Source organism: Yersinia sp. SCPM-O-B-9106 (C-191) (assembly GCF_026183365.1).
GTDB lineage: Bacteria > Pseudomonadota > Gammaproteobacteria > Enterobacterales > Enterobacteriaceae > Yersinia > Yersinia rochesterensis.
Genome location: NZ_CP110791.1, coordinates 3,514,095 through 3,744,780, shown reverse-complemented (window position 1 = coordinate 3,744,780; position 230,686 = coordinate 3,514,095). Strand labels below are relative to the sequence as shown.

Sequence of the window (230,686 nt, the reverse complement as noted above, 5' to 3'; positions counted from 1 at the left end):
AATATAGTCTGTTATTCTTTCCTTTGATGAGTTATGAATAGGTTGGTCGAAAATAATAAAATTATGTTTTTTATTTGTTTGATTATCTACCTCACTTAATTTTTTTTCGTTACATAGCATAAGATCTAAGTGTTTATGATACTCAGTGATAGCGGCATTAATTTTTTTCTCTGTTACGAGGTCAAGATCTTGCGATCCTTGATTACCCTGTAATAATAATGTTGGGGATTTCTTTATTTGAGTAATTTCATATGCTAAATGGTAACTGAGTAGAGTCGTCCCTATTCCACCTTTACAACCCAGTACACTGATAAAAAAAGCCTTTCTTTCGGATTCTATCTGAATACCTTTAAGCAATAACTGTGTCAGTTCAGCAGATTGTGACTGTATATTTAAATATAAAATTCCCCTGTCAGTAAACTGCTGTGCAATACTGATTGAATCAATATCTCCGACGAGCACACACCAGCAATCACGCGGTGTATGATTTTTTATTAAATCTAATATTTTCTCTATTTCTTGATCATTACCAATATCAATGATTATACCAATAGTTTGGTCTGGTAAATTAACTAATGATGCAGTGAAAATATTGTCCTCTATTCCTTTAATGTTGTTAATATCGGCCAGTCGTATTTTTTCAGATATTTTCTCTATTAGCCACTTTCTTGTGGAAATAATTACAATGGTATCTTTTACTTTGCTGGTTTTTTTATTGATTAAATCCTTGTTTAGGATTAATTGCATATGTCACCACTAATACTGGATTTTTTCCTGTTAATATTAACTGCGCATCCAACTTCATGATTTTTAACACGACGATAATCATTAATACTATAGTTACAGACTCTATTTTTAATGTTAACGCTGTCATTTTTAGATGTGATAATGATATTTATTTTGGATTGATTATCTCTCATAAGACAAAATGATCGGTCACTATCAATAGGTTTAATCGTCAGGTCTGCATAGCCCACTTTGGTAAATAATATAATGGTGCCTATTATGAGTAATCTCATTTAATAAATCCTCCTTTACGCAGAAACTCTCTGGCCATCTTTTCTCTTTTTGTTTCCATAATGGAACTAAAGTTAAAAAATCGTTCGAGCGTTGAAGTATGCATAAAATCAGGCAACTCCACTTCTTTTTCGGAGACTGGATTCACCAAGTTTACGGTTGCGATCACCACTAATTCAGTTTGGCTCTGTTCTGTCTGTGCATTACGGAAAAATGCTCCTAATAGAGGGATATCACCAATTAGTGGAATTTTACTTAATGATTCTCTCTCCGTGTTACTGATTAATCCCCCTAAAATGAAACTCTCTCCATCTCCCAGTTCTAATGTTGTTGCTGCCCTACGTGTTCTTAATGTAGGGTAGGAATCTCCACCCCTCATATTAAATATTTTACCTATACTGCTAACTTCTTCATTTAAAGTAATGCGAATACGTTTTTTATCATTAACTTTTGCACCAATGTTTAATTTAATACCAAATTCTTTATAAGTTATTTCTCTACTATTTTGTGTCGTACTTACTATTGGTATTTCGCCACCAACCAGAAAAGATGCACTTTCACCTGATAGCACGGAGAGATTGGGTTCGGCTAAAACTCGAGCAATGGTATCATCATTAATAGCATGAACTAATGTACTTATCCCTTTGGCATTAAATCTAAAAAATTGGAAAGAACCCACAGAATCGCCGATGGTACTCCAATTTATTCCAACATTTTCAGTGAAATCTTTTGTAACTTCGGCAATGGTGAGTTTGACATTCACCTGATTAGATTGTGGTAATTTTATTTTGTTGATAATACCTAAATAATCAGTAGTATTAATAAGAGAGTTGCTATTTATTATTCTTTTACTACCAACAGCCTCACCTATAATTGTACCGATAGTGTCTTTGGCTTCCTCTGATCCTGCGGTTCCTGTCAGGATATAACCATCACCTATTTTGTTAATTTCCACATGACTTTCTGGATACTCAAGCTGTATTCTTTTATATGCAGCAGCAATGACATTGTTGACAAAAACGACAGATTTTATCATAGGCTTGTTGCTACTATTGAATAATATAAACTCCGCCATTCCTTCTTTTTTTGTATAGACAATAACGCTTTTTTTACCCACTATCTCATAGTCAGCTATGGCTGCTGCAGAAACAAAAACAGTGTCTATCTCATCTTGCGTACTAATAATATATGACTCACCAGTAGATAAATAAACTGATTTAGCATTTGCTCTATTGACTGCAGTTTGGATAGCCGTAATGACAAATAAGAAAAGTAATATATTCCTAATGATGTAGCTTCTCCGAAGTATTCTCATCCTCTTAACTCTCTTGTTGTGCGCAGTTTGGGAATAATGTCATATAAATTTGTTGATATTCTCTTGCTATCATCATTTTTATAGTTAGGAGTTAGAAAAGTATCACCTGTTTTTTCCACTATATGTATCAGACCAAGCTCTTCTATTTTTATTGTGACGGCAATATAACCTGTTAACATATCTTCAGTCTTTTGATTCTTGCTGTTTTTTTCTGATAATTCGTCAGCGGAGTACTTTTTTATTCTTACTACTTTCATGTTAGGGATAATTTTATTAAGGGAGTAGTTCTGTTTTTTCCTATCACTCATATTTTTTGTATTAATAATAGTGCCATGTTCCATCCCTTTCTTATTGTCTGTCTCAAGAACTCTCAATTGGTAAGATATCTCATCACCTACACTCAATGTATTCAGTAAGTAATCATCTTGTTTTTTAGTTGTGAATTTATAGACAATGTAGCCTTTCTGTAAGCTTAGATGGTTAAACTCATCACTATTGGGTGTGGCTAACATGTCTTTAGTAATGTAGGAACCATTGAGAGTGTTCGTTTTTAATAAATAGCTGTTAATGTTAGGGGTTTCAGAGATGTCATTTTTTATTAATTCACTTGACTCGGGGACGGCTATTTTTTTTATGGCGTACTCGCTGTGAGTCAATAGAGTTCCTGATGGCAAATCACTAGTGGCTTGTGCCAATATAATAGTGACTTCCTTTTCCTTTTTTGGCGTGAGTAGGCTACTCGTTATTTTTTCATCATTCTCAGAGCTTATAAATAAGCCAGTAATACCTATAGCAATAATAAGAATAGAAATTAACAAAAGAAACTTACGGTTCATAATAATCCTATATTATTATAGAAATGACTCGTTCACTATTCAGGATAGAAAAGATAATAAGAAGCCACTAGAAATTGCAACAGCGTAAGGTACACCTCTCTGTTGAATATCAGTACGGTTGACTAACATACCTATTATCATGACGACTCCGCCCATAATTGCAGTGTAGAGAATGAAATTGATAGATTGTTCTGTATTCAGCGAAAACAGTAATACAGTTATTAATTTTACATCGCCGCCACCGATAAGTTTAAAATGAAAAATTATATAGCCTATAAATAATGTTAATAAAGGTATGATAAAATCTACCCTATTGTATGAGATATAACTCAAAGCCAGTGAGTTAATGGCCACAGTAATTACAAGCTTGTTGCTAATCGTGCGATGAAGAATATCGCTATAGCAGATTAGCAATAATTGTAATGCTAACAATGTGACTAATGGTATTTGTAATATATCCAATCCTCCTTTGAGGATAATGTCATTAAGATGGCAACTTAAAGTTGCCATCTTAATGTTAATAGAGTCTAAATCACTTAGCCTTTGGGTGCTGCTGCAGTCACAGTATTTTTGGCTGATGCAACCAACTCAGTAACCAGAGCAGTTAATGGGCCTTTAGCTGCGGTAATAAGGATACCAGCCAATGCAATGATCATAACGTATTCAATAATAGAGCCGCGATTGTCCTTCATAAACTGCTGGGCATTAATTTGTGTTGTTACATAACCTTTAGTGATTAAGTTCATCATAATCTAGTTTCCTTGTTAAATATATTGGGATTCTTCCCGATATTTCAATTAAGTACAGAGTAGGTATCTCGCTACTACCCGAATCGATATTGTTATTTTCGCCTCGTTCGTAGTGGTTGCTATTAAATGCCTTTCTGGAGGAGGAATCCTTTTTTTAGCCTTATTTGGTCTCTTTAAATTATATTCATTTTAGTATGATAATTAAGGATTTGGCTTATCCCCACTGAATAAGATAATAAGGATTAAGACTGAGAGAAATGAAAGCCAGCAGAAAGAGAAAAAAGCGAGTAAAGATATCAATTTTTTCCAGCCATTGCTTTGCAAAAAACTTTGTTTGCCCTGTGCTAGAGGAATCTGTGGTGCGATACTCTCTGCCGGTAAAGAGATAGCGGCTACCAGGGAAGTATCAGGGAGTGCTGTTATCTGCTGAAGATCGTCATTATGTTGCTGTTTGTCAGAATATTTGCCAACTGTCACTTGGCTTACTGAGCCAGTATAACGGACGCCTTTTCGGGGAATAGTATGAATAAGAGATTCTTTCAGCCCTACCTGAAGAAATGCCTTACGCAGCATATAGAGTTGTCCGTAATAACTGCTTTCACTGACAGCCCCGCGCTGTTCTTTCCATACTTGGTTGATAATCTGTTCTTTTTCAGTGACTCCGTTAAGTAACAGATGCAAAAATCTTAAATTATTTTCAGTTAGCATTACCACTGAACCACCAGGGCCATTTAAACAGCGTTGTGCGGGAGAAAATAGCACTGTTCCTTCTAATTTAAACACAATCTCATTTGTCTCCATATTGGCGGCTACCTATCCTGTGTAAGGTGTATATTTATTTTTTGAGTATTTTAAGGTCTTGGGTAACTCAGACTTACGCTAAGTGAGTATTTCTCTTTGATGTTGTGTGCATTGAAAGTGTAGTTACGCATGTAATAGCGATTGTCAGGGTTATAAATCCGCTGTTTTCCTGTGCTTATTTTAATACTCAAACTTCTTTAAATAACTACGCGGCGTATTCTTGCACGATGCAATTGAGCTTAACAAGCAGGTATTTAGCCTGAGTATGTCATTTGCTATTATTACTTATCATCATTTCTTATTCGTTTATTATTTTATCTTTGTTATGAACTTATACTATTCTTCTGTTTTTTGATTATTTTCATGTTTTTTAATTTTAATATATTAAATATAATATTTTCCCGTCATATAGGGAGAGAATGTCGATAAAACTGAAACAGTGATAAATTGAGCTGGCGCTGGAGTAAACTGTATTGCTCTTAGTTATGTCATCGGCTGAGGTAAAGTGAGGCTCTTATGACTATGGATCTATTTTCTCAATTGCTCAATGAGCCTTGGGTTGAAGAATTAGCCCCAGGCGCGTTGGTTCTGCATCATTTTGTATCAGAACAGGCCCCGTCATTATTAGCAGAAGTTGCCGCCATTACCACTGTTGCTCCCTTTCGGCATTTGATTACCCCAGGCGGTTACCGGATGTCAGTGGCTATGAGTAATTGCGGTTCAGTGGGGTGGGTCAGTGATACTCGAGGTTATCGCTACAGCCCAGTTGACCCGCTAACAGAAATGCGCTGGCCCGCGATGCCCGAAAGTTTTATGGCGCTGGCGGTTGCTGCTGCACGGCAAGCCGGTTTTCTGCATTTTCAACCAAATGCTTGCTTGATAAACCGCTATGATGTGGGAGCCAAATTATCTTTGCATCAAGATAAAGATGAGTTGGATTTACGCCAGCCGATTGTTTCAGTATCACTGGGGTTGCCCGCCATATTCCAATTTGGTGGAGCATCCCGTGAAGCTAAATGCCAGAAAGTTTTATTGAGTGAGGGGGATGTGGTGGTGTGGGGCGGGCCGTCTCGTTTGAATTATCACGGTATATTGCCAGTGAAAGCAGGTTTTTCTCCCAGTGCAGGAGCATATCGGATTAATTTGACCTTTCGATATACTGAGCGCGCTGAGAAGTGATGAGGTATCAATGAGACTGCCCTGAGTCCAATAAGACAAAACTCAGGGCTATGATGATGCTTATTAAGGTTTATTGCTGTTTGTTATCTTTTTTATGCAGCAACATATACACCGCCGGAATAACCAGCATCGAAAGCAATGGCGCACTCACCATCCCGCCGATCATCGGGGCGGCAATTCGCTGCATAACTTCCGAACCTGTGCCGCCTCCCCACATAATAGGTAGCAAGCCAGCCATGATGGTCGCCACCGTCATCGCTTTTGGTCGCACTCGCAGTACTGCACCTTCGTGAATGGCTGCGCTCATTTCATTGGCCGTCATGGGGAAACCGGGCCGTTGATGTTTTTTCACCGCCTGATTCAGATACAAAACCATGATCACGCCGAACTCGGCAGCAACGCCCGCCAGCGCGATAAAGCCGACGGCGGCGGCAACGGAAAAGTTATAGCCCAGCCCATAGAGCAACCAGACCCCGCCAATCAGTGCGAAAGGCAGCGTTGCCATAATTAAGGCGGCATCCCTGACACTGCTGAAAGTGACATACAACAACACGAAAATGATCATGAGAGTGACCGGCAGAACAATTTTCAGTTTCGCGGTTGCCCGTTCCAAATATTCAAATTGCCCAGACCAGCTGAGTGAGACACCCTCCGGCAGTTTGACTTGTTCAGCAACGGCCTGTTGCATCTCCGTGACTGCCGATTTCAAATCTCGCCCACGTAAATCGACATAAACCCAGTCAGATAAACGTGCATTTTCACTTTTCAGCATCGGCGGGCCTTCTGTCACTTTGATATCCGCCAGTTCGGATAACGCCACCTGCCCGCCACTGGCAGTGACGACCGGTAAATCACGCAATTTTTGCAGCGAATCGCGGATTTCCCGCGGATAACGCAGATTGATTGGATAGCGTTCACGGCCTTCAATGGTTTCACCAATGTTTTGCCCGCCGATCACGGTTTCCACCAGCGATTGCAACTCTTTGACTGAAACACCATAGCGAGCGGCGCGCTTGCGGTCGATATCAATATCCACATAGCGGCCACCGGCCAGCCGTTCGGACAGCGCCGAAGTGACGCCCGGTACTTTGCGCACCACCTGCTCAATTTGCTGTGCAACTTGCTCAATTTGTTGCACATTCTTACCGTTTACTTTGATCCCCACCGGGCTTTTGATCCCGGTAGACAGCATGTCTAGCCGATTGCGGATCGGCGGCACCCACAGATTAGCAATGCCGGGGACGTTAACAGTGGCGTCCAGCTCCTCGATTAATTTGTCCATGGTCATGCCGGGCCGCCATTCTTCTTTGGGTTTAAAGCGAATGGTGGTTTCGATCATGGTGAGCGGCGCGGGATCGGTGGCTGTTTCTGCCCGCCCAGCTTTACCAAAGACGGTATCCACTTCCGGCACCGTTTTGATTAAGCGGTCGGTTTGTTGCAGTAAATGGCTGGCTTCGCGCACTGAAATCCCCGGCAGAGTAGAGGGCATATACAGCAAATCGCCCTCATCTAAAGCGGGCATAAATTCGCTGCCTAAGCGGCTGAGTGGATATAGCGTTGCCAGCAAGAGCATACCCGCAATGGCCAATGTGGTTTTTGGCCGCGCCAGCACGGCGGTTAATACTGGATGATAAAGGGCTATTAGCCAGCGGTTAATGGGGTTGGCATTTTCGTCAGGAATTTTTCCGCGAATAAAATAGCCCATTAATACCGGTACTAAAGTGATGGCTAAGCCAGCAGAAACCGCCATGGCATAGGTTTTGGTAAAGGCCAGTGGGGAAAACATCCGCCCCTCCTGCGCCTGTAAGGTAAATACTGGAATGAATGACAAAGTAATGATCAATAAGCTGCAAAACAGCGCCGGGCCGACTTCAATCGCCGCCTGTTCTGAAATGCGCCAGTAATCTTGGCTAACCGGCGTTTGGCCGGGGTGATCTCGCCGCCATTGTTCCAATACTTTGTGCATGTTTTCGATCATGACGATCGCCGCATCCACCATGGCACCAATGGCGATGGCGATGCCGCCCAATGACATGATATTGGCATTAACCCCCTGATAATGCATAACAATAAATGCACCGAGGATACCCAGCGGCAGGGTGATAATCGCCACCAGCGCCGAGCGGAAGTGGAATAGAAACAGTGAGCAGATAACCGCGACCACTAAAAACTCTTCCAACAACTTAAATGACAAACTGTCGATGGCCTGAGTAATCAGGTGCGAGCGGTCATAAACCGGCACAATTTCTACTCCAGCGGGTAAACTGCGCTGAATCTGTTGCAGTTTCTCTTTCACGCCATTGATGGTTTCCAGCGCATTTTTGCCGTAGCGCATCACGATGATACCGCCAGCCACTTCGCCTTCGCCATTCAGTTCAGCTACGCCGCGCCGCATTTCTGGCCCAATGCGCACTGTGGCGACATCGGACAGTAAAATCGGAATACCTTCCCGGGCGGTTATCACGATATTTCGAAAATCATCCAGTGTTTTCAAGTAGCCGCTGGCGCGCACCATATATTCGGCGGCCCCCATTTCCAGCACGGAACCGCCGCCTTCTTGATTACTGTCGGTAATGGCGCTGGCGATTTGCTGATGAGAAAGATTCAGCGCCCGCATTTTTTCCGGGTCAAGAACCACTTGATATTGGCGCACCATACCGCCGACACTGGCGACTTCCGAGACATTGGGCACGGTTTTCAGCTCAAACTTCAGTGTCCAATCCTGTAATGCGCGCAAATCGGCCAAACTGTGTTTGCCGGTTCTATCAATTAATGCATATTCATAAATCCAGCCGACACCGGTGGCATCCGGCCCCAATGACGCTTTGGCCTCGGCTGGTAGGGTGGATTGCACCTGGCTGAGGTACTCCAGCACCCTTGAGCGCGCCCAGTAAGGATCGGTGCCGTCATCAAACAATACATAAACGTAAGCATCGCCAAACATAGAAAAGCCGCGCACAGTTTTAGCGCCGGGCACCGACAGCATGGTGGTGGTGAGCGGGTAAGTGACTTGATCCTCCACCACTTGCGGGGCTTTGCCGGGGTAACTGACACGAATGATCACTTGCGTGTCCGACAGATCCGGTAGCGCGTCCAGCGGGGTTTGTTGCAGTGACCAAACTCCCCAGGCAGCCATCATCACCGCACCTAGCAGCACCAACAGCCGGTTACGCAACGACCAACGGATAATGGCAGCAATCATAAGTGGCTCCCATGGATATCCATGTTTTTATTGGAGTTATTAGCCTTTGTCGGCTGGATCTGGCGGATCTGCGCGCCTTGTTCATTCAGCGTAAAGGTGAAATTGACTTCACTGCCGACGCGGATATCCGGTGATAACTTGCCCGGTGGCAGCAGGAAATCCATGGTCATCGCGCCCCATTTCAAGGCGGCTATCGGGCCGTGAGATAAGGTGATTGTTGCGCCATTAATGGCGTTAACTTCCCCCCGTACTGAGTAGATATCGGCTGGCGCTTGCGCGGTGTTTTCCACCGCGGGCGCTTGCGTTTCTGGGATATCAGCCATCTGCGGCAGGGCACTTTGCAAGCTGGCTTCTGAATCAATGAGGAATTGGCCCGACGTCACGACTTGCTGGCCATTGCTCAGCCCGGATTTGATTTCTACCCAACCGTCCTGAGTTTGCCCGGCACTGACTTCAACCGGTTTAAAGTGGCCATTTCCTTGCGCCAGCAACACGGTGTTGCGGTTGCCCGTCATCAATAAAGCTTCTTGTGGAATAGCCAACACCGGCTCAAGCGCGGCGGTTTGTGCCGATTGCACATTCAGATACATCCCCGGTTTGAGCTTTTGTTGCGGGTTTTCCACTGTGATGCGCGCTTTTAAGGTGCGGGTCGTGAGATCCATATTGGGCAATAACTCGCTGACTTTGCCGTGGAAGGTTTCACCCGGCCAACTGGCAGTGGTAGCGGCAATTTCACTACCGATCGTGACTAAACTGGCTTGTGATTGCGGGTAATCCACCAGGATCCACACCTGATCGAGGCTGGCTAATTCGAACAGTGATTGGGTCGCCGCCACTTGCGAACCGGCGCGGATATCCAGTTTATTAACATAGCCATTGGCCGGGGATCGCAGCGTCACCCGGGTTTGTGGCTGGCCACTTTTTTCTACACTGCGAATGACCTCTTCTGGCATGAATTGCAGTTGTAACCGCTGACGGGCGGCGGCGGTCAATGCGCTGTCACCCAATTGGCGAATAGCCAGATACTCTTGCTGGGCTGCACTCCAATCGGGGATCCATAACTGTGCCAATGGTTGATTTTTCGTGACTGGCTGCTGATTGGCGCGCACATATAATTGCTCGATGATGCCATTTGCCCGCGCCGCAATCACTTGCACACTGCGTTCGTCTGTCGCCACGGTGCCGTAGCCAGTAAGCCGATGGTTGAGTGCGCGCATTTCTGCCGCCGCGGTGCGCACCCCCAGATTTTGCTGTTGGCGGGCGCTGATTGTCACGCCGCCATCTTCCACAGTTTCACCGGCATAGCGCGGCACCAGTTCCATATCCATAAACGGCGATTTCCCGGGTTTATCAAAGCGTTGTCCGGGGGACATCGGGTCATACCAATAAAGCACTTTGCGGCCGCTTTCTGCTGTGACGTCAGAGTTTGCGGTAGCGGTTGGCGTAGAATCTGAGGCCGGTTTCCCGAGCAGATAACCGCCGAGGCCGCTGATAACGGCGACGGCCACTAAAGTCAGGCTAAATAGCTTTTTCATCGCACGCTCTCCTGCGGGGTCAGATAACGGATGGCTGCCCAAGTGCGAGCTAATTCTCTGGCGGCATTGCTGGTATTGAGTTGGCTGTCGAGCAGGGCGCGCCTGGCTTCCAGCACGCTGCTCAAATCGCTTTTATTGGCCTGATATTGCGCCATCATCAAGTTAACGCGCTGTTTTTGCAGCGGTAAAACCTCGTCAGTTTGCCGCTGCCATAACTCTTGGGTAGCTCGATATTGCGCTAATAAAGTGTCGAGTTGCGCCCGATGGTCACGGGTCAACAATGTGAGTTGGTCGTTAGCTTCCATGGATCGCGAGACGTCGGCGGCATAGTCTTTATCCTGACGTTGTGAGCGGAACAGCGGCAAATCGACAGTGACCATGACACCCGCCATATCCTCATATTCTTCGGCGCGCTTGGCGTAATAAACCTCAATACCGACATCGGGAGTGGCCGCAATGGCGGATTGTGCTGAACGCGCTTTGGCGACTTCCGCTTCGCGGCTGGCGAGCAATATTTCTGGATGCTGCTGGATAGCATCGCGCAATACGGTGATATCCGCTGGCAGGCGGGAGAACTTGGGCAATGTGCCACTGACGTGCTGAACCTCAATACCGGTCAATTGGGTGAGCTGGGTTTGCGCCAAAGCCACATCGCGCTGTGCGGTGGTTAATCTGTCTTGCATGGCGGATAGGGTTAGGCGCGCATCCAAAACACTGCTGGGTAACGCGCCACCACTGGCGACTCCCGCCCGTTGCAGCGCTATCTGTTTTTCACTCTCCTGCACTAAAATCCTGGCATCCGTCACCGCTTGCTCAGTGAGTGCCAAATCCAGCCAGGCTTGTGCGGTTTCCCTTTGTAGCCGAGTGAGAATGGTTTCGCTGCCCGCCGCGGTTTTACGGGCTTCGGCGCTGAGAGTATCGGCCTTTCTTTGTCGTTTATCGCTGCTGACATAATCCTGCATGATACCAATCCGCTGCATGGTCATGCCCTCGCGGGTAAAGCGGCGGCCATTGTTGCCCCCCACCGGCAGGTTTTCAATGCCGAATTTCAATTTGGGATCAGGCAGTTGGGTGGCGGAACTGGCCATGTTTTCTAGTGCATTAACCTGATGTTGATTGGCCGATAGCTCGGCTGAGTAGTGCTCAGCAGAAACCAGCGCTTGTTCCAGAGTGATGTCTGCCGCATAGCCGATGGCGGGTAAACCGAATGCGGCGGCGAGCAACAAGCGGGTCAATCCTATCCGCAAGGCAGCGGTGGGCCGCCCCTGTCGAGGGTGATTCGAGTGATTCATGATTGCTCCCGCCTTACGGTTGTTGCGCTGAAATAGCGGTGAGCTGATAGCCCTGTTCAGTCTGGCGGAAGCTGAATGCGACTTGCGTGCCGACCGGGAGCGGGGCGGCAACCAAGTTATTCGGCAGATCGAATGTCATGGTCATCGGCGGCCAGTTTAGGGCCGGAATGGCACTGTGGGCGATGGAAACGCTGTTGGTATTCCAGGTTTTTATTTGCCCGCGAGAGTGATAACTATTGGTGTCTGTGGCGGTGGTTTCAGCCATCATCGCCCCATGATTATGGGACATTGGCATGTTGTCGGCCATCGACGGAGTGGCGGCAAACAGGGGCGCAGAGAATAGAGTAACAGCAAAAAATAATGCACTAATAGTGGCAGATACAGCGTTGAATAAGGAACTCATGGAATAACTCCAAAATAGAATTAGCACAACACACCGCGGGAAAGCGGCCTGAAAGATGTGGTTAACTCTGTCTGGATCTATTCTCTAAATCGGCAGAAAACAATTTCGGTGGGTGGCCCGACAATGGGCGGCATATGCCAGTCGAGGCGACGCACACCGGGGGCTTGTTGGATATCCGCCAGCACTAACTCAGTGTGAGTTGGCAATGCTGCCAACACCAGCATCCCGCTGTCAGACTGAACTGAATCGGGGAGACAGTGTTTTTCACACAGGGAATTTTGCGCCGGGCCATGGGACATTTCCATCGACGACAACATTTGTTGCATCGGGTCTGATTGCAAATGCCCTTGATGCTGGCTAAAGACCGGCGAGTCGGCAGGGGCGATATCACACTGATGACCGGCTATCGCCAGTTGGGTATTCAGGAAAAACCAGCAGGTTACCAGCAGCATACCGCACAGGCGCTTTTTACAGGCGCGCGTTCGGTGCATAAGCTGTGATATTCCCTTAAATGCTGGCATTTTTACCTTGAGTCAGTGGTGTGATGGGGTGATGCTTGCTAGCAAGTATAGGATTATCTCACTGTTTTTAGAATGGTTTTGGCCGGTTACACGGAATAAAACAAAAAGTTTCTGAAATGTTATTCGGCTGAATTTGTTCAATTTATTGTTAAAATTACAGCAGGAAGAGGGCGAAAATTTACTTTTCTTTAAGCAATTCTTATCCCATTAGGATAAAAAACGCGCCAGTATGGGCCACCGGCGCGGTTGAAAATAAAAACTTACCAAGAATAACTGACGGTTGCGGTAGCGACACGACCACTGCCATAGAAACAGGCCGCCATTTGTGCGCAACTGGCCACATATTCTTTGTTGAATATGTTGTTGACGTTAACCTGCAAACTGGTGCCTTTCATCGCGGGCAGTGCTTGCCCCAGTTCATAGCGCATCATCCAGTCATATAGTGTTACCGCCGGGACTTTAAAGCTGTTTTTTCCATCACCCCAACTGGTGCCGATATACCGCACACCGACGCCAGTAGACAAGCCGTCCACCACACCTTTATCAAAGCTATACATTCCCCATAATGAGGCCGAATGATTAGGTGTTCGTGATGGCATTTTGCCTAGTTCAGCGGCATTTTTGGTTTCACGCACTTTGCCTTTCGTGTAGGTATAAGCGGCGATCAGGTTGATATTGTCGTTAATTTCACTGTTTAATTGTGTTTCTATCCCCTGGGACTGGACTTCACCAATGGGAACACTGTAGGCCAGCACTGAGTCGTATTGGCTGATATTTTTCTGACGTAAATCATACAGTGCGGTGGTCAGTAGGGTACTACTGCCCGGAGGCTGGTATTTAATGCCTAACTCGACCTGACGTGCTGTTACGGGGTCTAGTGCACCCGTACCAGGAGCGCCTTTGGCAGTGCTAGGTTCAAATGAGGTGCTGTAGCTGATATAGGGCGAGATACCCGAATCAAAGGCATATAACACACCGCCACGGCCAGTAAATGCTTTATCGTCTTGTTGATCTTGCGTGACGCTTTTACGGTTCATTGTTTTTAACTGTGACCAGTCATAGCGCCCCGACAGCAGGAAATTCCACTTATCTAACTCAATTTGGTCTTGTAAATAGATCCCGACCTGATCAAGTTTGGTTAAATCACTGCTATTGAGCGACAGGTCACTGTCCTTAATATTCAGGCCATAAGTCGGTGATACCCAATCCAAATTGTATGCTGGCAGCACTTTACCCATATAGAACCGGCTATCAATACGGGTGCGTTTATAATCTAACCCCGTCAGCACCGTGTGATTTAGCTGTCCCGTCCAGAAATCGGCTTGCAACTGGTTATCGACTGCAAACTCGGCCGTGGTCTGGCGTTCGATTTGCGGGCGACGGGTCATTGTGCGGTTATCTGCCAGTAAATCCATAAAGACCAGATATTTGTAATCTTGCTTGTTGTGGCTGTAACGCAGATTTTGGCGGAATTTAAAGGTGTCATTGATGTAATGTTCAAGGGCATATCCGACGGAAGTTTGCTCGCGTTCAGATTGATCAAATGACGGGTCACTGACGTTAAAATCGTAAGGTATTTTGCCGTAGGGGGTACCAAACACCGTGCCAATTGCCGGTAAGAAGTTACGCGAGCCGGCCTTAGGTTCTTTCTGATAGCTGGTCAGTAAGGTAAAAGTGGTGTCTTCGTTCGGGATGAAAGTTATTGCTGGGGCGATAGCAAAACGCTCCTGCTTATAGGTATTAACTGCATCATCCTGTGTCCTGCCAATCCCATTAAGGCGATAGAGAACTTTACCCTCATCATCTAACACACCGCCAAAATCAAAGGCGGCTTCTGCCCGGCTATTATTACCAGCCCCGACCTGCACTTTATGAATACTTTCGGCTGTCGGGCGCTTGCTGACCATATTGATCAGGCCGCCTGGGTTGACCTGGCCATACAGCACCGAGGCCGGGCCACGGACGACTTCAACTCGCTCCAATAACCATGGGTCAATCTGGCCGCCGCGCCGTGCGCCACCCAGCGAGTTGTAGCTTAATCCATCCAGAAAACGCGGTGCGTAGCCGAAGCCACGAATGATAACTTCATCATTCATATTGGAACCACCGCGATATTCCGGCACGACACCGGCAGTATAACGCAATGCTTGTGCCACGGAAGTTGCACCTTGCTCCTGCATTTGCTGGCTGGTAATCACGGAAATGGATTGTGGAGTACGGATAAGCGGGGTATCGGTTTTAGTGCCGGTTGAACTATTTTTAGCAACGAAACCATCATCTTGTTGCCCGCTACCTGCTTTGGCAACCACCACTAATTTATCTTCTTTTGTCGCCGTTGCTTCTTTCGCGGTGGTTGCCGCGAAAGCCTGTAGAGCCGGTATTAATATAAGTGCAGAGGTTAATAAGGTTTTTGATGCGTAGCTTGCCCGGAATAGCAATTTCCCTGGCATCTTCTTGCCTGAAATATCAAACATGATTTATCCCTACCTAGAAACACAATAATAAAACGTGCTGGAACCCATCCGGCCTTATACCTTTCATCTTGCAAACTGCAGGTGTTGGTTGCACTCAATAACCCGAATCACTTACTTGTGTAAGCTCATTGGGATTATCTCCTTTACCGCCTTCCTACATCTTGAAATCTATTGGGTTTATTTATTAACCGGTATGGCGATAAGAAAACTTTCTGCCCATTCAATTCCTTCTCGGCACCGCAGAACGCCCTTACTCATATTGCGGGAATAAAGGGGTACTCAAGAATGAACATGCATATGGTATTGCAAATACTAATGGTTCTCAATATTATTTGTATTCACACAATAAACACAAATATATTTAATTTGGTTGCTTGTGGACATACATTGGCTTGATGTGTGGTGTCTTGATGTGTAGTGAATAGAAACTTAGGCAATGAAATCAAAAGGATTGGGTGTGAGCACGACAAATGAACAGATTGATAGCCAGAGTTTGTTAGCAGACCCTCTGGCTGGCAGTGATACATGGTGGCAGCAGATTGCACTGCGGGGAACACCGCTGGTGGAGCCGGTTACTGCTGGCAAGGTGAAATTGACATTCCTCTGGCGGGAGCCGCCCGCCAAGGCGGGGAGCGCTGTTTATAGCCGTGTCTATATTGATGTTAACGGCGTGACTGATCACCACAGTCCCAATCCTGAAACTCTACAGCGCCTGGGCCAGAGCAATGTTTGGTATTGGCAGGCTGAAGTGGAATCTGATTTCCGGGGCAGCTACAGTTTTATTCCTGTTGTTGAAGAACATTGTTTGAATTTACCTGAGGGGACACCACAAGAGCGCCGTCAGGCGCAGCGCAATTGGTGGATCTCACTGATGGATTTAGCTGAAAACGATCCGTTCAATCCTACAGCTCCCCATTACAGCTATCGCGGGAAACCACTTTCGGCGGTGCATTTAGCCGATGCTTTGCCCCAGACGGCCTGGCAGCCCATTGATGCGGGCCAAAAACTCCCAACAGACCCAAAACGGCTGCAACTGATTAGCTGGAATAGCAAGTTGCTCGGTAATAGCCGTAATGTGTGGATTTACCACACACTCGGTGCCGAAGATAAAGCTGAGCGGCCGCTGGCTATTTTACTCGATGGTCAATATTGGGCGCATGGGCAATCGATTTTTGGTGTGCTGGACAGAGAAACTGAAGCCGAACGCCTACCTGCCAGTGTGTATATCTTGATCGACATTATCGACCAACCTCATCGCGCAGTGGAATTGCCCTGCAATCAGGATTTCTGGCAAGCGCTGCAAACGGAGTTACTGCCACAAGTGGCCTTGTTGCAACCTTTCACTGACAAAGCCTCTCGCACTCTAGTCGCCGGACAGAGTTTTGGCGGGCTAGCTTCGCTTTATGCCGGATTACATTGGCCTCAGCGTTTTGGTTGTGTGCTGAGTCAGTCAGGTTCCTTTTGGTGGCCAGATGTCGACAATTTCAAAGCACTAACCGCCGGAACTGCCGAGCGGCAGGGCTGGCTGACAGAGCAGGTTTATCAAGGTGTGGGCGCTGACCATCCATTGGATATTTTTATGGAGGCGGGCCGCCGTGAAGATGTGATTTATCAAGTTAATGAGGCCATGAGTGAAGCACTGCGGCAGGCTGGGCATCGGCTGCATTACCGAGTTTATTCAGGGGGCCACGATTCCTTGTGCTGGCGTGGCGGCTTGATTGATGGATTGCACTTTTTATTAGGTTCCTCAGATTCAAAATAAGGATATTTACGCCATGAACATTTACGCCATGAACAATGAAACAGAAACACCCACCAACCCGTTTGATAACGAAGATCTGCCTTTTTTTGTGCTGATCAATGAGCAGCAGCAATACAGCTTGTGGCCCCAGATTACGGCGATTCCGGCAGGATGGGAAATTGTTCATGGGCCGCAAAGCCGGTCAGATTGTGTGAAATATCTTGAGGTTAATTGGACCGACATGCGCCCGGCCAGTTTGATTCGTGCAGAGGCTGGCCTGCAATAACGCGGGCCGTGGGCTAAAGGAATTATCGGATTATCGCGGCTCCACCTGCTGCAATAAATCCTGTGTTGCCAAAAAAAGGAATACCCATCGTGTCAGAGGATTCAATCTCCCTTGTTGCTGCTGTCGAGCTGCCCTTGGTGGCGGCACAGCCCGGAATCTGGTTTGCTGATCAGTTAAGTCAGCAAAAGAACATGTTTACCGTGGCCCATTATATTGAACTGGCGGGGCCGCTGGAGAGGGAACTCTTTAGCCGTGCCGTTAGCCAAGGGCTGGCGGAGGCCGATACTCTCCATGCGCGTTTTGTTGATGGCGACGATGGCCCGATGCAGCGCATTCCCATACAGCGCCAGGCGGCTGACATGCCTAAGCTGGAGTGGTTGGATTTCAGTGCTCGCGCCGATGGGCGACAGGCCGCACTGACATTGATGTGGGAGGATACTGAGGCTCCGATACAGTTAGATGGCGAGGAGCCACTGTATCGACACTGGGTTATTCGTGTTCCTGATGAAAATGGCAAGCCGCTATGGCTTTGGTATCAGCGTTATCATCATTTGTTGCTTGATGGCTTCAGTTTCACCGCAATTACCCGCCGTATTGCCGATATTTACACTGCATTATTGCAAGGGAAATCTATTGGGGAATCCCCTTTTACCCCGTTTAGCGATGTGGTTAGTGAATATTTGGCGTATGCGGGGTCAGAAACCGAGCTGCGCGATAAGCAATTTTGGCAACAACATACTGCGGATTTACCCGCCGCACACACACTTTCCCCCCTGAACTCGCCCGCCCGGGCAGAGCAAACGGATAATCGCGTATTGCGTCAGCGGATTAATATCGACTCTGACTCGTTTGGCCGTTTACTGGCAGGGGGCGCAGCACAGCGCCTGAGCGCTGCCGATATGGCAATGGCGCTGTTGCTGATTTATTTCGCCCGTATTAGCGGCGAAATGCGCTTGTCGGTAGGGTGCCCGTTTATGCGCCGCATGGGATCAGTCGCCTTGACCGCCACCGGGCCAGTGGTGAATGTGTTGCCATTGCAGATAACGTTACGGCGCGAAATGCAGATTGTTGATGTGGCGCGCGCAGTGGCGCGCGAGCTGAAAACGGTGCGTCAACATCAGCGCTATGAAGCGGAACAATTACGGCGTGATTTGGGGATGGTCGGCTCCCAGCGGGCGCTATATGGCCCGGTACTGAATTTTAAAATGTTCGATTTCGCCCTGAATTTGGGGGAAATAACCGGCGTTACCCACACCTTGGCCTCCGGCCCGGTCGATGATGTCGAGTTTGATCTCTACCTTGATAACGGCCAATTGACCTTGGAAATACTGGCAAATGCGGGGCGCTATGACCACGCCAGCCTGCATCAGCATGGCGAGCGGATACAATTCTTGTTGCAGCAATTGGCGGCCCAAGCCGAAATCACGGTAGGCGACCTCATATTGACGCCACAGCAGGAGCTGCAACGCATTGATAGTTGGGCTAAAGGCCCGCAATTAAGTCTGCCTGCTGGGGTGGTGTCGGTGCTGGATATTTTCCAGCAACAAGTGAGTGCGCAACCGGATGCCACTGCGGTGAGCTGTGGCAAGCAAAGTCTGACTTATCGCCAGCTTTCTGACCGTGTGGCCCAACTAGGGCGAGCATTGATCGCCAGAGGAATTCAGGCTGATGATGTGGTCGCGATTGGTATTCCGCGAACTGTGGATTCGCTGGTCGCCATCTTGGGGACTCTGGCCAGTGGCGCAGCTTACATGCCGCTTGATCTGGATTACCCGATGGAGCGGCTCGCCAAAATGTGCGAGGACGCCAGACCGCGCTTACTCCTAGCCCATCAATCGACTGAAAGTTTGTTATCTTCACTGGCTATCACCGGCGAGATGGAAATAGTTTGCCTGAATGAATCGCGCTTCCAGCAGGAATGCACGGCTTTCTCTGTTCGGCCCATTACTGATGCAGAGCGCCAGCATTCCCTGCACGGTGAACATCTGGCATACATGATTTATACCTCGGGTTCGACTGGCCGACCTAAAGGGGTCATGAGCACCCATGGCGGGTTAGTCAATTTGCTCGTGGCGCACCGCACGTACCTGTATGGCCCGGCGATGGCGGAATTTAAGCGGCATAATACCCGCCGGATGCGCGCGGGGCATACCGCATCATTCTCTTTCGATTCCTCTTGGGAACCGCTGTTCTGGATGATGATGGGCTGCGAGATGGTCATTTTTGATGAAGAAATGCGCCGTGATGCTTATGCATTGGTGCAGATGATGGATCAGACGCCAATCGACACCATGGACATTACCCCGTCATTCTTTACGCAAATGATCGATAGCGGTTTACTGGAGGCTGGGCATCACCAGCCCGCCTTTATTATGATTGGCGGTGAAGCCGCCACACCGCGTTTGTGGGAGCGGCTGAAACAGCATCCTGAACTGAACGTGGTTAACTTCTACGGCCCGTCGGAATACACCATAGATACCCTCGGCGCGAATATCCAGGTGGCGATGCAACCGGTTATTGGCCGCCCGGTGGCGAATACCGAAGTCTATTTGCTGGATAGTCAACTCGCCAAAGTGCCAATAGGTGCGGTGGGGGAGTTATATATTGCCGGTAAAGGGTTGGCTCGTGGTTATCTGAACCGGCCTGATTTAACCGCGGCGCGTTTTGTGGCCAACCCTTTCCGTCACGGCGAAGTGATGTATCGCAGCGGCGACTTGATGCGCTGGACGGCAGAGGGGCAGTTGGATTTTGTCGGGCGCACCGACCACCAGATAAAAGTGCGCGGTTTCCGGGTTGAGCTGGGCGAAGTCGAAAACGCGCTGGTGGTCTTGCCGGCAGTCAGTAGCGCAGTGGTTATCGCCGAAGCGGTCGGCGCGACCCATCGGCTTATTGGCTACTGCGTGGTACCCGATGCGCAACTGCGCCAGAGTAAAGATCTTAATGCCCGGCTAATGGATCAATTGGCCGCGAGCTTGCCAGATTATATGGTGCCCGCGATCCTGATGGTGTTGGATGAAATGCCGCTGACGGTAAACGGCAAGATTGACAGGCAAGCGCTGCCCGCCCCACAACATCGGCAACAGTTCACCAGCCGGGCACCACAAACCCCGCCGGAAAAGCTGTTGTGTGATGCCATCGCCCACTTGCTGCGTTTGGGCAATATTGGTGCGGAAGATGATTTCTTCCAACTCGGGGGCGACAGTATTTCCGCTATGGCGCTGGGGAGCACTTTGCGTCGCGCCGGTTTCCGCTTGGCTCCGCGCGAGATTTTTGCTCTGCGCACACCGGCTAAAATGGCGCTGGCTTTACACTCGTTAATGGATTCGCCCGTAGCGGTACCCTCTGCACCCACGGCATCCTTACCCGAAACACTGTGGCAGGCGGCTGGCGAAAAATATGGCCCAATCGCCGATATTCTCCCGGTATTGCCGCTCCAACAAGGTTTACTGTTCCATGCTCAGTTAGGGCAAGAAGCCAATAATTACAATGCGATCAGCCGGTTTGACTTGCAGGGTGAACTCGACATTGAGCGCTTGCGTGATGCATTGGAAAGCCTACTGCAACGCTACCCGCAACTGGGGGCTATTTTTGACAGTGAGTTGCACAGTGAATCATTGCAAATCCTGCCGCAGATTCAAGATAGCGCCCGTCGCTGGCCATGGCAGCAATATGACCTGAGCGCATTGACACCGGATCAGCAAACTGCCAAAACCCAGCAATTGGAGCGCGAAGGGCTGGCACGGGATCTGGTGAGTGAGACGGCGGGGACATTAAAACCTTTACTGATTGCCACCTTGATCCGCTACAGCGCCGAGCGCTATTCGTTGATCATCATCGCGCACCATTTGGTGGGAGATGGCTGGTCATCGGCAATTTTGCTGCATGACTTGCTGCATCTCTACGGCAATAAGCCGGAATTAGCGCCGCTGAGTGTCAGTTATGGTGATTTGATTCGCCGCATGACGTCGCGCGACCTGCAATCAGACCGTTTGGCCTGGCAGCAGGCTGTTCGCGGTGTCACGCCAACGATTCTATATCCTGAAACCAATGCCGCCAGCCCGGTACGCGAATGGACTATCGCGCTGGACAGCAAACTGGAAACGGCACTGACCGAGTTGCAACGGCGCGAGGGCATCACGCTCAATACTCTACTGCAAGGGGTTTGGGCCACCTTATTGGGCGTGCTCAGTGGCCGTGATGATGTGATATTCGGCTCGCCGGTTTCTGGCCGTTTTAGTGAAATCGACGGTATCGAACAGCACGTCGGGCTGTTCAGTAACACCCTCCCGGTGCGGGTGAAATTGCAGCCGCAATTGCCACTGTTAGCACAGTTGACCGCGTTGCAGCAGCAGCAGATCCAATTACTGGAGCACGATGGTCTGGGGTTGGGGGAGATCCAGCGTCTGGCCGGGGCGAATACATTATTTGATACCTTGCTGGTGGTTGAAAACTACCCGGAAAACAATCAATTACATCAGCAATCTTTCAAGGGTTTGCGGTGTAATGCACTGAATAATCGCGGTTATACCCATTACCCACTGACTTTATTGGTGTTGCCGGGCGAGAAGCTGCATCTGCAACTGGAATATCGTGATGCGGTCGGCGATCCGCAACGATTGGCCCAGCGCTTGGTGATGTTGCTGGAATATTTGGTCTGGCAGCCCGAATTGCCGTTATCCGCCCTGAATTTGCTGACTGCCGATGAAAAAGCGCTGTTGGCAGCCGCCAATGACACTGCCATCGCCCTACCTGCGCTGACACTATGTGATTTGCTAAACCAACAGTCGCAGCTAACACCACAGGCTGTCGCCTTATTGGATGCTGATGAAACACTCACTTATCAGCAAGTTAATCAGCGGGTTCAATCGCTGGCTGCCCATCTACGTCAACAGGGCGTGCTGCCCGGTGATCGGGTTGCTGTGGCGCTGCCGCGCTCGGTGAATCTCAGTTTGGCTTTGATGGCTATTTTGGCCGCAGGCGCTGCTTATTTGCCGCTGGATACTGGTTATCCTGATGATCGCCTGGCTTACATGATCAGTGATGCCGATCCACGTCTCCTTATTACGGTCAGCTCTTTGGCTGAGCGCTTTACCGGCCAGGCCCCGCTGTTGCTGCTGGATCAACTGCCCACGCAGGATAAACCGGCGCTGTTGCCCGCCATCCAGATAACGCCAAACCATCCGGCTTATTTGATTTACACCTCCGGCTCTACGGGGCGGCCAAAAGGTGTGGTAGTCACACATGGGGCTATCGTTAACCGCCTGTTATGGATGCAAAATGAGTATCCGCTGGGCGCTGATGACGTGGTATTACAGAAAACGCCGTGCAGTTTTGATGTCTCGGTGTGGGAGTTTTTCTGGCCGATGATAACCGGGGCAAGATTGGTCATGGCGCCGCCAGAAGCTCATCGTGACCCCGAGTTACTGCGTAGCTTGATTGAGGATTATGGCGTCACGACCGCTCACTTTGTGCCCTCAATGCTGGCCGCTTTTGTCAGTGCGATGCATGGGCAGCAGCAGCCTTGCCAGAGCTTACGCCGAGTATTTTGCAGTGGCGAAGCATTGTCACGCGAGCTATCGGAGCTATACCAACAGATTTTTGCTGCTCCATTGCATAATTTATATGGCCCAACCGAAGCGGCGGTGGATGTCACTTATCAACCCGCCTATGGTGATGCTTTGGCGCGAGTGACTGGCAGCAGTGTGCCCATCGGCAAGCCGGTGTGGAATACCCAACTGCGTATTCTCGACACTATGCTGCGGCAAGCCCCGGTCGGCATTGCGGGCGATCTCTATTTGTGTGGCGTACAACTGGCGCAGGGTTACCATGCCCGCCCAGATCTGACTGCCAGCCGATTTGTTGCGGATCCTTATGACCGTGGACAGCGGATGTACCGCACCGGTGATATCGCCCGCTGGCTGCCGGATGGCACAGTAGAATATTTGGGGCGCAGTGACGATCAATTGAAAATTCGTGGGCAACGCATTGAATTAGGTGAGATTGAATCTGCGCTATTGGAGTTTCCTTCAGTCCAGCAAGCGGTGGTGCATGCCCGCACCTTGGCGGGGGCGGAAGGGGCCTTAGCCGGAGCCGATACCCGCCAGTTGGTCGGCTATATTGTGCCGGTTGCCGGATCGGAAAATATTGATTTAGAGGTTTTGCGCAGCCAGCTTAGTGAGCACTTACCGGCGCATATGGTGCCGGTAGTTATCGTCAGCCTGAGTGCTTTCCCGCTGAGTGCCAATGGCAAACTGGATCGCAAGGCATTACCGGCACCAGTGAATCAGGCGGGCAGTAGTGGGCGCGCGCCACAAGCCGGTTTGGAAAGTCTGATTGCGGGATTATTTGCCCATTTGTTGGGAGTTGAAAGCGTCGGTGCGGATGATGATTTCTTCGCGCTGGGCGGCCATTCTTTGTTGGCAATGCGCTTGGCGGCTGACCTGCGCCGTGAGTTGCAACAGCCCGTCGCGGTGGGGCAGGTGATGGTGGCCTCGACAGTGGCGGCATTGGCTGCCGCATTGAGCCAGCCGCAATCTGATAGACAGGCAGTTAAAGCTGGTTTCAGTGAAGTCTTGCCGCTGCGCAGTGGCAGTGGCAACCCGCTATTTTGTATCCATCCGGCGTCTGGTTTTGCCTGGCAATTCAGTTTGTTACCGCGTTATTTGCCGGGTAGTTGGCCGGTGCTGGGAATTCAGTCTCCGCGCCCTCATGGGGCCATTGCCACTAGTCGGGATATGGACAGCTTATGTGACCATCATTTGGCGACGTTACGTCAGGTGCAGCCACAGGGGCCATATCACCTAATGGGATACTCATTGGGCGGCACAGTGGCGCAGGCCATGGCGGTAAAATTACAAGCACAGGGCGAGGAAGTGGCTTTCTTGGGGTTGTTGGATACCTATCCGCCGGAAACTCAGGACTGGAACGCGCCGATTGAGGCGGAGGCGCTGGAGGAAGTGGAGCGCGAGCGGGCATTGTTTATGGCGGCGGCGGGCGATGAGCAGCAAGAGAAACAAGAAATGTTTGCGCAAATTCAGGCAAATTATGACGATTCTGTCGGCTTGTTATCAGGGGCTAAAACGCCAGTTTACGAGGGTGAAACCACGTTATTTGTTGCCACCCAAACCCTACCCGCGGGTGAGACTCCCGAGGATATCTGGCGGCCATATGTGAAGCAACTGCGGACATATCATCTTGATTGCTCACATATCACCATGATGTCGCCGGAGACATTAAAAGTGCTGGGGCCCATTTTGCAGCAAGTGTTTAGTGGGATTAGGTCATTGTAGTTGGGGATGGTGAATAGGTTCGATGTTCTGGTTCGGTTGTTATAATTTTACTGGTCACTTGGCCTCGGCTGAACCAATCGGCAAAGGGTGCGGGCGCGCACCCTTGTGGAATCCCGCGCTTCGCACGTATCTCCAGCCCACGGCGTGGGTTCCCTCACTCATCATTTCACTGGCGGGACGGCTTTATTATAGCCTCTTCGAGGCTACCCTTCGGGCCAACGCAAGCGTTGTTCAAAACTGCTTCGCAGTGTTGTCGCGTCCCTGCTCATGACGCCTAAATCCGACGTCCATGGCGGATTTCCCTTGCTCCATTCTTCACTCGGCGGCTCAAATGTGCTTTTAACATCAAGGTCAAAACCGTGGTTTTGATGTTGAGCGCAATCAGGAATATTGCCGACAAGGATGGAGGGTAGAGTGAGCCGCCAGGGATGGCGGCGAAAAGTGCGCTTGAGCATGGATGCGAATCGCGCTGGCTCGTCAGCCCGAAAGACGCAGGAGGGTTTACCCGCAGGGCAATATTTCGCGCAAGCCGCAGGTGCAGGAGGGCCGGCTAGCCCTCCTGCTCGGTTGAGGCGACTGGGATTAAGTGATAACTAAACGAATATCAACCGAAACAATGATTCGATCTGTATTTATGAGTCGGAGGTTAAGTGAACAGTGAAATTTTAACAACCGAACCTGAGTACCAAATCGACTATCAACCAAAACAATGATCCGGTGATCTATCACCCGCCAACTTCATCAATCTTCTCCCCCTCATTGGAAACCTCGTCCCCCATGGTCGCGCGGCGTAATGTCCCGCCACAGACGGCAATAACCCCCCCCGCCGTTGCGGCGATCATACCAAAGGTCAAGGCGCTGAGCGCCGGGGCCATGACTCTCGCTAACACACCTAACCCCAATGCGCCGAATGATTCACCCGCGACAAACTGCACATTCCATAGGCTGTTCACCCGCCCTAATAAGGCATCCGGTGTATGAGTTTGCACTAAGGTATATTGCAGCAATCCACTGATAGACCCCAGATAGCCATATAACAACAAACCGGGCAGAGCCAGATAGAAATTATTGGTCAGCCCTAATGTCCCGATGGCTAAAAAAGCGGCAATAGAACTGTACATCAGCACCATTCCTGGGCGGCGAACTTGATTGACCCAGCCACTGGTAAAGGCCCCGATTGTCGCCCCCAGTGGCACCACTGAGTACATTAAACCAATCTGTGAAGCCCCGACATGATAGGTATTCTCCGCCAGCGCGGGGAACAAAATACGGATAGCCCCAATCATGCTGACCAATGTCCCCAGCAACACCACGGAGCCAACAACTTTATGCCGCAATACAAACGAAATCCCTGTCGCCAATGCCCGTAATGGGTGTTCATGCTGGCTGGTTGTCGGTTTCATTGAGGGCAGACTCAACAGCGGCAACAGAGTTAACATCGTCCCCACCGCAGCAATCCCGTAGTTCCAACCCACTCCGCCATAAACAATCACCAGGCCACCAATGGCCGGGGAAATCACCGAGCCAAAACGCACAGTCAGCATGCTTAACCCGCCCGCTGCGGCCAGATTTTCTCGCCCGACCAGTGAGGGCGTTGCCGCCATCAATGCGGTCATACCGAGAGCACCAAAGAACCCATCCCAGGCCGCTAAAACATACAAAACCCACAATGAGGGTGTCACAGAGAACGCATTGATACTTAAGCCAATAAAACCTAAACCACAGGTAAAGCGGGCGAATAAAATCAGTTTACGTCGATCAAGTCTGTCCGCTAATACGCCCCCCAGCAATAAGCCAATAAACATCCCCAGCCCATCCAAGGTGACGGCCAGCCCCACTTGCAAGGTGGATCCGGTCATCATTTGTATCTGCACCGGCACCGCAACCGTGAGCATCCCCAGCCCTAAAATGGAAATAAAACGGGCAAAAAACACCGCTCGAAAATTAGCATTTTCTCTTAACAGGCTGAAATCTAAAAGAATCGGTGATTTTGCCATGATGATTTAATCCTTTAATGTAGGTAACAATGACCTGCCATGGTGACAAACGGACATTAATCTTGCCGGGAAGCGGTTTTAGCCAATGCATTCCCATTGTAAGTCGTGTTAAAATACATGAAATTAATACTAATGATAATCAAAACGATAATAACAATCATTTGTAAATAATCATTTATAAACAATCGGCGTTTGTTAAAAAAGAGTCACAATGTCAGCGACTGATTCCCCAAACCAATCTTTACCAAAACGGCTAAAACCAAGCCCCGTTGTTGCTGAAAACGCACAATCCCGCCGGGGACTTTTGCTTTTACTCAGCATAGTTATATTGATGCTCGTGATGGTTGCCAGCCTGATGCTCGGTGCTAAAGCCATTCCTTTCTCTGTTGTCTGGCAAAGTTTGCTGGGCGAACACAACAACGCCGACAGCGTTTTAATACTGGAATCTCGCCTACCCCGCACCTTGATTGGTGTGCTAGCCGGTGCTGCACTCGGGTTATCCGGCGCAGTGATTCAAGCATTGACCCGCAATCCTTTGGCGGACCCAGGGATTTTGGGCGTCAATGCGGGGGCCAGTTTTGCGGTGGTACTTGGTATCACTGTTTTCGGCGTACATGCCATTCATGGCTATATGATTGCTGCATTTATTGGCGCGATGCTCACGACGCTGGTGGTGTATTGGGTGGGAACACAGGGCAGTGGGCGGGTTAATCCTTTGCGGCTGACCCTCTCCGGCGTGGCCATCGGGGCGGTACTCATGGGGATTTCTACCGGCATATCACTGACACACCCGCAGGTCTACGACCGCGTTCGCTTCTGGCAAGCCGGCTCGCTGGACATCCGCGATATGTCGGTGGTGATGGCGGTCGCGCCCGCCATTCTTCTCGGCTGTGTGATTGCCTTGCTGCTGGCACGCCCCCTCAATGCCATGCATATGGGAGAAGATTTAGCCGCCGCAATTGGCGCGCGCATTGGTCAAACCCAATTTTGGGCTGTGGTCACTGTGACTTTACTCTGCGGTGCTGCTACTGCGGCAGTTGGCCCGATCGCCTTTGTCGGCCTGATGGTGCCGCATATTGCTCGCTGGATTGTCGGGCCGAATCAATGTTGGATTCTCCCATTCACCTTGGTGATGACTCCAATTTTGTTACTGGTTTCTGATATCGTCGGCCGCTTTCTGGTACCGGGTGAATTGCGGGTTTCCATCGTAACGGCATTTATTGGCGCGCCCTTATTGATCTGGCTGGTACGCCGTAATAAAAGGATGACCGCGTTATGAAACCCGCTACTCCGCCATGGCTATTGGGCCGCCCTGATGGCCCAATCAATCTGCGGATCCAACCCCGTAGCCTGATTGTCGGCAGTTTACTGCTATTGGCCTGTTTATTGACGGGGCTGCTGGCATTAAGGGTCGGGACTTTACCGCTCTCTTCCGGGCAAGTATTTTCAGCCCTATTCGGCCAAGCCAGCGGTGCGGCGGATATTATCGTCAACCAATGGCGGCTGCCCCGCGCCATGATGGCGTTGATTTTCGGTGCTGCGCTAGGGATCAGTGGCGCTATATTTCAGTCATTGGTGCGCAATCCATTAGGTAGCCCAGATATCATCGGCTTTAATGCGGGGGCTTATACCGGTGCACTGGTGGCGATTACCCTGTTCAACGGCAACTATTTTGAGGTTGCCAGTAGCGCGCTGGGGGGCGGGTTGCTGTCTGCCCTCGCGGTGTATTTGTTGGCTTATCGGCAGGGGATTCAGGGTTTTCGGCTGATTATTGTCGGCATCGCCATTGGCGCAATGTTAACGGCATTCAATACCTGGCTGACTATCACGGCGTCATTAGAAGCCGCTATGACCGCCGCGGCGTGGGGGGCCGGTTCGCTTAATGGCCTGACGTGGGCCAAGGGCTTGCCGTCGGTGATATTTATCATTATCGCTACCCTGGTGGCTATGTTACTGAGCCGCCGTATGCCGCTGTTGGAAATGGGCGATGATGCGGCGGGAGCTTTGGGCGTTCCGGTCGAAAGAACCCGTTTGGGCTTGATGGCGATTGGCGTGATTTTGATGGCCGCGGTCACTGCGGCGGCGGGGCCGATTTCCTTTATTGCATTAGCCGCGCCACAGATTGCAAAACGTTTGTTGGGCACATCTTCAGTGACGTTGACCGCGTCTGCGCTGATGGGGGCGTTGTTATTGATAGCCGCGGATTTGTGCGCTCAGCACCTATTTTCACCTAATCAATTGCCAGTCGGTGTGGTCACCATCAGCATCGGCGGCTTATACCTTATTTGGCTTTTAATCCGAGAGTCCGGACGATCATGAGTAATGCTAGCTCTGCCACCTTACCTCTGTCGCGCTTGCAGGCCGATGCTCTGACCTTGGGTTATGACGGCAAGATTATCAGCAAGAACCTGAGTGTCGCCATTCCTGATGGTGAGTTTACCGTGATTGTCGGCCCCAATGCCTGTGGCAAATCGACACTGTTACGTGCTTTGAGCCGTTTGCTGAAACCGCAGGCGGGCCAGGTGATTTTAGACGGTAAGAATATTGCCAGCCTTGATACCCGGCATGTTGCGCGCCATTTGGGCTTATTACCGCAAAGCTCGCAAGCTCCGGATGGTATCAGTGTGCTGGATTTAGTGGCGCGAGGCCGCTATCCCCATCAGAAATTGTTGCAGCAATGGACACAAACCGACCGGTTGGCGGTCAGCCATGCCATGGAAGCCACGGGGGTCAGTGAACTGGCAGACCGGTCAGTGGATGCTTTATCCGGCGGGCAACGCCAACGGGTATGGATAGCCATGGTGCTGGCGCAACAAACGCCATTGTTACTGTTAGATGAGCCAACCACCTATTTAGATATTGCCCATCAAATTGATTTGCTTGAGTTATTTAGCAATCTTAATCAGGAACATAACCATACGTTAGTGGCCGTCCTGCATGATCTTAATCATGCTTGCCGCTATGCCACCCATATTATCGCCATGCGCGATGGGCAGATAGTGACGCAAGGTAAACCGCGCGACGTGATCACTGCCGATTTAGTCGAGCAGGTTTTTGGTATGCCCTGTTTAATTATTGATGATCCGGTTTCGCATACGCCGTTGGTGATACCGAAGGGGCGATTTTAGTTTTAATTTTTAAGATATAGATGGGGTTTGTTGATGGTGATCTGGTTCAGTTGTGAACGCCCCCAGATCATCCTCCAAAAACTAACCGGTCTGATAAAACATCAAATAATTAAGGTTTAGCCTTAAACATCCCCTCAATCCGTGCCAATAAATGACTCGCACTGTAATAATCTAACCGGAACGTATCATAGCCCGCGGCATAAACTCGATCATGTTCAATTGCTGGGATATGAGCTAAAAACTTATTATTTTTCAGTGCGTCAATCGCCGGTTGGTCGCCGGAGAATAGCAAAATAGTTTCACCGTTAAGGCCCTCGGCCAATTTCTCGCCACCCAGTTGGATGATATCTTTGCGGTGCCCCATGCTGGTGTTGCCTTTCACCGCATCAGGGACTTCTGCCAGTGTGAAGCCCAATTCCTGTAGTAGTTTTCCCTGTGCTGAATGCTCGGTCCATAAATTGGCAGTGCTGCCCGCCGCTTGATAGACAAACGCTGAAATCGGTTGTGGTGGCAGCGTAATATTCTGCTTTACCTCATTGAGTCGATTAGCGAATTTCTCAATAACTTGCTGTGCGTCAGCTTCATGCCCTGTTGCCTGGCCCAGCACGACGGCTAACTCTTGCCAACTTTTGTCATCATAATTAATGACTAATGTGGGGGCGATAACTGACAGCTGCTCATAGAGCTTCAAGGCCGAATCCCCGCCAGTGGCAGAAATAATAATTAAGTCCGGATTCATTCCCGCGACAGCTTCGGCATTGGGTTCCGTCTGGTACATTGGCACCAGTTTTTTGGCCTGTGCAACATCTGACCATTGTGTAAAGAAACCTTGATGGTCAGCCACTGTGGTGTCAGGCACGGTCGCCCCACTGGCAATCACAGGGGCATTGATAGCCAGCAAAGTCCCGGTAATGGTGATACTGGTGGACACAATCCGTTTGGGGGGATGTGTTAGTACCACCGGGCCTTTGGCCGTTTCTACTGTGCGGGTCCACGTAGCTGTACCCTCATTGCCTGATGATGGTGCTTGCTGATCCGCAGTTTCTTCCGCCGGTTTACAGGCAGACAAGCAGAAAATAAGGCCCAAAAGACCCAGTTTAGTCAATATTGACCGCCATTTTTTATACTGAATGTAATTGATATAAAAGGACATAACGGCATTTTCTCTTTCTATTTTAAGCCCCAGTTCTGGGGGGATATATAAATAAGATTCATCAATAACATATTTACATTGATTGACAATATGAATTCTTAGTCGTAATTTACCACGCACGAAAGGGAATGATAGTAATTATTATTACCATTACTATTTGCATTGTGATGGAGGTCTTTGTGCGGTACTTCAACTCTGAAGAACATGGCAGCTCTGAAGAACACGGCAGCTCTGCAGACATGCCCGTTAATTCGCCGTTTTCAGCTGTATCCTCAACATTTCTATTTACTTCAAAACATCAGAGTATCAAAACCCAGGGTATTTTCGAACGAATTAATCAAGCGGCACAAGGCCGTGCTGACCATGAAAATTCACTGCAATCAGCTCTACAATCGGCGTTCCAACGTGCACGTGATGCTGGACAACAACAGCCTATCATCGTCGGGGCCATACCTTTTGATGCCCGTCAGGCATCGTGCTTATTTATTCCGGAACATTATCAGGTTTGTGACCGCCAAGCTTTGGTAGATGCTGCGTGTGTTAATAGCCGCAGAGCGGTTACTGCCCTCGCCAGCCGCAGTTTGCCGGATGAAAATGAGTTCAAACATATTGTGGGGGAGGCTGTTGCTGCTTGTCAGTGCGGTGCAATCCATAAAGTTGTGCTGTCCCGTATTCTGGAAATTGATACAGACATCCCGGTTGATAGCGATCAGGTTATGAATCATTTACTGATCCAAAACAGCACGGCGCATCATTTTCGCGTGCCGCTTGCTGATGGTGGCGTATTACTCGGTGCCAGCCCTGAATTATTGGTGCGTAAACATCTGGCTGGGGTTTATACCAATCCGTTGGCTGGTTCGGCGAAACGGCAAGACGACCCACAACATGATTGGGATATTAGCCAGGCATTACTGGATTCAGAGAAAGACCAATATGAGCATCGGCTGGTTATCGACGAAATTCGCCGCTTATTGACGCCACATTGCTCAAGTCTGCATATCCCTTCACAACCTTCATTGATTAGCACCGCCGCGCTGTGGCACTTATCTTCCGCCATCAGCGGTGAGTTGGAAAACCCACAGATGCGGGTGTTAGAGCTGGCGAATCTGTTACACCCAACCCCCGCATTGTGTGGATTACCGACGCAAAAAGCCCGCCAGTTAATTCAACAATTAGAGCCTTTTGAGCGGGGGTTATTCAGCGGAATTGTGGGTTGGTGTGATGAACAGGGCAATGGTGAATGGGCGGTGATTATCCGGTGCGCCACGGTACATCCAACACAAGTGCGGCTATTTGCCGGGGCGGGCATTGTCGCTGCCTCACAACCCGCGCTGGAATGGGCAGAAACTGAAGCCAAATTGGGCACCATGCTCAATGCGATCGCCATCACCCGATCAGGAGTGCCGCTATGAGTATTGAATTTACCCGTTGGCCGCAAGAGTTTGCTCGTCGCTATCGCGAGAAAGGCTATTGGACAGACCAGCCGATGACGGAGATGTTGTCTCGCCAGTGCCAGCAGCGGCCAGAGGCGACGGCCATCATTTGTGGTGAGCGCCATATCAGTTATGCGCAGTTCGAGCAGGCAGCGCAGCAGTTGGCTGTGCGCTTAACCCATCAGGGCATGCGCCGTGGCGATACCGCCTTGGTTCAACTCCCCAATTGTGCTGAATTTTATCTGGTTTACTTTGCACTATTAAAAATCGGTGTTGCGCCCGTCAATGCATTATTCAGTCATAACCGATTGGAATTAAATGCTTATATTGAACAAATCCAACCGCGCTTACTGATTGCTGATGCCAGCCATAACCTGTTTGCCACAGGGGATTATTGCGCCGAATTACAGAAAAAAACGCCAATGCTGGAATTCCTCATTGTGGCGGGAAATACCGATTACGCTCAGTCGCTGGAGGCCTTGTTGTATAGCGAGGGGGGATTTAATGATCGGGATAATGAAACTGCCGAACTTTATCCCTCTGCGGCTGACGAAGTGGCTTTTTTCCAACTTTCCGGGGGCAGCACGGGGACGCCAAAACTGATCCCCCGCACCCACAATGACTATTACTACAGTGTGCGGGCCAGTGCAGAAATTTGTCAGCTCGACGAGCACACCCGCTATCTCTGCGCCTTACCGGCCGCCCATAATTACCCGCTCAGTTCTCCGGGGGCATTAGGGGTGTTTTATGTCGGCGGCTGTGTAGTGTTGGCTCCAGATCCCAGCGCGATGAGTTGCTTCCCGCTGATTAAACGCCACCAAATTACATTCACCTCTTTGGTTCCTCCCGCCGTGGCCCTGTGGCTACAAGCCGCAGAGCATTTTTCCGCTGACCTGGCCAGCTTGCAGGTGTTACAGGTTGGAGGGGCGAAACTCAGTGAGTCTCTGGCTCGCCGTATTCCACAGAGACTGGGCTGCCAGTTGCAGCAGGTGTTGGGGATGGCGGAAGGATTAGTGAATTACACTCGCTTTGGTGACAGCGACCACTTGGTGTTTACCACTCAAGGGCGGCCTATCAGCGAGGATGACGAAATTAAAGTGGTGGATAGTGATGGGATGCCCGTGGCTATCGGAGAGGTTGGTGCACTGGTGACGCGCGGCCCTTATACCTTCCGTGGTTATTACCGCAGTCCAACCCATAATGCCAATGCCTTTGATAAAGAAGGATTTTACCATTCCGGTGATCTGGTACAGATGACTGAAGAGGGCTATTTGCGGGTAGTCGGGCGGGAAAAAGATCAGATTAACCGTGGTGGTGAAAAGATTGCCGCAGAAGAGATTGAAAACCTGCTGGTGGCCCATAACGATATTCTTCACGCGGCATTGGTTTCTATGCCGGACGAAATAATGGGTGAGAAAAGCTGCGCATTTATTGTCGTCACGAATACCGATCTGCGGCCAGTAACTTTGCGTAAATATCTGCGTGAGATGGGGGTGGCTGATTTCAAATTACCCGATCGTTTTGAAATCGTCGCCGGCCTACCTGTTACTCCCGTTGGCAAGATAGATAAAAAGCGGTTGCGTCAGGATATTCAAGACCGCCTTAGTACACTTAGCAAATAAGGATTTTATGATGGCTATTCCGGTTCTTTCTGCTTATGACCTCCCTAAAGTGGGGCAATTTCCGGCGAATAAAGTGAATTGGCAGTTTAACCCCGCCCGTGCCGTGTTACTTATCCATGATATGCAGGACTATTTTGTGAGCTTTTATGGTGAAAATAACCATTTGATACAGCAAGTTATCGACAATATTGCTGCGTTGAGAAATTACTGTAAACAGCAGGGAATACCCGTTATTTATACTGCTCAGCCTAATCATCAAAGTGCTGAGGATCGCGCGCTGCTTAATGATATGTGGGGCGCAGGTTTGAATAATCATCCGGCTAAACAGCGAGTCGTTTCAGAGCTGACACCGGATACGGATGATGAAGTGCTTGTTAAATGGCGATACAGCGCGTTTTACCGCTCACCATTACGCCAAATCATGGCGGATAAGGGCCGTGATCAGTTGGTTATTTGTGGCATTTATGGCCATATCGGCTGCCTGACGACCGCCACAGATGCTTTTATGCAAGATATTCAGCCATTTATGGTCGCCGATGCTATCGCTGATTTCTCTCTGGAAGATCATTTGATGGCACTTAAGTATGTGGCAACGCGCAGCGGGCGGGTGATATTTACCAGTGAAATTGTCGCTAACGTGAACGAAAATGCGCTTATTTTCAGTAAAGAAAAGCTAAAACAGCAATTGCTGGCTCTGATTGATGAAAATGCTGATGATTTCGATGAAGACGAAAATCTGATCGATTATGGCCTGAACTCGGTGCATATCATGGCGCTAGCCACACAGTGGCGTCAGCAAGGTATAGAACTGAGTTTTGTCGCGTTAGCCAAGAACCCGAGCTTGAATGGTTGGTGGAAACTGCTGGAGCCACAACTTATTGATCGAGACAAAAATGTGTCATTGGTCGGGGTTGAATAATGGCGACTAATCAGGTTTCTCCCGCGAAAAGTACCTGCGCAATAAACAAAGCGGCGCAGATGGATTTTACTGATAAACGGGTGTGGGTCACTGGGGCAGGGCAGGGTATTGGCTATCAAATTGCCAGCCAGTTTGTCGCGCTGGGTGCAGATGTCGTTGGGTTGGATAAAAGCTTTTCGGCGACACAAAACTTCCCTTTTACCACGGCGTTGCTGGATATTAGCAACCCGCAGCAAGTCGCGTTGGTGTGCCAGCATCTATTGAGCCAGGTTCCGCGTATTGATGTTCTGGTGAATGGTGCCGGGATTCTCCGCATGGCAGAGACTGAGGCGCTGAGTCTCGAAGATTGGCAACAGTGCTTTAATGTGAATGTTTCCGGCGCGTTTTATCTCTTGCGCCAGTTAATCCCACAGTTCAAATGGCAGCGTTTTGGCGCGGTAGTGACTATTGGCTCCAATGCCGCGCATGTGCCGCGCATCCAAATGTCGGCTTATTGTGCTTCTAAAGCAGCATTAACCAGCTTGAGTCATTGTGTTGGATTAGAGTTAGCGGCTTACGGTGTGCGGTGCAATGTGGTCTCCCCCGGCTCTACTGATACCCCGATGCAGCGCGGCATGTGGCACAGTGAAGATGCGCAGCAGCGGACGATTGCCGGTTTTCCACAGCAATATAAATTGGGTATCCCACTGGGGAAAATCGCCACCCCGCAGGAAATTGCCAACACCGTGGTGTTTCTCGCCTCGGATTTAGCCAGCCATATTACTCTGCAAGATATTGTGGTAGACGGCGGCGCGACATTGTCTGCTTGATAGACATTGTCTGCTTGATCAGTGCTGTCTGCTTGAGCAGTTATGTTTCATTTCTAAGCGCTTCCTCGTGACACCTCACCGCGATAATTTCTTGTGCGTGGGGTGAGTCGTATCTGGCTGTTTACCCTTTCGTATTGCTCTTCATGACGGCACTTGCTGCCGATTTTCACTGTTAATGTTACTTTTCGTGAATAAGATTAAATTCAAACTCCTTTAAAATCAGTTGATTGTATCTTTCTCCATTATCTATTGTTAAATGTTGTGATTTAAATCGCATTCACTTCCCAATTTATCCCTTAAATTTAACTTTAATAAACATTAAATAACTAAAATTAACATTTATGTGCAACACCAGCAGCTATGGTTGACAGGATTATGGCTGACCTTTATTCCCTGCAAATAACTATAATATGAGGTTTTATTATGTCTGAATCATCAACCGAACCTTTAGTGATACCAAAGGTATTACCGGAGGAGAATCATGCCTATCGTAAAGCGGCATGGCATATTTTACCTTTATTAATGCTGTGCTATGTCATGGCTTATCTTGATCGGGTGAATGTGGGTTTCGCCAAGTTGCAAATGGCTGATGACTTACAATTCTCCGATGCAGTATATGGTTTTGGTGCCGGTATCTTCTTTATTGCCTACTTCTTCCTGGAAATTCCCAGCAACCTGATGTTGCATCGTGTTGGGGCGCGGCTGTGGATTGCGCGCATCATGATAACTTGGGGCATTATTTCGGCGGGGATGGCTTTCGTCACCACGCCGATGTCATTCTATGTGATGCGTTGTTTGTTGGGGATTGCTGAGGCCGGCTTCTATCCGGGGGTAATCCTGTATATTTCTTATTGGTTCCCGAGTAACCGCCGTGGCCGAATGTATGCCTTATTCGCCACCGCAGTGCCATTATCCGGGGTGATAGGTGCACCGCTATCTGGCTGGATAATGGATGCCTTTAATGGTTTCCATGGTTTTGCTGGCTGGCAATGGATGTTTATTCTGGAAGGTATCCCCTCGATACTCATCGGTATTTTGGTGATTTTTAAACTGACGGACAGGATCGCACATGCCAAATGGCTGACTGTCGAAGAGAAAAAAATCCTACAGACCAATATCGATAATGACACACAGCATCATGTCCATAGCAGCCTGAAAGAGATTTTCCTGCAACCCCGAGTCTGGTTACTCACCCTTATTTATTTCTGCCTGATTTCCGGTTTTTACACCATTGGTTTTTGGTTGCCGACGCTGATTAAAGACAGCGGAGTGACCAATATCTTGTACATCGGTTTATTGAGCGCCATCCCCTATGCGGCGGCGGCTGTGACCATGGTCGTGGTATCACGCAGTGCCGACCGCTTACGGGAACGGCGCTGGCACTTGGCATTAACTGCGACATTGGGTGGAATTGGGATGATCATCTCCGCCAGCTTCAGTGACAACATCATCATCGCCATGGTGGGGTTAACTATAGGAGCTATGGGGGCATTGAGCACTTTGCCACTGTTTTGGAGCTTGCCAACGGCCTTCCTTGGTGGCACCGCTGCTGCCGCAGGTATCGCACTGATTAACTCCTGGGGCAACCTGGGGGGCTTCGTCGCACCTTATATGATGGGGTATCTGAAAGATCTGACGCAAAGTACCACCGTCGGGATGTTGATTATTTCTACCATGTTATTTATTGGTGCAGGGTTAGTCTTTTTAGTTCCAGCTAAAACAGTTAACCGCTAACCGCGCAGATAAAAAGGATATGACAATGAACATAATGGTAACGGGTGCTGCGGGCTTTCTGGGGCGTCGATTAATTGAGCATTTACTGACACTGGAGAGTCTGAAGGATAGCCAGGGTCATCAGCACAGTATCAATAAAATCATTGCCTGTGATGTGGTGCCGCTGCGTGGGATAGCTAATGAGCGGGTGCAGGTCTCTTGTGGTGATATCGCCGATTCATCATGGCTGGCGAATGTTTTTGACCATCAGATTGGCACCGTTTTCCATCTGGCGGCAATTGTCTCCAGTCAAGCAGAAGAGGAATTTGAACTGGGTATGCGCATCAATTTTGATGCCACCCGTGGGCTGCTGGAGCGGGCGCGTCAATTGGGGCATTGCCCTAAAATCATCATTACCAGTTCAGTAGCTGTATTTGGCGGAGAGTTACCGGCAGTGGTGCCCGATGAGCAGGTTTGGGCGCCGCAAAGTTCCTATGGGACGCAAAAAGCATTGAATGATTTATTGCTGGCAGATTATAGCCGTCGGGGATTCGTGGATGGTCGTAGCTTAAGAATGCCGACTATTGTAGTGCGCCCCGGCAAACCTAATCGCGCCGCTTCTAGCTTTGCCAGTGGCATTATTCGTGAGCCATTACAGGGTATTGCAGTAGTTTGCCCTGTTAGCCCACAAACACCCTTGTGGCTGTTATCGCCGAAAATGGCAATTAATAACCTGATTCATGGTCATCAACTGGATGCCAGTCAGCTTAAGTCTGGGCGAGTGATTAATCTGCCTGGGTTATCTGTTCGTGTGCAACAGATAATTGATACATTACGGCGCATTGCAGGTAATGAAGTGGCCAATCTAATTAGGATTCAGAAAGACCCACTCATTGAGAAAATTGTCAATTCCTGGCCTGGAAATTTCGACGCTCGCTACGCTAAATCATTAGGTTTTTGCAGTGATAGGGATATCAACAGCATCATTAATGATTTTATTCTTGGTGATTTACCCCTGAAAGGGCTGAATAATGAGTTGTAGAGATATTAACTTTATATAATAGAAATAATTACCATTAATAATAGTATGGATAATCCATCGGGTTGTGCGGGATACTTAGCATAATCTGGTGGATTTTTATTGTCAGATACAGATTTTTAGCCATAAAGCCGATATAATAACCCTATTCGTAATTATCTCATTAATAATAAAAATATATTTTCATTAGGCTAAATAATATGGTTTTTTTTCGCGGTGTTTTCTTTTTTTTGCTGATGATTATCTCATCTTCATCTTTCGCTATAAACTGCCAGCGGGCAGCAACACCGGTTGAATACACTGTCTGCGGTGATGAAGATCTTCATTGGCTTGATCAGACACTCAGTGATATTTATCAAGCGATGTTAGTGAAATATGATACTGAAACAGTTTATCAGCAGCGGCAAGTATGGGAGAAATCTCTGAACAGTTGCACCAGTAATAACTGTATCCAGCGTGCTTATTTTCGGGGCATTGCCTCTATGTCAGACATTGATGAAAATTTCGACTGGCGTGGTCAATGGTGGAATATCACCAAAGGTAATGACCGGGGTGGTGTTATCAAGGTAACTCGAGTTACGGAGTGGGGATTTAGTATTGATAGCCATGCCTGGTCGGGTGAAAATACCGGTAACTTTAGAGCTGAGGCCCGTAAAGTTGAAGGGCTGGCTGTGATTGATCTTATTGAAAATACAGCAAATTGTCGGCTGTTACTGATTCCAATAAAAGATGGTTCTATTCAAGTACACAGCAATGGCAGTTGGGGGTGTCGCATCTCGATGCCCAAAGATGTTTTTATTGATGGGCAATATGTCCGAGCTGAAAAAGATCCACGCGAAATATCGACTTTACTTTCCATTGGTATTTTTACTGATGCCGAGAATGATAAGATTTTCCGTGAGTTAGTCGGTGAACATTATGCCCAATTTATTGCTTCAGCTAATGTCTATATCTATAGCCAAGACAGGGATAATCGAGGCGCAAAAGTATTATCTACGTGGGTGCGAGGGGCTGCAAATAAACGAGCGTCGATAATTATGTATAATCGTAGCGGTTTGATGTGGGCCGCATATATTGCACCTGACAAGAATGGAAGCCTGCGAGTTCATTATTTTACTAATGTGCCTGAAGACAAAGATAAAAGACCTAAAACTATTGTCGAATGGCAACAAACCTTTATGGATAACTGATATATCTTGCTGGTGAAGGTCGCCGAAGAGTGGGCGGGGTGCTCTTATTCCGACTCAATTAATTGAGTCAGGGCCTATGATTCGCGACAGGAATTTTAAGTATATAAAAAATGGCCAGGGTGTCGAGCAATGAGTGTCGACACCCTGGCCATTTTTATAATGATAATTAACAATATTTTTATTCTAACGTCCCAATCACGTTCAATGACATATCATCAGGTATTTCGTTATAAGACAATACGTTAAGCCCATTGCAGAATAATCGTGCATAGCGTGCAATCAAGGGGCGTAATTGCGGAGTGACCAATAAAATAGGTTGGTGATTCTCCGCTTTCATTTGTTCTTTAATGATAGGCATATTCTGTTGTAGCTGGGTCAGAATATTTGGGTCGACAGGGAAATTATCCAAGACGATTTTTCCTGCTTGCTGTGCCTGATTGAGTGAGCCAAGCAACATATTCTCCAATGCATTATTAATGGTATAAACCGACAGGTTTTTATCATCGCCATTGATGCTATTGACGATCCCGGTGCGCAACGCGTACCGCACATCGGAGGTCAATAAAAGTGAGTCTTTCGTCACATTGGCACTGTCTAATAATGTGGTTGCGATGGTCACAATATCTTTAAGGGAGACATTTTCGATTAATAATTGCCGATAGACTTTTAATAACTCACTAAAATTAAATGCCGCAGCAAAATCTTCCGCTAGTCGAGGTGACAATGACTCCAGCCGTTGGTGTAATTGTGTTATATCGTCGTAATTAAATAACACTGGCAGGTGTTCCCGTGCCACTTTATTGACATGAGTTGCTACCACACTGGCACAATCGACGATTTGATAGCCAAAGTTTAAGGCATTCGCCTTATTTTGTGGCTCTATCCACACCACCGCCAGGCCATAAGTGGGATCTATCGACAAAACACCATCGACTTCCCCGTATTGTTCCGTAGTTGGAATTGCCATTAGTTTATCAATATAAATTTCACCGCCCGCGACTTTGACGCCATTAACATTAATAGTGTACTGAGAGGGCTTTAAACGAAAATTCTCCCGCACTTTAACTTCGGGCAATATGATTCCGCAGGTTTCCGAGATAATTTGGCGCACACCACGCAGCCGCTGGATTAATGGCCGATCTTTCGCTTCGTCAACCAGTGTCACCAATTTATAACCAAGATTCAGGCCGATAGGTTCTACGACGGGTATATTATCCCAATTAATATTGAGTGAGTTATCTTCTGAAATTGCTTGGTTGAGGGTTGTAAGATCGGGTTCAATATTCGCTTGCTGTATTTTTTTACTTTGCTGCCAAGCGGCGAACAGGAGTAATCCGGTGAAGCTGAGAAAGGCAAGATGGGGCATCCCCGGCACAATGGCGAGAATAAACATCACAAATGCCGCAGCATATAAAATAGTCGGTTTTGCTAATAACTGATCTTTAATTTCATCAGTCATATCACCGCCATCACTTACCCGAGTGACAATAATTGCTGCGGCAGTGGCTAATAACAGTGAAGGAATTTGTGCGACTAAACCATCACCAATGGTCAGTAATACATATTGCTGGAATGACTGGCTGGCACTGAGGTCGTATTTGAAAATGCCGATACAAATGCCGCCGATCACATTGATCACCAGAATCATAATACCGGCGATAGCATCACCACGAACAAACTTGGATGCGCCATCCATTGCCCCGTAGAAGTCGGCTTCGCTGGCAACTTCTTTACGGCGTAGGCGGGCTTGTTCCTGATTGATTAATCCGGCGTTAAGGTCGGCATCAATAGCCATCTGCTTGCCCGGTAGTGCATCTAACGTAAAGCGGGCGGAAACCTCAGAAATTCGCTCGGCACCTTTCGTCACGACGACAAAGTTGATTGTGGGTGTGGTGCCAGAAGAGGAGCGACAAGAAATCGTCGCGCAGCTGCACGGCCAAACTATTTTTACCCAGCAATCATTTATTTCAATTCCCTCGCAAAGTAAAAGTGGTGGCGGCAAGTTCTCTAACAGCATTGATGGCAAGGAACAAGCGAAAGAAACCAAAAGCAATTTGGCAATCGAAGTACCGGAGCCAGAACAGTCTTTGGAAGATGTGGTGGATAAGTCACGTCAAGAAATGGAAGAATTATCCCGCGTCATTATGCAAATTACCTCCGCCTACGATGCGCAATCTAACTTGCAAATGGAAGTGGTGCCACAAGGGCTGCGTATTTTGATTCAGGATGATAAACAGCGCGATATGTTCCAGCGCAGCAGTGCAGTGCTGACCCCATTTTTCAGCCGTTTACTGGCTGAATTGGCCCCGGCATTTAATGAAATGGATAATAAAATCATTATTACCGGCCATACCGATGCTTCCCGCTATCGTGATCAAGTGATGTACAACAACTGGAATCTGTCGGGTGAGCGGGCATTGATGGCCCATAAAGCGTTAGTCAAAGGTGGGTTAAGTGAGGGGCGAGTACTGCAAATTAATGCAATGGCGGATCAGATGCTACTGGATCCGGCGGAACCTCTTGCGGCTAGAAATCGCCGTATTGAAATTATGGTATTAACCAAAACGGCTTCAGATACTTTATATCAATTTTTTGGTAACCACGGAGAGAATGTAGTGAAGCCGGCAGCAAAGAAAGCCGGATAGTTATGTTCTTTTTTCACCGTCCAGCTTCCCCTCGAGCTTTTAGGGCTGGGCGGTGCTTTTTTACATTATACCCGTCATGCTACAAACACTATGTGTGTTGGTTATATTTGCCACTTGGCCCTTCCATGGGCCGGGCCTCTTCGCGGCTACTGCAAGTCGCATGCAAATTTGTTTACAGCGCTAAATATCAATAAGAGCTGTCCCCAAACACGGCGTTCGGGCGGCAAAAATTAGCGCGGTGTGATAGTGACAGTATTACCATGGGTTGCAATGGTGACTCGTTGCCCCGGTTGGAACTGAGTCACACCTTGGGCCTGAACAACCAGGAAGGTGGTGCCGTTATCACGGCGAACTTCCAATTCAACTCCGCTACTGCGGTTCATCATGCTCTGCACTTGTTGGCCGACAACACCACCGGCAACGGCACCTGCGGCAGTGCCGAGACGCCGACCTGTTCCGCCGCCTATTGTATTGCCGAGGAAACCACCGACAACAGCCCCGCCGACGGCACCGGCGACATTATTCCCATCACCGCCCTGAATAGTGACTGGGCGCACAGAAACCAGAGTACCGTAAGTGACAGCTTGGGCCTGCCCAGCCTGAGCGCTGCTGAAAGTATCGCCCGAAAGGGTGTTATTATTTGCGCAGCCACTGAGTGTGGCGACGGCGATAGCAACAACAATGAATGGTTTTATCATATAGACCCTTCCTACTTGAAATTGCAGCGGTGTTCGCTGCGCTTACTCACCCGAATCACTTACTTGAGTAAGCTCATCGGGACTCGCTCGTTTGCTGCCTACCTGCAACTCCAATGAGTTTGGGTTATCCCTTCCTACTTGAAATTGCAGCGGTGTTCACCGCATAACCGGTTGAATATTGACCGGCAAATGAATCATAGCACGAGTTATTTACCAAAAGTTTGATTTATATACAAAAGATGCAATTAATTCATATTGGTTGTTTTTTAAACATCACGCCGGGATGATCCATTTTGTAACATTAAGATTTGACGATTTAGAGGGGAAAAACAGAACTTTAAACCCTTAAAATTAATGAGATTGATAAAAATCTGATTGATATCCGACTTAATAATGATAAGTTTTTTGTCGCAGTATTATTCATTATTAATTGTGCTTTATGATCTATATTTATGCTTTTTTTTTGTTTCGTTTTTATATGATGTGAAACTTTTATTTTTAGTTAACTAACTAAAATAACTAATATTTAATTAAAGTTATTGAGATTGGTTTCATTATTGAGTTAATGATATTCAATTCCATCTACATTCACCAGACTTCCTCCTGACAGATTTTCTATTTCGTGGCAAATAAAATATTTTGCTGAAACGGTTTTAGTTCACAGATATTTCCTACACGCTAATTCAATCAAATTCCATTGATAAAGATCAACTTAATTAAATTTCTAAAGTTACAAACTATTAACAGAAGCCATATTATTTGTAAGGGTATGCCCGTTATTCGTCACGGGTATGTAAACAATAGAATAATAATGACAGGGGAAAAAAACATGCTTTCCCAGCATGGCGTTAACCGTCGTGATTTTATGAAGCTTTGTGCCGCATTGGCGGCCACCATGGGGCTCAGCAGCAAGGCTGCCGCTGAAATTGCCAACACGGTCAGTTCCCCCCAGCGCCCTCCAGTTATCTGGATTGGTGCTCAGGAATGTACTGGCTGCACCGAATCACTGTTACGTTCCACTCACCCGACCATTGAAAACCTGTTGTTGAATGTTATTTCAATGGAGTATCACGAAGTGCTCTCTGCGGCATTTGGTGAGCAAGCGGAGGAGAATAAACACCGGGCCATCGAACAGTACAAAGGGAAATATGTGCTGGTGGTGGATGGGTCGATTCCACTGAAAGACGGTGGAATTTACTGCATGGTGGCGGGCAAACCTATTGTCGAGCATATCCGCGAAGCCGCAGAACATGCGGCGGCTATTATTGCCATTGGTTCTTGCTCCGCTTGGGGGGGGGTTCCCGCGACGGGGGGCAACCCGACCGGTGCGGTGAGTTTGCAAGCGGCGCTACCGGGCAAAACGGTGATTAATATTCCCGGCTGTCCGCCCAATCCGCATAACTTCCTGGCGACAGTAGCCCACATCATTACCTTCGGGCGGCCACCGGCGCTGGATAGCAAAAATCGCCCGACTTTTGCTTATGGCCGTTTAATCCATGAAAACTGCGAGCGCCGCCCACACTTCGATGCTGGCCGTTTTGCCCGTCAATTTGGCGACGAAGGGCATCGTCAAGGTTTTTGCCTTTATCACCTGGGTTGCAAAGGGCCGGAAACCTACGGCAACTGCCCGACACTGGAATTCTGCGATGTTGGCGGTGGCATCTGGCCGGTGGGTATTGGGCACCCTTGCTATGGCTGTAATGAGGAGGGAATCGGGTTTACTAAAGGTATTGCCCAATTGGCGAATGTCGAGAACCCGACACCGCGCGCTGAAAAACCGCTGATTAATAACCCGGAGGGCGGCGAAATTTCGACCACCGCCACGGCATTGCTGGGCGGCGTGGTGGGGTTGGTCGCGGGTGTTAGTCTGATGACGGTTCGTGAACTGGGGCGGCAACAGAAACAGCGCCGCAAAGATGACGATCACTCATCGCGGGAGGAATAGCCGTGAATCGACGTCACTTTTTCAAATTAGCGTCTGGCGGTGTGCTGTTGGCGGGGCTTTCGCCCAGCGCCCAAGCCGAGGTGCAAAATCGGCCGCCGATCCCCGGTGCGCTGAGCATGTTGTATGACTCGACATTATGTGTTGGCTGTCAGGCCTGTGTGAGCAAATGTCAGCAGGTCAATCATAGTGAGGTCTATGCCAGCGGTGACGCCCTTTGGGCGGATAATGACAAACTCAGCCCCTATACCAACAATATTATTCAGGTCTGGACTAGCGGCGCGGGAATTCATAAAGATCAATTGGAAGACGGCTACGCCTATATCAAAAAGCAATGCATGCATTGTGTTGATCCGAATTGTGTTTCTGTTTGTCCGGTCAGTGCGCTGCGCAAAGATGCCAAAACCGGCATTGTTCACTATAACCCGGATGTCTGCACTGGCTGCCGCTACTGCATGGTCGGGTGCCCGTTCAATGTGCCGAAATACGATTATCACAATCCCTTTGGCAAGATTCATAAATGTGAATTATGCAATCAGAAAGGTGTCGAGCGGCTGGATAAAGGCGGCTTACCCGGCTGTGTCGAGGTGTGCCCGACCGGTGCGGTGATCTTCGGCACTCGTGAAGAATTGCTGTCAGAAGCACAACGTCGGCTGACTCTCAAACCGGGCGAAAACACCCTTTTCCCACGGCAAACACTCAGCGCCAATGACACCTACGAACATCCGGTCGCTCATTATGACCACCATGTTTACGGTGAGAAAGAGGGCGGCGGCACCCAGGTATTGGTGCTGACGGGGATTCCGGCCGAGAAACTGGATTTGCCGCCGTTGGCAGACTTGGCGACCGGCGCGCGCTCTGAGCATGTCCAGCACACCCTGTACAAGGGCATGATCTTGCCACTGGCGGTGTTGGCCGGTGTCACTGCTTTGGTGCATCGCAATACCCGCGATGAGCGCAAAGACCATGATACTGACCCGCACGATAAAAAGGACGGCCAAGATGACGATGCATAAATCCAGCCCATTGGGTGGGCGGCTGGTCAGTTGGCCGGTGATGCTGTTAGCGCCTTTTGTGGTGCTGTGCGCGCTGTTGATTGTCAAACGTTTGGTACTCGGGCTGGGGTCAGTCAGTGATTTGAATGGCGGATTCCCATGGGGCATCTGGATTGCTTTCGACTTACTGGTCGGCACCGGGTTGGCCTGTGGTGGCTGGGCATTGGCGTGGGCAGTTTATGTGTTCAATCGGGGGGAATATCACCCGCTGGTGCGCCCGGCGCTGCTCGCCAGTTTGTTTGGTTACGCGCTCGGTGGCCTTTCCATCACCATCGACGTGGGCCGCTATTGGAACTTGCCTTACTTCTTTATTCCCGGTCATTTCAATGTCAACTCGGTGCTATTCGAAACCGCCGTCTGTATGACCATTTACATCGGCGTGATGGCGGTAGAGTTTGCCCCGGCGCTGTTTGAGCGGCTGGGCTGGAAAATCTCACTTAAGCGGCTGAACAAAGTGATGTTTTTTGTCATCGCGCTCGGTGCGTTGCTGCCGACCATGCACCAGTCTTCCATGGGTTCATTGATGATAGCCGCCGGGGCTAAGATTCATCCGCTGTGGCAAAGTTATGAAATGTTGCCGCTGTTCTCCCTGCTAACCGCCGCCATTTTGGGTTTCTCGATTGTTATTTTCGAAGGCTCTTTGGTACAGGCCGGACTGCGCGGGCGCGGGGCAAATGAAGCGCCATTGTTCACGCGATTAACCACCATTATCGACGTGTTCTTGCTGCTGTTTATTCTACTGCGTCTCGGTGAAGTTATCGTGCGCCATAAGACAGAATATCTGTGGCACTTTGACCGCTATGCCATTGCTTTCTGGGCTGAAATCGTCCTGATGGCTTTGCCGCTACTGATTTTCCGTATTCGGCGGGCCAGAGAAGACAGCCGCTTACTGTTTATCGGCGCGCTGTGCATGATCGGCGGCGGGGCGCTATGGCGGCTTAATTACTCGTTGTTGGCCTTTAACCCCGGCGGCGGCTACAACTACTTCCCCACCACCAGTGAAATCCTGATCTCCATCGGCTTCGTCGCCATTGAGGTCTGCGCCTACATTTTATTGATTCGGCTGTTGCCGGTGCTTCCTGCTCACGGCCAGTTACATAAGAATAATCAGACAGAGGTAAAGCATGAGCCAACGCATCACCATTGATCCCGTCACCCGCATTGAGGGGCACCTGCGGATCGACTGCGAAATTGAGGACGGCAAGGTCATTAAAGCCTGGTCCTCCGGCACCATGTGGCGTGGCATGGAAGAAATTTTACAAGGTAATGATCCGCGCGATGCCTGGATGATTGTGCAGCGCATTTGCGGCGTATGCACCACTATTCACGCCATTGCTTCGGTGCGGGCGGTGGAAAATGCATTAGGGATGGAAGTGCCGGTTAATGCTCAGCATATCCGCAATTTGATTCTGGCCGCGCACAGTATTCATGACCATATTGTTCATTTTTATCAACTATCTGCGTTGGACTGGGTGGATGTGACCTCGGCGCTGCAAGCCTCGCCACAAAAGGCGGCAGCCATGCTGAGTGGCTTGTCCAGTTGGCCGTTGAACAGCGCGGAAGAATTCACCCGTGTGCAGCAGAAAATCAAAGATTTGGTCGCCAGCGGGCAGTTAGGTATTTTTGCTAATGGCTACTGGGGCCATCCGGCGATGGCATTGCCGCCAGAGGTCAATCTGATTGCGGTGGCGCATTATCTGCAAGCACTGGAATGCCAGCGCGATGCCAACCGCATTGTGGCGGTGCTCGGCGGAAAAACGCCGCATATTCAGAACCTTGCTGTGGGGGGCGTTGCCAACCCAATCAATCTGGATATGCCCAGTGTGCTCAATCTGGAGCGCCTAATGTTGGTGAAATCCTTTATTGACCGGCTGGGCAGCTTTATTGAGCAGGTTTATAAGGTCGATACCGCGGTGATTGCCGCCCACTATCCAGGTTGGCTCAATCTGGGCAAAGGGGCGGATGACTACCTCAGCGTGCCGGAGTTGCCGACTGACCGCAAAGGGGAAACCTTCCTGCTACCGGGCGGCTATCTGGAAAACGGCAGCTTCCGCCCGATTGCTAATCACAACGATCCTTACTTGATCAAAGGCATTGCCGAGAGCGGCAAGCATGCTTGGTATCAGGACGACGAGCCGCTGGCCCCGTGGGAGGGCAAAACCAACCCCAATTACACCGGCTGGCAGGAAGATGGCAAATATTCGTGGGTAAAAGCGCCGACTTTCTATGGCAAAACTGTGGAAGTGGGGCCGCTGGCGTGGTTAATGTGCGGCTTGGCCGCCGGACACGCTCCGACTAAACAGCATTTCAGTGATATCGGCGCGGCTTACCAAAAACTGAGCGGGCAGGGGATTACTCCTGAACAGTTGCCATCCACTCTGGGGCGCATTATTGGCCGTGCGGTGCACTGCTGTGTGCTGCATGAAACTTTGGCCCAACAATGGACTGCGCTGGTCACCAATATTGGTACCGGTGACGTCGAAACCTTTATCAAGCCGGATATTCCGCTAACCGGCGAAATTCGTGGTGTCGGCTTTGAAGAAGCCCCGCGCGGCATGTTGTCGCACTGGGTGGTTATCAAGGATGGCAAAATCGCCAACTATCAGGCGGTGGTGCCATCGACATGGAACGCCGGGCCGCGCAATTATAATGATGAACCGGGGCCTTACGAGCAAGCGCTGGTGGGAACACCGGTTGCTGATCCTGCCAAACCACTTGAAGTGGTGCGGACCATTCACTCATTCGACCCGTGTATGTCTTGTGCAGTACATATTGTTGATACAACGGGCAACGAAGTGACCAAAGTCAAGGTGCTGTGATGGGGATTTTGGTATTAGGTATAGGTAATTTATTACTCAGCGATGAAGCTGTCGGTGTGCGAATTGTCGAAGCGCTGGAGCAGCGCTTTCACATCCCGCCGGGGGTTGAGGTGCTGGATGGTGGCACCGCCGGTCTGGAATTGATGGAAGCTATGGCCAATCGTGAGCATTTGATTGTGGCCGATGCGGTGCTGACGGGGCAGCCACCGGGCAGTGTCGCGGTATTGCGCGATAAAGAAATACCGGCGATGTTTAGCCGCAAAGTATCGCCACATCAGTTAGGGCTATGTGATGTGCTGATGGCGCTGCAATTGACTGATGAGTTCCCGCGCCAGTTGACCTTGGTGGGGGTGGTGCCCGAATCATTGGCTCCGAATATTGGTCTGACCCCGACGGTCACACGGGCCATTGAACCGGCGCTGGAACAGATTCTGGCAGCATTACGCAGCAGCGGGATTACCCTCAAAGCGCGAGAAGAAAGTCATGTCTGATGTCATTGCGGGCCATGAACAAAACCCAGCTGCATTGCTGGAACAGGTATTCGGCCAAGTGGCGGCCGATGAAATGCGCGGCTTGCCATTTTATCGTGACCATATTCCGCTGCGGGCTTGTGGATTCCAGTTATTTGAGCAGCAATGGATTGGCGCGTTATTGACCCCGTGGATGCTGAGTTTGGTGGTATTGCCGGGGCCGCAGCAGAGTTGGCAACGCCGCGCAGTGGGTGAGCGGCTGGTGCTGGCATTACCTTGCGGCGCAATGGGTTTTACCGTCAGCGAAATTGCCGGTTGCGGGCAGTATCTAAGCCGCTCATTGATGTCGCCACTGGACACCGCGCTCAGTGCCGAACGGGCATTGCAGTTGACGGAGCAGAGTGCGCGCATGGCGCTTTCACTGCCGGTGGTGGATGCTGATGCGCCCGCTAATCCCCGGCGGCGGGCCTTGTTTAACAAAGTTAGCCAAATAAAGAATCAGCATGCATGAAATCAGTTTGTGTCTCAGTACGCTGGAGCTAATTGAAAAACAGGCGCGGCTTAACGGCGCCTCACGGATAACCGCGGTCTGGCTGGAAATTGGCGCGCTTTCCTGTATTGAGGAAAGCGCCTTGCGCTTCAGCTTTGATGCCGCCAGCCGGCAGACACTGGCAGAAAATTGTCAATTGCATCTCAGCTACCTACCCGCAGTGGCCTGGTGCTGGGAGTGCAGCAAGAGTGTTGCCATTGACCGGCATGATGCCGGGTGCCCGCATTGTGGCAGTCATGCTCTGCAAGTAGAGAGTGGCAGCAATTTGCAGGTAAAACAGATAGAAGTGGAATAATCCTGAAGGAGTGAATTCCTATGTGTACGACTTGTGGTTGCGCCAGCGGCGAGAGAAAGATCGAGGGCGACGACAATCATCAACATGATGATCACCACCACGACCACCATGACGATCACCACCATCATCATCACGATGACGGCCACCAGCATGACCGTCACGAAACGGCTGCCCTGACGCAAAAGATTCAGCATAAACATAAACACAAATATGTTGCCAAGGGGACGCAGCCGGTCATTGTTCACCATCACTATTATTACCATCAGGGTGATGTCCATCATCACTATCACGGTAAAGCGCCAGAGCCGATGGCGGCCACTGAATTTGAGGACATTCAGCCCGAGGACACAGACGCGCCCGCCTCCGAGCCGTTCACTCCGCAAGTTCATGCTGACAAACTGGGGCTGCATTATGGTCAGGGTGAAGCCGGTAGCCATGCGCCGGGCATGGGGCAGCGCCGACTGTTGCAAATCGAGCAGGACGTCCTGAGCAAAAACAACCAGTTAGCCAGCCATAATCGTGAGCATTTTGTCGAGCAACATATTTTGGCGCTGAATTTGGTTTCCAGCCCCGGCTCCGGCAAAACCACCTTATTGACCACCACCTTGCAACGGCTGGCCGGGCAAGTGCCCTGCGCGGTGATTGAAGGTGACCAGCAAACCACTCATGATGCCGAACGCATTCGCGCCACCGGTGTCCCGGCGATTCAGGTCAATACCGGCAAAGGTTGCCATCTGGATGCGCAGATGGTGCATGATGCCGCACACCGCCTACATCTCAGCAATGACAGCCTGCTATTTATTGAAAATGTCGGCAATTTGGTGTGTCCGGCCAGTTTTGATCTGGGGGAGCGCCATAAGGTCGCGGTGCTGTCAGTGACCGAGGGCGAAGATAAACCGCTGAAATATCCTCATATGTTTGCCGCCTCCACCCTGATGATTATCAATAAAATCGACCTGTTACCCTATCTGGATTTTGATATTGAACAGTGCATCAATTATGCCCGCCAAGTGAACCCGGATATTCAGGTGATTGCTTTGTCAGCCAGCAGCGGTGAGGGGATGGATTTGTGGCTGGAATGGCTGGAGACACAGCGATGTGCTTAGGCGTACCCGGTAAAATAGTGGCGGTGGGCGAAGATATCCACCAACTGGCTTGGGTGGAAGTGAGTGGCGTAAAACGCGAAATCAATATCGCGTTGGTGTGTGACGCGTCACCGGCTGACTTACTCGGCCAATGGGTATTGGTGCATGTCGGGTTCGCCATGAGCTTGCTTGATGAAGATGAAGCCCAGCAAACACTGGCGGCATTAGCGCATATGCAGGCGGTTGGGCTGGATTTGGATGATATCGCCAGTGGGGCCAATGATGCGCTACGTTGATGAATTCCGTGATCCGGCGCTGGTCAGCGCATTATTGCAACGGATCGAAAACTTGCTGCCGCAACTTGCGGATCAACAGCGTTTACCGCTACAAATTATGGAAGTGTGCGGCGGTCACACTCATGCGATCTTCAAATTCGGTTTGGATCAATTGCTACCGGACGGTTTGGAGTTTGTCCATGGGCCGGGTTGCCCGGTGTGCGTGTTGCCGATGGGCCGCATTGACAGTTGTCTGGAGATTGCCGCCCATCCAGCGGTGATTTTCTGTACTTACGGCGACGCCATGCGGGTGCCGGGGCGCAATGGCTCAATGTTGGATGCCAAGCGGCGCGGGGCCGATATTCGGGTGGTTTACTCGCCACTGGATGCCCTGACACTTGCGCAGCAGCATCCGGATCGCGAAGTGGTGTTTTTCGGTCTCGGTTTTGAAACCACCATGCCCGCCACGGCCTTAACACTGCAACAGGCCAAACGGCTGGAGCTGACCAATTTCACTGTGTTCTGCCAGCACATTACTATTATTCCCACCTTGCGCAGCTTGCTGCAACAGCCCGATGTACGGATCGACGGTTTCCTCGCACCTGGCCATGTCAGTATGGTGATCGGCACCACGCCATACGGCTTTATTTGCGATCAATTTAACAAACCATTGGTGGTCACCGGCTTTGAACCGCTGGATATTTTGCAAGGGTTGGTGATGCTGCTGGAGCAGATGGTCAGTGGGCGCTGTGCCGTGGAAAATCAATATCGGCGCATTGTGCCGGACAGCGGCAACCTGCTAGCGCAACAAGCGCTGGCTGAAGTGTTTGTGGTGAAAACCAGCAGTGAGTGGCGCGGATTGGGCGAAATAGCCGATTCTGGAGTGCAACTTAGCCCGGCTTATCAGGCGTTTGATGCGGAGCGGCGTTTCACCCCGCAGCAACAGCGAGTGGCGGATGATCCGCGATCCCGTTGCGGCGATGTGCTGACCGGGCGTTGTAAACCGGATCAATGCCCACTGTTTGGTGGCGAATGCACGCCAGATAATGCATTCGGCGCGCTGATGGTTTCCTCCGAAGGAGCTTGCGCCGCCTACCATCAATACCGATAGTTTTTGATATCAGAGTGATGACAAGGCTGATTTGCGGGGAAATGTACCGAATGGGTCGTAACGGCGTAAGCCGTCGGAGTGCCCATCGGTGCAACCGCCCCGCTAGACACCAAACGATAAATATTGGTTATCGAAACCAATTAATCAGGTCACAACCTAATGAATAAACAAGAAATTACCCTGGCACACGGCAGTGGTGGGCGGGCAATGCAGAGCTTGATCGAATCCCTGTTTTTGGCGGCGTTTTCTAATCCGGCACTGAATGAGCGGGAAGATCAGGCGCGCATTGCGCTGGCAGATCTGACAGCACAGGGCGATCGGCTGGCGATATCAACCGACAGTTATGTCATTGATCCTATTTTCTTCCCCGGCGGCGACATCGGCAAATTGGCGGTGTGCGGCACGGCGAATGATGTGGCGGTCAGTGGCGCAACGCCGCGTTATCTTTCGTGTGGTTTTATTCTGGAAGAAGGGCTGCCGATGGTTGATTTGGAGCGCATTGTGCACTCAATGGCGGCCACGGCGCAGCAGGCAGGAATTCAGATAGTGACCGGTGATACCAAAGTGGTGCAGCGCGGTGCGGCGGATAAGATCTTCATCAATACCACCGGCATCGGGGTGATCCCGGCGGATATCCAATGGGGAACCGCGATGATCCGTGCGGGTGATCGGATAGTTGTCAGCGGTACCTTGGGCGATCACGGCGCAACCATCTTAAATTTGCGTGAAGGTTTGGGGCTGGAGGCCGAGTTAGTCAGTGATTGCGCCCTGCTAGCCCCCTTGATTGCCCCCCTGCGCCATATTAGCGGTGTGCGGGCGCTACGCGATGCTACCCGTGGTGGAGTGACGGCAATTTTGCACGAATTTGCCGCCGCCAGTGGTTGCGGCATGGAAATCAACGAAGCAGATTTGCCACTGAAACCCGCGGTGCGCGGTATTTGCGAATTACTGGGGCTGGATGCGCTCAACTTTGCTAATGAAGGCAAACTGGTGCTGGTGGTCTCCCCCGCAGCACAAGACGCTGTTTTAACTGAATTACATCGCCACCCACTGGGCCAGGATGCCGCGGTTATCGGACAGGTGACGGAGAATAAACAAGTGCGGTTATGCGGTGCATTTGGGGTCTCGCGGCGATTGGATTTGCCTCTTGACGAGCCGCTGCCCCGAATCTGCTGATCCCATTTGTCCTTGAAGCCGCAGGGGTGTTAGCTGCGTTCGCTCACCCGAATCACTGACTTGTGTCAGCTCATCGGGATTTGCTTACTTGCTGCCTACCTGCAACTCCAATGACTTTTGGGATCCCATTTGTCCTTGAAGTGACAGGCGATTAACAAGTTGATAAGCGGGGAAATGTGCCGAATGGGTCGTAGCGACGTAAGTCGCCGGAGCGCCCATCGGTGCAGTCGCCCCGCGATCTCCAAGCTATAAAACAGGCTGCTGGCAGCCCTGCGAAGGAGTTTTTGTGGAGATAAATGGCCTCAGTCTGCGGATAAAGGGCAAAGTGCAGGGGGTGGGTTTTCGCCCTTATATCTGGCAACTTGCCCATCGTTTTGGGTTGTCCGGTGATGTCAGTAACGACAGCGCGGGGGTGACGGTTCACTTATGGCAAGCTCCGGCGGTGGCGGACTTTTTACAAGCATTGCCGCAAGATTGCCCGCCATTGGCGCATATTGACAGCATCGTCACCACGCCATACCACTGGGCGCAAGCGCCGCTGGATTTCGTGATTCACCACAGCGGGGCCGGGCAGATGGATACCCAAATCGTGCCGGATGCCGCGACCTGTGATGCTTGCCTGAGTGAAATGAATAATCCTGCCAACCGCCGCTACCGTTATCCTTTTATCAACTGCACCCATTGCGGCCCGCGCTTTACCATTATCCATCGCATGCCTTACGACCGGCCCTATACCGCCATGGGCAAGTTTCCGCTGTGCGCGGCTTGTCAGGCCGAATATGACCACCCCGCAGACCGTCGTTTTCATGCCCAGCCCAATGCCTGTGCGGACTGTGGCCCACAACTGTGGTTGACGAAAGCTGACGGGAAGGCCGTGGCCCATGGCTTCACCGCACTAGAGCAGGCCGCCGCTGCACTGCTGGCTGGCGAAATTGTGGCTGTCAAAGGTCTGGGCGGATTCCACCTCGCAGTGGACGCCACCAATGCCGCCGCAGTAGCTCGCTTGCGTGAGCGCAAACAGCGGCCTTCCAAGCCGTTGGCGGTGATGTTACCTGGCATCGACTGGCTGCAAACCTGTGTGCAACAGACTGATAATGATGCATTACTTAGTTTGCTACGCAGCCCAGCGGCCCCCATCGTTTTAGTAGCGAAGCAGCCGGAAAGCCCACTTTGTGCGGCGATCGCACCAGAATTACCCGACATCGGCATTATGCTGCCCGCCAATCCACTGCAACATTTGCTGCTGCAACAGGTGGCGCGTCCGTTGGTCATGACCTCCGGTAATGGCAGCGGCAAACCGCCCGCCCTGAGTAATCAACAAGCCCTAAGCGCCCTGAGTGAGATTGCCGATCACTGGCTATTGCACGACAGGGAAATTGTGCAGCGCGCCGACGACTCATTGGTGCGTCTGACTCAGCAAGGGGCTGAAATGCTGCGCCGCGCCCGGGGCTATGTGCCAGATGCTTTCGAATTGCCGCCGGGGTTTAGTCGGCAACCGGCCATTCTGGCGCTCGGGGCCGACATGAAAAACACCTTTTGCTTGCTGCGAGACAGTAATGCGGTGCTGAGCCAGCATCTGGGCGATCTGGCAGACCGCGATATTGCGCAGCAGCAGCAACAGTTATTAGCGCTATTTTGCGATATTTATCATTTTATCCCGCAGGCGGTGGTGGTGGATGCGCACCCCGGTTATATCAGCCACCAGTTCGGCAAAGAGTGGGCCGCGCAGCAAAATATCCCCTGCACAGAAGTTTTACATCATCATGCTCATTTAGCGGCTTGTTTGGCGGAACATGGTTGGCCGCGCCAGGGTGGGGCGGTGATAGGTTTGGCGTTGGATGGGCTGGGGTATGGCGCGGAGGGGAAATTATGGGGCGGCGAATGTTTGCTAGTCGACTATGTGAATTGTGAATATATGGGCGGTTTGCCTGCGGTGGCCTTACCCGGCGGGGATCTGGCCTCTCGCCAGCCGTGGCGCAATTTACTGGCGCAGTTGCAGCGCTTTGTGCCGGACTGGCAAAACCTGCCCGCGGCGGCGGCTATCCCCAAACCGCAGGGGGAGGTACTGGCACGGGCGATTACGCGCGGCATTAATGCGCCATTGGCCTCGTCGACGGGGCGGCTATTTGATGCTGTGGCCGCCGCACTGAATATTGGGCCATCTACCTTAAGTTGGGAGGGGGAAGCCGCTTGCTTGCTGGAAGCGCTGGCATGGCAAAGTTCCCGAACCTCTCAAGCCGTTCAAACTGATCCGCCCGTCACTATGCCACTGCTCGACAATCAATTGGATTTAGCTACTTTCTGGCGGCAATGGTTGGCTTTTGATGCTTCACCGGCTGAGCGCGCTTATGCTTTTCACTTTGCTCTCGCACAGGGTTTTGCCCAGTTAGCCCGACAGACGGCACGGCATTATGGCATTGATACTATTGCCTTTTCCGGTGGTGTGCTGCATAACCGGCTGCTGCGCGAATTACTCTGCGAGCAATTGCACGACTTCCAGCTATTGATGCCCCAGCGCCTGCCCGCCGGTGATGGTGGTTTGGCGCTGGGGCAGGCCGTGATTGCAGCCGCGCGCGGTTGATTATCGGCGGACTGCGCTGTGCCAGAGCTGCAACGGTTTGTCCTGTAGCCGGGGAGTTTTGTTTCCGCATTCCTGGATGGCCTTTATCAACTGGATACTTTGGTGTCTTAATTTTTATCCGATTAGTTTTCTTTTCTGTTAGGGTTTTATTCCCAGATTAAATTTAATTATGGGCCTCTACGGGGGCTTTTAATTTTTTAATTTATATCCTGCAAATGTTTTGCCATGGTTTAATATTTAAATGGAGAACATTCTCATTCTTTTGCTTTCCCGGCATTTTTCTACATTTCTGTTTTTTAGTTCCTTAATTAACATATAGGAAAATACAATGGTCATTCTGAACAGTTATAAGATAGCGGCGCTGTTTGCCGTCGGGATATTAGTGGCAGGATGCTCCTCAAAGGTTACAACTAGTGCGCAGTATTCTGGTTTTCTTGTTGATTACAGCAAGTTACAAGAGTCTGAGTCTGCCAGCGGCCAGAAAGTATTGCGTTGGGTTTCCCCAGATTTTAATGTTGAAAAATATACTGGCATTTATTACACGCCATTGATCTATTATCCAAAGTCGAGTCCAACTCAGCGAGTAAGTCAGAAAACATTAGATGAAATATTAGCTTACGCGAATAAAAGACTTAAAGAAGCTGTTAGCCAGCAATTACCGCTCGTCAATTCACCGAAGAAACGGAATATCTTGATTGTACGGGGAGCCATTACGGCGGTTTCTGCTGAAGATAAAGATCTTGAAGTTTATGAAATGATACCCATAGCTGCTGTTGTTGCTGGAACCATGGCGGCGACCGGTAACCGCACTCAGCATACTGCGCTTTATTTGGAATTACAGGTTATTGATTCCAATACCGGAAAACCCGTTATTGTTGTAGTGCGCAAAGCTTATGGTAAGGATATCAGTAATAGCGGCGTACCAATTTCTGCGGAACAAGTAAAAAGTACAATAGATGGATTGGTCTACGATATTGTTAATTTCAAACTGAAAAGCCAACCCACTCAGTAAAACTGCTGCGGCTCAGCCTCTATGAGTCATTCATCCAGAGACTGAGCCGCTTTTCTTGATGTTTTATTTATCGTAATCGGCCTGATGCGTAATGTTTAATAATTCATTTAACTTCATTGGCTTACCTAGAAGATAACCTTGAGCTTCATCACAGGTTAATGCTTGCAGATGCTCAAGTTGTTCTGTGGTTTCAACCCCCTCGGCGGTCACTGTCATAGACAGCGCGTGGCCGAGGTTAATAATGCCCTCCACAATTGACTGCCCTTCATGGGACTGCGTTAATTCATCAATAAAACTTTTATCAATTTTCAGACCATCGAATGGGAAACGGCGCAGATAATTCAGTGAAGAATATCCAGTACCAAAATCATCCATCGATAAACGCACGCCGAGGGCTTTCAATGCGGTCATGGTTTTAAAGGCACCATCCGCATCTTCAATCATTATCCGCTCAGTGATTTCCAGTTCCAGTCGATGGCTCGGTAACCCGGTCTGCCGCAAAACTTGTCGCACTCGCTCGATCAGGTGTTGGTTGCGGAATTCAATGGCAGAAATATTGACTGAAATAATCAGTGAGGCGGGCCATGTAGCTGCATCCTGACAGGCTTGAAGCATCGTCCAGTCGCTGATGGCGCTGATCAGGCCGGTTTCTTCTGCCAGAGCAATAAATTGATCTGGCATCAGTAGCCCCAGCACCGGGTGATTCCAGCGCACTAGCGCCTCGGCACCGGTAAGTTTTGTCCCTGCAATGCGATAACGCGGCTGATAATAAAGGTTGAATTCATTGTGTTTAATCGCCTGGCGCAAGAAACGCTCTAATTCGCTGCGTTGCATTAGGCGGTCATTCATTTCACTGGAATAAAAACTCCAGCTGTTGCGGCCACTATTTTTGGCTTCATACATGGCAATGTCGGCAAAGCGCAACAGCTCCTCGGCTTGCATGGAGTCCTGTGGTGCCAGTGCAATACCAATACTGGCACTGATAAAAATATCCTGATTATTAATGACATATGGGCTTTCAATGCGGTCAATAACGCGTGTGCAGAGGTCTTCAATTTCTTTGATTGAAGACAGCCCGGTAATAATTAGAATGAATTCATCCCCCCCTTGGCGAGCGACTAAATCCTGATCGCGCAAACAACTTCTCAGCCGTTCAGAGACCTGATGAAGCACCTGGTCACCCGCAATATGGCCAAAGGTATCGTTAACCGGCTTGAATTTATCCAAATCGACATTGAGGATCACCAACGGATGCGGGGCAGCGGTTAAATTACGCAGTTTACTTTCCAGAAATTCTTTCATTCTCATGCGGTTGGGTAAGCCGGTTAGCGAGTCATGCAGAGAAAGATGCTGAATTCTCTCCTGTGCTTCTATCTCTTGGGTGATGTCAGAGACGGTGCCACGAAAACCAATGTTTTCATCATTTTTGATGATGGGTTTGGCATAAACGCGGCAAATACGCTTATCACCTTTGGCGGAGAAATAGGTGCATTGCAGTTCATTGCGGGACTCTGTTAAATGCGTGTATTGCAGCCAGGATCGCAGCGGAATATGGTCACAATTGAGCAATGAGTCGAGATTACGACCCAGCCAGCGCTCGACACTAAGCCCGGTAATAGTGAAAAATCGCTGGGACAGATAAGTGATACGCAGATTGGCATCTGTTTCCCATAGCCAATCGGTGGCGGCTTCCGCCATGTGGCGAAAGCGCTCTTCGCTGGCAATTAACGCCACTTTGTTTTCATCGGCAATACGCGCCTCTGACAGCGCGCGCCGCAGAATCCACCAGCCGCTCAGCCAGAGAATAAGAGCAATCAGCGCCAGTAATGGCAGTAAGATATTGAGTAGTTGCGCGCCGGGCATATTTTGGTTCCAGTGCAGCGTCACTACACTGTTGTCATTTGCCGCTAATTCTTTTGATGATGATTGATTTGATGATGATTGATTTGAAGGTAATTGTGTTGACGATAACTGAAGGGAGGGACTGGACGCCGCATCTTTTTTATCCCGGGCGATGCGAAGTTGGTGAATACCATAATTTTCCCCCAAAATATTCAATTCGGTTTGGGTCAGTATATTAATAAAGACCAGAACAGACGGAGGGCCAGCCACAGGTTTAATCCGTGGGTCATTGCCGGTAGTTAATATCGCTGCAGCAACAATGGCTGGTACCCCGGCCACATTGACGATTTTCGTGGCGGCCTCTGGTTTTTCGGCCTGACGGCGTACCGAATCAATAAACGGCGTAATATCTTCATCGAGCCAGTCTTGTAGACGGATATTCACCAACTGCCCATTGATGACGGAATAACGGGTTTTCCCCTGTCCATCAATGACAAAAATACCTTCATAGCCAAAGTCTTTATAAAGTGATGGCCCCAGATTTTGGCTAACAAAGGCCCAGTCAGGATCGACTGTGACATGTAAATGCTCATAAGCACTGCCCCAATCGGCATTATCTTTTATTCTGGTTTTGATCGATTTTTGGCGCGTTTCCCATGCTTTTTCCACCAGAAAACGGCTATTGGACTCGGCTTGTTCATTTAATTGTGCAGCAAGATAGATAATGCCCGTGGCGGCAATAATAATGATTGCCCCAACCAGCAAAACCATAGTCCGCAAAGCCCGTTTGGCAAAGAAAACATTTTCCCCTCTGGCCCCCGCTTCTGGTGGGGTGGAGTTTGTCATAGTGAATTCCCTTATACCCATCATCTTTCAAATTGCAGCAGTGTTGGCTGCACTTAATTACTCGGGTCATCCATGGGCAACCCCTGTTTGTCATCTTCCCTCACAAAGAAATAGACTGGGTGCGCTGAGAGAATATCTGTCTAATCAGCAGAAAGTGAAAGTGCTGAGATAATATAAACTAGCATAACTTCGGACAGTTATTATTCTAGCTTAGAATAATATGATGTTTTCCCGCGTTTTTTTTATTAAAAAAGAATAAAAATAAAACCGAACTGACTATTTACCTTTCATGTTCAATGAGCCTCAAGTGTTTTGCAGAGCGCCGGGATGATTGTTTTGTACAGTGCCCAAAATGATTGTTATTTGGGCTTCAGTCTGCGATATGAATTTTTGTCGCAAGACGTTAAAGTGGCTTAAGATTATTATTAATCGCGCTAAGTTTACTGATCCCATATCCAAACTAATTGCCCGCCTAGAGCAAGGAATAAATGACCATGTCTACACCGAATTTGGTTCGCAACGCGATAATGTTTAACCTGCAGCGAATCCTATGTGTTCGGCTCTCTTCTCTACCTGCATATCTGCCCGCATATGCCATGGTGTTAATGTTGAGTATCAGCACACATAGCGCGCTGGCAGCGGCACCGTTGCCGGCGGTGACTGTCGCGGTCGTGACCTCTGCTACCCCAGATACTGCATTGCAGTTTCTTGGACGGGTGGAAGCCATTCAGGCTGTGGATGTAACAACCCGAACAGAAGGGTTTATTGCCGCCAGATTGTTTACCGAAGGGCAGATGGTCAAGCAGGGGGATTTACTGTATGAAATTGACCCGGTTTTGCATCAGGCGTCCGTCACTCAAGCACAGGCGCAATTAGATAGCGCAACCGCCAGCGCTAACCATGCGCAGGTGACTCTCACTCGCTTGCAGCGCTTGGGGAATAATCGCTCAGTCAGTCAGGCGGAAGTCGATGAAGCACAGGCGCAGCGGGATATCAGCCGGGCGGCGGTGGCTCAGGCGCAAGCAAATCTACAAATTCAGCAATTACAACTCGGTTTTACTCGCATTTATGCCCCGATCACCGGCCAAATTGGTCACAGCCGCTTTAACGTTGGCAGTTTGATTAACCCGGCCAGTGGTACGCTGATCAGTATTGTGCAGCTCGACCCTATTCGGGTAGCTATTGCTGTTAATGAAAGAGATTACATCACCGCCACCTATCAATTATCCGCAGCAAGTGGCGGATCTGCGAGTGAAAACAGCGCACTGGCATTTGAGCATTTTACTCCGCGCATTCAACTGGCGAATGGTAAGCAATATCCGGAAAGTGGCGTCTTTGAATCTGTTGATAATCAAATTGATAAACAGACTGGCACTGTGACTATTCGAACTCGTTTTGACAACCCACGGCATTTATTACTGCCCGGCGGGGTAGTGAATGTGTCGCTGGCCGCCGAAACAGCAAAAGCCGTCGCGGCCATTCCGATTGCAGCATTGCAACAGAATAAGCAGGGCCATTTTGTATTGGTGGTAACGGATAAAGATCAGGTAGAAGTGCGGCCTGTCACTCTCGGCGAGCAGTTTGAGCAGCAATATGAAGTGAAAGAGGGGCTGAAAGTCGGCGAGCGAGTCATTGTGTCAGGGCTACAACATGTCCGGCCTGGCATGACAGTGAGCGCCAGTGTTGCACCACCGCTGACTGCGAACTAAGGGGAAAGACCGATGCTACATTTCTTTATCCGTCGCCCCAAATTCGCCATTGTTATTGCATTGGTGATAACCATTGTTGGCTGGGTGTCATTGCATGTGATTCCGGTGGAGCAATATCCGGATATCACCCCGCCGGTTGTCTCTGTCAGTGCGGTTTATCCGGGGGCCAGTGCCCGCGATGTGGCGCAAGCTATTGCCTCCCCGCTGGAAGCTCAGGTCAATGGTGTCAGCAATATGCTGTATATGGAATCCACCAGTGGCAATAACGGCAGCTATCAATTGAGCATCACTTTCGCCAGCGGCACTGATCCGGATATGGCCGCAGTTGAGGTGCAAAACCGCATTTCTCAGGTGAGCGCCCAGCTCCCGGCTGAAGTGAATGAAAACGGCATTTCAGTGCGCAAACGCGCTTCTAACCTACTATTGGGAGTGAGTGTCTTTTCACCCAAACAGACTCATGATGCCCTGTTTGTGAGTAACTACACCAGCATACAGCTGCGTGATGCTATTGCGCGTATCAATGGTGTGGGTGATGTGCAGGTGTTCGGTGCCCGTGATTACAGCATGCGTGTTTGGTTGAATCCACAACGCATGGAGTCGCTGAATGTTAGCGTGCAAGACATCATCGCGGCATTGCAACAGCAGAACGTACAGGCGGCTGCCGGGCAAATAGGTTCGTCGCCATCATTGCCCGACCAACAGCAAACCCTGACTATCAGTGGGCAGGGGCGGCTTTCCGACCCACAGGAATTTGCTAATGTCATTATTCGTAGCAATCCACAGGGCGGTATGATTCGGCTGGGTGATGTTGCCCGCGTAGCGCTGGGGGCGCAGAATTATCAAGTCAGCGCGGCGCAAAACCAGACTGAATCGGCATTCTTAGTGGTCTATCCGGTACCCGGCGCTAATGCATTAGATGTGGCCAATGGTGTGCGTGACGAAATGACCCGGTTATCAGCGGCTTTCCCGCCGGATCTGACCTATGAAATTAACTACGATTCCACCTTACCGGTCACGGCAACCTTGCATGAAATTGCACTTTCGCTGACCTTGACTCTCATTGTGGTGCTGGCGGTGGTGTATCTGTTTTTACAAAGTATGCGGGCGACCTTTATTGTTGCGCTCACCATTCCGGTTTCGCTGCTGGGCACCTTTGCTGTGCTGTATGTCTTTGGTTACTCGGCAAATACCCTCAGTCTGTTTGCCATAATTTTGGCGCTGACCATTGTGGTGGATGACGCCATTGTGGTGGTCGAAAACGTCGAGCGCTTATTATCGATTGACCCGAATCTCACACCCGCAGAGGCAACCAAGAAGGCGATGAGCCAGATTGCCGGGCCGATTATTGCCACCACGTTGGTGCTGATGGCGGTATTTGTGCCCATTGCGATTTTACCGGGCATTGTCGGTGAGCTGTATCGGCAGTTCGCGGTCACCCTCTCGGCGGCAGTTATTTTGTCCAGTATCAATGCGTTAACCTTAAGCCCGGCACTGTGCGCGGTATTACTTAAGCGCCGGACATTGTCGACTACCGGGGTGTTTGGCGGGATTAACCGTGGGCTGGACAGCGCCCGTGATGGTTATGTCGCATTGACGGGGAAAATCAGTAGCCGCGCAGTATTCAGTATTGTCGCGCTGTTGTTGGTGGGATTTGCCACCTGGTGGGGCTATACCCGGCTGCCAACCTCATTCTTGCCGGAAGAAGACCAGGGCTATTTCTTCGTCAGCTTACAGTTGCCGGATGGGGCTTCTCTGAATCGGACTCAGACGGTAATGGACCAAATGTATCAACAGGTGACCGCCAATGATGCCGTCGAGGATGTAATAAAAATCACTGGTTTTAGTTTGCTCAGTGGTAATAACTCACCCAATGCCGGTTTTGCTATTGTGATGCTTAAACCTTGGGGGCAACGCCCGCATATTAATCAGGTTCTGGCGAACATTCAGGCCAATTTGGCGGCGATTCCGTCGGCGATGATCATGGCGGTCAATCCACCGGCGATTGCGGGTTTGGGCAGTGCTTCGGGCTTCGATTTGCGCATTCAGGCGCTCCTGGGGCAAACACCGCAAGAACTGGCACAGGTCAGTCAGGGGATCATTTTTGCTGCTAATCAGGACCCGAAACTGAGCCGTGTATTTACCACCTTCAGTGCTTCGGTACCAGAAACCAATCTGAGTATTGACCGAGATCGTGCGGCATTATTACAGGTGCCGGTCAGCCGTATTTTCCAGACCTTGCAGACCTCTCTTGGGGGAATGAATGCCGGTGATTTCACCTTAAATAACCGCATGTTCCGAGTGCAATTACAAAATGATATGGATTTCCGTCAGCGCACCGCCCAAATCAATAGTTTGAATGTGCGTAGTGATAACGGCGTATTGGTCAGTTTGGCCAATCTGGTGACTCTGACGCCTTCAGTTGGCGCGCCTTTTATCAGTAATTTCAATCAATTCCCTTCAGTTGCTATCAGTGGTTCTGCGGCCGATGGTGCCAGTTCGGGTCAGGCAATGGCGGCGATGGAAGCACTATTGGCGCAGAATTTACCGCAAGGTTATAGCTATAGCTGGAGCGGGATGTCATGGCAGGAGCAGCAAACTGGCGGTCAGGTGGTGTTTATTTATCTGGCTGCGTTAGTGTTCGCTTACCTGTTCTTGGTTGCTCAGTATGAAAGCTGGAGTATCCCGCTGGTGGTCATTCTGTCAGTGATATTTGCGGTGGGCGGTGCGGTGGCAGGGTTGTCAGCGATGGGCTTTGCCAATGACGTGTACGCGCAAATCGGATTGGTATTGCTGATAGGATTGGCGGCCAAGAATGCGATATTGATTGTCGAATTCTCAAAAGCCCGACGGGAAGAGGGCGCGAGTATTGCTCAGGCGGCACAAGATGGTGCCAAACAGCGTTTCCGTGCGGTGATGATGACGGCAATTTCGTTTATTCTCGGCGTGATGCCGCTGGTCTTCGCCAGTGGCGCGGGCGCGATGAGCCGTCAGATTATTGGTATCACCGTGTTTGGTGGCATGTTAATGGCCACCGCCGTAGGGATCTTCTTCATTCCGGCGCTGTATCTGCATATTCAGCGGTTACGGGAATGGACAAAATCGCGCAAACACCCTTCAGATACTGATCCGCAGCATTAATCATTAGCTCAGTCTGCCACCCTGAAATGGGTGGTAGAATCGGGCTAAGTTGTCGCTTTTTGCGTTATTACATTAGGGTTATGATTATCCTTACAATGGTTTACCTTTCTATTCAAATCTGTCTTTGACCCTCCCCCAAGGGGAGGGTTTAGATTATCAGTCATTATTCCAATTTATCTATACTCTAAATAATTCGAGTTGCAGGAAGGCGGCAAGCGAGAGAGTCCCGATGAGCTTACTGTAGTAAGTGATTCGGGTGATTGAGCGCGGCCAACGCATATGCAGCTTGAAGTATGACGAGTATAAAATATTTTCCTCTTATCGAAAGGACACCATGACAGTGAAAAAGACATTGGTTTCAACTGCCCGACTGGCTTTTGTTGCTTTAGCCGCAGTCACTTTCAGCCATTTTACTTTGGCACAATCTTCTTCCACTGCATCTTCTTCCACCGCAGCAACAGAGTTTTTGGCTCAGCATGGAATATCAGGAAAAACTACTGAGCAAATGATTGAGACAATTGATCAATCCAAACAAGAACGGCCTTTGGCGTATTCAGCCTCAGTCACCGGGACTGAGTTGAAATTATCGGATGGGCAACAGCAGTTTTCTTTCCCTGTGGGTGATAAGTTCTATCTCTCATTTGCGCCTTATATCAACCAAACCCATCCATGTTTTAATCACAGTTTGTCTGGCTGCCGTGGCGAATTGGCGAATACCACCTTCGATGTGAAAATCACCGATCAAGCCGGGAAAGTTATCTTGCAGGATAAATTGACCAGTTATCAGAATGGATTTATTGGTGTTTGGTTGCCACGTAATATAGAAGGGACGATTGAGGTCAGTTATCAAGGGCTTAAGGCGACATCACCTTTTGCGACCCAAGCTGAAAGCCAAACTTGCATGACGACATTGCATCTGGAGAAATAACCTTTATTAGCCTCAGTCTGAGGTTTCCAAAAATAATAAAAAAATCAGCTTAGCGGCTGATTTTTTTATTAGCAAATACACAATTCTCATCAGTTAACACAGAAATTGCTTTGATTATCCTGGCCTTTCGTTGAAACTTGTTTTACTTCCACCCTGTCATTATTTTCAATTTTGGGCTCATTATGACCAGAGAAAAGGTTGTTATTGTTATTGATATGCAAAACGGCGTTTTTGCTAACCCCCGCTTTGATAGATCAGGCCGAATTGCCCACATTAATCAACTGATAGACCATGCTGAGCAAGTTATTTTTATACAACATATTGAAGATGAAATGACAGAGGGGAGTGAATTGTGGCAATTACTGCCGGAGCTTCATCAACCAGAAAACGCGATTTCCGTGAATAAAACTGCTTGTGATTCGTTTTATCGCACTTCTCTCGATAATATTATTGCTCAGTTGGGTGCTGCTCATCTGACTATCTGTGGTTGTGCCACTGATTATTGCGTTGATACTACAATCAAAATTGCTGCCAGTAAGGGATATGCCCTGACCATTGCATCTGATGCCCATACCACCGCGAATCGGCAGCATGTCACTGCCCAGCAACTTATCGCGCAACATAATGAGGTTTGGTCTGAGCTGGCTATTCCAGATAACCGCATTACTGTCAAAACAACACAACAGATATTGGCAGATTGGGGGAATTAACGGACGGCTCTCAACATATTCATTTTATACGATATTGTATTAAACCAGCGCGCTTTGCTTATTTATTGTAGAGCGCTTGTGCGTTACCCTCATGTCATCAGCCAATAAACTGCGCTTTGCAGCCTCCTTTTTGTTTCATAGAGCGCAAAATTTTATTATTAAAGTTATTCCTGGTTGGATCTGTCAGTGTTTTTTTACGTGTAAGATCACAAATTATACATTCTTATTCAATATAATTTCACCCTTAAAATGGTGAGCAATCTCAGTACCAAATGATACATTCCCTCTAATGGGCGATAAATAAAACTAATGATATTGTTTTTTATTATTGATAGAGAAAATATTAAATTTATATAACTAATTGTAAAGTTAAAAATTAATTAATTTCTTTAAAAAATCGATGTGAGCTTTTACATAAAACAAATGAAACAATATACGGTAATTCAAGTAATAAAATTCCTATCAATGTTGTAGGAATTTTCCATTACCTGTATGAATAATCTTCTTTTAATTAGTATCAATAAAATATATACACCTAAAAAACATAGGTGCTTTGGTGTTTACTTTTAATGTTTTAATTAAATTGGTTTAAAAACTTAAATGCCATTAAGTTTCAGATTTTTATGCCAAATATCTCGCTTGCGGCAATATTTTTTTACATATAGTAAATGTTGTTCTAAATTTTAAATATCCGTATAAATAATTAAATGTAAATAAAAAATCATTAGGTATGAATTTTATAGTGATTGGTAGATTGCATAATGTAAAACACAGCCTTCCGGGTAAATTCGCCTGCTGCGAGTCTAGAAAAACCCTAAGTTTAAAACGAAAACTGCTTACTTATCAAATGGATTACTTACCCTAATTATCTATCCTCTGATGGGTAAAGAGCGCTGCTGTCAATACCTTTTCAATAAGATTTCAATCTTTTAAGGATAGATATGAATGCAATTTTTAAAGTTATTTGGAACAGGTCATTGAATGTATGGGTTGCTGTAGGAGAATTCGCTAAAGGAAAACAAAAATCAACAACTACCCAGCGCTCTTTGACTTCTCAACCTATCGTCGATGTATTAAATCAGTATATTCAACCTAAAATAGCTATTTTAGCAGCGATAGTGATGGGGGCCTTTGGTATTCAACCCGCATTGGCTATTACCCCCGCACAATGTACTGCAATGGGCGCGAGTTGCGTGGCGGTGGGAACTGCGGCAAGTTTAGCTACTGCGCTGAGTAATACCGGGGCAGGAAGTACAGCGACAACCATTTTATTAACCGCGAATATTGATCTTTCAGCGACAAATGCTGGGGGGATTACAGTAAACCAAGCCGCCAATGCCCGACAGAATCTGGTGATTGATGGTGGTGGCTATGACTTAAAATTTGCGGGTTATGCTTTCAATATGGTTGCGGGCAGCACAAATAATGCGGCTTGGGCTACGGAGAATGCAACATTCAAACTCACCAACTTTAAAGACATCACATCAACGCTGGCGATCACTAGCGGTACGATTTCCCGACTGGTGTATGTGCAAGATGCTACCACTCGGTTAGACGTGACGTTGGATAATATTAACTCAGTCCCCAATGGCAAATTGGTTGCTATGGGTGCTGATGGTTTGCTCACACCCAATAATTTCGGTAGGGTGATATTTGGCAATATCACCCAGCCAATAACCTTGAATTTCGGCACTTATCGGCAATCTGTAGTCGGTAACAATATTGCCTTTACGGGAAAATTTTACTTAACCGGAATAACAAGCAATGACTATCCGGCGGTCTTCTGGAGTAATGGTTCGGCAGCGAATAGCGTGCTCACTTTTGCCAATGGTTCTGATGTCAGTCTTACTGGTACGCGGCTGACTAATGGCCCAGGTATTGTTGGCGCAAATGTGGCATCGTATAACTATATGATTGAAGATGGTGCCAAGCTAAAGCTGAATATCGATAACCAAAACCCGCTCGGTGTCGCCAACTATGGTGTGCAGATAGGTTCTTATAACACGGGTAACAACACATTTGGCGCTGGTGCGACGGTCATCGTCAATAATCAGCCGGGTGATGTTATCAGTAACGCCCCCAGTACTGTTGCCACTTCATATATTTATAATGGCCCAGCCTCAACGAATAATGTTATCTATAATCTGGCCGCTGGCTCAAGCCTCGAGACAACTAGTGGCACCGGTATTCAGGCCAGCAAAACGGGTGCAGCAAACGGCGGCGGGATTTATATCAGTTCCGGCGGTACCATTACTGCATCGACTGGAGGTATTGCCTCCACCCATGCCGGTACTGGTAATATTCGGATAGTAAATAAAACGTCAGGAGTGATTAACTCAGTTGGGACGGGTATTACTGCCTCCCATACCGGTACCGCTGGCGGTAACATACTGATAGAAAATGGCCTGTTGGGAGTGATTAATGCTGCAACAGGGCTGTCGGTATTAAGTAATGGAACTGGAACAACTAATATTGTTAATAAGGGCACGATTACTGCTACGGCTTCAGGGATAACTATCGGTGGTTCAGCGGTGAAGGTCGCTAATATTGATAATACTGGCGGTACGATTGCTACCTCTGGTACTACCACTGGCCTAACCGGTATTACGGTTAACAATATGCGTTGCTGAACCTGGTTGGGGGCACTCTCAATCTAACTGGTGCGGCGAATGGTGTGGTCTTCACTCAATCTACACCTGCTGGTGCGCATAATATCGCTGATTTGATAGTGAATCTGGGGGATACCGGGCGTGCTTTCCTAAAATCTGATGCGACTAATGTGACATTGAGCCACGTCAAGCTCAATACTGCGAATGGTACGGTGCTAGATAGTCTGGCCGGCTTGACTTTCGCCACTAGCGCTAATGGCCGCAATGAGATTAATGTCACTGGCACCGGTACTGGGATTGCGACGGTTAACACTACGTTAACTGGCTGGAGCCCGGCGGCATTGGATATCAATATTTCTGGTGCTGGAACCGGGATCAACGCCAGTGGCGGTGGCGTTGATCTTTCCGGTGCTAATATGAATGTCAGTGTGACTAATAGCGGCGGTACCGGTTTACGCGTCGCCGATGGCGCAGTGACGGTCACTACTATTGGTGAGAATGCCAAGATCAATGCTGCGGGTGCAACGGCGATTAATTTTGCAGGCACCGCCGCCAAAACATTGAATAACAACGGAACCCTTAATGGCGCGGTGATTTTCGCCGGTTCCGCTGCCAACACAATTAATAATAGCGGGATCCTGAACGGTACCTTAACGACCGGTGCCGGTAACGATACCTTGGTGCTTGGTAGTACCTCGCAAAGCAATGGATTAATTAATCTGGGTGATGGCAATAATAACGTGACCATCCAGAATGGCGCGTATGTGTCATCCATTACCGCCGGTGCGGGGAATGATATTGTCACCATCAATAATATGACGACGGGCAGTACCTATTTAGGTGCTCTCAATGTTGGCTCAGGCAGCAATACACTCAATTTCAACCAATCTGTTGACTCTCTGGCGACAGCAACTTCGCTACAAGGATTTACCAATATAAACCTGACTAACAGTCAGATTGGACTTTCCTCCGTCAATAATCTGGGTATCGGCAGCACTGTTAATATTGGCAGTGGCAGCCAGCTCCTCTTCAATAGCACATTCAATGGTACGCTGAATGCCTCATTAGGTCATGTTGCGCCAACGGATGGTTTGGCCATTGTTAATAACGGCGCTAATGTCACCCTAAATCAGGCGAATGCCTTTGAAGGTGGCTGGCAGGTTGCTCAAGGGGGATCCTGACGGCCAGTAACAGTAATCAGCTCGGTACCGCTACTATTGCTCTGGGCGGGACGTTAAACCTGAATGGAGTACCAAACTCAAATAATGCCCTGACCGGCAACGGCTTACTGAATATCGATCCTGCCAATAACACGTTCAATTTTGGTGTGAATACCGGCACCGCATTTGCCGGCACGGTTGATATGAAAAACAGTATTTTTACTCTGAGTGGTAATAATACCGCTGCATTGAGAAATGCTTCCTTTATTGCCTCTGCGGGTACGGCGGTGGCAGTCGATAATAGCAATCAGACGATCGGTAATTTTGCCCTTAATGGTGGCACCGCCGCATTTGCCAGCGGCAGCTTAATCAGTGCTGGCACACTGGCAGTGACTAACAACAGTAATATTAGGATTGATCCCACCCTCGCCACTGGCGGGAATTTACTGGATCAGGATACGGGCACTTCAACGCGGTTAATTAACAGCAGCAATGTGCTCTCGGCCACCGAATTGGCACGGCTGACCTTACAGAATATCCAGGGCGGCAGTCTGGGGGCGAATGCTTCGGTGGATGTCATTCAGGGCGCTAATACTGTGGCGCAGGCGATTTATAACTACGGCTTATCGGGTGTAGGCGGCGGCTTGAGTGTGACCTCGGCGTTGACCCGGTTAGCTTTACTCTCCGGCCAGACATTGACCCTGACATCGCAAGGCGCGGTCAATGCCGATCACATCTTACTGGCACAACTGACTGGCGCGGGTAATCTGGCTATTGGCACGGATAACAGCGAAATGACGCTGACGAATACGACCAATAATTACACCGGCAGTACCTCAGTCAATGGCGGGATTTTGAATCTGGGCAGTAATAATGCGCTGGGCCAGACCTCGGCGCTGAACACTGCGGCGGGCACCTCCACCAATATCAATGGCCACAGTCAGACGGTGGGTGCGCTGACCAACGCCGGGACAGTGACATTGGGCACCGGCGGGGCGCTAACCAGCGGCCTGTTGACCAACAACAATATCCTGAATATCGCCGGCGGCACATTAAACCTGAGTGCGGGCGGTGCTTCCACCGTAACCGGCGGTTTGACCGGCTCCGGCGTTCTCAATATTAATGGCGGTAATTTAGCTATCAGTGCCGCCAACAGTGGTTTGGCGGGGCAAACCAATATTGCCAGCAGCGCCACCGCCACCCTGAGCGGCGCGGGCACACTGGGCACCAGCGCGGTTAATGTGCTGGGCAATCTGACCCTGAACGGGGCCAATGCGGCGCTGGCGAATGTGCTGAGCGGCAATGGCAATATCAACACCAACGCCGCAGTGACCCTGACCGGCACCAATACTTTCAGTGGCGGGCATCATATCGGTGCCACCGGCGCGCTGACAGTGACGCAGGCCAGTAATCTGGGGGCCTCGACTGCTACCATCGGGCTGGACACCGCCACCTCGCATCTGGCGCTGAAAGGGGTCAATGGCACCATCGCCAATGTTCTCAGCGGGGTTGCCGGTTCGACGGTGGATATCACCACCGGCGCGAATACCCTCTGACCGGTAATAACAGCAACTTCCTCGGCCAGTATGCTCTGGCGGGGAACAGCAAACTGACTGTCAGCTCAACGAATAATCTGGGGGCGAGTTCTAATGTCACCTTGGCGGGTGCTCTGGACACTCTGGCACTGAGTGGTTTTAGCGGCACCTTTGCCAATGCGGTGACGGGCAGCGGGATATTGCAGGTGACGGGCAGTTCGAATGCCACGCTGACCAACAGTAATGCGGTTGCTAATACGGTAGCGGTAAATGTTACAAGTGCGACGTTGAACCTGGCTAATATCGCGCTGTTTGATCATGCCCTGACCGGCAACGGCTTACTGAATATCGACCCTGCCAATAACACGTTCAATTTTGGTGTGAATACCGGCACCGCATTTGCCGGCACGGTTAATATGAAAAACAGTATTTTTACTCTGAGTGGGAATAATACTGCTGCATTGAGAAATGCTTCCTTTATTGCCTCTGCGGGTACGGCGGTGGCAGTCGATAATAGCAATCAGACGATCGGTAATTTTGCCCTTAATGGTGGCACCGCCGCATTTTCCAGCGGCAGCTTAATCAGTGCTGGCACACTGGCGGTGACGGCTAACAGTAACATCAGGGTTGATCCGGTTCTCACCACTGGCGGGAATTTACTGGATCAGGATACGGGCACTTCAACGCGGTTAATTAACAGCAGCAATGTGCTCTCGGCCACCGAATTGGCACGGCTGACCTTACAGAATATCCAGGGCGGCAGTCTGGGGGCGAATGCCCCGGTGGATGTCATTCAGGGCGCTAATACTGTGGCGCAGGCGATTTATAACTACGGCTTATCGGGTGTAGGCGGCGGCTTGAGTGTGACCTCGGCGTTGACCCGGTTAGCTTTACTCTCCGGCCAGACATTAACCCTGACATCGCAAGGCGCGGTCAATGCCGATCACATCTTACTGGCACAACTGACTGGCGCGGGTAATCTGGCTATTGGCACGGATAACAGCGAAATGACGCTGACGAATACGACCAATAATTACACCGGCAGCACCTCAGTCAATGGCGGTATTTTGAATCTGGGCAGTAATAATGCGCTGGGCCAGACCTCGGCGCTGAACACTGCGGTGGGCACTTCCACCAATATCAATGGCCATAGTCAGACGGTGGGTGCGCTGACCAACGCCGGGACTGTCACATTGGGCACCGGCGGGGCGCTAAGCAGCGGCCTGTTGACCAACAACAATATCCTGAATATCGCCGGCGGCACATTAAACCTGAGTGCGGGCGGTGCTTCCACCGCGACCGGCGGTTTGACCGGCTCAGGCATTCTCAATATTAATGGCGGTAATTTAGCTATCAGTGCCGCCAACAGTGGTTTGGCGGGGCAAACCAATATTGCCAGCAGCGCCACCGCCACCCTGAGCGGCGCGGGCACACTGGGCACCAGCGCGGTTAATGTGCTGGGCAATCTGACCCTGAACGGGGCCAATGCGGCGCTGGCGAATGTGCTGAGCGGCAATGGCAATATCAACACCAACGCCGCAGTGACCCTGACCGGCACCAATACTTTCAGTGGCGGGCATCATATCGGTGCCACCGGCGCGCTGACAGTGACGCAGGCCAGTAATCTGGGGGCCTCGACTGCCACCATCGGGCTGGACACCGCCACCTCGCATCTGGCGCTGAAAGGGGTCAATGGCAGCATAGCCAATGTTCTCAGCGGGGTTGCCGGTTCGACGGTGGATATCACCACCGGCGCGAATACCACTCTGACCGGCAATAACAGCGGGTTCCTTGGCCATTATGCTCTGGCGGGGAACAGCAAACTGACTGTCAGCTCAACGAATAATCTGGGGGCGAGTTCTAATGTCACCTTGGCGGGTGCACTGGACACTCTGGCACTGAGTGGTTTTAGCGGCACCTTTGCCAATGCGGTGACGGGCAGCGGGATATTGCAGGTGACGGGCAGTTCGAATGCCACGCTGACCAACAGTAATGCGGTTGCTAATACGGTAGCGGTGGATATCGCAAATTCCACGTTGAATCTGATTGATATCGCGTTGTTTGATCACGCCCTGACCGGCAACGGCACACTGGATGTGTCGAAGAACTCGGCCAGCACGGCGTTTGACTTCGGTAGCTCAGTGGGCGGGGCATTCAGCGGTATTGTAAACCTGAAAAATAGCACTTTTGATTTGGATGGGGTGAACACATCGGCCCTGACGAATGCCACACTGAAACTGTCCAGTGGCAATCTGACATCTGTGGCTGATGGTGTGCAGAATATCGGCGCATTGGTGATGAACCGCGGGACGATATTATTCAATAACATCATCGATAACGCAGGGTTAATCACCTCTGGGGGGATCTTCGCGGCGAATCGCATCAATACCACCGATGGGGGAAATGTTCGGGTTAACTTACCTGTCAACCTCGTGCCAAGTCTGGATGGAATACCGGTGATGGAGCTGGACGAAGGCGAAATAATTGTTACGTTGGGCACGGGGGCCGCTACCGGTTCCGGGCACGAACTGACGCTATCTGATGAGAGCGGTAACCCAATAGGCTCGATTGTCCCTCAGGGCATCAAGAACCCAGGCGTGGCTAGCCCCGCGGCGACCGGTTTATTTAGTTACGGTCTGACGACCGGAAATAGTTATGACGGCCTGTATGTCAATTATGGGCTGACAGCATTAGAGCTACTGAGCACCGGCAGTGATGCTTTGATCTTGACGGCAACACTGGCTAACAATGGTAAGCAATCTAACGATCTGTCTGTCCAGATTAGCGGCAGTGGCGATCTGGCGTTTGAGTCTGTTAATGACGGCAGCATCGCCTCGTTATCGAACGAGACCAATAATTACACTGGGGCCACGTGGGTACGTTCAGGAGGATTACGTCTGGATGCTGATTCTGCTCTGGGGCAAACCTCGCAGCTGGCGATGAGTAATACCACCGCTGTAGATCTCAATGGGACTCAGCAAACGGTGGGCCAATTAACCACGGAAACGGGCAGCACCCTGAATTTCAATAGTGGCAAATTAACTATAACGGGCGGCGGTCAGGTGAATGGTGCGCTCAGTGGCGCAGGGGAGCTGGCTCTGACCGGCGGCACACTCACGGTTACGCAGGGGAATACCGGCTTTACGGCTAGCACGGATATTGCCAGCGGTGCCACCGCCACCCTGAGCGGCGCGGGCACACTGGGCACCAGCGCGGTTAATGTGCTGGGTAATCTGAACCTGAACGGGGCCAATGCGGCGCTGGCGAATGTGCTGAGCGGCAATGGCAATATTAACACCAATGCCGCCGTGACCCTGACCGGCGCGAATACATTTAGTGGCGGGCATCATATCGGTGCCACCGGCGCGCTGACGGTGACGCAGGCCAGTAATTTGGGGGCCTCGAGCGCTACCATCGGGCTGGACACCGCCACTTCGCATCTGGCGCTGAAAGGGGTCAATGGCAGCATCGCCAATGTCCTCAGCGGGGTTGCTGGTTCGACGGTGGATGTCACTACCGGCGCGAATACCACTCTGACCGGTAATAACAGCAACTTCCTCGGCCAGTATGCTCTGGCGGGGAACAGCAAACTGACGGTGGGCAGCACCGCCAATCTGGGGGCCAGTTCCCGCGTCACCTTGGCGGGTGCACTGGACACTCTGGCACTGAGTGGTTTTAGCGGCACCTTTGCCAATGCAGTGACGGGCAGCGGGATATTGCAGGTCACGGGCAGTTCGAATGCCACACTGACCAGCAGTAATGCGGTTGCCAATGCGGTGGCGGTGGATATCGCAGATGCCACTTTGAACCTGACTGATATCGCGTTGTTTGAACATGCACTGACCGGCAACGGCACTTTGAATGTGGCGAAGAACTCGGCTAGCACGGCGTTTGACTTCGGTGGCGCGGTGGGCGGGGCATTCAGCGGCACAGTGAATCTGACGAACTCCACTTTTGCCTTAACAGCGGGCAATACCGCAGCGCTGGCGAATGCCACACTGAAACTGTCAGCTAATAACGTCACCACCGTGGGTTCCACTGACCGTACATTGCATGGGCTGAATCTGAACGGCGGCACCCTGATTTTTGACGGCGCAGCCCCGCAGTCACAGGCCAAGGGGGTGGTCTCGGTCGCTGATCTGGCGCTGAGCAGCGGCACGGTCAGTGTCACCGGTACGAGCAACTGGAATAATACTAACCCGGTCGTCGCACCAAACTTGTCGATCCTCGCGCAAGATCGGGGCGATATCATGCTGAAGCTGATTGATGCCGCCAGAGTGACTGGCGATGTCAACGTGCTTAATCTGATGATCAACGGCACGCCAGTGACATCCGGTGGTCAGGGGGTGCTGTCCACCATCCAGCAGGGCGGGGTGGCGGTCGCCAATGCCACTCATAACTATGGCCTGACCAGCAGTGACGGTAGTACCGGCACGGGGTTGTTCGTCAATTACACCCTCAAAGCGCTAGACTTGTTAACCGACGGCAATGGGGCTTTATTGCTGGCGACGGAAAGCGGGGCGACGGCCAACCGGGTATTGAATGCGGCTTTGTCGGGTAGCGGCGGTTTGCAGGTAGATGCCAGCAATGGCGCGCTGACACTGGCGAATAGCACCAATACTTACAACGGGGCGACCACAGTCAATGCGGGTACGCTGATTCTGGGGGCCAATAATGCTTTTGGGCGCACCTCATTGCTGAATGTGCTCAACGGGGCTAGCACCAATATTAACGGCCACAGCCAGACGGTGGGCGCGCTGACCAATGCCGGGACAGTGACATTGGGCACTGGCGGGGCGTTAACCAGCGGCCTGTTGACCAACAACAATATCCTGAATATCGCCGGCGGCACATTGAACCTGAGTGCGGGCGGTGCTTCCACAGCGACCGGCGGTTTGACTGGATCCGGCATTCTCAATGTTAATGGCGGCGATTTAGCCATCAGTGCTGCTAATAGCGGTCTAGCCGGGCAAACCAATATTGCCAGCGTTGCTTCCGCCACTCTGACCGGCGCGGGCACACTGGGCACCAGCGTGGTTAATGTGCTGGGTAATTTGAACCTGAACGGGGCCAATGCGGTGCTGGCGAATGTGCTGAGCGGCAATGGCAATATTAACACCAATGCCGCAGTAACCCTGACTGGCACCAATACTTTCAGTGGCGCGCATCATATCGGTGCCACCGGCGCTTTGACCGTCGGTCAGGCCAGTAATCTGGGGGCCTCGACCGCCACCATCGGGCTGGATACCGCCACTTCACATCTGGCGCTGAAAGGGGTCAATGGTACCATAGCCAATGTTCTCAGCGGGGTTGCCGGTTCAACGGTGGACGTCACCACCGGCGCGAATACCACTTTGACTGGCAATAATAGCGGGTTCCTCGGCCAGTATGCGGTGGCGGGGAACAGCAAACTGACCGTCGGCTCAACGAATAATCTGGGGGCGATTTCCAACGTCACCTTGGCGGGCGCGCAGGACACTCTGGCGCTGAGTGGCTTTAACGGCACCTTTGCCAATGCGGTGACGGGCAGCGGAATATTGCAGGTCACGGGCAGTTCGAATGCCACGCTGACCAACAGTAATGCGGTTGCCAATGCGGTGGCGGTGGATATCGCGGATGCCACTTTGAATCTGAATGATATTGCGCTGTTTGATCACGCGCTGACTGGCAACGGCACTTTGAATGTGGCGAAGAACTCGGCTAGCACGGCGTTTGACTTCGGTGGTTCGGTGGGCGGGGCATTCAGCGGCACGGTAAATCTGACGAACTCCACTTTTGATCTTAATGGCATGAACACATCGGCCCTGACGAATGCCACGCTAAAACTGTCCAGCGGCAATATGACTTCTGTGGCCGATGGTGTCCAAAATATCGGCGGACTGGCGCTGAACGGCGGTACGATACTGTTCAATAACGTGGTGGATAACGCCGGTGTCATCTCCTCGGAAGGAACTTTCGCGGCGAATAGTATCAATACCACCGGTGGGGGAAATGTTCGGGTCAATTTACCTGTCAGTCTTGCACCAAGTCTGGATGGTTTGCCGGTGATGGAGCTGGATGAAGGCGAAATAATTGTTAAATTGGGCACCGGGGCTGCTACCGGTTCTGGGCGCGAATTGACACTGACTGATCAGAACGGTGGCCCAATAAGTGCTGTTTTCTATCAGGGCATCTATAACCCAGGTGGGGGCAATGCTGCGGCGATCGGTTCATTTAATTACGGCCTGACGACCGGGAATGTTTATGACGGTCTGTATGTTAATTATGGGCTGACAGGATTAGAGCTACAGAGCACCGGCAGTGATGCTTTAATCTTGACGGCAACGCTGGCTAACAATGGTAAACAATCTAACGATTTGTCTACCCAGATTAGCGGCAGTGGTGATTTGGCGTTTGTTTCCGCAAATGACGGCAGCATCGCCTCGTTATCGAATGCGACCAATAATTACACTGGGGCTACGTGGGTGCGTTCAGGGATTTTACGTCTGGATGCCAATTCTGCGCTGGGGCAAACCTCGCAGCTGGCGATGAGCAATACCACCGCCGTGGATCTCAATGGGACTCAGCAAACGGTGGGCCAATTAACCACGGAAACCGGCAGCACCCTGAATTTCAATAGTGGCAAATTAGCAGTAACAAACGGCGGCCAAGTGGATGGTGCGCTTAGCGGTGCAGGAGAGCTGGCTCTGAGCGGCGGTACACTCAGTGTCACTCAAGGGAATAGCGGCTTTACCGCTAGCACGGATATTGCTAGCGGTGCCACGGCGCATCTGTATCAGGCCCAAGGTCTGGGAAGCGGGGCGATTAATAATAACGGTATTCTTAACCTGGATAATAACACCGGCGTATTGTCGAACAATCTGTCAGGTGCCAGCGGTAACACCCAACTGACGAATAATGCCAATATCCGACTAGCGGGAGATAACAGTGGCTATTCGGGCCTCTTTACCACGGATTCCGGGGCTGTTTTGACGGCGAATAGCGCCCAAAATCTCGGGAATAGCCGAATTGCCAACAGTGGTGAATTGATTCTGGATACGGCGTCAGTATGGGAGCTGACTAACGCCATCAGCGGGAATGGTGCGCTGATTAAACGTGGTAGCGGAACAGTTAAAATTGAAGGAAGCGCGGTCAGTGCTAGCCAAACCACCATTGAGAATGGATTGCTGCAATTGGGCAGTTTACCGGTGATATCGGCGCTTTATGTGGAAGAATCACCGTTAGCGCGTTCATTATCAGTCTCGTTGGCCTCGACTATCGCCAATCTGACCAGCAATGTGCTGATTACCACCACCGGTTCATTAGGTGGCTACGGCAAGGTGACCGGGAATGTTGAAAACAACGGCAGTCTGATTATGCCGAATGCTTTAACCGGCGGTGATTTTGGAACATTTACCATTGACGGTAATTATACCGGTAATAATGGCACAGTGGTCTTCAATACCGTTCTGGCGGGGGATTCGTCAAGCAGTGACCGGTTATTGATTACCGGTAATACCGCAGGGCAGAGTTATGTCACGGTGAATAACATTGGCGGTAATGGTGGGCGGACGTCTGACGGCATCAAAATTATCAATGTCGGCGGTGATTCGGCGGGGCAATTTACCCTTAATGGCCGTGCGGTTGCTGGCGCATATGAGTATTTCTTGTATCAGGGTGGCATTAGCTCGCCAACAGATGGCGACTGGTATTTGCGTACTGAAGTCGATGATCGCCGTCCAGAGCCAGCCAGCTACACCGCAAACCTGGCGGCGGCGAACACGATGTTTGTCACCACTTTGGCCGACCGTGCGGGCGAAACACTGTACACCGATGTCTTCACTGGTGAAGAGAAAACCACCAGCCTGTGGTTACGCAATGAAGGCACTCATAATCGCTCCCGTGATGACAGTGGTGAGTTGAAAACTCAAGATAACCGCTATGTCATGCAGCTCGGTGGAGATGTGGCGCAATGGAGCCGTAACGCGCAAGATTTGTGGCGTGTCGGTGTGATGGCGGGTTATGCCAATAGCAGCAGTTCTAGCGTGGCGCAGATGACGGGCTATCGCTCCAATGGCTCGGTTGATGGTTACAGTGTCGGGATGTATGGCACTTGGTTTGCTAATAGCCAGGAAAATACCGGTGCATACGCTGATTCATGGCTGCAATACAGCTGGTTTACTAATCAGGTTAATGGGCAGGATCTCACCACTGAGAAATATGATTCTAAAGGTTTTACCGCTGCGGTTGAGAGCGGTTATATCTTCAAAGTGGGGGAAAGTGCTTATAGCAACTTCTTTATCCAGCCGAAAGCTCAGGTGGTGTGGATGGGCGTCAAAGCAGATTCTCATACCGAAACCAATGGCACCTTGGTCACTGGCGAGGGGAATAATAATATTCAAACCCGTTTAGGCGCGAAAGCTTTCATTAGCCCGATTCAGTCCGCCAACAAGGCGAAAGAACCCGCGTTTAAACCTTACGTTGAAGCCAATTGGATCCACAATACTAAAGATTTCGGTACTACATTGGATGGCATCACTGTGAAACAAGCGGGAGCCGCTAATATTGCCGAATTGAAATTGGGTGTTGAAGGTCAGATAAATAAAAAGCTGAACCTGTGGGGGAATGTTGGCCAGCAACTGGGTAATAATGGTTACAGTGATAGCAGCATCACGTTAGGGGTTAAATATAATTTCTAACGGTAATTAATAGTTATCAATAACTAACGGCACATATCAATGGGTATGTGCCGTTTTTTGTGGTTAAAAGTGTGTCGGTAAAAATTAATAATGAAGGAATCGGTGGCGAATTATTTTTTGTTTTATATTTTTTAATTTGTTATTTCATTGGATTATTGGTCTTTCTTTTCGTTATTTATCGATACTAAATTTAGCTGGTTATCATTTCTATAGCATTTAATATAATATTTAATTAAATAAAAAATGAAATTAAATTGACGCGTTATGATTTTTGTTATAAAAAACTAAATATAAAAATATTATACTTTTCATGATGTTAGTTTTTGTTTTTCATTTTCAGGGTTTATTCGTCTTTCACCCCGTTAATACTTGGTTTTATCTTCTCCCACACCACGCAATCACTCTATCGCGACAGGAAGTCACGTGTATTTTCTGTCCGTTTTGGCTATGGCCTCTTTAAAGGGAAAGGACAGGATATGTCATCAGTAGAACCGCAGGAAAACCGGCAAACCGGAATACTTAATACCATTGAGCGCATCGGTAATGCTATGCCGGATATCACCATGCTATTTATTTATGCATTAGGTGTGTGCTGGGCGCTTTCTTTTGGATTGTCATTTATTAATTTCGATTATTATCATCCTCTGACCGGCTCTCAGATCAAAGTGACCAATATGCTGGCACCAGTTGAGCTGGTGACCTTTATTACCACCATGGTCAAAAACTTTATTAACTTCCCACCATTGGCCATTACTATTGTCGCAACACTGGGTATTGGAATTGCCGAGGGCAGTGGCTTTATTCAGGTCATGTTGAAAAAGATGCTTAATGTGACGCCACAGCGCATTTTGACACCGGCGGTCATTTTTATTGGTGTAGTCAGCCATGTTGCATCTGATTCGGCTTATGTGATTTTAATGCCGGTATCGGCCATGATGTTTTATGCCAGTGGTCGACATCCGCTGGCTGGAATTGCCGCAGCTTTTGCCGGGTTGGCGGGTGGATTCTCGGCCAGTTACACCCCATCGATTATTGACCCTATCATGCAGGGTTTTACTCAGGGCGCGGCAAATATTATTGACCCGAGTTATAACGTCAATGTGTTATGTAACTATTTCCTCAGCTTTGGCAGCACCTTTGCGGTGATTCTGGTGTGCTGGTTTATTACTGAGAAAATTGTTGAGCCGCGTTTAATTAAATCGATGCCCCTGAATGACGATCTCAGTGTGCTACATAACAATGATGAACTGCAAAAAGTGACTCCGCGCGAGAGCAAAGCATTTAAGAAAGCGGGGTTAACTATGTTATTGATGCTGGTGGGGCTAGCGGCGGCATTGTACCCGGAGAACTCTTTATTGCGCTCACCAGAGGGAAGTTTAACCCGCCCTGATGCGCCTATCATGCAAGCCATTGTCCCATTACTGTTCTTCATGTTCGCCATTCCTGGCCTGATTTACGGCTTCAGCGCGGGTACCTTTAAAAGCACTAAAGATGTCACCAACAGCATGGAAAACATCACTCGCTCGTTGGTCTCATTTTTAGTCTTCAGTTTCTTCTGCGCCCAGTTCCTATACTCATTCAGCCATTCCAATATCGGCACATTGCTTGCAATCTCGGGGGCTGATTTCTTGCGTACCCTGGCAATGCCCGCTGGATTCACTATTCTGGGGGTGATTCTACTGTCTTGCGCGCTGGATATTATCATTACCTCTGCATCGTCTAAATGGTCAATTCTGGCACCGGTATTAGTGCCGATGTTAATGGCTGTGGGGATTTCGCCGGAACTGACGCAGGCCAGTTTCCGCGTCAGTTCCACTGTCAATATCTCGACACCGATGTTTGCTTTCTATCCGTTAATCATCATGTATTGCCGCCAGTATTGCTCTAAAACCGGAGTCGGAACACTCTGCGCCATGATGCTGCCTTATACTCTTGGGCTGACAATTGTGTTAACCCTGATGCTGTATTTGTTCTGGGGATTGGGGATTCCGTTGGGGTTCCAGAGCGGCTATACCTACCCGGCGACCCACTAACTGTCTAAAAAATAAAATGAATAAGGAATAAGAAATGACAATCGCACTCTCAGAACAACTCACTCAACGATTTTTCCGCTATCTGTCCGTCAGTAGCCAAAGTGACGCCGCCTCTGACACGCTGCCGAGCACGGCGGGGCAGCATAAGATGGCGAAAATGTTGGCCGATGAATTGCGGCAGTTGGGGCTGGAAGATATCATTATTGATGAACAGGCGACGGTAACCGCCCGTAAACCGGGCAACCAGCCTACAGCGCCACGCATTGGTTTTATCACTCACATTGATACCGTTGATGTTGGTTTGTCAGCCGATATTCATCCGCAGCGCTTGCGCTTTACCGGTAGTGATTTGTGCTTGAACCCAGAACAGGGCATCTATCTGCGCACGGCGGAACACCCGGAAATTCTACGTTATCAAGATGAAGAGATTATTTTCAGTGATGGTACCAGTGTGTTGGGGGCGGATAATAAAGCGGCGGTAACGGTGGTGATGACACTGCTGGAAAACTTGAGCGCGGATGATAAGCACGGCGATATTATCGTGGCATTTGTGCCAGATGAAGAGATTGGTTTACGCGGTGCCAAGGCGCTGGATCTGGCGCGGTTTGATGTTGATTTTGCTTACACCATCGATTGCTGCGAACTGGGCGAAGTGGTGTATGAGAACTTCAATGCGGCCTCGGCGGAGATTGATATTATTGGTGTGACGGCGCATCCCATGTCAGCCAAGAATGTGCTGATCAATCCTATCCGTGTCGCTTATGACATTATCAGCGAATTTGATCCACAACAGACGCCAGAACACACCGAAGGGCGCGAGGGCTATGTCTGGTTTACCGATATGGTGGCTAACCCCAACCATGCCAAACTGAAAATGGCGATCCGTGATTTTGATAATACTTCATTTGCGGCCCGTAAAGCCGCAATTGGCGAGGCGGTGGCAAAGATCTCTGCCCGTTATCCACGCGCCAAGTTAAGCTATTCAGTGACCGATGTTTACAGCAATATCAGCAATTCCATTGGTGAAGATAAGCAAGCTATCGAGCTTATTTTCTCTTCCATGGCGCAGTTGGGAATTGAGCCTAATGTGATCCCGATGCGGGGCGGAACGGATGGTGCGGCGTTATCCAGCAAAGGGCTGTTAACACCTAACTATTTCACAGGCGCGCATAATTTCCATTCGCCGTTTGAATTTCTGCCAATCAGCTCCTTTGTAAAATCGTATGAGTTGACCCGGACTATCTGCTTATCTGCGGCGAAAAAATAAGCTGCGGCTAAACAGCCCATAGGGGAGGGGCGATATGATCGCGCCCTCCATTTTACGGCTTAGTCCAGCGCCTCTTCCGGCACTTCCAGCACATGATAAGCGGTTGAGCAGAATAATGAGTTCAAGCGCTTCATATCCCCCAATAGCCCCATATGCAGACTGCTGGTTTCAATGCTCAGAACGTTTTGTTGATGCAAACGCTCGACGTGGGCGTGGGAGTATCGGCGGTTCAGCAAACGGAAACGATGCTTGGCACGGCGCAGGCGCTTGGCATTATTGATATCTCGGGATAAAAATACCGACATGCCCAAATCGAGGTTGGTGACCAATCGGGCATGTAAGGTATTTAATTCCTCAAACCCTTCGGCTGAAAACGGCTTACGTGCATTGAGCGACTTAGCGGCGACATCTGAAGTCATGCGGCCAATAATATCTCCCGCCTGCTGGAGATTAACTGCGGTATCAATGATTTCCGCCCAGCGGCGTGAGTCAATCTCGCCTAATTCATCTTGTTGAATTTGGGCTAAATACAGTTTTATCGCGCTATACAGCATGTCGACTTCATCTTCCAACAAGCTGACTTCATGTTTTTGCTGTTTATTCCCCTCCAACACTTCTTTAAAGCGAAATAGCATTTGCTCCAGCACGTCACCCATGCGCAGGGTTTCTCGCACGGCGTTGGCTAAGGCCAGTGACGGGGTGTCGATAGCGGTAATATCGAGATAGCGTGGCGCTGAAGGCTGGGGGATATTGGGGTCATCACTGATCAATCGGCTGCAAATTCGTGCCATCACTCCAACAAATGGCAGCATCAACAAACAGCGCAGCAGGTTATAGAAAACGTGGAAATAAATGACCACTTCGGCGGCGGGTAAACTGCGCCCGAACAGCCATTTCCCTAACATATTGACCCAAGGGACAATTAAGATACAGCCGATAACTTTAAATAGCAGGCTCCCCAGCACCACTTGGCGAGAGACGGCATTCTGCCCACGGCTGCTGATCAGGGCCAGCAACCCGCTGCCGAGATTTGAACCAATTACAATGCAGAGCGCGATGTTCAGTGGCACTAAGCCGGTAGCCGCGAGTGTCGCGGTCAGCAGCACGGCAGCCAAACTGGAATAACTGATCATGGCGAACAGCGCGCCAATCAACAGCGCTAGAATGGTATCGCCGGTCAGAGAAGAGAAAATGGCCTGAACTGCGGTCGCCTGTGTAATCGGCCCGGCAGCCGTCACAATCAGTTGCAGCGCCAGAATAATCAGCCCGAGGCCAATACATACGCGGCCCATCTGGCCCACGCGCGCTTTACGTTGGCCGAGGAAGACAATGACCCCACCCAAAATCAGCAATGGCGACAGCCAGGAGAGGTCAAAGGTGAGCACCCGCGCCATCAGCGCGGTCCCGACATCAGCCCCTAGCATAATCACCAGGGCTGGAGACAATGAAATCAGCCCCTGCGACACAAACGAAATGACCAGCAACGCGGTCGCATTACTGCTTTGTACCAGTGCGGTGACACCAATCCCGGCCATAAATGCAGTCGGTTTTTTCTGGATGCTGGCGCTCAGTACCCGGCGCAAATCGGCACCATAAACTCGCATGATACCGGTGCGGACGATGTGTGTGCCCCACACCAGCAGGGCGACAGAAGAAAGCAGATGAAGCAATGTCAGCATAGTCAGTCTCAGTTGGGGTGAGTGGCTCCAGATTAGGTGAAATTGCTCAAGGATTGGTAAATGATATCCAAGAGCTTTTTATTATCAACGGATTGCAAAATTTTTACTGGCTTGCCCTGTGGTGCCGGAATGCCAACATCCAAACGCAGATTCTGCGGGCTAAAGCGCAAGGTCATCCCGCGGGTTAGCGCCCCTGCCAGCGCGACATCGACATAGTCGCTGGTGGTGGTCACGATGCTTTTATCCAGCAACCAGGCGACGACCAAGGCATCATGAACCCAGCAACCCGGCAGTTGCCGTGTTTGCATTGAATAACTTATCCACGGGCGCAAAGTTTCTACCAGATAACGGCTGAGTACAGAGTCAATTTGTGCAATCTTATCTAAATCCTGATGCAGCAGTTGGGTCTGCGTAGTGACATCCAAAGGTGCCAATGTAATGTTAGCACCGCTGGTCAGTACCACATGCGCGGCTTCGGGATCGATACCAAAATTGGTGTCTTTAAGATAGCCCTCGACATTAAACACACCGCCCATGATAGCAATTTCCGCCACCGATGACGCCATTTGCGGGTAAAGCTGCATGGCATGGGCAATATTTGTCAGTGGGCCGATGGCCACCAAGGTTATTTCGCCGGGGTTATTGCAAATTAATTCGCCGATAGCATGGGCCGCTAAGGGCGCATTGGAGACCACCATGGGCGGCAGGGGCGTTTGTTGCCAAAGTGCAGTTAATCCATTTCTGGCCGCGCCATTATCCAGCTTGTCGCGCCAAAGCGCCGCCGGCTCCACCAGCGCTTGTGACGCGCCCCGCATGATGGGGATATTCACCCCCAGACGGGTCACTAAATCATGGGCAACAGAAAATCCGACTTCGCTTGGGGTATTCCCCGCCACGATAGTCACTAATTCCAACGCTATTTCTGGGGCGGCGATGGCCAGCGCTAATGCTAAACCATCATCGACATTGGCGCCGGGCACGCCATTTCCTGGGTCACAATCAATAATTAAACGCATATTTTTTTATCTTTTTATTATGGGAAATCAATTTCTTTGGGTATGGGAGCAGCCGCAGGATTCACCGATTTGTAGCGAAAAATCGAACTCGCGAACTATGGGTTCACCGCTCCAGTTTTTGAGCATCTCGATGGCGGTTTTCGCCATGATATCCAACGGCTGACGCACTGTTGTCAAGGACGGCACGTTATATTCAGACTCAATGGTGCCGTTAAAACAGACCAGCGCCAGATCTTTCGGGACGGTCAGATTATGCTCGGACATGGCCCGCAAACAACCAAAAGCCTGTAATTCGTTAGTTGTGAATAGCGCCTGCGGCAATGGCCCTTTCAGCATTTGCTGTGCGGCCTGATAACCCCCTGGGCGGGTGTATGTGGTCGGGAAAATCCACTCATTGCGCACCCTTAACCCCGCTTGTTGCAATGCATCGCGCCAGCCATTCAACCTATCTTGAGTATTGAGCATATCCAGCGGGCCGCAAATAATGGCGATATCGCGATGGCCATGTTCAATTAGATGCTGTGTTGCTTGAAACGCGGCGGCGCGTTCATCCACACGAATAGCACAGATTTGTTGTGCAGCATCGACGCGGTCGAGCATGACAAAGGGGGTGCCAGTGGTTTGAATTAATTCAATATAAGGATGGCGGTCAACACTGGTATACAACAAGCCATCAACCTGACGATGTAGCAGATTATTGATCAGTTCGCGTTCGCGCTGCCGGTCATCGCCCGCATCTCCCAATAACAACACTTGCCCGTTAGCAAAGGCTTCACGTTGCAGGGCGTGGGCCATGGAAGAAATAAAAGGGTTAGAAATATTGGGAACAATCAGACCATATGTTTGAGTGGTACCGCGAGCTAGTGATCGGGCTATTTCATTGGGGCGGTAACCGGTTTTTTGAATCGCATCAAGCACGCGCTGTTTGGTGGCCGAGGCGACTGGCCGTGGCCCATTATTGATGACGTAACTGACTACCGCGACAGAAGTGCCTGCTTCGCGTGCGACATCAGAACGTGTAATACGACGAGACTGCGGGTTAACCAAAGTTACCTACTTAATCTGAATACAGATGCCATACAACCCTTTCATTTACTTAATACAATATCGGGAATCAGGCTGCTGGCAAAGTCAAATGAAGGGGAAACGTGCCGTTGGGGCCGTAGCGATGCCAGTCGCCAGAATGCCCCAGGGTGCGGTAACCCTTCACTCACCTTATGATTAATAAGTTTGTCAGTAACTTCGAAACCTATTTTACGCGGTTAAATCGCATCTTCTGGCAAGTTGAGGTCACGCCCACGTGTTTCTGGGGCAAAGAACGTGGTGACAAACCCTATCCCGGCCATTACGGCGAAGTACAGCGCAATTGGCCACCAGTGGCCGGTGAATGTCAACATGGCCGCTGCTATCAATGGCGCAGTCCCACCGGACAGAATGGAGCCTAATTCTTTTGCGACTGCCATCTTGGTATAGCGGTTAGTCACACCAAACAGCTCCACACCCCACGCGGCTTGTACACCGAAGATACCCAGTGATGCTAAACCCATACCAACAATGATAGTCCCCATCACGAGAATAGGCTCGCGGGTTTCCAGCAGCATAAATGCCGGGAAAGCATAGATAATCAATAACAGACAGAACCAGCGATAGGTAATGCGGCGGCCAAAGCGGTCTGACAGATAACCCGCCAGTGGAATAATCAGGAAGCCCAGACAGGACGCGATGAACACCGCCATAGTTGGCACTGATTTATCCACCATCAGCACTTTGGCGACATAACCAATCATAAAGCCCTGAGCCAGATAAGACGGGCCGTTCTCGCCGATACGCAAGCCCACCATAATCCAGAATGATTTACTGCGCTGCCAGAAAGTGCGGTTATCCACTTCAACCGTATGCTCGCGCCCCAGTGCCAATGCTTGTTGACGCTGTTGTTCCAGCATCAGTTTTTGGCGTTCAAATACCGGGGTTTCGCGCATGTGGCGACGAATAAACAGTGCAGCACCGGCGATTAAAATGCTGGACAGGAATGGAATGCGCCAGCCCCAATCGAGCAGAGTTTGCTTATCCATTTGCAAGACCAGCAACCACACGAGTGCCGCCAGTAGCGTGCCGCTGTTAGAACCTAATGCAATAATAGACGAGACCAAACCGCGCCTTTTAGCAGGAGCATATTCCCCCAACATCACCGCACCACCAGACAGCTCAGCACCGGCTCCCAACCCTTGCATAAAGCGCAAGAAAGCCAGACAGGCCGGAGCCCACAAGCCGATAGAGGCGTAGCTTGGGATTAGACCAATCAGGGTGGTGGAGGCGCCCATCAAGGTGATGGTGGTAATCATGACCACTTTCCGGCCTTTGCGATCCCCTAATCTTCCGAACAGCAGCGCGCCAATAGGACGGGCAATAAAGCCGACGGAGTAGGTGGCAAAGCTGGACAATAACGCGATTGCAGGTGTTGCTTCAGGGAAGAAGACATCACCAAATATTATGCCAGCAGCTAAACCATAAAGTGCAAAGTCTGCATACTCCATGGCCGTACCGAGCCAGCACGAAAAGGTTGCGCGCCAAAAGTCTTTGCGACCCTCGGGCGTAGCCAAGCGCTCTTCTGCAGCCATGCTCTCTGATGGAGCATTGTCTGCCGCCGAGCTATTTAGTGAAGTCATTAAAAAGGTTCCCCTGGTGTTGAAGCATCATGTTCACGCGTCAATGCGTGTTTATTGGCCTTTACTCAGTCGTCGGGGTCAAACAAGCGAGACTGAGCTTGATAAGGAAATATTAGATAAAATTAATATTAACCCGTCCTTTTAGTGTATCTACCCGCGTAGATAGGTCAAATTAATTATCCTTACTTTAGTGATTGTTCACAAAATTGTCATATATCTGTTCGGTATTTACACGATTTTTGCGGGTGGGCGCAACAAAACTAGCGGTAAGTATCTTAAATTGGGTGCCCCTTACCGCTTTTATTTTGGCCGGATGTCATCACGCTGGCCAGGATAGATATTGACGTAGAAATTGCCGAGCTTCAGTCCGGTAATTATATCTAGATAATCGATTTTTTCTCGTTAAATATAATAATACCAAAGAGGTAGCCCGCGTTTTTATCGTTTAAAATGGATAGATTTATTGTTTGGATAAAATAAAAATAACGTTTAAACACTTTTATTGTGTTTGCTGTGATTAGAATTATCTGGAAATTAGTCTTTAACCGAGAGTATAAATAGCTGAGTGTATGAGTGTCTCCTTGATTAAGTGAGAATAGCAATCATGTATATTTATCTCAGATTATACCCATTAGTTTATCTTACCGCGGCTTTTCTCCCTATCACTGCTCTTTGTGGGTCTGCTCGAGATTATTTGAATGCACCTATTGATGCGTGGCTTGGATTTTACAATGCAGGTTATTCATCATCGGTGACACCCGAAGATGGTATGGATATTACCTCTGATGTTAGGGCAAATGTATTATCTCAATCTTTTATGCTTACTCGGACGATGGATTACTGGGGGAGGACGGGCGGTCTTTCTTTGGTGCTCCCTTATCGCTATGTTGAAACCCATTCCGGTGACTTTCGCGCTTCTACTCGAGGAATCTCTGATATTGGCATGTTGTGGCAGATAAATTTATTTGGCGGCCCGGCATTGAGTCGCGAACAATTTCGGTCTTTTATTCCTGAGACATTCTCCAGTTTTCATTTTTATCTTGGAACCCCATTGGGTGAATATGATGCTCACTCTGCTCTTAACCCGAGTTCAAACCGCTGGGTTTTCTCGCCGACAGTGAATTATAGTTATACGCCAGACCAAGGCTGGACGTGGCTTGAGACCTATATCACCACGACGGTATTTACCACTAATGATAATTATCAGGTCGCGGGTGCTTCTAAGCTCGGGCAAGATCCATTAGTTATCATTGAAGGTCATGCCAGCCGTAATATTACACCTGAAATATGGCTATCTTTGGATAGTTATTACAATGTCGGTGGTGAAACCCATATTGATAATATCGCTCAGGATAATGCGGCCAATACCTTGAGATTAGGCACGGGAATCGGCATAAGAGCTTGGGGCGGCGGTGATATTATTGTGAATTACGAACGTGTTGTTGCTAAACCCTCACAGCAGCCTGAATCCCAAACTATCAGGATGACTCTACGCCAGTTTTGGTAAAAAACGTGTTTAACACCGAATAGCCATGCAGTTTTAGTGGAATATAATTTTATTTAAATAATGGCAACAAAAAATGTCGATAAATTAATTAAACACCGAGTTTGAACTCAAAGAATTGAAATTTAAATTTTTTGATACTTATCTTAGGCTCAACGTCTTCTAAGAAATTATTTTTAATTAATGTTTCTATGTATTTAGCGTTTTTTATTATTTTTAATACAAGAATAATCTTGCCTTTTTATTGGTTTGGAATGATAAATAATAAGAAAGATCTCAGCCAAAACTGTGACTCAGAAATAATGCAACTGTGATTTAGGTCGCTATATTCAGTGGTGGAATATAAATATATTAACGTCGTTTATATATTCTTTAAAAAACCAATAACTGGCATGTGTTATTTTCAATGTGAGGAGTGCAGATATGGAAAGACGTACATTCTTGAAAGGAGCTGCAGCGTTAGGCTTAGCTGCTGGGACATCCACCGCCGGAGCCGTGGCAGCAGGTAATGCAGCAACAGGAGAGCATGCATTGCCAGATAAAATAGCAGCTGCGCTGGCACGTTTTCGTGAAACTATTCCCGCTAATTTTGATAGAGCTTATGTAGAAAATGCCGTCGTCCCTTTCTTCCTGACTAGTTTTTATGAGGGTGAAAGGCCGATGCTACCAATGATCGATCTGAATTTTACCAAAGAGAACGCCTTACCTTATGACCTTTGGGGCTTGATTTATAAAGATTGGAAACCCACGCCCTCTGAAGGGGTGACGGTTTTTCTGCAAGGTTTAGAGGAACGTGGAGAACATAATCTTCGTAAACGTATCTATTTCACAGCAGTGACACCGGATCTGTACCGCCCGATGTATGGGGATAAAGTAGTGGCATTTTTCGATCAATTAATGGAGCCACAGTTCGCCAACAAACCCTTTATGCGCCACTATTTGGATTACTATTTTGATATTTATTGGGATCTACATTTAGGGGTTAAAGGTGATGCTATCCCGAAACAAGTCCGAGAGATTGGTGAGTCGTTCAATACGGTATTAGCCTACCGTGATCCATTACAGCCGATTGTTTATGAAAACTACATGACAGTACGCAAACAACTCGATTTCCTCAAACAATGGATTGATGAACGTGTTGATGACATCAACAATGGGCGGACAGCTAATCCAGAAAAAACCATGGCGTGGTATTGGTTGAAAAATGCCGGTAATGGTGAAAACTTCAGTAAGAAAGATATCGTGTTTGAATGCTTCCATAACTTTGTGGCTTTCAGCCAGTGGGGCAATACCTTATTCGGTATTATGTCGCGGTTGAGTGAAAATGAAGGCGATCCGACAGTACGAGAAGCATTTAAAAAAACCATGAGTGGTGATTTCGATAATGCCAATGGCGCACCTTACACACCATTAGAATTATTTGTCATGGAGTTATTCCGCACTATCTCACCGAATGGCGGCAGTATTTCTGCGGTTGAAGATGCGCGAACCTCCGCTTATGGGGAGTCGCCTCACAAACGATTTGGTCTACCTTTTGAGCGCCACAGTTATATCAGTACACCACATACCAGCACCAGTTTTAGCCCCGTTCACTGGAAAGATCCTGACGATTTCTCCCCCAATCGCTATCTTAAAGTTCCCACTAGCGCTGAAATAACCGAAGAAAAATGTCAGCAAATTGGCCTTGCTCGTTGCCCGTTTGATATCACCTCACTGGAGGTAAAAGATGGCCGCAATGTTGCGGTGACGAACAGCGGTTTTGGTACAGTATTTGGTGTGGTAGACGGCAAAGCAAAACCCGTATGTGACTATGCAGGATTTGCACCTTTTGGGTTCAGTTATCGCCGCTGCCCTGGTGAGCAATTGACTATTCAGGTGTTTGAAGATTTTCTGCGTAAAGTATGGCGGGACAAAATTGTGTTCAATAAACTGCAACTGGGCAAACCAGGCCGAGTGCCTATTGGCCCCAATGCCGTCATTGATGACAATATTGGTTTTAGTCGTTAAGTCTCATTTTCCTTTCAAGCCCGCATTCGCGGGCTTTTATCTTCTGTTAATTATCGGCATATGTCGGTATTATCCTGAGATTAGTAATGCAAATCATTGGCGTTCCCAATCAAGGATATCCACATTCCACTTTTCAGGAGAGAAAATGCGATTACGTTTAGCTTTATTTTCATCATTACTGGCACTGACTGCTGTGCTTACCGGGTGTGATAATTCCTCTGTGACCCCTGAAGAAACATCAAAAATCACTATCGAGCACGCACAAGGTACTACTCAGGTTCCGCTTAATCCGCAAAAAGTCATCATATTGAACCCCTCGACATTGGATATTGCCGACGCCCTGAATATAAAAGTAGCCGGTGTACCCCAGACCAGCACCCATCTTCCGGCCTTTTTATCCAAATACACTGGTGCAGAATATCTGAATGCGGGCACATTATTTGAACCGGATTATGAAGCTCTTAGCCAGGCTAAACCTGACCTAATTATTGCGGGCGGTCGTGCTCAAGATACCTATGACAAACTTAGCGCTCTTGCCCCGACCATCTCACTGGATATCGATCCTAAGAATTTTACCCAAAGTCTGACTCAACGTACGGAGCAATTAGCCTCTATCTTTGGTAAAGAAGAAGAAGCGAAAACCCTGCTGGGTAAATTTACCGCTCAGATTAATGCTATCAAACAGAAATCAGCTAACGCTGGGTCTGCCATGTTAGTGATGGTCAGTGGTGGAAAAATGTCTGCTTATACACCAGGCTCGCGTTTTGGTTTTATTTTTGATGAGTTAGGATTTACGCCAGCGGCCAGTTTCACTGAAGCCGGTAATCATGGCAATGTGGTAACCTCCGAATTTATTCTTGATGCTAATCCAGAATGGCTGTTTGTCCTTGACCGCGATAATGCTATTGGCCGTACTGAAAACCAGTCAGCACAACAGGTTCTGGATAACCCACTGATTCATAAAACTAAAGCATGGCAAAATAATCACGTAATTTATCTTGATTCTGCCTCGCTCTATATTGCCGGTGGCGTACAGAGTTATATGCAACTGATGGATAAAATCAGTTCAGTGTTGGATAAACAAGCCTCCGCGCAGTAATTCTCACTAATGAAAAATCTTAGTTTTATTGCGGGCCTGGTTATTTTACTGGGCCTAATGACATGCAGCCTGTTTATTGGTGTTGGTAATGTCACATTGGCCGAAGTCTGGTCAGATCCCGACATGCGCGATATTTTTTTGATAAGTCGCGTGCCGCGAACGCTAGCATTAGTTTTAGCCGGCAGTGCCATGAGTGTTGCTGGCCTTATTATGCAGATGCTCACTCAGAACCGATTTGTCGAACCCTCAATTGCAGGCACCACCCAGTCGGCTAGTCTCGGATTATTATTAGTCATGGTGTTTAGCCCAGCGGCTCCGGTAATGGTTAAGATGCTGGTTGCCACTGTATTCGCCATGGGCGGGACGGCACTGTTTATGTTGTTGCTGGCACGAATGAGAATGAAATCGGCGCTGATGGTGCCGCTGACCGGCATTATGCTGGGGGCGGTATTTAGCGCGGTGACGACCTTCCTGGCAATGGAGTTTGATCTGTTGCAATCATTGGGCAGTTGGGAATCGGGTGATTTCTCCGGCGTGTTGCAGGGCCGTTATGAACTGCTGTGGATCGTGGGCGCATTAACGCTGATTGCCTGCTTAATCGCTGACCGTTTTACTGTCGCCGGAATGGGGCGGGATTTTTCCGTCAATGTTGGCCTGAATTATCAGCGGGTTATGCTAATGGGGATGTCCATTATTGCCATTGTCAGTGGCGTGGTGGTGGTGGTAATTGGCGTGCTACCTTTCCTCGGATTAATTGTACCCAATATTGTCAGTATGGCGATGGGGGATAATCTGCGTCGAACCATTCCTTGGGTGGCGTTGTGTGGCGGTGGGCTGGTGGTGTTATGTGACATTATTGGTCGGTTAGTCAGTTACCCATTTGAAATACCTGCCAGCGTTATTCTGGGCGCAATTGGCGCACTCGTTTTCCTATTATTAATCGTTAGGACAAAACGTCATGCAGGCTAATGAGTATTCTTCCTCACGCTCTCTTCCTCAAGAGAACAGTAAAACATTCAGCTCGCCAGCAAAGCGGTTATTGTTATTGAGTATTATCGCCCTTGCCGCGATTATCATTTTCATGACAATTAATCTTCGGGGCAATATCCAGTATGTTCTGGTGCATCGCGGCCTTATTTTAGCCACTATGGTATTGGTCGCGTTTGCTGCCGGTATTGCCACCGTATTATTCCAAACAGTGACTAATAACCGTATTTTGACGCCGTCAGTGATGGGGCTTGAAGCGCTGTTTATCCTAATTCAAACGATGTTGATCTTTTTTGTCGATGCCAATGGGTTCAGGGTGCTAGGAATAACAGGGAAATTCCTTTGTGAGTCGGCCTTGTTGCTGCTGTTCTCGGTATTTCTGTATCGCTGGTTGCTGACCGGTGTCGGGATCAATCTTCACAAGGTATTATTGGTCGGGTTGGTTTGTGGCACTTTGTTCCGCAGTTTATCCAGCTTGATGCAGCGCCTGCTCTCCCCTGGGGAGTTTGCTATTTTGCAGGGTAGGGTATTTGCCACCTTTACGCGAGCCGCGCCGGAAATTATTGCCCTGTCTACTGGGATAATTATTATCGTGGCGATTGTCATTTGGCGTATGCGTCATTCCCTCGATATTATTGCGTTGGGTAGAAATACCGCGATTAATCTGGGGGTTGCCTACCAGAAAAGAATTACCGCTATTTTGCTGCTGGTTTCCTTGCTGGTGGCTATATCGACGGCACTGGTTGGGCCATTAACCTTTTTAGGTTTGCTCATTGCTAATCTGGCTTATCCACTGGTGGGGTCATTCCGGCATCAATATTTGCTGCCGGGGGTCTTTCTGCTGGGGGTGATTACGTTGGTCGGTGGGCAATTAATCCTCGAACGTTTATTGAACATGTCGGGAACGCTTTCCGTGGTCATTGAGTTTGTGGGTGGCGCGCTGTTTATTTATCTTTTAATAAAAAAGGCTCCGGTGTGATTGAAATAACTGATATTAATAAAAAATACCAGAATACAACGGTACTCAATAATATAAATGAGAACATTCCGTCTGGTGGAGTCACATCAATCATCGGGCCAAATGGTGCGGGTAAATCGACGTTATTGTCGATTATGAGCCGTTTACTGACGCCAGATCTCGGGCGTGTCCAATATAATGGGCTGGATGTTGCCACAACTTCTGGCGATAAGTTGGCGACTATCCTCTCCGTCTTACGGCAGGAAAATCATTTTACCAGCCGGCTGACAGTCGCGGATTTAGTTGGCTTTGGCCGTTACCCCTATTCGAAAGGGCGGCTCAATGAAAATGATCGCCAACATATTGATGCGGCAATGGAGTTCCTCAATTTGATGCCGCTGAAAGACCGCTATCTTGATGAACTGTCAGGTGGGCAACGGCAACGCGCCTATGTTGCCATGGTGCTGTGCCAGGATACGAAATATATCCTGTTGGATGAGCCATTAAATAATCTGGATATGAAGCATTGTGTCGCGATGATGAAGCAATTGCGGCGTGCGGCCGATGAATTGAATAAAACCATCATATTGGTCATTCATGATATCAACTTCGCTTCTGCGTATTCTGACCATATTATTGCGATGAAAGACGGCGAAGTTATCTATCGCGGTGCACCCGAAGAAATAATGCAGCCGGATATCCTGGAAGAAATTTTTGATATAAAAATCAGGATAGAAAAAGTGCAAGATCAGCATATTGCGGTTTATTACCGCTAAGGTACTGAGCGGCGATTTTTCCCTTATTCGTGGCCAGTTGTTTACCACGAATAAGGTGTTTGCCACGAATAAGGTGATGATTAGATTGCGGCGTATTCTCCGGTGCCCTCTGGCCATGGTGTCAGCAGGTCATAGCCGGTTTCCGTCACAGCAATGGTGTGTTCCCACTGGGCTGAAAGGGAGCGGTCTTTGGTGACGACCGTCCAACCATCCGCCAGTACGCTGGTGGCCGCTTTACCGGTATTAATCATCGGCTCGATGGTGAAAATCATCCCTGCTTTAAGCGGCATGCCTACTCCTGGTGCCCCGTAGTGCAGGATTTGTGGCGCAGTATGATATTCCTGGCCCACACCGTGACCACAATATTCCCTTACGACAGAAAAACCAGCCCCCTCCGCCACCTGTTGAATCGCCGCCCCGATATCTCCGAGTGTTGCCCCAGGACGTACTACCTGAATCCCCGCCACCATCGATAAATAAGTGATATCCACCAGTCGTTTAGCTCTTACGGAAGGCTCACCGACAAAGTACATTCTGCTGGTGTCGCCATACCAACCATCTTTAATAATGGCGACATCAATATTCACAATATCGCCATTTTTGAGTTTTTTATCGGACGGAATTCCGTGGCAGACCACATGATTCACCGAGGTGCAAACTGTGCGCGTATAGCCGTGATAGCCAATATTGGCAGGAATAACTTTTAGTTCGTTAACAATGTAATCGTGACACAACCGGTCAATCTCATCCGTTGTAACCCCGGCAAGGACATAGGGTGTAATCATTTCCAACACTTTTGCAGCAGCTTGGCCGGCGGCACGCGCCATTTCAATTTCTGCTAGTGAGTGGATTTTTACTTCTGTCATTGTGCATTCTCTTCTTTATTAAGCTTATGGGTTTCACTCTGGATGATTCTGGCAATGTCCGCTCCACCTTGTAATTCCACCTGAACCAGTGCGCGAGCAAGTTCGTGATAGCTCAACTGAGGATAAAGCTCGGCAAGCATACCCATTTTGAGCCAGTGCTCGGCTTGTGCATTGATTGAGCGGCTCATGGCGTTACTGGCGATGCGAAGATTCTCATGCATCAAATCAGATATTTTAACAATTCCCATAAAACACCTATACGAAACATATATGTTTCGTATATTGCCATAAATAATTCTAGGTTGCCAGAGATTGATATGATCTAGGGTAGCAAGTTGAGTAAATAATATACTTGCTAAAAAAAATCAGAATTAATAGGCTCAATGATAATAGTGAAAAGTATATACCATCTGCATTTTTGCCTAATATGAGAAATACAGCCGATCCCATCGGCTCATTCCGGTAAATAATAAAAATACAGCTATCGGCGCTATCAGGTCAGGATTAGAGTTCCAACACTATTTCTGGTCAAATTTTTTTATAAAAATAAGCTGTTATGAGAAAATTTGTTCTATGATCGAGAGCGCGCCCTCTGATTTTTTATTGAGGGACTGTTCATTAAGGAGAACTTTATGTCTCACATGCCATTAATTCAGCTCCCCCACACACATGGCGAAGGTTGCCTCTGTAATAGCCCGGCATTCGTGCGTATTAATACAGTATTTTCCCAGAAAGCGACCCAATCAACCCCTATCACCGCGGCCACTGTTGCGGCAGCGGTACCGGGAGCAAAACCACAAAAAAGCGATGCAACTGCCAATGCGGTGCGTGTGGTGGCTTTTATTAATGTTCGCATTTTTGATGGTATTTCAGACCACTTGCGAGACGGGCTACGAGTATTAGTCGAAGGCAACAAAATCAAATCGGTTGAACCTGCGAATACACCGCTTTCGCCGGATGTGGAGCTTATTGATGGTGGTGGCGGCGTATTGATGCCGGGGCTGATTGATGCTCACTGGCATGCGATTATGGCTCGCCCGTCGATGATGACCGCCATGACGGCGGATTTTAATTATATTCAGGCGCTGGCCATTGCTGAAGCTGATGCCACCTTGATGCGCGGTTTTACCACTGTGCGTGATATGGGCGGGCCGGTTTTTGGCTTGAAACGCGCGATTGATGAGCATATCGCCACTGGCCCGCGAATCTTCCCATCGGGCGCATTCATCACTCAGACCGGTGGGCATGGCGATTTTCGTTTACTTGGTGAATTGCCGCACACCCCCTCAGATCCACTAAGTTACGCCGAACGTGTAGGGATGACGGCGATCGCTGACGGTGCTGATCAAGTATTGTTGCGCGCCAGAGAACAACTTATGCGAGGTGCTTCGCAGCTCAAATATATGGCCGGTGGTGGTGTCAGCTCCATGTATGACTCCATCGATGTGACTGAGGGTTCTGTAGCAGAAATCCAAGCTGCAGTCACCGCAGCTGAAAACTGGGGCACCTATGTGACCGTCCATGCCTACACCCCGCGCGCTGTTACTATGGCTATCAAAGGTGGGGTTAAATGTATTGAACATGGCCAGTTGTTGGATGAGGAAACTGTGCAGCTAATGGCCGAAAAAGGCATCTGGTGGAGCTTGCAACCTTTCCTTGATGATGAAGATGCGGTGCCAACACCAAGTCCGGCGTCACGGGCCAAACAACTTGAAATGGTGGCGGGCACGGATACTGCTTATATGTTGGCGAAAAAATACAACATTAAGACGGCATGGGGCACTGATACTCTGTTTGATGCCCGACTGGCAAGCCGGCAAGGTGCGCAATTAGCCAAACTGACCCGGTGGTACTCACCGATTGAAGTCCTCAAAATGGCAACCAGTGTTAATGCTGAACTCTGCGCCTTTTCTGGCCCCAGAAATCCTTACCCAGGAAAATTGGGTGTTGTAGAAAATGGTGCGCTGGCTGACCTGATTCTGGTCGATGGCAATCCTCTGGATGATATCCAACTCGTCGCTCAACCAGAGAAAGCATTTCGGGTCATTATGAAAGATGGGCAAATTTTCAAAAACACTTTGGAAAGCCATTCGTAGCCGCTGTTTATAGTCATAAACTTAAATTTCTGATGGGATATCGCGAGTTAATTGAGGTTGTTCAATGAATAATATGACTTCCCTCAGGAAGCAGCAGGGGCTTTTAAGTGCCATAAAACCGAATCTATGGCGTGGGCCATGGGTTCTGTTATCCGCTATCGCCCTGAGTGGCTGCTCAGGTGCCGCAGCGCCTTCATTTTCCTTGGTGGGTTCCTATTTCCCCTCCTGGATGGCTTGCGCTTTTATCGGAATAATCACGGCGGTGATTGCTCGTGTCGTATTTATTCGCGTTGGTATTGATGACGTGCTGCCCTGGCGGCTATTGGTGTATGTCTGCCTGGCGCTGGCTGTGGCATTCATCTGTTCCCTATTACTGTTTATGCGATGAATAATAAATATGAATAAACTACAGGGGAGTGGGCGCAAGCGGCAACTGGCACTCATTGTTGCCGGCGTTATCATTGTTGCCGCCGTGATTTTCGGCTGGCTGTCAGTGCGGCAGACCACACTGAATCCGTTGTCTGAGGATGCAGAGCTGGGAGCCAGTGTGGTGCATGTTGTCAGTGCGGTTCCGGGCCGTATTATCTCGATCAATGTCGAGGAAAATAGCAAAGTTCAGCGGGGCGACCTGTTGTTTACCATTGATCCGGATCTTTATCGGCTACAAGTCGAACAGGCGCAGGCCGAGTTGAAAATGGCGGAGGCCGCCCGCGATACTCAGCAACGGACTGTGGTCGCTGAGCAATCCAACGCGGCAATTACCAATGAACAAATTGTCCGAGCGCAGGCCAATCTCAAATTAGCCACTCAGACATTGGCCCGTCTGCAACCTTTGCTCCCGAAAGGCTATGTTACCGCGCAGCAGGTCGATGATGCAGCGACGGCGAAGCATGATGCCGAAGTCAGCCTAAAACAAGCATTAAAACAATCGTTTGCCGCAGAGGCTTTGGTGAGCAGTACCGCCGCCTCTGAAGCGCTGGTGGTGGCACGCCGAGCAGCACTGGCGATTGCCGAACGCGAACTGGCGAATACACAAGTTCGTGCGCCCCACGATGGCCGGGTTGTCGGGTTGACTGTCTCAGCAGGTGAGTTTGTTGTCCCGGATCAGGCCATTTTTACTCTCATTAATACCGAACATTGGCATGCCTCAGCATTTTTCCGCGAGACAGAATTGAAGCATATCAAAGTGGGAGATTGTGCCACTGTGTATGTGATGGCGGACAGACAGCGCGCGATTCAAGGGCGGGTCGAGGGGATTGGTTGGGGCGTGAGTTCTGAAGATATGTTGAATATCCCGCGTGGCCTGCCTTATGTGCCGAAGTCATTAAATTGGGTGCGTGTTGTCCAGCGTTTCCCAGTGAGAATCAGTCTGGAAAAACCGCCGGAGGACCTGATGCGAGTTGGGGCGACTGCCGTGGTTATCGTGCGTAATGACGACGGTTGCTGACGGTACCCTTGGCGGCATCATCCGCCAGGCAAAAGCTGATTTAGCCTATTTCCCCGGGCGGGTGGCGATGGCCTGGCGCGTTGCTGCGCTTTGTGCATTGATGACTCTGGTTGCTATGGTCTACGGCATTCCAGAATCCGCGATCAGCTGTTATCTCATTATTTTCGTGATGAAACCGGATGGTGTAGAGAGCATGGTGATGGCTATTGCTATCACCATATTGGTATCGCTGGTCGTCGGTTTGGTATTCCTACTTATCCACTTCACATTGGAAGCTGCACCATTGCGCATGGCGGCTTTGATTGTCAGCTCATTTTTGTTTCTCTATCTCGGCTCGGCCAGCAAACTCGGCCCGGTCGGCAGTATTATTGCGCTGGTGATTGCTTTTGTGATGACGTTGCTGAGCAATATTCCCATGGGGGAAGTGGCAACGCGGGGGCTGTTGTATGCTTGGCTAATGGCTGTTTCCCCGATGTTATTGATTATTGGCTTCAACCTTTTCTTTGGCCGGGCACCTCAGACGTTATTGCGCGCCAGCTTATCCGAGCGGCTATCTACCGTGGCGGAGGCATTGCGCGAACCTAGTGCCGCCAACCTCGCCGGTGTTGGGGATTTGCTACAAGAAGGGCAAAATGAACATCAACAACGGGCGCTTTTTGTGCGTATTTTTCATCTGCGCCCCTCGGCTGAAGCGGCTTGGCTGGAGAACGCGGTAAAAAGCAGTTACCGGTTACTGTTGGCGACCTCGGCTTTACCCGCGGCCTCACCGGAGAATGTGCGCCTTGAACTGGCGAGCTACTGTAGTGCTGCGGCACAGGCAATTTTGGCGAGAAATGTGGTTGATATTCCTCACTTTGCTAGTGAAAGTGCCAGTGATGAAATCAAGGAAATCAGCAACGCGCTGAGAGCATTGGCGACCGGGGAGAGTGGGCAAGATTTGGATGCGCCGAAATCCTCATTCTTTGCCGCAGATGCCCTCACCAATCCTGTTCATCAGCAGTTTGCTCTGAAAACGACGGCCGCGGCGCTGATTTGCTATCTGATTTACACCGCGTTGGACTGGCAGGATATTCATACCGCCATGATCACTTGCTATGTTGCTGCGCTGGGCACCACCGGCGAGACGGTGCATAAACTGGTTTTACGGATTATTGGTTGCTTGATTGGGGCGCTGATGGGGGTGCTGTCGATTATCTTCATCATTCCCCATCTGAATGATATTGGGCAATTAATGGCGTTGGTGTTTGGCTGCATTCTATTGGCCGCTTGGGTGTCATGTGGCAGTGAGCGCATCGCGTATGCCGGTGTGCAGGTAGGATTGGCCTTCCTGCTGACGGTATTGCAAGGTTTTGGGCCGAGTACCGATCTGGGCGTGGCCCTTGATAGAGTGCTGGGTATTTTGCTGGGTAATCTGGTGGTATATGTGATTTTCACCCGATTGTGGCCGGTGGCGATTACAGATGCGGTGCGTGTCCATATCAATAATGCCTTGAAATCGCTAACGAATTTGGCTGCATTATCGCCCGATGCACGGCCTGCGGCGCTAAGAGAGGCCACCACTGTTGAGGCGGAGATTAACAGTGCGCAAGAAGAGCTGGCGCTGATCCCCTTCGAACCCGCGCAATTGCGCCCTTCGCGAGAAGAGTGTGCGCGCTTACAAGCAATACTGGCTGAAATGGGCAAGTTGTGCCCGGTGTTGTTTCTCCCCACTGAAAAATCGGCGTCCGATGTAGAACAATTGCGTCGGCTTTCGACAGGTGGCGATGCTACGGCATTATCTAATGAGCAAAAACAGAATGGCGCATCATTACGGCAAGAGTTATTACAAAAAGAGCTATTGCCAATTGATCTGACTATTCAACAACGTATAAAGCGGCTTGAGGAACTTCTGGGAATTGGATGACATGATGACGCACGTTGTATTGACGGCCCGGATAGTCAAAATAAGTTTGACTGGCTCGGTATTGAGTCTGAGCATGTTGATCGCCGGTTGTGCTACAGATCGCTTGGATCTTGCACCTGCATCTTATACCGAACCTTGGTCGCCTGATGCCAATGCTTCGGTGGGGAGCGGTAACTTTTCTGTCCCACCGAATCCGTTGGTGGCGGAATTGGCCCCGCCGCCGACCATAAAAAGTGACCGCGCTTATTCGTTACCAGAATTGATTGATATCGCCCAAAGTCAGAATCCGGATACTCGAATTGCCTGGCAACAAGCGCGGCAAGCAGCACTGGCGGTAGGAATGGGGGAGGCGATATTTTTACCTATCATTTCAGCGAGTGTGATTGGCGGCTACCAGAGTACCACCACGCCGTTACCTTACGCGATTGGCGGCGATAAGGATCTAAAAACCTCCGGCAGTGCAGTGGTTCCTGCTTTGGCATTACAGTGGCTTATCTTTGATTTTGGTCAGCGCAGCGCGCTGCTTGACGCCGCTAAACAGACTTCCTATGCCGCGAATGTGGCCTTCAATGGTATGCACCAAAAGCTCATTTATGATGTCACCCGCAGTTACTTCCAATATGGTGTGGCACAAACTCAGCGCCAGATAGCAGAGCAAACACTGAAGAATAGCTTAAAAATTCAAGATGCTGCCGAGGAACGTCGTAAGAATGGGGTCGCGACGACAGTTGAAGTGGCGCTGGCGCAGCAGCAGGTTGCACAGTCTGAGTTACGTCGCGTGATGGCAAAGGGCACTGAACGTGATGCTTATCAGGCATTGCTGGGCGCGATGGGCGTTTCTCCGTCATTGGATATCAAAGTCGGGTATGCCGAGGATCGTGCTTTGCCAAAGGGGATCAGCGCACCGACCGAAAAAATGATTCGGCTGGCGCTTTCCCAGCGGCCGGATGTGTTAGCCAGTTATGCGGCGGTTGAAGCCGCTAAAGCGGGTATCAAAGCAACAGAAGCTGATTTCTTGCCGAAAGTCTATCTGGCCGGGGCTGTGGCGGGGGGGGATGGGCGTTTTGATATTCAGGGCTTGCCCGGCATCAGCCAACAAACCTCATCTTCCAGTATTTTGGTCGGCGTCAGTGTCCCTCTTTATGATGGCGGAATTCGTGCGGCGCGGGTGAAAGAGGCAGAATCCCGAGCCGCAGTTGCTGCCGAAGGATTTAAGAAAACGCAGGAGTTGGCAGTGCGTGAAATCGTGGTGGCGGCAGATACATTGCGCTCTGCGCTTGAATCCAATCAGGCGGCACTCAATTTGGTGAAAACCTCCTTTATTACCTATGACGCCGCACTGGAATCTTATCGCAATGGTGTCGGCACCATAACAGTGGCTAATGAGACTGCCAATGGGTTGTTGAATGCGCAGCAAATGAGCGCTGACGCGCATGCCGCTTCTTTGGTCGCTGCCGCTAATCTGGCTTTTGTGATGGGCAAAATGACGAATACTTCAGAATCATTGGCACTGCTGCATTAGCTGCTGGAGCAGTGAGCTATGTAGATTATGGTGCCAATAAACAGGGGAGAGAATAGCGCTATGCTAATAGCATTAGGGTGATTCTCTCCCCATTTTTACTCTACTGCTCAACAGGTTGCATTAGGTTTTCTGAATAACAGGTTCAAATACAAACGGTTTTTCTGGTTGGAAATGTGATGAGACATCGCCAGTATACTGAGCCGCTTGTGGCGTATTGATCTTCAGCTTTTTCACGTCAGCAGATTTTGAAAAATCGACCTTATTAAAATCAACCCAAAATGTATTTGGCATCAATGTAGATTCAAAATAATAAATCTTATTTTTCTGGTCTGAGAGAGTTCTCCAACGGGTGGAGGAGATATTCGGTTCATCGGGTGTACTGATACCATAAGGAACGGAAACTGAACGAATAACACTCAATACGCTCGCTGTAGCCAGTTGCTTATCGGTATATTTGGGAATCGCATTAATATAAAACTGTGCCCGAACAAAACGATCACTGGAGCTATTGGTGCCCGGTAGCATGTTGGTGCCACCAATTCTTTGCCAATATGAGTTAATTGCTAATTGTTTATCATAGGTCGGTGAGTTTGTGACCACCTGATATTCCCGGTTATGGTGGATAATGAGCTTGCCATCAATATATTCAAATATGGCGCTATCACCACTGGCATCTGACAGTGTGAGATGAATGGTGCCCAGCCTTTCCTGACCAGGGACATTACTGGTTAATACGGTAATAGGATCTTTTTTAAATTCATTAACCGCTTCATCGACGGTCGCAAAATTATCAAGAACATATTGCCCCCAGGCTGCCAGTGAAATGTTAGGTTTAGCTGGGGTTGGCTCTGGGTATTGGGATTCAGCCAGCCACAGCATATTCACCACTAAGCCCTTTTCATTCATGCCGTCAGTAGTCGCAATGTTATAGGCGGCGGTGATCACGCTGCCATATTTTGATGTCCAGGTCACTGAGTTTGGCCCCGCATTCCCAGTGCGCTCCATTCCCCGTGGGAATATCCACAGATCAGAATGAAGATCTTCTTTCCAATCCATCGAGCGGGCGGTTATTACTAAATCTTCCGGCCCCAGATAAACAGCTCGGGTACAGGCTTGTGCTGCGGGAATTAGCGTGATGGTGCTGACAAAGGCCATCGCGCCTAATAGCATTTTAGATATCCGGTTTTTATTCATGCGTTACCTTTCCTATATCACAATAATCAGAATGCTTAAGTGGCAATTCGACGCTCTGGTTGATGCTCATCTGGATGTTAATAGTAGATTATCAGTTATAGAAAGCATGATCTTGCTTTCTATACCAGGAAGAGAATATTAAAAATTCAAATTAATGTTATGTCGGATTTACGCTAGTTGTTGTCAGCTATGCTGAAGCGGTCACAGGGGAAAATTGTCAGGATGAAAGAAACACACGGTCAGGACATCTATCATGCAGACAGATCCTTCGCAAAAATATCGGCCCTTTCCACCGAGATCCAGACTTTCATAGCTTGTTTCCGCCGACAAAGTGACTGAAGTGAACAATAATGATTATATTATATCTTCACCTATTGATACATTCATGACGTGTACAAAAACCTAAACTATATAGTTACTTAGCATGTTTTCCATTTTAGAATAAATATTCAGGGTGCTCAGCCATCATCTGGCTAGCACTCTTGTGCATATTGGCTCCGAGAAAATTAAGTTCTGCGGGGGCAGAGGACTATGCTCAAAAATTCAATGACACTCTCTTGCAATAAATTATATTTACGTTAATAGAGGTTAATTGATTCACAGTGATAATAGATTTATCTCTTATTTCTGATTCTTGTAATCAATCATTCCCGACGAATGTCACATTTCTGAAAAAATATTTGTAGGCATATTCCTACAACCCACTTCCAAAGCTGTTACTTTAATTTTTATGATATTTATTAAACCCTTTCACAGTATGGGTTTACGTTTCTCATGTAAGAAAAGTCTTACACATCAATGAGATGTTATATTGATTATTTTGTTTTAATGGTTACATTTAGTTACATTTAACGCGTTGGTGTTAAGTACCTAATGTTTCTACACTGCGCCTCGGGTATTTAATTGATGTGCTTATGTGTGTGAAAAATACCTATCAGATACCGTGTTATGCCATCCTGTGAATGGGTAAGGTTATCTACGGACAATTATTTTGTTATTACATACGCCCGACGTATCGGAGGGTGTTGGATATTGTGTTCACACAAGTAGATTATTTTTACGCGTTTTATCAGGAATGGATTTCCTTAATTCTCTTCCCTAACAAGGAATGTCGATGTCTTCTTCAAGCTTCCAAAATGAAATACCCAAAGCGCGTATTAATATTAAGTTAGACCTGCATACAGGTGGCGCTCAAAAGAAAATGGAGCTGCCTTTAAAGTTGTTGGTAATGGGTGATTACAGCAACGGTCAGGAACAGCGCCCGCTGTCCGAACGTGAAAAGCTCAATATCAATAAAAACAATTTTAACAGTGTGTTAGCCGAATTCCAACCGAGCTTGCAACTGGCCGTACCTGACACGCTGGCAGGCGATAACACTGATACTGCCGTGTCTCTGACTTTCCGTGAGATGAAAGATTTCGAACCGGAAAGCGTCGCGCGTCAAATCCCGCAACTACGCGCCTTGCTGGCGATGCGCAACCTGCTGCGTGACCTGAAATCCAATCTGCTGGACAACGCCACCTTCCGTCGTGAGCTGGAAAATATCCTCAAAGACGATGCCTTGAGCGATGAACTGCGCGCTGAACTGGCGGCCCTGGCCCCAAAAGACTGTTAATCGCTGGATTGGCTGCTTGCCATTAGAAAGAAGAAAAGGAACATGCTGATGTCTGTACAGGAAAACACTGCGCAGGGTACTGCCACCACCGTTTTAGAAAAGAATAACCCTGTAGCCCAAGGGGTTTACGCCTCTTTGTTTGAAAAAATCAACCTAAGCCCGGTATCTTCATTGACCGGTCTGGATGCTTTCCAGAATAACGATGCTATGGCGGATGCCACCACCGATGAGCGCGTCACCGCCGCCGTCAGTGTCTTTTTAGACTTGCTGAAGCAGTCGTCAAAAAAAGTAGAGAAGCTGGATAAAACCTTGCTGGATGGTCACATTGCAGCACTGGATGACCAAATTAGTCGTCAGTTGGATGCGGTGATGCACCACCCTGATTTCCAGCGTGTCGAGTCCACCTGGCGTGGCGTTAAATCCCTGATTGATCAAACCGATTTCCGTCAAAACGTTCGTATTGAATTACTGGATATCAGCAAAGATCATCTGGTGCAGGATTTTGAAGACGCGCCTGAAATCGTGCAAAGCGGGTTATATACTCAGACTTACATTCAGGAATACGACACCCCTGGCGGCGAGCCAATTGCAGCGGCTATCTCCAACTATGAATTCGACCGCAGCCCGCAAGATATCGCCTTATTGCGCAATATCTCCAAGGTAGCGGCGGCGGCCCATATGCCGTTTATCGGTTCCGTTGGCCCCGAGTTCTTTGGCAAAGAGAACATGGAAGAAGTGGCGGCGATCAAAGATATCGCTAACTACTTTGACCGCGCCGAATACATCAAGTGGAAAGCTTTCCGCGACTCGGATGATTCCCGCTATATCGGCCTGACCATGCCGCGCGTGCTGGGGCGTTTGCCGTACGGGCCAGACACTGTGCCAGTGCGTAGCTTCAACTACGTTGAACAGGTGAAAGGGCCAGACCACGATCGCTATTTGTGGACCAATGCCTCGTTTGCCTTTGCCGCCAACATGGTGAAAAGCTTCATTAAAAATGGCTGGTGCGTACAGATCCGTGGGCCACAGGCCGGTGGTGCAGTCACCAACCTGCCAATCCACCTGTATGACTTGGGTACCGGTAATCAGGTGAAAATCCCGTCAGAAGTGATGATCCCGGAAACGCGCGAATTTGAGTTTGCCAACCTGGGCTTTATCCCGCTGTCATACTACAAAAACCGTGATTACTCGTGCTTCTTCTCGGCTAACTCCGCCCAGAAACCGGCGCTGTATGACACGGCTGATGCCACCGCCAACAGCCGCATCAATGCCCGTCTGCCGTATATCTTCCTGCTGTCGCGCATTGCCCATTACCTGAAACTGATCCAGCGCGAGAACATCGGCACCACCAAAGACCGCCGTTTGCTGGAGCTGGAGCTGAACAACTGGATCCGCACACTGGTGACGGAAATGACTGATCCTAGTGATGATTTGCAGGCGTCCCATCCACTGCGTGATGCGAAAGTCACGGTAGAAGATATTGAAGACAACCCAGGTTTCTTCCGCGTCAAACTGTATGCCGTGCCACATTTCCAGGTGGAAGGTATGGATGTGAATTTGTCATTGGTTTCCCAGATGCCGAAGGCTAAGGCATAAACGGAGACACGATGAAAATTTATCGTCCGTTATGGAATGAGGGGGCATTGCTGTCCCCTCAGCAGTTCCAGCAACAGTCAGAATGGGAATCCTTCAGGAGTGCTGGAGTGGCTTCATTGGCCTCCCCATTCCCATGGGGCGTGGAAAAGGTGGATTTTGATGACAATTTACTGTCTTCCGGACTGATACAAATCCGTCACCTGCGGCTTTGGCTCCCTGACGGCACATTGGTTGACACACTCAACAGTGATTTACCCCCTGTAGCACGTGAGTTGGTGATCGACCAGATCGCGGGTCAGGAGGCGGTGACTGTCATGCTTGCCCTGCCGCTGATGCAGCCGGGAACGTCCAATGTGCAGCAGGAAGTCACTGTTTCTGAACGCCCACTGCGTTATCGCGAGGAATGGGTCACTGTTCCAGATGCTTTTGGGCCTGAAGAAGAATCGATGGCGGTGGCACGTTTTAACCTGACGATTCGTTTCCAGCATGAAAGCAACGAATCGTGGAAAACCTGTGCAATTGCGCGTCTGGTGCGTGATGGGCAGGGCGGATGGCGTCAAGACCCCCAGTTTATCCCCCCAATGGTGCTATTTTCTGCCAGCCCGATATTGCGTGAGCGTCTGGTTTTGCTGAATCGCCAGTTGCGCTCCCGCCGTCAGCGTTTGATGTCAATGCGCCGTGAGAGTAACGAACGGCTGGCTGACTTCGCAGTTGCGGATGTTTCCCTCTTCTGGTTGCTCAATGCCCTTAACTCTCACGCTCGTGTATTGACCGAATATGAGCGTTTCCCTGCTCGCCATCCTGAGCAAGTTTGGGCTGAGTTGGCGCGTCTGGCTGGGAGCATGCTGACTTTCTCGCTCGATAGCGATCTTGATGCGATACCGGGGTATGACCACGCGGAACCGGGTAATACGTTCCCACCGCTGTTTGATCTTATTAGCGGATTATTGGAAGCCAGTTTGCCATCACGGGTTATTGCTCTGGAAATGTCACGCCCTGATGAACAGACATGGAAAGCATCCTTGCATGATGTGCGCTTGCGCGAGGAAGCGGATCTGTACCTCTCTGTGCGCTCTGATATTCCAGCTTGGCAAATTGCCGAGCGATTCCCAGCGCTTTGCAAGGCGGGTTCTCCAGATGATGTGAATGAAATCTACAGTGTGGCGCTAAAAGGCATTCCGCTTATTGCGGTAAATCGCGTCCCTGCTGCGCTGCCAGTTCGTTTGGAAAATCAGTATTTTGCGCTCGATATGGAAAGTGTGGCTGCCCGAGACATGTTGGATCAAGGGGTGTGTATGTTCTATGTCCCTTCTCTTCTGGGGTCACTGGAACTTGAGTTATTTGCGGTGTTGCGCTCATGAGACAAGAAATCGATATTGACCAACTGATGACAGAAACTTGGTTGACGGTCGCCATGCTGCGACACGGAGCCAGCACACCTGATGGTAAAGCGCTGTATCAGAATTGCCTAAAACAGGTTGAAACTGTTCGTGAAGCGCTGGAGAAAGCTGGCTACGACGACGCCAGCATTGAACACATTACTTATGCTCAGTGCGCCCTGCTTGATGAAACCGTGATGAGCCGTAAGCCAAAGGGTACCGAAGAGGGTGAGGAAATCACTGTCGACGACGGGCAACGAGCTTGGCGAACGGCACCCCTTCAGGCCCGTTTTTTCGGTTCCCTGCACGCCGGTGAAGCTATTTGGGATCGTATTGCTGAAGTGCTGCGGCAACCAGCACCTGTCGCAGCGGTGTTAACGTGCTATCACCGAGTGCTATCGCTGGGTTTTCAGGGATTGTACAGCGTGAAAACGGTGGATCAGGCCCAGCGGGATGAAACGCTGAAAGCCCTGAACGAGCGCGTTTCACCACCTGATGCGGGTTTATCGCTGATAGTTCACAGAACCGGCCGCCGCCGCTACACCCTATTACGCTCAGTGTGGTTCTGGGTTGCTTTCGCAGTGGTACTCACTGGGGTCGTATGGTGGGGGGGGCATCACTGGTTACAGCTATTGTTGTCCGCTCAACTCCCGGAGTTACGACACTAATGCGTAAATCAGCCATCGTATCCGGGGTGTTTCACATTTTCATCAGTGCCGCTGTGCTGTTATGGCTGCTGTGGTACTTCTTCCCGGTTGCAACGTGGGCCAAAGGGCTGCTCACGCTGGTGATTGTTATGATCGCCTGTCGGCTCGTGTGGCGACGTTATCGCCGTCGCTCCGATGCAGCTGGCACCATTGCCACAGTAGATTTGCCACTGATTGAAAACCAAAGCCCTGTAGTGTTGGTGTGTGGAGACGGGCTGGATAACCTGTTTCCAGAGCGGCCGTTGAGAAAAACCGCGCAAGGTTGCTGGCTGCGCGTCGGTGACATTAGTGCGCTCACCGAGATTGTTCGCAACATTCAGCTACAACAGCCCCGCCAACTGGGGCAACTTTCAATTATGTACAACTGTCTGCCGGACCAGCATCAGGATGAGGCGGTGCTGCGGGCATCACTGAAAGCATTGCGTCAACAGATCAAACAGTTGAGTTTGCTGACCGGCTTTCGGTTACCCGTGGTTTTGAGTTGCCAGTTCTCCGGGCCGGAAACACCGTGGAATATTGTTCGTGGGGCCGATGCTGTGGTGTGTCCAGCGAATGAAACTCTCATCCCACTACAGGAATGGCAACTCTCGGCAGATAACATCACGCTCCTCCCTATCCTGAGCCAGGCATTCACCTTTATCCGTGAAATTTTGCTTGATGAGCTAGAGAAGACTGACCGGCTTTGCCCGCCGGTGCCTCCTTTTGCGGTTGCACTGCGTACCGGTTATCCGAGAAGGGAAGATCACTCCCTTTGGGTTCAATGGCTGTATCGCCGCACCGGTCTTCAACTTGCTCAAACACCAGCGAAGTTTGAAGTTTCAGAGCGTTTTCCTGATGCGGTGCTTCCGCTGCTGTCGCCTTATGCTTTACCGGTACAGGGCGGGCAAGATTCTCGCCGTGTAGTGTGCCTTCTGATGTTATGTGCTCTGGGGGCCATTGGATTTTCTGTGGCTAATAACCGGAGCCTTATCTATCAGGTAGAGACGGATTTGCAACGCTGGCATGCGATTCCGATGACTCACTACCAGCCGAAAGCGCAGGCACTCGCCGCTCTTCAACAGGATACCTTGTTACTCGAGCGCTGGCAGCGGCAGGGGGAGCCTCTGAAATACAGTCTGGGGTTATACCCAGGGCAACGTCTGTGGTTGGCCCTTCAACAAGCCATTGATACCTACATTCCGCCGCCACCGCCTCCTACACCGGTGGAAAAGCAAACGCCAAAAACCGTCCGTCTCGACGCGTTATCGCTATTTGACACCGGAAAGTATCAGCTCAAACCGGGCAGCACCAAAATGCTGGTCAGCGCGCTAATTGATATTAGGGCCAAACCCGGCTGGCTGATCGTGGTGGCTGGGCATACTGATATCACCGGTGATGCCAGCGCCAACCAGACACTTTCACTTAAACGTGCCGAAGCTCTGCGTGACTGGATGCTGTCAACCAGCGACGTCTCGCCAACTTGCTTTGCGGTACAGGGATACGGGGCGACACGCCCTATCGCGACTAATGAGTCAACGGAAGGGCGCGCGCTTAACCGTCGGGTCGAAATTAGTCTGGTGCCGCAGGCCGATGCCTGTCAGGTGCCCGAAAAAAATGCCCAATAGATTTCAGGTTGCGGTTAGGCAGCAACCTGAAAGATGAAGGAAAACCGGTCGCAGGAACAAGCGACTTCATTCAGTAAGTAACAAGGAGTTAACCATGGCAATTCCAGTATATCTGTGGCTGAAAGACGATGGCGGTGCAGACATTAAGGGTTCTGTTGATGTGCAAAGCCGTGAAGGCAGCATTGAGATCGTGGCACAGGATCATAACCTGTACATCCCAACCGATAACAATACCGGCAAGCTGACTGGCACCCGTATCCACACCCCATTCGTTTTCACCAAAGAAATCGATGCGTCTACCCCTTATTTGTATAAAGCGGTGACCACCGGTCAAACACTGAAAACCGCCGAGTTCAAATGGTACCGCATTGATGACGCTGGCCAGGAAGTTGAATATTTCAACACCAAACTGGAAAACGTCAAAGTGGTCAAAGTTGCGCCGAAAATGCACGACGTGAAAGATCCGGCGAAAGAGAAGCACAACCACCTGGAACTGGTGGAACTGCGCTACGAAAAAATCACTTGGACCTTTAAAGACGGCAACATCATTCATTCCGATTCTTGGAACGAACGCGCCACAGCATAGTTACCCGTCATTCTTCGCGCCGCAGGTGCGTTGGCTACGTTCGCTCGCCCTGGTCACAGAGTTATCTCTGCTCCCAGGGCCTCGTTCACTTGCCGCCTGCCTGCAACACGAATTATTTAGGGTAACCCCGCAAGTAGGCGGTTCGCCGTCTGCTTTTTTGTTTTTGCTGAGCCACTGCTTGTTGCGCTGATTGAGCAAAAATTAACAACCTTTTAATGACCTTATGGGCCTCGGTTTCCTTAGTAAAGGAATGGCTATGGGCGGTAGCGTACCCAAAACCGGCGAACATATCAGGTTTCGCACACAAGGAAGAGAATTTATGACAACGCATTCAGCACACTTATTACGTCGGTTAAATCCCTATTGCGCACAGGCACTGGCCGGTGCTGCTACCCTGTGTCAGACCCGCGCCCATGCCGAGATCACCGTCGAACATTGGTTGTTGAAACTGTTAGAGCAGGGCGAGGGTGATATTACCGTCATTGCCCGGCGTTATGAGTGGGACATGGACAGCCTGTGGCAGGGGTTGCTGGCCCATCTGGATACTTTGCCGCGCACCGTGCAGGGTAAGCCCCAGTTGTCAGCCGCGTTACAGCAATTGATCAAAAGTGCCTGGCTGGATGCCTCGTTGCAGGAGAACGCCGATGCGGTGCGCTCCAGCCATCTGCTGGCGGCGCTGATTACCACTCCGTCATTATTGGCCGCCGATGCCGCCTGGCCATTGCTCAGCCTGAGTACCACCCAGTTACACCGCCTGCTGCCCTTGCTGGATAATCAATCCGATGAACGTCCTGAAGTCCAGCAGGCAGCAGCTCTGGCGGACAGCCCGGTCAACTTGACGGATGAAGCCCCCACCACCACCTCCGCCAGCGGTCAGCCCCAACTGAATGATGCCCTGCAAGCGGCGCTGGATAAATTCACTTTGGACGTCACCGCCAAAGCGAAAACCGGGCAGATTGACCCGATTTTTGGTCGCGATACTGAGATCCGCCAAATGGTCGATATCCTGTCGCGCCGCCGTAAAAACAACCCGATTCTGGTCGGTGAACCGGGCGTCGGTAAAACCGCGCTGGTTGAAGGGCTGGCACTGCGCATTGCTGAAGGCAACGTGCCGGATAGCCTGAAAACTGTCAGCCTGCGCACTCTGGACTTGGGTCTATTGCAAGCCGGGGCGGGGGTCAAAGGCGAGTTCGAACAGCGGCTGAAAAATGTCATTGAGGCGGTGCAACAATCGCCGACGCCGGTGCTGCTGTTTATTGACGAAGCTCACACCATTATTGGCGCAGGTAATCAGGCCGGTGGCGCAGATGCCGCTAACTTATTGAAACCGGCATTGGCCCGTGGTGAGTTGCGGACCATCGCCGCCACCACCTGGTCGGAATACAAACAGTATTTTGAACGCGATGCCGCACTGGAACGCCGCTTCCAGATGGTGAAAGTTGACGAGCCGGACGACGCGAAAGCCAGCTTGATGCTGCGCGGCTTAAAGGGCCGCTACGCCCAGCACCACGGCGTGCATATTCTGGATTCCGCTATCACCGCGGCGGTTACCCTGTCGCGCCGCTTCCTGACCGGCCGCCAACTGCCAGACAAAGCGGTGGATCTGCTCGACACCGCCGGTGCCCGTGTCCGCATGAGTATCGACACCCAGCCGGCCGCGCTGATGGAAATTAACGCCGAACTTGCCGCGCTGGCGATGGAGCAACAGGCTATCGAGCAGGATTTACTGCTGCTGCCGAATGTCAGTTCAACGCGCTTACCTGAGATTGATAAACGCCGCGCCGAGCTGATTATTGGGCAACAGCAGCTTGCACAGCAATATGAAGCAGAGAAGCGGCTGACCACCCTGATTATTGAAGCGCGTCAGGATATCGCCAACGTGGCACATCTGGCGGAGTTGCAAGCAGAACTTAACCAGATTCAGGGCAACGCGCCGCTGCTGTCGCTGGATGTTGATGTCCGCACCGTCGCCACTGTCATTGCCGACTGGACTGGCGTGCCGCTGGGCAGCTTACTCAAAGACGAACAAACCAACTTGTTGTCACTGGAAAGCCTTCTGGGTGAGCGGGTGATTGGGCAGGATGGGGCATTGGGCGCACTGGCGCAACGGCTGCGGGCAGCTAAAACTGGCCTGACACCAGAGAATGGCCCTCTGGGTGTATTCCTGTTGGTCGGGCCGAGTGGTATAGGTAAAACCGAAACGGCACTGGCGCTGGCCGACACACTGTTCGGTGGTGAGAAATCACTGATTACTATTAACTTATCGGAATATCAGGAAGCTCACACTGTTTCCCAGCTCAAAGGTTCGCCACCGGGTTATGTCGGTTACGGCCAGGGCGGCATTCTCACCGAGGCGGTGCGCAAGCGGCCGTACAGCGTGGTGTTGCTGGATGAAGTTGAGAAGGCCCACCGCGATGTGCTGAACCTGTTCTATCAGGTATTTGACCGGGGTTTTATGCGCGACGGCGAAGGGCGCGAAATTGATTTTCGTAACACGGTCATTGTGATGACCGCCAATCTGGGCAGTGACCATCTGATGCAACTACTGGATGAACAACCGGAAGCGCCGGATAGCACTTTGCATGAACTGCTGCGCCCGATCCTGCGCGATCACTTCCAGCCCGCGCTGCTGGCCCGCTTCCAGACCTTGATTTACCGCCCACTTCAAGTGGACGCGCTAAAACGCATTGTGGCGATCAAACTGAATCAGGTGGCGCAGCGGCTACAACGACACTACGGCCTGAGCTGCCAGATTGAAGAGAGTCTGACCGAGACTCTGGTCGCCGCCTGCTTGTTGCCAGACACCGGCGCGCGCAATATCGACAGTCTGCTGAATCAACAAATCTTGCCGGTGTTAAGCCAACAGTTACTTCAACGTTTGGCATTACAGCAAAAACCGACCGGCCTGACGCTGGGCTGGGATGAAGCGGATGGGATCACACTGGAATTTCAAGGAGTGAATGATGAGTGATTCGATACTGACCAACATTGCCAGCCAGTTAAAACAGTCTTTGGGGCAATCACGTTACCATGTGGACGTGCATGACTGCCCGCACTTCCTGGATGTGCTGAGTTTTCATGCCGAAGAGTCTTTCAGTCGCCCCTGGCAGTATAATGTCTCACTCACCTGTAGCGAATCGGACATCGCCTGCGACACGCTGTTGCTTAAGCCGGGATCTTTCACTTTCCAAACCCCGATGTTTAATGGCGGGCCTGCGGTGCCAGTGCGAACGGTCTATGGTGTCGTGCAGTCTTTTCGTCGACTCTCGACCTCTGCAGATGAAACTCGGTATTCACTGACGTTGGTACCGCGCATCGCGCTGCTAAAGCATACAAAAAACAATGAGATTTACCTTAACCAGTCCGTGACGGAAGTTGTCGAGCAGGTTTTGCGCAAGCACGGTCTTGAAGGACCTGACTTTGAATTTCGTTTGTCGCGTGAATATCCCGCACGGGAACTGATTACCCAGTGGCGGGAAACCGACCTGGAGTTTGTGCAGCGCTTGCTGGCGGAAGTTGGCATTTTCTGGCGTTTTGAAATGGATAGCCGCGTTGAGCAGGACGTCGTGATATTTCAGGACTCCCAAGAACAATACCAGTTCGGTACCCGGCTTCCATTGCGCAACCCAGCGGGCATGAGTGACAGCGGGCAAGAGAGTCTCTGGGATATCCAAACGGCATACAACGTGGTGAGCGACAGTGTGGCCACGCGCGACTATAACTACCGTCAGGCACTTATTCCGCAGGACAGCACTGAGAATATCAGCAGCCCGGAAGGGATTACGACGGGCGAGGTTTATCACTATGCGGAGCCATTTTTATCCGAAGGTGATATCCAAAGTACCGAAACTGGCGCATTTTATGCCCGGATACGGCATGAGCGCATTCTCAACGGCCAGTTGACCGTCACGGGCCGCTCCACTCGTCCATTACTGGCCCCCGGTCAAGTATTGGAAACTGATAGTGCGCTACCGGAGGGGTTGAAAGATGGCATTGTCATAACGACAGTGCGCAGTCGCGGCTCACGGAAAAGCAGTTTCCAGTCGGAATTTGACGGCATCCCTTACAGTGAAACTGTCTGCTATCGCCCAGCACTACTTAACCGTCCGGTGATCTCCGGTTCTCTCTCCGCGAGAGTAGAAAGTACAGAGAAAGGAGATACTTACGCCTGGCTGGACGACCAAGGGCGCTACCGGGTGAAACTGGATTTTGACCGCAATAGTACCGAGCAGGGATATGCTTATCTTTGGCTGCGGATGGCAAAACCCTATGCCGGTGATACCTATGGCTGGCATGCCCCGCTGCTTGATGGAACGGAAGTTTCGGTGGTGTTTGACAGTGGCGATCCAGACCGACCTTATATTGCCTATACGCAGCATGATTCCGAACATCCTGACCACGTCACCAGTGATAACCATACCCGCAATATCTGGCGCACCCCGGCAAACAATAAGCTGCGGATGGAAGACTTGCGCCAACAAGAACACATTAAGCTCGCGACGGAATTTGGTAAGAGCCAACTGAACATGGGCCATTTGGTCAATGCGCAGCGGGAACAGCGCGGCACTGGATTTGAACTGCGTACTGACGAGTTTGGTGCTGTCCGTGCGGCCAAAGGAATTTTCCTGACGGCAGATGATCAGTTGAAAGCGCAGGGGCAGGTATTGGAGATGGCGCCCGCGGTTAACTTGATTAATCAGGCCAACAGCGAAATGCAGGCGCTGAATTCAGCAGCAGAGCAGGCCGGGGCGCTGGTCTCGGATATCCAGACCCAGCTTAACCTGGTCAAAGAGCGGCTATCTGGTTTGCAATCCGCCGTAATCCTGGCGAGTGCCCCGCAAGGGATTGCCGTCACCTCTGGCGAGCATCTACAGATGAGCAGCGCCCGCAACACCATGATTAATGCAGGTCAGCACCTTGATATCGGCGCGATGAAAAACCTCTCCATCTCGGTCGAAAAGGCGCTGGGGCTGTTTGTGCATAAAGACGGAGCAAAGCTGGTGGCTAATCAGGGCGATGTGGAAATCCAGGCGCAGCACAACACGATGGCCCTTTTTGCCAAACAACAGGTCACTATCACCAGCAGTGAGGATGAAATCATCATCAGCACGCCGAAAACGCTAACACTGAATGGGGGCGGTTCGTATCTGAAACTGAGCCAAAGTGGTATTGAGCATGGATCAGCAGGGGACTTTATTATGAAAACGGCAAATTATGTGGTGCCGGGTTCAGGCAGCAGTTTGCCTTTGGAAACCCCAGACTTTAAACAGACGGATGTCACTGTTGTTACCAAAAACTCAGCCAAATGGGCCTGCGATTAACAGGGAAGGTAATCTATGCCAGCAAAACTACCCAAATTCAGTTATCCCGTACCGTCAAATAAGAATGGTCATGCATTTTCAACTGCTGAGGATTTACTGTCGAAACTTGACGGCGAAAGCTCAGGACAGTACCTGGTGGGAAGTCAGGGGATGTGGCACGGAGGTATTCACATTACTGACGCGACTATTCCCTGGTGTGCTCTGAGCACCAACAGTGCTGCGGAACAGCAGTATCGCCGTGAGCCATATCAGGGTGAGCAATTTATTCGCTGTATGGCGGATGGCGAGATAGTGGCTTATCGGGTGTGCAAAGATTACGAAAGCCCGGCAATCCCGTGGCGGGATGAAAAACTGCACTTTTCAACGTCATTTGTGCTGGTGAAACATTACATTCAGCCGGGCGATACCGATGACAACGGGCTAACGTTTTATACGCTGTATATGAATCTGGCCCCTTTTTCCGCTTACGCACAGCAAAGCGGAGATTGCAACAGGAAGACTGCCAGTATTCAGCGATATTACAGTAGTGTGGACGATGTGCTAGAAAGCCGTGCAGCCGGATTATTGGTTAAAGATACGCCGGTGGCCTTGAGTGACAGCATCATCACCCGCAGCAGCGATCGCCGGCAGTTTACTGAAGTCACGATAGCTGAAGAGACAAAAAATACGGTGGGCACTACTCTGAGTGTGGGTACGAAAGTCTGGACCGTCTCAGATCAAGGCAGCTTAAAAGCTGAATCATCGGTGCCTGTGCCATCCTGGTGGGCAAAATGCACGCCGGCGTACGACGCTCAGCCCGCTGGCAGGGTGAACTGCACCTCCCGCACGAACTGGTCGTATTACCTGAGTCGTGACGATGTATTGGCTCGTAAATCAGCGGGTAAAGTGGTTGCGGGTTTCCCGCTAACTTATGAACCGGATAATGCCGCACAGCAGGTTACACGACCGGTGACGGTCGCGGCGGGCGCGGCCCCAACGGATACAGTGAATACATTCAGCCTGGTCACATTGGGCCGTGATGTGGGTAAGCAAAAGAAAGGCGATCGTGTCTGGATAGTGTCTGATGGTGACAGTTTGACGCCGGTCACGCCAACGACTTCGGCAAGTACATTGGTCTTTGGTGAAGTGGTCAAACCGGCTACGGCCATTACCATTAACGCCAGTGACAGTATCGGGCACATGGGCTTTTTCCAACTGCCGGAAGAGAATGGTATACGCTCGCGCTACCAGGTGCATATCGAGTGTTTTAGTATGGACGATAAGCTTCCGACGTTTCTCACCAACCCGGATCACGTGGGTGAGCAAACCCCTGCTTTTCTGAAGTATCCGAAAGCTGCTGCACTGTTTGCGAAGGATGCGGCGGGGCAGATGGTGGACAGCACGCGCAAAACGCTGACTCAGGGTATTGTGACGTTATCGAAAGTACCGGTAGTGGACATTGACGGGCAACCCGGTTATTACCAGATACACAGGGAGAATGGGTATCTGGCTGCAAGCAGTGTGCAAAAGTTGTCGCAATATGCCTTAGGTGAACTGGGTTTTGTGGCGCTGGATAAAGCATCGGAGAGTTTTAACCTGTTAGATGGGGTGCAGCATCCGGATAATATCGTGAAAGGCATTCTGGAACAGATGTATAAAGCCGCTCAGGATGAAACCCGCACCAGCCATGTGTTGAATGAACATAATTACCGACGCCTGCTTGAGCATATTGATAGTAATCACGATGGGGTCTATTCAGAACAAGAATATCTTCAGGCGGTGCATAACGTCTCTTATCGTGACCATCGGTTCCGGATAATCGCGAAACATACCAGCGAGTGGTATTGCGATAAAGATGATCTGTTGTGGAAGACGTATCTAGATACGCTGACAACAGATGCGCCGCAGTGGAAAACCTACACCGAAGCCTTTATTGAGAAAATAAAGTGGATGAAGTCGGTACCAGGAATGGGCCCAGAGCTATGGCACATGCACCCGGTGGCGTTTTTGGATGCTGTAAATATTAGAAATGATGGCGTTACATACGAGCAACTGAAAAAAGTTTTCCCACAAGCTTTAGATGAAGATCTAAATACTGTAGTTAACGAGTTAAGAGGAACGCTAGTAACGTTTAAACTCGATACACCTACCAGATTGAGACATTTCTTCTCTCAAATTAAAGGTGAAGTTGGGCCACAAATGAAAGGTAAAACAGAAGGCTTCCAGTTTTCACCCGACACATTGAGATCCTTTAGTCGATATTACCGTCAGCATTCCTCGGAAGCAGATCAAGATGGGTATGAAAAAAATGCTTTAGGAAGGACAATTCGCAGAGCTGATGAGCAAGCAATTGGAAGAAAACATTATTTAAGGTTAAATGGAAATAGGCAAACCAATCCCGAAGATGGATATAATTTCAGAGGTAGGGGGTTGATTCAAATTACAGGGTATGAAAAGTATCATGGTTTTCCTACAGATTACAATAACTATTGGTCGGATAATGTGCCTAATACTGTGGATAACCCAGAAATAGTCAATGAAATGCCATATGCAATTCGTAGTGCGCTTTGGTTTTGGGTTACTGCAAAGCCATATATTGCTGATAGAGGTAGAGGCTATGATGATGTTATTGCTGTAACTCTAGTAGTCAATGGAGGGGATATGGGACTTGCCGAGAGAAGAAGTGCTTACAGATTATGTGAAGAGGTATTTTTATGAAACAATTATTATTTATTTTTCTTTTAGTACCTGCATATCAGGCTTACGCTGCTGAATGTAGTTCAGATGAAACGATGATTGCATCATGTACGCTATCTGGGCGAGTACAACGAGTGGCTGCATTTTGCATAAATGAAAAAACTGACACTCTTTACTATGTTTTCAAAAATGGCGGAAATATAGAATTAAAAGTAGACTTCAGTGCGAGTAGGAAATTAAAAAGATGGGTAGATCAATGGACGTATACAACTTACTTTGGATTTAGTCAGGGGAAATATGATTATATTCTAGGAGTACCAGAGGAGAAACCTAATGCTGTGGCCTTTCTTAATATTAAGAAAGATGGAGAGTCTGTAAGTATAAGAAATTGTAACTCCAACTCTTTTGGAGAGAAAGATATTAAGAATAGCAGTATTGATAATGTACCAGATAGCTCAGTAAGAAATAATGGTTTTAAGTTCCCTTAATTATAAGTCTTATGAGATTGATGTCATTTCTGATGATCAATTCAATTGACAGGATGACTCGTTATTATGCGAATTAATATTGCCATTTTTATATCAATACTGTTCATGTCATCTTTTGCTTTTACAGCATTTAATGAAAAATAAAACGTTCAACTGAATAATATTAACATTGCATCTAAATCCAATTTAAAATCTACTTCTGATAAATTAAAGACTATTATTGATAATGCAGTATTAGATAATCCGGAAAAGAAAAATATTATATTACAGTTAGATAGTGACTGGTGTAAACTCACTGACAGTAAATGTCGATTCGAAATTTTCGAATCGAAAGGAACCGATGCTGAAATCTCTATGAAAAATCAATGTATGATAAAAGGGTATACAGAAGAAATAGACTATTTTAGTAATTTATTACCTTGATTTAAGATGGACAGACTATTGCTTCGCGTACAATAATTAATGTGGATGAATGTCAAGGTAATCAGGCTAATTATGGAGTGTTCTCTACGTTTTAATTCAAGAAAAGGATACTTATAATGAAAAATATAATAATCGGAATAATTTTCATAGGGATATCTCCGCTGTCTGTATGTGCAATGTCTCAGGATGAGCAAACCAATTTATTTAATATTAAAAATCAATACTCACAATCCGATAAAGAGCTAAATGAACTATATAAATCTCAGATCCTGGCGTATAAGAAAGAAGGGGGGAAGTTTTACGGGCAAAATGAATCCCGTGACGTCTATCTAAAAACGTCTCAACTAGCTTGGATAAAAATGAGAGATGCAGGTTGTGACTATGAAACATACGAATCTAAAATAGGGACTGGTTTTTCAAGCATATATGCGCAATGCCTCCTTGATAAAACGAATGAAAGAATTAAATATCTCAAGGAAAACAACTAACAGTATATCAACGATAGGAATAGATTACATTAGATAGGATACTTTAAAAATTATTTTTGGCCTTAATATAGAGTTGGAGTAATTATGTATGATTAAGAATTTTTTATTGTTGCTTTTTTTAAGCATAATGTTGCCATGTCAGGCAGCTATCAATGTTGTTCAAGGACCATTTCCTCTAGATAAAAATAATAATTTAACTGTTTCTTTTATCAAAGAGAAAGATGAGTCCATTTCGTTTATTACACAGAGTGGATTAAAAATAGAGTCCATTGATAGCTATCAGGTGTATGATGGCGTACCTGAGATTGAGACGGTTTTTTTTACACCAATCGATAATGTTAAGAATTTAATTGTTCTTGTGTCTTGGGATGAAGATAATATAAATGCGAAACATTATAAAACTTTCGCATATAAATACTACAATGGAAGGGTTTCAGTAAACAAAAAAATATTAAATGATGGGAATCTATCTGGTTATGACGGATACAACTCGTCAGGACTTGTCTTTAGCTATAAAGATGCAAAGTCTATAAAGAAATATCTCAATGAAAATTATTAAATTACTATTAATTTTGCCATTAATTCTAACTTCATTTGTTGCAAATGCTAACGTAGACAATTCTGCTTCCGATCTTCATTTATTGACTGATAATTCAATGGCATGGAGGAATTATGTCGTTTCTGATCGCATCGATCCGCAAGGAGAATATGTGGCCGAGTATTTAGTAAATGAGGTTTTTAAAGGAAGAGAAATTGTTATTGATAATACCACTGTAACTGTCAATGGTGTTTGTAAGTATGAGTACAGCAAAGAAAAAATGACTCCCCTGCAATACTGGAATAGTCAAAAAACAGTTGACTTATATAAAACATTTTTATCTGGCTATAATGTTAAACTAAAGAATACGTTAGGTTTGATTACTCCGGTAAATCCTTCGATTGAATGCGTTTATCCATTTTCATACTTTATTGAAGTTGATAACTCATTAGTTTTTGTACTTAAAAATAGAGCGATCATTTATTCTCAGGTGAATGAAGAAGATAAGGTTTCTGTTGTTGCATGTGCACATAAGGAACAAACCTCAGAACAAATTTATGAGCATGGTTATATTGTCGATTGTTACTATAAAAACATGGATATTTTGGACTCTTACCAGAAGTATCGAAGTAGTTTAGTTAGTGATGATAGAGCGCATTTGCAGGAAAAAATAGCGTTAAACAAAAGTTTTTCCATGAAATGCGATAATGGTTGTATTGTTGTTGAATACAAATGGAATGGACCTGATCATCTTGTTATTACACAGCAATTTGATGGTGGTGAAACAAGGATCTATTTCAGTAAAGAAGAACAAGGCAGTCGAATTGTGACTAAATCATTCCCTGATTGATTACTTTTGTTATTAATTCGGTTCGTAGGAGGCTATCTTGAGGGAGATGTAATGGATTTTATCTTGTCAGTATTCAGAGAACATACCAACGCGGTATTCACATTACCAATACGATTATAGTTGCATGGCCAAGGCCGATACTGCAGTGAAATGATAAATATGAATCGAATGAAATTCATTGTTTTTCTCGTCACTCTTTGCTATTCAGTTAACAGCATGACTGCATTTACTAGCAATGAGAATAAACAGCTGTCTGAAATCTCGAAATAGGGTCGCTGAAGTTGTTAAACTATTGGATAATATAGTAAATGAGCAAATAGATAGTAACCCAGAGAAAAAGGAACAAATTTTAGTATTAAGAGAAATATGGGATATTACAACGCAAAAAAATGTCAATTGGAAACTTTTTATTCTAAAGGTACGGATGCAGAAATAACAGGAGCTAGTGATTGTTTATACAATGGATATCAACAAGAAATTGATTATTTTAATAAAATACTACCATGACTAAAAACCGTAATGCATCAAGTTTTATTTGAAATCACTACCCTTCAAAAAAGCAAAAAAGCAAAAAAGCAAAAAAGCAAAAAAGCAAAAAAATAAAAATAAAAATAAAAATAAAAATAAAAATAAAAATAAAATATTAAATATGGCATGGGGAGTATCTGGTTTGGTATCCAGAAGGATATCTGAAAGAAATTTGTTTTTGAATAAGATGTATGACTCTTCTCGTTGAGTTATAAATTGAGGTTTTAGATATGTTGCATATAAAAATAGTGTTATTTTTTTTATTTTTATAGGGAAAGTATATTCCAGTGATGAACAAATTAATGGTGTGTAGAAGCTTTATAAAGTTTTCAATGTAAATATTTTTGGTGAACATGGCTCTGACGTCGTTAGCAACTTAAATATTATATATGAACGGGTTGATATAAGTATTAATAAAAAATCACCTTATTAGTGATAAGAATGTTTGTTCTATTAACTATATGAAAACAAAAAACACTTATTTCTTACTTTTATTCGGACACTACTGTTGCGATGTATAATACATTGTTTAGCCAAGATGGAGTTGCTCTGGCGGAATTTATACATGTATCAAAGGCTAATCAATAATCTGAAATATGCCCATTAATTTATAATTAGTTTATTATAAGTGATAGTTATTTAGTCTTGATTGATCATTGCCACGCTTTTTTTAAAAAAAACGACACTAGCTCACTAGTAAAAAACATAACAACGCATTTTTAGATTACTGCAAAGATATGAATAAAAATAAATAGTTTTACGGATAATATATTCATTAGTTAATAACTATATATCCATAATTAATATACAAATAAAACCCTCCTATATTAAATTATTAGCAACAACTAATCTCCAGAGACCAATATGCTGAATATTATTCGCAAAGGCGATAAAACCACTCATGGTGGTTCTGTATTAACCAGCTCAGAGAAAATGAAGTTTGGTGGTATTGGTGTCGCCCGTAAAGGCGATAAGGTTTCCTGTCCGATCTCTGGGCATGGCGCGACTACCATTGTTGAGGGTAATCCTGATTATTTAGATAACGGCATCCCTGTGGCGTTTCATGGGCATAAATGCGGCTGTGGTTGCACACTGATTAGCACATTTTCGGCAGCGAAGGTGGGATGACAATGCCTGTTTATCTGGATGCAATCCCTGATGCAGCTCCTCTGATCCGTCGGCCTGATACCCGCCGCTGGCTATACTTCCTCGGGGGCGTCATGGTTGCGGGGAATGCTCTGACATTCTGGTTATGGGCAGAAGAACGGACGGGACTTGTATTCTGGTTTATGGCGTCAGGATTGCCCTTTTGCCTCTGGGGATTAATGTTTAGCATTCGTCGATTCGGCTATAAATGTGACCAAGTATGGGCAACATCGTGGGATCGAGAGCGATCGCAGTTACTCGAACAGGAAACAGTCCGGGGGCAAAGAGCTGCATGGGTTTTAAACTCTGGGATCATCACTCAGCTTGGTAGCGGGTCGGAGAAATTACTTAAAGCAATAAAATCAGCCGATTCTCAGCTAAATGTTCAAATTCCCAGAGCAGGCGGCATGCCTGTTCGTCACTCTAGGTTACCGGGTTTTCATGACCAGCAGGAATCTCAGGATCTTGATGTAGCAGTCAAAACCATTGTCAGTCAGATCAAACCTGTGCTGGCTAAAATTCCTGTCAACATCCCCTGTTTGCTAATGACTGATTGTGACATCGCGGGTGTCCCGGATGCTGATGAGCAAATTTTAAAGATCCTAATTTCACAGACAGGCAGAGCGTTTCGTTTATCACACGCTAAAGGATTTACAGCCCTCGATCTCTGGCTAGATGAGGAATGGACACACCCCGCCGTACTTCTCGCTGTTAGTGCTGTGGTGCGCACAACACCGCAGGTAGATGAGGGTGAAGCCATGACTTGGACCCTTCTGTTAAACCGAAATCATTCCGACTTCCCAGATGCCGTCAGGTTACATCGTCCTGAGAAAGGTAGCATCAACACTTTATCCAAAACCCTTAGCCGGGCGCTGCTATGGGGCAATATACCCGCAGAAACAGTGAAAGGAGCATGTACTACCGGTAATACGCTGGCGATGGGGGGGGAGTGGAGCTCAGCCTGTGAGGGAAATAGGCTGATATTTAATATGACTGAAGATAACCGGGATGTAGATCAGACGACGGGTTATACCGGCAAGGCTGCGCCCTGGCTTGCGGTCACCCTCGCGACAACAATGGCCCAACAAAGTGGCCCACAGGTTGCTGTCGCTGAAACTAATACAGGTGAAATCTGGGTTGTCAGTATGACACCCGGCGATAAAACAGAGACAAATCAGGATCTATCGTGAAAATAAAAACACTCATCGGGGCTATTGTTTCTGTCTTGATTTTTTTGACAGTCATCATTGCCTTTTTATTTTTATCCATGCCAGAAAAAATGGCTAACTGGACAGGGATTGGCCCGTTGGACAGTGGTAGGCTTTTCACCTTTTGTCTATCCATTGCCGTGGCGCTTATCTTGTTGGGCTGGCTTATTGAAAAAGGGTTTGAGCGGGCGGGTAAGTCTGGTGTGCGGATGTCATTCCAAAAAAATCAGCAGCCGACTAACCTTGATGAAGCCAATGTTACCCTTCATTCTAAAGTTATCACAGATAAGTTCAGCCCGACCTCTCTCACTGAGCACCTCGAACTACGTTATGGCCGTTTCTGGAAAAGCAAAGTCCGCATTCTGCTGGTGCAGGGCGAAAGTGCTGATATTGAGAAAGCCGTACCGGGGTTAACCCGTGATGTATGGCAGGAAGGCGATGGCATCGTTTTGATCCACGCCGGTGATGTGCAGTCGCCACCGGATGACACATTTTTGTCTGCGCTGAAACAGGTGCGCCCGCGTCGCCCGTTGGACGGCATTGTACAGGTGCTCGACACCGGCTCACTCCCCTCCGCGGCTGAGCGCGATGCCTTTTTACGCAATCGCCAGAAAACAGACAAATTGCTGGGCTGGAAAGCACCTATCTGGCTGTGGCTGACAGATAAAGAATATGGCTCGCAGCAAGAAAGGGAGCGAACGGCAACTGGCGCGTTGTTTGGGGCGGGCGCGACAGCAGAAGAGGCGATTTCTTCTCTCGATGAGCTGGTTCCCCGTTTACGCCGCGCCGGAATGGCGCAAATATTAAACGACACCCGTCATGACTGGCTTTTACGGCTGTCATCCCGCCTACAAGGTGAACTGAAAGCTCGGCTGACCGTCTTATTGAATGGGCTGATGCAGGGGGCTGCTGCTTACCGCCTGCGTGGCATTATGCTCAGCCCGGAGCTGGCGGGTGCAAGCACCGCTCCGCATGTTCGACTGAGTAGCCCCGCGTGGCAGGCAATAGTAGAAGATAGCCAGAATGCGGTGGCAAAAAAAATCACTTTTGACTGGCTGAAAGCGCTACGGCTGCTGCTGCTAGTTTTGGCTGCTCTCTGGGCCGCCGGTACATTGTTATCATTGAGTGTAAACCGAACGCAAATTTACCAGGCACAGGACACCGCCCGTATTGCCGCCGATACACAACAACCGCTACCGGAGCGTTTGCGGAATCAGCTTATTCTCCAGCAGGCCATTGCCCGCCTACAAAACAATGAGGCCAAAGGAGCACCCTGGTATACCCGCTTTGGACTTAACCAAGACCGCGATACTCTGGCGGCACTTTGGCCGTTGTATACCCACAACAACAACCAGTTAATGCGCGATGCTACCGCCGAACATCTGAAACAACAACTGCATGTTTTTGTGCAACTGCCGCCTGCCAGTGATGCCAGAACTCAGGGAACTCAGCAAGCCTACAATCAGCTCAAGAGTTATCTGATGCTGGTTCATCCGGATAAAGCAGATGCAGCTTGGTTGTCAAAAAATATGATGGTGCTATGGCCAACACGCGAAGGTGTACCTGATGGCGTTTGGCAGTCGCTGGCACCGAAACTGTTAGGGTTTTATGCCCAAAATCTCCCGATGCATCCGGACTGGAAAATAAAACCCAACACCGAACTTATCAGTACCGTCCGCCAAATTCTGCTCAAGCAAATAGGGCAGCGCAATGCAGAGGCGGGGCTGTATCAAGAAATGCTCAAGCGCATCTCCAGTAACTGGCCAGATTTAACGTTGGCAGACATGACGGGGGACACGGATGCGTCAACGCTGTTCAGTACGGATGCCGTGGTTCCGGGCATGTTTACCCGCCAGGCATGGGAAGATCAGGTTCAGGATGCGATTGCTGAAGTTGTGAAAACCCGCCGTGATGAAATTGACTGGGTACTGACGGATAAAACTCATCAGCCCGACAGTGAAATGTCGCCGGAAGCACTGAAAGCACGGCTTACCGAGCGCTATTTTACTGACTTCGGCAATGCCTGGCTGAATATGGTTAACAGCATTCAGTGGCATGCGGCTAGCTCACTATCAGAGGCCATTGCCCAACTGAATCTGGTCGCTGATATACGCCAGTCACCGTTGGTTGCACTGATGAATACACTCGCCTGGCAAGGAAAAACCGGCCAGAAAGGTGAAGCATTGGCGGATTCGATTGTGGATTCAGCCAAAAAATTGATAGGGCGTGAAAAAAACTCACAGCAGTTTGTACAGCAAGCTCTGGGGCCACGTGGCCCACTGGACGGCGTATTTGGTCCGCTGCTGGGCGTCATGGAAGGAAAAGACGGAACCGGCAGTAACGGTAACCTGAGTTTCCAATCGTGGTTGGCACGCGTTACACAAGTTCGCCTTAAACTTCAGCAGGTTACGAGCGCTCCTGACCCTCAGGCGATGTCACAAATGCTGGCACAGACTGTCTTTCAGGGCAAAGCTATTGATCTGACGGATACCCGTGATTACGGCAGCTTGATGGCAGCCAGCCTTGGGCAGGAGTGGAATGGTTTTGGTCAGGCGCTGTTTGTACAGCCGCTGGATCTGGCATGGCGTCAGGTATTGGCTCCCGCTGCGGGAAGTCTGAATGCCCGCTGGCAGAGGACTATTGTCGAGCAGTGGAATAAAGCTTTTGTTGGCCGTTATCCGTTCAAATCTACCGGCAGCGATGCTTCACTGCCTTTGCTGGCCCAGTTCTTACGCAGCGATTCTGGGCGTATTACGACATTCCTGAAAACTAACCTTGGCGGCATCCTGCATCAAGAAGGCAATCGCTGGGTGGTAGATCCTGCTGCCAGCCAAGGAATGACCGTCAATCCGGCATTCCTCAACGCCATCAACCAACTGGCCGAACTCTCGGACATCGTCTTTGCTCAGGGGGATGCCAATGTGCATTTTGAGCTGATGGCGCGTCCGTCGAAAGATGTTGCTCGCATGCAACTGACTGTTGACGAGCAGAGCCTGGATTATTTCAACCAGATGGAAAGTTGGCAGAGCTTCACCTGGCCGGGGAATACCTACTATCCGGGCGTTCAACTCAGTTGGCGCAGTGTCAGTAGTGGTATGCGGCTGTATGCCGATAATCAGGGAAATTGGGGTTTAATCCGTTTACTTGATAAGGCACAGGCCACCCCGTTGGATAGCGGCCGCACTCAACTGGTGTGGACGACACAAGACGGCAATACGCTGAAATTTATCCTGCGTAGCGAGCTTGGCGACGGGCCGCTTGCGCTACTGAAACTTCAGGGATTTCGCCTGCCAGAGTCAATTTTTAATGTCGAACCCGGTGTCGAGAGTCTGGAACAATTCGCCGCAGAAGATGAATAACTTTGATGATGATTCAGAGGATGGAGTGAGATTGATGAAAGCATGAGTTCACGGGAAGAATGATTAGTGTTCTGGGAGGTTTCAGTCATTCATATTCCTAAGAACATATTTATAAATGCTAGGTATGAAAATAAGTTAATAATAAATTAAGGAGCGGTATGAACAGGGTGCTAACAGTTAGTTTTCTATCAATCTTTCTTACAACAAGTTTCTACGCTAATGCTGGCCAAGCGAATATTGAAGTATTGAGTGCGACAATAAAAGACCAGAAAATTGCCAATGCTCAGGTTGTCGTCCAGCGCAATGGCGAACAATCACTGACCACTGTGAGTGATTCAGCGGGAAAAGCGAGTTATAACGGCACTTATCCCGATACCAGCGATAACTTAGTTATTATAAAAAAGGATGGGTACTCAACGTTGGTAGCAAAATGCCCTTGTAACGGCATGAGCTATGCTCTGAGTCCGATAATGAAAGGGCTTGATAGCATGCGAGTGGTATTGAGCTGGGGTCTTACGCCCTCTGACCTCGATTCGCATATGGTCTACTCTGATAACCACCTCTACTTCGAAAACAAAGAAGGGAGCAACGGGAATCTGGATGTAGATGATACGGACAGCTTTGGTCCAGAGACCATTACATTAACTAAACGGGAAAATGGACAGGCTTATGTTTATGCGGTTCATGATTACAGTGACCTGTCTGAACCAGAGACAACAAATCTATCCGGCAGTCAGGCAAAAGTATTTGTGTATGTTGGCGAGTCATTAGTCCGGACATATTATATTCCGACTGGTCAGAAAGGGAATTTATGGACGGTATTCAGGGTAAATGAAAACGGTGAAATTCAGGATATAAACAGTATTAAAGGTATTTCAATGAACCCAAGCAGTCTGAGTGGGTATCTGAATCCGCTTCTCAGTAATAATGCCGCATTTGATCAGCAGACCTGGGATGAGAGTCATATAAATAAATCAAAATCACTGAATCTGAAAGGAGAGGCAGCTTATAAAGAGAAAAATTATGAGGATGCCATCTATTTCTTCACAGAAGCTATCAATAACTATTCTGACAATGGTAAGGCCTATGGCAATCTTGGCCTGACATATCAAAAAGCTGGACGTACAGCAGAAGCCATCTGGGCAAACCGTAAAGCTATTGCGTTAGCGTCTGGTGCTGGTGCGCCAACAATTCGCGCGGGCGCGAATTACAATATTGGTAGAGTCTATGAAGCAGCAAACCAATACTCTGATGCATTGACTTATTATAAAGCAGCTAAAAATGAAAAACAGAACCCTGTTTATGATAATGCCATTATAAGAGTCAATAGTAAGATGAATTAATATTTATATATTGAATTCAAGCATGCATGGGTTATTTACCTATGCATGCAACAAGATTTTTATTATATTTATTATGTTCAATTAATGTCTATTTAATAATGACCCCATAGGAATAGACTTATGTGCTTCGTCAGGTCTCTGTCACTGCTTTCAATTTATTTGTTAAAACCATTTACCCATTTAAACCATTTATCCGTTCAAACAGGGACAGCTAATTAAATGTCATCACCTGACTCTCTTCTCTATCTTTGTTCCGCTGATGAAATGGAGCAACAGAATGTTATATCCCGTGCATCCGTTGCCCGGTCTCTATGGGAAAACTGGTTACTGCCCATCAGTCCTGAATCAGAGGCCGGTGAAGACCCAGCTTACAATGATGATTTCCAGTCGATGCGGGAAGAAATCAACAAACTCTCAGGAATAGACCTAACATTCATGTGTCAATTGGCAGAGAAACTTCTTTGCCAAACCACCAAAGATATCCGTGTGGTGACTTGGTACATTCAGGCCCGTTTGCATCGCGATGGCGAAAAAGGGCTGGCAGAAGGTTTGATTTTATTGGCCGCGATGATAGCCCGCTACGGTGCTCTCTGCCATCCGCGACGTCCTGTGGCCCGTAAGGGTGCGCTGGAGTGGCTCAATAGTGCAAAAGTCCTCGACAGTCTCACACTCTGGCCCGAAGTGGCACGTGAAGATGCAGAATTAACGGCGGGCGCCGTCAGCCTGCTGCATGCTGCTGTCAGTGATTGGCCCGAAAATGAGCGCCCCTCCTTTGCAGGTTTGTGCTCCGCCCTTGAAAATCGTCTGGCGCGTTCCGGTGGCCTGAATGCGCTTATTCCGCAAAACAGCAGCGGCCAAGACGCGGCGCTCACGGCGGGTACTCGGAGTTCGCCACAATTATCGGCTGTTCAGTCCGGCCGTGACTTGCTGGATCAAGCAAAATTACTTTCCCGCTGGCTCGGGGAACAACCGCAGGGTTGGTTGGCTTCCCACCGAATGATGAAAACGGTGCGCTGGGATACGGTCGACCAAATCCCCGCGCTGGATGCCAGTGGGCGAACCCGGCTAGTACCGCCAAAGCCGGAATACCGCGCCCAACTTAAACGTCTGTACCGCCAACAAAGCTGGGCAGAGCTGGTGGAGCAGGCGAGCCAGATGTACTGCGAGGGTGTTAACCATTTCTGGCTCGATGTGCAATGGTATCTTTGGCAGGGGCTGACCCGCGCTGGCCAACCTTGGGAAACATGGTCTGAATATATTCTCTCCGATCTGCGGTTGTTCCTAAAACGTTTACCAGGGCTGGAAACGTTGGCCTGGAATGATGGCACCCCTTTTGCTGATGAGGTCACGTTGGGTTGGATCACCGAGAAAGTGAACGAGAATACCCTGACTTTCCACGATACACCGGCAAACGTTGGCGGCAGTCAGGCTGATGACATACTTACGCTAGAAACTGAGGCGATGGAAAAGGGTGACAGCGAGGGGCCTGAAGTGGCCATTGCCTGGCTTCAAACACGCCCTGGGATGGATGCTCCCCGTCACCGCTGGTTATTGCGGTTGCTGATGGCAAGGGTCGCAGAACAATACGGACGTAACGAAATGGCGCTGCATTTACTCGGCGAGCTTTCCGCAACAGGCCCACACTTGACACTCAGTGACTGGGAACCGGCGCTATTGTTTGAAGTACAAGCCCGTCGCCTGAAGTTATTGCGTATGAAAGCCGGCCGCAGTGAGTCGGATAAAACCCGTCTAACACCGGAAATGGATGCTCTGCTGGCGGGCCTTATTGCCATCGATCCTGCCCGGGCCATGGTGCTCTGTGGCTGACTTTATTTTTTTCTCAGATGATTTTCAGGAACCTCGTGCATGGATGATTTAACGCTGCGCTACTATGAGGCCGAAATGCGCTATCTGCGCGAGGCCGGTAAAGAGTTTACCCGTGCCCATCCAGACCGGGCTGCCATGCTCAATCTGGATAAACCCGGTGCCCGGGATCCGTATGTTGAGCGCCTGTTCGAGGGGTTTGCTTTCCTGATGGGGCGGATGCGCGAAAAGCTGGATGATGACCTGCCAGAGTTGACCGAAGGGTTGGTCAGCTTGCTCTGGCCGCATTACATGCGCACCATCCCCTCTCTGGCGATTGTGGAATTTGCACCCGACTGGCGTAGCCTTCGTCAGGCAGAATCTCTACCGCAGGGTTTCTCTGTTTTGTCCCGTCCGGTAGGGCTACATAAAACCAGTTGCCAATATCGCACAACGCGGGACATCGCGCTCCAGCCGTTGCATCTCGCCGACGCTCGACTACAGACGGAAACTGACGGGCGCTCAGCTATCCGGCTGCGCTTTGAATGCACGGAAAAGGTGGATTGGACGAAAGCCGGGATAGATAAAGTCGCCATCTACCTCAGTGCAGAAAGCCCGGTTAGTTCTGCTCTGCATTTGGCTTTAACCCGCCGTGTACATGCTATGCACGCCCGCCACGCGGGCACGCGCGCAGAGCGCCGGACATTTGACGGCTGGTGCAAACCTATGGGTTTTGACGATAAAGACCGGCTGTGGCCTAAAGCCGAATCCGCTTTCAGTGGCTATCAGTTATTGTTGGAATACTTCAGCTTTAGGCCGAAGTTTATGTTTGTGGAACTGCACGGGCTGGACACTATCGGGCTGACAGCGGACAGCAGTTGGTTTGAAATTGACATCGTGCTCAGCGAAGCCTGGTCGTCTGACCTGCCGTTTGAGACCGAAAACTTCCGCCTGCATTGTGCGCCGGTGATCAACCTCTTCACTCTGGAAGCGGACCCGCTGACACTTAACCCACTGGATAATGAATATCTTCTGCGACCGCTGCGCCTTCAGGATGGGCATACCGAAATCTACAGTGTGGACAATATTCATGGCGCGGTAAAAAACGGCAAACACGCGTATGTGCCTTTTACCAGTTTTCGTCACCGGGGGGGCATGATGCGGCACGATGCGCCGGAGCGTTACTACCACACTCGGGTAAAACGGGGGGCATCCGGCCTGTATGACACCTGGCTTATTCTTGGCGGACGTTCCTTTGAAGTGGATCAATTGGCAGAAAAGCCAGAGTCGCTCTCCATGCGTATCACCGGCACTAATGGCCAACTCCCACGTAAAGCGCTGGCCAGTACCCTGTTAGACCGGGTGGTCAAAGCCGGAAAAGTGCCGGTTCGGGTACTTAACCTTTCGGCCCCGAGTCTACCGTTATATCCCCCGGCGAATGACCGTTTTCACTGGCGCGTCATGAGCCACTTGGGTTCAAATTTCCTCAGCATGATGGATAACCCGGAGGTGCTGCGGGGTACTTTGGCGTTGTATGACTGGACCGACGATGAGATGAACCGCCGCCGTCTGGAGGCGATTGTCGCGGTGAATCACACCCTTATCCGCCGCTTTGAGAAAGGTTTTATGCTCCGGGGAGTGGATATCGAAGTCACATTGAATATGGATAACTTTGCCGGAGAGGGCGATGTGAATTTGTTCGGTGAGATGCTGCATCGCTTCTTTGCGCTTTATGCCGATATTCATCTTTTCAACCAGCTGACGCTGGTGCTGCAACCCACAGGGAAACGACTGAGATGGCGCGAGAATCACAGCCAGCACGTACCGGGCTGACACAGGCATTAAGCAAGGATATCTGGCGAGTCAACTTTTACCGTTTTTGCCAGTTGCTGGAGCAGACCGCGCCGAATTCGCCCTTACTGGGGGCAACCTGCCACCCGGAAAATGATCCAGTGCGCTTTCGTCCGTGGCCGGGAATGGGGTTTCCGGTCAGTGAACTGAAAAAAGTTGAGACTGACGAGGATCACCCAGATTTACCGCCGACCGTGCGTACCACCTTTCTCGGAATGTACGGTGTCGATTCTCCTTTGCCCAGCACCTATCTGGATGATATTACCCAGCGTCGGGAGGGGCATGAAGCCCTGACGGCATTTCTGGACATTTTTAGCCACCGCATTACGACCCAATATTACCGTATCTGGCGAAAATACGCCTATCCGGCGACATTTGAGGCCGGTGGTACTGATGCCACATCGCAGTGCTTATTGGGGCTGGTGGGGCTTGGTATCCCCGGCACAGCGGAACAAATCGCCACGCCGGTCTCCCGTTTTCTGGCGCTGTTGGGCACCATGCGCTTACCTACGCGCAATGCTGAAGGGATCCGCGCATTGGTCAATTTGTTGGCCCCCGACTCGGAGGCCAGAGTAACCCAGCATGACCCGGTGAAAATCCAGGTCACGAACCGCAGCGGTTTGGGACGCGAAAATAGGGTCTCACTCTCGCAACGGGCGACATTGGGCAAAGCAGCAAAAGAGGCTAACAGCCGAGTGTTGGTGACACTGTCCACCAGTAACCCGGCAGAGGCGGATGGCTGGCTCCCTGGCGGAACGCTGCATACCGACTTGTTGGCCCTGATGCGGGTCTATCTGGGTTATCGCAGTGATGTGCGGTTGCGTCTTACGGTGCTGGTGCAATTGCTGCCAGAACCCCGATTAGGAAAAAGCCGCCGCATTCAACTGGGGCGCACTGGCCTGCTTGGCCTAAAAAACGGAAAACTCAGTGATAACCGACAATTTTTGACTGTTAGCCTCGGTTGTTATGAAGGGCTAGCTTGTACGTTGTTGTCTCCGGCAAAAGACGGGCATTACCGTTTTGAGTAACCCCAATTTTCATTAGTTAATAAAAGGAATTTTGAATGGCAACGCGGGTGCTTGTGCTTACCCTTTGCAGCCTGCTTGTAGGCTGCGGTCTGACCCAGACAGTCAAAGACGGCACAGTCAGTATGACAAAGTCGATCTTTTACAAACAAATAAAAACGCTGCATCTGGACTTTTCCCCACGCGCGGCCATCAATGCCGACGGTGAGCAGACGCCACTGGCGACTATGGTGTGGGTCTATCAGTTGAAAGACCGCAAAAATGTGGACTCAGCAGACTACCAAACTTTGCTGCGTAAAGCTGATACGGTACTGAAAGATGATGTTCTGGCCTCTAAATCCGTGTTGGTGATGCCGAAAGGCAATGTCACGCTGGACATGCCAATGGATGAAAAAACACAGTTTGTGGCGGTGGTGGGGCTGTTTAATCGCCCGGATATGAAAGATAACACGTGGCGTCTGGTGCTGAGCCGTGACGATCTTGACCCGGACAAACCGCGCACTATTGAACTGGGTAATAGCGGGTTCATTCTGGTGCCAGTAAAGGAATAACATCATGGCTAACGGGTTCCCCCTTTTTAACAGTCAATCCCGCTATGTGCTGGAAATCAATGACAGCGCGGTGACACCGGATGTGTTGCGTTTGCGGGGCCGCGAGGCGTTAAACACCCCTTTTTCCTGGAATATTGAATTCACCACGGCGCAGGCGAATATCGCCCCTGAACAAGTGCTGCTGAAATACGCCACGCTGCGGATGCGCAACGGCAAGGTGGTGCACGGTATTCTCACCCGGCTGGAGTGGCTTTCTACCTCCGCTGACCAGTCGCATTACCGCGTGACTCTCGAATCCCGTCTGGCGCTGCTTTCCCGCCGCCGGAACTGTGCCATTTTCCAAAACCAGTCGGTGCCGGAAGTGGTGGAGCAGGTGCTGCGCGACCACGGGCTGGAAGGGCCGGACTTTGAATTTCGTTTTGAGCGCACTTATCCGCCGCGTGAATTGATAACCCAGTGGCGGGAAACTGATTTGCAGTTTATCCAGCGGTTGTTGTCTGAGGTGGGCATCTGGTTTCGCTCTGAGATGCAGGCCGCGACAGAGCAAGAAACAGTGATATTTGCTGACAGCCAGCTTCACTACCAGTTTGACGTGCGGCTGCCCTACAGCGCGCCGTCCGGGCTTCATGACGGGGCCACAGAGTCCGTCTGGGGTGTGCGCAGTTGGCATCATGTGGTGACTGGCGGCGTCAATACCCGCGATGATAACTATCGGGCGTCCAGCACCCCACTGGATACTACCGTCAGTGTTCGTCACGATACAGTGACCACCGGCGAGCATTACCGCTACAGCGCGCCCTATCTCACCGCCGGCGAAGACAGTGACCCGGAGCCGGAGACCGAAAGTGGCGCATTTTATGCCCGGCTTTATCACGAGCGCGAACTGAATCAATCCGCCCGCATTCATTTGTTCAGCAATGCTTCCGGCCTGACACCGGGGATGGTGTTGGAGCCGCAGGGGGCGACCATTGAGGCGATGAAAGAGGGCGTGGTTATCACGCTCACCAGCTTCAGCGCTTCCCGCGATTCACGGCTGCACGTCTCGGTGTGGGGCATACCTTACAGTGAGCGTTACTGCTTCCGCCCGGCAGAAATCGTGCGTCCGACCATCCACGGCACCCTGCCGGCAAGGGTCGAGAGCCGCGAGAAAAATGACCTTTACGCCTGGCTGGATGAGACGGGCCGTTATCGGGTAAAACTGGATTTTGACCGCCACGACACGGCGTCTGGGTATGCTTATCTGTGGCTGCGCATGGCGAAACCCTATGCCGGTGAAACCTACGGCTGGCACACTCCGCTGATTGAGGGGGCTGAGGTGGCGCTGGCCTTTGGGCAGGGGGATATTGACCTGCCGTATATTGCGTATGCGCTGCATGATTCTGAACATCCTGACCACGTTAACCGCGATAATCACAGCCGCAACATTCTCCGGACGCCCGCCAACAACAAACTGCGGATGGAGGATAAGCGCGGCGAGGAGCACATCAAGCTCGCCACTGAATTTGGCAAAACCCAGTTGAACACCGGTCATCTGGTGGATGCGCAGGGCAAAGCACGCGGCACCGGTAGCGAGTTGCGAACCGATGAGTATGGCGCAATCCGCGCCCCCAAAGGGCTGTTTATCAGTGCCGACGGGCAACAGAAAGCCGCCGGAGAAGTGCTGGATATGGATGCCGCGCTGAAGGAAATCGACCACCTTCAGCAGCAGATTAAACAACTGGAAGCTGCGGCCGGGCAGGCCGAAGCACTGAAAGCGGATATTGACAGCCAGATGGCGATGTTTGCTCAGCGGCTGAAACCACTCAATGAAGTTATCCATTTTTCTGCGCCATTGGGCGTGGCCCTCACCAGCGGCGAAAATATACAGCTTACGGCCAGTGACAATGTGGTGATAAATGCCGGAGGCGATATCAGCGCGGGAGTGATGGGCAATATGAGGGTGCAGACCGGCGAGAAGCTGGGGTTATTTGCGCGCAGCGGGCAGTTGAGTCTGAAATCGGGCGAGGGGCCGGTTGAGATACAGGCGCAGAACGGCAACGCGCGGCTGTTTGCGGAGCAGACACTCAGCCTCACATCTGCCGATGACATGCTGTTTGCGGGCAAAAAGCGCATTACGCTCAATGGCGGCGGCAGCTACCTAAAAATAGAGGCCGGGAAAATTGAGTACGGCACCACAAGCCAGTATTTACGCAAAGTGAAAAGGACAGCGGCCACGGCGGTAAATACAAAGCAGCTCGAATTTCCATTTATGCCTGGTGCAACTGATAGCTATAAGCGGAGCTTCATTCTACTCGATGATAGGACTCTTCAGCCAATTGATGGGATCAGATATGTATTAAAATCATCTTTAGGAACCATAACAAAAGGGGTCACTGGTGATAGCGGACTCACGGGCTTTTTAAGTCATACTGAAGAGTCCGAGGTTGATCTGACTATCTTAGAACAAAATTCTTTAGTAATAGGGTAATATCTATGGCTGATTTAAAAGTCACATCTAAACTAACTGATGAGCAAGACAGCAAGCAGGTAATCCCCATTAAGGTTTTCAAAATCACAGATATTCCAACCGTAATGGATAGTATGGGGTGGACTGTTTCAGCAAGGTTTATGAGAAAGTGGTTCTATGATTCTTATTATGAAATGAGTAAAAAGGAGAAGTTGAACAAAGTTGATATGCAAAAAATAGATAAGAAACATATAGTTGACGATATTGATTTTGAATGGTTATACACTGCATCAAAAAGAGTTGGGCCAGTTATCGATAATTTCATTCGAAATATATCATATGTACGTGAATATAATGGCTATCTTGGAAGAAAAGAAGGAATAATGGATCAGCTAACAAACGGATTAATTGCTATCATCAGCCGTTTGGATCATATGGGGCTTGTGGATAGAAAAGATAAGACATTAAAAACACAATTCCTGGACTTTAGTGATTTGTCAGCAATAGAGTTGGATAAAAAGTCTCAATTTAATTATATTTCCATAGGAAGTACCTTGTGGGAAAAGGCTACCGATAAACTAGATGATATTTATGGTGCATTAGGCTCATTTATTGTAAAGGTTGCTTTTATGAATATGATAATAACAAAGGATAAAAGTGGCCTATTCCGATTGGAAATAAGTGAATTAGGCTTATATGTTAGAGATACATACGAATTTATGAATGATGGTGATGACCAACCGTTAGGTTATTGGGGGTGGGGTGGCGTCATAAAACCAAGTGTTGTAAGCGAGTTTCTAGGAAAAGAAAGTATAAAAGAAGATGATAAAAGCTATTATCGAGTAACAAATAACTCCTTCGTTAAGTACAGGGAAAAATACAAATCCGTCAATAGAACTGGAGATTTTTTTGTTTATTCAAAAATCAAAAAAATACCAGTGGATATTATTATTCATTTAAATGCTGTTGATATAGAAGAATACATTGCAAGGAGCAAATAAAATGCGTAATAAAATTAAAGTCACGCTTTTTATTTTTTTGTTTCCAATGCTTTTTATGACGATTGTTTTATTTTTAATTAAAGTTTTAGCATATAAGAATGCCACGCCAAGTTATAAATACTGGAATGAACCTAACTTGTGTTATTTTATAACTTACGTTCCAGACTATAAGCCTTATGGTGGGATAGGACGAGTTCTAAAGCTGTTTTCAAATCAATCATTTTTCATTGTCTATAATAAAGAAAATGAGAAGCTAAGAAGTTCCGCTTGGTATTTTTGGGAATATCAATTCTCAGATGAAATTGAACCAGAATGGTCCGGTATAGATGTTTTATATCCTTCAGATAATGGTTGGTCTGGCTGGACTCTTAATGAATGTAAACAGTAGATTAAATAATAATCTCAAGAGAGAAAAGATAGCCATACTTGTCAATTTTCTTGTTCATAAAGTCTGTGGCCTATCAACCTAATGATGAAATCCTCACCGGAAAAAGTCATTCAATTAATCCAGTAATTCTAGGGAAGCCAATAGATAAAAGTGAGCTAGAAAAATATGGGATATGGAATAAATAAAAATTTGTGTTCAAGGCCATTATAGCATTGATGGGATGCTTTGTTGTTTCTCCATTTCTGAAAACAAGGTTTTCATTAATAATGATAGTGTTGGTGTTTGTAATTATGTTTATCACATGGTGTGGCACAAATCCTCTTAGAGTAACATTAATGTTTTTATGTGGTTTTGTGGGGTATTTGTTTGTGATCCTAACTCTTACTGTTGTAAATAAAAAATACAAAAATAATAATATTAAAAATATAATAAATGAGTTGATTAAGAGTGATATATAAATTGGGGTTTAGTAAGGTCATGGTGTTTGGTATCAAAAATAAGTTTATATTAAAGCTAATAATCTTTGTTGTCTCAGCCATCATTATAATTGGCAGTTACAGTTTGGGTTCATTCTGGTGCCAATAAAGGAATAACATCATGGCTAACGGGTTCCCCCTTTTTAACAGTCAATCCCGCTATGTGCTGGAAATCAATGACAGCGCGGTGACACCGGATGTGTTGCGTTTGCGGGGCCGTGAGGCGTTAAACACCCCTTTTTCCTGGAATATTGAGTTCACCACGGCGCAGGCGAATATCGCCCCTGAACAGGTGTTGCTGAAGTACGCCACGCTGCGGATGCGCAACGGCAAGGTGGTGCACGGTATTCTCACCCGGCTGGAGTGGCTTTCTACCTCCGCCGACCAGTCGCATTACCGCGTGACTCTCGAATCCCGTCTGGCGCTGCTTTCCCGCCGCCGGAACTGTGCCATTTTCCAAAACCAGTCGGTGCCGGAAGTGGTGGAGCAGGTGCTGCGCGACCACGGGCTGGAAGGGCCGGACTTTGAATTTCGTTTTGAGCGCACTTATCCGTCGCGTGAATTGATAACCCAGTGGCGGGAAACTGATTTGCAGTTTATCCAGCGGTTGTTGTCTGAGGTGGGCATCTGGTTTCGCTCTGAGATGCAGGCCGCGACAGAGCAAGAAACAGTGATATTTGCTGACAGCCAGCTTCACTACCAGTTTGACGTGCGGCTGCCCTACAGCGCGCCGTCCGGGCTTCATGACGGGGCCACAGAGTCCGTCTGGGGTGTGCGCAGTTGGCATCATGTGGTGACTGGCGGCGTCAATACCCGCGATGATAACTATCGGGCGTCCAGCACCCCACTGGATACTACCGTCAGTGTTCGTCACGATACAGTGACCACCGGCGAGCATTACCGCTACAGCGCGCCCTATCTCACCGCCGGCGAAGACAGTGACCCGGAGCCGGAGACCGAAAGTGGCGCATTTTATGCCCGGCTTTATCACGAGCGCGAACTGAATCAATCCGCCCGCATTCATTTGTTCAGCAATGCTTCCGGCCTGACACCGGGGATGGTGTTGGAGCCGCAGGGGGCGACCATTGAGGCGATGAAAGAGGGCGTGGTTATCACGCTCACCAGCTTCAGCGCTTCCCGCGATTCACGGCTGCACGTCTCGGTGTGGGGCATACCTTACAGTGAGCGTTACTGCTTCCGCCCGGCAGAAATCGTGCGTCCGACCATCCACGGCACCCTGCCGGCAAGGGTCGAGAGCCGCGAGAAAAATGACCTTTACGCCTGGCTGGATGAGACGGGCCGTTATCGGGTAAAACTGGATTTTGACCGCCACGACACGGCGTCTGGGTATGCTTATCTGTGGCTGCGCATGGCGAAACCCTATGCCGGTGAAACCTACGGCTGGCACACTCCGCTGATTGAGGGGGCTGAGGTGGCGCTGGCCTTTGGGCAGGGGGATATTGACCTGCCGTATATTGCGTATGCGCTGCATGATTCTGAACATCCTGACCACGTTAACCGCGATAATCACAGCCGCAACATTCTCCGGACGCCCGCCAACAACAAACTGCGGATGGAGGATAAGCGCGGCGAGGAGCACATCAAGCTCGCCACTGAATTTGGCAAAACCCAGTTGAACACCGGTCATCTGGTGGATGCGCAGGGCAAAGCACGCGGCACCGGTAGCGAGTTGCGAACCGATGAGTATGGCGCAATCCGCGCCCCCAAAGGGCTGTTTATCAGTGCCGACGGGCAACAGAAAGCCGCCGGAGAAGTGCTGGATATGGATGCCGCGCTGAAGGAAATCGACCACCTTCAGCAGCAGATTAAACAACTGGAAGCTGCGGCCGGGCAGGCCGAAGCACTGAAAGCGGATATTGACAGCCAGATGGCGATGTTTGCTCAGCGGCTGAAACCACTCAATGAAGTTATCCATTTTTCTGCGCCATTGGGCGTGGCCCTCACCAGCGGCGAAAATATACAGCTTACGGCCAGTGACAATGTGGTGATAAATGCCGGAGGCGATATCAGCGCGGGAGTGATGGGCAATATGAGGGTGCAGACCGGCGAGAAGCTGGGGTTATTTGCGCGCAGCGGGCAGTTGAGTCTGAAATCGGGCGAGGGGCCGGTTGAGATACAGGCGCAGAACGGCAACGCGCGGCTGTTTGCGGAGCAGACACTCAGCCTCACATCTGCCGATGACATGCTGTTTGCGGGCAAAAAGCGCATTACGCTCAATGGCGGCGGCAGCTACCTAAAAATAGAGGCCGGGAAAATTGAGTACGGCACCGCAAGCCAGTATTTACGCAAAGTGAAAAGGACAGCGGCCACTCCCCCAAATACTCTGCCGCTCAATACGCCACTACTTCCCGGGCAATATCCCCCGCTTCAGGGGGAAGTCTGTATTGAATGTTTACTTAATGCCATAAAAGCGAATGATGCCATGGTGCAGGGAGCATAAAAGATGGATATAACGACGTTGCTTCAGTCCATTCCCGAGGCCGAAGAGTACCGAATATTCCTGTTGATCGAAGGTGGAGCGCAACGCCCTGAAACGTTTCAGACATTTTATGCGGCGCATTCGTTGGATTTATATTCACTATTTCTTCACCCACAACTTACTGATGCCAGAAATTACGGCCCGTGGTTGTTTGCTGTTGATGATAGAGAAAAATTGCCAAAATATATGGATGATACGCCCGGCATTGCTGGCGTTATCATTTCTTCTCGCTATCCCGATTCTCTGGCCGCGCAACTCTCATATGGCTGTACGATAATTCGCCCAGATAATACAACGGCACTGATACGATTTTATACCCGGCATGTGATTAGCCTGTTGGCGCAATGTGATAAGCAGGAATGGCACACCTTTCTGTTTCAGGACATTGTGCAGTGGTGGGCGCCCTCAGAAGAAGCATGGCAGCAAATCATTGTTAAGCCTTCAACAGTAGAAAATGCCAACGACCGCACACTCAGGCTAGATGAAGATATCTGGCAGCAGATTGCGGATAAACCGGCGGTCAGTAGTGTATTAACTCAGTGGCAGAAGATGCCCGCAAGCCAGCATTTTCCTCCTTGTGTACAGCGCGATATGGTGATTAAAGCGCTGGATAAAGCACAAATGGCAGGGATGACTGAGGGCATCGACAGCAAGCTATATGCGCTTTATTACCTCAATGGAGGCAAAAAAGTACTGGAGTCTGAAGAGATGCAGGTATCGCTGAGAAACGTGAGTGAGGGGAAAGTATTACTGGTACAAATTCTCAGTCATCACGCAGCCAGATAATTATTGGCAATGGGGAAAAGATGGATTTTTTTAACCGGCTGGAAAAAATTGACGGTGCTGTTAATCGCGGCTATGCCCGTTGGGGTAAATGGGTTTGGGGCAGCTTGCTGGCGATGGTGCTGGCATACGGCGGCTGGTTGGTCTGGGCATCTATATGGGGCCCACCGACTGGGCCAGTAACCTTGATTATTCATAGTGAAATTGACCGGCCTATTCTGGGATTTAGTGTTAATGGGGTGGCTGGAGCGAATGCTTTTGCTCACGGAGGTGGGGGGGCAACTTGTTGCGGCAGTATAAGTGGCAACAAGGCGGAAGTTATTTGGACGCTTGATATTACCCATGAGCAGTATCTTAAAGGCATGCGCCTTGAAACGCGCCGTGTTGATATGCCGCTCCCTGAAAGGAAATGGGGTGAGAATGATTTACACGTTCATTTTTTACCCGGTGATAAAGTCCTACTGGGCTGGAGTGATAATGCATGGTCGCCGTATGAAGAACATTCTGATACTTCCAGTAAAGTTACAAAGTAGGAGCATTAAATAATGGACATTGAAAGCCTTATTGCGGCCGCAAATCGTGCTCAACAGGCAGGGTCGAAAGATATGCAATTATCATTACAGAAAATAACGGTGTGGGAAGCATCATCTACATTGATTCTGTCTAAATACTCCGGCTAATCAATATTGAGAATGAGAAAAAATAATGGGATTTTTTAACCGGCTGGAAAAAATTGACGGTGCTGTTAATCGCGGCTATGCCCGTTGGGGTAAATGGGTTTGGGGCAGCTTGCTGGCGATGGTGCTGGCATACGGCGGCTGGTTGGTATGGGCATCTATATGGGGCCCACCGACTGGGCCAGTAACCTTGATTATTCATAGTGAAATTGACCGGCCTATTCTGGGATTTAGTGTTAATGGTGTGGCTGGATCGAATGCTTTTGCTCACGGAGGTGGGGGGGCAACTTGTTGCGGCAGTATAAGTGACAACAAGGCGGAAGTTATTTGGACTCTGGATATTACCCATGAGCAGTATCTTAAAGGCATGCGCCTTGAAACGCGCCGTGTTGATATGCCTTTACCGGAACGTAAGTGGGAAGAGAACTATCTACATGTCTATTTTCTACCGGGAGATAACGTCCGTTTGTGGTGGGGAACAGGGTTTATTCATCCAAAAGTAGGAGAACTTCCGGATACGGCAAAATATGCGAACTTACAGGAACAATAATCATGGATATTGAAAGCCTTGCTGCGGCCGCAAACCGTGCTCAACAGGCTGATGATGCTGGACTGGGAAACTGCTCTCGAACTTGGCATCTAGGTTTCTTTTTTGACGGCGTTCATCGCAATATTGAGCAGGATGCCCCAGAGCAACGTCTCAGTAACGTGGCGCGCTTATTCAGGGCATATCCTGATGAGATACAAGATTCATCCTCAAATAGTTATTCTAAGTTTTACATCTCTGGACTTGGTACACCCTTTCATGAAAACCTGATTGCAAAACTTCATACCATAATGGATGGTGCAGAGAGCAGTGCGCTGGATGATTTAAAAAATCAGCCAGGTGAAATGGTGAAAGATGCCGGAATGGAATTACTGAAAGGTGGCAATTGGTGGGAAATTCTAAAAGACTCAGGGAAAAAGTTAATCAACCCCACAGAGTGGAAAAAACTGGTTGGTGATACGGCTAAAAATGCAGTAAAGAAAGCCAGCATCGAAGCCACACCTTGGTTGCGTGATAACCCCACCATTGCGGACATGCTGGTCACTGGTGTTGATACCCGAATAACTTCTACTAAAACTACTTTTGAAGAAGCCTTCAAAGAAGCTAAAGTTAAGAGTCAGGTACCCATCAAGTTGATCTCTATTTCATTATTTGGCTTTGATCTTGGTGCAACCCTTGCACGTAAATTTATCGATACTCTGCTTGGTGATATTTGCCAGAAGCAGGGAGATAAATACTTTTACCAAAATATTCCCGTAGAGATTATTTTTACCGGTTTGTTTGATTGCGCCCGTCATACACCCGCTAGCAGCGACAACGGTGTGGACTGGTTTGTTTCCGCGTTTGGCGGGCCGGTAAGAGGGGTCAGTATTCTGTTGGGTGATAAATCCATTGATCAACATTCTGCGCTACCCGAAGCGGTGAAAAGTGCCCTTCATTTGGTTGCGGCGCATGAAACACGGGTTTGGCGTTGTCTCTATCGTCTGGGCGGAAACAAGGAAACGCATCGGGAAGAATTACTGCCTGGTTGCTCTGAGGATGTGGGTGGCGGCCTGAAACCGAATGAACAAAAACCGAGTGCGGAACTGTGCAGAGTCGCGCTACACCGCATGTACCGCGCAGCAACTATGGCTGGTGTTCCCTTTCCAGACTTTCAGACCTTACAGGCGTATTCTGAAACAGTTGCCGGCTACTTCATCATGCAAGATAGCGTCAATAACAAGTCTGTCGCACAGTGGACAAAAATCTACCAGCAAGCTGTGCCTTATAAAAAGCTCAGTGTTGCCGCGCAGAACTACCATCTTGACAGCTACATTGACTGGCTGGGGAAACAATTTTATCAATACCGCAGTGAATGTATGAAGTATGAGGAACAGCGTGAACAGGTGATGGCTTCAGCTGGTGCCTCTGCGGGAATGTTAGGTATTACACCGCAAGCGCAGAGGATCGCCGATCAGTTTAGGACTGAACGCGATACTCTGAAAAAAAATTGGGGCTGGCTGGATGATGTTCACAGCGCTGCTGTGGGGATAAAAAACAGTATAGAAACGAACCCTAATGACAAACGGCGCTATATTGTGCCTGATGTATATGAGCCGGGTTTAAGAAGGGCGAAAAGATTTCTGCAATATGCTCATGCTGCCTATCAGGGGGTGACCCCGCCATTGTCTGATGACAATGCTCCCCCAGAAATGTTTGCCTGGTTTGTTCACAATGTACAAACTGTGGACCAAGGTGCTCACATTTCGCAGGATTTCTTTGTGATTCGTTCGATGGAAATGCCCTCAGTCTGAGTATGACTCTGCATAAAGACGCGGTTGCTTGCTATTAGGGTACATAGCTAATTGATCTAATCATGCAGGGAAGGCCAATAGATAAAAATGAGTTATATAAAGATGGTGTTTGGCATCAAAAATAAATTTATTTTAAAGCTAATAATCTTTGTTATCTCAGTCATCATTATGTTTGGTAGTTACAATTTTGGCTCAGTTTTGTACATGAGTATGTTCGATATTGCTTCTCACCGAAGTGTTGGAATGATATTTATATATTTCTATTTTTTATTGATTGCCTCTCCTGTTTTATTTGTAACTTTATTCACAAACTTTAGGGTTGGTTTTGCGATTTTATTTTGTGTAATATGCTATTTATTCTTTGAATGGTACTCATTGCACCCTCTTCGAGTTATATTAATGGGGGTTAGTGTAGTAAATGGATATATTTTCATTTTGGCGGCTAAGAAAGTGTTGGATATGGAATAAATAAAATCTTTGTGTTCAAGGTCATCATAGCATTAATGGCGTGCTTTGTTGTTTTCTCCATCCATCAACTAGGTCATGAATGGTATATGGGCCATTTTAAACCCCAGAGCAGGGGGGTGACGTTAGGTTTTGTTATGTTTTATATGAATTTTATAGTAATGCCTGCTGTGTTTATTTCACCATTTCTGAAAGCAAGGTTTTCATTAGTAATGATAGTGTCGGTATTTGTAATTATGTTTACCACATGGTACGGCACAAATCCTCTCAGAGTAACATTAATGTTCCTATCTGGTTTTATAGGGTATTTATTTGTGATCCTAGGTCTTACTATTGTAAATAAAATTCACGACAAGAAAATAATAGTTAGAAATATTGAGCCACATTAAGTAGAAGTGATACCCAGTATGGACTTAGTTAAATATAGCATCTGCAACTAAAAACAAAATTATTTTAAATCTAGAATTTTGTAGCGGCAATGATTTTTGTGATTACTGCTATGGCTTATATTCGGCTTTGTACAATAGTACTCTAGATATTATCTTTCACAAGGTTGCGGGTGATATTTGTTTTTTCTATTTCATTGGCTGCTAATTATGTTTGGCCTGTAAGCTTTGTTGCAATACTTATAATTGGTTTGTTTTTTGAATGGTAGGCTATTTATTTATTTATTTATTTATTTATTTATTTATTTATTTATTTATTTATTGGTAATAACATTAATTACACCCTGTTAGGGTTATCCCTATAGAGGAAATATTAATGATTAGATGTATTTTTGTGATTGGCTCTTTATCCTTTTTTATATTAAGTTAAATTATATTGGGTGTAATTTACTGCTAGATTTTCTTATTTTGAGTTTTATGATGACGTGTTCTTACTTAAAAATAATGACAGTGATGAGTTACTTTCTATAAGTTTAGTTAGTTACTATCTTGTTGTACTGATAATGATGGACGTAATATATTTTCAGTCAGGTAAATAAATGGACCAAAACTCCCCCTCTCTGTATGAAATCCTCACCGGTAACTTCAGCGGTGATTTACCACTCAATATCGTGAGTGAAGAAGAACAGGTCATATTATCGGTATTGGATAATATCCAGCGGATACTCAATTCCCGGGCTGGAACCATTTCTCATTTATCTGATTTCGGGCTTCCGGATATGACTAAAATATTGCAAGGCATGCCGGGGACCTCTCATCAGTTAATTGATACCCTCTCAGATGTGTTGCTGAAATACGAGCCGCGGCTAAAAAGTTTACAGGTGTTTTTATTGCCGCAGACCGCGCCGGGGCATTTGGAATACGGCATTGAGGCCGAGCTGAAAGGGCTGGGGCTAGTGCGGTATGGCACGGCGTTTATGCCAGAAGGCCGGGTGCTGATGCGCCATCTTAAGCAACAACACTACCTCGATCCGAGGGAGTCGTTTTAATGTTTTATCAGGGAAGACAAACTATGGCACCGAATACCGAGCGTACGTTGAAAACTGGCGGTGATCCCCGCCATTTTGCTGAATTCAGCGCCTTACGTGACGAAATTGGCAAGTTACATCATCCCGCCCGCCCCGATGTTGACTGGGCGCGGGTTGAGCAGCTTTGTTTAGCCCTGTTCCGCCAAAACGGCGTTGAGTTGCAGACCACGGTAGATTTTACCCTGGCGCGAACTCATATTGCCGGGCTAGCAGGATTATGTGAAGGGCTGGAGCTGCTGGCGGGCTTGCTATCTCATCAATGGAGCGCATTGTGGCCACCGCAAACTCATGCCCGAGTAGCGTTACTGGCTTGGTTGAGTGACCGATTACAGCAAGTCTGGCGCACCATGACACTGTGCTATGGCGACCTAGCTCAGGTGTATCGGGCTGAACGTGCGCTGGAGCAACTGTGTACTCAACTACAAACTTTAGAACTCAAGCATTTGAGTAAATTAGATGGTGTTCGCCTGATGTTGCATAACGCAGCATTGCGTCTGGAAAGTGCCGAGGCGAGTTCTGATACGCCAGACCGGTTGACGGTTCCGGCGCGACACGCGGATATCTCTGAACCACAAATGCAGCCCACATTGTCATCTGCCGCAGTCAGTGAGCCAGAGCCACTGGTTTATATTGTCAACGAACCGGCTCCACCGAGTGTTCAGGTGGTATTGTCCGCACCGCCGTCGCCGCCACCTCCGCGCTGGAAGGCTGGGCAGGGTTTTGTTGCCGGGTTATCGCTGATGGCGGTGTTAATGGCGGGCAGTTTTGCTATCTGGCAGTTATGGTCATCCGCTCCGCTGGAAGAGGCATTGTTAGCTCGCGCTGCGCCTTTACCTGCACCGTTAACAACTAAATCAATGGATGAACTGAAGAATCAGGCCTCAGATATCGAGTGGGCGCGGCTGGCGGAACCCGTGTTGCAGGCCAGTGCAGCGCAATTGGATCAGCTGGCACATTTACCACCTTTATGGGCGCAGGGGCAGGGTGATGCACTATTAGCGCAGGCGCAACAGCTGTGGCCTGCTAATCCAGAGGTCAAACGGTTGAGTACCTTCTGGCAACAGCAAAGAGAGAGTGGGGCTGCCCCATTGGTGGAGCTGAAACATTACGCGCTGGCGCAAGACCGCTTGCAGCAGTTGGCTGAGCGTCTGAACAGTTTGGATGAGAAAAAACGTGGATATATGACTGTCTCTGAACTGAAATCTGCCGTCTATGCTATCCAGCAGCCGCTAACACAGACTGTGCCACTGGAAGAGTTGTTGCGGCAGTATCAGGAGCAGTTAGAGTCAGGGCAAACTCCGCCATTGGCACTGAGCCAACAGATAGACAGCCGGTTTACCCAACTTCTGAACCGGTATGCATTGCTGGCACAGCCCTCTAACGCGCAGTGAATATTCATTAATGTGGGAAATAACTGTCTCGAATTGACAAATAAGAGGCCGGTTTTATTTAGCATATTATTAAAATAATTAGCTTAGTATTTTCGTGTGTTACCACTAGAACCGGCTACGCTTAGATTAATAATATGTCACGCAACGCTCTGATATTAGGTTTTAAAATAGTCCCCTCGACTGAGTAGTCTATGGAGCATTGGCCCTATCTGTGACCTTAGGGCCTTTTCCTTTAATATAAAACTTGTGCTGTACTGCGGCGAAAAATTTCAGTGTGATTGAAGGCGCAAGGTTTTTTCTGGTCTGAAGTCACTGATCAGTAACGACATGTCCGGCATGTAGGTTCGGTGTCATAATCGAAGTGCGATGAGTCTAGCAAGGTAAAGCCGAATGATTGTCCTTTAATGGAGAAGCTTTCCGCGATGACTCATCCGCAGGAATTGAGCATTTATCGCCGAATATCGTGGTTTACCGGTCAACGCAATCTCTTTATGTGGTCGCAGCAGGCAGCATCTGATGCTTTCTCGTTACCGTGTGGACTGTGGCTCGGGGATTTACTTTCAGCGAATGCCCCCTGAACCGGTGCGCCAATTTCTTCAGCTGTTTGTCCGTGAAACCAGCTACAGCGGCCAAGTGGGCTTTGACTTTATCGAAGACAGTGACGGTCATTTTCATGTGTTGGAATGCAATCCATGGGCCATCAGCGGTGTTCATTTGTTCGATAATCAGCACCGGTCATTGGTTCAGCTTATGCAACCGCCCGGTGCTTTCTACTTCTTAGCGTAATTTATGCGCCAATTCTGCCACATTGGCATACATTTTTTTGCGAATATCGAATGTGGGTAAAACGTCTTGTAACATGATTTCATTAACGCCTGTCTGCTCTATCATATTACTCAGTTTTGCATATACCTGCTCTTTGTCACCAATGACATACATTGGCCAAGGCGAAGTTTCTGCAGGCCATATTCCTCCTGCATCAGCAATTGCCTCATCTATTGTTGGCATAGTAAGAGGCATAATATTAAGGTTTCTGCGTTGATGGAATATATGGCGCATCGGCATCGCCATTTTTTCTGCTTCTTCTTGAGTATCTGCAACGATTAATCGAATAGCGAGTAAATCTTTTGGTTTACTGGCAGTGCTATATTTCATCGTGTGTTGATAATTTTGACGATAAGTCGCAATACTATTTACCGCTTTTTCTGGTTGATGGAACGCACTACAAGCAAGGTTAATACCAAGGCTTGCGGCTCTTTTAGCACTATATTCGGACACTACTAGCGCCCAAATATTGTCATAATTAGATTCATCTCGCATTATCGGGATGGTTGAGAACGGATTATCAGCTTCAAAATCATTAGCTAACCAGCGTATTAATTCATCCATTGCTTGGTCAGGATTATAATTAGTTTCAGATACACGATTTGCTTGCAGAGCAAAGTCTTGTAATTGACCTGATGACGATTGCCCAATACCAAAATCTACTCTATCAGGATAGAGTGCATTTAAGCTTTTGATTATCTGAGCAACTTTATAAGGGCTGTAATTGTTAAGTAAAAAGCCACCCACCCCAACGTTAATTTTTTTTGTTTGGCTTAAAATTGCTGATGCAAGAATCTCGGGTGATGGTGTCGCTTCATAATGCACACCATGATGCTCGACAATCCAATAACGAGCAAAATCGAGAGATTCGACATATTTAGCCAAATCAATAGAACTCTGTAGTGCTTTTGCTGACGTTGAATTAGGTTCAATGATCACAGGATCTAAAATCGAAAATTTCATAATTTATTTTTCCGTTCGTTATTTATACACTGACGTGGAAATTAAATCTTTTGCAATATCAATACGTTTGGTGTCCTGTAACATACCATTTTCAATCATGAAATCTTGATCTTCATTTAAGTTTTTAATATCAACTGAGGTCAGCACAGGGTTGAAGTCGTACAACAAAAATTGTTTTTTAGCATCTTCCAAGCTTAGTTTTTGTTCTTTAGCTGTAATTTCCAATGCTTCATCTGGATATTTTTTGATGAAATCAATAGCTTTCAAATGGGCAGAAAAATAGGCTTTTACTAGTTCTGGATTATTTTTTACCCAATCAGAACGTGCGGCGATAACCGTTGTTGGATTAATTAACCCTTCACCATCAGCAAGTAATACAGCACCTGATTTTTCAGCATCGATTACATGAGCCCCAGCAAGAGTGGCGGCATCGACTTTACCTGATAGTAACGCCGCACTTGCTGCAGGAATGTCCATGTTGATGTATTCAATATCATTAAGGGTAAGTCCCTGACTTTTCAGTGCCGAGACTAACAATTGATTGAGTACCGTCCCTTTTGGCCCCGCAACTTTCTTGCCTTTTAGATCACTAATACTTTTAATTTTTTTATCCATAGTCATAACTGTATAAGCTTTTGGGCCACGAGAAAATGCAGCAATAATTTCAATTGGAGCACCATTAGCTTTTGCTAAAATGGCGGATGAGGATCCCAGCACACTGGCAATGTCAATTTTACCAGCAGCCATTGCTTGGGTCTGCTTTGCTCCTGAAGTGATAACGGAGTTATTCACTTGTTTGTTGTAAACTGCCACTTCATTATCTAAAAAACCTTTTTCGCGCATAATAATGGATGGCATATTAAACGGTGACGTCACATAAGTGATATTTAATGTGTCAGCATCATTAGCAAATGCTGGTATTTGAATAATAAAAGTGACTACCAATAAAATAGATTTTATCAAGTGTTGCATAGTAAAAATTTCTCTTGTTAATTGGGCATGAGTTTATCGGTAAGATAACGGCGCATTTTGACAACTTCGTCTTGATCTATTTCGCGAGGATATTTTAAATCAATAAGTAAATCTTCAGTAATTCTCCCATCATCCATTACAATAACTCTTTGTCCGAGTAATATGGCTTCTTCTATATCATGGGTGACAAAAATGACGCTGCTACTTGTATCTTTCCACCAAGAAAGCAGTTCATTTTGTAATGTTCTTTTAGTAAAGGCATCAAGTGCTGAAAAGGGTTCATCTAATAATAAGAGATCTGGCTGAGTCACCAAGGTGCGAGCAATAGATACTCGCTGCTTCATCCCTCCGGATAGCTGATTTGGGTACATATAACCACATTTCTCTAATTTGACTAATTGTAATATGTCATCAATTCTTTTTTTTATTACCTCTGGTTTTTTCTTTTTTAAGTGTTGTAAACCAAAAGAAATATTTTCTTTTACAGTAAGCCAAGGCATAAGACGTGGTTCTTGAAAAATAAAACCAATACTCGGGGTTTTATTATTCGCATGAGTTATTTGACCAAAATCTATTTGACATAAATTAGCAATAGCCTGTAAAAGTGTACTTTTCCCACAACCACTCTTACCTATAATTGTCAAAAATGTCCCTTTATCAAGAGATAAGGTTATATCTTCTAACGCCTTGATAATGCCTTGATTGCTAGGGTAATGAATAGATAAATTTTGAATATTCATAGTTGCTGCTTTTTCATTTTTCTTGAGCATGCCAAGGTGACAATTTATTGATTAATTTAGATAATAGATAATCGGTAAGCATGCCCATACAACCTATGACGAACACGCCAACCAAAATAATATCCGTTCTGGCTAAAGATTCAGCATCAAGCATCATATAGCCCAGACCCGCACTGCTAGCAATTAATTCAGCTCCGACGAGTGACCGCCAACTAAAACCTAAACCGACTCTTAACCCTATTAAAATAGAGGGCAAGGCCGACGGTAAATAAATGCGATAAAATATTTCTGATTGATTGAAGTTTAATACTTTAGCAACATCAATAAGTTTTTTATCAACTTGTTCCACACCACCGATAAAATTAAATAAAATAGGGAATAAGCATCCCAAAATAATAACGGCTATTTTTTGCTCTTCCCCAATGCCAACCCAAGCAAGTAATAATGGTAACAGTGCGAGAGGTGGGATTTGTCTTAAAAAGTTCAATGGTGGGTCAATGATACTTTTGATCACACTACTGGAGCAGAGTAGCAATGTTAAGATTGATGAAATAATAATAGCAAGTAAATATCCCCAGAAAATACGTTCTAGGCTAATTAGCAAATGCCGAATTAGTTCACCTGATACCAGCAGTTCATAGGCTGTTTTTACAACCGTAATGGGTTTGGGTAAAATATAAACACTAAATTTCCCTGATAAGCTAACCAGTTGCCAAACAACAATAAAAATTATCAGTGTTGTTGTTGTAATGAATATATTTTTATATTTTAAATCGCGCATATCGCTGATTGTAGATGTGAATGATTATTATTGTCAATTGTTGTTATTCTTAAAATTCTTTGAGTGTGCTAACACATACCATTAGTTTTGAACTCAACCTAAAAACTCCTGGCAAAAAGCAAGATATCTCTTTCCATTCTTGTTACATAAACATTACATATTTAACATATGTAAATGAAAGATAATCAATGCACCTCAGCCAGCTTTCTGGCAATTGAATCGCACCTGGCGGTAAATCAACGTCGGCGTCATGATTTTCCCGTCGTCAAGCTGGATTAGTTCGCTTGGTCAAACTCCGGTACAAGTTGTTCAATGATAATGCAAATGCATTGTTACGTGAGTATGGGCTAACCTGTAGCCCCCTGAATTAAGTCTTGCCGCATAATAGAGTTCTCTGGTTAAAATACAACCAAAGGAGGCTCATCATAAAGAAAACGTGTTTTACTGAAATAAGACTATTTCTATTAAAATAACATGGTGGTTTTATTAATCTATTCCATTTTTTTTGATAAAAAAATCAATAGCATGATTAAGTTTATTAATTGCTTCCATGCTATGCTTTAATTGTTTAGATACCTCATATACATCAGGCTCTCCTTTACAGTATTTTTCAAGTTTACGACAACATTTTTCTACATCTAGAGCCCCTATTATTTTCGCGGCACCTACCAGTCGGTGCAAATGACTGGCTAATCCTAACCATTGCTGTGTATCAAATGATATAAGAGCTTGTTGCATATCCTTAGTATTTTCTTCATATACTGATCGTAACAGAGAGTGCAAAAGTTCATTATCATATTGAGTTAAATGTTGAAGACCGCTCAAATCAACTAAATCTTCTAAAACACCTTTTAGTTCATATATTTTATTAGTCAGTGGAATTTTACAAAGGGTCTCCTCCAGTTGTAATAAACGCAATGGCTTAAATAAACAGTCATCCATTCCAGCATCAAGGCAATTCTGTCTTATCTTGGATTGTGCGTTAGCGGTTAAACCTAATATTGATAACGAACCTATTTGCTCGCTACGCAGTGAACGCGCTAATGTTAATCCATCCATTATTGGCATACCACAATCAGTGATCACCAGATCAAAATGGTTATTACGGTATAACTGCAATGCTTGCATGCCGTTTTCAGCTTCAGTAACATGATGCCCCAATCGAACAAGCTGACGGTTTAGCAATAATCTATTGGTTGCATGATCGTCAACCACAAGAATATAAAGGGGGTGTTCACTAGTTGATAGTATATTCGTATCATTTTTTATTTTTCTAGCTTGTAGTCGACCTTCCAAAGGCATTCTTATTCGGATGCTTGTACCACATTCAAGTTTACTGTCTAGCTTGATTTCCCCACCCATAAGTGTAACTAATTGGGCACATATTGCCAGACCGAGGCCGGAACCTGTTTGTTTTTTTCCTGCATAGGATTGTTTATAAGGGGCAAATATATCTACTTGCTCTTCGCTGTCAATACCCACACCTGTATCATTGACGACTAACTCTAACATTATTTTTTGGTTGTTCATTAATCGATTAGTAACAAAAACATCGACGGAGCCATAGGTTGTGAATTTTATTGAGTTGCTAATCAGGTTTGATAACACTTGTCGCCAACGCATTACGTCTATATATACTTCATTAAAATCTATTTCTTCAATATAGTAATTAAGTTTTAAATTTTTGTTACGTGCAAGTCCTTTAAAAGACTGCACTATAGGATTAGACAGATCATAAATTGTTACCCACTCTGGAGATAATTCTAATTTCCCTGATTCAATCTTATCCATATCAAGAATATCTCCAACCAGGGCCGTCAATGATTGCGCTGTTTCATAAGCAATATGAATCGAGTCCATATTCATCTCATAATCTTCTTTACGGGTAACTAACAGCTCCAATAATCCTAGTATGGAGTTGACAGGGGTTCTGATGTCATGACTCATCGTAGCAAGAAAATCACTTTTGGCCCGATTAGCTTGTTCTGCTCGCTCACATGCGCTGGAAGTTTCCGCCATTAAATATTCATAATATGTAATATCTTGCCAACTACAAATCAACCCAGCTGGTTCTCCACGAGAATTTCTAAATAACACTGAATAATGTATAATTGAATGATCTTTTTCTCCATCATTTATGCTATAACGTACTGGTTCGGGGGTGGGGATATCTGGTGATCGTAATATCATGCACAACTCAAGATAAATAGTAGCTAAAGGGTGTTTTGGTGATGTCAGAGGAATTCTACTAAGTACACTGGGCTTTATTTTAAAAAACTCATTCCAAGCCTGACTGCGTAAAATTATTTCACCATTAATATCAACTACATAAAGTGGAACTGGTGTGGCTATAAATAGCGTATCTCTAAAGTATATCTGTTCCTGAAGTTTTGATTGGACTTCCTTGCGTAGGACGATTTCACGGCGCAGATAAAAATTCCAAATTAACGAACTTATCACCAGAGTACTGAAAACGCCAATTAACCAATAAAATTGAGTCCGATATACAACCCAAGTTTGTAACTTGATATCAGGTGTCGGTTGCCATTTATTGATAAATAGAGAGATATCACTCTTTGGAATTTCTGCTATGGCTTTATTTAAAATACTGTATAGCTCAGGTTGATTACTAGGAACAGAAAATGAAATTTTCGACAATGAATCACCTAGCGTACGGTCAATTCTAAGCTGACCGTGGAAATAATGTTCAATTATATAATTCGCCGAGACCAAGTTATTTATAGAAGCATCAACGGTGCCATCTATAACCATTCGCATAGCATCATTAGCATTTTCGAATTTTACTAAAGTAATTTTCGGATAATGGAGTTCTATCCACTTTTTTAATATATTATCTGGAGTTATTGCTAATTTTTTAATATTGGAAAGGTTTTTTTGTACTACCCAATTTTTTTTAACGACTAAAACAAATGGTGTTCCCATGTAAGGCTCAGTAAGTAATGTATTTACTTTACTAAAGTCTCTTGACATAATAATTCGATCTTTTCCCGGCACTATATATGTCATAGAGTTAACATGGTTAGACTCAATAACATTAAAATTTAAACCAGTACGAATATGGAGCAACTTTAGTATCTCGGCTGAGATACCATAGAATTTTCCAGAAGGATTTAGCATAGTAAATGGAGCATTAAGTGGATCGACAATAACTTGTAACTCTTTGTTCTTATCAAGCCATTGCTGCTCTTTTAGCGTTAGATTAATCGGTTTTTTATATTGCGATAGGTCAGCGCCTAAAATCCATTTCAAATAAATCTCTTTGCGCTGCTCAAGTGTAATATTATCAAGTGCCATATTGATGGTTTTTTTTAACTCAAAATCATCATGTTTAAATATAAACCTCGGGCCCAAATTTTGCATTGGGAATCGTTCTAATATGGATAAAACATTCCCATAATTACGATCTATCAAGAAATTAGCAATAATCAAATTACCAATAAAAAAATCATTTTTTTTGAATGCTACAGAAGATAATGCCTCAAGTGATGAGTTATAACGAATGATATTGGCATCAGGATAATATCTTCTTACCCACTCATCACTTAAATAACCACTTGATAAAGCTATATTTGGGTTTCTTTTTGTTGTTGTTAACTCTGGCCGTCTTGTTTCTCTAGTGACCAGAGCTGGCTCATCAGCTATAAGTGGCACACTACTTAGATAACTTTTTGTATCATATAATTGTATTTCAGAGTCATCTATCAGCATGTCTACTTTATCATCATTCAATGCGTCTAATGCTAAAGCCCTATTTGGATAATGTATCATTTCAATAGAAACACCTAAGTTCCGCGCAATAATAAAAGTGTAATCAGATGAAATTCCAACTGTTTTTTTAGTGTTAATATTGAAGCTATAAGGAGGGTTCGCAGGTAAAAAGACACCAACACGTATGTTTTTGCTGTTGTGACACTCTGATTTTTTATGGGAGCTTATTTGATTGTAGCACGACTTAATAGGAGGTGATGCACCTAAAAATGTCGGAGTAAAATATAATATAAATAAAAAAATAAGTGTAAAATTATGCATATATAATTAATCTAGATTGTGCCGAAGTGTGAAATTTAATAATTCAATCATGTTATTAATCTCTAGCTTCAGCATTAATCTGCGTTTGTAAGTACTGACAGTTTTATCACTAATGTTCATTTGAATGGCTATATCAACGACTCTATATCCTCTTGATAGGTATTTTAAAACCTGTAACTCTTTATAAGAAAGTAACGTGATTTTATCCTTTTCATCACAATCAGAAAGTTGGATAGCTTCATTGTTTATATTTTTCTTTGGGAAGATATTATATCCTTTCTTGAGAATGCGAATAGCTTCACTTAATGTATCCAATGAGTTACTCTTACTGATAAAACCATTGGCACCCGCGCTAGCACTTCGCTTAATATAATGGTCATCATCTTTACTTGTTAGCATTAAAATCATTCCGTTATAGCCTTTTTTGCGTAAACGAAAGACTACTTCAATTCCAGTAATAGGAGGGATATCTATATCCATTATAATTAGATCTGGAGTTAAATGATTTGCTATAGAGATAGCTTTGAGACCATTATCGGTTTCACCAATTATAGTTAAAAATTCTTTTTCCAAAGCCACTCTTATCGCAAATCTGGCAACAGGGTGGTCATCAACAATCAATACACTTTTCATTTAATTCCTCTATTTTAAAAAGTTAAATGTTACTTAATGACTGAAGTTGTTATTGAGGTAATAAGTTCCACATACACATCCCATCAAGAATTTCACTGATGGTAATAATCGGTGAAAATAGTCAAAGAGACTTTGTCTTCATATTTATGGTGCTGTTAATCCTTGAGATTATTTTTATATATAATAAGTTGTTAGCTCTAATTTATCTGTTTTTATACTTTAACTAATATAGGAATTTTACATAAACAATAATCGATTCTAGTATGTTGCTTTGGACATTACAAGCTTTTAAATAAGATTGCTATAAGATGAGATCCTAACACTCAATTTACTCTTACACTTTGAGTGGTTATTTGGTGCCAACAATTAATTATATTAAACCTAACCTAAATGAGGTTTGACATTTTCTTGCCGTTTGTAAGTAGTTATGTAGAATTTATTTTCTAGAAAAATCACGTCATACGCTAGATTAAAACTAAACATAAGTATTGAAATAGGGAATTTTTATAATGTTAGGCAAGTTAGTTTTGGTTTCTGTAATCGGTTTATCTTTTTCATCTCTGGCATCTGCTGAAAGTAAAAATACGTTAAGTTTTGGGTATGCTCAAAGTGGTAATACCAAGTTTAAGAATAAAAGTATTAATGGTAATAGCCCCGAGCAATTAAAAGGTAAACCTGATGGTATAAACATAAAGTATAGATACGAATTTGACAATAAATTTGGGGTTATAGCGTCCCTCACTAAATTATATTCGGGAACTGATTATTTAGTGAATAATAAGGTGATTGCTCGTGGTCATTTTGACTACACATCACTACAAATTGGTCCAACCTATCGTCTGAATGAATACATTAGTGCCTATGTTATGGGAGGAATAGCATCCTATAAGCTAGAAGGTGAAGATTATCGAGATGGATACGTTGAATCACAAAAAGCACGTAAGAAAGGTTTTGGATACGCTCTTGGGTTACAAATCAATCCTATCGAAAATATTGCTATCGATACTTCTTACGAACAATCAAAAAGTGGCGACTTTAAAAGTGGCGTATGGTCTATATCTGCAGGATATCGTTTTTAATTAATACTCCATTTTATATTAGTTGCTTAGGTATTGAGATTTTAATTTCTTAAGCCATGAATATATAATGTTTTTATTAATATTCAATTTGTGATATTAATTTAAGATCGGAAAGTGTAGTTAATAATATTATGAGCTAAGTTTATTATAATTAGCTCTTCAAGGTGTTTTTATAACTAAAATTAACATAGATAATTTTTATGTTATCTCAATACTTTCCATTTTATTTTGGTCATTATTGGCTGGAAAAGTCATCATAATATAAAAATTTATTAGGTTAAAGCATCTATTTGTAAACATACCTGTTTTAGTTCTATGCATTTTTTAATGTTCCTCGCCAGATTATTCATCCATCAGTATTCTTCCAGATATGATTATTTCGTGACCTATATCTATATGAAAGTTAGCAGTGATATTCCGTAAGCTATTTCTCTACTAGTGCGAGCCGTTTCAACGGGCTTGTTGCAAATAATGAGAGTCGATGATTTTACTCATTGATGGGTGGAATAATCAAGCTAAACCACTTCTTGCAACAAACCCCGCAAAGTATACCTGCGCCAGTGTAGTCATTACCCTACATTAAGTTAGTCTTTGCCTTTCATTATTTTAATCCAATGATGACAGACAATTAGCTGACCAGAATGGATAATGAATCCTATCGAGACTTGTTGATAATTAGTTTTTCCTTCTATAGGCATTTATTTTCTCGATTGAAGTTAAAGCCTTTAATTGGTTTTATGCCTAGAAGTGTAACTACATAACGCATTTATGTTAAATAACATATTTTTATTTTTGCAAAGTATTATTGATTGGTGTTAATTCAATATGAAGAGAATATATTTTTTTGTTTTGGTGAGTTATTTTTCTTGCATGGGAGTTTCTGCTGGTCAGGGTCTGGTCAGTAATATTACTCCCAAAAACTTTGCAGTAAAGTTGGGGGCGACTCGTATCATTTATAATGAAGGCTCTTCTGGTCAATCATTAGTTGTAATGAACCCTCAAGATTATCCTATGCTTGTTCAGTCGTCTATTTTAGGGGAAGATAAAAGATCTCTAGCTTCTTTTATTGTATCCCCTCCTTTATTCCGCCTTGAGGGAAACCAACAGAGTCGTATTCGTACAATATGGACTGAAGATGCTCATCCTAATAATGATAGAGAGATGTTAAATTGGTTGTGCATAAAAGCAGTACCTCCAGTAGATAATTATAAAAATAATACTGGGGTCGCATTTAATTTGATGGTTAGTACTTGTATTAAGTTGTTTTATCGACCTAAATCAATTTCAGGAAGCCCTGAGGATGTTGCAGGTGAATTATCTTGGAAATTAAAAGGTAAAGAAATAACCATCAATAACCCGACTCCATTTTATATGAATATTGCTTCAGCTAGTGTAGGAGGGAAATTGTTGCGTAATATAGATTACATTCCACCTTTTACATCTAAAGAAATAAAATCACCAGATGGTGCTATTGGAAACGTAGAGTGGAAGGTAACGACTGATTATGGTGGGGAAAGCAAAACCTTTAAAACGACGCTGAAATAAATTTGTCTCAGCCCCCTACATTAGTTAGCCATTAAATATGAATAATAACCGAATTACTTTAGTGTTGTTTTTGCTGATATTACCACCAATAGCTCAGTCAAAAACTTACTTTTTTGATCCAACAATGCTTGGCCATACAAAAAATAATGTTGATATATCTCTCTTTAATTTGGGAGTACAGCAACCAGGGACCTATAAGCTTGATATTATGCTAAATAGTACTCAATTGGATAGTAGGGACGTCACTTTCCGCCTGAAGAAAGACGGCAAAGATGGCCCTGTTTTGGTGCCTTGTCTTACTATTAGTCAATTGTCTCGCTATGGCGTAAAAACTGAAGATTATCCAAGACTACTAAGTTCTGCTAACAAAAATAATAATAGCGAAGAGTGTGTAAATATTAATGCAATACCGAAAGCAAATGCCACTCTTGACCTGAATAATCAACAGCTTTTGCTCAGTATTCCTCAGATTGCGCTGCGCCCAAAACTAGTAGGGATCGCCCCTGAGGAAAGTTGGGACGATGGTATTTCTGCATTTTTAATGAACTATAACGGCAATATAACACGCTCGGAATATCATATTGGGGCAGTTAGAAGAAGTGATGCTTCTTGGGTACAACTGCAACCAGGAGTCAATATTGGGGCTTGGCGTTTTAGAAACTCAACCAATTGGCAAAATAATAGCCAGCGCGGCGATGGTAGATGGCAAAGAGCCTATACCTATGCTGAGAGAGGATTATATAGCCGGAAAAGCCGATTGACTCTAGGTGAGCGCTCTACTCCTGGTGATATTTTCGACAGTGTGCCATTTAGGGGCATTATGCTAGGTTCTGATGACAGCATGATTCCCTATAACATGAAGCAATTTGCGCCGTTAGTGGAAGGTATTGCCAGAACACAAGCTCGTGTTCAGGTAAAAGATGATGGCTATACCATTTATAATGCAACCGTTTCTCCGGGCCCTTTTGCTTTACGTGATTTATCTGTAACGAATGGCAATGGCGACCTTCAGGTTACAGTATGGGAGACCGATGGTGCTCCACAAAAATTTACCGTCCAATACCAAACACCAGCGATTGCTTTACGAGAAGGTTATTTTAAGTACAACGTGATGGCCGGATATTACCGACCTTCCTATCAGTCATCAGAGAAGGTGCCGGTTGGCCAAGCGACTTTGATGTATGGGTTACCTTTGGATATGACTGCTTATGGTGGTGTTCAGGAGGCCGAATATTATCAGGCAGCTTCGTTAGGATTAGGTGCATCACTTGGTTTCTGGGGGAGTGTGTCAGTTGATGCTAGTGGCGCCAAAGGTCTGCTTCATAATAATAGGGAACAGCAAGGTGCTATTTGGCGGGTGCGCTACAGTAATCAGTTGCAAAAAACAGGAACCTATTTTTCAGTCTCTAGCCGGCAAAGTATTTCACCAGGGTATCTTGATTTGGCTGGGGTACTCGATAGTTACCGTTATGGTGTATTAGATAATGAACGATATTCTTCTCATTCAAGGTTGAATTCACGCACGACTATGTCACTTGGGCAATCTTTAGGGCGTTTCGGCAGATTTAGATTAAATGGTTCAATCATGGCTCGGGGTGGCAACCAAGGGAATAATAAAAGCTATTCTTTCGGGTATGACACGAGTATTGGAGATGTGTCATTTTCACTCAATGTGAGCCAAAACAGAGCTAGATTGCCATCAGGGGAATATCGCAAAGACAGAAGAGCTAATCTTTGGATGAGCATACCTCTGGATATATGGGGGGGGGATCACGCTAGAGCTAACTGGCAATTAACCTCTCACCCTGGCGGAGAACAAACTCAAGATATTGGACTCAGCGGGCAGGCCTTTGATCGACAACTTGACTGGGGTTTGAGTCAGAATTATCGGACTGGTAGCCGATCTGGTGAACAAAATAGCAGTTCGATGCATTTTACATGGAATGGCCCTTATGCACAGTGGGGGGGGAATTACAGCTATGGCCCGTCGGTTCGACAGTATGGTTTGAATGCTATGGGGGGAGTGCTTATTCACCATCGGGGTGTAACTTTTGGGCAACCGTTTAGCGATACCTTAGCATTAGCTATTGCACCTGGTGCCTCTGATATATCTGTTGGAGGATGGCCTGGAGTTAAGACTGATTTCCGTGGTTATACAACAGTATCTGGTTTAACGCCTTATAAGGAAAATATTGTTAACCTTAATCCTACGCAGCTTCCGTCTAATACTGAAATTATACAGACGGATACAAAAGTGGTACCTACCAGGGGAGCCGTCGTAGAGGCAAAATTTAAAACCAGTATAGGATCTAAAGCTTTTATGACCATACGTCGGGATAACGGGGGAAAAATTCCGTTCGGGGCCCAAGTAAAAGTTTATGGAAAAGAAGGATATGTTGGAATTGTTGATGATAACAGTTTGGTGTATTTAACTGGCTTATTGAATAAAGGTGAATTGGTTGTCGCGTGGGGTGAGGAACAATGTAAAGTGAAATATTCTCTGCCCAATAAAAAGAATAAAACCGGTTTTTATCATATAAACAGCATTTGTTATTGAAAAATTTTTATAGATTTTAATGACTCACTTTTCTGTCATTTTCTATGGGCATATTAAGATTATGATGTATTTTTCTCGCGCAATTTTTGCCGTATTACTTTGTATTTTATTATCGAATAAATTATGGGCCGCAGATAAAGTGGAACTAACATTTCATGCCGATAATATAATGCAGTCAGGCCGCATAAGTGATGGGGCCGTTTTTGGAAGAGGAATGATTACTTACAACGGTAATCATACTGGGTTTCGATTGTGGGGTGATAATTTAACTTCTAATGGTAGACCTGGCTCATATATATTAAAAGGTGTTAATAATGACCTTAATATATTGAGGCTGCGTATTGAGTCTAGTGGTGTGCCATTTAGTTCTCAATCTGAAAACAAAATTGATGTATTGACCAATGATGACACTATTAATTTTTATTTTGTTTCTGATGGTGATCAATATATTGCAACTGATAGATATGTACTTGAGATTAATGGTGTTGTTTTATTGTCTGACCTGAGGTGATATTTAACCTCATTTAAAAAACATTCTTTTATGAATGAATGTGATTTTTATTTTAATTAAAGGAGATTAATAGTATGAAATATATCAAGAAATTGGTCTGTGTAGCGATTCTGGGCTCTATCTCTGGAGCAAGTTACGCGGATTCGGTAGATCTAAGTACTCAAAAAGTTTTGACTACGGAAATAGCTGTTATTTCAGGAACAACTATTACTGGGACCATAACACCGTCAAAACAAATTTCCGCAGGTGATCAGGAAGAGACTGTACTTGCAACCGTCAGCGGGTTAGTTACAGGTACTGAATCTTGGTTGATTACTGGTGATAATACTGCTACAGACTATAATACGGGTAATTTTAGCTGGACAGTAGCGGGTAAAGGTGATCCTAAACACACGCTAAGAGTAAGATTAGATGCAGGGGCGCAAGAGGGTTATGGCGATTTTAAAAGTGATCGTATGTGGAGAAAATATGCTAATAACGCAAAGGTTAATTTAGTCGTTGATAGCAAACAGAATGTAGCAGCGGATGTTTATCCGGTTAATGTTACAATAGCATCATGGCAAAAATAGTTAATTTTATGTGTTAAATAATCAATTGCCAATATTAATAAATATTGGCTTACCAATGGTTATTTAGCGCTGTTCTGGTAGTTATCAGTTATTTAAATGGTAACTATCAGAACAAGTGTTTTTCTGATATCTACAGTTGGATTGAATGGCCCGCTATAAAGTGTGATTCAAGCGCTACATTACAGGAACCATAAATAGAAACACTCGCCTAAGGGCCAGCTGAAACTACATTATCGCTGCAAGGGAAAACAACACCTACCAGCACGGTATTTGGCACTACTGGCTATCTCGAAACAGCTAAATCAGAGTGAGTCCGTTGATTTCATAAATGATGCAACTTTAGTGTCTAAGTTTCTTTTGATACAAACTAATAAATTGAGAATCCTTATTTTCAATAACGTCTATGCAGGTCAGTCTCCAGCCATTATAGTAAACACATGGCTCATAATAAAAGCTTGATAACCTCAAATAAATTTATTGTTTATTTTAAAAATCAGCTAAAGAGATGTTGATCCATCCTAATAATTTATAAACCAAATTGCTATTTTAAAAATATAATAAAAACTACAAATAGTCGCCATAATTAAGACTATCAGTGCCATATGACCTTTCACATTACACCTTAAATGGTTACCATTACCATCACTATATGGGAAATCCAAAAAAGTCATACCACCAATGTACTAACCCGCTTGCAAAGTTTCCCATGTAAAATAAACTCAATATTGTCACGGCAATTAGCATAGTAATAATAAAATATATTCTCATACAATTACTTAAAACTCCATCTATAATGATCTATAGGACAATTATAGAATGTATAAATGACACGAACCTTAAATCAAATCTATTTTGACTGAAAAAATAACTTATGACCTCGTTAAAAGATCGGAAGTTTGATGTGTGGTTTCACCAATTTTATACCACTACCATTAAAAGCTTTCGGCTAATCCCGATGATACGGCATCCTCGTCACTCGCTAGTCTGATATTTCTGTATGTTATATCCATAGATATCACTATATACCAATAATTTTTTAATCTTTTATTTTATATTATCTTTCTATTCATTATTTGTGCGCCGAGTATAACTTATTATAATAATTATGATTATATTATTTGCTTATTGTTATTGTCATGACGTCCACAATTATAAAGGGATGGTTATAAGCCCAAATGTTTTTACAGAAAAAATAGGCAGTGGTGAAAACTTACTGCAATGCAGTTGCTATCAGTCCAAGTGCCAGATGGCTAAGTTTTAGCTTAGACGAGTGATGTAGCTCAGTATCTCAATTTGCCATAAAACATATTGCCTACTAATTGCAAAAAACTTATTCATCTATTTACTTCCCCTATACTAATAATTAATCTTAAGGGAAATATAATTTTAAATGTTTTTGAATTGACTAAAAAATACTAGACATGTCAGCCTTGCTATTTACATTAGTGTTATTGCAGATATTTTTCAGCTTTAGTCAAATCTGGTTTTGAAACAATACTGCCACTAAGAACCGCTAAAACCATACCGCCATCCGTAGTATTACTATGAAAAATAGGGGGTAAATATTGACCCGATGACTTACCATTGGATGGATTACACGCTTAATTGGGGTGGTAATGGTGTTCATATTATCTTTCAATAGTCATCGCTATTATATACTGCGTAATTGCAGAATATCTTCCCAAAGTAAAAATGTTACACGGGATCGTTTTTGGTATCGGTGTTTCTGTATTTGCGCATGGTTTAGTCGTTCCTTTACTCGGATTATCTGGATGGTTATGGGTTGCAGGCCCAGAAGCATTGATTTCTGAATTTTTTGGCACTGTATTCTGGATTTTGTCAATTGAAGCCATTAGACAAAATCTACGTTATACCTTAACCAAAGGGCCTGATGCTGAACGCTGTTAGCGAAATAAGATATGTGTTATCTGGAGTTTAGTTTCTTCGAAAACAGACGTTTAATATAGTATTAATGACTAAATCTCCCTCATTTGAAAAGCTCTACTGAAGTATTAAAAGACAGATTCACTGCAAGTGTAATAGCGGCGTTATGTAAACAAAATCATGTGAACAAATAGCTGATATTACACTTGGTCGCAGCGATAGGTAATGAGCTATTTAACCGGTCTTATTGAAGACTGACGAATGACCAACTCCCCCTCCACTCTCATTTTCAATGATAACAGAGACTGCTGTTGTGTAATTTTCAGCAAGGTGTGCAATGCCAGCTCCCCCATTTCGCCATAGGGTAAATCTACTGAGCTTAATTCAGGGGTGAGTTCTGAGGCGATACTTTGGTTATCATAGCCAACTACCGCTATATCATCAGGAATATGTAACCCTTGTGACAAAATCGCCTGATAACATCCCAAGGCGATATAGTCACTGCTACAGAAAATGGCTTCTGGCCGAGGAGTCAGTGCCAGTAACTCCAATGTTTTATTATAAGCTTCTTTTAATGACCAGTTGGTGACTTGGATATAGCGTTCGTCAGGGCAAATATCATGGTTTATTAAGGCTTGTCGATAACCGTAAATACGATCATTGGCCGCATCCATCCACAACTCACCCGCCAAGATAGCAATCCGTTTATATCCTTGATCTAATAAATGACTGGTGGCTTTATAAGCACCAATCTTATCTGCGGGTAATATACAAGGGACATCGGGCAGCTCAGGGCTATAACCATTCAACATTACCATTGGAATAGATAAATTGTGGAACATCGGTGCCAGTTGATTAGTCATACAGGATGCATAAATCACCCCCTGATAACCTCCTCCACTGATTTCCTCTTCCAAAGCGATACAATGTTCGGGTTCATTTTCCTGATCAAAAATAGCCAATAGTTTGTTATGTTGCCAAGCCGCCTGCTGAACCGCACTCACGGCTTCAATAAAGGGGTCGTGATTGATTAAGCCATTAATTATTAATGCTATTTTTTCTCTCACTACCGGTCGATCTACTGCTTTATGGACATAACCCATTTCCTGGGCAATACGCAGCACTTTCTCTCTAGTGTCGTCGGCTAATTTGATACTGTAGGAACCATTCAACACCAATGAAACCGTCGATTGAGAGACTCCCGCCTTAGCCGCAATGTGACTCATGGTAACTTTAGTTTTTTTACTCATATTTTACTCATACTGGCTATGTTTCATCTCTTTTTATACTAACAGATTTTAGTCAACAGGATTAGGCATCAGCTTTCCGCTAAGTTCACCTCTCATGTATTTACTCCATTTATCAGAATTCCCACCTATCTAACTTTGTTAAAAAAACAACTGATTGATATTAAACAACTTATGTTTGTCTGTGAAAATAATTTCGTGAATCAGCTCACTCTTAAAGCATTAGCTCATTGTTATTATTCAATTAGCTAATATATTAGCTAATGAGCTAATAATTTATCGAGCGAGAATAAAAATGAATAAATGGTCTGAAGAAAAGTCATGGGAATGGCATAAAAAACAGGGCTGGTTGTGTGGCTTTAACTACCTACCACGTACCGCAGTTAACTGGACCGAAATGTGGCAACGAGATACTTTCGATCCTGCAAACATTGCCCAAGAACTACAATGGGCCGCTGACGCGGGATATAACACGCTACGCACCAATTTACCTTTTGTGGTCTGGCAGCTAGACCGTGATGGATTAATAGCTCGCATTGAACAATTTCTCGATATTTGTCAAGGTGCTGGCATCAAAGTGATGTTGACCCTAATGGATGATTGCGGATTTTCTGGTGACCATCCTTATATTGGGCAACAGAAGCAACCGACTCCCGGTTTGCATAATAGCCAAGCCGCTGCCAGCCCTGGTCGTAATATCGTAATGCAACCTTACTTATGGGGGCATGTAGAGCTTTACATCAAAGATATTATTGGTCATTTCGCTCAAGACGAACGGATCGCTATTTGGGATCTTTACAACGAACCCACTAACCGCATGATTTTCACCTTAACAGGTGAAGAAGCCTTTGACTCTGCACTGGAAGAATACAGCCACCAGCTAATGGAAAAAGCATTTACTTGGGCGCGGGAAATTAACCCATCACAACCATTAACTGTAGCTGCCTGGCATATTGCCAATATTCTAGATCTCGATGCCCCGATTTATGAGCATCCGACAGATCGCCGGGCACTGGAATTGTCCGACATTATTTCTTTCCATGCCTATGTGCCGCTAGATTTGATGAAAAAAGCGATCGGAATCCTGAAGGAATATGAACGCCCGATGCTGTGTACTGAATGGTTGGCACGTCACGCAGAATCGAAAGTACAAGACCAATTACCTTTGTTTAAGGCTGAAGGAATTGGTTGTTATCAATGGGGTTTAGTTAAAGGGAAAACGCAAACTTATATTCCGTGGCCTGAAATAAAACGCAGAGATAATAACTATAGTGAACGCTGGTTCCATGATGTCTTAAATGAAGAAGGCATTGCTTATGACCCAGCAGAAATAGAAATAATCAAAATGCTAACAAAATAAGAATAGACTATTCCGTTATGGCTTCTAAAACCTATATATTGCCATAGCGGAACTTAGAAAGTTCACCTGTACCCCACATAATATAAAGGCTAAGAATGAACATAAATCATTCAGGTGCAAAAATCCCAATGAAAGAACTTGCTTCTTATTTTGGGTATGGAATGGGCCAGTGCTTCAGTTTTGGGCTGGTAGGCAGTTTTATTCTCTTTTTCTACACTGATATTATGGGAATCTCACCAGTAGCAGCAAGTATGATTTTCTTAATCGCCAGGGTATGGGATGCAGTACATGACCCATTGATTGCTGGTGTGATGGATACCATTAATATGCGGCGTGGAAAATTCCGCCCATACTTGATGTTTACACCTTTTTTGATTTTCATCGTCACCGTGGCTGCATTTTATAATATCGAAGCCAGCCTGATGACGAAAACAATATATGCTGGTGTCACCTATATCTTATGGGGAACATTATATGCCCTCTCTGATATTCCATTCTGGTCAATGAGCACAGTAATGACGGATGAGCCGCAAGAACGTGCCAAAACAGCAACTTGTGCAATGCTCGGCGTTAATGCCGGTATTGGTGCCACAATGGTTTTATTCCCTTATATCAGTGGACTGTTTGCAGAGAACAGTGCTGACCGCGGCTACCTTGCTGGTGTTGTCATCCTCATGACATTGGGGGTGATACTGATGTTAAATGGATTCTTTAATATCAAAGAGCGCGTCAAAGTCACAGTAGTTGAAAAAATCACCTTAAAGCAGACCTTTATTGTCGTTTGGCAAAATAAGCCGCTATTTTTTATACTTAGCGCCTTTTTCATGAACGTTTTTTCTAACATCGTTAACACATTTTATATTTTCTTCTTCACCTATAATATGAAAGATGCTGAATTAGTTTCTGTTATAGGTTTAATTACTTTTGCCTGTGCATTGGCTTGCCTTGGCACTCCATTCTTAACCCGTCACTTTAAAAAGAGAGATTTATTCATTGCTCTATGTGTGTTGGAGATAATAGCTCGCATCGGTTTCTGGTTTACCGGTTATCACAATGTGGTCTATGTAATGGTCTGGTTAGCCGTGATTACAGCAATTTTCATGATGACCAACCCGCTTATTTCCGCAATGATTGCTGATACGGTGGAATATTCTTATTACCATACCGGTAAGCGTTGCGCTGCTATCACTTTCTCTGGGCAGACTTTTGTCGGTAAACTCTCAGTTGCTGTTGCTGGCGGGCTTTCTGGCCTGATTTTATCAGTATTGGGCTATATACCCAATGTGGCTCAGTCGGAATGGACATTAAATGGCCTGTTTTTCTGTATTTCTCTGCTACCTGCTTTAGGCGCAGTAATACGCATTCTGATTATGAGAAAATATAAATTTACCGAAGATGAACATGCCATCCTGCGTGAAGAACTGAAACAAGGGAAATTCCACCCTTCCGTCGGTAAATAGATAATGTAATGAGCTTGGTAAAGTAAACAAGGCCGGTTCGTTAGATATACGAAGAAAACTACAGTGTTTACGGTGTACGCAAGGTCTGGCAGCAGTAAGCCGAAACACCACAGCGCCGGGCAATAGCTTCGAATGTTTGAGTGGCATCGGGTAAAGCCTTTGTCGAACGCTTGACCTCACTGGGGTCGGAGCCATCGGCAATTAATTTGCGTGCGGCGTCGCGTTTAGCCCGCGACTCTGAAAGTGAGAGGGCGGGGTAGACCCCTAATGCTAGGGTATTTTCTTTGCCGAGATAGCGATAACGTAGCCACCAGTATTTTTGGCCCATTGGGATGAACTAGCAAATGCATGCCAGCGCTGTCAGTCAGTTTGTAAGGTTTATCTTCGGTCGCACTTTCACATCGGTGAGTGCCATGGATAGCCTCTGGAATAGACTTTGTGGATATAATCATTATCTAACTGGACTGCACCGGCATTTATGCCTATAGGTGTAACTTGATGTAGGTAGAATCAGATTGAATTCAGTTGATATGGAGTAGGGGACGACAGCAGTAACAGCAGGATTTAAAATGCAAAACGGACGTCAGTGGACGTCCGTTTATGGAATAGTGGTGCCGGACTCGGAATCGAACCAAGGACACGGGGATTTTCAATCCCTGCGTAATTGTTATACCAACAGTAATTTCGTCACTTGGATAACTAATCCAGGTAACGTGTATGCATGTGATCTCAGTAATTTCTACAAAAGGTGGGGAGGGGAAATCGACCCATGCCGCCAATATTAGTGGCTTTTGTGCTGATGCAGGTCTAAAAACACTGCTTATTGATGGCGATTATGCTCAGCCAACGGCATCCAGCTACTACTCACTTCGCTATGAAGCCCCCTGCGGTCTATACGAATTACTCATGCGCACGGTTGAACTCAATCGGCCAGAACAACTCATTTCTCGTACTAATATTAATAATCTTGATCTCATCATTTCTAACGATCCCCATGAGCAATTAAAAACAGCCATGATGCATATGCCTGATGGGCGTATCCGTTTGCGTAATCTGTTAATGCACCCCTTGTTTCAATCTTACGATGTCATCGTAATTGATTCCCAAGGTGCCCGTTCCATCATGCTGGAGTTAGTTATTCTGGCAACTAACCACACCGCAGTCGCGATGATAAAACCGATCGTCCCTGATGTGCGGGAATTCTTACGCGGCACTATCGCCTTGATGGAAGGGCTATTGCCCTACAACAATTTTGGAATTGTGCTGCCACCTGTGAAGGTGCTGATTAACTGTATGGACTATACCGTCTTAGCCAGAAATGCATTGGATGCCCTAACTGATATTGTGGAACAGGGAGCCTATGGATCTGTAGAGATTTCAGTCTCTATGTTACAGACCAAACTTTATGATTTGGATGTTTACAAATCTGGGCATAGTTTAGGGCTTCCTGCTCATCGCCTTGAATATCATACCGAACGTAAAAGTCCTGCTGCTGCACAGACCATGCATTCATTGGTCTGTGAGCTATTTCCTGAGTGGATAGAACGCTTTGATACTGTTCTTGCTGCACAACCCAAAGGAGAACAGGAATGACCACGTATCTCCCTCCACATTCAGTAGAAGCTGAGCAATCGGTACTGGGTGGTTTAATGCTGGATAATGACCGATGGGATGATATTGCCACGGTTATTTCTGCTGAAAGCTTCTTTTCACGGCCACATCAGTTAATTTTTTCCGCAATGACAAAGTTGCTTGAGCAGGGAAAACCCATCGATCTCATTACTGTAACGGAATCAATTGAGCAACAGGGGCAATTAGAACAGGCCGGTGGCTTTGCTTATTTAGCGGAACTGTCAAAGAACACACCCAGCGCCGCGAATGTTGTTGCCTATGCTGAATATGTCGCCAGTTATGGGCAAAAGCGCCAGTTATTGTCATTAGGACATGATCTGGTTGGGCAGGCCAGTGATGCCAGAACCGATCTGGCGAAACTGCTGGAGGATACCGAAAGGCGATTATTTAGTATTGGAGAGCAACACTCTTCTGATTCTATCGCTGATATGCCTACCGTTCTGGAAAGCTATTTAGAACGTTTGGAACAACGCTGTAGTAATCCAGATGACATTGTTGGTACTCCAACGGGTTTTGAACAACTGGATGAACTCACCACGGGCTTGCAGTCTGGAGATCTTATTCTGGTTGCCGGACGCCCATCAATGGGGAAAACCGCACTCGGGCTAGCCATGTGTGAAGGGGCGTTAAATGGCCGAATTGCTCAGTCGGTACAGATATACAGTCTGGAAATGCCCACAGAACAATTACTGTCGCGCTTTATTGCCATGTTGGGAAGAGTGCCGTTACAGAACTTACGTAACGGTAATATGAGTGATGAACATTGGGGGAGAGTCAGTGCTGCAATAAAGATATTACTCACTGATTGGAAGAACCGTTTGTTGATCGACGATTCCAGTTATATGACCTCCTCAATATTACGTTCCCGTATTCGCAAAAATGCCCGTAAACATGGTACTCCATCGTTAATTCTGCTGGATTATCTACAGCTTATGCGTTGCCCTGGACAGGAGAACCGTACGCAAGAAATCGCAGAAATATCACGTTCATTAAAGGTCTTGGCGAAAGAGATTGGGTGTCCAGTCGTGGCACTTTCTCAGCTTAATCGCTCACTTGAAAACAGGCCCGATAAACGGCCCAATAATGGCGATCTTCGTGATTCAGGAGCCTTGGAGCAAGATGCTGATGTGATCATGTTTATTTATCGTGATGAGCTTTATGACGATAAGACCCCAGCTAAGGGAATAGCTGAGATAATTATTGGAAAACAGCGAAATGGGCCAATTGGCACAGTAAAAGTACAATATCAGTCCGAAATTACGCGATTCGAGCCAATATCTGGGAGGGACTATGGCGGTTAAAAGCATAGCTCTCAAAGAACAACTATTAAAGCGAGGACATACTCCTCGTGCAACCAGTAATAATGTTGCCATTTTACCTGTCAGCGAAATACCATTAAATCTGACTCTGGCTCAACTGAGGCCAAACCCAGATAACCCACGTACCAGCCGAAACCCTAAATATGAGGAAATCAAAGCCTCTATTCGCGCTCGTGGCTTAGATTCCATACCTAAAGTGACCAAAGATCCTGAAAATGAAGAGGATGTCTATATTTTCAGTGATGGCGGTAATACGCGTTATAGCATTCTGATGGAATTATGGACCGAAACCCAGGATGAACGGTTTCGCCATATTCAGTGCATTTTTAAACCCTGGCCAGGGCGATTACAATGCTTGATTGGTCATTTGGCAGAAAATGATGTCAGAGGTGATCTGTCATTTATAGAGAAAGCACTGGGTATCGCCAAAGCCAGATCTATTTATGAGACGCAACTGGGTAAAATAGTATCCCAGCGGGAGCTAGAAACTCTCTTGCGTACTGATGGTTATCCTATAACCCAATCGAATATCAGTCGCATGAACTATACGGTCGAGCATCTTTATCCTTATATTCCTACACTATTGAACTCAGGAATGGGAAGACCACAGATAATTCAGCTTATTGCATTACGTACCGCCGCCCAGAAGTATTGGGATCACTCTTCCATTAATTACGATCTTTTAGACAAGTTTGACGATATTTTTGGGCAAGTCTGCCGATCTCTGGATAACCCCGAAAGTTTCACATATGAAGTGTTTAAAGATGAGTTAATCGGATCATTATTAAAAGCACTACCCGCTCCAGATAATACCTATGACCGATGGTTAATAGAGCTCGATCCCACCGAACAGAATCGTCGTAAATTATTTGGTGAACCAACTCAAACGCCTCGGCATCACTTGGATGAAAAGACCACGGTTAAGCCGGTATCTTTACCATTAGAAATATCCGACAACGCTATACCTCCAGCGCAGATAAGCCATTCCAGCCCCAGAAAACAGAGCAACAAAGAAGAGCAACTGGATTTATATCAACAGCCCAAAGAATCGGTGCGGGCAACGACTTCTTTGGTTAATCCAACACCCGTTACTCCCATTGCAGAACCCCGTTCATGTATGGCTGATACCCCGCAACTTCAGCAATCCTCAGTCGCTTTCGCAAATGCAGGGTTGGAGCCGGTGACAGATATTTGGCTGATATCTAAGTTACAGGATGATATTGAACATCTGCAGGATATGGCTTTTCGTCTGGCATTTGAACTGGCGGAATCCATGGGACTTGAAAGCAGTCTTCAGGAAAATAAAGAACGAATGAGTGCGGGCTACTCTTTTATTAACCTTAATTTTGCAACATTAGCTCCCGAAGCTCAGTTATTAATAACTCTATGTGCTGAGTCAGGATCGCCATCAGGAACATTGGCATTTTTGGCAATATCCATCACTGGATCAGCGGCCTCATTGGGAGAACCAAGGCTCAATGATATATACGCCGTAAAGTACTTACGCTTGCTTAGAATTCTCCGCCGATTGCGTGAACTACAGCGAGAAGAAGCCTGCAATCTACAAACCTGCAAGGATGCATATGATGCCTGACATTATTGATAACGCACAGAAGGTCATTGAGCTGATGCTTGAACAGCAAATTGCCTCAGTAAGATCTCGACTGAATGCAGAACCTACCCTGTTTTGCCTGGAGTGTGAGGACCCCATCCCAGAGGAACGTCGTATAGCTATCAGTGGTGTTTCACACTGCGTGGAATGTCAGAGCTTATTAGAATTTAACCGCAAAGTAGGAACCGGGATTGGGAGGGGGAAAAATGTGTAGTTTACCCATTGGTATTACAACGAATACGTTGCTCACCCAAGTTTTAATGGAACTAAAATCCGGCAATATCCGGCGTTGTGAAGCTATGGGGCTGACAATTACTGAACTGCAGGAACTGAACCGGCTAACAGTGGAAGACCTTCATTATCTGGTTAATACACCAGTGTCTATTTTGACGTTTCATATCAATCATACCAATCTGAACATGATGTTGACGCAAGCTCGGCAGGAGCAAATACGGGCGCAATGTATAGACAAATCGCTTGTTCTGGGGGGCTCTATCGAGATGATGCAGAGCTTTTTCGGGCTGACGGCAACTGAGGTGAGTACCCGGCGGCGGCTAATGGGTATCGTTGTACGCCAAGGGCGAACATTAACCCCGACAGAAGCGGAAGAAATTGCTGTTTGGGAGTTATGGAATAAGGAAAAAGTGACCAATCTGGAATCATTGGATGCCTTGAAAGTCATGATGAATATCGCCGAGAAACAGGATATCGCTTTAACGTCGGTATGGGCGCTGGCAAAAGGTTGGTCAAAACAGCAACATCGGGGTGAAGTTTAATGGTCTCGCCCGTTCTAGATAACGTTATTCAACATACTTTGTCGAAAATGACAGTGCGTATAGCGCAGAAAACACAGTCCGGTGTAGCAGCAAATGAACAAAGCGGGTTGGTGTTTCTGGGGAATGTGCATGATGCCATTCCACGCCAATTATTTTTAGATGAACGACTATCTGCTCTGGATAAAATGGCGTGGGTAATGATCCGTCTTTATGCTCAGCAAAATGAAGGGGCAGTTTTTCCAACTTATGATGAACTGCAACTGCAGCTTTCTGCCCCTCACTTAGATAAAGCTTCCCGCGAAACCGTCAGTCGTGCGCTGTTAATGCTTCGGCTTACTGGCTGGTTAAGTTTGTGCAAAAGAGTGCGCGATAATGGGGGGCGGGTGCGGGGCAATATTTATGCACAACATGATGAACCTGTGGGTTTTCGTGATGCTGAATATTTTGACCCAGGTTGGTTAGACACTGTGGCACAGGCTTGCCGACATGGTAATAAGTCAGTGCGTTTAACCGCACTTGCCGTGCTACACGACATTAAGTCTGACACGGCCATGCGTCACCGGCATTCACGCATAGAGATGTTTGAAGCGAGATTATCAGCCCCCCAAACCCCTAAAGACTTCGCGAAATTACGCCATACTGCACAACCTCAACCCAGTTCGAATGCCGAACTAAGCCAAAATCGCAGTAAATCAGTACGAAAATCACTGAGTTCGATATCCGAACTCAGTATAAAAACAACGAGTTATAGCAAAGTTCGAAAATCGAACCGTTACGTAGTACGTAGTTCTACACAAGGTGTAAAAGATACATATGTAGCCCCTAGCCAATCACCGGCCCAATTGAAATGGCCACAAGCCCTGATTGAGCATTTGACCACACAGGACAGAGACTGCGTGGAACCAAAATTGCTGGCTCTGCCCGAGAAATTAGGGCAATACGTTCTGGATGACGTCGCTAAACGGATTGGTTCGGGTGAAGTACGCAATGTCGCAGCCTACCTGCTGGGTACGTTGAAACGGGCTCGAAATGGCCAATTTAATACTATTGCCAGCCTCCCAACTACTACAGCTTCAGCAGTTACCCCCACCCGAAAGACAATCGCTGAACCCCAGAACAAACCAGAACAAAAACGGGCCAAACCAGAGTCTATTTCGAAATTACTTGCAGAGATTCGAACAACATACCTGCAACCATAAACAGAAGGTCAAAAAGTAACCACTGATGACAGTGTCATCAGTGGTGGCTAGAGCTATTTAGTCTTTAGACAAGCGTTCCTGCTGTGTTTTCCAGTTTATCAGTCGTTGAATTGCTGAGTTGTACTAGTTTGGGCGAAGTGAATAGACTCGAGAAGAAAGCCTACGCAGGTAAGCAGCATCCTTATTGTATTATGAAAATTCAGCCCAAACGCGTTGTGGGTCTCACTGTGCGCAGGTGAAATAGCCACCACAGCCTATTGGAGTAAAAATTCGAATAAATGCATATTTTAAGACTAACATTTCACCTTGGTGTGATAATCCAGATTAATCCACTTATAAATCAATTTAATTCATTGAATTATAATATTTGAGAATCCTCTGATATTTAATGTTACTTCTTCCACATCATATCGTTACACAAAGAGGCTTCCTTTAGCATTTAATCTCATTAATTGCAGTCGTTCCGCTAATCGATATAATACGCCGAAATAATAAATCCAATAAAAACCGGAATGGATACCATGTCTAAATATTTACAGATAGCAGCAGCTTGGCTGTATCTGTCATTATCATTTACTGTTGGTGCAAATATGCTGAGCCCTGCTGATAGAGATACTATTCAGCAGCAGCAGCGCGATATTTTGGAACAAAACCAGCGCCAGCGTCAGGAATTACAACGTAGTTTAAGCCCCGAGCTTGTTGCGCCAAAGCCGCTCACTGCAACGACTGGGGCCTGTTTTGTGATTAATACTATTCGACTGCAAGGCGCTGATCATTTACCGGCTAGAGATAAACAAAAATTACTTCAGCCTTATCTGAATAAATGTCTGGGCTTAAATCAGATTCAGACGTTAATACAAGAAATATCTGATTGGTATCTTTCGCGTGGTTATATTACCAGTCGGGTATTTCTTATTGAACAGGATTTATCACAAGGCACCCTGAAAATGGCTGTGCTGGAAGGTAAACTGCAAAAAATAGAGTTAGACGGCAAAACTTCGCGTCAATTAAAAATGGCATTCCCAGGACTTGAGGGGAAAATTCTTAATCTGCGCGATATTGAACAGGGCATGGAGCAAATTAACCGTTTACGCCAAACTCCGGTGCAAATTGAAATATTGCCAGGCACCGAAGCGGGTTATTCCATCGTCAATCTCACCGCGGCACCTGAATTCCCTCTGAATATTGGTGTCGGTTTTGATAATAGTGGGCAAAAGAGTACCGGGACTGGCCAGATTAATGGCTCACTGACGGCTAATAATCTGCTTGGCTTAGCTGATCAGTGGTTTGTTTCCGGTTCGCGTAGCAGTGATTTTGCCAGCAGCCATAATGCCCGCAGTGTGCAGACTGGAGTTAGCGTCCCCTATGGTTACTGGCTGGCAGATTACAATTATTCATACAGTGATTACCTCTCTACCGTGACTAACCGTGGCTTTGATTGGCTCTCCAGTGGCGATAGCCAGACGCACCGTTTCGCCATTTCGCGTGTGGTGTACCGGGACAGTGATATGAAGACTGGCCTGTCGCTTGGCCTCACTCATCGCCTTAATCGCAATTATCTCAATGACAGTTTTTTGCAAAGCAGCAGCCGTAAATTATCTAGCGTCGTATTGGGGGTTAATCATAGCCAGAAACTCTGGGGTGGCTATAGCACCTTGAACCCCGCTTACAGTCGCGGTGTCCCCTGGCTGGGGGCCGAGGATGATAATGGCAAAAATAGCAGCGCACCCAAAGCCGAATTCAATAAGTGGACATTGTCTGGCAGTTATTACCTGCCTCTGGCGCAGGACTGGAGCTGGCTCACTAGTTTCTATGGGCAATGGACGCCGGATAATTTATACGGCAGCGAAAGACTGACTATTGGCGGTGAAACCTCAGTGCGCGGCTTTAAAGAGCAGTATCTGTCTGGCGATAAAGGCGGTTATTGGCGTAACGAAGTGAACTGGTCACTGGCCACTCTGCCGTTACTGGGCAATATCACTGCACTGGCAGCCATTGACGGGGGCTATCTGCGCCATGACACCGCTGACAGTTATGCTTCGGGCAAGTTATGGGGCAGCGCTATCGGGTTAGGTAATCGTCATCGCTATTTCAGTAGCCAGTTTACTATCGGCTGGCCATTAGCCTATCCCGACTGGCTGGAGCCAGATCGTGTTTCTGTTTACTACCGCATCAATTTCGTTATTTAACTGTTTGTATATATAGGGTTATCAGGGATGAATAATAATAACGAGTCAACCATCAAAACTCATCATCAATTGCTGAGCTATACCCTGTGCGCCCTGTTGGTGTTGCAACCGGTTATGCCCGCACTGGCGGCGGAGGTGAGTGTTGCCGGGGGCAATACACAGCTAGATAAAGCCGGTAATGGTGTGCCGGTGGTGAACATCGCGACACCTAATCAGTCCGGAATTTCCCACAACCAATATAACGACTTCAATGTGGGTAAAGAGGGACTGATCCTCAATAATGCTACTGGTCAGTTGACGCAATCTCAACTGGGTGGATTGATTCAAAACAACCCTAATTTGCAAACAGGTCACGAAGCCAAAGCCATTATCAATGAAGTGGTGGGTGCTAACCGTTCACAGTTGCAAGGCTATCTGGAAGTAGCCGGTAAGCAAGCCAGTGTCATGGTGGCAAACCCTTACGGTATCACCTGCGATGGTTGCGGATTTATTAATACCCCGAATGTGACATTGACCACCGGCAAGCCAATGATGGATACCAACGGTAAATTGCAGGTGTTAGAAGTCACCCAAGGGGCCATCTCCATTCAGGGCAAAGGCCTCGATGCCAGCAAAAGCGGTGCACTGTCAATTATCAGCCGTGCCACTGAGATTAACGCCCAACTTTATGCACAAGACCTCACTCTGATTGCCGGTAGCAACCGGGTGGATGCGGCCGGTAATGTCAGCGCGTTGCAAGGTAAAGGTGATGTGCCCAAAGTGGCGGTCGATACCGGCGCATTGGGCGGGATGTATGCGAATCGCATCCGTCTGGTGTCCAGTGAGAAAGGGGTGGGTGTTAACCTCGGTAACCTCAATGCCCGTCAGGGGGATATCCAACTGGATAGCAGCGGCAAGCTGACCCTCAATAATTCGCTGGCACAGGGCAGCCTGAATGTCAGCGCGACCGAAATGACTCTGGGTGGCAGCCATAAATCCGGGCAGGATATGGTGTTGAGTAGCCAAGGCAAGCTGTCGGTGAACAACGCTTCGCTCAATTCGGACCAGCGACTCGCACTCAAAGGCGGCGATTTGGCACTGGAGCAATCCACGCTCAGTGCGGCCAAAGCAGTCACTCTGGATTCTGCGGGCAAGTTGCGTGCAGCCAACAGCACGGTACAAGCAGGTAGCGACGTTCAAGGCAAATTGGTCGGCGGACAAACGCTGACACTGAAAGGCACCGAGCAACAGTGGTTGAATAGCCAGCTCGGGGCTGGAACCGTGCTTGCGACAGCGCAGAACAACCTAATTCTGGATGACGGTTCCACGCTAATGGGTCTGGATGGTGTGACCTTACAAGGTGGCACCCTGAATTTGGCAGGTAAAACCAGCTCTGGCGGTGATGCCACTCTGCAAGGTACTGACCTGCAAAGTACTCGCAATAGCCTGTTCAATGCACAGGGCGATATTCATCTCACTTTCAGTGGTAATGCGAATTGGCAGGGGCAGCTTACCGCCGGGCAGGACCTTACACTACAGACCGCCATACTGGATAACGGTGGGCAACTTGCAGCCAATCGCCACAGCCAAATAACGGCGCAAAGCCTCAGTAATAGCGGGCGGATGCAAGCTCAGGGCTCTCAAAATCTGAACGTCGGACAACTCGACAATAATGGCCAACTGCAATCGGCAGGCACATTGACATTGAATGCCGATACGGTGAATAACCGCGGTCTGATTGGCTCAGAGCAGCAGTTAGCCCTGACGGTGCGCGATACCTTGAATGTCGATGGGTCGCTGTACGCCGAAGGACCACTGAACGTGCGAGCAGGTGAGTTCCTGCTGGCGGGACGGGCGACTGGGAAACAGGGTCTCGCTATCAACAGCAACCTGACTACCGCTGAAGGCTCGGTGCTACTCAGTTCCGGCAATATTCACCTGCAAGGGGGTGAGCTAATGCTGAGCGGATTGCTGTCCGGCGATCACATCCTGACTGTGGCGGGGGAACAGCTCACCACCGGTAACCGTGCGCAAATTCAGGCCAAAGATAGCATTACATTGAATACTGAGAAGAATGCCCAGCTTGCCGGTATTTTTACTACGTTAGGTGACCTGAATCTTGTCTCTGGCACCACTGAAAACCGGGCGGATATAGTCGCACGTAATATTGATTGGCGTAGTGACAGCCTTACCCAGCAAGGGCGTATGCAGGCTGACCACGATTTGATGCTGACGGTTAATCAGCTCAATCAGCACGGAACCTTGCAAGCAGGACAACAATTGACGCTGCGTGGTGAGCAATTGGTCAACAGTGGACGGGTTGGCGCTCCGCAGCTCGAATTGGCCTTTACCCGTAGTCTGGGCAACAGCGGCTCACTGATGGCAAGTCAGGGATTAACGCTGGAAGTTCCCTCATTGAGCAACAGCGGCACCTTGGCAGCAAACGCATTGGCATTGAAAACCCACAATCTGGATAACAGGGGGCTAGTGCAGGCCGACGTCAATGCCATTATTGATGCACAAACATTAACCAATAGAGATACCGGAAGTTTGCTGGCAGGGGAAGCCCTGACGTTGCAAAGTGGGCAACTGAACAATGCCGGTAAACTGCAAGCCAACCGCCTGAATATTGAAACACAAACCTGGGATAACACCGGCAGTGCATTAGGTATTGACCAACTCACGGCCAAAGCCACACAAAGCCTCACTAACCACGGGCAACTACTGAGTCAGGGCCCTCTCACGCTAAATACGAAGTCATTGACCAATAATGGGAAAATACTCAGTGAGAACCTGCTCAACCTCAATGCACAGCAATTTATCAATCAGGGTGAAGCGCAAGGCACCACTACACAGTTAAATGCTGAGCAGTTAACCAACAGTGGTCATCTGATTGGTGTCGAGCGTCTGGTGTTGCAATTGCAACAGGACTTGAACAATGCCACCGGCGGTAAGTTACTGAGCGGCGGTGATCTGAAGGTGAATGCAGCGGCTGTTAGCAATGCCGGGACGTGGCAAGGCGAGCAGATTATTCTGGCGGCACGCCAGCTGGATAACACCGGGACTTTACAGGCGAATAACCGCATCCAACTCGATCTCACCGGTCATGTTAACAGCGGTGTAGGTAGTCAAATAGTCACCCTCGGTGAAGCAACGATTAACGCGCTGGCGTTGGCTAACCACGGCAACTGGCAGGCGGCTTCGCTGCTCCTGAAAGGCGATTCGCTGCTCAACAGTGGTGTCATCGCCGGGGTTAATCAGCTTAAGTCTGAAATAAGTCGCGACATCACCCAACAAAAAAGCGGTGAGATGCTAAGCAATGGCTTACTAACCCTGAATGCCACCCAAGTCGATAATCAGGGGCGTATACAGGCCCATTCTCTGGCGCTACACGCGGCAGACATGACCAATACAGGGGTGATGCAAGGCCAGGATGTATTCAGTGCCCAACTGAGTGGCGTGTTCCATAACCTTGCCAGCGGCGATCTCCGCAGCCAAAACGGGTTGAAGCTGAATGCTGCAGGGTTAGATAACGCGGGTAACATTCAGAGCACGGGAGCCAGCACATTCGTGTTGACGACGCCGATGCTTAACACAGGCAAAATTGTTGTCGGGGGAGATGTAGATATTGGCGCTCTCGCCCTCAACAACAGCGGTTGGCTGCAAGCAAACAACATCACCTTTAGCGGCACGCAACTGGATAATTCCGGCACGCTGATAGCGGCGGGCGATAACCGGCTGACACTCGATATTTTCAACAATCGAGGAACAGTACAGGGCGACAACCTGCAACTGAAGACTGGCAGCCTGAATAATGCAGGCACCCTGCTGGCCACTCGCCAGATGGGAGTACAGGCGCAACAGATTGATAATAAACAGGATGCCAAGTTCTTCAGCGCAGGCGACCTGACTGTCGTCAGTGGCGGGTTTAGCCTGTTTGGGCAATTGGTGGCCTTGGGCAATCTTTCCCTGACCCTCAATGATGCCCTCACACAGCATGGCACACTGGCCGCAGGCAAAATGCTCAACCTGTCCAGTCGCGGGGATATCACTCTCACGGGCACTACACAGGGTCAAAGCCTGTCTGTCCATAGTCTGGGCCTGTTTACTCACAGCGGAACATTGCGCGGTGGTAACGGCGATGTCCGTATTGAGGCCATGGGTATCACACAAAATGATACGGCCAGTCTACAAGCTGGAGGCCGCATACAGCTGCTGAGTAGTAGCACTATCAGCAACAACGGCTTTATTGGTACCGCAGGCGACCTGCTATTAAACGCCGCCAGTCAATTGTTTAACAGCGGCATGTTGTACAGCGGTGGCAATATGCAACTGCTGGCCGACCAGATAACCAACCACTACGGCGATATTTTAGCGGACAACAGTCTGTGGATGCAGAAAGATACCACCGGCAGTGCCAACAGCGAGGTTATTAACACCTCCGGCACCATTGAGACGGGGCACGGTGATATCACCATCAACACCAACCATTTGCTGAATCAGCGTGATGGATTGAGTGTGACCCGCACTGACAAGGATCTGACTAATGAATACCCTTGGTTAAATGGTGCAATAGTAAAAGTGCCACTGAGTTTCTTCGAAGAAGGCGAGGTGGGTTACTACACGATAAAAATCACCCGGCAAGAAGCCGGGGATGATGCCAATCAAGTGAGTCATATATATACCTATGCCGCCCCCTTTGAAAAAACACGAGAACTGGCATTATCTGTTTCGACCCTTTCAGTCACCAGCAAGGGAGCTGCTGGACGCATCGCTTCCGGTAAAGATCTGGTCGTAACCGCTCAAACACTCGATAACCTCGCCAGCGATATCCTCTCTAATGGTGATATCTCTCTTACGGGTAATACGCTGAATAATCAGTCCTGGTTGGCGGGGACAGAAACACGTTATCAAACCTACCGCACAGGGGAACTCCCTGAATCCAGATACTGGTATGAAGTGTCCAAATTACAGCCCCTTAATATCTATGCATTGGGGCAAATCGAGGACCAATCTGTTACCTACGCCGCTGATGGGGATATTCGTACTGAACGCAGTGAAGACAGTCAGCTCTATCGCTCCGTCATTCAAGCAGGTGGCGCAGTTAATGCTCATTTCACTGGCGATATCAGTAACACCACAGCCACGCCAAATGCGGGCGGTGTTAGCCATACGCTGGCAGCCCCTAAGTTGGATTTAATATCACAACTGGAAAATATCGACACGGCTCAGACACAAGACCTGACGGATGATCAAGATATCACCGTAGGGACACCAGTCTGGAAAGATAACTTGCAGAACGCGCTAGGTTCCTTGGGCAACAATGCCACGGAGTTGGCGGATTATCCGTTGCCGAATAGCAACAATGGCCACTTTGTGCTGGCCCCTGACCCAAGCAGCCCGTATCTAATCACCACCAATCCCAAACTGAATGAATTGGGGCAACTCGATAACAGTTTGTTTGATGGTTTGTACGCCATGCTGGGCCAGCAGCCGGGAGCCGCACCACAGGAAAATAACAGCCAGTTTACTGACCAAAAACAGTTCCTCGGCTCAGCCTATTTCCTCGATCGCTTAAACCTGAAACCCGATTATGACTATCGCTTCCTCGGCGATGCGGCTTTCGACACCCGCTATATCAGTAATGCGGTCCTGAGCCAAACTGGTCAGCGTTACCTCAATGGCCTTGGGTCTGATTTAGCCCAGATGCAATACCTTATCGACAACGCGGCACAAGCCCAAAGCGGGCTGGGGCTAACACTGGGTGTCAGCCTGACAGCGGAACAGGTTGCTGCCCTGAACAAAAGTATTGTCTGGTGGGAAGAGATTAATGTTAACGGCCAGACAGTTTTAGCTCCCAAATTGTATCTGGCGAAAGCGGATAGCGCCTCACTAAACGGCAGCGTCATCAGTGGTAATCAGGTTAATCTCGCGGCAGGCAAGGTCATTAACGCGGGAAGTACCCTCAAGGCCGACCAATTGTTGGCGGTGAATAGCCAAACCACCCTCAGCAACCTGCAAGGCGGGAAAATCACGTCCGGCGGTGACCTGCAACTGAGTGCTATCGGTGATATCAGTAACATTGGCTCCAGCATCGCCGGTCAGCGAGTGGCACTGGAGAGCCTTGATGGCAATATTATCAATCAAACACTCAGCCAACAGTGGACAGCAACGACGGCCGGTAATGGCCGCTGGAATAGCGAGTCCTTGTCATTAACCCGCACAGAAATTGGCGATACCGCCACTATCAGCGCTGGGGACTCTCTCAGCCTGAAGGCAGGAAAAGACATTTTAGTCACCGGTGCCAAGGTGTCTGCTGGTGGTAACCTGGATATGCAAGCGGGCGGTGATATTGATATCAAAGCCAATACCACGCTCAGCAATAATGAACAGAGTAATCGTCGAAACGGTTATCAACAAAGTGAGCAGCGCGACAGCCTGGGCAGTGAAATCAGTGCTGGCGGCGATCTGACACTCAATGCAGTCAACGATGTGTCACTGACAGCCAGTGAACTGGCCGCGAAGGGGAATGTCGGGCTGTCCGCAGGGCGTGATATTTCGCTGGAAACAGCGGAGAAGAAGAGTCAACAAAAAACCAATAACAGTGAAAACCGCACCACTGATGCCACCCGCTCAGTGATAACCAGTGGCAATAATCTGACATTGGATGCCGGGCGTGATATCAACTCCCAGGCAGCAGCGCTGGTGTCAGATAACGACACCACCCTCAAGGCTGGCCGTGACGTCAATCTTAATGCCCAGCAAAGCAGCACCTACAGCGAAAGCCACGGTGATCGCAAACAGCAAATTAATGAGTCCATCCGTCAGCAAGGGACTGAAATCGTCAGCGGTGGGGATACCACCATTCTGGCCGGTAATGACATTAATTTACAGGCCACACAGGCGCAGGCCAGTGGTGATATTGCTCTGAAAGCCGGTCATGACATTAATGTGACCACGGCGACAGAAAGTGATTATTCCTTCTTTGAAGAAACCACCGTTAAGAAGAAAAGGCTGTCGAAGACCACCACCCACGTGGTCTCTGAAGATTACGCCACACAGGAACAAGGCTCGCTGCTCAGTGGTAAAAATGTCTCATTATCTGCCGGTAATGACTTACTGGTGAAAGGTTCTGCGGTTGTCGGTGACAATAATGTCGCACTGACTGCGGGCAACAATGTGGATATTGTGGCGGCCACCGAAGAACAATCCAGTTACCGCTTGTCTGAACAGAAAAAAAGCGGCATGTTCAGTGGCGGCGGTATCGGGGTCACTATTGGCAGCACCTCATCACGCCAACAAAGCCGTGATTCCGGGACGACACAAAGCCAAAGCGCCAGCACCATTGGTAGCACGGGCGGCGATGTCACCATCAACGCTGGCGGCACTGCCCATATTGGTGGCGCGGATATTCTGGCCAATCAAAACCTGAATGTCACCGGGGATAGTGTCGTCATTGAACCGGGTCAGGACAAACGCAGCAGCGATCAACTTTATGAACAAAAAAGCAGTGGCTTGACACTCGCCCTTTCCGGCGCGGTCGGCTCAGCGCTGAACACCGCGGTGACGACGGTACAAGATGCCAAAGATGAGACTAATGGCCGTCTGGCAGCATTAAAAGGTACCAAAGCGGCTCTGATCGGTGTGTCAGCTAAACAGGCCATAGATCTGGCACATGCGCAGGGCAATAGCGATACCGGCAGCCTGTTTGGTGTCAGCGTGTCGTTAGGCTCACAAAAATCAACCTCGCAACAACATCAGGAACAGCAGGCGGTCAACGGCTCAACCCTGACTGCGGGTAATGACCTCAATATCACCGCCACCGGCAAAGGTCAGAGTACCAACAGCGGCGATATCATTATTGGCGGGAGCCAGCTCAAAGCCGGTCACGACACTACATTGGATGCCAATCGCGACCTGTTGTTACTCGGTGCTGCCAATACCCAAAAAACCGAAGGCAGCAACAGCAGCAGTGGTGGCAGTATTGGGGCCAGTATCAGTTTGGGTAAAGAAAGCGGGCTGAGTATCTTTGCCAATGCCAATAAGTCCAAAGGTAATGACAGTGGTAATGGCACCTCCTGGTCTGAAACTACCCTCGACAGTGGCAACACCTTGTCTCTCACCAGTGGCCGCGATACCACCTTGCTGGGCGCACAACTCAGTGGTGACAAAGTCGAAGCGGATGTCGGCCGCAATCTGACCCTACAAAGCCAGCAAGACAGTGACCGTTACGATTCCAAACAGCAGAGTATCAGCGGCGGTGTCAGTGCTGTGATTATGGGTACCGGCGGCGGTTCAGCCAATCTGAGTGCCACTCAGGACAAAATGCACAGCAACTTTGATTCGGTGCAAGAGCAGACCGGCATCTTTGCGGGCAAAGGCGGCTTTGATATTACCGTAGGGGATCACACCCAGCTTAACGGTGCGGTTATTGGCTCCACGGCAACGGCGGATAAGAACAAACTGGATACCGGCACACTGGGCTTTAGCAATATTGAAAATAAAGCCGAGTTCAAAACCGAGCATCAGGGGGGCAGTATCAGCACCGGCGGTAGCGTGGCGGATAACTTCCTCGGCAACATGGGCAATCTGGTGCTGGTTGGGGCCAATAATGGTGGTAACGCGCAAGGCACCACCCATGCGGCGGTGTCTGACGGCAACATCACCATTCGCGATCAAGACAAGCAGCAGCAAAATGTCGATGACCTGAGTCGTGACGTCGAACATGCTAATAACGCCCTCACCCCGATATTTGACAAAGAAAAAGAGCAAAACCGCCTGAAAGAAGCGCAATTGATTGGTGAGATTGGCGGACAGGTGTTTGATGTTATTAGCACGCAGGGGCAGATACAGGCCACCACCGCGGCGAAAGATGCACTGGCAAAAAGCGGTAATCTCAAGCCGACACCGAAAGAGATAGAAGCATCGCAAGTCTACAAAGATGCCATGAAAGATTATGGCATTGGTGGCACCTACCAAAAGATCGCGCAAGCAGCCACCGCCGCCCTGCAAGGGTTGGCGGGTGGTGATATGACCAAAGCACTGGCGGGGGCATCAGCGCCCTATCTGGCACAGATGATTAAAGATGTCGCCGGTGAAGATAATGAAGCGGCACGCATTGGCGCACATGCGGTGCTGGGCGCAGTGCTCTCTCATCTGCAAGGCAACAGCGCCGCTGCGGGCGGTGCCGGGGCTTTAAGTGGCGAACTGGCCGCCATCTACATCAAAAACAGCTTGTACCCAAATATCGAGACCAAAGACCTGACCGAAGCACAAAAGCAGGTTATTGTTAACCTCAGCTCCCTGGCAGCAGGACTCTCCGGTGGCCTAGTCGGCGATAGCACGGGTAGTGCCGTTGCTGGAGCGCAGGCTAGTAAAAATGCTGTAGAGAATAACTTCCTGAAGGTTGTTGCGGAAGGTTGTGCCATCGCTGCCCCATGCCGTAGCAAGGTTGCAGATCAACTGCTGGAGATCGGAGCAAAAGCAGGTATCGCAGGGTTAGCAGGTGCCGCGATCAAAGATATTGCGGATAAGATGACGTCCGATGAACTGGAGCACCTTGTTACCCTGAAAATGATGGGCAACGACGAGATCACCGGAAAGTATCTTAGTTCGCTTCAGGATAAATACGCGCCCGGCGCATCCTCAAATCCGAATATCGGCAAGGATCTGACTGATGAACAGAAGAAAGAGCTGGGTGGTTCGGGGTCTGGAACACCAGGTGGGCATGGGCCAGAGGATGAGGAAGCAGGACGAAATAGTAACTCTTCATCGGACCCTAAAAGTAGGGGGCAGTATGAAGAATATGTGGACTCATTACGTGCATCAATGGAAAAACCAAATGTTAAAGATGGAAATCTTAAAAACATAATTGATGACTTATATCGACCAAATGCCAAAGTTGGTAATGGAAGTACGGCTGATGCTGTTCGTTACGAATTGGCTACTGGCGAAAAAGTCGGTGGCAGGGGGCACGTTGAAAAAGCCCAAACATATTCTAAAGCGCTTCAGGATTGGTTAAATAAGAACCCTCAAGCTTCTTCGAGTGATAGAGCTGCGGCGGAAAACGTTCTGAAAGATATGCAAAATGCTCTTAAGGGTAAGTAATGATGGATAATTATATTGATGGTTACTTGAGTTTTTTTACTCAAGCGTCAGAGCATATAAAGAATGAAGTAAATAGATGTGTTGAGTATTGGTTGCCAGATCCTCCACCGACGATCTTGTTGTTTTCACTAGTGGGTAAAGCCTTGGTGAACCAGTTGGCTTCATTAAATCACTCGGAGAAATCAGCCCTGTTCCAGCACATTGAAACAGGTATGAGGTCTGATAATGATGAGTTAGCAACAGCGGTTGCAACTGGACTTGTTGAATCGTTAGTTACAGCATCTGATGAAAATGAGTCAGTCTGGAAAGAAATCGAAGCTTATCTGCATGTCGAGTCAAAAAAACATGCTCTTGCATGGAAAAACTTTGGCCAATAATCTTATATACAATCCCCCGGTCAACTGGCCGGGGGTCTTACTTCTAAGCCCTGCAAACCCCATCTTCCCGCCGCTGCAACCGGATCACCCCGGGTGCGGCGGTGATCTCCAGTTGTTCCGCGTCAGTGATCCCAAACTCGGTGAGCCAGTCGCCGCCGATAATCACCTCGCCGTTCTCCCGCCCCCAATCTGCCCCCAATCTTGCCGCTGCTGGCTGGCCTCACACAAGGCTTCCCAGGTTGCCTCGTCGGTAACGACAGTGAGCCATAAGGTGCGATGCTGGCGTGTCAGTTGCAACTGCGTGCCGGTGGTAAATCCCAATGCGGCCAACGCGCCGCCTGCAAATGTCAGCTCTGGGATCGGTTCAGGGGTAAAGGTGAGGTTCATACGGTTCCCTCCGTGGCGGGCGCGGTGCGGATAATCAACTGGCCGTGTTCGGGGGTGACAGTAACGTGCTGGCCGGTAGTAAACCCCAGAGCTTCCAGCCACTTACCTCTCAGGATAAGTTTAGGGTTAGGGTGCTTTTTACCGCCATTAGGTGCATAACCCACTAAGTTAAATGAGGACTTTTTAAGGCCTTCCCCAGTTATGGTTGCTGGGGTCTCTATTCAAGATAGATAACTACAAGTCACCTCAACAAAAACAGGCTCCTATCGAGATAAACTTTAACTTTTTAAATCTAGTTGTTCATTGATGGTATCCAATAAGGCTTGCACAGTTAGCGGTTTCTAAGACTGTTAGCTGAGGTTTTATATGTTATATCGCACCTTCTATATTATTTGTTTTTTGGCTATTGGGGGTCTAATCGGCTGTAGCCAACCACACAAAACTTTGCAACGTGATCCACTCCATCCTCTTTCAACTCTGCTCGATAGTAATGTTCAGCCCGTTAAGCCTGACATTTATAATGTGCTACCAGAAGTTGTGCGTTACGACCGTTATCTACTGGTAAGTACTTCGCCTTCAGCGGCACAACGTACTCCTTTAGATCAAGTCGTTGATATTCAAATCCCTACATCTTTGGCTCCGACAGTGGCCGATGCTATGCAATACGCACTGCGTCAGTCAGGATTTGCATTATGCGGCAGCACTTCGGTTAATCGCATTCTCCACAGTCAGTTATTACCGGCGGTGCATTACCAACTTGGACCAATGCGTATTAGAGAGATATTGCAGATCCTGGCAGGTGAAGCCTGGCAATTGGAGATCGATCCGGTACAGCGTATTGTTTGTCATTCACTACGAAATGGATTCAGCTTACCCCCGGAAAAAACTACTACTGACTTATCTAAAAGTACCTTTTTGCAACCACCGGCTATCAAAGAAATCCCCCAATCTACTGACTTCCATGCATCTAACAGCATAGCAACAACGCTAATTCAATCAAAGGGGGTGGAATGAGTGAGAGAACGGGCGATATCAAACGCCGAAGACTCCGCAATATCCTGGCTACGATTTCAATACCTACACTTACCTTGCTTGCCATCTTCTTACTATTAACCATGTTACCAACACTGGCTACAGCTTCTGTATCCACTACCCAGCGCGATTTCTCGCAACAGCAACACCACCAATCGCTCGACACTGCAGTAGAAGAACAAGAAGGGATCGCAGTTAATAAAAATGCAAAAGAGTGGGGGCTCACGACCCAGGAATGGCTGCGCTATCAAAAACTCAAAGATGGACGACGTGGAGTGTTATCACCAGGCTTAGATCCCATCACATTGCTGGGTATTGAAGCGCGTAACAATGAAGAGCGCCTACATTTTGCAGAACTCTCGGTAAAACAGGATTTTCAGCGTGTTGAAGCCGAATTGGCTTTTCAGCGAGCGGTCAACTTTGCATGGGCTCGTATTTTTCCTGATGTGGTGCCTATCCGATCAGATTCTGCCAACAGCCCAGCTAACCCAGAACGGCTGGCATTATTCGTAAAAACGAATTGTGTTCCTTGTGAAACCAAAACTACTTCATTGATAGTCAGCCAACAACCGCTGGACATTTATCTGGTGAATAGTGAAGGGCAAGATGAAACCGTACGTGCTTGGGCTAAGAAGTTGAAGATCCCGGCGGAACGAGTGAAAAACAAAACGATTACCCTAAATCATGACCGAGGGCAGTGGCTCAAGTATGGCCAGGGACATATGCCTGTAGTTCTGCAACAAGGAGAGATGCAGTGAAATTTAGCACGATATTATCGCATTCAGTATTTGTAATGATATTAGGTTTGCCTATGCCGAGTCTGGCAACACAACTTATCGTTGTGGCAGATTTAGGCGGTGAATCTACAGCGGCTTACTTTGCTGGCGTTAGTAGCCAACATCCCCAATCTCAGTCTGTTGCTCCAGAAGATAACATGTCGTCACTACCGATTGCATCTTCGAAAATCACTGCAATGCTACCTGTCAGTACACCAGAATTAACATCGGGTCACGTGGATACTAAAACGCGGCATCTTCCCGGGATGACACCTATTTTTCTTATTGGTGACGATGAGCTATCGCGCAGATGGTTACAGATGCGGCTGAACTTATTGGTACAACTGAATGCTTTGGGGCTGGTCGTTAATGTTTCCAGCGAAAGTGGGCTGAATGAACTGAGTAAACAGGCTAATGGGCTAAAGCTTCTACCCGTTTCAGGCAGTGATCTGGCTAAGCGATTAGGTTTGTCTCATTACCCCGTATTGTTGACCGAAAAGGGCATAGAACAATGATGTCAGTATTGGTTTTGGATATTGGGGAAAGGAACATTCAATGGGTACTTTTGCTCAGTCTATTGGGTTGGATTGTTTTTTTATTGTTCTGAAAGCCTACCACTACCACCGTTATAGTCTGAAAAAGAAACAATATGAGTAACTGCTATGTCATTGAAACGATGTTACGTCCCGCAGTGGAGTTGAATACGGCGGTTGTCGCTGCTTGTGCCAGTTATATCTGCATAGTGGCTCCCTGGGCAGTAGCCTTGGCCCCCAATGTAAGTTACTCGACTGCTGCAGGTTTCGCCCTATACTCACTTAAACGTGCCTATGAAGGGATACTGGTTTTACGTTATCGCCGTAATATTCGACGCCTACCTCGATATGTGATGACCAGCGGCCAAGTACCGGTAAGTTATCAACGGCTATTTCTGGGGAAAGGTTTTTTATGGCAACAAAAACACACTCAACGTCTGCTAGATACCCTGCGTCCGGAAGTTGCGAAGTATGTGAATCCTCCGGTTATCTATCAAGCCGTGCGACAATTCGAGCACCGTTTTGAACATCGATTACCAATACTCTGTAAATTACTATCGAACCCGTCAGTATTTAACCCTGTTCGCCCTCTCCCAGATGTAGGCGGTAAACCTGCACTACATGGCATTGAGCCAGATGAAATTAATGTATCAATGAGCCTGCTGGAACGAGTGGGGCATATGTTGGTATTAGGTACCACCCGAGTCGGTAAAACACGTCTTGCTGAATTATTTATCACTCAGGATATCCGACGAGGCAACGTGACCATTGTCTTTGACCCGAAAGGGGATGCTGGCCTACTCAAGCGGATGTATGCCGAATCACACCGGGCGGGGCGAGCTGACGAGTTTCAGGTTTTCCATCTCGGTTGGCCGGAAATCAGTGCCCGATATAATGCTGTTGGGCGCTTTAACCGTATTTCCGAAGTTGCAACCCGTGTTGCTGGCCAGCTCAGTAGTGCGGGTAACAGTGCAGCGTTTAAAGAATTCGCATGGCGTTTTGTGAATATCATCGCCCGTGCATTAGTGGCGCTGGGGCAACGACCCGATTTCAGTCTTATTCAACGGTATGTGAATAATATAGGTGATTTGTTTGAAGCCTATGCTGAGCATTATTTAGCGCAGTATGCGCCATCACTATGGTTACAAATAAAGGCTTTGCTTCCTATTCTGGATGACCGTGATGTGCCACGGCATATGGAAGGGCGCTCAATGCGTGTTGTCGCTATTGAGCAGGTACTGAACAGCAACGAGGGTAAGCAAATATATGACCCAGTGCTGGATGGATTACGCTCATCTGTACGTTATGACCAAAAGTATTACGACAAAATTGTCGCGAGTTTACTGCCGTTGCTGGAGAAGCTCACATCAGGGAAAACTGCACAGCTGATTTCACCCAACTATGCCGATATGACTGATCCAAGACCTATTTTTGACTGGCAGCAAATCATTCGTAAGAAGGGTATCGTTTATATTGGTCTGGATGCTTTATCAGACCCCGAAGTTGCCGCCGCCGTTGGCAACAGTATGTTTGCTGATCTAGTTAGTGTTGCCGGGCATATTTACAAGTTTGGTATAAATGATGGCCTCCCGAAAAGTAAGGACAGCAAAATACCTATCAGCCTACATTGTGATGAATTTAATGAGCTCATGGGTGATGAGTTCATTCCTCTAATCAACAAAGGAGGCGGTGCCGGTATTGAGGTGACTGCTTACACTCAAACATTGCCCGATATTGAAGTACGACTAGGAAGCGCAGCCAAAGCAGCACAGGTAGTGGGTAACTTTAATAGCTTAGTTATGTTACGTGTCCGCCATACCGAAACAGCCGAATTAATGACGAAACAATTACCCGAGGTTGAGGTATATACAAAAACTCTGATATCAGGTGTGACTGATATTTCTAACCCTGAGATGGGCAGTGATTTCACTTCCAATACTCAGGATCGAGTGAGCTCAATACGCATTCCCATGATTACCCCCGCAAACATCATTAACCTGCCCAAAGGCCAAGCATTTGCCCTATTGGAAGGAGGCAAGTTGTGGAAAATCCGCATGCCATTGCCTTCTACAAGCAACGACCCATTGATGCCGGAAAGCTTGGCAACGATAGTTGAGTATATGAAGAAGAATTATCGAACAGGTGACACCTGGTGGTCGGATACTGCGTCAACTGGTGAGCACTAATGGCCAACCGACATCAATACACCGTGAGTTTCTGATGGTACAAACAGCGCCCTCACCACCGCAAGTTCAATCCTCTGTTTCAACCAGACGCCCCGGTTTTTTGGCCACAGTATTGTGGGACATACCTTGGCGAATTATCGGCATGCTACTTATTTCGCTGTTCTTTAGTTTGATTGTGGAATACATCGGGATAGCCTTTTTTTGGCCTGAACAGGGAGCCGAACACAGCAGAGCCATCATGATTACAGAAAACCAATATTTTTCCGAGGGTTTCACCCGTAGTTTGTTGTTGTCTGCACCGGCGGCCACTGTCAGTGTTTGGCTCGAACAAAGCTATCAGTGCCTATTTGTTCAAAGTGGCTTTATTGCCTGGAGCCAATCAGTACACCAGGTAAGCAGTGGTAATGGTGTACTTGATGGATTGAATGCTGCTGTAGCCTGGTTAATGCAGGTTGCCAGTGAGTATCTAATAGCCACAATGTATGTAACGCTGATTTTTATAATGCGGGTGACGATTCTGGTACTGTCTATTCCGTTATTTTTTTTGGTTGTTCTGATAGGAATTGTTGATGGAATGGTACGCCGTGACTTGCGCCGATACGGGGCAGGGTATGAGTCTAGCTTCCTATATCACCATGCTAAGCGATTGATAAAGCCCGCACTGTTTATCCCCTGTGTTATCTACCTTTCAGCGCCATTCTCTATTTATCCAAATGTCATCATGCTACCTGCCGCCTTGTTTATGGGATTGGCAGTATCGGTAACGATAGGATCGTTTAAGAAATATCTATGAGTGCGAAGTGAGGTTTTATTCCAAAGTAATATAATGAATTAATTGAGATTGAACCGGCTATAAATTTCACTGATTTTTGTCAAAAATTCGGCGTCAGAATGGATATTGACTCGTTGTGTTGTAAATACGACCAACAGTAGACCAAAGAGGGCAAGCATTGTGGTTAACCTAATAGACTTTCACTCGTTCGAGACTGAATTATTTATTATAATATAACTCTATTTTCAAATGGGGTTTAATAGATTTCACCCCAAAACATTAATTATTTTATATATGGTGGGTTGGCACGATATACTTAATATTTAGTATGAGGTAAATAAACGCTAGACTTAAAATAAAACACATGCTAGAAAATAAAGTGAGCCGTAACAACAAGGAATATGCCTGTATTTATTAAGGAGAATTTAATATGAGTCTATGTGAACTTACCTCTAAAGAAATAGAATCAATTTCTGGCGGTACAACATACGGTAGTTGGAGACGAAGTGGAAGTACATATCCCCCCAATAATTATGGAAATTATGGGCGTAGTACCCCTACTCGTTATGGGCGTGGTGCTTCAACTAATTATGGTGGGCAGGCTAATGGTTTTGTTAGTAACACTGCGGCAGTAGGAAGAGGACTAGGTCAGGGAAACTGCTCCAATGGCGTTGCTGGCGGGATGGTTGCTGGGGTTAGGTCAGGGCCCCAGGGTGTCGCTCTTGGGGCTATGGGTGGCGCAATCGCAGGTGGATGTTTTAAACGCTAAACGCTAATGGTTACGGCTCATGATCTTGACGATATTACTTTAAAATAAGATTCAGATTTAATATGAAATATAAAATTATTGCAATAATGCCATTTAATTAATCTAACGCTATGTTACCTTGGTATATACATGGAAAATACATCTGGCTGCGTAGGTTTTCTTGTCACGATTGTTTCATTGGTGTTGTCATTTTCCATATGGAAATACCTGGATATAATAGACTTCTCTGTTGTTTGTTTTCCAGATAATATGGCTAAAATAATTCTGCTTATAATCGTCCCTATTGGGTTTCATAAGATAGTAGGTTTATTTTTTGTTTTTTTAGCATGGTTTTTTAGAACATTGTTCCGCAAAAATAAAAATATAGCAGGAGGAAAATAAATTATTATCAAGGATAGATAAATGACAGGACAGCCTTCAAAACCCTATCGAAAAGGGTATGTTTCTCTTCATTCTTCCCAAGCGGAAGGTGAAGTGCTCATCCCACCTAATCTTAGTATGACCGCATTTTCTTTGGTTAGTCTAATTTTGATCGCGACACTCGCGACCTTTATTATTTTCGGAGAATACACCCGCAAAGCCCGTCTGGAAGGGATAGTGATGCCTTCAGGTGGGCTAATTAAAATTATGACTCGTAGTGACGGTGCAGTGACCCACCTTCAGGTGATAGAAGGTGAATCAGTGAAATCAGGCCAAGTACTCTATCGAATCAGTGGGGAACATTATAACCAACAAGGAAAAGGTGCATTAGCCGCTACGATTTTGTCACTCACTTTGCAATACCAGATGTTGGAACGTCAACGAGAACTGGAAGGCATAACGAATGTTATCCAACAGACGGAACTACGTCGGCGGCAAGAACAGCTTAATGAAGAATTGAGCAGTGCATCTTCAGGGCTGACTTTTGCTCAGCAGCAAGTAACTCTTTTACGAACCATGATGGTCCAACATCAAAAACTGGTGACCAAGCATTACATATCCCAGCTTGAATTCCTGCAACGGAGGATTGAGTTATCAATAGCCGATGAGAAAGTTGAAAATCATCGACAGCTACAATTACGCCTAAAGCGCGAACTTTCGAGCACCCACGCCGAACTAGAAAAGTCGCATCAGCAAAATAAAAGCCGCCATGCAGAACTCTCCCGCCAGTTACAACTGATTGATCAGCAAAAAACGGTGTTAGCTGCACAAGCAGAAATGACACTTACCGCTCCAGTTGATGGATACGTGGCTGTCGTGTTGGCCAACGTTGGCCAAACGGTTAAACCCAATGACCCAATGTTAATGCTAGTGCCGCATAAAGCCGAACTTAAGGTTGAACTTTATGCCCCAAGTAAATCGATCGGTTTCATCAAACCCCAACAGCGAGTTGGGTTACGTTTTGCTTCCTTTCCCTATGAAAAGTTCGGGGTTCAGTATGGCACAACGCAGGATATTACCCATACCAGCCTCAGTTCTCATGAAGTGATGTCGCAAAATCAGATGGTTTGGAAAGAAAATGAAGGGCATTACCGCATTATTGTGAATTTGGATAAACCAACGATAACCGCTTATGGGCGCGAAGAGCCATTACGTGTAGGTATGACCGTTGTAGCAGATGTTGAATTGGACAAACGGCGGCTATACGAGTGGTTGTTAGAACCATTATGGAGTGTGAAAGGTAAAATGTGATGCAAGAAATAAAAAGAAAAATACATTGGGGATGGCGTAAACCATTTCCCTTAATTCGACAAACTGAATCGGCGGAATGCGGGCTGGCATGTTTGGCTATGATCGCTGGATGGTATGGATTTCAGGTAGATTTATCTTCGTTACGTTTACAATTTAGTATTTCCCCGCTAGGGATGACGTTGTCACAGTTAATTGATAAAGCTGAACAACTTAATCTCAAGGGGCGTGCCGTTCGTCTTGAAATTGAAGACATAGGTCAACTAGCTTTGCCCTGTATTCTGCACTGGGATATGAATCACTTCGTGGTTCTCAAGAGAGTTAAGGGTAAAAAACTTGAATTACATGATCCGGCCAAGGGTCATTTAATTATGACGCTACAGGACGTCAGCCGGCATTTTACAGGTGTGGCGCTAGAATTGAGCCCTACGCATACATTTGAAATAAAAGATATACGAAGGAAGATCAGTCTGACAACCTTGCTAGGTAAAACGAACGGGCTAAAAGCGGCTCTGGCAAGAATATTATGCTTTGCTCTGGCATTAGAGGTACTTGCCCTCACCGGGCCGCTGATAAATCAACTGGTGATTGATGAAGTATTGGTTGCCCATGATGCGAGCTTGCTAACCTTGATTGTTATCGCCATGCTACTCATGTTGGTCACGCAAATGTTGCTGAGTTTGGCCAAGCAATGGGCGACCATGACTATGGCGGTCAATTTTAATATGCAATGGACTGCAAATGTCTTTTCTCACCTTCTTCGATTACCAATGGCTTGGTTTGAAACCAGAAATCTCGGGGATATCAGTGCAAAATTTGATTCAGTGGACACCATACAAGATACGCTTACAACCAGCCTGCTCGACGCTTTATTAGATATCATTTTGGTCGTGGGTACCTTATCTATGATGCTGCTTTATAGCACTAAACTGACATTAATTGCTCTCGGAGCTACCTTAATTTATGGATTATTACGGGTGTCCTGGTTTAGCACTTTACGCCGAGCAGCAGAAGACAGTTGGAGTGCCAGTACCCAAGAATCAAGCCATTTTCTGGAGAGCTTACACGGTATACTGAGCCTTCGAGTCAATGGGAGGTTAGCCCATAGAGAATCAGCCTGGCGCAATTTAAATGTTATTCGACGAAATGCGGATTTACGCGAAAGTAAATTAATGATGGTCTATGACATCCTGCAAACCGTCATTGAGAGTTTGACTGGCGTAGCAGTATTATGGTTTGGGGCCACAGCCGTATTATCTGGGCAATTTTCTGTTGGTATGCTCGTAGCCTATATGTCGTTCCAAAGCCGTTTTTCGGTCAGTATGACGGGATTAATCGACAAAGCATTCAGTTACCGGATGCTGGATATTTATAACGAGCGGTTAGCAGACATTGTGCTAACAGCACGCGAAGGGGTAACCGCCCCGACAGAAGCCGAAAACCAGTCTACCATTCCTGCAGTTTCCCCTTTAGCGCCCCTATCCCCTGAAGAACCGGTATTACTCTTCGATGATGTTACCTTCCAATACGGAGAATTCGAACATGAGATTCTGTCTCACGTTTCCCTGAACATTATGCCTGGGGAGATTGTTGCATTAACAGGAGCATCAGGGAGCGGAAAAACCACAGTGGCCAAACTTATTTTAGGTTTATATCAACCAACCGCTGGAGAAATTCGGACTCTGGGTATTGCTCATTATCAGGCTGAATATCGTCAGATCAGACCCCGTATTGGTGTGGTTTTACAGGAAGATCAACTTTTCCGTGGCACTATCGCTGATAATATATCGTTCTTCGCTCCGCATTGTGATTGGGAGAGGATATATGCATGTGCCGGTTCTGCACAGATACGGAAAGATATAGAAATTCTACCTATGGGATATCAAACGTTAATCGGTGAAATGGGGGGAACCTTATCCGGTGGGCAAAAGCAGCGGTTATTACTCGCCCGAGCTTTATATAAAACCCCCGAGCTGCTGATACTCGATGAGGCAACAAGTCATTTGGATGTAGAAAATGAAAGGTTAGTGAGCCAGAATTTACGGCAGTTGAATTTACCTATATTGCTGCTTGCCCACAGAACTGAAACGATTGCCTCTGCTGATAGGGTTCTGGAGCTGGCATTAGGACGATTGACTATTCTGCGTTGAGCGTCTCTGTGTCCGCAGATAATTATTCGATTTATATTTTAAATTAAAGGCGGCCATCTTGTATCTAGGTCATAAAGTTGGCAAGGACGAGAAATTGTTCTACAAACGCATGATTAAAATTACAGAGCCAGGTTTGCTTCGCATCTGAAATCACCGAAGGTAAAAAGAATGGCAACGCTTAAAGAAATGATGGCGAAACGCTCCCCAGAAAGCCGCGTCTTACTGAGATTCTCCAAGAGATCACTTTGACTAAGTTGCGTGAAGAATTAGCCGTTTCGAGGGCGTAGTTAACCGCAGCTCTGGGCGTTAAATAACCTTCTGCTGTGGAGATTAAAAAATTCGAAAACGGCCCCAAACTATCTACACTGAAACGCTACGTTGCAGATCTAGGCGATGAGCTGGTACGGAACGTTACTCTAGCTGACTGTAAGCGCATCGCGCTAAGCCTGTAATGCTAACAGTGAAAAGCCCTGGCTATATTATTGCACCCCGTGATCTGGGCTGCAATAATATAGGTTACTGACGTGACGTTTATTAATGAAGACGAAGCCCGCTGAGCGGGCTTTATCATATGGCACCAAGAACGAGTGCTATTTTTTTGTTGATTTACTTGGCTTTAACTTATCAGTATTTCCTGGCGTGTCTTTATTGTCGCGTCGGCGTTTATCAAGTTCCCCTGTTGATGGGGCAACTGGTTTCGGACCTGGCTTGAGACCCATGATAGTTATCCTTTGCAAATTCAAGAGGAAATCCCTCTATCTAGATATGTAGGCTTAGTAAAAAAAATCAATGCTAGCTATTTCATTTGTTGTGATTACTCGATCACCTTCACATAATGAGTGTAATAGTAAATAGAGTTATGTTTTTGGGGAGCGATGGTGTTAAGCGAATCTTTAATGAATTTATTAAGTTTTATTTGTTTTTTACTCTGTTTATCGGCCACATACATATGGTGTGCTGCTACAGAGGTTACAAGATTTTCGTTAATTTATGTCATTTCTGCCTGCGGGATATTCTGTTATTTGAATAACCTTCTCATCAATGCATTACTTATTGATTCAATTGGGGCCTATGTTGATGGGTATGTGAGTGTTTTTAATGATGAATTTTTAGACAACGTAAAGTCTAGACTGGGTTGGTTGTTGATAGGACCGTATCTACTTGGTGCGGTGATTGGTGCTTATTTTGGCGCAAAAAAGAAATTCATAAACAGAACAAACAACGATATTTGATGGTGTTAATAAAAAGTTTCATGTAATACATTGATTAATATAAGATGCTATGCACAATCTTCCTATATGTTTTTATAAAAAAATCAAAGATCTGGAGGATAATAATCGTCGTCTGAAACAGATGTTTGTCGACCTGAGTCTGGAGTGCTGAGCATCGTAGTCCTTTTTCGCAAAACTCTCAAAAGTGATTATAAGTTCTCCATATTCAGGAGAGCAGATTAAATCTTGGATCAGTTTTCAACCATTAGAGTGGAAGGCTTTTGCGCCATTAGTGACATATACAACCATTCTCAATAAGCTTTTTGACATATTTACACCAATCCACTAATCAATTTTCAAAACTCCTTTTCTGGTTGTTTACTGAACTCAAACCCGCTTTTCGTCAATCTCCGTCCTGCACCTATTTGCTTATTCCAAGGAGATGATATGCGTATAGCTCCCCTATTGGGGTTATATCTTGTGGGGAGCTTATTTATTTTTCTACCCAACGCACAGGCGGGTGAAAAAGATGAGCTGGCACTCGTGATAAATCAACTTGGTCAGATACAGGACAGCTTGGATCGCGCCCGCGTGGCATCAGCTCAGGATGAACAATCTGGACGTTTCTTTTTTGACTACCTGCGGGTAACGCAAGATATCAGCATCATAAAGAGTGGTATTGAGTTTTACCTTGTTCCCTCCCGTGCCCAACCCTCCGTATCGCTATTTTCTGGGCAATATCGCCAAGAACACCAACCATGAACGAAGCCCAAACCCGTGCTTTTAAAGCTGCAACCGATAACGTTGAACCGAGTGTATTGAATACTTTATTTATTGGTGCGCTGGTTGCCGTACTCATTTTATGGGCGGGGTGGGGGCTGGTTCATGTATTCCGAGGATTTGCTGTTGGAAAAATTAATGAACAGACATTAGTCCGTTTTTCTCTGCGTGTTTTTTTGCTGCTTATTATCACCTTATATTTATTGGCCAGCTAAGTTTTATGCCCCTTTTCAAGGAAGATATCATGTTATTAAAACTAATTTCCCTTTCGGTTCCTATCAACACCACATCCTTATTCCAGCTAATCATCTACCTGAATGTTATGACGGGTATGTCAGTCGCTCAGGCGGCATTACCTACAGTGGAAGGGCCACAGTCCCGGACTAACGCGACTTTCTATGGACAAATCTCGGGCTATATCAACGACGGTATTGTTTTAGGCGGCCTCATCCTAGCAGCAGTCGCATTGCTTGCCGTCGCGAATGCCATCATCGCTACCTTTACTGAAGTTCGGGACGGTAAAAGTACCTGGGCCAAATTCGGCATGTTGGTTGTTGTTGGCGTGGTGCTGGTTGTAACCGTTATTTGGCTGGCCGCTAAAGCCGCCACTGTTCTGCTGGGATAATAAGGCTGGCAGATGGCGACTATTACTTTTTTACCTGACAGGTTGAATGCCGAACCGGTGGTATTCAAGGGATTCACAACACCTGAATTATTTATGACGGCATTATTCAGTTTCTTTGGCGGCTTGATATTAGCCATACCTGTAGTTTTCCTTATCGGTTGGCTGGCATTTCCGACCATTAGCCTATTAATGCCGCTGTTGGTGATCATTCTGGGAGGAAAGTTTATGTCCCGATTTAAACGCGGTAAACCAGAAAATTATCTCTATCGGCGCTTTGATCTGTGGCTAAGTCGTCAAAGCATAGGTAATGCCCGACTGGTACATTGTAACCGGCGTTGGGCGCTACGTCGCACCCGACGAGTTATTGCTCTCCCGGAGGTACCGGATGAGTAAATATAGAAGTGCCTTAAATACCCGCGACTACCATATTTTCACTCTACGATGTGGCTGCGGTGTATTAGTGGTCTTATTGGTGATTGCACTGACCGGCTGGATTTTATCGCCACGCAACCTTATCGTTCATAACCCTCCTGACTTACGTTCTGGCTCAACCCGAGCTTGGTGGGAAATTCCTCCACCAACGGTTTACAGCTTCGCTTTCTATATTTTTCAGCAACTCAATTCCTGGCCCAAAGATGGTGAGACAGATTATCTATATCGCATTACCACACTGACTCCGTATTTAACTCCCAGTTGTCTAGAATGGCTTAATAGCGATGCCAAACAACGCAAAGAAAGAGGGGAACTGAAAGAAAGGGTGCGTGGTGTTTCGGAGGTGCCAGGCCGAGGTTACAAAGATAACAGTATCACTGTTGAATCCCGTGATAGCTGGATTGCACGCCTGGATCTGGTCGCTGATGAGTACTATCTGGCGGAGCCTGTCAAACGAACGCTGGTGCGTTATCCCCTAAAGATTGTGCGGTGGAGCCAAAACCCTGAAACAAATCCTTTTGGCCTGGCATTGGATTGTTATGCCGATATACCACAGCGTCTGGAGGCGGCTCCGGTGACAACTGCCGAGAAGAAAGGACTATTCTGATGCGATTAAAAAAATGCCATTACCTGATGCTGTGCCAGCTCCTGTTGATGATTGTGGGTATGGTCAGTTTTCACCAGACAGCAAATGCCATAGAACTAATGAAGTGGGAACGTATACCTCTCCAAATTCCTTTGAGTATTGGGCAAGAGCGTATTGTATTTGTGAATAAAAACGTGCGAGTAGGTTTCCCCTCCGAATTGAATGACAAGCTGCGGATACAAAGTGCGGGTGGTGCGGTTTACTTACGAGCTAGTGCTGAATTTAGCACTACCCGCCTGCAATTACAGAATGTCGAAAACGGCGAACTGATCTTATTGGATGTTAGCGCCACACCCAGTAAGCAAATACAGGAACCAGTGAGTTTGATTTATCAGGGAGAGGTTTCTCATGCAACAGCCGATAATAAAACTACAGTAAGCTTGCCAGAATCAGGCAATAAAAAATCGCGACAATCAGTTAGGCAGGCTATTGCCACACCCGTGCCGGTTGTTTTGACACGCTATGCGGCACAACACCTATATGCTCCGTTACGTACGGTGGAACCGCTAGCGGGTATCCATACCCTTGCTCATGGTTTACCAACGACTATAACCACGTTATTACCGTCGGAACCTGTCACCATAAGCCCATTGGCGGCTTGGGGCGTCAAAGGCTACAACGTGGTCGCCCTTAAAATCACCCATATCCAATCGGGTCATGTAGTGCTCGATCCTCGAGACCTCCAGGGGACATTCTACAGTGCCACTTTCCAGCATCGTTGGCTGGGGCCAGCCGGAACACCAGAAGACACTACCGTATTGTATCTGGTGATAAAAGGGCAACCTCATACTGCTTTTTTGCCTGAGCCTAAAGAAAAAGCAACTGGATGGCTTAAATTGAGAGAGCGCACGGATGCAAATTAAGTCGAATACATTATTAAAAATTCTGGTACCAGTGGCACTGTTTAGCTCGGTAGGTATTGGTATGAAGTCGTGTAACTCTGTCAGCAGAACAACAGCAGATGCTACCAAATCTAGTACGATTAATGACCTGACAAGTGAAGAGTTGCAAATACTGGGCATTGAAGGCGATACACAACAAGACACACTGCGAACACTGGTTGGGCGCATCAAAATGATCCAGAACAAACAGGACTTACTGGAGCGCACTAACTTGGCGTTAGTTGAAGAGAATACCAAGCTAACAGGTTCAACTGAGGATGTTGATTATCTCATCCAGCAGGCATTGAGTTCAGCAAAACAAGACGGTGAGCAGCTACAGCAGAAGCTGCATGATGAACAACAACGTCTGGCACATCTGATTGAAAACTTGGAAAACAAAGTAAACCCATTTCCTCACAGCGAATATGGTCGTTCTGATCTACACAGCAATTTACCCATTGGTTCCGGAATTGAGCATGGAGCCGAGGGATCACCTGGAAACGGTACTATCTGGGTTGAGCCGCAAGATGGGATACAAGTTGATCGCCATGGTAAAAGCCTGATCGACCCCACCAATATAACGACATCCGCAGGGGCTGGGAGTTTCCAATTCCCAACTGCATTCGGCAATCTGGATGACAATGAAATCAGTCGACAAAAAGCGGAACTGGATAGAGTAGCCAAGAACCAGCAAGCCATTGATGAAACTGAGCTGCCAGTTTACACCATACCGCAGAATGCCACTTTGATTGGCAGTCGTGGTATGACAGCACTTCTGGGACGAGTGCCCATCGATGGTAAAGTCACGGATCCTTATCCTTTCAAGATACTCATTGGAAAAGAAAATTTAACGGCTAATGGTATTGAGTTACCTGATATTGAAGGGGCTATTGTTTCTGGCACTGCTACCGGCGATTGGGTTCTCTCTTGTGTTCGTGGTGATGTCACCAGTATCACTTTTGTCTTTACTGATGGAACAGTAAGAACTGTGCCGACGTCAGTGAGATCCAGTGACGGTAGCAATGGCAGAGCCAACAACAACGGTGGCAGTATCGGCTGGCTTTCTGATGAGCAGGGTATTCCCTGTCTCTCCGGTGAACGTAAATCTAATGCTGCGACCTATCTACCGACATTATTTGCACTTTCAGGTGCCAGCGCGGCATCTGATGCAATGGCAAATAGCCAGACCACAACAAAAAGTGATGGTAATGCGATCACCAGTTCATTGACCGGCAATGCCGGTCAGGCTGCGTTAGGTAAAGCCTTATCTGGTGGAACAACTGAGGTCGCTGATTGGGTAAAAGCGCGTTATGGCCAGATGTTTGATGCTGTGTATGTCCAACCTGGTGCTCAGGTCGCCGTACATATCACGCGGATGATCCCTATCGATTATGAGGAGCAGGGACGCAAGGTTAGATACGATTTTGATATTAGCCAGCAACATGAACTGGATTAAGGAAAATCTATGAACCGAATGTTGAAAATACTGGCAATTGCATTTACTGCGGTATTGCTTTCAGGCTGCAGTAGTTCGAAAGAAAAACTATTGCCAGCCGGTGACTCAACCATGCTGGATTTATGGCAGCACAAAGCGACCTCTCAGCGAACAGTTACGGAAGCGAGATCAACACTAAAACGTCAACTCACTGAGCAGAATGACGAAGCTAACCCATTAATAAACGACGGTTATAGTCGTACTGCCAAAAACGAAATTCAGCAACTTTTTCCCCGTTTACCTAATCCCGACATGGTCATTTACATCTATCCCCATATGTCTGGCAGCGAGTCTGTACCGGTTCCTGGTTACAGTTCGGTTTTTCCATTTTATAGCCGTGTGCAGTACGCCTTACCGGATGAGCGGACGGAGGCATTGTAATGACCACATTGTTTAATAAGGAAAAAATCCGTAAGCAGGAGTTATTGCATATTAAATACAACGGTTCAAAAGAACGAGATAGTTCCGTTCTCTCCCGAGATCCCATCATCAAGAGCGGTAAATTAACGGCCGCGGATCAACAAGCACTGTATCCGACGAATCCATCATTTGTTGATTACCTACCTTGGGTTGAATACTTACCCGCAAGCCAGAGTATATTGTTTGATGATGGTCTGTCTGTTGGTGCGGTATTTGACGTTGTACCGGTAGGCACTGAGGGGCGAACTGCTGAACGTCTGGAGGAGATCCGAGATATTGTTGAAGATGCATTACAAGACAGCTTTGAAGAAAACGATTCATACCCTTGGGTAATTCAGTTTTTCTGTCAGGATGAAACAGATACCACTGAGTATCTCGATCATCTCCGTCATTACGTCAAGCCTTGGGCGCAAGGTACTGCATTTACTGATGCCTATTTGCAAGAAATGGAAAGGCACATGCGGGGAATTGCGCTTCCTAAAGGACTATTTATTGATAAAGCAATTACGGGGGCACCGTGGCGCGGTCAATGCCGACGTACCCGAATGATAGTCTATCGTTATGTGAACTCAACCGTCCGCGAACCCTACTCGCCAATTGTGACTCTGAATCAAGTTTGCGAAAGGTTGTCATCAGCACTGGCTAGTGCCGGAATAATTGCAGTGCGTCAGAAGGGTGAACAGATCCATACCTGGCTGCTTCGCTGGTTTAATCCTCAACCAGACTGGATTGAAAAAGAGACGTTGTATCGTGTCGCTGTACACAGTGATACCGAAGAGGGGGCATTGCCTGTCGAGAATGATTTCAGTGAGACCTTACTGTTTACTCCTCCCCGTTCGGATGTGAGAAATGGCGTGTGGTGGTTTGATGAGCAACCGCACCGAGCGGTTACAGTTGACCGGCTGCGCCGTGCGCCTACGATAGGGCATTTAACCGGTGAGACACGGAAAGGTGAGAACATCAACGCTCTGATGGACTTGCTACCCGAGGGAACCATCATTTCATTAACGCTGGTGGTACAACCGCAAGATGTCCTGGAAGAGCGATTTAATCATCTGGCGAAGAATGCTATTGGTGAAAATACTGAGTCTGAACGGGTGCGTGAGGATGCGGAGATAGCCAAACGCTATTTGGGTGAGCGACATAAATTATACCGATCCAGTATGACTTTTTTCCTCACTGCCCCGACTCTAAAAACGCTCGATACCCGTCAACGTGCTCTGACGGCAATACTGCTGAATGCAGGTCTTCAGCCAGTAAAGCAGGAATATGATGTTGCGCCACTCAACAGTTACTTACGGGCATTGCCAATGTGCTTCAACCCAATGCTTGATAAAAAACATTGGTATACCCGACTGACGTTTGTCCAGCATATGGCAAATCTGCTACCCGTCTTTGGGCGTGATACTGGTACTGGTCATCCCGGTTTCACCTTTTTTAACCGAGGGGGCGCACCACTGACCTTTGACCCACTGAATAGCGCTGATAGGACAAAAAATGCCCATATGGTGTTATTTGGCCCAACCGGATCAGGTAAATCCGCGACACTAAACAGCTTGTTTGCTCAACTCATGGCTGTACATCGTCCTCGCTTATTTATTGCAGAGGCGGGCAATAGTTTTGGTTTGTTTGCAGATCATGCCGCTGAACTCGAATTGACCGTCAATAAAGTCAGTATCAAGCCAGGCTGTAACATCTCTCTGGCTCCGTTTGCTGACTCACATCGTTTGATTGAAGCTAATGTAAAGCTGGGCGATGAAGCGGAACTGAGTGATCGTATTGAAATGGATGACAATGATGACAATGATGATGAGCGAGACATTCTGGGGGAGCTGGAGATTGTTGCACGGCTGATGATTACCGGAGGAGAAGAAAAAGAAGAAGCCAAATTAGAACGAGCTGATCGGGGCATGATGCGTGAGGCGATTCTGGTTGCAGCAACAACCGCATTTAACGAAAAACGCCAAATGATCACCCAAGATCTACAGACAGTACTCTTTACCTTTTCCTATGATGAGAGCAGGCCGGAAACCCGCAGGTCTAGAGCTTATAATATGGGAGAATCACTGAATGTATTTATGCAGGGATTTCTGGGCGAACTATTTAATCGACCAGGGCAAAACTGGCCCGAGGCCGATGTAACTTTAATTGATTTAGGTACGCTAGCCCGTGAGGGCTATGAAGCACCTCTGGCTGTTGCTTATACCTCTCTGGTCAATACCATTAATAACATTGCTGAACGTGATCAATTTCTTGACCGAGAGATTGTGTTTGCCACTGATGAAGCACACATGATCACTACCAATCCACTGTTAGCACCGTTCGTGGTCAAAATAGTCAAAATGTGGCGCAAACTCGGTGCCTGGTTATGGTTGGCCACACAGAATCTTGAAGACTTTCCGGCCACATCAAAAAAGATGCTGAATATGATCGAGTGGTGGTTATGTCTGGTCATGCCACCAGAAGAAGTAGAGGAAATAGCGCGATTTAAGAAGCTGACAATAGAACAGAAAGCTATGTTGCTATCGGCGACAAAAGCCCAGCATTGTTATACCGAAGGCGTCGTATTAGCCAATCGCATCGAAGCATTATTTCGTGCTGTTCCACCCAGTCTATTCCTGGCCTTAGGAATGACAGAAAAAGAAGAGAAGGCCGCCCGTAAGGCACTCATGACTGAACATGGTATCAGTGAACTTGAAGCCGCCAAGTTAGTTGCTAAAAAGTTAGATATCGCTCGGGGAATCATTGGTGCTAGCTAACGTGTTATTAAAACCAGGCATTACAGATATGCTGGGGATTAAAAAGGACTTATTGCGGGGATACTTACAAGTTACTAAATTTAGCATCGAAGATAATTAGGTATGTATGACTGCTAAAATTGAAAGGTATGAGGTGAAGTGCATCTTCACATGTTTATACTTTTCTGTAAGCCTATGTTCTCAAGAAACCATCATTCAAGCCGATGAATGTTTCACACGGATTGGGGTTGTTGGGATTTGATTCGTTTACATGGGCGTTAAAGTCCATTATATTAGCTCCCGCAGATGATGACTTCGACTATCTACTAGACTTCATTATGGACTGCGCCTTAGGCAATATGCCGCTGGCAACAAACATCCCAATAAAATGTTATCCACATCAATGACATAAGTCATTTCTAATTTTATTGGAGTTTATATGGCACTTTTAGTAGCACGCCACCTCAGCGATTTTTTCAATACCTTCTACCACGACACTAAATCGTCTCAGCCCATTGAACGGCCATTTCTTACACACCATGTATGCGGCGACTTGTTCGCTAAACATATGGGCTATGAAAACTTCAAAGCTCTCCTTTCACTCGATACTATGCCGATTAATGTTGAAGGCCTCGTATCGTTTCTCTCTGATCTTGAGAACAGAGGATTTGTAATAACACGTAGCCCCATTCAACTGATTTGGCCTAAGAAGATAAAGTTCACAAGCCCTGAGCGTAAAGCTCTATGGCAGGACCAATTGTATCGAGTTAAATCCGAAGTGCCATTTACTGATGTCTTGGGGCTTGTCGAACCGATCATTCTCCCTGATGGCAAAGGTAAATGGGATATTGACCCGAAAAACAAATTTGATCGTCGTTGGTTTGTTGCTGTGCTAGGTGAAGAGTTTGTTAGCGATACAAAGGGACGCAATGAGGGTTTTCAGCACCTTAAAGAAAGAGCCTTGGATAACGACCCGGAAGCCGTTCACCCATATGCCTTATGGTTGATGGACGATAACCAATATCAGCAGGGGCTAAGTATGCTTCATTCTGCTGCTTCAAAAGGCAATGCTGATGCTCATGCGGAGCTGGGGCGTATTTACGCAACAGGCGAGGGGGTGGATGAGGATCTCATTATGGCAAAACATCATTACGAGATGGCAGCTGCCTCTAACCATAATCAAGCACTTCATGCACTGGGTGCCTTATACGAATATAAAGGAAAGCTAGAAACTGATGTTGCCCTCAGCTTTGCATACCATTTACGTGCAGCGGAGGCTGGTAATCACACATCTATGGGATGCGTGGCTAAGCAGTACTTCCATGGTTTCGGCGTTGATAAGGATGTAGATAAAGCACTGCATTATGCACATATGGGGGCAAAATGTCTTGATGGCTGTTCGCTACAGGTTCTTGGTGAAAATGCGGGACATGTAAAAGGCGATTGGGATAAAGCCTTCGGTTATTTTACAGCTTCTGCATTGGTGGGTGATGAAGAAGGTCTGCACTTTGCAGGATGGTGCTTATTAACAGGGAATGGTACCAAACGTGATATTGACAAAGCTTGCAAGTATTTAGCAGAGGCTGCGGACATGGGCCATATAAATTCTATGTTTATGCTGGGTGCATTTTTGTGCGACGATTTGAATCTTAACAAAAACTATACACTTAGTTTGCATTGGTTGCGTAAGGCAGCAGAACGTGACCATGCATTCGCCTTGGTTATACTTGGTAAACTCCACCTAACCCCGGAAGCTGAAGTACTGGACTATCAGAACGCCCATTCATGCTTTTTAAAGGCCTGTAAGCTTAAATACCATCAAGCGTTTAGTTTCCTGTCTGAGTGTTACCGATTAGGCCTAGGTATCGATCCTGATTACAAATTGGCCTTCACATTTATGGTAGAAGCCGCCGAGCTAGGGTCCAAAAATGCGATGAAGCTAGTATCTCAATATTATGCAGAAGGCTTTGGTACCGAAATGAATGACTACCAAGCTGATATATGGTTGAAAAAGTATCAAAACTGTATTGAAAATAAACCGTATCATTATGTGGATCAAGTGTATGCCGATGCTCCTGGTTATGTAGTAGACGCAGGCGAGGAGCAATGATCATGAGTGAGATTATTTGCCCTGTTTGCCGTGGTGACGGTGACGTCGAATACGACTGCCGTGATTGCAATGGTACCGGTTACGGCCCAACGGAAGATAACGCATTTGGGCAGTGTCATACCTGTTATGGAGAGGGGGCGGCAGTACAGGAGTGCTTCAAGTGCCGAGGATCAGGTGTCATCTATCAGGACGACGAAGACGACGATAACGATGACATTGATTTGGACTCTGATGATGATTAAGCTCAACTGACTGGGCTGCATCCAATAGGTTTTAAATTGGCCTGAAAGTAACTTTATCTCTAATGAGGTCGGCTTTAATGCCGGCCTTTTTTTACCCATTAGACTTGAACTGCTCCTCGTTTAAGGATAGCGTTGCATCGACCAGTTGAACTCACAGCACCAAGTTATCGCAGGAAAGGCCGAAGGGTCAGCCATGAGCGAGCAGCGGGCATACAATGTCGGTGAATTAGACCCTAGTCTATCAGGGTAAACAGCTCCACCCTATGTCTTACGGCTACTCATAATAGTAGCTGTTATATTGTTATTGTATATTTAGTTGTGTTGTTCGAATAGTTTGAACTTTAATCTCACTAAACATTGATAAAGATGATTAAATTGAATGAAAAACATGTACTTAGAAGGCGTTGTGGTTATTGTTAACGGCCTGCAGGCGACTTTACCTGACAGGCCAATCTATGTATATTTCCAACTGCAAGATTGCGGGCTAACTCAGGCTCGGTATCAAATTCAGCCGCTGCAGTGCCTCACATCTCGTTATTAAACCTAAAAAAATTCATCTGAATTTGCTAAACACTGGTACATAACCTTTTTCCAGTGATTGTCAAATTGGTCTGAGTCAATCATTGGCTGCAGGTTAGACTCAATAAATCCAGATTTTATCATCTCCAGATTTGCAGTAGGTACAAGACGACGAAGCATTCTTTCAAAAGCATTTTTTTGATCTATTACTTCACTGAGGTGTTTTCCAGCTTCTAGTCTATATCTACTTGCAAGATTGAGGTTATTAAAATGATTGAAAGCTCTATCTTTATCTTCTTGTCGCCAATTAGTAGGGCAATTCACATAATAACTTATAGCTCCGTCATCCTCATGAATGTAGTCTGCAAAGACCCATTGCACTTGAAAGAATATATCTTTATCGATAAAAGGATGGATCGCTTGATTGTTCTCTGCTATAGCATAATTTTGCCCCTTCTCTCCCATGTTACAGTCACGACAGGAAGGGACTAAATTCAATGGCATAACTGAGAACTCAGGAAAATGTGCTTTCGGTAAAAAATGATCAAGGTTTTTGGTTTGACCTATATCACCGCAGAATGGGCATCTTTCTCCAGATGAAACAAGCAAATCATCATAATAGCCTCTTGCAGGCTTATCTTTATTTCTAAGATTATTTTCATAAAGATTAATAAGTTTTGTCTTAGTCAAGTTTCCAATTACTCTTGTGGAACCTGTCAGTGGATCAAGTTTGGGGTACAAAAATAAATTCCCTACAGAACTTAGCTCTTGATATTGCTGTTCCTTTTGTAAAAATGTTGTAAATAGACTATTAAAATTTCTACGCACATTTCTTTGTTCCATACCTTCAGAGCATTTTTCCAACATTTCTGTAAAGGACTTTTTATGAATAGGGATTTTTTTCATTTCATGTTTCCTTCATCCCTACTTAAGACCATGGCTTTTAATACTGTCCTTCCCTCTAGCCCAATTTGATTGCTATATTTAGCAAGTATTCTTTTATATGAGAGGCCTGACTCGACTGATTGCGATAGTAAATAGTGGTATCCCGAGTTAGCTACCTCAAGAGAGAATACTTCACGCGTCAAAACTCCCAAGTTTTCACCGAATGTTTCTATCTCTGGACGTATTATATTTATTGCCTCTCTAGACCTAATTACTTTCCATACACATGACTTTGGAATCTCTTGTAAGACAACAGGAGAGTGAGTTGCAATGATGGCAACTCCGTTCCGAGCATCCAGTAAATCACTCAAGGTCCGTAAAAATGCAGACAGTAATGGAGGATGAAGGTGCCCTTCAGGTTCATCAAGTAATACCAACGATTTTTCGCCTACAGTATCGACTAATCTTGTTATAGTAAATAATACAATTGCATGCCCAGAACTCATGCGTGATAAATATTTAGTGATATCTTCATATAGATAATCCCTGAATTTATCACTATCTACCTGAATTTTTGATTTCTTATCCTTGAGCTTTTCGTACCTTGTATTCAGTATACTTAGCTCCATGTTGGCAAAATTCTGATCACTGTTTAATTTTTTGATAGCGCTGCTCCAAATTTCTTTCTTTTTGTCAGACCTTAGGCAACCAATTAATGCAGAAACGAATTCCAAACGGAGATCTTCAAGTGATTTCAATCTTTGGGGGTTTTCCGGACTTTTTAAGCCAATATAAAAGTATCGTGTCCCTTTGGCTGGGTCTGGCTGGTCTTGAGGTGGTGAAAAGGGGTCAAAAGCGCTAAAAGATACTGATACCAGAGAACGAAAATATCCTTTAGGTATTCTAGATTCACTGAATCTGTCATTATCAGTAAAATATACAAGTTCATTAGCTGGATCAGTTATAGCTTCAATCATTCCATTCAATATAGTGGTCTTACCGCATCCATTCCGGCCAATAAATGCATGTATATTAGTGCTTGGAATTGAGTCAACTTCTACTTTAAAAGATATATCTAGGTCGCTAAATCCTTCAATACTTCGCCTTTTGAAATCAAAGTCAAAATCTGAAAGTTCATCTAAGCCATTTAATACTCTTGAAAACTGACCATGAATATCAGAAAGAGTAACACTTCGCAGTAAGGACGTATTTAATACACTCTCATTTTCAATATCAGACAATCTATTTGTGTTAATAATAATGTCTTTTAATGAAGTTAAAATATCCATTTTTAATTCAGAGTCTAGATTATTTAAATTTTTGTAGTACTCCAAGCTATCACCCAAAGAGAAATAATCATCTTTTAGGTTAGTAAATATTTTTTCCAATGTTGAATGTGTACTAACTTCTTCTTTTTGTCCCTCAAAACCAATTTTTAAATTTCCAATTTCATGTTTTGTTCCTTTGCGGTCAAAAATAGTGAGAAAAAACATAGTAACAAAGGAATAATCGTTCCAATTGTCAATGCGAAGATATCCCGTATTTATGTCATCCGAGGGGATGTTTTTACCTTTTTCAATAATTTTGAAATTAACCATAACCTTTCTCCTTTGAATATCTTATTTATGTAAAAATTAAATAACCAACATGTTAGTTATGTGTTCAGTTATGATATTGAAAATATACTGTACGGTTCTCATTTTTATATCCCTTACTTTAAATGAAATTCAGCAATAGTTAGCGATGTGGTCAACTGTCCGTATTTTTATATCAAGTCGGCGTGTCCGGATGTACTGATATTAATTTTCAGTGACTTCTAATGACGCATTATTTTGAATATCAAATCTACTCTGACCTAGAGATGCCTTATCCAGATAAACTGGGCGCCAGCTGACGTCTTTCAAACAGCGTTGGAGTTTCTTGTTCGATAAGGTAAGCTCCTGGTGTTCTTTATCCTGGATAAGATCTTACAACACGTTGATTTTCATTGGCCTGACACCGGTAATATCAAACAAAGCAGGCCAGTGGAGTGTCAGCAACGTATGATAACAATTAGGTGAATAACAAATATACATATCCTCTCTAGCTATTTGTTCTTTTATCTTTAATGTGAAATTACCTCTGTCTTCACTGATCAAATCGCCCATTAAGTTGATGATTGGTCTGCTACAAACTGATTAACCAACCTTACTATTCATTGCATTTAACGGCCCAAGTTGGCCGCAAATAAGTTGAATATAGCTAAAGCTAGGTCGTAATTTATTTCATGTCTTCCGTGCGGTGTAGCTCGAATGAAGGTGTTCATCTCTCGTGTAGAGAATGAGAAATTTGATGGTAACTTTAGCTTTCTCTTTACAACCCCATCTGTGGAATTGCACTGACCACATATCAATGTTTCAGGGAATCGAGTCTGGCCAGGTTCACAAAAGCCAATGGAGTGATCATGGTGTTTATGTAAGGCTGCAACCCAACCCATAAAAGAATTTGGTGAATTCGGGAATCTTCGAGTCCATTTCATGATCTGAAATTTATTGCGCCCACACCCAGGACAAACCCACCCATCACCAATTGAGTTCCATAACTGATGATAATTAAGGCCATTGTGGTTCTGATAATCTTCGTATGTTGGTATTTTTATTTTCATAGGCTGTCTACGCTGTATTCAGCTACTTGTCCCCCGTAATTTTTTGAAAATAATTTTCAAAAACATTGATCTCCCAATTACGAAATTGCGGGAGGTTAGCTGGCACCTGAAATCAGTGCAGAACGCTCTTTAGACTCGGCATACTCTCCCGCAAACCATTCGTAATGCACTTTTGTCATAATTGAAGTTGGCGGTTCTTTGTTTTCAATAATAATAACTTGTAAAGTTTCCGGTAATTGGGCCAATGAATGCCAGAATCCAGTTTCGACACCTGCAGATATTGGTTCGTCTGAGCCAGATACTTTTACTGCCCCTTTCTTCTTGTAACTGGTTAGAGGTGAGTCTATTACTACTAACCCAGGGTGCGGTAATTCATTGTTAATACAGTACTTTAATAGCCCAATGATAAAGGCCGAATAAAGAATTGCGCGGATCCCCTTGCCGTGTGACTGACGGGGTTGACCGTCAACAATGATGTCATACTCTTTCTCATCGAAGGCAACTCGAGGTTTAGATCCCCATTTCCAGTCGGTTAAAACTGATTCAATTTCTGTACAAAGGCTAGTCAGTGATTGAGAAGACAGTCCTTCCCATTCTAATTTTGGTTGGTTGTCTTGGGTAAGCGATTTTTGGATATCTATTTGGAGCTTATTCAGTTCGTCCCACCTTTGGAAATCAGTAAGTTCGGCGTCTCTCTCGGAGCGGTACTCAAGCAGTTTTTCGAGGTGCTCTAGGGTGTGAGCTAGCAAAGGTGTTAAGTTACGAGTGAGATCTCTCCGTAGATTCGTAAGCAAGTTCTGAGCATTGTCCTTCTCTTGCTCTAACTCTCCTTTTCTTTGATTAAGATTACCAATTGCTTTTTGGAGATCTGCCAAGTACGCATGGATCTTTGCAGCTTCTGCTGTTGCAGAACGCCGAATTTTATCGCTATTCAATAGCGTCTGCGTTTTTTCGCTGTGATAATGATCGAGAGTTATATTCTGCCCACAGAGAGAGCAAGGAACCTCTTGGAGAGATTCAAAGTAATGAGCTCCTTCCGCAAGAAAGTCTAACCGCTTCAGATCGGAATGGTATCGCTCTTCGAGCAAGCTATATCTTATTTGGATTTCAGCCACACCCAGTAACTGAGATTCAGCTTTTAGACTCAGTGCTGTTGTTTCCTGTATTTCCTCGTGTAAGCGGGAAATATTGGTTGTTGCTTTTTTTACCTCTTCAGACAATGTTGCGATCACATCATCAAGCTCATTACCATATTCATGATCGAGCGGAGGAGTATCCGACTTGGCACCAAAGCGTTCTTCAAGCGGTTGAATCATCTCTTGCACAATCTCAAACTTGGCTTGCAGTCGCGCTCTTACAATTTCAGTTTTTTCTTCAGCAACAATTCCATCATCATCTATGCCAGTGAGAATATATGAGAACATACGTTTTCGGGCGGTATCATCGTAACCGGAGCGACCAGTTATTGGCGAGAATTCGTCGATGATGGATACTTCATCAATCAGAAATAGCGGGGCAAGCGTACGGATGGAAAGGCGTTGCGTTGCGCCACGTGCATTCTTACGCAACTTAGCCTCCTTAATTCCTGCGAAAGGGAAAAGTATAGATGTAACATCAGGTCCTGTGCTCTTTCCTTTACGGACAGGTGCTATCGACTCTCCTTTTCCATCAATGCTGTGAATTGGAACATAATGAGCAGCTAGCTTTCCGCCATCCAGTGCACGAGTTAGCGTTAGCACTTTATTTTTGGAATTTTCGAACTCAACGAAAAGGTGTGTATAAGCAGCGGCCTCTTTAGGCTTTTTTTTAAGTTTTTCTGCACCAAGAATATAATCTAAACAGCTGATAAGGTAGCTCTTTCCGGTATCGGACTCCCCCGCCAGAATGTTCGCACCCTTATCGAAGTCCACATAAGCATCTTGAACACCATTTCCACGTAAAAGTATTTTTCTTATCCGGAACATTTTCACAAATCCAATAAGTCTATTGCAGTCAATCGATCGAATTCAGAGCCCCATCGACCTACATTTTGTGTCATAAATGAAGCAAGTTCTTCATTTGAAAAGTGACAAAACTGTTTCGTCACCCACAAGGCACGTTCTGCAAGTTCACTTGCATAAGAAGACTCTAGGAGCTGCACAAATCTTCCAGTCAGCTCGGAAGCCTGATATAGAATCCCATCAGGGGAAAAAAACACCTCGATCAATTCCCTCGATAGCATTAGATTAAGCCCTGCTTGAATTGAACCACGTTTCACAAGTAGCTCAGCTCCCCTGTGAGGAACCGCCGGATGAAGACTCTTAGGCCCATTTTGCACATCGCTGGTATGTACAAGAAGGTAGTCATAAGAAACTATTCTTTGTAGGTCCATAGCCATGTTACCAGCTGCGTTTAATATGAATAACGCACGGAACCCATACTCCAGAGGGGAATTGAAAGGTCTATCTTCGAAGTGTCTCTTTATTTCTAATGTTTCAATCATGGATTGCACCAATCAATTACCCTATTATTGGCTAATTGATGGCACATACCTTCACGGTCCTTACTTGTGACGTGAGCAGCAAGCGGATGTGCACCAAGCTGTAAAGTTTGAGCTGCCTTTACGGTACTTTTCAAACGGACCGACGGTGTCCCTTCCTGATCTGTGTATGTGTAGTACAACCCATCATTGAACTCCTCCAGTAAGGTATTAAAGAATGTTTGATTAGCCATCTGATCTCTAGCAAGTTCCTTCAATCCCTCCGCACAATAAAAGGTAATGCGAGAACGTTCGAAAAGTTTTACGTGATTGATACTCTTTTCAAAATCAGCGAAGGTCCGAACTGGGTTTGCTATATCATGGCTAATGACGGCGTACAGTTGCTCAATATATGCGGTCTCTATAGGGTCAACTGCTGATGGAGGAGCCTCGGGCGGGTCACGTTCAATTAGAGGTGCTCCAAAGACCGTAAGATGAAATGAAGTCTTTCTATGTTCTTCGAGTAATTCATGTGGTTGCTTTGCACGGAAAATACTGAAATCAAATTTTTTAATATAACTTTGAAGTTCTATTGTCAGGGGAATTTCATATTTTGTTGTAATCGTTTTGGCATAAGACGTCCATCCTGAAAAAATCGCCTGCTTGAGTTTTTCTGGGTCGTCGAGAAGGTCTTGAAATGGTGACGTTACACCTTTGTGTGTAACAAAGTAGTATTCTTCAGGTGCTGTGTAGTCACTAATAAAAGTATAATAAATGACTTTTGCAATTTCGATACCAGCCTTTGGAAGACCTAAATTAGTATCATAATGTTTACATTGGTACAGGTGCCATCGCCGCGGTGAAACATTTGTTGGGTCAAGCCAAACAACTATGTCCCGTCCCTTATCCCCTGCACCACCACGCTGCTGAACTTCATTTACATATTGCTGCCTTGCAAGGTAATCAGAAGCCCATTCGAGAGTGAAACGTTCAAATTCAGCGGCACTAAATTGAGACAGACGAACAAGAGGCGCGATAGGTAGTCCTACACCTAATCCAAGCAACCGAGCATTAGCGCCCGGCCATGGTGTAGGTGCAGACAATCCGCTAAATGTAGTGCTAAGACCCTGTTTTATTTCCTCTGTCACTACACTCTCCATGCCGAAGTGATACATCAAGGTTTTTTTCAGTCAATTTCATTTCAAAAAATTACCACACTGGCAAATGAATAGTAAGTACCTACCTGCTCCCTATTTTAGTTATGTCCACTTCTGTCACTTAGTTGTCCATAAAACTTCTAGCAGCTTCGGCTGTGAGGAGCGGACATAGATCACCACGACTAAGAATGTCTTGTCACAACGGTCGCTCTACAAACTAAGCGTTATTGATTACGGGTAGCAGGTCATCCCCGTTAATGGGTGCTTGTAGTTGGACATAGTTAAAGAGATGCGATTCGCCCGGATGAAATAAAATTTTTATGCACGATGCCGATAGTGTAATTTTCTACAGAAACAAATTCGTGATAAGTCCAGACGGCGATATTAAATCGTTTAAAATATATTTTTAGAAGGTTAAGAGTTTATTCCATCTTTATGTAAGGCAGTTCTCTACCGAAATGGTAATAAACTGATGTACGAACGAAGTACAGTATATTTGACGAACTTCTATTTACTCTCATAGTTGATGGAAAAATGGGTGCCGAAAAACGAAAAAAATCATATGAACTTGAATTGAATTACACAACAGCTCTGAGATAATGATTTTCAAAAGAATATATTACTTCTGAAATTCAGAATGAGTTAGAAGAGTTAATCGATAACATTAATAATAATGTTATTAATTCAGTTCACGCGTTGGTCAGATTAGTGCGACCTATATATCTAACTAAAAAATCTCTAGGATTTTTGCATTCTGTCGATTCCTTATCTTTACATAACACTATTTCTGAGGAACATTTCACTAAACCTCGCCTTGTAGTGAAAAACTGTTAAAAGTAAATTCAGGTCGAACTCAATGGCTTCACTTAATACAAAAGGTCAGAAAAGTTCTGAGAGTTTTTGCGTTTCGAATGGGTATGTAGATCATTTATATTCACTCCGGATAATGAGAATAGAGTTATATCTACAGATCTTTTGGTTCATGAGATGGATCATGCGGCTGACTACACTATATCTAGATCTATAGATAACAATAATCTACTCGTCGGTCATACTTCTTTTTCAGAGGCCGTGGAATTTTACTGTAAATATAAATATCTATCAGAGTTTGGAACTGAAGCGTAACGAAGAGGAGCCTTGGTACTTTAATTCTTAGATATCTGTGCATTGTGATTTTTAAATATTGTTTAAAATACAATATCTCCTTTAAAGAGTTGAACGTGGATATTGCAATTGATGATGATTAATTTAAAGGATATAATATATCACTGCTATTTATATGTTATTAATGGCAAAGAGTTTATATCGAGTGCTCCAATGGAAATAACATTACCTTTTCAAGAAGTTTCTATCTTAGTTTATAATGAAGTAGCTCCTAGATCTGGATTTTTCTTGAAATTATTTTTTAGATAAGGACTCTGAATATCTAATTAGATTAGTATTTGAAAATACCATTAATACAGGTATCGATACTATAATTGATAATTTTATACCCGACAACCATCAGAATGGTATTGATTTTGAAATTAATTTCAAAAGTATATCAAGGATGCCAACCGTGTTATCTGATATAAATCAGACGTCTACCGCAGACACTAAAACAAGATTTAAATCAGTATCAGATTATGGGGTTAATTTTCAATAATAAATGAAAAACCTCAGTGAGAGGCTTTTTTATCGATTTATAAGAGGTAACAGGGGTGATCGAAGTGGACACCAGTCCCACCCAATAGTAGCAAGATCAATCCGATACCATATACTTTGAATTTGAGTTTCACTTTAGCGACATACTTTTGCATTGTTACGGTTTCCTTTATGAGTAGTGACCAACAAAAGTGATTAGAAAATCACCCTGTAAAGTAATTTTCAAAACTCCATTTCTGGTTGTTTGCTGTTTTGCTTACTCATCTCGATCACCCTGTGACTTTGATACAACGCAGGGGCACAGCATGAGGTTCTCCACTTTTTTATTATTAACACTGACTTTTGCTATTGAGGCACAGGCCAGAACTGTAGTCTTTACCGACAGCCAACATTTCCCTGTATTAATTCCTAATAGCCATGCAGTTTTCCTGGATGCGCCAGAAACTGTTCAGTACGAGGCATTTGGTAAGCTACCGGCTGATCCTTATCAGGCTGAGCTGGCTGCCCAAGCAGTACTCCAGTCACCCGATTGGAAACATAAAGAACAAAAAATCATCCAGGCATATCAGGGTGTTCTTCAGGCATATAACTTTAAGCTAGAAAAATACCCTGCTGTGGTATTTGATGATCGCTACGTCGTATATGGCACCGCTGATGTTGCGTTAGCAAAAACTCAGTTTGATGACTTCAAAAGGGGGAAATAATGCCCCAGATACCGAAGCCTTCTAATCATTCAATTATCGTTTTATTGCTCAGTTGTTCGGCTCAACCTTTAACTGCCCATGCGATTAATTCCGTGCAGATTATTGCCAGTTCACTGTCTCCCAGTTGCCTTGAATATCGAATCTCTGGCATCTGTTATTGGCTGTTTTGTACCGTATGGGGTTGCACTGTCCGCTCCTCGGTTAGAGTCTCCCATTACATACCCAATGTAGTGATCTCCAGTTATGCTCAAACAGGGGCTAATCCCTGGTCGGAAGTTGCCATATTGGGAACTGGAATTTCAGGTATTGCTCAAGGTGGCGGTAATAACGAGCAAAAACGTGGGGAACGTAGTGTTAATCTTCGGTTCAAGAATGCAGATGCTATCGGGCATCCAGCCTTGGCAACGCCAATATTTAATAACTTTCTCGGTTCGTTGGGCTACTCCTGTGCTGGCTCAGCCAGCTCATTTGTTCCTTACTTTCTCAGTACTCTAGATGGTTGGGTATGGCGTAGTGGATTACCTGAATTACTCTATCCTGAAGCGCTTATCCCTGGAGTTAGGGAAATTGGCTCCACAACTGGGGGAGAGATGTGGAGTAATGTTTATCCCCGCAGTGGATTTGTTACCCAAGTTGATGATTATAAAGCGGCGGCTGTTGTCGCACAGCGTACGGCAGACATCATCACCCGTACTGGCCAACTACATGTTTATACTCCAATGGTATCCAGCCGACGAAATGGATATTGGCCACCTGATCCGGTAACTGAAAATACGGGTACCAAAAACCATAAGTGGCAACGATTAGCCCCCTCAATAACCTCGTCTTGTGCTGTTTTCCCCGATAGTAGTAATCCTATTGCTAAGGATGGCAATTATGCCTGGGCATTATGGCAGCCCTATTCTTGCTGCCAAAGACGAGGACAAACATTTCTCTACAGCTCTCATTTTTAAATCAACAAGGGAATATCGATACGATGAAACAACAGGACTGCTTTAAAAAAGGATTGTTAGCCAGTTGTATGATCTGGATCTTGGCTGATCCGGCTGGCGCTGCGTTCGATTTAACAGTAGAAGGAACCAATGCAGGCTATGGCAAAGCCATGAATGGCGCAGTTAATGACAACCTATTTTACAGTATTGGCGGTGGTACGGTGATATCGCAACCGCCGAGTAGCAATAATATGGAGAAGATGGGCATAGGTATCAGTTGGAACAACGACTTGATGTGCGGCAATTTCGATTTGAGCACGACGGTAAAAAACCAACTTAATGGTGCCACAGCTGGCTTCAAAAATATGATGAGTAACGTAATAAATGGAGCCACCGGCGCAGTGGCAAGTTTACCAGCCATGATTATTCAACGCGCTAACCCTGGCTTGTACGAACTGCTGACGAACGGAGTGCTCCAGGCCAATGTGGCTTTTGATAAGGCACAGCTTAACTGCCAAACCATGTCAAAAAAGATGGGGAATTATGTGTTTGGTAACAAATGGACGCAGGCTGCGATTAGTGAGGAGTATCAGAATATTGTTTCCAATACCGCAGATGCGGTACGGGCGGATAACCAGCAAAAACAAGCTACAGGCAAAGAGGGCGTTAAATGGATTGGCGGTCAGAAGAAAGGAGGGCATGGCCAAGCCGCGATCAAGCCAACCTACGATCTGGCAAAGGCCGGTTATAACATCCTGAATAAACAACCAGCTACAAGTAATGCCACAATCAGTAAGTCGGCCTGTAATGGCGCATTGTGCCAAAAATATAAAACCAGTAAGGAAGCTGCCGAAGCCGTGGTTGATATTCTGGGTGACCGTGCAATTCGGACTTGTGTCCAGGGAACGGATTGCAGTGGTGGTGGCTTAGCGAATGAATCGGGCACTTCAACACCGGGCAAGGGATTTTCCCCGATGTTGGAGAGTCTAACTTCTGAAAATCTGACTATTCTCGCCAAGCTGGTTAACGGCAACTTAGCTCCAAGCACGACTAATTTGGCAACATTAAACTCGGGAGATCTCGTGGTCAGTCGAGGTGTTATTCAGGCATTGAAAGATGATCCTGATAACGGTGCTCTGGTACAGCGTTTAGCGGGAGAACTGGCAATGGCCGACACCGTATCGACAGCATTGGCAATGCGAAGAATGCTGATTGTGGGTCAATCTGAGCCTCATGCTGCAGAGCAAAAACTGGCAATGGATGAATCTGATCGTCGATTGGCGTTCCTTGATAGAGAAATAGCCGCTCTTAAGAATGAAATGGAGATACGCAAAAACATCAGCAATAACTCAATTCTAGCAGCCGTTACGCGTCAGGAGACAAGAGATGTAGACAACAGCTTACGGCAACACACTCAGAAAAATGACCTTATTATTCAGGGACTCAACAAGTCCACGGAGGAATAATTATAAAAGGACTAGGCAAATCGCAACCGAACAAACCAACCTCGCGTCGTTGGAGAAGAATTGTAATACCCATTTTGGAAGTGATGGGAATACTGTTCCTGGTGGGCGTGATTACAGGGTTAAGCAGTTATTTTTGGGGAAATACAGTTGTTCTATTTTCGTGGCTGCAGCAGGCCAAACTTCCGTTATTTCTCTGGCGTTTGGCTATCTATGGCATTGTTGCTGGAATGTGGTTTCATCGTGTTCGTAAGACATTATTACAGCAAGTGACAGCTCCGATGGCAATCTATCGCCTAGAGGTACAGATGATATCCTTATTGTTGCTGATTGAGTTCACCAGTTATCGCTGGGGGATGTGATGACAGCAGACAGTTATCTTGAGTTTTTTCTGGTTTTTCTTGGATGGATTATCAATAGCGCCTTGTGGACAATTTTCACATCCACGGGGTTGTTTGCCTTGCCATTAGTATTGAAGATTGTAGGTATCTGGCTGAAAGTACGCACTGAAGGTGATGATGAAGGTAATAAGGGAACATTGGCATTACCCCGGATAGAGCAAGTGGTGTATGTGGCGTTTGTTGTCATCCTGTTCTGTGCTATGCCATTTAAAGATGTCGATCTTTCCACCATGAAATTTGACCGAACGCGCTCAACTACATGCGGGATAAATGTCCCCAGACCGGATGAATCAGGATACAGTGGTTTTCTCACAGACTTCAATGGGCAAGTGGCTAAAGTACCTATGTGGTGGTATTTGGTTCATAACCTGTCTAAAGGGATTACTCATGCAGCTATTGCCTCCATTCCCTGTGGCACCCAGCTACGGCAGTTGCGTTTTGAGGTTCAGCATACTCAACTTATTGATCCGGTAATACGGCAAGAGGTACAAGAGTTTGCCACTCAGTGTTACTCGAAAGCATACTTTAAACTGAAGTCCACTAATGGCCAGCTTACTGATGCAACTATTAACTCGGTTGGTTGGATTGGCTCAAGCTACTTCTTAACCAATACTGGGTACTATGGTTATTACACGTCGATTTCGCCTCGTTCACAATGGCCATACAACAACAAACGAGACAGTGGCTATCCTGATGTTGGGCAGGGTGGATACCCAACCTGCAAAGAATGGTGGAGCACCCCCAAGTCAGGGTTAAAAGCACGATTATTAACTGCGTTCGACAATCGCACGGTCAATATGATGAAAGCGCGGGATCCCTCTCATTGGGAAGAAAACCTACTACGTTGGCTGGTTAGTCCCCAAAATACCTTGATATCTGCCGGTGGTGAAACCTATATGACGGGAAGTCAAAGAGGAACAGAGGCAAATATTGATACGGGATTAAAGCAAATGATCAGCGGATTGGGGACGTTCTCTGCCCAGGTGACGCAGCTACCGGCATTTGATGCATTACGTCAAGCTCTCCCAATGGTGCACGGTATATTGATTATGGCGATGGTTATCTGCATCCCTTTAGTGATGCTTTTGGGGGCTTATGATCCGAAAGTGGTCGTCACACTAACCTTGGCAATGTTCGCAATGATCTTTGTGACGTTCTGGTGGGAATTGGCTGGCTGGTTAGATGATCGACTGATTGAGATCATCTATTCAGGGGGGCGAGGCTACTACAACTGGTTTATGAGTATTGGTTCAGAAGGCTGGATCATGAATCTGGTTCTGGGATCAATGTTTCTAGCGCTGCCCGCTTTTTGGTTCGGGGCTATAGGCTGGAGTGGTATGCAGATCGGAGTGATGGTATCTCAATCAGTGAGTAGTGGTAGTAAAACATCACAGCAAGCTGGCGCTGTTGGTGGGCAAATAGTAACTAATGTAGCTAAGACTGTGATTACCAAAGGTAAATGACTCCTTCAATAATTATCATTTACCATGCCAAACCCTTAATCATCATCACTTCTGATATCACCAACATAAAAGCCGTAACCACTATGTCCATCACGCCATCCATCATCTGAGTTTTCTTGCCTGGCTACACCGCCCTTATGGGCAGTTAACACAAAGGCGAGAATGGAAATAAATATCATAATTATAGTGATCAAGCTATTGTATACGGCTACCCAAATATTATTTTGTTGAGGATTGGATTTTCTATTATTCATTTCTTCCCCTTATAAATATATCGTTATACAAGCTGTATTTATCTTAATATATAATTTACTCACATATATTAATTCTTACTCCCTTATGCTGAGAGTATATTTTGTTGGAGCTCTCGACAATGCATATTTTAACTTGTATTGTATTTTTCAAATAATAAATAATATAAATTATACGAACTGATTGTTATATTACTTAGATTTATCTATTAGGCATGATCTTCCATTTTAACTATGAATAATACTTACCTTATTCATGAGTAATTTCGTTCTATATTAAGCTAGCTTGGTCAATTATCATAAAAACTGTACTGACAACTTGGTTTTTATATGCGCTTAAAAGGCTAACGGTACTCAGAAAATTTAAGATTAAGGAACGAAAAAAAGTTGTCACAATGTCGTTTATAGACGACAATAAGCATAAGTAGAGGGAACTCGATGAAGTATGAAGTAAAACGTTATCAGGATGCACAAGGAAAGGTTCCATTTACTGACTGGATAACCAAACTAAGAAAGAAGCAACGCCAGGCCGCCGCGAAAATTGATATCCAAATTGACCGTGCATCAGCCGGAAATTTTGGTGACTACAAGGCCGTAAGAGAGGGCGTTTTGGAAATGAAGATTGATTTTGGTCCCGGTTATCGAATCTATTACGCGATTGATGGAAAGAAAATAATTATCCTCTTGTACGGCGGCGACAAAGATAAGCAAGACAGCGACATAGACAAGGCAGTGAAATATTTGCGGGACTATAAAGCGAGGAAACAAAATGACGAAGATCGAAAATAAAAAGGCCTCTCCTACCGCGGTTTCTGGTGATTTGCCTCCATCAGTAGATCACGACATGGCAATAATCGAAGAACTAAAAGCCGATCCTGCTTATGCCGAGATTTACTTACAAACGGCGCTCGAAGATATTTATGAAGAAGGTGGCGTTGCGGCCTTTATGACGGCACTTCGTCGTGTCGTTGAAGCGCGCGGTGGAATTGGGGAGATAGCCCAAAAATCCGGCTTATCCCGCCAACAGCTGTATAAAACGCTATCCGCAAGTGGTAATCCGAGACTCACGACGCTGGCAAAAATTACGCGAGCGGCAGGTGTCAGACTCACACCACATACGTCCTAATCCTGAATACAGATATGAGGCCTGTAAAAACAGGCTTCTTTGTCTCCTCTCGGTTGTTTCCCTCGTCATATGAGAATAATGAAACATATAAATAATTGTGCAGAAGCGGTTCAATTCATGAAGAACGCATCGGTGACTACGAATGAGATAGATAAGCCTCTATCAATATCAAAAGATCAACTGATTCAAGTTATAGCCGCAGCTCTACCCTATGTGGATAAATTGCCAAAGGAGCCTAAAGGAGAAACTACGAGTGAAAAACAGTCAAATGCTAAAACGTAAAAAGTATGAAGCTAAGTAGTTAGGTAGATTACTATTGATCGGAAAATATGTAGTGTATATTACTATAATAATTTAAGTTACATGCTCAATTTATATCTTATTTTAATATGTTGCTTTGATGTGGGGAATGCTAAGGTTACATATTGTAATGCAATCTGTATTTAATATCCTTACAGTTAAAAATATACTTATTTTTTATATTTATAGTTCATTGAATTTATAATGAATTAAAATTACTATAGCTACGTTGTCGCGCTATTCAATATAGCAACCAATGCTTCCGTGATCTGAAAGAAGTGCTCTAGGGCGATCACAGCCAATGCGCCTGTAACCTGAAAGGGTGCGCTTTCGAGCGGTAATGCCATTGAACATTTGAGAAGAGAGATCGCAATTATGATAAAAATTTCTCAGCTCACTTCAGATGGTTGCCACCGTGCTGGAATGTGAACCTCCAGCTCGGACTGCTTCTCCTCGATAAGGAGAAACATGGCGTCAACATATTATTATTTTTGTACTGATAGTCTAGCTATCCTGGTGACATTTGTGGCTCTCTGCTATGCCAATTGGAACATTTGGCATCTGCTAGAGCAACATTTGGAGCATAGGATGTGTGCAGCGTCACTTGTGTAATTGCGAAGCATATACCAAGTGACGCTGCGCGAAGGCCCACTGTCCTGTCCGATGGTGTGCGGCCTTTCAGCATCTCTTACGATCTGACACACATGTGGTCAGAGTTTCGAACAGTGTCTGCTGAGTGGTCTGGGTGCAAGAATAATGTTTCTTTCAACCGCAATGTTCAACTTAGTTTCAATACGTCGAATCTATGAATAAACCATGAGGGGTAAAGGTTACAACTAAGGAGAGAATCGACTCGATATCGATGGCAACATCAGTGAGAACTGATGGATGGAGGTAGTCTGACTCAGTCAGGTCGGTGTATACCGCGAACAGCTCAGAGAGCTGGGGAACCTCGTAATAACTCAACATCTCGCCGCCCCAATGCACAGATATCAGTCGAGCCGCATAAAGCGTAAATTAACCGCGTCGTTGGGGTCGAAATGTATGAGTATTTTGGCATATAAGAAGGAGTTTAGATGTCGAAATTGAGTAAGCAGCTAGTAACGTTAGCCCGCCAATCAGGAGGGAGTTTTAAGACCGTTTCCGATAGATCAAAAATAGCTGATCGATTTGCCGCTAGAATGGCAAAACTAAATATTCAGGTTAGAGATGTAAAACATTTAAAAATTAATCATATAGAGCTTTATATTAAAAGCCGTCAGTTTGAAAATATATCAAAACGTACATTGCAAAATGAAATGTCAGCAATTAGAGCAATTTTTTCTATTGCAGGAAGGAGTAAAATAGCTGATCCACAACATGAAAAACTAAGTAATTCAGCACTTGGATTATCAGATGCGAGTCGTGATGGAACCAAAATTGCTATAAATAACGAACGCTATCTAGCCGCATTATCTTATACACAGAAGCATGACATTGGGGCCGCAGCTGCTATGCAATTGGCTCGAGTTATGGGGTTAAGAACTGAAGAGGCAGTCCAGTCCGCTAAATCATTAGCAACATGGCGAGCGGCATTGTTACGTAATGATATTCGTCTAAGAGTTGTCTTTGGTACTAAAGGCGGCCGTCCTCGTGATACAACGATTATAAATCGAGAACAAGTATTACAGGCCGTTAATTATGCGTTGAAATATGCCAATACACACAATGGTAAGTTAATCGACAAGCCTAATTTACAATCAGCTATTGATAAATACCGAAATACTGTTCGAAATGCAGGGCTAACCGGTAAGTACGCGCCACATAGTTTACGTTATGCCTGGGCAGTTGATGCACTGGAATATCATAAGAGCAGCGGTATGAGTGATAATGAAGCCAGAGCAATGGTATCAATGGATCTGGGACACGGCGATGGAAGAGGGCGTTATGTTGAGCGTATCTATAGTAAAGTTGAGTAATAAA

Annotated in this window: 166 protein-coding genes and 6 pseudogenes (1 of these 172 running past the window's edge); 131 read left to right on the top strand and 41 right to left on the bottom strand. The window is 46.9% G+C overall.

The annotated features are described in order from the left end of the window. The 6 genes from OP863_RS16950 to OP863_RS16925 form a co-directional block, all read right to left on the bottom strand. A protein-coding gene (locus OP863_RS16950; RefSeq protein ID WP_265525645.1) for a pilus assembly protein CpaE crosses the window boundary here: on the bottom strand, positions 1 to 747 show its 5' portion. The gene continues 387 nt to the left of window position 1, outside the view; 747 of the gene's 1,134 nt are visible here — the first part of the coding sequence; its start codon is at positions 745 to 747; its stop codon lies beyond the left edge, outside the window. A 268-nt stretch (positions 748 to 1,015) separates the two neighbouring features. Next, positions 1,016 to 2,332, bottom strand: coding sequence for a type II and III secretion system protein family protein (locus OP863_RS16945; protein WP_265525644.1), 1,317 nt, complete (start codon positions 2,330 to 2,332; stop codon positions 1,016 to 1,018). Further along, positions 2,329 to 3,168 carry a tight adherance operon protein gene (locus tag OP863_RS16940; RefSeq protein WP_265525643.1) on the bottom strand — a complete coding sequence of 280 codons (840 nt, stop codon included), beginning with the start codon at positions 3,166 to 3,168 and terminating at the stop codon, positions 2,329 to 2,331. Before OP863_RS16940 ends, OP863_RS16945 begins: the two co-directional genes overlap by 4 nt. Positions 3,169 to 3,207: 39 nt before the next feature. Beyond that, positions 3,208 to 3,630 (bottom strand): A24 family peptidase, encoded by a 423-nt coding sequence (locus OP863_RS16935; protein ID WP_265526288.1) that lies wholly within the window; start codon positions 3,628 to 3,630, stop codon positions 3,208 to 3,210. 74 nt (positions 3,631 to 3,704) lie between these two features. Further along, positions 3,705 to 3,917 carry a pilus assembly protein gene (locus OP863_RS16930; RefSeq protein WP_265525642.1) on the bottom strand — a complete coding sequence of 71 codons (213 nt, stop codon included), beginning with the start codon at positions 3,915 to 3,917 and terminating at the stop codon, positions 3,705 to 3,707. A 201-nt stretch (positions 3,918 to 4,118) separates the two neighbouring features. Then, on the bottom strand, positions 4,119 to 4,718 hold the full coding sequence (locus OP863_RS16925) for a winged helix-turn-helix domain-containing protein (protein WP_265525640.1): 600 nt from the start codon (positions 4,716 to 4,718) through the stop codon (positions 4,119 to 4,121). 516 nt (positions 4,719 to 5,234) lie between these two features. Here OP863_RS16925 and alkB point away from each other — a divergent pair. After that, positions 5,235 to 5,897, top strand: coding sequence for a DNA oxidative demethylase AlkB (alkB, locus tag OP863_RS16920; protein WP_265525638.1), 663 nt, complete (start codon positions 5,235 to 5,237; stop codon positions 5,895 to 5,897). Positions 5,898 to 5,967: 70 nt separating this feature from the next. On the opposite strand, the gene OP863_RS16915 is transcribed toward alkB, so the two are convergent. The 6 genes from OP863_RS16915 to OP863_RS16890 all read right to left on the bottom strand — a co-directional run bounded on the left by OP863_RS16915 (position 5,968) and on the right by OP863_RS16890 (position 15,324). After that, the gene (locus OP863_RS16915; protein WP_145591504.1) at positions 5,968 to 9,099 is read right to left on the bottom strand and encodes an efflux RND transporter permease subunit; all 3,132 of its coding nucleotides are present in this window, start codon (positions 9,097 to 9,099) and stop codon (positions 5,968 to 5,970) included. Then, the gene (locus tag OP863_RS16910; protein ID WP_145589866.1) at positions 9,096 to 10,634 is read right to left on the bottom strand and encodes an efflux RND transporter periplasmic adaptor subunit; all 1,539 of its coding nucleotides are present in this window, start codon (positions 10,632 to 10,634) and stop codon (positions 9,096 to 9,098) included. The genes OP863_RS16915 and OP863_RS16910 overlap by 4 nt, the downstream gene beginning before the upstream one ends. After that, positions 10,631 to 11,926, bottom strand: coding sequence for a TolC family protein (locus tag OP863_RS16905; RefSeq protein ID WP_265525637.1), 1,296 nt, complete (start codon positions 11,924 to 11,926; stop codon positions 10,631 to 10,633). Before OP863_RS16905 ends, OP863_RS16910 begins: the two co-directional genes overlap by 4 nt. Positions 11,927 to 11,939: 13 nt before the next feature. Beyond that, positions 11,940 to 12,329: a copper-binding protein gene (locus tag OP863_RS16900; RefSeq protein WP_145589868.1), complete on the bottom strand. Its 390-nt coding sequence runs from the start codon at positions 12,327 to 12,329 to the stop codon at positions 11,940 to 11,942. A 77-nt stretch (positions 12,330 to 12,406) separates the two neighbouring features. Next, positions 12,407 to 12,820: a hypothetical protein gene (locus tag OP863_RS16895; protein WP_265525636.1), complete on the bottom strand. Its 414-nt coding sequence runs from the start codon at positions 12,818 to 12,820 to the stop codon at positions 12,407 to 12,409. 290 nt (positions 12,821 to 13,110) lie between these two features. Then, positions 13,111 to 15,324, bottom strand: coding sequence for a TonB-dependent siderophore receptor (locus OP863_RS16890; protein ID WP_145589869.1), 2,214 nt, complete (start codon positions 15,322 to 15,324; stop codon positions 13,111 to 13,113). 457 nt (positions 15,325 to 15,781) lie between these two features. Here OP863_RS16890 and fes point away from each other — a divergent pair, with 457 nt between their 5' ends. The 3 genes from fes (at position 15,782) to OP863_RS16875 (ending at position 24,640) form a co-directional block, all read left to right on the top strand. Continuing rightward, positions 15,782 to 17,086 (top strand): enterochelin esterase, encoded by a 1,305-nt coding sequence (fes, locus tag OP863_RS16885; RefSeq protein WP_145591498.1) that lies wholly within the window; start codon positions 15,782 to 15,784, stop codon positions 17,084 to 17,086. 13 nt (positions 17,087 to 17,099) lie between these two features. Beyond that, positions 17,100 to 17,351 carry an MbtH family protein gene (locus OP863_RS16880; protein WP_265525635.1) on the top strand — a complete coding sequence of 84 codons (252 nt, stop codon included), beginning with the start codon at positions 17,100 to 17,102 and terminating at the stop codon, positions 17,349 to 17,351. Positions 17,352 to 17,440: 89 nt separating this feature from the next. Further along, complete coding sequence (locus OP863_RS16875; protein WP_265525634.1) at positions 17,441 to 24,640, top strand: non-ribosomal peptide synthetase; 7,200 nt, start codon at positions 17,441 to 17,443, stop codon at positions 24,638 to 24,640. 725 nt (positions 24,641 to 25,365) lie between these two features. Here OP863_RS16875 and entS read toward each other — a convergent pair. Continuing rightward, positions 25,366 to 26,637, bottom strand: coding sequence for an enterobactin transporter EntS (entS, locus tag OP863_RS16870; protein WP_038639066.1), 1,272 nt, complete (start codon positions 26,635 to 26,637; stop codon positions 25,366 to 25,368). Positions 26,638 to 26,848: 211 nt separating this feature from the next. Between entS and fepD the strand changes: the two genes are divergently transcribed. The 3 genes from fepD to OP863_RS16855 are packed head-to-tail and all read left to right on the top strand — an operon-like array spanning position 26,849 to position 29,765. Then, positions 26,849 to 27,916, top strand: a complete 1,068-nt coding sequence (fepD, locus tag OP863_RS16865) for a Fe(3+)-siderophore ABC transporter permease (protein WP_265525633.1) — start codon at positions 26,849 to 26,851, stop codon at positions 27,914 to 27,916. Then, a complete protein-coding gene (gene fepG / locus OP863_RS16860) occupies positions 27,913 to 28,956 on the top strand; it encodes an iron-enterobactin ABC transporter permease (protein ID WP_038639073.1) in 1,044 nt (347 codons plus the stop codon). Before fepD ends, fepG begins: the two co-directional genes overlap by 4 nt. Beyond that, positions 28,953 to 29,765, top strand: coding sequence for an ABC transporter ATP-binding protein (locus OP863_RS16855; RefSeq protein WP_042562479.1), 813 nt, complete (start codon positions 28,953 to 28,955; stop codon positions 29,763 to 29,765). The genes fepG and OP863_RS16855 overlap by 4 nt, the downstream gene beginning before the upstream one ends. Positions 29,766 to 29,874: 109 nt before the next feature. Here the strand turns inward: OP863_RS16855 and fepB are convergent, their stop codons facing one another. Next, positions 29,875 to 30,918 carry a Fe2+-enterobactin ABC transporter substrate-binding protein gene (gene fepB / locus OP863_RS16850; protein ID WP_038639078.1) on the bottom strand — a complete coding sequence of 348 codons (1,044 nt, stop codon included), beginning with the start codon at positions 30,916 to 30,918 and terminating at the stop codon, positions 29,875 to 29,877. 239 nt (positions 30,919 to 31,157) lie between these two features. Between fepB and OP863_RS16845 the strand changes: the two genes are divergently transcribed. The 7 genes from OP863_RS16845 (at position 31,158) to OP863_RS16815 (ending at position 39,643) form a co-directional block, all read left to right on the top strand. Continuing rightward, a complete protein-coding gene (locus OP863_RS16845) occupies positions 31,158 to 32,330 on the top strand; it encodes an isochorismate synthase (protein ID WP_145586734.1) in 1,173 nt (390 codons plus the stop codon). Then, complete coding sequence (locus OP863_RS16840; protein WP_265525632.1) at positions 32,327 to 33,973, top strand: (2,3-dihydroxybenzoyl)adenylate synthase; 1,647 nt, start codon at positions 32,327 to 32,329, stop codon at positions 33,971 to 33,973. The genes OP863_RS16845 and OP863_RS16840 overlap by 4 nt, the downstream gene beginning before the upstream one ends. 10 nt (positions 33,974 to 33,983) lie before the next feature. Continuing rightward, on the top strand, positions 33,984 to 34,892 hold the full coding sequence (locus OP863_RS16835; protein WP_265526287.1) for an isochorismatase: 909 nt from the start codon (positions 33,984 to 33,986) through the stop codon (positions 34,890 to 34,892). Continuing rightward, positions 34,892 to 35,701, top strand: coding sequence for a 2,3-dihydro-2,3-dihydroxybenzoate dehydrogenase (dhbA, locus tag OP863_RS16830; RefSeq protein WP_271301890.1), 810 nt, complete (start codon positions 34,892 to 34,894; stop codon positions 35,699 to 35,701). Before OP863_RS16835 ends, dhbA begins: the two co-directional genes overlap by 1 nt. A 423-nt stretch (positions 35,702 to 36,124) precedes the next feature. Then, positions 36,125 to 37,435, top strand: a complete 1,311-nt coding sequence (locus OP863_RS16825) for an MFS transporter (RefSeq protein WP_038639086.1) — start codon at positions 36,125 to 36,127, stop codon at positions 37,433 to 37,435. A 25-nt stretch (positions 37,436 to 37,460) separates the two neighbouring features. Continuing rightward, complete coding sequence (gene denD, locus OP863_RS16820) at positions 37,461 to 38,456, top strand: D-erythronate dehydrogenase (protein WP_265525631.1); 996 nt, start codon at positions 37,461 to 37,463, stop codon at positions 38,454 to 38,456. Between the two features lie 197 nt (positions 38,457 to 38,653). Next, complete coding sequence (locus OP863_RS16815; RefSeq protein WP_265525630.1) at positions 38,654 to 39,643, top strand: lysozyme inhibitor LprI family protein; 990 nt, start codon at positions 38,654 to 38,656, stop codon at positions 39,641 to 39,643. A 178-nt stretch (positions 39,644 to 39,821) separates the two neighbouring features. On the opposite strand, the pseudogene OP863_RS16810 reads toward OP863_RS16815, so the two are convergent. Then, positions 39,822 to 41,525: pseudogene (locus OP863_RS16810) on the bottom strand (flagellar biosynthesis protein FlhA); the annotation flags it as partial. On the opposite strand from OP863_RS16810, the gene lafU reads away from it, so the two are divergent. After that, the gene (lafU, locus tag OP863_RS16805) at positions 41,488 to 42,288 is read left to right on the top strand and encodes a putative lateral flagellar export/assembly protein LafU (protein WP_222423008.1); all 801 of its coding nucleotides are present in this window, start codon (positions 41,488 to 41,490) and stop codon (positions 42,286 to 42,288) included. The pseudogene OP863_RS16810 and the gene lafU overlap by 38 nt on opposite strands. Before the next feature lie 230 nt (positions 42,289 to 42,518). Here lafU and OP863_RS16800 read toward each other — a convergent pair whose 3' ends face one another. Beyond that, on the bottom strand, positions 42,519 to 42,986 hold the full coding sequence (locus tag OP863_RS16800) for a glycine zipper 2TM domain-containing protein (RefSeq protein WP_145589875.1): 468 nt from the start codon (positions 42,984 to 42,986) through the stop codon (positions 42,519 to 42,521). An 811-nt stretch (positions 42,987 to 43,797) separates the two neighbouring features. Here OP863_RS16800 and hybO point away from each other — a divergent pair. The 13 genes from hybO to OP863_RS16735 all read left to right on the top strand — a co-directional run bounded on the left by hybO (position 43,798) and on the right by OP863_RS16735 (position 57,357). Continuing rightward, positions 43,798 to 44,931, top strand: coding sequence for a hydrogenase 2 small subunit (hybO, locus tag OP863_RS16795; protein ID WP_145589693.1), 1,134 nt, complete (start codon positions 43,798 to 43,800; stop codon positions 44,929 to 44,931). Positions 44,932 to 44,933: 2 nt separating this feature from the next. Next, positions 44,934 to 45,944 (top strand): hydrogenase 2 operon protein HybA, encoded by a 1,011-nt coding sequence (hybA, locus tag OP863_RS16790; protein WP_265525629.1) that lies wholly within the window; start codon positions 44,934 to 44,936, stop codon positions 45,942 to 45,944. After that, complete coding sequence (hybB, locus tag OP863_RS16785) at positions 45,931 to 47,130, top strand: Ni/Fe-hydrogenase cytochrome b subunit (RefSeq protein ID WP_038639214.1); 1,200 nt, start codon at positions 45,931 to 45,933, stop codon at positions 47,128 to 47,130. Before hybA ends, hybB begins: the two co-directional genes overlap by 14 nt. Then, complete coding sequence (gene hybC / locus OP863_RS16780) at positions 47,108 to 48,802, top strand: hydrogenase 2 large subunit (protein ID WP_145589695.1); 1,695 nt, start codon at positions 47,108 to 47,110, stop codon at positions 48,800 to 48,802. Before hybB ends, hybC begins: the two co-directional genes overlap by 23 nt. Further along, the gene (locus tag OP863_RS16775) at positions 48,802 to 49,293 is read left to right on the top strand and encodes a HyaD/HybD family hydrogenase maturation endopeptidase (RefSeq protein ID WP_038639219.1); all 492 of its coding nucleotides are present in this window, start codon (positions 48,802 to 48,804) and stop codon (positions 49,291 to 49,293) included. The genes hybC and OP863_RS16775 overlap by 1 nt, the downstream gene beginning before the upstream one ends. Beyond that, on the top strand, positions 49,286 to 49,783 hold the full coding sequence (gene hybE / locus OP863_RS16770; RefSeq protein ID WP_145591492.1) for a hydrogenase-2 assembly chaperone: 498 nt from the start codon (positions 49,286 to 49,288) through the stop codon (positions 49,781 to 49,783). The genes OP863_RS16775 and hybE overlap by 8 nt, the downstream gene beginning before the upstream one ends. After that, the gene (hypA, locus tag OP863_RS16765; RefSeq protein WP_145589698.1) at positions 49,776 to 50,117 is read left to right on the top strand and encodes a hydrogenase maturation nickel metallochaperone HypA; all 342 of its coding nucleotides are present in this window, start codon (positions 49,776 to 49,778) and stop codon (positions 50,115 to 50,117) included. Before hybE ends, hypA begins: the two co-directional genes overlap by 8 nt. A gap of 20 nt (positions 50,118 to 50,137) precedes the next feature. Then, complete coding sequence (gene hypB / locus OP863_RS16760) at positions 50,138 to 51,223, top strand: hydrogenase nickel incorporation protein HypB (protein WP_265525628.1); 1,086 nt, start codon at positions 50,138 to 50,140, stop codon at positions 51,221 to 51,223. Next, positions 51,214 to 51,498 carry a hydrogenase maturation factor HybG gene (gene hybG / locus OP863_RS16755; protein ID WP_145589707.1) on the top strand — a complete coding sequence of 95 codons (285 nt, stop codon included), beginning with the start codon at positions 51,214 to 51,216 and terminating at the stop codon, positions 51,496 to 51,498. Before hypB ends, hybG begins: the two co-directional genes overlap by 10 nt. Next, positions 51,485 to 52,588, top strand: coding sequence for a hydrogenase formation protein HypD (hypD, locus tag OP863_RS16750; RefSeq protein ID WP_145589706.1), 1,104 nt, complete (start codon positions 51,485 to 51,487; stop codon positions 52,586 to 52,588). The genes hybG and hypD overlap by 14 nt, the downstream gene beginning before the upstream one ends. A 159-nt stretch (positions 52,589 to 52,747) precedes the next feature. Continuing rightward, positions 52,748 to 53,764 carry a hydrogenase expression/formation protein HypE gene (gene hypE, locus OP863_RS16745; protein ID WP_145589700.1) on the top strand — a complete coding sequence of 339 codons (1,017 nt, stop codon included), beginning with the start codon at positions 52,748 to 52,750 and terminating at the stop codon, positions 53,762 to 53,764. A gap of 286 nt (positions 53,765 to 54,050) precedes the next feature. Then, complete coding sequence (gene hypF / locus OP863_RS16740) at positions 54,051 to 56,345, top strand: carbamoyltransferase HypF (RefSeq protein ID WP_265525627.1); 2,295 nt, start codon at positions 54,051 to 54,053, stop codon at positions 56,343 to 56,345. A gap of 328 nt (positions 56,346 to 56,673) precedes the next feature. Then, the gene (locus OP863_RS16735; protein WP_038639243.1) at positions 56,674 to 57,357 is read left to right on the top strand and encodes a DUF3313 domain-containing protein; all 684 of its coding nucleotides are present in this window, start codon (positions 56,674 to 56,676) and stop codon (positions 57,355 to 57,357) included. Positions 57,358 to 57,420: 63 nt separating this feature from the next. Here the strand turns inward: OP863_RS16735 and OP863_RS16730 are convergent, their stop codons facing one another. Continuing rightward, the gene (locus OP863_RS16730; protein ID WP_265525626.1) at positions 57,421 to 60,045 is read right to left on the bottom strand and encodes an EAL domain-containing protein; all 2,625 of its coding nucleotides are present in this window, start codon (positions 60,043 to 60,045) and stop codon (positions 57,421 to 57,423) included. A gap of 494 nt (positions 60,046 to 60,539) precedes the next feature. Between OP863_RS16730 and OP863_RS16725 the strand changes: the two genes are divergently transcribed. From OP863_RS16725 to pepT, 10 genes are all read left to right on the top strand, one after another. Then, complete coding sequence (locus tag OP863_RS16725) at positions 60,540 to 61,754, top strand: efflux RND transporter periplasmic adaptor subunit (RefSeq protein ID WP_265525625.1); 1,215 nt, start codon at positions 60,540 to 60,542, stop codon at positions 61,752 to 61,754. 12 nt (positions 61,755 to 61,766) lie between these two features. Continuing rightward, positions 61,767 to 64,892 carry an efflux RND transporter permease subunit gene (locus OP863_RS16720; RefSeq protein ID WP_265525624.1) on the top strand — a complete coding sequence of 1,042 codons (3,126 nt, stop codon included), beginning with the start codon at positions 61,767 to 61,769 and terminating at the stop codon, positions 64,890 to 64,892. A 340-nt stretch (positions 64,893 to 65,232) separates the two neighbouring features. Next, entirely contained in the window at positions 65,233 to 65,820 is a 588-nt protein-coding gene (gene cueP / locus OP863_RS16715) for a copper-binding periplasmic metallochaperone CueP (RefSeq protein WP_265526285.1), read from the top strand. 182 nt (positions 65,821 to 66,002) lie between these two features. After that, the gene (locus OP863_RS16710; RefSeq protein ID WP_145510103.1) at positions 66,003 to 66,530 is read left to right on the top strand and encodes an isochorismatase family protein; all 528 of its coding nucleotides are present in this window, start codon (positions 66,003 to 66,005) and stop codon (positions 66,528 to 66,530) included. Positions 66,531 to 67,471: 941 nt separating this feature from the next. Continuing rightward, positions 67,472 to 69,160 (top strand): ESPR-type extended signal peptide-containing protein, encoded by a 1,689-nt coding sequence (locus OP863_RS16705; protein ID WP_265525623.1) that lies wholly within the window; start codon positions 67,472 to 67,474, stop codon positions 69,158 to 69,160. After that, on the top strand, positions 69,154 to 70,320 hold the full coding sequence (locus OP863_RS16700; protein ID WP_265525622.1) for a beta strand repeat-containing protein: 1,167 nt from the start codon (positions 69,154 to 69,156) through the stop codon (positions 70,318 to 70,320). The genes OP863_RS16705 and OP863_RS16700 overlap by 7 nt, the downstream gene beginning before the upstream one ends. Before the next feature lie 182 nt (positions 70,321 to 70,502). Continuing rightward, complete coding sequence (locus OP863_RS16695; RefSeq protein ID WP_265525621.1) at positions 70,503 to 71,855, top strand: hypothetical protein; 1,353 nt, start codon at positions 70,503 to 70,505, stop codon at positions 71,853 to 71,855. Between the two features lie 101 nt (positions 71,856 to 71,956). Beyond that, a complete protein-coding gene (locus tag OP863_RS16690) occupies positions 71,957 to 80,512 on the top strand; it encodes an autotransporter outer membrane beta-barrel domain-containing protein (RefSeq protein ID WP_322740174.1) in 8,556 nt (2,851 codons plus the stop codon). 476 nt (positions 80,513 to 80,988) lie between these two features. Next, positions 80,989 to 82,545, top strand: a complete 1,557-nt coding sequence (locus OP863_RS16685) for an AbgT family transporter (protein WP_145589686.1) — start codon at positions 80,989 to 80,991, stop codon at positions 82,543 to 82,545. 34 nt (positions 82,546 to 82,579) lie between these two features. Then, on the top strand, positions 82,580 to 83,812 hold the full coding sequence (gene pepT / locus OP863_RS16680) for a peptidase T (RefSeq protein WP_265525620.1): 1,233 nt from the start codon (positions 82,580 to 82,582) through the stop codon (positions 83,810 to 83,812). Between the two features lie 59 nt (positions 83,813 to 83,871). Here pepT and OP863_RS16675 read toward each other — a convergent pair whose 3' ends face one another. The 4 genes from OP863_RS16675 to OP863_RS16660 form a co-directional block, all read right to left on the bottom strand. Then, positions 83,872 to 85,491 carry a Na/Pi cotransporter family protein gene (locus tag OP863_RS16675; RefSeq protein WP_038630667.1) on the bottom strand — a complete coding sequence of 540 codons (1,620 nt, stop codon included), beginning with the start codon at positions 85,489 to 85,491 and terminating at the stop codon, positions 83,872 to 83,874. A 32-nt stretch (positions 85,492 to 85,523) separates the two neighbouring features. Continuing rightward, positions 85,524 to 86,507, bottom strand: a complete 984-nt coding sequence (locus tag OP863_RS16670; protein WP_265525619.1) for a nucleoside hydrolase — start codon at positions 86,505 to 86,507, stop codon at positions 85,524 to 85,526. 27 nt (positions 86,508 to 86,534) lie between these two features. After that, entirely contained in the window at positions 86,535 to 87,530 is a 996-nt protein-coding gene (locus OP863_RS16665; RefSeq protein WP_050292411.1) for a LacI family DNA-binding transcriptional regulator, read from the bottom strand. 239 nt (positions 87,531 to 87,769) lie between these two features. Next, complete coding sequence (locus tag OP863_RS16660) at positions 87,770 to 89,173, bottom strand: MFS transporter (RefSeq protein ID WP_145591157.1); 1,404 nt, start codon at positions 89,171 to 89,173, stop codon at positions 87,770 to 87,772. 769 nt (positions 89,174 to 89,942) lie between these two features. Here OP863_RS16660 and OP863_RS16655 point away from each other — a divergent pair. From OP863_RS16655 to OP863_RS16630, 6 genes are all read left to right on the top strand, one after another. Beyond that, entirely contained in the window at positions 89,943 to 90,680 is a 738-nt protein-coding gene (locus OP863_RS16655) for a transporter (RefSeq protein ID WP_265525618.1), read from the top strand. 420 nt (positions 90,681 to 91,100) lie between these two features. Then, positions 91,101 to 92,684: a hypothetical protein gene (locus tag OP863_RS16650; RefSeq protein WP_265525617.1), complete on the top strand. Its 1,584-nt coding sequence runs from the start codon at positions 91,101 to 91,103 to the stop codon at positions 92,682 to 92,684. Between the two features lie 145 nt (positions 92,685 to 92,829). After that, positions 92,830 to 93,783, top strand: a complete 954-nt coding sequence (locus tag OP863_RS16645; RefSeq protein WP_038630676.1) for a siderophore ABC transporter substrate-binding protein — start codon at positions 92,830 to 92,832, stop codon at positions 93,781 to 93,783. A 9-nt stretch (positions 93,784 to 93,792) separates the two neighbouring features. Continuing rightward, positions 93,793 to 94,752, top strand: a complete 960-nt coding sequence (locus OP863_RS16640) for an ABC transporter permease (protein WP_004392204.1) — start codon at positions 93,793 to 93,795, stop codon at positions 94,750 to 94,752. Then, the gene (locus OP863_RS16635) at positions 94,742 to 95,749 is read left to right on the top strand and encodes an iron chelate uptake ABC transporter family permease subunit (RefSeq protein WP_038630680.1); all 1,008 of its coding nucleotides are present in this window, start codon (positions 94,742 to 94,744) and stop codon (positions 95,747 to 95,749) included. Before OP863_RS16640 ends, OP863_RS16635 begins: the two co-directional genes overlap by 11 nt. Next, positions 95,746 to 96,504: an ABC transporter ATP-binding protein gene (locus OP863_RS16630; protein ID WP_265525616.1), complete on the top strand. Its 759-nt coding sequence runs from the start codon at positions 95,746 to 95,748 to the stop codon at positions 96,502 to 96,504. Before OP863_RS16635 ends, OP863_RS16630 begins: the two co-directional genes overlap by 4 nt. Positions 96,505 to 96,584: 80 nt before the next feature. On the opposite strand, the gene map is transcribed toward OP863_RS16630, so the two are convergent. Together map and OP863_RS16620 are read right to left on the bottom strand one after the other, a co-directional pair. Further along, positions 96,585 to 97,370 (bottom strand): type I methionyl aminopeptidase, encoded by a 786-nt coding sequence (map, locus tag OP863_RS16625; protein ID WP_038630686.1) that lies wholly within the window; start codon positions 97,368 to 97,370, stop codon positions 96,585 to 96,587. Continuing rightward, positions 97,367 to 97,618 (bottom strand): ParD-like family protein, encoded by a 252-nt coding sequence (locus OP863_RS16620; protein ID WP_038630687.1) that lies wholly within the window; start codon positions 97,616 to 97,618, stop codon positions 97,367 to 97,369. The genes map and OP863_RS16620 overlap by 4 nt, the downstream gene beginning before the upstream one ends. Positions 97,619 to 98,002: 384 nt before the next feature. On the opposite strand from OP863_RS16620, the gene OP863_RS16615 reads away from it, so the two are divergent. The 5 genes from OP863_RS16615 (at position 98,003) to OP863_RS16595 (ending at position 104,338) form a co-directional block, all read left to right on the top strand. Then, complete coding sequence (locus OP863_RS16615; RefSeq protein ID WP_265525615.1) at positions 98,003 to 99,466, top strand: metal-dependent hydrolase family protein; 1,464 nt, start codon at positions 98,003 to 98,005, stop codon at positions 99,464 to 99,466. A 64-nt stretch (positions 99,467 to 99,530) separates the two neighbouring features. Next, a complete protein-coding gene (locus OP863_RS16610) occupies positions 99,531 to 99,854 on the top strand; it encodes a YtcA family lipoprotein (protein WP_186368241.1) in 324 nt (107 codons plus the stop codon). 9 nt (positions 99,855 to 99,863) lie between these two features. Then, positions 99,864 to 100,913 carry a multidrug transporter subunit MdtN gene (gene mdtN, locus OP863_RS16605; RefSeq protein WP_145587693.1) on the top strand — a complete coding sequence of 350 codons (1,050 nt, stop codon included), beginning with the start codon at positions 99,864 to 99,866 and terminating at the stop codon, positions 100,911 to 100,913. Continuing rightward, positions 100,897 to 102,816, top strand: a complete 1,920-nt coding sequence (locus OP863_RS16600; RefSeq protein WP_186368240.1) for an FUSC family protein — start codon at positions 100,897 to 100,899, stop codon at positions 102,814 to 102,816. The genes mdtN and OP863_RS16600 overlap by 17 nt, the downstream gene beginning before the upstream one ends. 1 nt (position 102,817) lies before the next feature. Then, positions 102,818 to 104,338: a TolC family protein gene (locus OP863_RS16595; RefSeq protein ID WP_265525614.1), complete on the top strand. Its 1,521-nt coding sequence runs from the start codon at positions 102,818 to 102,820 to the stop codon at positions 104,336 to 104,338. Between the two features lie 120 nt (positions 104,339 to 104,458). Here the strand turns inward: OP863_RS16595 and OP863_RS16590 are convergent, their stop codons facing one another. Further along, on the bottom strand, positions 104,459 to 105,394 hold the full coding sequence (locus OP863_RS16590; protein ID WP_404273971.1) for a linear amide C-N hydrolase: 936 nt from the start codon (positions 105,392 to 105,394) through the stop codon (positions 104,459 to 104,461). A gap of 1,252 nt (positions 105,395 to 106,646) precedes the next feature. Here OP863_RS16590 and tssB point away from each other — a divergent pair. The 33 genes from tssB (at position 106,647) to OP863_RS16425 (ending at position 150,558) form a co-directional block, all read left to right on the top strand. Continuing rightward, positions 106,647 to 107,147, top strand: coding sequence for a type VI secretion system contractile sheath small subunit (tssB, locus tag OP863_RS16585; protein WP_038630699.1), 501 nt, complete (start codon positions 106,647 to 106,649; stop codon positions 107,145 to 107,147). Between the two features lie 42 nt (positions 107,148 to 107,189). Beyond that, positions 107,190 to 108,743, top strand: coding sequence for a type VI secretion system contractile sheath large subunit (tssC, locus tag OP863_RS16580; RefSeq protein WP_265525613.1), 1,554 nt, complete (start codon positions 107,190 to 107,192; stop codon positions 108,741 to 108,743). Positions 108,744 to 108,754: 11 nt separating this feature from the next. Further along, complete coding sequence (gene tssK / locus OP863_RS16575; RefSeq protein WP_265525612.1) at positions 108,755 to 110,104, top strand: type VI secretion system baseplate subunit TssK; 1,350 nt, start codon at positions 108,755 to 108,757, stop codon at positions 110,102 to 110,104. After that, positions 110,101 to 110,790 carry a type VI secretion system protein TssL, short form gene (gene tssL / locus OP863_RS16570; protein WP_265525611.1) on the top strand — a complete coding sequence of 230 codons (690 nt, stop codon included), beginning with the start codon at positions 110,101 to 110,103 and terminating at the stop codon, positions 110,788 to 110,790. Before tssK ends, tssL begins: the two co-directional genes overlap by 4 nt. After that, complete coding sequence (locus OP863_RS16565) at positions 110,790 to 112,433, top strand: OmpA family protein (protein WP_265525610.1); 1,644 nt, start codon at positions 110,790 to 110,792, stop codon at positions 112,431 to 112,433. The genes tssL and OP863_RS16565 overlap by 1 nt, the downstream gene beginning before the upstream one ends. A gap of 94 nt (positions 112,434 to 112,527) precedes the next feature. Beyond that, positions 112,528 to 113,019: an Hcp family type VI secretion system effector gene (locus OP863_RS16560; RefSeq protein WP_002210014.1), complete on the top strand. Its 492-nt coding sequence runs from the start codon at positions 112,528 to 112,530 to the stop codon at positions 113,017 to 113,019. Positions 113,020 to 113,338: 319 nt separating this feature from the next. Beyond that, positions 113,339 to 115,990, top strand: a complete 2,652-nt coding sequence (gene tssH / locus OP863_RS16555; protein WP_265525609.1) for a type VI secretion system ATPase TssH — start codon at positions 113,339 to 113,341, stop codon at positions 115,988 to 115,990. Next, positions 115,983 to 118,340, top strand: a complete 2,358-nt coding sequence (locus OP863_RS16550; protein WP_145591152.1) for a type VI secretion system Vgr family protein — start codon at positions 115,983 to 115,985, stop codon at positions 118,338 to 118,340. The genes tssH and OP863_RS16550 overlap by 8 nt, the downstream gene beginning before the upstream one ends. Before the next feature lie 15 nt (positions 118,341 to 118,355). Further along, positions 118,356 to 121,037, top strand: coding sequence for a glycoside hydrolase family 19 protein (locus tag OP863_RS16545; protein WP_265525608.1), 2,682 nt, complete (start codon positions 118,356 to 118,358; stop codon positions 121,035 to 121,037). Next, entirely contained in the window at positions 121,034 to 121,504 is a 471-nt protein-coding gene (locus OP863_RS16540) for a hypothetical protein (protein WP_038630716.1), read from the top strand. Before OP863_RS16545 ends, OP863_RS16540 begins: the two co-directional genes overlap by 4 nt. A 539-nt stretch (positions 121,505 to 122,043) precedes the next feature. Then, positions 122,044 to 122,415 (top strand): lysozyme inhibitor LprI family protein, encoded by a 372-nt coding sequence (locus tag OP863_RS16535; RefSeq protein ID WP_038630717.1) that lies wholly within the window; start codon positions 122,044 to 122,046, stop codon positions 122,413 to 122,415. Positions 122,416 to 122,503: 88 nt separating this feature from the next. Next, the gene (locus OP863_RS16530; RefSeq protein ID WP_265525607.1) at positions 122,504 to 122,974 is read left to right on the top strand and encodes a hypothetical protein; all 471 of its coding nucleotides are present in this window, start codon (positions 122,504 to 122,506) and stop codon (positions 122,972 to 122,974) included. After that, positions 122,961 to 123,803: a hypothetical protein gene (locus OP863_RS16525; protein WP_265525606.1), complete on the top strand. Its 843-nt coding sequence runs from the start codon at positions 122,961 to 122,963 to the stop codon at positions 123,801 to 123,803. Before OP863_RS16530 ends, OP863_RS16525 begins: the two co-directional genes overlap by 14 nt. A gap of 535 nt (positions 123,804 to 124,338) precedes the next feature. Further along, positions 124,339 to 124,539 (top strand): hypothetical protein, encoded by a 201-nt coding sequence (locus OP863_RS16520; protein ID WP_265525605.1) that lies wholly within the window; start codon positions 124,339 to 124,341, stop codon positions 124,537 to 124,539. Between the two features lie 656 nt (positions 124,540 to 125,195). Continuing rightward, positions 125,196 to 125,459 carry a PAAR domain-containing protein gene (locus OP863_RS16515; protein ID WP_038630738.1) on the top strand — a complete coding sequence of 88 codons (264 nt, stop codon included), beginning with the start codon at positions 125,196 to 125,198 and terminating at the stop codon, positions 125,457 to 125,459. A gap of 2 nt (positions 125,460 to 125,461) precedes the next feature. Beyond that, a complete protein-coding gene (locus tag OP863_RS16510) occupies positions 125,462 to 126,667 on the top strand; it encodes a hypothetical protein (RefSeq protein ID WP_265525604.1) in 1,206 nt (401 codons plus the stop codon). Next, positions 126,664 to 130,044: an ImcF-related family protein gene (locus OP863_RS16505; RefSeq protein WP_265525603.1), complete on the top strand. Its 3,381-nt coding sequence runs from the start codon at positions 126,664 to 126,666 to the stop codon at positions 130,042 to 130,044. Before OP863_RS16510 ends, OP863_RS16505 begins: the two co-directional genes overlap by 4 nt. Before the next feature lie 158 nt (positions 130,045 to 130,202). After that, positions 130,203 to 131,387: a tetratricopeptide repeat protein gene (locus OP863_RS16500; RefSeq protein ID WP_265525602.1), complete on the top strand. Its 1,185-nt coding sequence runs from the start codon at positions 130,203 to 130,205 to the stop codon at positions 131,385 to 131,387. Positions 131,388 to 131,606: 219 nt separating this feature from the next. Next, the gene (gene tssA, locus OP863_RS16495; protein ID WP_145588994.1) at positions 131,607 to 133,214 is read left to right on the top strand and encodes a type VI secretion system protein TssA; all 1,608 of its coding nucleotides are present in this window, start codon (positions 131,607 to 131,609) and stop codon (positions 133,212 to 133,214) included. 39 nt (positions 133,215 to 133,253) lie between these two features. Beyond that, positions 133,254 to 135,023 carry a type VI secretion system baseplate subunit TssF gene (tssF, locus tag OP863_RS16490; RefSeq protein WP_038630745.1) on the top strand — a complete coding sequence of 590 codons (1,770 nt, stop codon included), beginning with the start codon at positions 133,254 to 133,256 and terminating at the stop codon, positions 135,021 to 135,023. Next, entirely contained in the window at positions 134,987 to 136,069 is a 1,083-nt protein-coding gene (gene tssG / locus OP863_RS16485) for a type VI secretion system baseplate subunit TssG (protein ID WP_265525601.1), read from the top strand. Before tssF ends, tssG begins: the two co-directional genes overlap by 37 nt. A 35-nt stretch (positions 136,070 to 136,104) precedes the next feature. Then, the gene (tssJ, locus tag OP863_RS16480; RefSeq protein ID WP_145588997.1) at positions 136,105 to 136,617 is read left to right on the top strand and encodes a type VI secretion system lipoprotein TssJ; all 513 of its coding nucleotides are present in this window, start codon (positions 136,105 to 136,107) and stop codon (positions 136,615 to 136,617) included. Positions 136,618 to 136,621: 4 nt separating this feature from the next. Continuing rightward, positions 136,622 to 139,084, top strand: coding sequence for a type VI secretion system Vgr family protein (locus tag OP863_RS16475; RefSeq protein ID WP_265525600.1), 2,463 nt, complete (start codon positions 136,622 to 136,624; stop codon positions 139,082 to 139,084). A 5-nt stretch (positions 139,085 to 139,089) separates the two neighbouring features. Continuing rightward, positions 139,090 to 140,064, top strand: a complete 975-nt coding sequence (locus OP863_RS16470) for a DUF6402 family protein (RefSeq protein WP_265525599.1) — start codon at positions 139,090 to 139,092, stop codon at positions 140,062 to 140,064. A gap of 1 nt (position 140,065) precedes the next feature. After that, entirely contained in the window at positions 140,066 to 140,452 is a 387-nt protein-coding gene (locus OP863_RS16465) for a hypothetical protein (protein WP_265525598.1), read from the top strand. Between the two features lie 597 nt (positions 140,453 to 141,049). Continuing rightward, positions 141,050 to 143,389, top strand: coding sequence for a type VI secretion system Vgr family protein (locus OP863_RS16460; RefSeq protein WP_265525597.1), 2,340 nt, complete (start codon positions 141,050 to 141,052; stop codon positions 143,387 to 143,389). A 3-nt stretch (positions 143,390 to 143,392) separates the two neighbouring features. Next, positions 143,393 to 144,214: a DUF4123 domain-containing protein gene (locus tag OP863_RS16455; protein ID WP_145588999.1), complete on the top strand. Its 822-nt coding sequence runs from the start codon at positions 143,393 to 143,395 to the stop codon at positions 144,212 to 144,214. 20 nt (positions 144,215 to 144,234) lie between these two features. Then, positions 144,235 to 144,744 (top strand): DUF3304 domain-containing protein, encoded by a 510-nt coding sequence (locus tag OP863_RS16450; RefSeq protein ID WP_265525596.1) that lies wholly within the window; start codon positions 144,235 to 144,237, stop codon positions 144,742 to 144,744. A gap of 12 nt (positions 144,745 to 144,756) precedes the next feature. Further along, positions 144,757 to 144,891: a hypothetical protein gene (locus OP863_RS16445; RefSeq protein WP_265525595.1), complete on the top strand. Its 135-nt coding sequence runs from the start codon at positions 144,757 to 144,759 to the stop codon at positions 144,889 to 144,891. 25 nt (positions 144,892 to 144,916) lie between these two features. Next, positions 144,917 to 145,438: a DUF3304 domain-containing protein gene (locus OP863_RS16440; RefSeq protein ID WP_265525594.1), complete on the top strand. Its 522-nt coding sequence runs from the start codon at positions 144,917 to 144,919 to the stop codon at positions 145,436 to 145,438. Between the two features lie 2 nt (positions 145,439 to 145,440). After that, on the top strand, positions 145,441 to 147,228 hold the full coding sequence (locus OP863_RS16435) for a phospholipase effector Tle1 domain-containing protein (RefSeq protein ID WP_265525593.1): 1,788 nt from the start codon (positions 145,441 to 145,443) through the stop codon (positions 147,226 to 147,228). 1,450 nt (positions 147,229 to 148,678) lie between these two features. Further along, positions 148,679 to 149,128 carry a type VI secretion system baseplate subunit TssE gene (gene tssE, locus OP863_RS16430; RefSeq protein ID WP_265525592.1) on the top strand — a complete coding sequence of 150 codons (450 nt, stop codon included), beginning with the start codon at positions 148,679 to 148,681 and terminating at the stop codon, positions 149,126 to 149,128. A 23-nt stretch (positions 149,129 to 149,151) separates the two neighbouring features. Then, entirely contained in the window at positions 149,152 to 150,558 is a 1,407-nt protein-coding gene (locus OP863_RS16425; protein ID WP_265525591.1) for a VasL domain-containing protein, read from the top strand. A 207-nt stretch (positions 150,559 to 150,765) separates the two neighbouring features. Here OP863_RS16425 and OP863_RS16420 read toward each other — a convergent pair. Beyond that, positions 150,766 to 150,964: pseudogene (locus tag OP863_RS16420) on the bottom strand (DsbA family protein); the annotation flags it as partial. A gap of 10 nt (positions 150,965 to 150,974) precedes the next feature. Between OP863_RS16420 and OP863_RS16415 the strand changes: the two are divergent. Both OP863_RS16415 and OP863_RS16410 read left to right on the top strand, forming a co-directional pair. Next, a pseudogene (locus OP863_RS16415) lies at positions 150,975 to 151,091 on the top strand (LysR family transcriptional regulator); the annotation flags it as partial. Continuing rightward, positions 151,075 to 151,344, top strand: a complete 270-nt coding sequence (locus OP863_RS16410) for a hypothetical protein (protein ID WP_186368310.1) — start codon at positions 151,075 to 151,077, stop codon at positions 151,342 to 151,344. The pseudogene OP863_RS16415 and the gene OP863_RS16410, both read left to right, overlap by 17 nt. Here OP863_RS16410 and OP863_RS16405 read toward each other — a convergent pair. The 6 genes from OP863_RS16405 to OP863_RS16380 all read right to left on the bottom strand — a co-directional run bounded on the left by OP863_RS16405 (position 151,336) and on the right by OP863_RS16380 (position 159,522). Beyond that, positions 151,336 to 152,346: an MsnO8 family LLM class oxidoreductase gene (locus OP863_RS16405; protein WP_145591548.1), complete on the bottom strand. Its 1,011-nt coding sequence runs from the start codon at positions 152,344 to 152,346 to the stop codon at positions 151,336 to 151,338. The two genes, OP863_RS16410 and OP863_RS16405, sit on opposite strands and share 9 nt — an antisense overlap. Before the next feature lie 18 nt (positions 152,347 to 152,364). Continuing rightward, positions 152,365 to 153,318, bottom strand: coding sequence for an ABC transporter substrate-binding protein (locus OP863_RS16400; RefSeq protein WP_145591549.1), 954 nt, complete (start codon positions 153,316 to 153,318; stop codon positions 152,365 to 152,367). Between the two features lie 17 nt (positions 153,319 to 153,335). After that, positions 153,336 to 154,088 carry an ABC transporter ATP-binding protein gene (locus OP863_RS16395; RefSeq protein WP_038630790.1) on the bottom strand — a complete coding sequence of 251 codons (753 nt, stop codon included), beginning with the start codon at positions 154,086 to 154,088 and terminating at the stop codon, positions 153,336 to 153,338. Beyond that, entirely contained in the window at positions 154,072 to 154,839 is a 768-nt protein-coding gene (locus tag OP863_RS16390; protein WP_038630792.1) for an ABC transporter permease, read from the bottom strand. The genes OP863_RS16395 and OP863_RS16390 overlap by 17 nt, the downstream gene beginning before the upstream one ends. Before the next feature lie 486 nt (positions 154,840 to 155,325). Then, positions 155,326 to 158,889, bottom strand: a complete 3,564-nt coding sequence (locus OP863_RS16385) for a response regulator (RefSeq protein ID WP_265525590.1) — start codon at positions 158,887 to 158,889, stop codon at positions 155,326 to 155,328. A 6-nt stretch (positions 158,890 to 158,895) separates the two neighbouring features. Continuing rightward, positions 158,896 to 159,522 (bottom strand): response regulator, encoded by a 627-nt coding sequence (locus OP863_RS16380; RefSeq protein WP_265525589.1) that lies wholly within the window; start codon positions 159,520 to 159,522, stop codon positions 158,896 to 158,898. A 509-nt stretch (positions 159,523 to 160,031) separates the two neighbouring features. Between OP863_RS16380 and OP863_RS16375 the strand changes: the two genes are divergently transcribed. The 6 genes from OP863_RS16375 to OP863_RS16350 all read left to right on the top strand — a co-directional run bounded on the left by OP863_RS16375 (position 160,032) and on the right by OP863_RS16350 (position 167,691). Next, on the top strand, positions 160,032 to 160,601 hold the full coding sequence (locus tag OP863_RS16375; protein WP_265525588.1) for an Ail/Lom family outer membrane beta-barrel protein: 570 nt from the start codon (positions 160,032 to 160,034) through the stop codon (positions 160,599 to 160,601). An 825-nt stretch (positions 160,602 to 161,426) separates the two neighbouring features. Further along, positions 161,427 to 162,146: a fimbria/pilus periplasmic chaperone gene (locus OP863_RS16370; protein ID WP_265525587.1), complete on the top strand. Its 720-nt coding sequence runs from the start codon at positions 161,427 to 161,429 to the stop codon at positions 162,144 to 162,146. Positions 162,147 to 162,183: 37 nt separating this feature from the next. Further along, positions 162,184 to 164,703 (top strand): fimbrial biogenesis outer membrane usher protein, encoded by a 2,520-nt coding sequence (locus OP863_RS16365; protein ID WP_265525586.1) that lies wholly within the window; start codon positions 162,184 to 162,186, stop codon positions 164,701 to 164,703. A gap of 19 nt (positions 164,704 to 164,722) precedes the next feature. Continuing rightward, entirely contained in the window at positions 164,723 to 165,214 is a 492-nt protein-coding gene (gene afaD / locus OP863_RS16360) for an AfaD family invasin (RefSeq protein WP_265525585.1), read from the top strand. A gap of 74 nt (positions 165,215 to 165,288) precedes the next feature. Beyond that, complete coding sequence (gene afaD / locus OP863_RS16355; RefSeq protein ID WP_265525584.1) at positions 165,289 to 165,783, top strand: AfaD family invasin; 495 nt, start codon at positions 165,289 to 165,291, stop codon at positions 165,781 to 165,783. Positions 165,784 to 167,421: 1,638 nt separating this feature from the next. Further along, positions 167,422 to 167,691, top strand: a complete 270-nt coding sequence (locus OP863_RS16350) for a DUF1440 domain-containing protein (RefSeq protein ID WP_268967558.1) — start codon at positions 167,422 to 167,424, stop codon at positions 167,689 to 167,691. 206 nt (positions 167,692 to 167,897) lie between these two features. On the opposite strand, the gene OP863_RS16345 is transcribed toward OP863_RS16350, so the two are convergent. Continuing rightward, a complete protein-coding gene (locus OP863_RS16345; protein ID WP_186368334.1) occupies positions 167,898 to 168,917 on the bottom strand; it encodes a LacI family DNA-binding transcriptional regulator in 1,020 nt (339 codons plus the stop codon). A gap of 292 nt (positions 168,918 to 169,209) precedes the next feature. Between OP863_RS16345 and OP863_RS16340 the strand changes: the two genes are divergently transcribed. Together OP863_RS16340 and OP863_RS16335 are read left to right on the top strand one after the other, a co-directional pair. Next, positions 169,210 to 170,274, top strand: coding sequence for a cellulase family glycosylhydrolase (locus OP863_RS16340; protein ID WP_145588990.1), 1,065 nt, complete (start codon positions 169,210 to 169,212; stop codon positions 170,272 to 170,274). A 95-nt stretch (positions 170,275 to 170,369) separates the two neighbouring features. Next, complete coding sequence (locus OP863_RS16335; protein ID WP_265525583.1) at positions 170,370 to 171,734, top strand: MFS transporter; 1,365 nt, start codon at positions 170,370 to 170,372, stop codon at positions 171,732 to 171,734. A 112-nt stretch (positions 171,735 to 171,846) separates the two neighbouring features. Here the strand turns inward: OP863_RS16335 and OP863_RS16330 are convergent. Further along, positions 171,847 to 172,149: pseudogene (locus OP863_RS16330) on the bottom strand (Arm DNA-binding domain-containing protein); the annotation flags it as partial. Positions 172,150 to 172,451: 302 nt separating this feature from the next. Between OP863_RS16330 and OP863_RS16325 the strand changes: the two are divergent. The 9 genes from OP863_RS16325 (at position 172,452) to OP863_RS16285 (ending at position 190,924) form a co-directional block, all read left to right on the top strand. Continuing rightward, positions 172,452 to 173,327 (top strand): ParA family protein, encoded by an 876-nt coding sequence (locus tag OP863_RS16325; RefSeq protein ID WP_221869675.1) that lies wholly within the window; start codon positions 172,452 to 172,454, stop codon positions 173,325 to 173,327. Continuing rightward, on the top strand, positions 173,324 to 174,667 hold the full coding sequence (gene dnaB-PI, locus OP863_RS16320) for an SPI-7-type island replicative DNA helicase (RefSeq protein WP_265525582.1): 1,344 nt from the start codon (positions 173,324 to 173,326) through the stop codon (positions 174,665 to 174,667). Before OP863_RS16325 ends, dnaB-PI begins: the two co-directional genes overlap by 4 nt. Then, positions 174,657 to 176,279: a ParB family protein gene (locus OP863_RS16315; RefSeq protein ID WP_265525581.1), complete on the top strand. Its 1,623-nt coding sequence runs from the start codon at positions 174,657 to 174,659 to the stop codon at positions 176,277 to 176,279. Before dnaB-PI ends, OP863_RS16315 begins: the two co-directional genes overlap by 11 nt. Beyond that, a complete protein-coding gene (locus tag OP863_RS16310) occupies positions 176,269 to 176,511 on the top strand; it encodes a TraR/DksA family transcriptional regulator (RefSeq protein WP_229769057.1) in 243 nt (80 codons plus the stop codon). Before OP863_RS16315 ends, OP863_RS16310 begins: the two co-directional genes overlap by 11 nt. Beyond that, entirely contained in the window at positions 176,504 to 177,073 is a 570-nt protein-coding gene (locus OP863_RS16305; protein WP_265525580.1) for a DUF2857 domain-containing protein, read from the top strand. Before OP863_RS16310 ends, OP863_RS16305 begins: the two co-directional genes overlap by 8 nt. Next, complete coding sequence (locus tag OP863_RS16300) at positions 177,073 to 178,272, top strand: STY4528 family pathogenicity island replication protein (RefSeq protein WP_265525579.1); 1,200 nt, start codon at positions 177,073 to 177,075, stop codon at positions 178,270 to 178,272. The genes OP863_RS16305 and OP863_RS16300 overlap by 1 nt, the downstream gene beginning before the upstream one ends. A 521-nt stretch (positions 178,273 to 178,793) precedes the next feature. Beyond that, a complete protein-coding gene (locus OP863_RS16295) occupies positions 178,794 to 180,461 on the top strand; it encodes a ShlB/FhaC/HecB family hemolysin secretion/activation protein (RefSeq protein WP_416222816.1) in 1,668 nt (555 codons plus the stop codon). 27 nt (positions 180,462 to 180,488) lie between these two features. Further along, the gene (locus tag OP863_RS16290) at positions 180,489 to 190,547 is read left to right on the top strand and encodes a hemagglutinin repeat-containing protein (protein WP_265525577.1); all 10,059 of its coding nucleotides are present in this window, start codon (positions 180,489 to 180,491) and stop codon (positions 190,545 to 190,547) included. Next, entirely contained in the window at positions 190,547 to 190,924 is a 378-nt protein-coding gene (locus OP863_RS16285) for a hypothetical protein (protein WP_265525576.1), read from the top strand. Before OP863_RS16290 ends, OP863_RS16285 begins: the two co-directional genes overlap by 1 nt. Before the next feature lie 43 nt (positions 190,925 to 190,967). Here OP863_RS16285 and OP863_RS16280 read toward each other — a convergent pair. Both OP863_RS16280 and OP863_RS16275 read right to left on the bottom strand, forming a co-directional pair. Further along, positions 190,968 to 191,311 (bottom strand): annotated as a pseudogene (locus OP863_RS16280) (hypothetical protein). Continuing rightward, entirely contained in the window at positions 191,308 to 191,475 is a 168-nt protein-coding gene (locus OP863_RS16275) for a SymE family type I addiction module toxin (protein WP_416222815.1), read from the bottom strand. The pseudogene OP863_RS16280 and the gene OP863_RS16275 overlap by 4 nt, the downstream one beginning before the upstream one ends. Before the next feature lie 202 nt (positions 191,476 to 191,677). Here OP863_RS16275 and OP863_RS16270 point away from each other — a divergent pair, with 202 nt between their 5' ends. The 21 genes and pseudogenes from OP863_RS16270 to OP863_RS16170 all read left to right on the top strand — a co-directional run bounded on the left by OP863_RS16270 (position 191,678) and on the right by OP863_RS16170 (position 212,777). Then, positions 191,678 to 192,325, top strand: coding sequence for a PilL N-terminal domain-containing protein (locus tag OP863_RS16270; RefSeq protein ID WP_265525575.1), 648 nt, complete (start codon positions 191,678 to 191,680; stop codon positions 192,323 to 192,325). A gap of 101 nt (positions 192,326 to 192,426) precedes the next feature. Then, complete coding sequence (locus OP863_RS16265; RefSeq protein WP_322740190.1) at positions 192,427 to 193,101, top strand: TIGR03759 family integrating conjugative element protein; 675 nt, start codon at positions 192,427 to 192,429, stop codon at positions 193,099 to 193,101. A 35-nt stretch (positions 193,102 to 193,136) separates the two neighbouring features. Next, positions 193,137 to 193,634: an integrating conjugative element protein gene (locus OP863_RS16260; protein ID WP_265526282.1), complete on the top strand. Its 498-nt coding sequence runs from the start codon at positions 193,137 to 193,139 to the stop codon at positions 193,632 to 193,634. 134 nt (positions 193,635 to 193,768) lie between these two features. Next, complete coding sequence (gene traD, locus OP863_RS16255; protein WP_265525573.1) at positions 193,769 to 195,838, top strand: type IV conjugative transfer system coupling protein TraD; 2,070 nt, start codon at positions 193,769 to 193,771, stop codon at positions 195,836 to 195,838. Positions 195,839 to 195,872: 34 nt separating this feature from the next. Further along, positions 195,873 to 196,631 (top strand): TIGR03747 family integrating conjugative element membrane protein, encoded by a 759-nt coding sequence (locus OP863_RS16250; protein WP_271301887.1) that lies wholly within the window; start codon positions 195,873 to 195,875, stop codon positions 196,629 to 196,631. Positions 196,632 to 197,508: 877 nt separating this feature from the next. Beyond that, the gene (locus OP863_RS16245; protein ID WP_265525572.1) at positions 197,509 to 197,760 is read left to right on the top strand and encodes a hypothetical protein; all 252 of its coding nucleotides are present in this window, start codon (positions 197,509 to 197,511) and stop codon (positions 197,758 to 197,760) included. A 21-nt stretch (positions 197,761 to 197,781) separates the two neighbouring features. After that, positions 197,782 to 199,050 (top strand): HlyD family secretion protein, encoded by a 1,269-nt coding sequence (locus OP863_RS16240; protein ID WP_265525571.1) that lies wholly within the window; start codon positions 197,782 to 197,784, stop codon positions 199,048 to 199,050. Continuing rightward, positions 199,050 to 201,197, top strand: a complete 2,148-nt coding sequence (locus OP863_RS16235) for a peptidase domain-containing ABC transporter (protein WP_265525570.1) — start codon at positions 199,050 to 199,052, stop codon at positions 201,195 to 201,197. Before OP863_RS16240 ends, OP863_RS16235 begins: the two co-directional genes overlap by 1 nt. Positions 201,198 to 201,365: 168 nt before the next feature. Then, positions 201,366 to 201,649, top strand: a pseudogene (locus OP863_RS16230) (transcriptional regulator). Between the two features lie 570 nt (positions 201,650 to 202,219). Then, positions 202,220 to 202,429: a hypothetical protein gene (locus tag OP863_RS16225; protein ID WP_265525569.1), complete on the top strand. Its 210-nt coding sequence runs from the start codon at positions 202,220 to 202,222 to the stop codon at positions 202,427 to 202,429. Positions 202,430 to 202,855: 426 nt separating this feature from the next. Next, the gene (locus OP863_RS16220; protein ID WP_265525568.1) at positions 202,856 to 203,170 is read left to right on the top strand and encodes an RAQPRD family integrative conjugative element protein; all 315 of its coding nucleotides are present in this window, start codon (positions 202,856 to 202,858) and stop codon (positions 203,168 to 203,170) included. Next, positions 203,167 to 203,403, top strand: coding sequence for a TIGR03758 family integrating conjugative element protein (locus OP863_RS16215; RefSeq protein ID WP_265525567.1), 237 nt, complete (start codon positions 203,167 to 203,169; stop codon positions 203,401 to 203,403). The genes OP863_RS16220 and OP863_RS16215 overlap by 4 nt, the downstream gene beginning before the upstream one ends. 107 nt (positions 203,404 to 203,510) lie before the next feature. Further along, entirely contained in the window at positions 203,511 to 203,813 is a 303-nt protein-coding gene (locus OP863_RS16210) for a TIGR03745 family integrating conjugative element membrane protein (protein WP_265526278.1), read from the top strand. 12 nt (positions 203,814 to 203,825) lie between these two features. Next, on the top strand, positions 203,826 to 204,206 hold the full coding sequence (locus OP863_RS16205; protein ID WP_265525566.1) for a TIGR03750 family conjugal transfer protein: 381 nt from the start codon (positions 203,826 to 203,828) through the stop codon (positions 204,204 to 204,206). After that, the gene (locus OP863_RS16200) at positions 204,199 to 204,852 is read left to right on the top strand and encodes a PFL_4703 family integrating conjugative element protein (protein ID WP_265525565.1); all 654 of its coding nucleotides are present in this window, start codon (positions 204,199 to 204,201) and stop codon (positions 204,850 to 204,852) included. The genes OP863_RS16205 and OP863_RS16200 overlap by 8 nt, the downstream gene beginning before the upstream one ends. Continuing rightward, positions 204,852 to 205,754, top strand: a complete 903-nt coding sequence (locus tag OP863_RS16195) for a TIGR03749 family integrating conjugative element protein (protein WP_416222814.1) — start codon at positions 204,852 to 204,854, stop codon at positions 205,752 to 205,754. The genes OP863_RS16200 and OP863_RS16195 overlap by 1 nt, the downstream gene beginning before the upstream one ends. Further along, entirely contained in the window at positions 205,744 to 207,228 is a 1,485-nt protein-coding gene (locus tag OP863_RS16190) for a TIGR03752 family integrating conjugative element protein (protein WP_265525564.1), read from the top strand. The genes OP863_RS16195 and OP863_RS16190 overlap by 11 nt, the downstream gene beginning before the upstream one ends. A 9-nt stretch (positions 207,229 to 207,237) precedes the next feature. Continuing rightward, on the top strand, positions 207,238 to 207,648 hold the full coding sequence (locus OP863_RS16185; RefSeq protein ID WP_265525563.1) for a TIGR03751 family conjugal transfer lipoprotein: 411 nt from the start codon (positions 207,238 to 207,240) through the stop codon (positions 207,646 to 207,648). Beyond that, the gene (locus OP863_RS16180; protein ID WP_265525562.1) at positions 207,648 to 210,446 is read left to right on the top strand and encodes a conjugative transfer ATPase; all 2,799 of its coding nucleotides are present in this window, start codon (positions 207,648 to 207,650) and stop codon (positions 210,444 to 210,446) included. The genes OP863_RS16185 and OP863_RS16180 overlap by 1 nt, the downstream gene beginning before the upstream one ends. 418 nt (positions 210,447 to 210,864) lie before the next feature. After that, on the top strand, positions 210,865 to 212,535 hold the full coding sequence (locus tag OP863_RS16175) for a tetratricopeptide repeat protein (protein ID WP_265525561.1): 1,671 nt from the start codon (positions 210,865 to 210,867) through the stop codon (positions 212,533 to 212,535). Between the two features lie 2 nt (positions 212,536 to 212,537). Continuing rightward, complete coding sequence (locus OP863_RS16170) at positions 212,538 to 212,777, top strand: molecular chaperone DnaJ (protein ID WP_265525560.1); 240 nt, start codon at positions 212,538 to 212,540, stop codon at positions 212,775 to 212,777. A gap of 543 nt (positions 212,778 to 213,320) precedes the next feature. On the opposite strand, the gene OP863_RS16165 is transcribed toward OP863_RS16170, so the two are convergent. The 5 genes from OP863_RS16165 to OP863_RS16145 all read right to left on the bottom strand — a co-directional run bounded on the left by OP863_RS16165 (position 213,321) and on the right by OP863_RS16145 (position 220,431). Next, positions 213,321 to 214,202, bottom strand: a complete 882-nt coding sequence (locus OP863_RS16165) for an HNH endonuclease (RefSeq protein ID WP_265525559.1) — start codon at positions 214,200 to 214,202, stop codon at positions 213,321 to 213,323. Continuing rightward, on the bottom strand, positions 214,199 to 215,779 hold the full coding sequence (locus OP863_RS16160) for an AAA family ATPase (RefSeq protein ID WP_265525558.1): 1,581 nt from the start codon (positions 215,777 to 215,779) through the stop codon (positions 214,199 to 214,201). The genes OP863_RS16165 and OP863_RS16160 overlap by 4 nt, the downstream gene beginning before the upstream one ends. 1,141 nt (positions 215,780 to 216,920) lie before the next feature. Then, a complete protein-coding gene (locus OP863_RS16155; protein WP_265525557.1) occupies positions 216,921 to 218,789 on the bottom strand; it encodes a hypothetical protein in 1,869 nt (622 codons plus the stop codon). 2 nt (positions 218,790 to 218,791) lie between these two features. After that, positions 218,792 to 219,307 carry an ABC-three component system middle component 2 gene (locus OP863_RS16150; protein WP_265525556.1) on the bottom strand — a complete coding sequence of 172 codons (516 nt, stop codon included), beginning with the start codon at positions 219,305 to 219,307 and terminating at the stop codon, positions 218,792 to 218,794. Then, positions 219,304 to 220,431 carry an ABC-three component system protein gene (locus OP863_RS16145; protein WP_265525555.1) on the bottom strand — a complete coding sequence of 376 codons (1,128 nt, stop codon included), beginning with the start codon at positions 220,429 to 220,431 and terminating at the stop codon, positions 219,304 to 219,306. The genes OP863_RS16150 and OP863_RS16145 overlap by 4 nt, the downstream gene beginning before the upstream one ends. 1,958 nt (positions 220,432 to 222,389) lie before the next feature. On the opposite strand from OP863_RS16145, the gene OP863_RS16140 reads away from it, so the two are divergent. From OP863_RS16140 to OP863_RS16120, 5 genes are all read left to right on the top strand, one after another. Beyond that, complete coding sequence (locus OP863_RS16140) at positions 222,390 to 222,788, top strand: TIGR03757 family integrating conjugative element protein (RefSeq protein ID WP_265525554.1); 399 nt, start codon at positions 222,390 to 222,392, stop codon at positions 222,786 to 222,788. After that, entirely contained in the window at positions 222,788 to 223,741 is a 954-nt protein-coding gene (locus OP863_RS16135) for a TIGR03756 family integrating conjugative element protein (protein WP_265525553.1), read from the top strand. Before OP863_RS16140 ends, OP863_RS16135 begins: the two co-directional genes overlap by 1 nt. A gap of 23 nt (positions 223,742 to 223,764) precedes the next feature. Then, positions 223,765 to 225,186 carry an integrating conjugative element protein gene (locus OP863_RS16130; RefSeq protein WP_265525552.1) on the top strand — a complete coding sequence of 474 codons (1,422 nt, stop codon included), beginning with the start codon at positions 223,765 to 223,767 and terminating at the stop codon, positions 225,184 to 225,186. 83 nt (positions 225,187 to 225,269) lie between these two features. Continuing rightward, the gene (locus tag OP863_RS16125; protein ID WP_265525551.1) at positions 225,270 to 225,545 is read left to right on the top strand and encodes a hypothetical protein; all 276 of its coding nucleotides are present in this window, start codon (positions 225,270 to 225,272) and stop codon (positions 225,543 to 225,545) included. Further along, positions 225,545 to 227,047, top strand: coding sequence for a conjugal transfer protein TraG N-terminal domain-containing protein (locus tag OP863_RS16120; protein WP_265525550.1), 1,503 nt, complete (start codon positions 225,545 to 225,547; stop codon positions 227,045 to 227,047). Before OP863_RS16125 ends, OP863_RS16120 begins: the two co-directional genes overlap by 1 nt. Positions 227,048 to 227,082: 35 nt before the next feature. Here the strand turns inward: OP863_RS16120 and OP863_RS16115 are convergent, their stop codons facing one another. Beyond that, on the bottom strand, positions 227,083 to 227,301 hold the full coding sequence (locus OP863_RS16115; protein WP_265525549.1) for a hypothetical protein: 219 nt from the start codon (positions 227,299 to 227,301) through the stop codon (positions 227,083 to 227,085). Between the two features lie 435 nt (positions 227,302 to 227,736). Here OP863_RS16115 and OP863_RS16110 point away from each other — a divergent pair, with 435 nt between their 5' ends. From OP863_RS16110 to OP863_RS16095, 4 genes are all read left to right on the top strand, one after another. Then, positions 227,737 to 228,087: a type II toxin-antitoxin system RelE/ParE family toxin gene (locus OP863_RS16110; RefSeq protein WP_145587281.1), complete on the top strand. Its 351-nt coding sequence runs from the start codon at positions 227,737 to 227,739 to the stop codon at positions 228,085 to 228,087. Next, the gene (locus OP863_RS16105; protein ID WP_265525548.1) at positions 228,068 to 228,424 is read left to right on the top strand and encodes an addiction module antidote protein; all 357 of its coding nucleotides are present in this window, start codon (positions 228,068 to 228,070) and stop codon (positions 228,422 to 228,424) included. The genes OP863_RS16110 and OP863_RS16105 overlap by 20 nt, the downstream gene beginning before the upstream one ends. Before the next feature lie 78 nt (positions 228,425 to 228,502). After that, positions 228,503 to 228,706, top strand: a complete 204-nt coding sequence (locus OP863_RS16100) for a hypothetical protein (protein WP_265525547.1) — start codon at positions 228,503 to 228,505, stop codon at positions 228,704 to 228,706. A gap of 1,094 nt (positions 228,707 to 229,800) precedes the next feature. Next, complete coding sequence (locus OP863_RS16095) at positions 229,801 to 230,682, top strand: integrase domain-containing protein (RefSeq protein WP_265525546.1); 882 nt, start codon at positions 229,801 to 229,803, stop codon at positions 230,680 to 230,682. Positions 230,683 to 230,686 lie beyond the last annotated feature (4 nt).

Bases quoted from the DNA above. Each gene is read 5' to 3' on its own strand.
- OP863_RS16945 (WP_265525644.1), bottom strand. From the start codon at position 2,332: ATGAGAATACTTCGGAGAAGCTACATCATTAGGAATATATTACTTTTC.
- OP863_RS16940 (WP_265525643.1), bottom strand. From the start codon at position 3,168: ATGAACCGTAAGTTTCTTTTGTTAATTTCTATTCTTATTATTGCTATA.
- OP863_RS16930 (WP_265525642.1), bottom strand. From the start codon at position 3,917: ATGATGAACTTAATCACTAAAGGTTATGTAACAACACAAATTAATGCC.
- OP863_RS16925 (WP_265525640.1), bottom strand. From the start codon at position 4,718: ATGGAGACAAATGAGATTGTGTTTAAATTAGAAGGAACAGTGCTATTT.
- alkB (WP_265525638.1), top strand. From the start codon at position 5,235: ATGACTATGGATCTATTTTCTCAATTGCTCAATGAGCCTTGGGTTGAA.
- OP863_RS16915 (WP_145591504.1), bottom strand. From the start codon at position 9,099: ATGATTGCTGCCATTATCCGTTGGTCGTTGCGTAACCGGCTGTTGGTG.
- OP863_RS16910 (WP_145589866.1), bottom strand. From the start codon at position 10,634: ATGAAAAAGCTATTTAGCCTGACTTTAGTGGCCGTCGCCGTTATCAGC.
- OP863_RS16905 (WP_265525637.1), bottom strand. From the start codon at position 11,926: ATGAATCACTCGAATCACCCTCGACAGGGGCGGCCCACCGCTGCCTTG.
- OP863_RS16900 (WP_145589868.1), bottom strand. From the start codon at position 12,329: ATGAGTTCCTTATTCAACGCTGTATCTGCCACTATTAGTGCATTATTT.
- OP863_RS16895 (WP_265525636.1), bottom strand. From the start codon at position 12,820: ATGCACCGAACGCGCGCCTGTAAAAAGCGCCTGTGCGGTATGCTGCTG.
- OP863_RS16890 (WP_145589869.1), bottom strand. From the start codon at position 15,324: ATGTTTGATATTTCAGGCAAGAAGATGCCAGGGAAATTGCTATTCCGG.
- OP863_RS16880 (WP_265525635.1), top strand. From the start codon at position 17,100: ATGAACATTTACGCCATGAACAATGAAACAGAAACACCCACCAACCCG.
- entS (WP_038639066.1), bottom strand. From the start codon at position 26,637: ATGGCAAAATCACCGATTCTTTTAGATTTCAGCCTGTTAAGAGAAAAT.
- fepD (WP_265525633.1), top strand. From the start codon at position 26,849: ATGTCAGCGACTGATTCCCCAAACCAATCTTTACCAAAACGGCTAAAA.
- fepG (WP_038639073.1), top strand. From the start codon at position 27,913: ATGAAACCCGCTACTCCGCCATGGCTATTGGGCCGCCCTGATGGCCCA.
- OP863_RS16855 (WP_042562479.1), top strand. From the start codon at position 28,953: ATGAGTAATGCTAGCTCTGCCACCTTACCTCTGTCGCGCTTGCAGGCC.
- fepB (WP_038639078.1), bottom strand. From the start codon at position 30,918: ATGTCCTTTTATATCAATTACATTCAGTATAAAAAATGGCGGTCAATA.
- OP863_RS16845 (WP_145586734.1), top strand. From the start codon at position 31,158: ATGCCCGTTAATTCGCCGTTTTCAGCTGTATCCTCAACATTTCTATTT.
- OP863_RS16840 (WP_265525632.1), top strand. From the start codon at position 32,327: ATGAGTATTGAATTTACCCGTTGGCCGCAAGAGTTTGCTCGTCGCTAT.
- OP863_RS16835 (WP_265526287.1), top strand. From the start codon at position 33,984: ATGGCTATTCCGGTTCTTTCTGCTTATGACCTCCCTAAAGTGGGGCAA.
- dhbA (WP_271301890.1), top strand. From the start codon at position 34,892: ATGGCGACTAATCAGGTTTCTCCCGCGAAAAGTACCTGCGCAATAAAC.
- OP863_RS16825 (WP_038639086.1), top strand. From the start codon at position 36,125: ATGTCTGAATCATCAACCGAACCTTTAGTGATACCAAAGGTATTACCG.
- denD (WP_265525631.1), top strand. From the start codon at position 37,461: ATGAACATAATGGTAACGGGTGCTGCGGGCTTTCTGGGGCGTCGATTA.
- OP863_RS16815 (WP_265525630.1), top strand. From the start codon at position 38,654: ATGGTTTTTTTTCGCGGTGTTTTCTTTTTTTTGCTGATGATTATCTCA.
- OP863_RS16800 (WP_145589875.1), bottom strand. From the start codon at position 42,986: ATGATAAAACCATTCATTGTTGTTGCTATCGCCGTCGCCACACTCAGT.
- hybO (WP_145589693.1), top strand. From the start codon at position 43,798: ATGACAGGGGAAAAAAACATGCTTTCCCAGCATGGCGTTAACCGTCGT.
- hybB (WP_038639214.1), top strand. From the start codon at position 45,931: ATGACGATGCATAAATCCAGCCCATTGGGTGGGCGGCTGGTCAGTTGG.
- hybC (WP_145589695.1), top strand. From the start codon at position 47,108: ATGAGCCAACGCATCACCATTGATCCCGTCACCCGCATTGAGGGGCAC.
- OP863_RS16775 (WP_038639219.1), top strand. From the start codon at position 48,802: ATGGGGATTTTGGTATTAGGTATAGGTAATTTATTACTCAGCGATGAA.
- hybE (WP_145591492.1), top strand. From the start codon at position 49,286: ATGTCTGATGTCATTGCGGGCCATGAACAAAACCCAGCTGCATTGCTG.
- hypA (WP_145589698.1), top strand. From the start codon at position 49,776: ATGCATGAAATCAGTTTGTGTCTCAGTACGCTGGAGCTAATTGAAAAA.
- hypB (WP_265525628.1), top strand. From the start codon at position 50,138: ATGTGTACGACTTGTGGTTGCGCCAGCGGCGAGAGAAAGATCGAGGGC.
- hybG (WP_145589707.1), top strand. From the start codon at position 51,214: ATGTGCTTAGGCGTACCCGGTAAAATAGTGGCGGTGGGCGAAGATATC.
- hypD (WP_145589706.1), top strand. From the start codon at position 51,485: ATGCGCTACGTTGATGAATTCCGTGATCCGGCGCTGGTCAGCGCATTA.
- hypE (WP_145589700.1), top strand. From the start codon at position 52,748: ATGAATAAACAAGAAATTACCCTGGCACACGGCAGTGGTGGGCGGGCA.
- OP863_RS16735 (WP_038639243.1), top strand. From the start codon at position 56,674: ATGGTCATTCTGAACAGTTATAAGATAGCGGCGCTGTTTGCCGTCGGG.
- OP863_RS16730 (WP_265525626.1), bottom strand. From the start codon at position 60,045: ATGACAAACTCCACCCCACCAGAAGCGGGGGCCAGAGGGGAAAATGTT.
- OP863_RS16725 (WP_265525625.1), top strand. From the start codon at position 60,540: ATGTCTACACCGAATTTGGTTCGCAACGCGATAATGTTTAACCTGCAG.
- OP863_RS16720 (WP_265525624.1), top strand. From the start codon at position 61,767: ATGCTACATTTCTTTATCCGTCGCCCCAAATTCGCCATTGTTATTGCA.
- OP863_RS16710 (WP_145510103.1), top strand. From the start codon at position 66,003: ATGACCAGAGAAAAGGTTGTTATTGTTATTGATATGCAAAACGGCGTT.
- OP863_RS16705 (WP_265525623.1), top strand. From the start codon at position 67,472: ATGAATGCAATTTTTAAAGTTATTTGGAACAGGTCATTGAATGTATGG.
- OP863_RS16695 (WP_265525621.1), top strand. From the start codon at position 70,503: ATGAAAAACAGTATTTTTACTCTGAGTGGTAATAATACCGCTGCATTG.
- OP863_RS16685 (WP_145589686.1), top strand. From the start codon at position 80,989: ATGTCATCAGTAGAACCGCAGGAAAACCGGCAAACCGGAATACTTAAT.
- pepT (WP_265525620.1), top strand. From the start codon at position 82,580: ATGACAATCGCACTCTCAGAACAACTCACTCAACGATTTTTCCGCTAT.
- OP863_RS16675 (WP_038630667.1), bottom strand. From the start codon at position 85,491: ATGCTGACATTGCTTCATCTGCTTTCTTCTGTCGCCCTGCTGGTGTGG.
- OP863_RS16670 (WP_265525619.1), bottom strand. From the start codon at position 86,507: ATGCGTTTAATTATTGATTGTGACCCAGGAAATGGCGTGCCCGGCGCC.
- OP863_RS16660 (WP_145591157.1), bottom strand. From the start codon at position 89,173: ATGACTTCACTAAATAGCTCGGCGGCAGACAATGCTCCATCAGAGAGC.
- OP863_RS16655 (WP_265525618.1), top strand. From the start codon at position 89,943: ATGGATATTACCTCTGATGTTAGGGCAAATGTATTATCTCAATCTTTT.
- OP863_RS16650 (WP_265525617.1), top strand. From the start codon at position 91,101: ATGGAAAGACGTACATTCTTGAAAGGAGCTGCAGCGTTAGGCTTAGCT.
- OP863_RS16645 (WP_038630676.1), top strand. From the start codon at position 92,830: ATGCGATTACGTTTAGCTTTATTTTCATCATTACTGGCACTGACTGCT.
- OP863_RS16640 (WP_004392204.1), top strand. From the start codon at position 93,793: ATGAAAAATCTTAGTTTTATTGCGGGCCTGGTTATTTTACTGGGCCTA.
- OP863_RS16635 (WP_038630680.1), top strand. From the start codon at position 94,742: ATGCAGGCTAATGAGTATTCTTCCTCACGCTCTCTTCCTCAAGAGAAC.
- map (WP_038630686.1), bottom strand. From the start codon at position 97,370: ATGACAGAAGTAAAAATCCACTCACTAGCAGAAATTGAAATGGCGCGT.
- OP863_RS16620 (WP_038630687.1), bottom strand. From the start codon at position 97,618: ATGGGAATTGTTAAAATATCTGATTTGATGCATGAGAATCTTCGCATC.
- OP863_RS16615 (WP_265525615.1), top strand. From the start codon at position 98,003: ATGTCTCACATGCCATTAATTCAGCTCCCCCACACACATGGCGAAGGT.
- OP863_RS16610 (WP_186368241.1), top strand. From the start codon at position 99,531: ATGAATAATATGACTTCCCTCAGGAAGCAGCAGGGGCTTTTAAGTGCC.
- mdtN (WP_145587693.1), top strand. From the start codon at position 99,864: ATGAATAAACTACAGGGGAGTGGGCGCAAGCGGCAACTGGCACTCATT.
- OP863_RS16600 (WP_186368240.1), top strand. From the start codon at position 100,897: ATGACGACGGTTGCTGACGGTACCCTTGGCGGCATCATCCGCCAGGCA.
- OP863_RS16595 (WP_265525614.1), top strand. From the start codon at position 102,818: ATGATGACGCACGTTGTATTGACGGCCCGGATAGTCAAAATAAGTTTG.
- OP863_RS16590 (WP_404273971.1), bottom strand. From the start codon at position 105,394: ATGGATTGGAAAGAAGATCTTCATTCTGATCTGTGGATATTCCCACGG.
- tssB (WP_038630699.1), top strand. From the start codon at position 106,647: ATGTCTTCTTCAAGCTTCCAAAATGAAATACCCAAAGCGCGTATTAAT.
- tssC (WP_265525613.1), top strand. From the start codon at position 107,190: ATGCTGATGTCTGTACAGGAAAACACTGCGCAGGGTACTGCCACCACC.
- tssK (WP_265525612.1), top strand. From the start codon at position 108,755: ATGAAAATTTATCGTCCGTTATGGAATGAGGGGGCATTGCTGTCCCCT.
- tssL (WP_265525611.1), top strand. From the start codon at position 110,101: ATGAGACAAGAAATCGATATTGACCAACTGATGACAGAAACTTGGTTG.
- OP863_RS16565 (WP_265525610.1), top strand. From the start codon at position 110,790: ATGCGTAAATCAGCCATCGTATCCGGGGTGTTTCACATTTTCATCAGT.
- OP863_RS16560 (WP_002210014.1), top strand. From the start codon at position 112,528: ATGGCAATTCCAGTATATCTGTGGCTGAAAGACGATGGCGGTGCAGAC.
- tssH (WP_265525609.1), top strand. From the start codon at position 113,339: ATGACAACGCATTCAGCACACTTATTACGTCGGTTAAATCCCTATTGC.
- OP863_RS16550 (WP_145591152.1), top strand. From the start codon at position 115,983: ATGAGTGATTCGATACTGACCAACATTGCCAGCCAGTTAAAACAGTCT.
- OP863_RS16545 (WP_265525608.1), top strand. From the start codon at position 118,356: ATGCCAGCAAAACTACCCAAATTCAGTTATCCCGTACCGTCAAATAAG.
- OP863_RS16540 (WP_038630716.1), top strand. From the start codon at position 121,034: ATGAAACAATTATTATTTATTTTTCTTTTAGTACCTGCATATCAGGCT.
- OP863_RS16535 (WP_038630717.1), top strand. From the start codon at position 122,044: ATGAAAAATATAATAATCGGAATAATTTTCATAGGGATATCTCCGCTG.
- OP863_RS16530 (WP_265525607.1), top strand. From the start codon at position 122,504: ATGATTAAGAATTTTTTATTGTTGCTTTTTTTAAGCATAATGTTGCCA.
- OP863_RS16525 (WP_265525606.1), top strand. From the start codon at position 122,961: ATGAAAATTATTAAATTACTATTAATTTTGCCATTAATTCTAACTTCA.
- OP863_RS16515 (WP_038630738.1), top strand. From the start codon at position 125,196: ATGCTGAATATTATTCGCAAAGGCGATAAAACCACTCATGGTGGTTCT.
- OP863_RS16510 (WP_265525604.1), top strand. From the start codon at position 125,462: ATGCCTGTTTATCTGGATGCAATCCCTGATGCAGCTCCTCTGATCCGT.
- OP863_RS16500 (WP_265525602.1), top strand. From the start codon at position 130,203: ATGAACAGGGTGCTAACAGTTAGTTTTCTATCAATCTTTCTTACAACA.
- tssA (WP_145588994.1), top strand. From the start codon at position 131,607: ATGTCATCACCTGACTCTCTTCTCTATCTTTGTTCCGCTGATGAAATG.
- tssF (WP_038630745.1), top strand. From the start codon at position 133,254: ATGGATGATTTAACGCTGCGCTACTATGAGGCCGAAATGCGCTATCTG.
- tssG (WP_265525601.1), top strand. From the start codon at position 134,987: ATGGCGCGAGAATCACAGCCAGCACGTACCGGGCTGACACAGGCATTA.
- tssJ (WP_145588997.1), top strand. From the start codon at position 136,105: ATGGCAACGCGGGTGCTTGTGCTTACCCTTTGCAGCCTGCTTGTAGGC.
- OP863_RS16475 (WP_265525600.1), top strand. From the start codon at position 136,622: ATGGCTAACGGGTTCCCCCTTTTTAACAGTCAATCCCGCTATGTGCTG.
- OP863_RS16470 (WP_265525599.1), top strand. From the start codon at position 139,090: ATGGCTGATTTAAAAGTCACATCTAAACTAACTGATGAGCAAGACAGC.
- OP863_RS16465 (WP_265525598.1), top strand. From the start codon at position 140,066: ATGCGTAATAAAATTAAAGTCACGCTTTTTATTTTTTTGTTTCCAATG.
- OP863_RS16460 (WP_265525597.1), top strand. From the start codon at position 141,050: ATGGCTAACGGGTTCCCCCTTTTTAACAGTCAATCCCGCTATGTGCTG.
- OP863_RS16455 (WP_145588999.1), top strand. From the start codon at position 143,393: ATGGATATAACGACGTTGCTTCAGTCCATTCCCGAGGCCGAAGAGTAC.
- OP863_RS16450 (WP_265525596.1), top strand. From the start codon at position 144,235: ATGGATTTTTTTAACCGGCTGGAAAAAATTGACGGTGCTGTTAATCGC.
- OP863_RS16445 (WP_265525595.1), top strand. From the start codon at position 144,757: ATGGACATTGAAAGCCTTATTGCGGCCGCAAATCGTGCTCAACAGGCA.
- OP863_RS16440 (WP_265525594.1), top strand. From the start codon at position 144,917: ATGGGATTTTTTAACCGGCTGGAAAAAATTGACGGTGCTGTTAATCGC.
- OP863_RS16435 (WP_265525593.1), top strand. From the start codon at position 145,441: ATGGATATTGAAAGCCTTGCTGCGGCCGCAAACCGTGCTCAACAGGCT.
- tssE (WP_265525592.1), top strand. From the start codon at position 148,679: ATGGACCAAAACTCCCCCTCTCTGTATGAAATCCTCACCGGTAACTTC.
- OP863_RS16425 (WP_265525591.1), top strand. From the start codon at position 149,152: ATGGCACCGAATACCGAGCGTACGTTGAAAACTGGCGGTGATCCCCGC.
- OP863_RS16410 (WP_186368310.1), top strand. From the start codon at position 151,075: ATGCTTTCTCGTTACCGTGTGGACTGTGGCTCGGGGATTTACTTTCAG.
- OP863_RS16405 (WP_145591548.1), bottom strand. From the start codon at position 152,346: ATGAAATTTTCGATTTTAGATCCTGTGATCATTGAACCTAATTCAACG.
- OP863_RS16400 (WP_145591549.1), bottom strand. From the start codon at position 153,318: ATGCAACACTTGATAAAATCTATTTTATTGGTAGTCACTTTTATTATT.
- OP863_RS16395 (WP_038630790.1), bottom strand. From the start codon at position 154,088: ATGCTCAAGAAAAATGAAAAAGCAGCAACTATGAATATTCAAAATTTA.
- OP863_RS16390 (WP_038630792.1), bottom strand. From the start codon at position 154,839: ATGCGCGATTTAAAATATAAAAATATATTCATTACAACAACAACACTG.
- OP863_RS16385 (WP_265525590.1), bottom strand. From the start codon at position 158,889: ATGCATAATTTTACACTTATTTTTTTATTTATATTATATTTTACTCCG.
- OP863_RS16380 (WP_265525589.1), bottom strand. From the start codon at position 159,522: ATGAAAAGTGTATTGATTGTTGATGACCACCCTGTTGCCAGATTTGCG.
- OP863_RS16375 (WP_265525588.1), top strand. From the start codon at position 160,032: ATGTTAGGCAAGTTAGTTTTGGTTTCTGTAATCGGTTTATCTTTTTCA.
- OP863_RS16370 (WP_265525587.1), top strand. From the start codon at position 161,427: ATGAAGAGAATATATTTTTTTGTTTTGGTGAGTTATTTTTCTTGCATG.
- OP863_RS16365 (WP_265525586.1), top strand. From the start codon at position 162,184: ATGAATAATAACCGAATTACTTTAGTGTTGTTTTTGCTGATATTACCA.
- afaD (WP_265525585.1), top strand. From the start codon at position 164,723: ATGACTCACTTTTCTGTCATTTTCTATGGGCATATTAAGATTATGATG.
- afaD (WP_265525584.1), top strand. From the start codon at position 165,289: ATGAAATATATCAAGAAATTGGTCTGTGTAGCGATTCTGGGCTCTATC.
- OP863_RS16345 (WP_186368334.1), bottom strand. From the start codon at position 168,917: ATGAGTAAAAAAACTAAAGTTACCATGAGTCACATTGCGGCTAAGGCG.
- OP863_RS16340 (WP_145588990.1), top strand. From the start codon at position 169,210: ATGAATAAATGGTCTGAAGAAAAGTCATGGGAATGGCATAAAAAACAG.
- OP863_RS16335 (WP_265525583.1), top strand. From the start codon at position 170,370: ATGAACATAAATCATTCAGGTGCAAAAATCCCAATGAAAGAACTTGCT.
- OP863_RS16325 (WP_221869675.1), top strand. From the start codon at position 172,452: ATGCATGTGATCTCAGTAATTTCTACAAAAGGTGGGGAGGGGAAATCG.
- dnaB-PI (WP_265525582.1), top strand. From the start codon at position 173,324: ATGACCACGTATCTCCCTCCACATTCAGTAGAAGCTGAGCAATCGGTA.
- OP863_RS16315 (WP_265525581.1), top strand. From the start codon at position 174,657: ATGGCGGTTAAAAGCATAGCTCTCAAAGAACAACTATTAAAGCGAGGA.
- OP863_RS16310 (WP_229769057.1), top strand. From the start codon at position 176,269: ATGATGCCTGACATTATTGATAACGCACAGAAGGTCATTGAGCTGATG.
- OP863_RS16305 (WP_265525580.1), top strand. From the start codon at position 176,504: ATGTGTAGTTTACCCATTGGTATTACAACGAATACGTTGCTCACCCAA.
- OP863_RS16300 (WP_265525579.1), top strand. From the start codon at position 177,073: ATGGTCTCGCCCGTTCTAGATAACGTTATTCAACATACTTTGTCGAAA.
- OP863_RS16295 (WP_416222816.1), top strand. From the start codon at position 178,794: ATGTCTAAATATTTACAGATAGCAGCAGCTTGGCTGTATCTGTCATTA.
- OP863_RS16290 (WP_265525577.1), top strand. From the start codon at position 180,489: ATGAATAATAATAACGAGTCAACCATCAAAACTCATCATCAATTGCTG.
- OP863_RS16285 (WP_265525576.1), top strand. From the start codon at position 190,547: ATGATGGATAATTATATTGATGGTTACTTGAGTTTTTTTACTCAAGCG.
- OP863_RS16270 (WP_265525575.1), top strand. From the start codon at position 191,678: ATGTTATATCGCACCTTCTATATTATTTGTTTTTTGGCTATTGGGGGT.
- OP863_RS16265 (WP_322740190.1), top strand. From the start codon at position 192,427: ATGTTACCAACACTGGCTACAGCTTCTGTATCCACTACCCAGCGCGAT.
- OP863_RS16260 (WP_265526282.1), top strand. From the start codon at position 193,137: ATGATATTAGGTTTGCCTATGCCGAGTCTGGCAACACAACTTATCGTT.
- traD (WP_265525573.1), top strand. From the start codon at position 193,769: ATGAGTAACTGCTATGTCATTGAAACGATGTTACGTCCCGCAGTGGAG.
- OP863_RS16250 (WP_271301887.1), top strand. From the start codon at position 195,873: ATGGTACAAACAGCGCCCTCACCACCGCAAGTTCAATCCTCTGTTTCA.
- OP863_RS16245 (WP_265525572.1), top strand. From the start codon at position 197,509: ATGGAAAATACATCTGGCTGCGTAGGTTTTCTTGTCACGATTGTTTCA.
- OP863_RS16240 (WP_265525571.1), top strand. From the start codon at position 197,782: ATGACAGGACAGCCTTCAAAACCCTATCGAAAAGGGTATGTTTCTCTT.
- OP863_RS16235 (WP_265525570.1), top strand. From the start codon at position 199,050: ATGCAAGAAATAAAAAGAAAAATACATTGGGGATGGCGTAAACCATTT.
- OP863_RS16220 (WP_265525568.1), top strand. From the start codon at position 202,856: ATGCGTATAGCTCCCCTATTGGGGTTATATCTTGTGGGGAGCTTATTT.
- OP863_RS16215 (WP_265525567.1), top strand. From the start codon at position 203,167: ATGAACGAAGCCCAAACCCGTGCTTTTAAAGCTGCAACCGATAACGTT.
- OP863_RS16210 (WP_265526278.1), top strand. From the start codon at position 203,511: ATGACGGGTATGTCAGTCGCTCAGGCGGCATTACCTACAGTGGAAGGG.
- OP863_RS16205 (WP_265525566.1), top strand. From the start codon at position 203,826: ATGGCGACTATTACTTTTTTACCTGACAGGTTGAATGCCGAACCGGTG.
- OP863_RS16200 (WP_265525565.1), top strand. From the start codon at position 204,199: ATGAGTAAATATAGAAGTGCCTTAAATACCCGCGACTACCATATTTTC.
- OP863_RS16195 (WP_416222814.1), top strand. From the start codon at position 204,852: ATGCGATTAAAAAAATGCCATTACCTGATGCTGTGCCAGCTCCTGTTG.
- OP863_RS16190 (WP_265525564.1), top strand. From the start codon at position 205,744: ATGCAAATTAAGTCGAATACATTATTAAAAATTCTGGTACCAGTGGCA.
- OP863_RS16185 (WP_265525563.1), top strand. From the start codon at position 207,238: ATGAACCGAATGTTGAAAATACTGGCAATTGCATTTACTGCGGTATTG.
- OP863_RS16180 (WP_265525562.1), top strand. From the start codon at position 207,648: ATGACCACATTGTTTAATAAGGAAAAAATCCGTAAGCAGGAGTTATTG.
- OP863_RS16175 (WP_265525561.1), top strand. From the start codon at position 210,865: ATGGCACTTTTAGTAGCACGCCACCTCAGCGATTTTTTCAATACCTTC.
- OP863_RS16170 (WP_265525560.1), top strand. From the start codon at position 212,538: ATGAGTGAGATTATTTGCCCTGTTTGCCGTGGTGACGGTGACGTCGAA.
- OP863_RS16165 (WP_265525559.1), bottom strand. From the start codon at position 214,202: ATGAAAAAAATCCCTATTCATAAAAAGTCCTTTACAGAAATGTTGGAA.
- OP863_RS16160 (WP_265525558.1), bottom strand. From the start codon at position 215,779: ATGGTTAATTTCAAAATTATTGAAAAAGGTAAAAACATCCCCTCGGAT.
- OP863_RS16155 (WP_265525557.1), bottom strand. From the start codon at position 218,789: ATGTTCCGGATAAGAAAAATACTTTTACGTGGAAATGGTGTTCAAGAT.
- OP863_RS16150 (WP_265525556.1), bottom strand. From the start codon at position 219,307: ATGATTGAAACATTAGAAATAAAGAGACACTTCGAAGATAGACCTTTC.
- OP863_RS16140 (WP_265525554.1), top strand. From the start codon at position 222,390: ATGAGGTTCTCCACTTTTTTATTATTAACACTGACTTTTGCTATTGAG.
- OP863_RS16135 (WP_265525553.1), top strand. From the start codon at position 222,788: ATGCCCCAGATACCGAAGCCTTCTAATCATTCAATTATCGTTTTATTG.
- OP863_RS16130 (WP_265525552.1), top strand. From the start codon at position 223,765: ATGAAACAACAGGACTGCTTTAAAAAAGGATTGTTAGCCAGTTGTATG.
- OP863_RS16125 (WP_265525551.1), top strand. From the start codon at position 225,270: ATGGGAATACTGTTCCTGGTGGGCGTGATTACAGGGTTAAGCAGTTAT.
- OP863_RS16120 (WP_265525550.1), top strand. From the start codon at position 225,545: ATGACAGCAGACAGTTATCTTGAGTTTTTTCTGGTTTTTCTTGGATGG.
- OP863_RS16115 (WP_265525549.1), bottom strand. From the start codon at position 227,301: ATGAATAATAGAAAATCCAATCCTCAACAAAATAATATTTGGGTAGCC.
- OP863_RS16110 (WP_145587281.1), top strand. From the start codon at position 227,737: ATGAAGTATGAAGTAAAACGTTATCAGGATGCACAAGGAAAGGTTCCA.
- OP863_RS16105 (WP_265525548.1), top strand. From the start codon at position 228,068: ATGACGAAGATCGAAAATAAAAAGGCCTCTCCTACCGCGGTTTCTGGT.
- OP863_RS16100 (WP_265525547.1), top strand. From the start codon at position 228,503: ATGAAACATATAAATAATTGTGCAGAAGCGGTTCAATTCATGAAGAAC.
- OP863_RS16095 (WP_265525546.1), top strand. From the start codon at position 229,801: ATGTCGAAATTGAGTAAGCAGCTAGTAACGTTAGCCCGCCAATCAGGA.